This window comes from Chryseobacterium joostei (genome assembly GCF_003815775.1).
Classification (GTDB): Bacteria; Bacteroidota; Bacteroidia; order Flavobacteriales; family Weeksellaceae; genus Chryseobacterium; species Chryseobacterium joostei.
This window is the reverse complement of the sequence record NZ_CP033926.1, coordinates 4,496,484-4,727,169: the sequence shown is the minus strand read 5'-3', so window position 1 is coordinate 4,727,169 and position 230,686 is coordinate 4,496,484. Positions and strand designations below refer to the sequence as shown.

Here is a 230,686-nt window from a genome sequence, read left to right as displayed (position 1 = left end):
CATTTTTAACTTTCACAGCAAAACCACATGTTCCTCTTTGAATTAAGGCGATCTTACCCGTTAATTCACCCGCAGGAAGAGCGGTACAAGCATCCAACACACTTGATAATTTAACATCTCCTGTAATTCCTATATCATTAAGCTGAGAACCAAACTGAGCTATTCCAGCATCTACTATTCTAGAAGTAGCATCTGCAGGTGTATTATACCATGCTTTTCTATTAGATCCTAACCAAAGATACATTTGCATTACAGGGTTATAATTATCTGGGCCAGTAGCGAAATTTGCATTATTAAACCCTTTCCCATCCTGAGACTGGGCAAAAACTTCATCATCATCTAATCCTCCGTTGCCAAAATTATTACTTTGGAAATTTCTTGCAGGCTCAGTAAAACCAAACTTATAAAATATATCATGTATCATGTTACTGATATAAAACAAGTTGGTAGTAGCCGCAGATAAATTATTATATGTTAAGCCATTGGCGTCGTAAGCAAAATTAAAATTTCTTGTTGCCCCCCCATCAGGTGAAGTTCCAAAAGTAGCTTCATCATTATCTTTATCATCGTAAGCATATACGTTATTGCCTCTCGTGATCGTGTAATGGTTAGTCCCATTAGAATGCCAGCCTTCAGGTGAAGATGCTAAGATCCAAGGATTATTAACTATAGAACGCGGACCAAAAGTGGGTGCTTCAATTGGCAACGGGAATACGTTATAAGACGCATTATCCGGAGCTAGAAACAACATATTCTTTTTTTGGATATTATCATGAATATAAAAATCACGCTGTTGTGGCATAACATTTACCTGACTTTCACTATGTCCATAGGCATCATCGTGAAAGTTACAGGAAACATTCAGATTAATTTTACTAATAACTTCCCCATTATTAGCATCTATCAGAATACTCCAAGAGTCAACAGCATCTGGTTCTTTAAACAAAAATTCGTAAGCTAAACGAAGGTCCTTATTTTTATTATTTACGTAAACAAGTCTTTGCTTAGCCGAAAATAATCTATCAGAGCCTTTCTCAAAAAAACTTATTATCGGAAGAGTTGAAATTTTATCATTTCCTAAATCAGATGCAATTTTTTGAAGTGCTATTCTCTCGCTTATTGAAGCATTTTTAGGCGAAGCTGCAACATAGTCTTTTACAAAATTATCCGTATAATATGTTACTTTATTATCCTTAATAAGAGCTGTTGCTACTGAACTATAGACCGGTAAACCATTATAGGTCTGTATCAGCTTCACAACATTACCATTTAACGATTTTGACTGATCTACATTATCAACAATAAAATTATTGAGATCAGACTTCTTATATTCTCTTATTCTATTTTGAGAAATATAATCTTTAATAAGCCTTTCATTATCTTGTCCGAAAACAATAGCCGGAAATACAGAAAAAACGGCAAATAAAATAGGTAGAGTTTTATTTTTCATATCCATTATTAAAGCCACTAATCTACAAATAATTAGCAAACAAAAACGTATTTTATTTGCTGAAATTTCAAAAAAAACCACAAAATAAAAAACACATCGTTTTAATTGTAATTTAATATTTCACAATCCAAAGAATAGAAATTCAATAAGATGCCTACAATAGGATGTTTAGCTACAATTCTGAATTTATTTATTTCCTTAAATCATAATATTTCTGTTGAAGAAAAAATTTAAGTTTTAATAATATTTCCTTTAAATTTTAAGACGTTTTCCAAATCTTTTCCCTTGTTTTAAGTTTAAAATTCTCAATGTTGGGTTACAAATCTAGCTGTAAATGATAGCTATTCCATAGATTAACTTTGTTACAATAAAAAACAAAAAAAGCCGCTCAAATGAGCGGCTCCCTATTTATAAATGGTTTAAGGATTATTTACCTTCTTCCATTTTTCTTTTCAACTCTGCTAATGCATCGATGTCTCCAAGAGTAGATCTTTCTTCGTTGTTTGAAGAAGAAGATACGTTTCTAGAAGAAGATTCTTTAACGTTTTTCTTTTCTTCGTCTCTGAAGATACCTGTGTGAGAAACTACAACTCTCTTGAATTCTTTGTTGAATTCAATTACTTTGAATTGAGCATCTTCACCTTTCTTGATTTTAGATCCATCTTCTTTCTCTAATAATCTTGAAGGACAGAAAGCTTCAACCTCAGCATCTTCGAATTGTACAGAAGCTCCTTTATCGTGAACTTCTACAGCTTTACCAGCGTGGATAGTTCCCTCAGCATATTTAGTTTCGAATTTATCCCATGGGTTTTCAGTCAATTGCTTGTGACCTAGAGATAATCTTCTAGCTTGGATATCTAATTCAAGAACTACAACATCTAATTTATCACCTACTGCACAGAACTCAGATGGGTGCTTGATTTTCTTAGTCCAAGAAAGATCAGAGATGTAGATTAATCCGTCGATACCTTCTTCTAACTCTACGAATACACCAAAGTTAGTGAAGTTTCTTACAGTTCCTACATGCTGAGATCCTACAGGATACTTAGTTTCGATGTTTTCCCATGGATCTTTAGACAATTGCTTGATACCAAGAGAAATTTTTCTTTCTTCTCTATCTAAAGTTAATACTTCAGCTTCTACTTCATCACCTACTTTTACGAAATCTCCAGCAGATCTTAAGTGAGTAGACCAAGACATTTCAGAAACGTGGATTAATCCTTCTACACCTGGAGCAATTTCTACGAATGCACCATAGTCAGCAAGAACTACTACTTTTCCTTTTACTTTGTCTCCAACTTTCATGTCAGCAGAAAGAGCATCCCAAGGATGAGCTTCTAATTGCTTCATACCTAATTGGATTCTTGTTTTCTCATCATCGAAATCAAGGATTACAACTTTTACAGTCTGTCCGTCCTCTAGGATTTCAGATGGGTGGTTCACTCTAGACCAAGAAAGGTCTGTAATGTGGATCAATCCATCTACACCTCCTAAGTCAATGAATACACCGTAAGAAGTGATGTTCTTAACAGTACCTTCAAGAACCTGACCTTTTTCAAGTTGAGCGATGATTTCTTTTTTCTGACCTTCGATATCTGCTTCGATCAATGCTTTGTGAGAAACCACTACGTTTTTGAACTCAGGGTTGATTTTCACAACTTTGAACTCCATAGTTTTTCCTACGAACTGATCGTAATCTTTAATTGGCTTAACGTCAATTTGAGAACCAGGTAAGAATGCTTCGATTCCGTGAACGTCAACGATCATACCACCTTTAGTTCTAGATTTAACAAAACCGTTAACGATTTCTCCAGTTTCGTGAAGTTCGTTTACTTTATCCCAAGCTTTAAGCGTTCTAGCTTTTCTGTGAGATAATTGTAATTGACCAGTTTTGTCTTCTCTCTTGTCAACCATTACTTCTACCTCATCACCTACTTTTAGGCCTTGGTTGTAACGGAATTCGTTTAGAGAGATAACTCCTTCAGATTTGAAGTTGATGTCTACGATAGCTTCTTTGTCAGTTAATCTTACAACTCTACCAACTAAAACGTCATTATCGTTTAGGCTGTTAAGAGATCCGTTATAGATTTCTTCTAAATCACTTTTTTCTTTTCTCGCATCTGCATCAAGACCTGATTCAAATGAATCCCAATCAAATTGTTCTGGAGTTACGTTTTGGTTTAATAAAACCTCTGCTGAATTTGTCTCTTTTGACATTTTCTAATAAAATTTGTATTCCTTCTTTTTTAACGGTTTGAATAAATGCGGATTAAAAAATATGGAAGTAATTAATTATAAGTATTTTACTCATCAAACCTTTTCGCCACAAAAGTGGATGCAAAGGTATTATTTTTATTTGAGATAACCAAAGATTTTTCATTTATGAAATCACCCCATAAATAACTGAAAGTCAACACCTACTATTAGATCAACCAAGAAACAAGGAGCAAGATACCGCATACCATTCATCAGATTTTTCACCCTTTAAATGTTATCTTAATACCTAATATATATAGGATATGAAATAAAGTCGTACTAATTTATATAACCTATTACCCGTCACTACTATCTGCAACCTACCATCTAAAATCATTATCTTTGCACCATGGAACTACAATCAATCTATCAAAAACTGCAGATTCAGGATATGAATCAAATGCAGAAATCTACCTATAAAGCTACAGAAAACCAACAAGACGTTGTCCTGCTCTCTCCTACAGGATCAGGAAAAACACTTGCATTTTTATTTCCTGTTCTTAGAAATCTGAAAAAAGATACCTCAGGAATTCAGGCTTTAATTTTAGTTCCTGCAAGAGAACTAGCCTTGCAGATTGAACAGGTTTTTAAGGCTATGGGATCAGACTTTAAGGTTTCTGTTTGCTACGGCGGGCATGATAAAAAGATTGAGGTTAATAATTTAATTGAAGCTCCAGCAGTTTTAATAGGAACTCCGGGAAGAGTTGTCTATCATCTAAGAAATAATAATTTTGATCCGAAAACAATTCAGACGTTAGTTTTAGATGAATTTGACAAGGCTTTAGAATTAGGCTTTCATGAGGATATGGAATATATTTCCAATTCCCTGAAAGGGTTATCACAACGCATTCTTACTTCTGCAACAACGATGGATGAAATTCCAAAGTTCACAGGCTTAAAGAACGAAAAACTTGTTGATTTTCTAAAATTAAGTGAAGTAAAGCCAGATATTCAATTACGAAAAGTAATGACCATTTCTGAAGAGAAGCTGGACACGCTTTTTAACTTGATCTGTAAAATAGGAAACAAAAGAACACTGATTTTCTGTAATCACCGTGAAGCTGTTGACAGGATCTCTGAGCTTCTGCGTGAAAAAGGAATTGATAGAGAAACATTTCATGGCGGAATGGAGCAGGACGAAAGAGAACGTGCTTTACTAAAATTCAGAAATGATTCTGCAAGAATTTTAATTACAACAGATCTGGCATCAAGAGGTTTAGATGTTCCTGAAGTTGAATCTATTGTTCATTATCAACTGCCTCCAAAAGAAGATGCCTTCATTCATAGAAATGGGCGTACTGCCAGAATGAATGCAAAAGGTTTTGCTTACCTGATCATGACTGCGGAAGAAAATTTCCCATTCATTAAAAACAATACTCCGGAAGAAAGTGTAGCCGGTTTCAATAAAGTTCCTGAGAAAACACCTTTTCAAACCATTTATATCAGTGCCGGAAAAAAAGACAAGGTAAATAAGGTTGACATTGTAGGATACCTTCTTAAAAAGGGAGAACTGCAGAAAGAAGATGTTGGTATTATCGAAGTGAAAGATACGACCTCATACGTAGCGGTTTCCAGAAATAAAGTAAACACTCTTTTGAGAAAACTTCAGAATGAAAAACTGAAAGGTAAGAAAGTAAAAATGGAAGTTGCTTATTAGAAGCAGAGCAGCATCTTTATAAATAACAAAAGCCACAAAAGTTTTTCAATGCTTATGTGGCTTTTTTTGTGGTAAATTTTTCAGCACATTTACTTTACACCTCTTACTTTAGTTGGAAAAGTATAAACAGACTTTGAAGCAGTAATGAATAAGACATCATTATTTTCTCCTCCGAAAGTCACATTAGACGTCCATTTTTCAGGGATAGAAATGTGATAAATTTTCTTTCCGGAACGGTCAAAAACAGATACTCCATCTCCGGTTAAATAAAGATTTCCGTGTTTATCCAGAGTCATTCCATCTGAACCCATTTCACAGAATAATTTTTTCTCCGATAGCTTTCCTTCTCCTAAAATATCATACACATAGGTTTTTCCTGCATCAATATCAGATACGTATAATTTTTTCAGGGTTTCACTTCCTACAATCCCATTGGGCTGTGTGAATGTTTCGAGCTTAGTAATCTTACCAGCTTTATTTCTGTAATAGAGACTTTTATTGGAGATCTCCTGCTTAAAACCTACCCAATACTCTCTCTCATATAAAGGATCTGTAAAATACATTCCTCCAAAGGAATCATTCCAAACGTCATTGGGACCATTCAGTCTTTTCCCTTCAAATCCTTTGAACAAAACTTCTACTTTTTTATCCTTTGATATTTTCCAGATTTCTCCCTGATCATCTGAACAGGTAATCAGAAAATCATCCTTATCAAAATGGGTTCCGTTGGCACGTCCTGTTTTGTCTAAAAACTCTATTACCTTATTGGTTTTCCAGTCCCAATAATAAATTTTATCGTTGGGTTGATCCGTAAAATAGACATTCCCCTCTTTATCCGTTGATGGACCTTCTGTAAAGCTAAACTTATCCGAAACCATTTCCGGTTTTACTCCTCCATAAAACATTTTACTACTTTTTACTGATTGGCAGTTTACTAATGCGAAAACCAAACCAATCAGTCCTATTTTACAGATATTCTTCATACTTCATTTTTAAACCTGCAATTTACGACATGCTTAATGGGTTTCAAAAATATTTTCTCATTTTGAAACATTAATCTTTAAAATACACAATGTCCTAATTGTACTATTTTTGAAGTAGATCATATTAGTAGTTTATCAATATAATTCTGAGCTTTGCAGTAACAGAATCAGTAACTTTTTTTCATATAAAAGCCATTGTAAAAATGAGGCTGATCTGAATGAAAAATATTACCAAAATACTTTTATAGCATACAATAATGAGCGCAGAGTCCAACAACACCAAATCCTTGGAGATTGAAAATGAAGATTTCAGAAATTCAGTGGGAACAATGGATGAGACTGGAAAAAGAAAATGGATATTCCCCAGAAAACCAAAAGGTAAATACACGAATTATAGAAATTATACCAGCTATGTTTTACTTGCTTTATTTTTTGTCTTGCCTTTTATAAAGATTAATAATAATCCTTTTCTGCTCATTAATGTTATCGACGGAAGATTCTTTATCCTTGGGCAACCCTTTTATCTGCAGGACTTTTTCATCCTTGCACTAGGAGCTGTAACGTCAGTAATCTTTGTGATGCTGTTCACTGTAGTTTTCGGAAGAATATTCTGTGGCTGGCTTTGTCCGCAAACCTTATTTATGGAAATGGTATTCCGTAAAATAGAATATTGGATAGAGGGAGACAGAAATAAGCAGATGAAACTGGACAGACAGGAATGGGATGCAGAAAAAATAAGAAAAAGATTGACAAAATGGTCTGTTTTTCTTTTGATTTCACTCACCATTTCTCACTTCATGTTTATGTACATTGTAGGCTACGAGGATGTTTTCCGCATTATGACTCAAGGTCCGGCAGAGCATTCCCTTAAGTTTACGGCCATGATATTTTTTACCATGACATTCTATTTTGTATTTGCATGGCTTCGTGAGCAGGTTTGTACTCTGGTTTGTCCATATGGAAGACTTCAGGGGGTACTTATCGACAAGCAGACGATTAATGTATATTATGACTTTAAAAGAGGTGAAAACCGTTCAAAATGGAGAAATAATGAAGACAGAAAAGCAACGGGAAAAGGTGACTGTATTGATTGTAATCAATGTGTTGTAGTGTGCCCTACCGGAATTGATATCAGACACGGACAACAGTTGGAATGCGTTAACTGTACCGCATGTATTGATGCCTGCGATAAAGTAATGGAAAAAGTAGGATTACCTAAAGGTCTTATCCGATATGCAACGGAAGCAGAAATTGAAAATCGTGAGAAATTCAGCTTTACCCCAAGAATGAAAGCTACTACAGTAATTTTAGCTTTACTGGTAGGATTCCTTGGGTTCTTAATGTATGATCGTGGATCTATGGAAGCTAAGTTCATTAAGCCTGCAGGCTCTACATTCTTTATTAAAGACGGTAAAATCACCAATACTTTTATCTACACTCTTCTGAATAAATCTAACGAGAAAAAGGTATTGACAATTAAAGTCGTTAGTCCTGAAAATGCAGAGATTACCTATTTTGGTTCTGAAAAAATTATTTTGAAAGGAGACCAGATCCTAAAAGGAAACATCAATATCTCTTTCCCGGAAGAAAAAATTAAATTCTCTAAGCAAAACATGGTCATTGGTGTTTTTGACGAACAGGGAAAACTGGTGGATTCGTTTGAAACTACTTTTGAAGGTCCGTTTAAATTAGTATTATAGATTGGATAGAAACTTTAACCATTGAAACCTTAAGCCTTATATTTCCTCATAAACTGAGTAGGGGTCATTCCGGAGCTTTTCCGGAAGACTCTTACGAAGTAGGAATATTCTTCATATCCTAGTCTAAAAGCTATTTCCACAAGGCTTTCATCAAGGTACATCAACATTCTTTTAGCTTCCAGCACTACCCTTTCTGTGATGACTTCTGTAGCTGTTTTCTGAACCACCGTCTGTACAATTCTGTTCAAATGTTTCGATGAAATTCCCAATAAGTCTGCATAGTAAGCTATAGATTTGTGTTCTGTAAAATGTTGTTCAACAAGGTTTTCAAAATCCTGATAATGTTTAAAGTAAGAAAGTCCTGCCGTGGATGCCAATGTATCAAAATCCCTTGAAAACAATCGTGTTGCATTAATAAAGATTTGTGACATTAAGGAGAGCACAAGACCATTCTTCATAATATTTTTAGAAAAATGTTCCTTGCCTAGCTCCTGAAACAGATGAATGTTTTCTTTCAACTCTAAAGTATTCAGTTGAAGTTTCCTTGGAAAAGATACGGATCCGAAGAAAGGGAAATTCCTCAGCTTCTGATTTACATAATGCATTTCATAAAACTCTTGTGAACAAAAGAAAATATATCCCTCAATATCCGCAGAAAGTTCCCAACTATGAATTTGCCCGGGTGACAGAAAGAAAAGACTTCCCTCTGAAACCTCATATTTTTGAAAATCAATCTCATGAGCACCGTTCCCTCCTGTAAAAAGAACTGCAGCATAAAAATCATGCCTGTGGGGTCTCTCTATATGCCTGTGTCCCACAACAAGGTGGTTTTTCATGGTATTAAAATAAAAATCCGAAGGATTCTTACCATTCTGAAAAAGATCAATATGAAGAACGGAAATAGAGTTCATCCTATGTTTTAATAAGGAAAGTGATTGATTAAACGATGCATAAAAGTACTATAAATAAAGTCAAATGACAAGTTTCAACATGAAAAAAGGACCGACAGCTGCCGATCCTTTTTTATAAAGTTTAATGATTCTTATTTTATAATCAATTTACTGTTATATATTCCTTTTGAAGAATTGATGCTAATTACATATACTCCTTTAGGTGCATTTACATTAAATTCTTTGGTATTGTTACCTTCACTTTGGTAAGCTGAAGAATAAATTAATCTTCCACTTGAGTCAAACATTGTTACTTTCAATTCTCCTTTTATATTTTGAGATTTGATAAAGAATTTGCCATCAGTTGGATTAGGATAAATTTTAATATCATCCGCTAAAGGAGAAGAAATCTCTTTGGTTCCTAAAGTCTGAGTAGTACGGGTACATACTTGAAGACTCCAACCATTAATATTTCCCGTATCCCCCGTATAATTATCAGAAGCAAATAACTTCCATTGTCCTTGTGCCGGATGTCCTATAAAAACTCCAAGTGCTTCATTAGACTTCACTTCTCCTTGAATAGGTGTAGCACAAGTCGCTGCAGCTCCCGCATCGCTGAAAGTCGCAATGATATTATCCTGAGAAGTACATTGTCTATTCCAGACAAGAGCAGATGTTCCCATAGGTCCCTCTATTCCAACTGACAGGTCTTTTACATAGGTATGCGTAATGGAAGGTGTTACCTTAATTTTAGTAATGATTCCTGGATTATTAACCGTCAAAGGAGCGGAGACTGGAGGTGATGCAATAGCAGCATCTCCTCCAGGGCCATCTTTAATAGCCACAACAGGACCCCCATAAGTATATGTTGTACAGGCTTCCCCTTCTACTGTATAATCAATCACAAAGCTAGGACTTACAGCATAATAAATATTTCCTACTGCTTCTACCATAATAAATGCATTGGCAGAAGTAGAACCTGCCGGAATTGTAATTTGTTCACTTCCGTCATTAGGCGTATTGGCTGCAATAGTAGTAAAGGTTTGTCCCCCGTCTTTAGATAATTTAATATTTACATTAGCAGTACTCACAGGTGCCTGGGCTGTATTAGCTACATCCCATACCACATTGAATACTGAACCTGAAGTTGCAGACTGTCCAAATGCAGGAGCAGTAACTTTAAATGGTCCTGAAGCTGCATCTACAACTATTGACATTGCATCATTACTTGTTTGGGGAGCTGCAATACTATTATTTCTTACAGTCAATGCAAAGTTAAGATTTCGTCCTACTCCTGAAACAGTTTCCCATTTTGTAGTAAGAACACCTGCTAAAACTTTATTAAAGTCAGGGAAATATCTTACGGGAGTACTTACTGGATTCAAAGATCTGAACGTAGGACCCGTTGGTTTATTTAGATAAGGAATTGAATTAGATCCGGTCTGAGAAGAACCTGAATCCATTTGTTCCCATGTATAAGTATAAGAAGCAGTATTTGCATCTGTTGAAGTTCCTTTGAGTACAAATGCCGTAGATTTTGGAATGGTATAATCTGCTCCGGCATTCACCGATGGTGCAGGATTCGAAAAAGGAGTGTTTACACCACAGGCAATACTATTTATTCTGTCTTTGATCTCTTGTACACTAAACCCATGAAAATAATCATTGGAATTGAATTGCACATCATAATTGGCTGTAATTCCTGTATAAGCCATGATAGTAGATCCACTACCCGGCTCCACCAATGAAGCTAGGTTTCCAGATGCTGCACTATAACTGAATGAATGATTAGCACCTAGTTGATGTCCCATTTCATGAGCTACATAGTCAATATCAAAGCCATCTCCCTCAGGGAAATTACTGGCTGTCCATCCCATAGCCTTAGAAGCATCGTCGCAAATATCTCCGGGAGCATATCCGTTTCCGTCTTCTCTATCAAAAATGTGCCCCATATCATAATTGGCAGCACCTATAATATTGGTAATCGTAGTCTGGCCCGCTTGGTTCTGTTCATCTGATGCGGTATAAGGATCTGAAGCTGGATCTATATAAATTATCGCATCATTATTAGCAACCAGATTAAAATGAAAAGAAAGATCTTTTTCAAAAACACTGTTCAAACGTGTTAAAGATGCATTCATCGCTGCTAGAACCACTCCTTTCTTCTGAGCTTCCGTTGCTGTAGCAGGTGTTCCCGCAGCCGTCAGATGATACTGAGCATATTCCCCTGTACAGGTAATGGCAAGCCTGAAAACATTAAACCCTGCTGTTCTTCTATTGGCAGCATTGTTTTTTTTTTCAGATTTGTTTAATTCCTGCTTGCTGGGTGTAGCACATTCAAAAGGCTCTTTATCCTGCCCTCTTCTTGCATTGGAATCAAAAACAGCATAAACCGTTCTGTCCTCAGTATAAGGTTCAATAAATTCTGATATACCGGAACGTGTTATCATAGAAGAAAACCCAACCGGAGATAAGCTGAATCTTAAATATACTGTAGGGTCTTCTAATGCTGTTCCTACATAAGATTTAATATCAGGAAACTTGGCTTGTAATTCCGGAGCCATATTGGAAAACTCCCAAACCTGGAATTTCTCCAGTCTCCCATTAGACGTAGGAAGTGTCACAATCACTCCTTTGTCATTTGAAAAGCGCGCTGGTGCATTTTTTAAGGCTTGCTTCAGCTGATCTGTATTCAGTGTGTAAAGCCCTGCAAATTCTAATTTTTCTTGTGATTTTTTTACATTTTGAGACCTAAGCTCAGTTCTTGTCCACTGAGAAAACCCTAAAAATGGAATCATCAGTGACAAAATAAAGAAATAATGTTTCATGTCATAATAAGTTTTGTGTTTCACGAAATTACATAAAAAAAACAGATATTAGTTTTTTTTCACATAATTATGAATAAAAAATTAATATTTCAACCCAAAACCTTTCTAATCCTTTGAAAGATATATTTGGAGAATGATTTAAAAAATTTTTATCTTTGAAGTTTAGGAGTCATTAAAATGAAAATAAACTTACCTGATAAACTGTATTACTCTATAGGAGAAGTAGCCAAGGCATTCGATGTAAATACTTCATTAATACGTTATTGGGAACAGGAATTTCCTATCATTAAACCTAAAAAAAACAGAAAAGGAAACCGATACTTCACTCCTGAAGACATCAAAAACCTGCAAATGATTTACCATTTGGTGAAAGAAAAGGGATATACTCTGGATGGAGCACGTGTTGCTTTAACTACCAACAGTAAAATTTCCGAAACAATTACCATTATTGATCGTCTTGAATTTGTAAAAGCTGAACTTTTAAAATTGAAAGAATCTTTAGGAGAAAGAGATTCTGAATAACTCTTCAAGCTCAAATATTCGAAAAGGATATTCCTTGTTTTTCTAGTTCAGATCGTCTTTAAACAATTCTAAATTAAGGATATAAAAGTGTAATTTTAAATAAATTACACTTATTTTATATTCTAAAATTAACCAATTCACCTGTCGCCATTGCCCCGTTTTGTTTTTATCGATATGTTTACCATATGATGAGAAAAAACTATTACCAAAAATTGGCTTTTATGGTTATTTTATTGACCATTCTATTGATTTTTCAGAAATATACCAGCAGAAGCAGAGATCCTTTCCCTGATATAAAATTTATTGCCGGATCCTCGATTCCTAAAAACGTATCAGATTTTGATCCTAATGTCTTAAATAAAGAGCAATGGGAGAAACTTGGGTTTTCTGAAAAACAGATCATCACAATTCTTAAATATAAGGATGTGGTGGGTGGAACTTTTACCTCAAAAGAACAGTTGAAGAAATGTTATGCAATTTCGGAGGAAAAATTTAAGGAACTGGAATCCTTTATTCTTCTTCCTGATAACGGTAAAATAAATAATCCCAAGTATTCTAATCATTTTGAAAAGAAAGAAATTTCTGTTTCCGGAAAATTTAATCCTGACTTATTCACCTCTCATGACTGGGCAAAAATGGGATTCAGTGAACGGCAGTCGGAAGCTATTTTAAAATACAAAAGTTATCTTGGAGGAAGCTTTATCAGCAAAGAGAAGTTTAAAGAATGTTTTATTATTTCTCCTGAAAACTACAGAAAGCTAGAACCTTATCTACTATTGCCTTTAAAAACACCTGAAAAGTTTAAGACTTTCGTTAGCTATCCAGAGAAAATAAAAGTACAATATCATCCCTTTGATCCAAACAGCATGAATATTGATGGCTGGAAAGCATTGGGTTTTTCCGAAAAGCAAGCCAATACTATTGTGAATTACCGTGACAGAAATCTACATGGCAGCTTTAAAAATCTAGACGATATTCAGAAATGCTTTGTTATTTCTGCAAAGAAGTTTCAGGAACTGCGACCTTATATTAAGCTCAATCCTGTGGAGGTAAAACAGGAAAAAACAGATTTTTCAAAAACCGATCTTAATATGATTACCTTTAAACAACTTATAGAGTTTGGACTGGATGAAAAAAGTGCAGGTTCAATTATTGGTTTTAGAAAGAAATTGAGAGGTTTCGTGAATAAACAACAAATTTTAACCACTTATAATATTGATAAAGATCTGGTTCAAAAGTTAATCTCCATAGCTCCATTGGATGCTTCAACAGTACCTAGGTATTCTTTAACTGAGGCTCCTGAGGAATGGCTGAAAGATCATCCTTATTTTAAATATTCTGCCGATAAAATCATTTTCTACCGAACATCCTATCCCGATGACAAGAAAATCTGGAAGTTTTTAAAGTTGAAGCCAGAATATGAGGAAAGGATGAAATTATACGTAAAATAACCTGGATAAAAATAAAAAACTGAACTTCAGATATCAATTTATATCCGGTAAAAACTATTCCAAAAAATCTAACTTTTTGGAATAGTTTATCACCTGAAATATTATTCTAGATTTTAATGATGCATATAATTGCTGGGACCATTGGTTCCTTCAATTGATTCTGGAAGTATTCCGTATCGGGTACGTAAATTGACAGTCCCTAAATTTTGTCCGGTGTTGATATCAATTATATTAATAGTCCCGGAATTTAAGTTAGGTATATTCAGTAAATTATTTTGTACTGCTACTACTTCTTTTCCGGATTTGGTTTTGAAGAAAGCCATATGATGTGCTCCTTTATCTGCGTTAAAAGTCTTCAACAACTTTAGTTGAGGAAGATTACTTAAATCAAAGACAAGCACTTTTCCGGGATCTGCAAAACTCACATAAAGTTTATTTGTATCGTCAATGTACATTTCAAGAGTCCAACCTAAACCTTGTGTGCTTCCGTCAAATACTTTACTAAAAGCATCGTATTTTTTGGTTGTAGCATTGTAGGGAGCAATCCAGATATCACCTCCAAGCATGGTTGTAGCAAGGGCGTATTGTGGAAATTTCCCTCTTAACAATAAAGTCTCAACAGGAGCAGACATATCTGTTGGTGAATCTGCAACCTGATAAGTTTCCTTTATTTCATAGGTATTTAGATCTAATAAAGTACAGGTATTTCCTACTCCGGTAGTAAGATCCGGATGAATGGTTGAAGTTACCATCATTAATCCTTTATCTTCATTAATTGAAATACCATGCGGATACATTATAAACTTATTGGGGTTATCTTGAATTGGTGCTTTAATCGTTTTGATAAGATGATTATTATTGGCATTAAAAACACCGATACTACCATCTTTTGGACCTCCTGCCCCTCCCATAAAGGTCATGAAGTACCTCCCGTCATTGGTGAAAAATAAATTTTCTCCTACAGTATTCTCCCCCGTATCAATAGGCGTCGAACTAATTAATTTTGGCAGTCCGTTTTGATCTACTCCCGTTTTCACCTCATAGAGATAACTACCCCCTAAAGCAGTTGTGTATAATTTTTTTGCATTATTACTATAATAAAGGTGATGTGGTAATACACCAATACCCAATTCTAGTTTACTACTAATATTTCCAAAATTGGGGGCTTCGGGATCTAGCTCTATTACAGCAATTCCGTCTGATAATCCATTTAAACTTCTGTAATCAATGTAAAAGGAGGAATCATGTGGCTGCTCACCATTGTGGTTATCATTTTGACAATTGGTAAAAATTACTAAAACAGCAAATAAAAGAACTGTATTAAATTTTAATTTCATGATTTTCTGGTTATAGTTGTGTCTATTGTAAATATAATATAATTTCTCTGAAAAATAAAATATATTACACCAATATGTGAAAAATCATTAAATAACTACAATTCAATTACATTTCCAGTGGCATTACTAGAAAGTAAGAAATTAAAAATGGTAAGGTTTATTATTTGTCTTAGTCGATCGTTTTGCTAGAATCTTCCAGCAAATCATTTAGAGTACTAAGTTCTTCGTCCGTAAGATCTCTCCATTTTCCTATTGGAAGATCCAGCTTCATATTCATGATACGAATTCTCTTTAGCTTTTTTACTTCGTAGCCAAGATATTCGCACATCCTACGGATCTGTCTGTTGAGCCCTTGGGTAAGAATAATCCTGAAGTTCATTTCATCAATCTTCTCAACCTCACATTTTTTAGTTACTGTATCGAGGATAGGAACTCCATTTCTCATTTTCTCCAAAAACCTAGGAGTAATTGGCTTGTCTACACGCACCAGATATTCTTTTTCGTGATTATTTCTGGCACGTAGAATTTTATTTACGATATCACCATCATTGGTTAAAAGAATAAGTCCTTCACTTGGCTTATCTAACCTCCCGATCGGGAAAATCCTTTTGGGATAGTTAATATAATCTACAATATTATTCTTTTCGCGTTTAGTATCTGTAGTACAAACAATTCCCACAGGTTTATTGAATGCAATATAAACCGGTTTTTCCTGAGGTTCTCTGACAGGTTTTCCATCTACTTCTACCAAGTCATCATCAGAAACCTTGGTTCCAAGTTCAGGAATTTTACCGTTAATCTTTATTCGGCCTTCCTCCAACAGTTTATCTGCTGCTCTTCTTGAACAATAGCCTACTTCTGATAAATATTTATTGATACGTGTCTTTTCCATTAGTCTTGTCCGTAACCGTTATAATTTTTATTACTGAAAATAATAACTCCATAGTTTAATCCATGAAATAGTTTTATTTTCATGATTCCAGAAATCTAAAATCATTGCTTAAAAACTGATCTGTAGCATCTTCAATTTTGTAATCGCCAATTTTTGTTCGTCTTAATTGTGTAAGATAAGCTCCTACTCCCAATTCCTGCCCAATATCATGAGCCAGACTTCTGATGTAGGTCCCCTTTGAGCAGCCTACGGTAAAGCTTATCAAAGGAAAATCTATTGTAATATCTTTAAGATAATGGATGGTTGTCTTTCTGGACTTCATCTCTACTTCCTCTCCTGCCCTTGCCAGATTATAGGCTCTTTCACCATCAATCTTTATCGCGGAATAAACCGGTGGTTTCTGTTCAATTTCACCAACAAACTTTTCCAGAACTTCCTTTACCTGATCTTCAGTGATATTTGAAATATCCTGATGAAGAATTTCCGGTTTTTCAGTATCATAAGATTCTGTTTGTACCCCTATTTTGATCTCTGTCCAATATTCCTTAGGAGCATCCTGAATTTCAGGGATCTTTTTAGTGAATTTTCCACAGCATACAATCAGAAGACCTGTTGCTCTTGGATCCAGAGTTCCGGCATGGCCAATTTTAAATTTTTTGGGAAGATCAAATTCCCTTTTAAGTTTATATTTCATTTTATTGACAGCCTGGAAAGAGGTCCAGTCCAAAGGCTTATCCAATAAAAATATATGTCCTGATTTCAGTTCTTCAGCAGTCATGAATGGATATAATGAATGTTTTTTATTTAAAGAAATAAAAATAGATTAGTAAAGCTATTCCCACAAAAATACGGTACCATCCCCAAGGTTTGAAACCATACTTATTAAGTACTCCAATGAAAGCCTTGATTGCAATAAGTGCTACAATAAATGCTACTACATTCCCTACTACAAAGATCATAATATGATCCTGCGACGCCATAATCATTTCATATCCTTTCTGCGGATTGGCAGTTTCCTTTCCCCATGTTTTTACAAAAACAGAGTATACAGTTACAGCCAACATGGTAGGAACAGCAAGGAAAAAAGAAAATTCAGCGGCTGCTTTTCTGGTAAGCCCCTGTGTCATTCCTCCAATAATGGATGCAGCACTACGGCTTGTTCCCGGCATCATTGCAAGACATTGCCAGAATCCTATGGTTATAGCTTTTCTTATTGTAATTCCTTTTTCATCATCAATTTTAGGGTTCTTAAACCATTTGTCGGCAAATAGTAAAATAACACCACCTAGCACCAATACTGAAGAAATAGCAATCTGATTTCCAAGAACAGCTTCAATTTTATCATCGAATAAATATCCTAAAACCAATGCAGGAACTACTGCAAAAGCTAACTTAAAATAAAACTGAATATTATTTAAATCGAAAAACTTTTTCCAATAGGCTACAACGACAGATAAAATTGCTCCAAACTGAATGGAAACCTGGAACATTTTCAAAAATTCTGTTTCTTCCAGTCCCATAAGATTTGCTGTAAACCCCATGTGTGCTGTAGAAGAAATAGGAAGATATTCTGTTAATCCCTCTACAATGGCAATAATGATTGCTTTGATTAAATCCATAATCTTTAAAAATTAAAAGATTAAGAGATCCGGATCTTCAGAATATATTCTAAATTTCCTAATCTCTTAATCTCTAAATATAAATTATAATTATTTTCTTTTTAAAATAGCGTATACTTCTATTGCAAACCCTATTACAACAAATAGCGGAGCTATTCTGATTCTTCTGATGGAAAAAATACCGTCATTCCATGAGTTCGGATCAAATTTACCGTCTACAGTATTAGCATCAGGCCCCATCATCAGAAGAAATCCAACAACAATAAATGCTAATCCTATCAACATCCATTTGAAATTCTGCTGTCCAAAATAGAATGCATTTTCCGGTGTTGCTTTTGCTTCGTTTCCGAAATCTGAAGCTGAAATTTTATTTATTTTTTTGCTCATTTTTAAGAGTAGTATAAATCGTCAACGTTTGATTTTAAGAATCTCCATGTAGCGAAAATAGTACTTAAGACAGAAATAAAGATTCCTACTCCTAATACTAAGATAACTAACCAGAAATACTGATTGTTGTCCTGTACGAAAGCTGAGCCAATCTGGCTTGTGAAGTAATACCAGACACCACCTAATGCAAGAAGACCAATCACAGAACCAATGGCTCCCAAAATAATTGCCTCAATGATAAACGGCTTAAGAATAAATCTTCTTTTTGCTCCTACCAGCTGCATGGTCTTAATAATGAACCTTTTGGAGAATATTTTCAGACGAATAGAGTTGTTAATCAATACAACAGCTAATACTAAAAACAACACTGAAAATCCTAGAATCCATTTTAAGATTCTGCTCAGGTTATTGTAAACATCGACCATCAAGGTACTGTCATTTTTAACATCTATAATCCCCGGAACAGATTTAATCGCCTTGATGGCTTCATCTATCTTTGTAGGATCTACATATTCAGGTTTTAAAGCTACCTCAATGGATGAAGGGAAAATATTTTCCTCAAACAAGGCATCACTATCAATCCCCATACTTTTCTTGGCTTCCTTAGCAGCCATGCTTCTTGAGATGTAGGTTGCTTTTTTTACAGGAGCTAACGTCTGTACCTTTTTAAAAGTTTCTTCCTCAAGTTTTGCAATCTTTACAGAATCTTTAGCATCATAATTTTCATCAAAGTAGGCGTTCACCACCAATTGCTCCTTGATATAGTCGGAATATTTCTGGGCATTGATTAAAATAAGCCCCATTAATCCCAACAAAAATAACACTAAGGCAATACTTATCACTACTGTAATATTGCTGGACCGAAGCCTTTTCTTATTAAATTCATCTACAGATTTAGCCATTAATATTAAAATTTTTGGCTAAAATAGAAAAAATCTTCCGAAATTTGGGACGAAATAAAGAAAATCATTGTTAATAAAATCATAAAAAACCTTGAGTGTAAAAGCAAAAAAACATCTTGGACAGCACTTCCTGACAGATGAAAATATCGCAAGAAAAATCGTAGAAGGTCTTAGTTTTGAGAACTATAATAATATTATGGAGGTGGGTCCCGGCATGGGGGTTCTTACCAAATATCTTCTTGAAAAGGACCAAACCATTTACCTTGCAGAAATTGATACAGAATCCATCGAGTATCTGAAAAACAACTATTCTAAGGTTACAGAAGATACCTTTGTAGGAGATTTTTTGAAGCAGGATTTTAATTTTATCAAGGATGAACAGATTGCCATTATTGGTAATTTCCCGTATAATATTTCATCACAGATATTATTCCAGATTGTGGATCACTATGAGCTGATTCCTGAAATGGTGGGAATGTTCCAGAAAGAGGTTGCACAAAGAACAGCTGCAGTACCCAGAACTAAAGATTACGGTATTCTTTCGGTTCTTATACAGGCTTACTACGATGTATCTTATATGTTTACCGTTCATGAGAATGTATTCAACCCGCCGCCAAAAGTAAAGTCCGGTGTTATCAGACTTACAAGAAATCCAAAGGAGGGCTTGGCAGGCAATGAGGTTCTCTTTAAGCAAATTGTAAAAACAGGATTTAACCAGAGAAGAAAAAAACTTTCTAATGCATTGAAAGCTTTAAATATCCCTGAAGCTTTAAAAGGTCACGAATTTTTAGACAAAAGAGCAGAAGAACTTAGTGTGTCTGATTTTATTCATTTTGCAAATCTTTGGAAAGAAAACCAATAGAAATATAACAAAAAAACTCCTATATCAGGAGCTTTTTTAATGGTAACTTTATAAAGAAAGCCTTTCAAATGAAAGGCTTTCTTTTTTTTATTCTCTGTTTTTCAACATGATCCATCCGGACCAGTTCATCTGAGTTTTTGATTTTGGATATTCAAAATTGAACTTATACCAATAGGTTGCTGAAGGTAATCTTTTACCTGCTACTGTTCCATTCCATGTTGGATTTTCTTTTGAAAACTTGAACATTTCCACTCCATATCTATCGTAAATAGAACCTGTAAAGTTTTTAAACTGGCCAAGAGCTTTCAGATCCAATACATCATTAATTCCGTCATCGTTAGGGGTAATGATATTGTTAATCTGTAATGTAAAGAAATCAAAGGTTCCTACACAATGAGTCCCCACTCTTCTTACAAGAATCGTATAGTTTGTATTATCTAAAAGACCCGTAAATGTATTAGACTGCTGCCATGTAATTCCGTTATCAATAGAATATTCAAGACTACTTGGTGTATTGTTCATTGGTGGGTTTTCTGCCATCACTGTCAATGTCTTTTTAGTACTCTCGTAGTCTAATCCAACTACATAAGGAGTAGCTGCACCCATTACCTTAACAGGGAAGCTTTTTTTACAGAATCCATTATCAATCTCAACAGTATAAATTCCCCACTGATTTACGTTAATCTTTTGAGTAGTTGCACCAGTACTCCATAGATATTTATAGTTAGGTCCCGCTCCGGCATCAAGAGTAACCTGATCTCCAACACACATTTCAACGTCTGTTAAAGGTGTTGTGATTTCAGGAGTTACTTCTATTCTTATTGTTGCAGGGTTAAGAGATTTACATCCCTTTGCCCCAATAGCATATACTGTAAATGTTGTACTTTGATATAAGGTAACATCCTGCATATTGCCTGTTCCCGGAAAGTTGCTCCACAAATAAGTATCTCCACCTTCTGCCGTAAGCGTTACAGTTTCTCCCGGACATATTTTTATACTTGAAGCCTTAACCTTTGTTGTTGGCGTTGCTTCTTTCAAGAGTTTCAATTCAACCATCTTGCTGCAGAAACCACCATTTGAAACCACTACATACAAAATCTGACCATCATTACCGTTGTAATTCAAGATGTTCTGAATGTTATTGTTGTTTTGTGCAAGCGCGTCTGCCTGTTGTTCATAAAACTTGAAAACAGCACCAGGAGTTGGACTGATGGACGGTTTGATTGTACTTAAATCGAAGGTTGTAATATCCGGAGTGGTACAAAGTAGCATTGTTGCATCATTTGCCTGTGGAGTTGTTCCTCCATGAATTTCAATTGAAGCTTTCCCCGGACATGGATTTCCTGGCACACTCACCTCAATGGTGTAAGTTCCCGGCTGCAATGCTGTAATTGTATTGGTTGTAGCATTAGGTACTAGAGTACCATTGTAATACCATTGGTAAATTAAATTAGGGTCACTTACAGAAGCTGTAATTACCTGAGGTACATTATCACACACATTAATGTCAGAAGGCAATTTTGCGCCTCCAGGGCCTAATAGGTCTACCCCAATATTGAAAGACCCTCCTTCCAAAAATACGGCTGTATCATAACTATGGTCACTATAATCGGCAATTACCATTTTGAAATGATATTGCTGTCCCGCCACTACATCTGCAATAGCTGTAAGCGGAACTGTTCTTCCATTAAAATTCGTTTCAACGTTCCCTGTATTGTATCCACCAAAATACTGGGCATTAACAGCCCCGCAGCTTGATCCTATTGCAGGGTGAATATTGGTAACACTTACCGGTCCTGCTCCTCCCGGTAAAATAGCCATATTCACATAAGGTCCACCTGAAGTAGGTCTAAGTAATATTGCGAAAGCATCTGCAAAGGTACAAGGGAATGAACCTGTATATTCTTCGGATGCTAATAAATAGTTAAATTTAATTTGTGAAGTGGTAGGTACAAAGTCGAATTCCAGAAGTACAGCATCATTAAGCTTAGTTTCTACTACTCCAATAATCTGCGCTAAATCTGCATCAGATCCACCTCCATTAACATCATTAAGGGCTCCCTCAAAACTATTACCGGCTCTTCTTGCAAATCCGGTAGTAAGTATAATTCCATCCTTGAAAGGAAAATTAGTGGTTGCCTTATGAAAGTATCCCCAAGCTCTATCTGCATCCCCTACCGCGTGGTTAGGAGTAATCTTTACATTGGTTACATTTGGAGTAACACAAGTATTGGTTCCCGATGAGATTAGTACATCCTTTACTAATTTTTCTATACTATAATTGGTCTCCAAATACCCTGCAGCATTCACATCAATAAAGGCTCCAGCTCTTCTGGATTGAGCAGTACTTTGCTCCCTTACTGGTTTTCTGGGATATTGGGTTTGTGAAAATAAAAAAGTCGAAATGACTAAAAAAAATAAACAAAGCGGTAGATGTCTTCTCATAATATTTTTGTTTCAACAAATTTAATTTTTTTTTAAATATCCCATACACATATTTGTGTTTTTTATAATAAAAAGAACAAAAATATCACTTCTTGCAATCAATTTTTCATTAACAAAACCCTTTAAATAAATGATAGTAAACATTAAACCTTATTTTATCAAATTTATATCTTTCCTAAAATAAATCACAAAGATGATTAGTCTTTATTGCTAAAAAACACAAAACCTTTCATTTCTGAAAGGTTTTGTTAATTATTTTCTATTCATCAAAGAATTTAGTTTCTATTTTTCAAAAGTATCCATCCTGAGCGTTGTTCCAATTTCTTGTTTGCCGGATTTTCCCACTGAACCTGATACCAATACGTACCGGTTGGCAGATTGATTCCTTTTAATGATCCTCTCCAGATCACATCTCCTTTTGAAGCCTTGAAGACTTCCGCTCCATACCTATCAAAAATTGAAGCTGAAAAATCTTTATATCCACTGATTCCCGTAAAATCTATGGTATCATTAATCCCATCCATATTAGGGGTAATGGCATTGTTAAGTACAAATGTGAAGTAATCTAATGAAGTGCCACATTTAGCATTTTTCACTCTTACCATTAAATGATAGGTTGTATTATTCAAAATACCGGTAAACACGTTTGAGCTCTGCCATGTCAACCCTCCATCAATAGAGTATTCCAGAGTTCCTCCTGTTGGGTTACTTGCTGTAAGGGTAAGAGTAGTCTTTTCATGAACAACATTCGTAAACTGAGGAAGATCAGGATTAACTAACTGTGCTGTAAATACTTTAGAGCAAACTCCGTTACTAATGGTTACAGAATAGGTACCTGGAGCATTTGTTGTTATTGTTCTGGTAGTTGCTCCTGTATTCCATAGGTAGGTATAGTTAGGTCCGGCTCCGGCATCTAAAGTACCATTATCTCCGGCACATACATACACATTCTCCAAGGTTGAAACTATGGCAGGAACTACCTCAATGGTTACTTCAGCAGCCTTCACAGAGCTACATCCATTTCCACCCAATGCATATACAGAATAGATAGTGGTAACTGTAGGAGTCACCACTTGGGTGTTACCATTTCCTGTAAGACCAACCCAATTATAGGTGAATCCTCCGGTAGCGGTAAGGGTTACCGATTCTCCGGCACATATTTTTAATTTTGACGCTGATAGTCCTGCGATAGGTGGTCCTACCTGAACAGTAACCGTTGCAGGGGTTGCAGACACACATCCGTTAGCTCCTACTGCATATACAGTATATACTGTGTTAAGCGTTGGTGATACTACCTGCGTATTCCCGGTTCCTATAAGACCATTCCCCCATTGGTAGGTTGTTCCTCCTGAAGCCGTTAATGTTACCGATTCTCCAACACATATACGAGGTTGTGATGATACTAGCGCGGCAACAGGGGCTGCTGTATCTTGGGTTACAGTAACCGTTGCAGTATAAGGACAGCTTAAATTTCCTGGTTGTGAAACATTAGTAACTGTTAATGTATATGTTCCTCCAGCACTTACAACCGGAGTAAGTGTGGTAGATCCTGAAACGATATTTCCTCCAACTGTAGTCCACGAAATTGTAGAGCCAGTCGGTATTACAGAAGTTGAGGCATTAAGGGTAACCTGAGGCGTTGTACAAGTAACCGTTTGTGGAGTAGCAATAGTTAATGTTGTTTCAGCAGTTCTCAGCAATTGAAGAGAAACCACATAACTACACCCTCCGTTGCTCACCAATACATAGATTGTCTGGTTAGCCGAAAGAGGTGTATATGCTGTAGCACCTGTAATAAAATTACCATTGGCAGCATTGGCATCAGCCTGATTTACATAATAAGTAAATGTAACTCCTGAAGCGCTGGTGATCTGGCTCTGAGCCTCTGTAAGGTTAAAAGTTAACCCTGGTTGATAACATTTATGCAGAATGGCATTTTGTGCTGTAAACGGCTCTGATACTTCAATCGTTAAGGTAGCTGGATTTGGAGATACACATCCATTGGATCCTACCGCAGTCACTGTATAAGTAGTAGTAACTGTAGGTGACACTACCTGTGTATTTCCGTTTCCTGGAAGACCTCCACCCCAATTGTAGGTAGCTCCTCCTGAAGCGGTTAATGTGATTGACTCTCCCTTACATATTTTAACCTTAGTTGCTGTAAGTAATGGATTGGGTGGTGCACTGTTTCCGGTAACCACTACATTTCCGACTGCTGTACAACTAACATTACCAGGCTGATAAACTTGTGATATAGTCAAAGTATATGTTCCGGGTGCATTGATGACAGGATTCAGGGTATTTCCACCCGAAACAATGTTCCCTCCTGTCGTTACCCAATTGAATGTTGCTCCCGAAGGATACACTGAAGCTGTGGCATCCAGCGTTATTTGAGAATTAGTACAAGTTAAAGCTACAGGAGGCACAATAGACACGGTCATCTGTGGAGCCTTTACCAGTTGTAATTCTGCCACCTTAGCACAGAAACCACTTCCCACTCTCACATAGACAGTCTGCCCTCCCGGACTAGGATAAGCTGCAGGAGTAGGAATTGTATTGGCATTTCCTGCATTGGCATCTGCCAGTGTGGTATAATAGGAAAAATTAGCCCCTGGTGTTGTACTTATTGAAGGTTGTGCTATTGGTAAATTAAAAGTAGCATTTCCTGTTGTATAACATGCTGTGAGTGTAGCATTCTGTACTGTAGGAGAAGTTCCGCCAACAACAGTAATTGTTGCTTCTCCCGGACAAGAACTTCCCTGAATATACACTTTAACGGTGTAAGTTCCGGGTTGTGTTGCTGTATAACTTGGATTAACTTCTCCCGGAATAGGGTTATTATTTAAAAACCACTGATACGTCACGTTAGGTTCCTGAACAGATGCAGTAAAGGTTTGTGGTGTATTATCACACATATTCACAGAAGCTGGAAGCTGTACTCCTCCCGGACCTAGAATTTTCACTCCAATATCAAATGATCCGGCTTCTAAAAATACTGCCGAATCGAAATTAGGATCCTGAAAATCTGCCAGCACCATTTTGAAATGATACTTCTGTCCCGGAATCACAGCTGCCTTTGCTGTTAAAGGAATTGTACGGCCATTAAAGTTGGTTTCTATCTGAGCTGTATTTGTTCCGCCATAATAGGCTTCATTTTTAGGACCACAAGTAGGGGGAAATGCCGGGTGAATATTAGTTACACTCACAGGGCCTGCTCCTCCAGGAAGCACTGCCATATTGGTATAGGTAGGATCTCCCACCTTTTTCAGTAATAAGGCAAAACCATCCGTAATATTACATGGGAAATTTTGCTGATATTCCTTGGATGCAAATAAATATTTAAAGGTAACTTCTGAGGAAACAGCTACAAAGTCGAACTCTATAAATGTAGCATTTGTAAGAAAAGTATTATCAATATTCAGGGCAGTGGCCAAATCCATGTCGCCACCTGTTGCCAGATCATCACTCAGATCACCAAGAAAAGAATTTCCGGCTTTATTTGCATATCCTGTAGAAAGAATAATCCCTTTATTGAATGGGAAGTTCGTCCCTGCTTTATTAAAAAAGCCCCAGCTTCGGTTCTGATTACCGGGTTGCAGGTTAGGAGATACAACAACATTGCTCACATTAGCACTGGCACACCCTCCTCCTGATATAAGAACATCCTTTACCAACTGCGTAATACTATAACCAGATTCAGGATAAGCGGGAGTATTCACGTCTATAAAAGCGCCCGCTCTTAAAGTGGCTGCGCTGGGCCTTCTGAGTTCCCCTACTTTTCCTCTGTTCTGAGCAAAAATAAAGCTTCCCATAAAAGCAAAAAATAACGCCAAAAATAAATTCCCTGTCCTCCTATTTAACATTTTATATTATTTTAAACAAAAATACTATTTTTTTTGATTGAAATTCAGTTTAACACAATTTACATTATTACTAATGCAAATTTATTTATGATAGAATATCAACTCTATTTATTTAAGAATAATAAAAAAAGACTGACAAAACAGCCAGTCTTTTAATTATCGTTTAAAATTATTCTATATTCTTAAGCAATATCCATCCGGTTTTCACGGTAAGAAGCTTGCTTGCAGGATCTTCATAAGTGATTTGATACCAATAGGATGCTGTTGGCAATCGTTTTCCCTGGAAATAACCATCCCAATAAGGTCTGATTTTTTCTGCTTTAAATACTTCTTTTCCATAACGGTCGAAAACCTTACCACTGAAATCCTTATATCCGCTCACTCCTCTGAAATCAATAATATCATTGATATTATCTCCGTTGGGAGTAATTACATTTTTCATTACAAAGGTAAAGAACTCCAGATAGCCTTCACAGCTTGTATACTTAACCCTTACACGTATAGTGATCACCTTATTTTTAGGTACATTGGTAAATACATTGGATGATTGCCATGTAATCCCGTTATCTATTGAATATTCCAGTATACCATTGCTTGGATTGCTTGCTGTAAGAACTATAGTTCCTTTATCATTATAATCAACGTTTGTAACTTCGGGAATAACAGCCTTAATCACATCTGTTTTAAATTCTTTGGAGCAAACTCCATTACTGATTGTTACTTTATACTCTCCTGGTTTATCTACAGTAATGGTCTGGCTGGTTTGTCCTGTACTCCATTCATAGGTATATCCGGGACCTGAACCTGCATCTAACAGAATTCTATCTCCTTGGCAGATATGTCCTCCTTTTAGTGTAGAAACAATAGCAGGAACCACTTCTATAGTAACCTGTGCCGGCTGTAATGATTTACAACCTTGCGCCCCGATAGCATACACAATATAGGTAGTGGTTTTAGTAGGACTCACAGTCCTGATTCCTCCTGTAGTAGGGTTATCACTCCATTCATAAGTTACTCCGCCAGATGCGGTTAATAGAACTGATTCGCCTACACAAATCTTTAATTTTGCGGCATTAAGTTTCACGATAGGAGTTTCTTCTTTTCTTAATGTAAGGGTTGCTATTTTACTACAAAATGCCCCATTGGAAACAAGAACATACAATACCTGGCCATCTGTACCATTATAGTTTGTCAGATTAGGAATATAGCTATTATTTTGAGCTTGCGCATCCGCCTGATTAAGGTAAAAACGGAATATTGAATTCGGTGTTGTACTGATCATAGACTGTGCAGCCAATAGATCAAATGTACTAAGTGTAGGGGTAGTACAAAGTTTCAGTACTGCATTTTGTACCGTAGGGCTTGTTCCGCCAATAATCTTAATAGTAGCTTCTCCCGGACATTGATTTCCCGGAATCATTACTTTTATAGTATACACCCCTGGCTGGGTGGCAACATAAATAGCATTGGTAGCACCAGGAATTAAAACTCCATCCTTATACCATTGAAAAGTCATCCCCGGAATGGTAGCCAGCTGAGCCTTTAACGACTTTGGTGTATTGTCACACATATTAATGGTTCCCGGTAACCCTACTCCGGTTTCATCCACAATTTTGATACCTATATCAAATGATCCTCCCTCAAGGAAGACCGCAGAGTCATGTCCATTATCTTTTGCATCTGCCAGTACCATTTTAAAATGATAGGTTTGTCCAGGAATTACATCTGCAATCGCAGTCAAAGGAACTGTTTTTCCATAATAATTAAAGCCAACATGCGGATTATTCATTCCTCCAAAATAAACCTCATTGATGGGCCCGCAAGAGAAACCGTTACCAGCAGGCACAATATTCGTTGCACTTACAGGTCCTGCACTACCCGGTAATACAGCTAGGTTGGTATAGGTAGGATCGCCGACTTTTTTTAGAAGAAGTGCAAAAGCATCCGAATAACCACCCGTACAAGGATAATCTGAATCATATTCTTCCGAAGCAAAAATATAATTGAATTTTACCTGAGTAGAATTGGGAACAAAATCAAATTCAAGAGCTACAGCATCTTTCAGCTCCACGGTAGGATTGGTAGCAGCCACAAGATCCGGATCACTTCCCGTACCTATGGTTTTACCCAGTAATCCTATAAAACTATTCCCAGCCTCTTTGGCATGTCCTGTTGTGAGTACAATTCCATCTGTAAAAGGAAAAGTTGCCGTTCCTTTATTGAAGTACCCCCAAAACCTGTTATCATTATCGGCAGCATGGTTTGGGCTCACCGTAACATTAGTGACATTGGCTGTGGTACAAGTGGATCCGCCATTAATTAAAATCTCTTTTACCAGTTGTTCAGGAGAGTAATTTGAAGCAGCATAAGGAGGAACATTTACATCTATAAATGTTCCAGCTCTCAAACTTTCCGTAGAAGGTTTCTTTCTTATCTTCTTTCTTTCAGGTGTAATCTGAGAAAAGACAGAAATAGAAGCCAGTAAAAACGTTAAAAGAAAAAAGTAGTTTTTTAATCTATAATTCAACATTTTAAATTCATTTGTTCAAATGTAGCAAAAATAACGACAACAAATCAGCATTTCAGGCACTTATCTTTTAATTTAATGTAATAATCATAAAAAATATACATTATCATTAAATTTTACATAAACAATACTTATCTTTTAATTATAAAGAAACAGACCAATAAATATTGATCTGTTTGCTTATTCTTCTTAAATAATAATGATTTTCAGGACTAATTATTCATTGTTTTTTAATTGCTCAATCTCATTTTTTAGTTGAGTAATAATATCCTTTAAAGCCTTTATTTCGTTTTTATTAGAGCTTACATTACTTTTTAGGATTACATTTTTTGCTCTTTCAATATGATCCTCTTCTTCCTCTTCCTCATTGATCTCCTCAATATCTTCACTGATCTCTTCAATGTCCTCCTGAATATCTTCTATGTCTTCATTAATCTCCTCAATATCCTCCTGAATATCTTCAATATCTTCACTAATTTCCTCGATATCTTCCTGAATATCTTCAATTTTTTCGTGGCTTTTATTAACAGACATCTGAATAAAGATTGCCAGATAAATAGCTTCCAAAGAAAGAACTGTAGTAAGAATAAGAAGCATCTTATCAAATTCTACAAGATGTATCATAGGAAGCAAAAACGAAGTAAAAAAAAGTAAGGTATGCACAATCAAAGATTGAATAGATCCAATCCATGAAGTAACACGGTCTGCTATCTTCTCAAGAACTTCTGTTTTTTCGTTATATTTTTTCATCATTTCTTTTTTTACAAGAGTTCCTTGGTTACTCCCAATCCAAACAATGCATAGTCATATTTTGCCGGATCTTTTTCATCAAATTTTCTAATTGCTACATCCAGCTCTTCCACTGTTTTCCAGTCATTCTGTGTTCTTGAAACAAGACCCAGTTTTCTTGAAATGTTTCCGGTATGTACATCCAGCGGAATAGACAGGTATTTCTGATCTATATTTTTCCAGATTCCAAAATCTACACCACGTTTATCCTTTCTTACCATCCATCTCAGAAACATGATAATCCTTTTAGCTGATGAATTTTTATAGGGTGAACTGATGTGTTTGTGGCTTCTGTGCTTTTCAGTCTCCAGAAAACTACTTCTGAATCTTTCTATGGCATACAGAAAATTTATTTCCGAATCTTTTACTTTGAATAAATCTTCCAGACTTTCATTTTCCTTATAAATTCTATTAAACTGCTTAATAAAGTATGAAAAATCCTGTCCGTTGAATGTTCTGTGAATGCTTTTATCCTGAATGCTTTCCAAATCTTTTTCAGAATAGTTCAAAACGAAATCATAGGGAGAATTCCCCATAATATCAAGCATTTTATTGGCAGAATTAATAATTGACTTCCTATTTCCCCAGGAAATTGTTGCAGCTAAAAAACCGGCAATCTCAATATCCTGTTTTAATGAAAAACGATGCGGAATCTGTATCGGATCATCTTCAACAAAATCGAGAGTGTTATACTGATCTGCTTTTTCATCCAGAAAACTTCTGAGTTCTTCAAAATTCAGCATATTCATTTAAATTTTTACACTTTCCAAGGCCTTTGGTAAGAATGAATTTGGAAAGACATTTCTGGCCTCATCTGTAAACACCGTCAAATCGGCATACCTATTCGAAAAATGGCCCAGGATCAGTTTTCCTACCTGAGCTTTTTGAGCAATAGTAGCAGCTTCCAGCGCTGTAGTATGTCCTGTATAATCTGCCATTTCTTTCAAGTCATGCAAAAATGTGGATTCGTGGTATAAAACCGTTACATTTTTAATGATTGGAATTACAGATTCAAGATATCGGGTATCACTACAGAAAGCATATGATACAGGTGGAGCCGGATCAACAGTCAGAATCTCATTTTTAAGAACGTAGCCATCACTTAATACAAAATCCTTTCCTGCTTTTATGTTATGATAATCACAGGTTTCAATCTCACTGTATTTAGCAATTTCCTGCATATTAAGATGCCTGTCCTTTGGTTTTTCCTTAAAAAGATAACCATTGCAATAGATCCTGTGATCTAAAGGAATGGTATATACCTCTACTCTATTGTCTTCATAGATCTTTTCAGAATAATCCTTATCCAATTCATGATAAACCACCTCAAAACCACGATGGGTTTCTGTAATCTGAAAGATTGTTTCCAGCATCTTCTTGATCCCTTTTGGCCCATAGACATGCAATGGATTATCCCTTCCCAAAAGACGGAAAGAAGCAATAAGACCAGGAAGACCAAAGCAATGATCTCCATGAAGATGAGAAATAAAAATATGGTTGATTTTTGAAAATCTAGCTTTTGCTTTTCTCAGCTGCACCTGTGTTCCCTCCCCACAATCGATCAGGAAGAGTCTTTCTTCCATTTCCAGCAACTGAGCCGTTGGTGAGGTATTGATAGTCGGAATGGCCGAGTTAAAACCTAATATTGTTAAATAAGTACTCAAATCAATAGTTTATTGAAACAAATGTACGACAGAAAATTGAAAACGTATATTTTACCGTCAAATTTAAAAGGAAAAGCATAGTGAACACCTCCTCAGAAATAGAGAAATGGTTCACTATGGCCTTATCATATTTTAATCAGTTACTTTTAAAAAATCCATAAACAAGTCTAGGGCCTGCTTACGGTGACTGATTTTATTTTTATCTTCAGGATCCATTTCTGCAAAGGTTCTTTCGTGCCCTTCAGGAACAAAAATAGGATCATAACCAAATCCCTTGAAACCTTTATTTTCTGTCAATAAATTTCCATGAACCCTTCCTTCAAAATATTTAGCCCCATTTTGATCATAGTAGCATAAAACAGTAACGAAGTAAGCCTTTCTGTTTTCTATTCCCTGCATTTCTTCCAATACCTTTTCAATATTTTTAGCGAAATCATGATCTCCTGCATAACGTGCAGAGAATATCCCGGGTCTTCCATCCAAAGATTCTACTACCAAACCGCTGTCATCACCTAAACTTGGAACTCCTGTCTTTTCAAAACAATACTTTGCTTTAATTAATGCATTGGCATGAAAAGAATCTCCATCTTCTACAATTTCTTCATGAATATTATAATCTCTAAGGCTTTTAACCGTACATTCATTCCCTAGAATCTGCTGAATTTCTTCTTTTTTATGTTCGTTGTGTGTTGCTACCAATAATTCCATGTCTATATTCATTTTCCAATTTTACTTTTTAGCTGCTGTTAATTAAATTTCAGAGTAATGTACTTTATATTTTTTCGTAAAAAGATAGTAGAACAAAGAGAAAAGTACAATTCCTGCGACCAGAATAAGCCATTCTGAAACATTTAAAAACTTTGCAAAACTTTCATTCTTTCCAAACAATACCAGCAGTGAAAGGGTTAGGTTATTAAACCCATGCAATAATATGGGTATAAGTAAGGATTTTGTTTTATAATATACCAATCCCAAAACGCAACCCAGCATTACTGCACTGATGAACTGCCAGGGATTTCCGTGAACGATCCCGAAAATAATGGAGGCATACAAAATAGCTTTCCAAGGTTCAACGCCCTTATTAATTAATCCTTTTTGAATAATCCCCCTGAATATAATCTCCTCAAAAATAGGAGCCATCATGACCGTCATAATCAGCATTATCGCGGGATCATCAGTTAATTGACTCATCAACTGGGTAAAGTATTCATAAAAATCTCCAAAAAATGGCCCTGTTATCGGGATCAGCGAGGTAATAAATTCTGAAATAAACATCATTCCCAACATCATAGGAAAGACCAGAAGATAAGTATAGAAGTTAACTGACGAAAAGTTGAAGTTAAGCTTCATGTTTGTAGTTCGCCTTACAATAAAAAAATCAAAAAAGGCAATAGCGGTAAGGAACCCTACTGAATTGGCCACCATAAGGAACCAATCCTTAAGTTCTAAATTTTCCTTGAAAGCTACTTTCCAAAAGGTGCTGAATAGAGAAACAGCCATTGTTCCTACAAACAACCCAACTACTAAGGTAACAGCGCCCAGCCATGTGAAAGTAAACTTCGGATACCTGCTATTTTCCATTCTTTTTCTCTGTAAAAATTTATAAAAACAAAGATAATTTTTTTGAATACTACAGGCAACTAAAAAGGAAAATACTTATTTTCGCTACCTCCGTAAATATTACAAAAAATAAGGTTCTCATCCGAGTGGAAGAACATTGTTTTAATTTATTTGAAAACCTCATAAAAAATCACGATTTTTGCAACTTCAAAATACGATATGTCAGACTTAATCAAAGAAATACAAAAAAGAAAGACCTTCGGGATCATTTCCCACCCGGATGCCGGAAAAACTACCCTTACGGAAAAACTACTACTTTTCGGGGGTGCAATTCAGGAAGCAGGTGCGGTAAAATCCAATAAAATAAAAAAAGGAGCTACCTCCGACTTTATGGAAATTGAAAGACAGAGAGGGATCTCTGTAGCCACTTCCGTATTGGCTTTTGAATATAAAGACCATAAAATTAACATTCTTGATACTCCTGGTCACAAGGATTTTGCTGAGGATACCTATAGAACCTTAACTGCCGTAGATTCTGTAATTGTTGTAATTGACGTTGCAAAAGGGGTTGAGGAACAAACTGAGAAATTGGTTAAGGTTTGTAGAATGAGAAACATTCCGATGTTGGTATTCATTAATAAACTTGACCGTGAGGGTAAGGATGCCTTCGATTTGCTGGATGAAGTTGAACAAAAATTAGGATTAAGAGTTGTTCCGCTTTCCCTTCCAATTGGTATGGGAAGCGACTTCCAGGGAATTTATAATATCTGGGAAAACAATATCCAGTTATTCCTTGAAGAGAGAAAGCAAAAAGTAGGTGAATCTATTACTTTTGATGATATTAACGATCCTTCCATTGATGAGGCGATAGGTCCAAAAGCTGCTCAAACACTGAGAGACGAGCTAGAGCTTATCCAATCAGTATATCCTGAATTCAGTCGTGAAGATTACATGAACGGTGATCTACAACCGGTTTTCTTTGGTTCTGCCTTAAACAACTTTGGGGTACGTGAATTATTGAATGCATTCATTGAAATTGCTCCAATGCCACAGCCTAAGGAGAGTGATCTTCGTATGGTAAAGCCGGAAGAAAATAATTTCACAGGATTTGTTTTTAAGATCCACGCTAACATGGACCCTAAGCACAGAGACAGACTTGCATTCGTAAAGATTGTTTCCGGAACATTCAAAAGAAATGAAAACTATCTATTGGTAAGAGAGGGCAAAAAAATGAAGTTCTCATCACCCAATGCATTCTTTGCTGATAAAAAAGAGGTGGTAGAGGAAAGTTTCCCTGGTGATATCGTGGGTCTTCATGATACGGGAAGCTTCAGAATTGGTGATACCTTAACAGGTGGCGAAAAGCTAAGCTTCAAGGGTATTCCAAGTTTCTCTCCTGAACATTTCCGTTATATCAATAATAATGATCCGCTTAAGGCTAAGCAATTGGCTAAAGGTATTGATCAGTTGATGGATGAGGGAGTTGCACAGCTGTTTACTCTGGAAATGAACAACAGAAAGATCATCGGAACTGTGGGGGCACTTCAGTACGAAGTTATCCAATACCGTCTGGAACATGAATATGGTGCAAAATGTACCTACGAGCCTTTATCCATGCATAAGGCTTGTTGGGTGGAAGCAGATGAAAAATCTGAAGAGTTTAAGGAATTTGCAAGATTAAAACAGAGATTCCTAGCCAGAGACAAATACAACCAGTTGGTATTTTTGGCAGACTCATCATTCACTATTCACATGACGCAGGAGAAATTCCCGAATGTGAAGCTGCATTTCATCAGTGAATTCAGAGATCACTAAGTAAAAGGGCAAAATCGCCAAAATATAGATCCGCAGATAACTTCTGCGGATTTTTTTATGATATGCTTTCTGGAAATTACCCCGTTAAAAATTCTTTGAATTTTCGCCACCCCTCTGGATGAGGGGAATTTTTAGATTTCCAATTTAATATTTGAAGAAAACACCAAGCTTTCCAACAATTTCATGTTTCAAACGTAGAAAAATGCTTTGTAAATCTCTTGTAAAACAAGTGCAAAATATTGAAAATGTATCAATTATAGTTTTACGAATACAATACATTCCATTTACAAGGACTTCGAAAGCTTCATGACTAATTTTACTTCATCAAAAAATTAATGTTATGAAAAAATTCATTTTACTAGCAGTTGTATCAGGTACATTCATTATGTGTGGTAAAAAAGGTGAGGTTTCATCAGCTAAGATTGGTGAAGCTGTACAAAGTATAGACAGTGCTGCCGCTGTTGCTACAGAAGCCATTGATAATGCCAATACAACAGCCAGCCAAGCTCTGGACTCTGCAAGCATAAGAATAAAGGATATTGAAAACACCAAAAATGAAATCCAGCAGAAAATAGAAAATACATCCAAGATTGTAGATTCTTTATCAGATAAAATTGCTTCTACAAAACTGGAATCAAAAATTGAAAAAAAGGATTCTGCAACCAAGAAATCTGAAAAGATCGTGGTGAATGTTCCTGCTCCAAAGGTAATCAAGGAAACAAAGATTATTTATAAAGACAAGCCTAAAAATGACAGCTATGAACTGAATATGCCAAAAGATAAAATGGTAAAAACAGGATATCTTGTGATAAAGGCTGATAATGCAGAAACTGTAAAAGAAATTATCCGAGAAGAAGCCATTAAAAATAACGGTTACATTAAAAGTGAAAATCTTTCTTACGCTGAATCAGCCAATCATCGTGAAGAAGGCCAAAAAATATACAGTATAGACATCAAGGTTCCTATCCAGCATTTTGATGGTTTAATGGAAGCTCTCAACGCTAATATAGGAGATATAGATACTAAAGACATTCAGGTTTCAGGACATAATTATGCTGATAACACCATCTGTAGTATCAATGTAAATATTACAGATAAAACTGAAGCTGAAAAAGAACCTAAAACTTTCGGTGGAAAATCTTTGGCAGCGATAGAGTCAGGCTGGGATGTCATTACTTCCATATTTCTGTTTCTACTTCCGTTGTGGCCTGTATTTCTAATTGGTGGTATTGGATACTATTTTTATAAAAAGAAAAACAAAAACATTCCTAATAAAGATTCTCAATAGATTTTAAAGTCCATCCTCAGAGGTGGATTTTTTATTTTAAGTTTTGGCTAAAGCCAGGTGAATAGGGCTTATTTATTTTTTAAGCGGGCTGAAGCCCACTCCTATTGAATAGTATAGCTATCACAATTGGTATTGAGGAGCACGATAGCCCATAATAAAAATAGCCCCGATAGCAACGGTTACCCCACAGCAAGATCTGGCCAATGCATTGGAGCGAGGAGTATGAGTGAATAGCGGGAAGAAGCTACTGAAAATAAAAAAGGCCTCCAAATCGGAAGCCTTTTACATTATTTCATATTCACAACTTTGTCTACAACAAACTTTGTGTTTCCTCTCCAGGGAAGAGCGCCATTGTATTCCTTGTAATGGAGATCAAAGGTTTTACCACTGTTGGTTTCCAATTGCTTGAAAACTTCAGGGTCATCTACAGAAAACTCAAACTCATAGCTTGTAAGGCCTCCTGTTTTTCCTTTTCCGAAACCTTCCTGAATAAGTTTGCCTTCATAGGTTTTGAAGATATAGCCTTTTTTCATGGCATAATTCAGATATCCGGATTTCACGCCTTCTCCGAAAACGAAGAAGTACTTATACCATACAAATACTCCTAACAATAGCAGTACGACACCTAGGGTAATCCACAAAGATTTTTTCATAGAGAGTGTGTTTTATTAAAATTATTTTGCAATACTTCTGGAGATCACGATTTTCTGGATTTCAGAAGTTCCTTCGTAGATCTGAGTGATTTTTGCATCTCTCATTAATCTTTCTACGTGGTATTCTTTCACATATCCGTATCCACCGTGAATCTGTACAGCTTCAATAGTAGTATCCATTGCTACCTGAGAAGAGTATAGTTTTGCCATTGCACCGCTTTCAGAGATATCTTTTCCTGCATCTTTTTCACACGCAGCCTTGAAGCATAGCATTCTTGCTGCAGTGATCTGAGTAGCCATATCTGCTAATTTGAATGCAATTGCCTGGTGATTGATGATTTCTGTTTTGAAAGCTTTTCTTGTTTTAGCATATTTCAAAGCCATTTCATAAGCTCCTGAAGCGATACCTAAAGCTTGAGAAGCAATACCGATTCTTCCACCGTTCAATACAGCCATAGCAAAGTTGAATCCAAACCCATCCTCACCAATTCTGTTTTCCTTTGGAACCTTTACATTGTTGAAGATCAAAGAATGTGTATCACTTCCTCTGATTCCCAGTTTATCTTCTTTTGGTCCGATTTCAAAACCTTCCCATCCTCTTTCTACGATGAAAGCATTGATTCCCTTATGTTTTTTCTCAGGATCTGTTTGTGCAATTACGATATAGTAAGAAGCAGTTCCTCCGTTTGTAATCCAGTTTTTGATCCCGTTTAATAGATAGTAATCTCCTTTGTCTTCAGCAGTTGTTTTCTGAGAAGTTGCATCAGAACCTGCTTCCGGCTCAGATAAAGCAAATGCTCCTATTACTTTTCCACTTGCCAATGGAGTAAGATATTTTACTTTTTGTTCTTCAGAAGCAAACTTTTCAAGACCAGCACAAACCAATGAATTGTTTACAGACATTACAACAGCTGCAGATGCATCTATTTTTGCAATCTCCTCCATTGCCAACACGTAGGAAACACTGTCCATACCTGCTCCACCGTATTTTGGGTCTACCATCATTCCTAAAAGCCCCATTTCACCCATTTTCTTCACCTGCTCTACAGGGAACTTCTGGTCACGGTCTCTTTCAATAACTTCAGGTAATAATTCGTTTTGTGCAAAATCTCTTGCTGCCTGCTGAATCATCAGCTGTTCTTCCGATAAATTAAAGTCCATAAAAAAAATAATTAGATAGCCGTAAATTTACACTTTTTAAGCAAATCTGAAAAAATAAATTGGAATGGTAGAAAAGGCTGAAATAAAGGCAACTGGAAGAGCTTTTGGATTCAGGTAATGAAAACCGGAAAACCATGGAAATATTAAAAGGAAATAAAACAAAAACTATTCATTTTTAAAAAGTTGCATTAGTGAAATAATTTAATAGTAAAAACGTCTCTATCCTGCTTACGGCCTCCTTTTTGATGAAAAATATTATGGTAAGCATTTAACTAAATTTCAATTATTAGAATCAGAGGTCTACAATTAAAAAAAATGCTTATATTTAAATTTCTTTATAAATTATTTAAAAAATCATGACGATCAAGAGATTATTCGATATTCCGCACTATGCTTTAGAAAAATATCCTAAAACGGATATGTTTGTTACAAAGTATCATGGTGAATGGAAAAAAACTTCTACGCAGGAGTTTATCAATGAGGGAAATAAGATATCCAGAGGATTATTGAAGCTAGGTATAAAGCCTGGTGATAAGATCGCTTTGATAACCACCAATTCCCGTACGGAATGGGCTATTATGGATTTTGGACTTTCACAAATCGGTGTTGTTTCAGTACCGGTTTATCCTAGTATTTCCTCAGAGGATTACGAATTTATCTTCAACAATGCAGAAATACAGTATTGTTTTGTTTCTGACAAGGAACTTCTTAATAAGGTAATGAAAGTAAAACACAATATCCCAAGTCTACAGGGAATCTTTACTTTCGACAATATAAGTGGAGCTGCCAATTGGAAAGAAATCATGGATCTGGGTGAAGATGAATCTACACAAATTGAGGTGGAGGACCTTTCCAATGCCATCAATACTGAAGATCTCGCAACAATCATCTATACTTCCGGAACTACGGGAAGACCTAAGGGAGTAATGCTTACCCATAATAATATTGTATCCAATGTATTAGGTTCTATCCCAAGGATTCCTAAGAAAAAAAGTCTGGACTATAAGGAAACAAGAGCGTTAAGCTTTCTTCCTATCTGCCATATTTTTGAAAGAATGCTTTTTTATCTGTATCAATACAATGGTTTTTCTCTTTACTTTGCCGAGAGCATTGAAAAAATGGGTGAAAATGTAAAAGAAGTGAAGCCTCACTATATGACTGTAGTACCAAGATTGGTAGAAAAGGTATATGATAAAATATATAATACAGGATCTTCTGCAGGCGGATTAAAGTCCAAGATCTTTTTCTGGGCTTTGAATCTCATTTCCAAAAAGAAAGTTATTTCCAAGCCATCAGGAATTCAGGAAATGATTGCTGATAAACTGGTTTTTTCTAAATGGAGAGAAGGTTTAGGAGGTGAAATTGTCACCTTGGTTTCCGGATCTGCAGCATTGTCTACAAGATTGAACTTAATGTTCCAGAATGCAGGGATTCCAATTTTGGAGGGATATGGTTTAACCGAAACATCTCCGGTAATTTCTGTAAACAGTTTCGACAAGATGAAAGTGGGAACTGTAGGAGTACCATTGGATAATCTAAAGGTAAAGATTCAGGAAGATGGTGAGATTACCGTAAAAGGGCCGTCTGTATTTAAGGGATATTTTCAAAACGATGAGATGACCAGAGAAGCCTTTACTGAAGATGGGTTTTTCAAGACCGGAGATATTGGTCATATTGATAATGAGGGGTTTTTACAGATCACAGACCGTAAAAAGGAAATGTTCAAAACATCCGGTGGTAAATATATCGCTCCCCAAACCATTGAAAACCTTGCTAAAGCTTCAAAATTCATTGAGCAGATCATGGTTGTTGGTGATGGTGAAAAAATGCCATGTGCATTGGTACAGCCTGACTTTGAATTTGCAAGGAACTGGGCCATGAGAAATAATCTCAATATCGGCTCCACACCGGAAGAAATTGCTAAAAGCACTGAGCTGAAGCAGAGAATTGAAAAGGAAATGGAGGGAATCAATGAGCATCTTGGAAACTGGGAGAAAATCAAAAAGATTGAATTGACTCCTGAAATCTGGAGTATTGAAGCAGGACTTCTGACGCCAACGCTAAAACTGAAAAGAAAAGCAGTAAAAGAGAAGTTTATTGCTCTCTATAATAAGATGTATGATCATCAGGAATAAAATAAAAAAACTGCTTCGTTATGAAGCGGTTTTTTTTATGACTTCACTTGGGTTTAATCATGTTTTGGCTAAAACTAATTGAATATCTTATTTCTTTAATGAAAATAGGCCAAAGCCCATTGCTGTTGAATTTATAGATTCTCACAACCCTTGCTGGCAATACAGCTTTTCAAAAGACTTTAATTATTAAAACAAAAAAAAGCTGCTTCATTTCTGAAACAGCTTTTATATTATTTAAAATCGAATAATTAGAATTTAATTACTGATTTCATTTTTTCGTTTTCTTCCATTACCAACTCGTCGTCAACAAGGATTTTTCCAGAATGCTCATCAATAATAATTTTCTTTCTCTGAGCGATTTCCATCTGCTTTTGTGGAGGAATAGTAAAGAAAGACCCTTTTGGAGCTCCTCTTTCTAATCCTACTACAGCAAGACCGTTAATAGAGTTTGTTCTGATTCTGTTGTAAGAAGCTAATAATCTTTCGTCAATTTTACCAGCGAATTCTTTAGATTGCTCTATTAAGTATTCTTCTTCTTTCTGAGTTTCAGAGATCAAACCATCCAATTCTTCTTTCTTGAATTTCAAGTGATTTTTTAAATCGTCGATCTTTGCAGTTAGTTCACTTAAAGTTTCGTTTTTGTGAGCAATTTTAACTCCGAATTCCTTAATTCTTTTTTCAGCAAGTTGAATTTCCAGGTCCTGGAATTCAATTTCTTTCCCTAATGCTTCAAACTCTTTATTGTTTCTTACATTATCCTGTTGAGATTTATACTTCTCAATTAAAGTTTTTGCATGGTTAATAACTTCATGCTTTGTTTTGATCTGATCGTCCTGATCCTTAATGTCTGCATGAAATTTTTCAGCTCTTTTTTCAAGACCTTCAATCTCGATTTCAAGATCTTCAACTTCAATTGGCAATTCTCCTCTAGTATTTCGGATTTCATCCAATCTTGAATCAATGATCTGTAAATCGTATAAAGCTCTTAATTTTTCTTCAACTGAAATATCGTTGGTTTTTGCCATATTTAAATGAAATAATTTACTGGGTTTGTTTTTTCAATAGATTTTGAAATTGCAAATGTACTAAATTTTTGTGATAAAATTTCAAATAATTGTTGAGTTACAAATTGTTCTGATTCATAATGTCCTATATCACAAATCAACATTTTGGACTCTGCCAGGAAATAGTCGTGGTATTTGATATCTCCGGTAAGGTAAGCATCACATTTCTTGGAAACTGCAGAGCGAATTCCGCTGGCTCCAGAACCTCCCAGAACCCCTACTCTTTTAATTTTTTTGTTGTTGAAAGAAGAATGTTTTATGACTTCAAGACTGAACTTTTCTTTTACAAATCTTAAGAAATCCTTTTCATCCATCTCTTCTTCCAGGTCACCATACATTCCCAATCCGGTATGATGATTTTTGTTATCCAGGCTATATAGCTGATGGGCAACTTCTTCATATGGATGAGCATTTTTCATTGCTCCGATGATCTGGCCTTCCTTATAGGTTTCAAAAACTACGGAAATCATATCTTCATCAGCATTCTCTCGGATATTTTGCTGTCCGGAAAAAGGATTTGAACCTTCTATTGGTCTAAATGTTCCGTTTCCATTGACTGTAAAACTGCATTCGTCATAAAATCCTATACTTCCTGCTCCTGCAGCAAACATAGCTTCTCTTACTTTATCTGAATGCTCCTTTGGAACGAAAACCGTAAGTTGTTTTAAATTCTTTTCCTTTGGCTGAAGGATTTTCATATTCTTTAATCCCAGCTCGCTGCATATTCCATAATTCACTCCAAAGAAATCATTATCAAAGGCTGTATGAATGGCGTAAATGGCAATTTTGTTTTCAATAGCCTTTAAAACTGCTCTTTCTACATAATTTTTTCCTGTTAGGGACTTCAAACCCGAAAATATAATGGGATGAAAGCATACAATCAGGTTGCAGTTTTTCTCAATGGCTTCCTCTACAACATTTTCCAATGCATCATGACAAACCAGAATTCCGGAAACATCACGATCCGGAACACCACACAGTAATCCTACGTTATCAAAATCCTCTGCCTGTCTGATACTTATTTCTTCTTCTATTTTTGAAATTACAGCTCTTAGCTTCATTAGTCTATATTTTTACAGTTACAGCGAAGATATTAATTTCCTAAGGATTCCAGAAAATTTTATCCGTTCATAAAAAAAGCCGGACTTTTCGAACCGACTTAAATTTATGTTTTTAAATATCATCTTTAATCTTTGAAGAGGGACACCCTTGTAAAGGAATCTACCACTACACCACAGGATATATCTGACTCCATGAAAAGCTGATATCCTCTACCCGGGTCTAGGCTGGCAGGATCTGCAATGGTATAGAAGTAAAAGGTAAGCAGGTTACCTACTCCACCTGAGCCACTTGGGACCAATTGAATAGAATTGATTTCAAAGCCGGAATCAGGGTTTTTGAAAGTTGCTTTTACAGATCCTGAAGAATTGGATCCCGGGGTTATATTAGCAATAAGTCTCCAAACATGTACCTGACCATAGATTTCATTTTCTCTCCATTTACCTGTTGCTGCAGTATAAATATTAGCTGTAACCCCCGGAAAGGGAACTGTGGTTTCCGGCCAGCTAGTGGTAGGGCTTGCAGCAAAGACTAATGGTGTTGTGTAAGTCACCTGTTGCCTTGCTCCATATCCATTTCCTGCAGCACTTAAATTAAGGGATGGTTTTGCATTTGCGTTTCCAGAATTCACTTTAACGACACCGTCATTACCAGCCTGAGAAGATGTGGGGACAAAAAGCTGTCTCCAGAGGGTATCATCCCAATACTGGAAATTATTCGTTGTCGTATTAAAAATAAGGGTTCCTGCAGTAAGATTAGCATTTACAACACCTGCAGGAGGCACTGTTAAAGCATCATTATCAGCTAAGTAAGTATTTCTGTCCGTATCTGTAAGTCGGGGAATAAGAATACCTTTCTGATTGGAGACAACATCAAGCACTGTTGCTTCATTGGGATTCGATGTATTAATACCTACCTGAGCAAACATAAGAGTGCCTACACAAAGCGGAATAAACGAAGTTAAAAATTTTCTCATGATCTTACGTTTTATTGAATAAAATTACAAACTATAGTTAAAAATATGTTAAAAAATAAATTTTTATATGTCATATTTTATTCGTAATTTACATAACATAAACCACTGAAAACCATCACATTAAATTGTAATAACTCACTTTTAAATGAAAGAAAAATCATTAACATTTTAAACTTTCTTTTAACAATCATATATATAGTCTATACTTCATGAAAATTATTAACTTCGCTGTGAAATAACTGAATGTACATGGAAAGAGAACATAACCTTGTTCCTGAAGACAAACTTTGGAAAAGATTCCTTTACCGAATAATTTATCGCTCCGATACCAGGCTCGGAAAACTCTTCGATATCATATTACTATCCTTAATCCTTGCAAGTACTGCCATTATTATGATGGAAAGTGTACCTCAGCTGGATAAAAGATTTCATTATACCTTTGTAATTCTTGAATGGATTATTTCTATTTTTTTCACTGCTGAGTATTCTATGCGGATTGCCGTGATAAAAAATAAGCGCAACTATATCTTCAGCTTCTTCGGAATTATTGATTTTCTTGCGCTGGTTCCTTTCTTTCTTAGTTTTTTCTTTCCGATCACGAAATATTTCCTGATCTTCAGAATGCTGAGAATGCTGAGAATCTTCAGGATTTTCAATTTACTGGACTTCATGAATGATGGCTATCTGATTGTAAGAGCATTAAGAAACAGTTCGAGAAAGATTTATATATTCCTTCTGTTTCTGATCATATTTTCGGTTATTGTAGGTTCACTTATGTTTATGGTAGAAGGTGGCCGTCAGGGTTTTGAAACAATCCCTCAATCTATTTACTGGGCTGTAGTAACGGTAACTACTGTAGGATATGGGGATGTATCTCCTATTACTCCGATGGGAAAGTTTTTTGCAGTTGTTCTGATGCTTGCAGGTTACTCCATCATTGCGGTTCCTACCGGAATTGTAACAGCCGAAATGCGAAACAAAAGACAGAACCTGGAAATGGTCTGTGACCGTTGTGGCAATGAAGATATTGATGATGATGCAAGATACTGTAAGCAGTGTGGCAAGAAATTAGCTTGATATTAGGTATTAGTTTAATCTATTCACCAAATACCACAAAATCATGGAACCAAAAAAGAAAAACAAACCCAATAGTTTAGTGATTATTCTTTTCGCACTTATTGCGTTAATGATTATCATTTATTTTATCCTTGTTATGTTCTTCCCAACTGTTTTCGATCTTATGAACACGGGAGACATACAGCCTGTACCCAACAAGTAAGGAATTACAGATCATGATCTGTTTATAAATAAAAAGAAGAGCGGAAATTTCTACTCTTCTTTTTTTCGTTTCAAGAACCTTATGAGCTATTTGCCTTATTACTATTTCTAATATTTTTTCACAAAAAAGACGGATCAAATGACCCGTCTCTCTATTTCAATTATTTCTCAATTATTTCTTAATTGCTTTAACTGTCTGCTTCGTTCCGTCTTTCATATTCAAAACTACTAAATACATTCCTTGCTTTAAGTCTCCTAAATGAAGAACAGAGGAAGGATTTTCAATAGTTTTAACCAATCTTCCTGAAACTTCCAGAACAGAAATTGATTTTACCTGATCTGCTTTGGAAATATTCAATACATCTGTAAATGGATTTGGATATACTTTAATTTCATTCTTAGCACTAGATGTTTCTGAAGTTCCAAGATTTTCTTTATTAATAGTAATCGTAAATGCACCCTCCAATTTATCTTCATCATCAGAATAATGTCCCACATTCACATAATATGCAGTTCCTGTAACCGTTGGCACAGATACTGTTTCTGTACTTCCACCTCCATTAGCATCAACGGTACTTACACAAGCTAAATTATCGCAGCTACCGCTAAAAACTCCAATCTGCGGATCAAAGCTACTACCAGAAGGCATTGTAACAGCAATTTCGTGAGTTGTACCATCTCCCATGAAAGTAAACCAAGTACCATCATTCATTGGATTACTTGCGCAAGTAGAAAGGAATCCACCATTATTAGTAGCTCCAGCCGCATCAGCCTGAGTATAAGTATAAGGGAATACAGATGCTACCAATGCACCAGTACAAGCATCATTTACCGGAGGTGGTGGCAATGTTCCTACACATATCTTAAAGCCAATTGCCGTTTCTGTTCCACCGTAAGTGAAAACTCTTACATAATAAGTACTTCCTGCTGTAAGACCTGTTGCTACTGCTGACTCAGGATCTGAACATAGGACATTTACTAAATTTCCACAACTTCCACTGAAAACTTGGAAATAGCTGTCTATAGTCTGATTTGTACCCAATGAAACAACATCGCTTAATGTAATCATATGGCTACCAGCAGTTGCTGTAAATTTAAACCATACATCATCATCAGGATTACCAAAACAAGGACTTGGAGCTAAGCCTGAATCTGTTGCGCCAAGCGTATGGCCAGAAGTAACTGTTCCACAGTTCATATTTGGATTTACTGTCAGGGTAACAGCACTAGCACAGTCATCGTTTGTTGGCGGCGGCGGCAAAGTTCCTACACATATATTGAAACTTTGAGCTCTTCCTGCTCCTCCATAACTATAAACTCTTACATAGTAAGTTTCACCTGCATTAAGACCGGAAACAATTGATGAATCAGGATCTGAACATAAAATACTTGTCAAACCTCCACAGATTCCACTGAAAACCTGGAAATAAGTATCTGTACTGGTACTTCCAGTACCTACTCCAACAATATTTTTAAGTGAAATAACATGAGAAGCTGCCGTTGCTGTAAACTTATACCATACATCATCATCAGGATTACCAAAACAAGGACTTGGAGCTAAGCCTGAATCTGTTGCAGAAAGAGTTGTACCAGCAGTAACTGTACCACAATTCATATCAGGGTTTACCGTTAGGGTAATTGCAGCAGAGCACTCATCGTTTGCAGGAGGAGGAGGCAATGTTCCTACACATATATTGAAAGCTTGAGCATTTCCTGCATCTCCATAACTATAAACTCTTATATAGTAAGTACTTCCTGCAGTAAGCCCTGTTGCTACAGCACTTTCCGGATCTGAACATAAAATACTGTTTAATGTTGCACAATCACCACTGAAAACCTGGAAATAGGTATCTGTGCTTGAAGTGGTACCTGCAGCGGTTACATTTTTAAGTGAAATTACATGGCTTGTTGCCGTTGCTGTAAATTTATACCATACATCATCATCCGGAGTACCAAAGCAAGGATCCGGAGTCAATCCTGAATCGGTTGCCGAAACCGTTGTTCCCGCAGTAACAGTTCCACAGTTCAGATCTGGGTTTACCGTCAGGTTTACAGCAGCAGCACAATCATCATTGGCTGGAGGAGGAGGTACTGTTTTAAACTTTATATCGGTACAACCAGTAGACTCACCACCTACCCCAACTGAAATCACTCTAAGGTAATAAGTAGTATTAATAGAAAGTGGGGCTGCCGGCGTGAAGCTGTTTGTTGTTACCGCTTGTTGATTTACAATATTTGTTCCTCCTGGAGTTGTGCCTATAGAAACCTTGTAACTTGTAGCTCCTTGTGGCGCACTCCAAGTAATGGTAGGAGACAATGGAACTAAGATTGCATTGTTTGCAGGATATATTACAGGAGCACAAGCTGGTATTGCACTTGGAGTAAGCCCCATAAAGCTTATAACCGATCTGTATCCTAGAGATGTTCCAAAGGGAGGATTTGACGGATCCGGATTTTGAGAGTCGCTTGAATAAGCAATAGCTCTGTCCTGCACCGCATTAAATACAGAAAACACTTCATCATCATCATAATTGGAAGTATTTTCATCTATTGCAAGAACTAAATTTTGTGTATTGTTATACGCAAATGGTACAGCAAATGTAATTTCTATCACTCCATTTGAGTTTGAAACAGTTCCTGAATACACTTCTGTCATCTGTGCAACAGGAACCCAGTTGCTACCAGACGTAAAATTAGTTTTTGTAGTATGACCGAGATAAACAACCCAATCGGATGAATTGTCTATCGTTGCAGCAGGATCCAGATAAAATTTAAGACCGGTAATATTTCCTGCAGCATTTGCATTAATTTCCTGTTTTGTGAAAATTTGCTGGGTATAGGAATACCCATAATAGGTATTGACCGGAGCATTTCCGGTGATTGTACTACCTTCACCCAAGGTGATTTGAGCACTCAAAATCATGCTTACGGTGAGCAAGCACAAGAGTAAGATTTTCTTCATATTTAATTTTTTTTAAGGGATTATTACATTTACCAAATTAATAATAATTTAAACACAACATTAAAAAAAGATTAAAAAAAAGCAGTAACAATTAAGTTACTGCTTCAAATGCCTATATTATTCGGATTATTTCTTAATCACTTTAATTACTTGTCTTGATCCGTCTTTCATATTTAATGCCATTAAATACATACCTTGTTTCAAATCTCCCAATTGAAGAACTGAAGTAGGTTTTTCTATTGTCTTCACCACTCTTCCGGCAAGATCAATAATAGAAATAGACTGTATTTTCGTTACGTCTGAGATATTCAAGACATCCGTAAATGGATTAGGATAGACTTTAATTTCTTTTATTTTCTCAGCAACAATTTCAGATGTTGCTAATATACTGCTAGTAATATTGATGTCAAAGTTTCCTTCCGAACTATCTAGAGTTGGAGAATAATACCCTACATTCACATAATATACAGTTCCTGCAACAGAACTGAAAGTAAGGGTTTCAATATTATCAACTGCTGCAGCTTTTTCGTCTATTGTAGCTACACAAACAAAAGCTCCACAGCTTCCACTATATACAGATACTCTATGATCCCAGCTTGTAGTGCTTTTCGCAGAAACAGTGATTTCTCCTCCATTCCCAGTAAATTTAAACCACATTCCATCATTGCCTCCTGAACACGTTGTAATAAATCCAGTTCCATTCGTAGCACCTACTCCATTAGTTTGTGAATAAGCATATGGGAAAGATGTTGCAAGCAATGCTCCTGAACAATTATCATTTGCTGGCGCAGGATTCGCATTTACAGTGAATGTTCTTTCAGCACAAGCTGTTGAGGTATCCGTATTTACTTTATAATAATATTTAGTTCCTAATGTTAATGGAGCTGTAACGGTATATGAAGAAACGTTTCCAACATTTACATTATTCATAATATCAGACCCACCTGCTGTTGTACCAATAGTTAAGGTATAATAAGCTGCTGCCGGCATTGCATTCCATTTTATGATAGGATTTATTGGTTGAAGCGTTGCAGCGTCTGCAGGATATGTCACAACCGGACATGCTCCCTGAGTCGTAAAGTTATTTATGGTACAAGCAGTGCCCGTAAGGGTTCCCGTATATCCTATTACTGTATAATAATATTTAGTTGTCAATGCTAAAGGCGTAGCAACAGTATAGGAAGTAACATTCCCTATATCTACATTATTTAAAATATCAGTTCCTCCAGAAGTAGTTCCCATGGAAATTTTATATCCTGTAACTCCTGTGATTGCCCCCCATGTAATAGTAGGAAGTAGAGGTACACCGGTTGTACCTGAACTAGGTGAAGAAATTGAAGGGCACAAAGTTGATGTTGTAAAGTTTCTTTCTGTACAAGCTGTTCCAACTGTACTTCCTGAATACGCAATCACTTTATAATAATATTTCGTACCGAATGCTAAAGGTGTAGTCAAAGTATAGGTAGTTGCGTTTCCTACATCTACATTATTCATGATATCACTTCCACCTGCGGTAGTTCCCATTGTAATCCTATATCCTGTAACACCCGTAATCGCTCCCCATGTAATGGTTGGTAATATTGAAACCCCGGTTGCTGAAGAACTTGGTGCTGAAACAGTAGGACATAAGGTAGCAGTTGTAAAGTTTTTTTCTGTACAAGCTGTTCCTACTATACTTCCTGAATATGCGATCACTTTGTAATAATACTTGGTATTGAATGCTAAAGGTGTGGCATGAGTATAGGTAGTTGCATTTCCTACATCTACGTTATTCATGATATCGCTTCCACCTGCGGTACTTCCCATGGTAATTCTATATCCTGTAACCCCGACTATTGCATCCCATGTAATAGTTGGAAGCACAGAAACTCCTGTTGCTGAAGAAGCTGGTGCTGAAACAGTAGGGCATAAAGTAGCAGTTGTAAAGTTTCTATCTGTACAAGCCGGTCCCATTGTGCTTCCTGAATAAGCAACCACTCTATAATAATACTTGGTATTGAATGCTAAAGGTGTAGTAAGAGTATAAGTAGATACATTTCCTACATCCACATTATCCATAATATCATTTCCTCCAAGCGTAGTTGACATATTAATTCTATATCCCGTAACCCCAGGTATTGCACCCCATGTAATAGTTGGAAGTACAGATACTCCGGTTGCTGCAGAAACTGGTGCAGAAACAGAAGGACATAAAGTATTTGTTGTAAAGCTTCGCTCAGTACAAGCCGTTCCTTCTACACCTCCTGAGTAAGCAATCACTTTATAATAATACTTGGTATTAAAAGACAAAGGTGTAGCAAGAGTATAGGTAGTTACATTTCCTACATCCACATTATCCATGATATTATTTCCTCCAGCAGTGGTTCCCATCGTAATTTTATACCCTGTAACTCCAGCAATTGCACTCCATGTAATAGTAGGAAGTACCGATATACCACTTGCTCCTGAACTAGGCGCTGAAACAGTAGGGCATAAAGTAGCCGTTGTAAAGGTTCTTTCTGTACAACCTGAACTCACAGAGGTAGGGCTATAACTATTAACCGTATAATAATATTTTGTATTAAATAACAATGGAGTCGTAAGCGTATAAGTGGTAACATTTCCTACATCTACATTATTCATAACATCTGTACCACCTGCCGTACTTCCTATTGAAATCTTATAACCTGTAGCTCCTGTTACCGATGACCAGCTAATAGCAGGAAGCACTGATACACCAGTTGCCGCTGAAGCAGGCGAAGAAACAGTAGGACAACCAATATTCAAAGTCATGAAAGAACTTTCTGAGCATCCGGTATTATTCCCAAGATTGTTGGTAGGAATTACCTTTACATAGTATGGTGTTGAATAATTCAGCGTATTTGCAGCAGGAATAGTATAACTAAGCGCATTTCCTACATTTACATTATTCAATACGTCCGTTCCACCAGGAGTAGTTCCCATATTAATTAAATATCCGGTAGCTCCTGCCGCACTGTTCCATTTTAGTGTAGGAGTTCTGGAAACTCCTGTTTCCGCTGCCGCTGGTGCCGTTAGCGTAGTACATCCGGGAGGAGTAGTGATTGGCTGATTCAATTTGATCTCATCAAATCCTAAGTAGAAATCTGACGGAGAAACATAGTTTGCCGTAATTCTGAATTTAAAATCTGCTCCCGCAGGAATTGTTCCTGCAGGAATTGTTCCTGAAATAGTAGTACAGGGAATTGGAGTAGCATTTGGACTATCAAGATTGACAGGAGCAACCAATGTGGTCCAGTTCACTCCACCATCAAGAGAATATTCTGTTACAAAATTTCCCTTAATAGCTCCGCTGCTAGAAAATCCTTTGGCTGCATACTGGAATGAATAATCAAGAGCCAGGCCATTAGAATTGGGAGAAGAATAAACAAGATTATACGACGTCACATTGCTATAGAGGTTCTTGTAAGCCACGTTTGAACCCGCACAAGCAGGGCCAGAACCAGACCACATTCCTAATGATACGGATTGTGATGTTGTAGAAGGTAGCGTAGCCGAGGTCCACCCAGTGGGGAGTGACGAGCCCTCAAACCCCTCATTAACGAGAATCTGTGCCGAGGCTCCTATACCAAGAGCCATCATACACATCAGTAGAATTTTTTTCATAAATAGTAATAATAATAGTTAGGGCGGTAAAAGTAAATATTTTTTTGATGAAATATCATAAAATATTAAAAAATACTATTCAAACAAAATTAAAAGTCTTTTATTTTTATTAAAAAACTAAACATTTATTTAATTTTAACAGATATTTAAAAATAAGCCATAACATAATAAATAATTGAATATCAATTATTTAAACAAAAGACAAACTAATTCCTACCTATACATAAAATACTATTTAACATAAAAATATATTTTTCTAAAAAATCTCACATTGATTAATAAAAACAAAAAAAAGTGGCAAAAAGCCACTTTTTAATCAATTGTATCAGTAATTTTAATTCAAATAGAATTCATATTTATTGAGTAATTGTATTTCTTTGATCAAATCGCCATTTAAATCTACGGAATGCTTCATAGACTGAACCTCAATATGAGAGTCATCATCAATATTTTTAATAAAGAATTTCAGCTTTTGACTTCCTTTATTTCTATCCAGCACTGCTCTGAAAAAGTCCAGATCTTCTGGTCTTACATCCATCACATCCATTACAAGAGAAATACTTTTAGCAAATCTTTCAAAAGCTTCCTGAAGCTCTATCACATCATTTACATTCACAAAAACACGCCCGTCCTTTACCTGAGCAAATTTTATTTTGAATATAACAAATCTCTGAACTTCAAGCTTTTCTTTCAATCTCATATAATCCCTGTCCCCTAGCCTAAAGGAATAAGACCCTGAATAATCCTCCAAGGTAACAAAAGCTACTTTTTCACCACTTCTGAAACCATCCTGAACTCTATATTCTGTAATTAAACCTGCAACAGTATATTCTTTTCCACCGCCACCATTTTCTCTTTCTTTTTGAAGTGTTTTCCAGTCTTTCTTTTTTTCCTCAAATAACTCTTCAGGTTTATTGGCAAAAGCTTGTTCCTTATAAGCATCCACCTCATCAAGATTCAAAAATCCAAAAGTTCCCTTTGGTTCTGCTTTTTTTGTCAACTCTTCTATTACTTCTTCTTCTCCCACAGACAATTCATCAGAAACAATCTCTGTAAGATCTACAGTTTCATCTTGTGAATCCTGTTCCAACAAAGGAGCTTCATCTGTAGTTACCTTTTCCTCTTCTTCTTTTTCCAGAACAGACTTCTTGGAAAGTCGTCCCTGCATAAACTGAAACTGGTACTTAAATTCATCCAATGGATGAGCCGAAAGATAGAATCCTATAGTTTCTTTTTCTTTGTTTAATTTATGCATATTTGGCCATTCCGGACAAGGTGCTAATTTTGGCTGCTCAATCTGTACCTCATCTGCAAAATCAGCAAACAGAGAATGTTCCATCTCATTTTTACTTTCCTGAAAGCTTTGTCCATACCTGATTAGCCTTTCCAAATTAGTTCTTCCAGCCATATCAATATCAAAATACTGACCTCTGTGGAAAGAACCCAATTCATCAAAAGCACCGGCCAGCACTAAACTTTCCGCTACTCTTTTATTCATATGAGAAGGCATTATTCTTTCAAAAAAATCATAAACATCCTTAAATCTTCCATTTCTTCGCTCTCTTGTAATCGCTTCACTTGGCCCTTCACCAATTCCCTTGATAGCACCTAAACCAAAACGAATCTGTCCTTTTTCGTTTACAGAGAATTTATATTGAGATTCATTCACATCAGGACCTAAAACATCAACCCCCATACTTTTACAATCCTCCATAAACATGGTAATCGAATCCGTATTATTAATGTTATTACTCATTACACTTGCCATATATTCAGCGGGATAATTTGCTTTTAAATAGGCAGTTTGATAAGCAATAAAGGCATAGCAGGTAGAGTGAGATTTGTTGAATGCATATTCTGCAAAGGCTTTCCAGTCGTTCCAAATTTTTTCAAGTCTTTCTTCATTCAGGTTATTTTTTCTACCTCCTTCTATAAATTTAGGATACATTTTATTAAGAACATCAATCTGCTTTTTACCCATGGCCTTTCTCAGGGTATCTGCCTCACCTTTTGTAAAGTTGGCAAGTTTCTGGGACAAAAGCATTACCTGCTCCTGATAAACGGTAATTCCGTAGGTTTCCTTTAAATATTCTTCTGTTTCTGGTAAGTCATATACAATCTCTTCAACTCCATGCTTTCTGTTAATAAAGTTTGGAATATACTTAATTGGACCTGGGCGATACAGTGCATTCATGGCAATAAGGTCAGCAAAAACCGTAGGCTTAAGCTCCCTCATGTACTTTTGCATCCCGGGACTTTCATACTGGAAAATACCAACCGTTCTTCCTTCTTTAAATAATTGATAGGTCTTAGTATCATCCAATGGAATTTCATCAGGATCAATATCCAACCCATATCTTGCTTTTACAAGCTTTAGAGCATCTTTAATGATTGTTAATGTTCTAAGCCCAAGGAAGTCCATTTTCAGAAGGCCGGCACTTTCTGCTACTGAGTTGTCAAACTGAGACACTAAAATATCCGCATCCTTAGCAGCAATAGTCACAGGCACCAGATTACTCACATCTTCCGGTGTGATAATTACACCACAGGCATGAATTCCGGTATTCCTGATACAGCCTTCCATTTTTTTAGCACTCGCTAAAACTCCGTGGCGTGAATCATCAGGACTTTCAAGAACATATCTCATCTCATCAACAAGCATTTGTTCTTCCGGTTTTAGTTTATCATATTTTGCCAATGCTTTTGCAATGTTCATTCCCGGTGTTGATGGGATTAACTTGGCAATATTATTGGTATCCGGGATTGGAACATCCAATACTCTTCCCGCATCTTTAATGGCAGACTTTCCACCTAATACAGAATAGGTAATAATCTGTGCTACCTGGCTTTGCCCGTATTTATCAATTACCCATTTAATAACCCTATCTCTCCCTTCATCATCGAAGTCAATATCAATATCGGGCATCGAAACCCTTTCCGGATTCAGGAATCTCTCAAAAAGGAGATCATACTTAATAGGGTCAACATTTGTAATTCCAATACAATAAGCTACCGCAGATCCGGCAGCGGATCCTCTTCCGGGACCTACCCAAACCCCCATTTTACGGGCCTCATTACAGAAATCCTGTACAATAAGGAAATACCCCGGATACCCCGTATTGGCAATTACCTCCAATTCAAAGTCTAGACGTTCTTTTATTTCATCCGTAATTCCATCAACACCATATCTTTTTCTTGCTCCTTCATAAGTCAAATGGGTAAGATAAGCCATCTCACCTCTCTTCCCGCCATCTACCTCATCTTCTGCATGAATAAACTCTTGCGGGATATCAAACTTTGGAAGAAGTACATCTCTTTTTAATGTATAAGGTTTAAATTTTGCAAAAAACTCATCATAGGCTTCAAACGCATCAGGATAGGCTAAAAAGGCCTCTTTTATTTCATGAGAATTCTTAATGTAATATTCTCCTGTTGAAAGGCCTCTTCTCTTACCAAATCCTTTTCCAATAGGAGTTGAAAGCTTTTCACCATCTTTAATACAACTTACAATATCCTGAATATTAGCATCATCTTTATTGGTGTAAAAAGTTTGGTTTTGGGCCAAAATTTTTACATTATATTTATCTGCAAAATACAGGAGAACTTCATTTAAATGCTCTTCTTCAGGCAATTTATGATTCTGAATCTGAACATAAAAATCATCTTCAAAAGTATCTTTCCACCATTTGAAAAGCTCCTCTCCCTTTTGCTCACCCGTATTTAGGATGGCATCAGGAATATCTCCAAGAATCCCCGAAGTTAAAGCAATAATTCCTTCTTTGTACTGAGCTATTAATTCACGGCTTATCCTAGGAACCCCAAAGTAAAATCCTTTCAAAAATCCAATACTCGAAAGTTTCGCCAGATTTTTATATCCATTAAAATCTTTTGCTAAAAGCACAACCTGCGTCCTTCTATCCGGATCATCCTTGGTAAACTGCTTTTGCTCATAGCGGTCTGAAATATAAAATTCACAGCCTACAACTGGAATCAATGGTTCTGAAACAGGCTCTACCTCATTAAATTCTGTTCCATTTTCTTCCGCTTCCTGTTTTTTTGCTAAATATTCTTTATGTTTTTTTGCCCTGTCTCCATTGGCTCCCTCTACTGCGGAAACAAACTTGAAAGCACCCATCATATTCCCCAAATCAACCATTCCGACAGCCGGAAAGTTTTCATCAGAAGCCTTTTTAATCAAGTCATTGATACTTGAAGTAGCCGTTAATGTTGAGAAAACACTGTGATTGTCAAAATTGAAATATTTCCCAAGATCAATCTCATCGATACTTCCAAAATCCTGCTGCTTTTTCTTATTATTAAAATCCGCAACCTGTCTACGGATAACAATCCCAAAAGGTTTAATAGGATCAGGATAAAGGCTCCTGAAATAGCTCAGCTGATCTTCTGATATCTTCAGAATTTCTGCAGGAACTATTCCAATCCTCATCATTTCAAAGAATACCCGTGCCGTGGCATTTACGTCTGCAGCAGCGTTATGAGCTTCATCGAATTTAGTTCCGTAAAGTTTTTCGTAAAGTTCTTCAAGTTTTGGAGACTTGTATCTTCCTCCTCTTCCACCGCCTAACTTACAGTAGTCGGTTCCCAGAATCATGGTATCAGCCTTTGGCTTTTCCTGAAGATTATCTTTTAAATTTTTCCTATAAAATTCCGCACCTACGATATTATAATCAAACTCAACATTATGCCCGGAAACCACCCTTACCCTTTCAAGAACTTCAGAAAATTCCTCCAAAACTTCTTGAAGGTCACGCCCTTCTTCATTAGCAATTTTAGTGGTAATCCCGTGAATTCTTGCAGCATTAAAGGGAATATCATATCCCTCAGGTTTTATTATATAATCCTGATTTTCAATCAGATTACCATCATCATCATGTACCTGCCATGCAATCTGTACCATTCTCGGCCAGTTATCTGAATCTGAAAGTGGTGCGTTAAAATTTTTAGGTAACCCGGTTGTTTCTGTGTCAAAAATTAAATACATATAATTTTCTAACTTTTTTATAAAAAAGAGAATGTAAAGTTACTTCATTTTTTCCAAAAAATAGTCTAAAACAACAATACAAACAGCAAACATCATTTTAAAAACTCACAAATTAAAACAATCTCAAACAATAAACGAAAACAACCAATACAAACAAATAATATGAAAATTTTCAATCAAAAACAATGTTTAATTATTAATAATTCCACTTATTTAATTATTTTATCATATATTTGATGAATTACAATTTTTAATATTTTACTAACCATTATGAAGAAACATTTACTTTTGGTTGGCACTTTAGCTATTTCTATGTTAAGTGCACAAAACAATGAGGGATTAAAAAGAGAGTTTGAAAAACAAAACAAAGAGAACAGCGCAAAGTTTGATTCTTATGTTGCAAAAAGATTCGGAAATGCGAGAAATGCTGAAACGCAAAAATTAATCACCGAACTTAGAGCGAACCTTGCTGGTTTCAGTGGTGATATTCCTAATTTCTATCAGGCTGACGATCAAAACCAAATCAAAAACAACAATGTTGATGCACTTACTACAGCCGGAGGAGTAAATGGTCTTACTACAGCATTTAATGGAGACGGAATAAAGTATACAATATTTGATGGAGGAAGAATTTACGCTGCTCACGAAGCATTTAATAACCTCCCAGCAAGAATCACAAACAAAGAGGCGGATACAAACATTCATAGCAGCCACGCAACAGGGGTAGCTAGTATTATTGGCGCAAAAAGCTCACCGTTAACAAGCAGAGATCAAAATGGTAATATTGTAGCGCAAGGAAATGCAATGGGCATTGCAATTAATTCAACAATGGATTCATATAGGTTTGCCCAAACAACATTACCTGGATCTACTACCCCAACAGATGTTTTCGCTAAAATATTAATTGCACAACCTAAAATTTCAAATCACTCATATGGTGTGAACCCAGGCTGGACATATGGAACAACATCTGCAGGTTATCCTGCCAATGCATGGTATTGGAATGGAAATTATATCTCAGGAAATAACTACGACCAAATGGGTACTTATAACCTAAATGATAAGCAATATGATGCGATTGTTTACAATAACCCATCTTATACAATTGTAAAATCAGCCGGTAATTACTATAATTATGGCCCGGGCTATCAAGGAACAACAACAACCAGCTACTATCAAACAGCTACAGGTTTTCAATTATATCCTGCCGGTGCTGCACCAGCAGCAAATTGTGCACAAGGATTCGACTGTATTGGATATGGTTCTTTAGCTAAAAATATCATCGTAGTGGGAGCAACGAATGTTATTACTACAAATAACTATAAATATACTGCAGCTACAGATGTAGTAAAAGCAGAATATAGTAATGCAGGACCTAGAGATGATGGAGGTATTAAACCAGATATTTCAGCTCCTGGAACAGACATATGGATGGCTTCAACTGCTGAAACAACAGCTGGTAGCTTATCATGGCAAATTAACAGTGGTACATCAATGGCAGCCCCTCAAGTTGCAGGAATTATCGGTCTTTGGTCACAAATCCATAAAACATTATTCAACAACGCAGAACTAAACGCTGCCGCTTCAAAAACTCTAATGGTTCATTCAGCACTTGAAGCAGGAAATGTAGGTCCAGATGTATGGTACGGATGGGGATTCATTGATGCTAAAAAAGGAGCAGAATTATTAGTAGGAAAATCTAACAATACTGTTATTTTCAACAATGAAACATTAACAAATGGCACAACCAATACCAAATTTGTTAAAGCAACTGGAGGTACTCCACTTAAGGTAACGATTTCTTGGATAGATCCAGAATTCACCAATATTACCAACATGTGGGATAATCTTTACAATAACAGAGTTTCAAGATTAATAAACGACTTGGATGTAAGAGTAACCGATTTAACTACCAATACAACAAACCTTCCTTGGAAGCTTAATGTTGAAAATCCAATGGCACTTGCTACAAAAGGAGATAACACGGTAGACAATGTAGAACAAGTTGTTATTGATAATCCAATAGCAGGTAGAACTTATAAAATTGAAATATCTCATAAAGGCACGTTATTAAACAATGCTGTTCCGGCTGCTGCTACTCCTCAAAACTACTCAATCATTGTAACAGGACATAACGAAGTATTAGGAACCAAGGAATCTGCTGCAAATGCCTTAAGCAACCTTGCTATTGCTCCTTCTATTACTAAAGATGTAACAAACATCCTACATGCTCCTAAAAAATCTACATTTAATGTGTATGACCTATCTGGCAAGAAATTACAGAGCGGAAATATCAACAGTGATAAAGAAGCAATTAACTTATCATCATATACAAAAGGTATTTACATCATTGAAGTAAAAACTGAAAAAGATGTTGTTACTAAAAAAGTGATTAAGGAATAATCCTATAGCACATAAAAAACCTAAACAGGCCATTGATCTCCTATCGATGGTCTGTTTTATTTACTATATAGCCTTATTTTTATCAATAAGTCTATTTACAGCTTAGATTCGGTGATTGGTGTATCAGCCATCAATTCAAACTCCATAATAGTAGATCCTTTAATTTCAATTATTCTATTTTATTCTAACCATCACATCCTTTATTTCACCAATAAAACACCAGGCAAACAAACAATTAATAAACAATGTATTACAAAAGAAAATTATCTCATCTGAACACAAAACAACAAAGAAATATCCGTGAAAAATAATTAACAAATAATCAGTAAATACATTAATTTCTTACAAAATACTAACAGTTGTTAGTATTTTGTTTTTTTATGTATATTTGCTTTCTATGGAAAATACACTTCACGAAAAAGTTTCTCAGGATATTTTACTTAAAGCGTACAATCACATGATGCTTGCCAAAGCTATGGCTGATATTTACGAAGAAAACAGAAATATCTGCAAATACGTTCATAGTACATCAAGAGGCCATGAAGCCATTCAGTTAGCAACCGCTTACCAATTAAAAAAAGAAGACTGGGTATCTCCTTACTACAGAGATGAAAGTATTCTTTTAGGAATTGGTTTTGAACCGTACCAACTTATGCTTCAATTATTGGCTAAAGCTGAAGATCCTTTTTCAGGAGGTAGATCTTATTATTCTCACCCATCCAGCAGAGATGAAAACAAGCCAAAGATCATCCACCAAAGTTCTGCAACAGGAATGCAGACTATTCCTACTACCGGTGTTGCACAGGGAATAAAATACATTCAGGAATTCAAACTTCAGAATTTTGAAAACAACCCTGTTGTAATCTGTAGCCTTGGTGATAATTCCGTAACAGAAGGAGAAGTAAGTGAAGCATTACAATTTGCAGCATTACATCAACTCCCTATTATATTTCTTGTTCAGGATAATGAATGGGGAATTTCAGTAACCAAAGAAGAAGCCAGAACCTGTGATGCCTATGATTTTGTAGCAGGATTTACAGGATTAAGCAGAATGAGAGTGGACGGAACTGATTTTGTAGAAAGTTTTGAAGCCATGAAAAAAGCGGTAGACTTTGTGAGAACAGAAAGAAAGCCCCTAGTTGTTTGTGCAAAAACTGTATTGATTGGCCACCACACTTCAGGAGTAAGAAGAGAATTCTATAGAGACGAGGAAGACTTAATTAAACATAGAGCGAAAGATCCGGGAGAAATTCTTAGAAAGCAATTGCTTGAAACAGGAACTGACGAAGATCTTTTAAAACAGATTACAAAGAAAGCGCGTCTTGAAGCTGAAGAAGCTTTTGAAAGAGCCAAAAATGCTGAAGACCCAAAACCAGATAGCGTAATGCAGCACATTTTCGCTCCTACTCCCATTACTGAGGAGGCCGGAACACGTGAACCTGCAAACGGAGAAAAGATTGTAATGGTAGACGCAGCCATCCATGCTATACAGGAATTGATGTGGAAGCATCCTGAAGCTATTCTATACGGACAGGATGTAGGAGAAAGAATCGGTGGAGTTTTCCGTGAAACCGTTACCTTGGGTAAAAAATTTGGAAGCAAAAGAGTTTTCAATACGGCAATTCAGGAAGCTTACATTATAGGTTCTACAGCAGGAATGAGTGCTGTAGGATTAAAGCCTATTGTTGAAGTTCAGTTTGCAGATTATATTTACCCGGGAATCAATCAGCTAATTACAGAAATTTCAAAATCAAGCTATTTAAGCCAGGGAAAATTCCCTGTAAGCAATATTATCCGTGTTCCAATTGGAGCATACGGCGGTGGAGGCCCTTATCATAGCGGAAGTGTGGAAAGCATTTTAGCCAATATAAAAGGGATCAAAATAGCCTACCCAAGCAACGCTGCAGACTTCAAGGGATTATTGAAAGCAGCTTACTACGATCCGAACCCCGTGATTATGCTTGAGCACAAAGGATTATACTGGAGCAAAGTTCCGGGAACCGAGGATGCTAAAACCATTGAACCTGCCGAAGATTATGTTCTTCCATTTGGAAAAGGAAAAGTAGTGATTGAAGCAGACAAAAACGAAACCGAAAAAGGAAGAACCTTATTAGTAGTTACCTACGGAATGGGAGTTTATTGGGCAAAAGAAGCCGTTAAGAATTTCAATGGACGAGTTGAAGTAATTGATTTAAGAACTTTAATTCCTTTGGATGAAGAACTTGTTTTTGAAAGAGTAAAAGTGCATGGTAAATGTATTGTTCTAACGGAAGAACAACTTAACAACTCCTTTGCAGAAGCTTTTGCACATAGAATCTCTAAGAACTGTTTCAAATATCTGGATGCTCCGGTAGAAACAATGGGATCTCTGGATGTACCCGCTGTTCCTATTAACCTGGTACTGGAAAAGGAAATGCTTCCAAATGCTGAAAAGCTTTCCAAGAAGATAGAAGAAATGCTACAATATTAAATTGATATCAATAAAAACCTCTAAAAATTTTTAGAGGTTTTTTTATGCATTTTTTTCACTACTTTTATTTAAGATTATTAATCTCAATCTTAAGCCATTATAACTAAAGAAAACTTGAAAAATCAATAGATACAGACATTATGGAATAAAGTTTGGTATTTATTTTGTCTCCACAGAAAAACACATCCCTCTTTATGATCACTACAAAATACGTCAACTATAAACAAGTTCTCAACCTATCCGGTTTACATCTTATCTTAATTTCTATATGGTGTACTCTAATTGCTATACTTTTCTATTTCTTCAATTGGCACTGGATGACTATTCCATGGGTTCCTGTAGCGTTGATAGGTACAGCAGAGGCATTCTTGGTAGGTTTCAAGAATAACCAGGCTTATGATAGACTTTGGGAAGCCCGAAAAATATGGGGCGGAATTGTAAATTCAAGTCGTTCATTTGCATCAATGGTGCAGGCTTTCGATACAAAAAATGAAGAAATAGGCATTTTTGATCTAGAAGACCGAAAAAGAAGGATCATCTATCGTCATATTGCATGGTTATATACCTTTCGTGAGCAGCTGTTAGTTCCTACAGAATGGGAGCATATCAGTACCGAAAACAAGTTTGGCAATATCAATTTGAGAAGAAACAGATTAATCAAAGCCGGGTTTCCGGATTACGGAAGGGCACCAATTTTCCTGCACAAATATCTTTCCGAAGAAGAATATGACAGAAAAAGTGAATATAAAAATTTTGCCACATATCTGATCTCTCAACAGGCAAAAGATATTAATGAACTTAAAAACATGAATGCCATTACAGATTTTAATCAGACACAGCTACAAAATTGTCTGAATGAGTTTTATGGTTTTCAGGGACAGGCAGAAAGAATTAAGAAGTTCCCTTCACCAAGACAATTTGCAAGTACAGCATTTGTCTTTAATATCCTTTTCATTACTTTACTTCCACTGGGATTGGTGAATGAATTTGCTAAATTAGGTGACTGGGGAATCTGGACCTCTATTCCTTTCTGTATCATCATTGGATGGATTTACATTATCATGGAACTCGTGGGAGATTATTCCGAGAACCCTTTTGCCGGATTAATGTTTGATGTTCCCATGCTTTCCATCTGTAGAACTATAGAGATTGATTTGCTTCAAATGACTGGAGAAACAGATCTACCTGATCCAATAGCTTCCAAAAATGGAGTACTGGTTTAAATGACGGGCAATAAATAGCAATTACTATTCATAGTTTTTACGTTCTTACAATACAATTGCCGTGGTATTCTTTACTTCGGAAATCATAAATGAGCTGTGCGTGCTTGCGATGTGTTGAAGCGTCGTAAGCTTTGTCAGCATAAAACTTCGGTAATCCTCTATATCCCTCACTCCTATTTTAAGGATATAATCATAATCTCCGCTTACATGGAAGCATTCTGTGACTTCCTGAAGATTCATGACTTCCTTTTCAAACTGCAGTACAAATTCTTTCTTGTGCTGTGTTAATTTCACATGGCATAAAACGATAAAGTTTCGCTTAACCTTATTCTTATCCAGCAACGCAACATATTTTGAAATGACACCGGCATTTTCCAGTTTCTTTATTCGCTCATAAATAGCGGTAACTGATAATCCAAGCTTACCGGAAAGCTCTTTGGTGGTTTGCTTACAGTCTTCCTGTAAAAAAAGCAGCAGTTTTTTATCCGTTTCGTCAAGTTCCATAGATAATTTTTTGGTAAAAATTTAATATTCCCGAATATACCCATTATATTTTCTAAATAAGCAATATTTTTCAGTTTTATATTCTATAAATTCAAATTTATGTTGTAACAATTAGGAAAATAACCCAAATTAGGCCAATAAAATAAAAACAACGCTCATGGAAAACTTTAACGCAGCCAACGAGATTCAGGATCTTCAGTATTTTGGCGAATTTGGAGGGGTAAATCCCTCTATTTCAGACAGCTCTACCTATACTTTCCTTTCCGCAAAGACTATGTTTGATACCTTTGAGGGAAATGCAGAAGGATGTTATCTTTACTCAAGACACTCATCTCCCATGAATCTTTACCTGGCACAAGCTTTGGCAAAGATGGAAAATACAGAGTCTGCCAACGTTACAGCATCCGGAATGGGAGCCATCACTTCCGTTTTAATGCAGGTATGCAAAAGTGGAGACCATATTATTTCAAGCAGAACCATTTATGGAGGAACCTATGCTTTTCTTAAAAACTTTTTACCTCAGTTTAATGTAGCAACTTCTTTTGTAGATATTAATAATTTTGATTCCATAGAAAATGCTATAACTCCCAATACAAAAGTAATCTATTGCGAAAGTGTAAGTAATCCGTTGCTTGAAGTTGCAGACCTTAGAAAGCTTTCTGAGATTTGTAAAAAGCATAATTTAAAACTGATTGTAGACAATACATTCTCACCTCTTTCCATCTCTCCGCAACTATTTGGAGCAGATATCGTTATTCATAGTCTGACAAAGTTCATCAATGGAAGCAGCGATACCGTGGGTGGTGTATATTGTGGAACACAGGCATTTATTGATGATACAAAAAACGTGAATTCCGGAGCTTGTATGCTTCTTGGCCCTACCATGGACAGCCTAAGGGCTTCAAGTATCCTGAAAAACCTGAGAACCCTTCATATCAGAATAAAGCAACACAGCCATAATGCCATGTACCTTGCTGAAAAATTTGAAAAGGATGGTTTAAAAGTTTCTTACCCAGGATTACCATCCCATAAAAATCATGAATTAATGAAAAGCATGATTGATGAAGAATACGGATTTGGAGGATTATTGACGCTGGATGCAGGAACTACAGAAAAGGCCAATGAACTAATGGAAATGATGCAGGAAGCCAACTTGGGATATCTGGCAGTAAGTCTTGGTTTTTATAAAACTTTATTCTCATGCTCAGGAAAATCTACCTCTTCTGAAATTCCCGAGGAAGAACGTGCTTCAATCGGTATCTCTGACGGATTAATCAGATTCTCTATCGGTTTGGATCACGATATTAAAAGAACCTATCATAAGATGAAAGAATGTATGCTGAAAGCAGGCGTTCTTAACCATGAAAACATTTCTATATCCTAAATTTATTGTAAAAAAAGGGCTGTCTCTATTCAGACAGCCCTTTTTATTTTCTATATGTAAATACAAACGTATAATTATTTTTTATGATAGTGATGCGGAAATGCCTCTTCAGGTTTCATTTTGAAAACATTTAAAAGAACCCATGACTTAAGGAAACCATAGCCATAGGAAAACATCTGAATATAGGTGGAAATTACTGCCATACCGGCAATACTTATGTTTTTAGTCAATAATAAGGCATGAAATAACACCAAAAAGGTATACAACCCATAAAATGCTAGGATAATCCCTCTTCCTAAAAAGAAATATTCAATAAATCCCATGATGTAACCCAACATAAATAAGGTAGGAAACGCGAAAGATATTTTCACATAATTAGGATGCCTCTGATTAAGAATCGGTCTGGCACAGCCAAACTGAAAAACCTGCTTGGAAAATTTACCAAAATCTACCCTACGCTTATGGTATACAGCAATGTCATCAAAAAAGGCAGTCGTAAACCCATTTTCCCAAAGCGTCATAGACAAATCAGGATCCTCTCCTATTCTCATCTCTGAAAAACCACCTACTTTCTCAAAAACAGCCTTTTTTACTCCCATATTAAAGCTTCTCGGCTGAAATTTTGAAACCGCCTTTTTATTTCCTCTGATGCCCCCTGTGGTAAATACAGAAGTCATAGAGTAAGAAATGGCTTTCTGCATCAGATTAAAGCCTTTATGAGCCTTATCTGCGCCTCCAAATGCATCACATGGAATGGTCAGTATATCGTTTTTAATATGTTCTATATAGTCTTTCTCTACAATTACATCACTGTCTACAAATACCAGCCATTCATTGGCTGCTCTTTTTGCCCCATAATTTCTCGAAAGCCCTGGTCCTGAATTATCTTTTCTGAAATACTTGATATCCAGACTTTCCTCGAAGTTCTTTATTGTAGGTTTCAAGTCTATCATAGAACCGTCATCCACAATAATGATCTCAAACTCTTTATCGGTCTGTTGGGTCAATGAGGTTAGCAACTCGAAAAGTTCATCCTTTCGGTTGTAAATGGCAACAATAATAGAAATCGTAGGTTTCAAATTGAAAATTTTTCAAAATTACTTATTCGCAGAAGAAACCGCAAACAGTTTAACAGGTTATTCGGAGAAATTAACTTTTATAAGTTTATATAAAAACTCCCGATTGAAAATAAACACACATTACCAGGGCAATAAAAAATACAATTACAGAACAGCTAAAAAGAAGCAGCTTGAAAACATTTTTAAAGTAATAAAGCTCCATTAAATTAAGAATAAAAAAAAACACTCCTGAAATTGCAAAACCAATTAATGAGGTTACAATTAAAGTTTGTACATAATTTTCTGCTGGCACTGGATCTTTAAAAGCAACTACAAAGAGAATGACAGACGCAAGAATAAATCTTGCGCTGACTTTCTCTGTAAAATATTTATCTTTTTGTTTACCTCTCTTACGGGCACGAGCTTCGGAATCTTTCACAGGTTGAGTTGCTACTGCAGAAAATGCATCCGCCGCCATTCCCAATGCTTCAAAAAAATTCCAGGACATAATTAAGACTTATCTTCTAATTTATGCACCTTTTTCGTTCCCTCATACATTTCATACTGTAAGAATCTTGTTTCCAGCTTTCCGTTGAAAAGCTTAATTTTTCTTGAAGGGCGTAAACCTATCTTCTTCACAGCCTCAAGGTCAGATGAAATTAACCATGCAAGAGTATTTGGATAGTGCGTTTTAAAGGTATCTCCTATCTTTTTGTAGAAATCATCATCATTAATGGAAATTCTCTCATCATATGGAGGATTAAATACCATCAATAGAGGGAAAAGTTCTTTTTTAGATTCAAAGAAATCTTGTTTTGTAATCTCGATAACATCTTCCATCTCTGCGGCTTCCACATTCATTCTCGCTGCATTCAGCATTCTTGAATCAATATCATACCCAACAATCTTTCCATCAAATTGTCTCACTCTATTAATTCTGAATTCTTTAATTTTTGAGAACAAATCTGCATCATAGTTTTTCCAGTTCTGGAATCCAAATCTTTTTCTGAAGATCTGAGCCGGAAGATCCATTGCAATCATTGCCGCTTCAATCAATAATGTACCGGAACCACACATTGGGTCCAGGAAGTTACCTTTCCCGTCCCAGCCGGCAAGCTGAAGCATTCCACTTGCAAGAACTTCATTAATTGGTGCTTCACCTTGTTCTCTTCTGTACCCTCTTTTAAACAATGCATCTCCTGAAGAATCCATAGAAATCATTACCAACTCCCTGTCAATATGAAGATGGAATTTAATATCCGGATTTTTGGTTTCTACATTGGGACGTCTTCTATGCTTTTCCTGAAAATAATCTACAATCGCATCTTTCATTTTCAAGGTTACAAACTGAGAATGCTTAAATGTTTCAGAATTTACAGTAGCATCAATAGAGAAAGACTGATCTACATCCATAAATTCATCCCACTCAAACTTGAACAATCTGTCATAGAACTGATGCTGATTAAATGCCTTAAACTGATGAATCGGCACCAAAATCTTCAATGCTGTTCTTGCAGAATAATTGATCTTATAAAGAAAGCCCAAATCTCCTTCGCAGTTTACCGCTCTATTTTTGATTTCAACATTTCTACCGCCCAATTTTTTGATTTCTTCCGCCAGAATCTGCTCCAGTCCGAAGAATGTTTTTATCTGTATTTGTAGATTTTCTATATCCATAAGTAATTAATTAAAAGATTTAAAGGATTAATAATTAAAAGATTAGCTATCCAACTTATTGACCAATTGAATTTTTCAATCTATTAATGTTGTAAAATACTTTGCTTTTAACCGCACAAATTTAGTTATTTTTGCATTATGGAATGGTTTGAATCTTGGTTTGATACCCCTTATTATCATTTGCTTTATAGCAACAGAGACTATACTGAAGCCGAAAACTTCATTACAAAACTTACTGCGGACCTACAGCTTCCGCCTCAATCCAAGATTATAGATCTTGCCTGTGGTAAAGGAAGACACTCTGTTTTCCTCAATAAATTAGGATATGATGTTTTGGGATTGGATCTTTCAAGACAAAGTATTGAATCCGATAAACAATTTGAAAATCAAACTTTAATCTTTGAGGTTCATGATATGCGAAATCCAATTGATGCAGATCCTATGGATGCTGTTTTCAATTTATTTACAAGTTTCGGATATTTTGACAATGAAAATGACGATAAAAAAGTTTTCCAGTCGGTTTACAACGCATTGAAACCCGGAGGATATTTTGTTTTGGATTATTTGAATGAAGAATATGTAAGAAATACTATGGTTCCTGAAACATTAGTTACCCGTGGTGATATAGATTTTAAAATTCTTAAAAAAATTGAAGGGAGGCATGTTATCAAGGACATTCGTTTTGAAACAGATGGTAAGCCTTTTCACTTTTTTGAAAAAGTAAAACTTCATACATTGGAAGCTATACATGCTTATGCTTCAGAATGTGGGTTTGAAAGAATAAAAATCTGGGGAGATTATCAGCTTAATGAATTTAATAAAGAAAGTTCCCCACGTTGCATCAATTTATTTAAGAAAAAATAATGATAACAGTACTTTTACTGATTTTAAGTGTAATTACAGGAGTATTTCTGGGGAAACATTTTGGTAAAAAAGAAAAACTGGCCAAAAATCTACTGATATTAAGTGCCGGATTCCTTATTACCATTTGTTTGAATGAGGTTTTTCCGCAGGTATACACTTCCACAGAAAACAGTAATCTTGGGATATTTGTCATTGCAGGAGTTCTTTTGCAAATGATTCTGGAAGCTTTAACCAAAGGTTTTGAGCATGGTCATTTTCATCATCATGGTGAACATAACATTCTTCCTATGGCCTTAATGGTAGGCCTTTTTATTCATGCCTTTATTGAAGGAATTCCTCTTGCCAATGAAGAACATGAATTATCTCCCTATCTTCTGGGAATTGTATTCCATAATCTACCTATTTCATTTATTCTGGGAGCATTTTTATTTAATAGAAAAGGAGAATCAAAAAGTTCATCATCTTATCCATCTCTCCTGATTGTTGCCCTTTTTGCATTAGCATCACCTATGGGGATGTTATTGGGGAATTATTTTAATCCTGATCTTCAGCCTTATTTCCTGGCGATTGTAGGAGGAATTTTCCTTCATATATCATCAGTAATCATTTTTGAGAGCAATAAAAACCATAATATTGACTGGCTTAAAATAGGACTCGTAGTTTTAGGAGTTTCACTGGCATTGCTTATGCATATTTTCCATCATCATCCTAGTCCTGTTCATCATCATTAAACTTATTTTCACCCATAAAAAAGCTCCGAATTTTTCAATTCGGAGCTTTTTATTTTTACTATTCTTCAAGTGATATGAAAATTAGAATTTCCAACCAAGTGTAAGGAAGAAATTATTTTTGCTATTTTTAACACTGCTTACCGCATAAGCATCATTTTCATAGATAGAATTTGAATTGGTTGAATAATAAGCACTATCATAATCGTTTCCAATAAGCCCCCTCATAGATGGACTGTTATATTTTGAAGTTATATTCTGATAGGATGCATCAATATAGAACGATTTGAAATCATATCCGATACCGAAAGAAACTAAATTTCTGTCACTTAGCATAAGATTACTATAAGACTGATCTCCTATGTTACCAGCATTATCAAATCTTGTAATGGTAAGCGCATCAACAGGATTGGATAAATAAGAATAACCTCCTCTCAGTCTTAATTGCTGTACTCTATATTCAGCTCCTACTCTAACTTCTGACATGTTTTTATAGTTGTCTTTAAAGAAAGAATTCAAATCTCTTTCTATGATACTATATACTTTATAATCAGGCTTTGTAAGACCCAATGTATAATCTACATTCAATGAGAAGTTTTTACTGGCTACAAATGCTGCACTCACTGTTGCCTTAAGCGGAGATGTAAATTTTCTATTTTCGGTTCCAACACCATTTCCATAATTGGGATTATTATAGAAGCTAAAATCACGGTCTATGCTCCAGAATGTAGGTGTTTCAAGGGAAGCTCCTAATCTGAAATTAGGACTTAACTTTCCAATCACCCCTACAGAAGCTGAAAATCCGGAAGCTCTCTCCCAGTAAGGACTATCCTGCTTATTAAAAACGTCAATATTATTATTTTTAGCCATTTGGAATGCCAGCTGATCATACTGATCTACTGAGGCATTGAAAAAATTTAACCCTGCTCCTATGTATAAACTATGATTATAATTTGCTCCAACACCGAAACTCATCTTTGATAAATTTCCAGCTCTTGAATATTGATGCCCAGATAATGTTGCTATTCCATCCGGTAATGTTGCTTTAATATTTACATTTCCTGGAGACTCTACTACATTATCAAGAGATTGGTTGGAAAAATTAACCCCAATATTAATAAACTTCCATGCAGACTTGCTCATTAATGGAAAAGCTATTACTCCACCTACATTTCCTAAATCCCCTCTCGTTTTACTATAATCTATTGTAGAACCACCTAAGGAAGTACTGTTCTTATTACCTGCAATAGATAAAGTTGCAGAAACCTCTCCTGAAATAGCAACTCCTAAACCAGCCGGATTAGTAAGCAGTGAACTTGCATCACCTCCTAGTGCTCCATTAGCTCCTGCCATTGCATTAAACTTAGCAGACCCTACCATAGGATTACTTGAATAAACATCTACAGTATTCCTTATTAATGAAACATCTTGAGCCTGCGCAAAAAATGCTGCAGAAATACTCATTAATACTAAAGATTTTTTTAACATTATTTTTTTAATAGTTTTTATGAAGTTGAATATTATCTGAAGCCACCGGATCTAAATCCACCACCTCCACCGGATGAACCACCTCTAAAGCTTCCACCGCCAGATGAACCACCGGATCTGAAACCACCACTGGAATTATTAAATCCGCCATTATTGTTTCTAAAGCCTCCGGAATCACCTGATCTGAAACCACCATTGTTATATCTTGGCTGTTGTTGAGGAGCCGAATTACGGAATCCTCCTGAATCTGAATTTCTGAAACCTCCATTTGAATTTCCGCTTCTAAATCCGCCAGAATTTCCATTTCTGAATCCACCAGAGCTTTCGTTTCTAAATCCACCGGAATTCTGATTTCTGAAACCACCACTAGAGCTATTTCTAAATCCATTATTATTTCTGGCAGTATTTGTTCTGTAGACAGCATTACTCATACCTGAACCACTTCCACTATTACCACTTCTCATATAAATTCTATTATAACCTCCTCCGTAACCCCATGAGTTACCATAATATCCGCCCCAGAATGGATCATAGTAACCACCCCAGTAAGGAGAATATCCGTAGCCCCAGTATGGACTTCCCCATCCGATAGAGCCACCCCAGCCCCAGCCGAATGATCCGCCCCAACCCCAGGACATGCTTCCACCCCAGCCCCAGCCGCGGTTAAAGCCCCAATATGGGCTATAGCCTCCGTACCAGCCCCAAGGAGATCCCCACCCCCATGAATTATCATAGTAATTAGTTTGGGAACCTGCATACATTCCCCAATCAGAGTCTGTAGCATTGGATGTCCAATTGGCATTGGTACCACTCCATTCGTTATATTTATTCTGCTGTTCTCTTGAATTCGTCTGTGCATTTTGAATCACGTTGGAATCCTGATAGTAGTCATAATATTCGCCTACTCTATTTTCGCTACCATTAATGATAACTCCTTCTGGCAGCGTATCCTTATTAGGGTCATAATATACCCCGTCCGTCTCGCTATACCCTCCCATCTGAGCACCACAAGACATAAGCAATAACCCGCCTGATATTGCCAAGACCCCTTTGGATTTTAGCAGACCAAGCAAATTTTTATGTATATTTCTTTTCATGATAACGTAAAAATTTTTAATTTAAATTATATTTGCAATCAGTACCAAAAATGTACCAAATACTGATTAAAAAATCTATCAAAAATAGATTTTTATTTTTAGATAACAATAATGTGCAAAAGTTAAAAAAATTTTAAAAGATAATGGCAAAATTAACCTCAAGAAGCGAAGATTACAGCAAATGGTATAATGAGCTGGTTGTAAAAGCTGATTTAGCTGAAAATTCAGGAGTACGTGGATGTATGGTAATCAAACCATATGGCTACGCAATCTGGGAAAAAATGCGTGATGAAATGGATAGAAAATTCAAGGAGACAGGTCACGTGAACGCATACTTCCCGCTTTTTGTGCCCAAGAGCTTATTTGAGGCTGAAGAAAAGAATGCAGAAGGTTTTGCAAAAGAATGTGCTGTAGTAACTCACTACAGATTAAAAACAGATCCAAACAATCCTTCAAAACTTATTGTAGATCCAGATGCAAAGCTGGAAGAAGAACTGATCGTTCGTCCTACTTCAGAAGCAATTATCTGGAATACCTACAAAAACTGGATCCAGTCTTACAGAGATTTACCAATACTTATTAACCAGTGGGCAAATGTTGTACGTTGGGAAATGAGAACCCGTTTATTCCTTAGAACAGCAGAATTCTTATGGCAGGAAGGTCATACTGCTCACGCCACAAAAGACGAAGCTGTAGAAGAAGCTGAAAAAATGAACAAAGTATATGCAGATTTTGCAGAAAACTTTATGGCAATGCCTGTTATTCAAGGATTGAAAACACCTTCTGAAAGATTTGCAGGAGCAGATGAAACCTATTGCATCGAAGCATTAATGCAAGATGGAAAAGCACTTCAGGCCGGAACTTCTCACTTCTTAGGTCAGAATTTCGCTAAAGCATTTGACGTAAAATTCACCAATAAGGAAGGAAAAATAGAACATGCATGGGCCACTTCATGGGGAACTTCAACCCGTCTTATGGGAGCTTTAATCATGACGCACTCTGATGACTTCGGATTGGTATTGCCTCCAACTTTGGCACCTATTCAGGTAGTAATTGTTCCTATCTTTAAAGGAGAAGAGCAATTGGAACAGATTAGCGAAGTTGCTTTGGATATTCAAGCTAAGCTAAAAGCTAAGGGTATTTCTGTGAAATTCGACAACGATACACAGAACAAACCCGGATGGAAGTTTGCAGAGTACGAGTTGAAAGGTGTACCGGTAAGAATTGCAATGGGACCAAGAGATCTGGAAAACAAATCTGTTGAAATTGCAAGAAGAGACAATCTTACTAAGGAAGTTCGTTCTATCGATGGATTGGATACTTATATTGAAGAGTTATTAAAGACTATTCAGGAAGATCTTTACAACAAAGCACTGAATTTCAGACAGGACAACCTTACAAAAGTTGATACTTATGAAGAATTCAAAAAGATTTTAGAAGAAAAAGGAGGTTTCATCTACGCTCATTGGGATGGTACTGCTGAAGAAGAAGAGCAAATTAAGGACGAAACCAAGGCTACAATCAGATGTATTCCTTTGGATGATGATATAGAAGAAGGTATTTCGCTGATTTCAGGAAAACCTTCTAAGAGACGTGTGTTATTCGCAAAAGCATATTAACAATTTTAACGATTTAAAAAAAAATCGTTAAAATTTAAAGAAATATTCAAAAAAAAATGACATTTGGACGGATTTTTGTTTAAATTTATCACAACATTAATCTAAAAAAATTTATTATGTCTTTAAATGTCATTGATTTAATTAAAGGACAATTAGGTCCCGCTTTGGTTTCACAGGCTGCATCACAGTTTGGAGAAAGCGAATCCGGTATTTCTAAAGCAATTGGTGGCTTATTACCTGCCGTAGTAGGTGGATTAGCCAATAACGCAGACAACCCAGGTGTTGTGGATGCTATTACAAAAGCCTCTTCTAGTGGAATTTTAGGAAATCTATTAGGCGGATCGTCTAGTAATCCTATTATTACTACTTTGTTATCTTCACTTTTCGGGGATAAAGTAGGTGGATTAGTAAATTCTATTGCCAGTTTTTCAGGAATCAGCAACAATTCTGCAGGTTCTTTACTAAATCTGGTTACCGGGGCTACAGTAGGCACTGTCGGTAAATACGCAGCAGACAATAATTTGGGTGCTTCGGGTATTTCCAGCTTACTGAATGATCAGAAAGGCATTATTTCTTCTTTATTGCCGGCAGGTCTTTCTTTGGCTTCTTTTGGATTAGGAGCTGAAAATTGGTTTGGTCAGGCTAAAGAAACAGTTTCTTCAGTAACATCTACTGCTAAGGATAACATCGCTGAAGGTGTTGCTACAGCCAGAGAAAATGTTAACGAGGGAGCAAGAGAAATAAGAGAGCAATTTAATAATAACAATAATAATAATCAAGGCGGAGGTTCAATCTGGAAATGGTTGCTTCCGCTTTTATTATTAATTGCAGCCGGATATTTCCTATGGAAGCAATGTGAGAAAAAACAGACCACCACTACGATGGCTTCTTCCACAGATTCTACAGGAACGTCTACAGATACAGCATCTGCTGCATCTACACCGGCTACCACTGCAACACCAGCAGCTAAAACTGATGAAAACATTGACCTTAACGGTGTCATGTTAAAAGGTTACAAAGGAGGAATGGAAGACCAAATGATTGGATTCCTGAAATCTGGCGGATACAAGAGTGCTGCTGATGATTCAGCATTGAAAGACAAATGGTATGATTTTGACCATGTTAACTTCAAAATGGGAAGTTCTACAGAATTAGAGGCAGGATCACAAGGACAATTGGATAACTTAGTGGCTATCCTTAAAGCTTTCCCTGATTCAAAAGTTAAAATCGGTGGTTATACTGATAAAACAGGAAATGAAGCTTCTAATGTAAAACTATCTCAGGCAAGAGCTGATTATATCAAAGCTGCTTTAGCAAAAGCAGGAGTTGGAGGTCAAGTGCTTGGAGCTGAAGGGTACGGAAGTAAATTTGCTACAGTAGATGCAAAAGCTACTGATGCAGAAAGAGCTGCTGACAGAAAAATGTCTGTAAGATTTGCAAAATAATCTTTAGAATCAATAAAAATTAAGTCCCGGAAAGTCATTTCCGGGATTTTTTCTTTCCCTAATTTTTGTGTTTACATTTATTTAATTAAATTTGTTAGTCATTTCTAACATTTATGAATTTCAATTTAAAAAGCGCTTGGCGTAAAGATAAAACATCTCACTCTTTATCAGAAGTTTATTCTTCCATTAAAGTCCCTAAAAATGCAAGTTTTTGGAGGAAATATCTTGCTTTTGCAGGACCTGGACTTATGATAGCAGTGGGATATATGGACCCTGGAAACTGGGCTACAGATATTGCAGGAGGAGCGCAATTTGGCTACACATTGCTTTCGGTGATTCTTATTTCCAACATTTTTGCAATGGTATTGCAACATTTATCCGTTAAATTAGGAGTTGTTGCAGAAAGAGATCTTGCACAGGCTTGCAGAGACCACTTCAGCCCTACCACCAACTTTATTCTTTGGATATTCTGTGAAATAGCCATTGCCGCCTGTGATCTCGCCGAAGTCATTGGTTCGGCAATTGCCCTTAATTTGCTGTTCCATATTCCGCTAACCTGGGGAATTGTGATTACTACTGTAGATGTCCTGATTATTCTTTTACTTCAGGCAAAAGGATTTCGATGGATAGAAAGTATAGTAGGCGGACTTATCTTTATTATCCTCGCCTGCTTTGTATATGAGATTGTGATCTCTCAACCGGCCTTTAATGAAATTCTGGGCGGATTGGTTCCACAAAAAGAAATTATTCAGAATCCTGCAATGCTTTATATCGCCATTGGGATTTTAGGGGCTACTGTGATGCCTCACAATTTATACCTCCACAGCAGTATTGTACAAACAAGGGATTATACCCGCGACAGAGAAGGAAAAAAGGAAGCTATAAAGTTCGCAACATTAGACAGTACAGTTTCTTTGATGCTTGCTTTCTTTATCAATGCAGCCATTTTAATCCTTGCAGCAGCAACTTTTCATACCACAGGAAATGAACATGTTGCCGATATTCATGACGCTTATAAAATGCTGACTCCTATTTTAGGGGCTTCCATGGCAAGTATTGCGTTTGCTATTGCCTTATTGGCTTCGGGGCAAAACTCAACGCTTACCGGAACTCTTGCAGGGCAGATCGTTATGGAAGGCTTTTTGAATATCAAATTAAAACCTTGGCTACGAAGACTCATCACAAGGCTTATTGCAGTCATTCCAGCCTTGATTGTTGCTATTCTTTACGGGGAGCAGGGTACTACTGAATTATTGGTTTTAAGCCAGGTTATTCTATCTATGCAGCTAAGCTTTGCTGTAGTTCCGTTGGTGATGTTTACCAATGACAAAGCCAAAATGGGAGAATTTGTCAACAAGCCATTCCTTAAGGTGTGTGTATGGATCATTTCCATTATTATTATTGTTTTAAATCTCTACTTATTGTACCAGACATTTACAGGAGAATAACAGTTTGGATTGGAGGATCAGTGAGTTGGAGAGTTGTAGCGTTTGAGAGTTTTAGAGTTATGTGATTAAGAGTATTAATTCTAATTTCTAATGCCTCACCTCTAATTTCTCATTAGATAGGATATCATTTCTAATCCTTATTGACAATTCATTATCATTTACGATGTGCATGAGTGATCTTTTTCTGCCTTAATGTCTTGTTTTCTCCTTTGGCAGAGTCTTTGTCAAACAATTGAGTAAATAAATATTGAATTATGGAAAATCAGGATATTAACGAAGAAAGCATCAATAATCAGGAAGATAACAATGTTCAGAATGACACAGCGTCTCAGGACAATGTGACAGCTACTCCATCTGCAGAGGAACTTTTGGCAGAAGAGAAAGACCGTTACATCAGATTGTATGCTGAATTCGAAAACTATAAAAAAAGAACGTCTAAGGAAAAAATGGAGTTCTTCCAATTTGCTAATCAGGAAATGATGGTTTCTATGTTAGGAGTTTTGGATGACTTCGAAAGAGCATTAAAGGAAATCGCTAAAAACGGAAATCCAGCTGATCTGCAGGGCGTAGAATTGATCTATCAAAAATTCAAGAATAAACTTACCGAAAAAGGCTTAAAACCAATGGAAGTTAGAGCTGGAGACAGTTTCAACGTAGATTTCCATGAAGCTATCACTCAAATCCCTGCTCCATCGGAGGATCTAAAAGGGAAAATCGTAGATGTTATTGAAACAGGATATACTTTAAGTGATAAGGTAATCCGTTTTGCAAAAGTAGTAACAGGAAACTAATATTATTAATGATAAATGATGAGTGATAATGGATAGACCGCTATACTTTTATTACTAAATTTTAAATATCTTTTATCATTTATCGATCATCAATTATAGAATAGAAAGTCATGTCAAAAAGAGATTATTACGAGGTTCTTGAGATCAGCAAATCTGCATCGGCCGACGAAATAAAAAAAGCATACCGAAAAATGGCCATCAAATTTCACCCGGATAAAAATCCAGGAGATAAGGAGGCTGAGGAAAAATTCAAAGAAGCTGCTGAAGCTTACGAAGTACTAAGCGACGATCAGAAACGTGCCAGATATGACCAGTTCGGACATGCCGGAATGGGAGGAAATGGAGGTTTCGGAGGCGGAGGCTTCGGAGGCGGAATGAACATGGAGGATATTTTCAGTCAGTTTGGAGATATTTTCGGTGGTGGTTTCGGAGGATTCGGTGGCGGTGGCGGCGGTGGTCGCCAGCAGGTAAGAGGTTCTAATTTAAGAATCCGAATCAAGCTGAACCTTGAGGAAATGGTTAACGGAACTCACAAAACCATTAAGGTTAAAAAAATGAAGATGGCGGAAGGTGCTACTTCAAAAACCTGCCCTACCTGTAACGGATCTGGTGTTCAACTTAAAGTAATGAATACCATGTTCGGTCAAATGCAAACCCAAACAACCTGTGGTACTTGCCAGGGAATCGGAAAAGTTGCCGATAAAATTCCTGCAGGAGCTAACGCACAGGGGCTTGTGAAAGATGAAGAGGAAATCACGATTAATATTCCTGCCGGAGCAAGAGACGGAATCCAGCTTAATGTAAGAGGAAAAGGAAATGATGCTCCATTTGGCGGAACTCCAGGTGATTTATTGGTAATCATTGAAGAGGAAGTAGATCAAACAATCAAGAGAGAAGGCGATAATCTTCACCAAGAACTCTATATTTCATTTGCTGAAGCTGCTTTAGGAACTAAAAAAGAGATTCCTACCGTTGGCGGAAAAGTGAAAATCACTGTTGATCCGGGAACACAATCCGGAAAGATCTTAAGACTTGCCGGAAAAGGACTTCCAAGCATCGATAGCTATGGAAAAGGAGACATGTTCATTCATATCAATGTCTGGACACCACAGAAGCTTAATAAGGAGCAAAAAGACTTCTTTGAAAAGCAGATGTCCAGCGGAGAAATGGTTGCAGAACCATCCGGAAAGGAAAAAACTTTTTTTGATAAAGTAAAAGATTTATTCAACTAATATTAAGAGGCCTCAGGGGTCTCTTTTTTGTTTTATCAATCTGTAATACAATTCCATTTAAAACGTTTGGATAGCAAAAATAATAAAAGGGAATTGATACTTTAATCGGCAGCTTTAAATAAAAAATCCTGTACTATATTTCAAGTACAGGATTTTTTATGATTTAGAGTATATCTTATTTTTTCGTAGCCAATGAATATATTGCTTTACCAATTGTAAACAAAGCAACTGCACCAAGGCCACCTACAATACCGAATGTAAATTCTTTAAGCATAGCAGGCCATGTGGGTAACAATTCGTGTAAATAATGAATATTATGAGTAAAAATACCGCCTGAAACCAAGATAAGAGCGATGGTTCCTACTACTCCTAAAATCTTGATAATGATTGGCAATGCTTTTACCAGCAAATGACCCAACTTGGAGAAGAATCCCTTGTCGTGACTTTTTTTGATTAACTTAAAACCTGCATCATCCATTCTCACAATAAGGGCAACAATTCCATAAACCCCTACTGTAGCAATAAATGACACAAATGTTACGGTAAGAATCTGAGTAAGAAGTGGATGATTTTCCTGAATTACCGTCCCCAATGCAATAATTACAATCTCAATGGAAAGGATAAAATCTGTTCTGATAGCTGAGTTTATTTTTGCTTTCTCAGAAACTTCAGAATCTTCATCTTCAGCACTTTCTTTTACTACTTCATGTCCTTTTTTGGAACGATGAAACAGGAATTCAATGATTTTTTCCACTCCTTCAAAGGCTAGATATAGACCTCCCAAAATAAGAATCATCTCAATAGCTGGTTTGTAGAGCCAATTGAGCAGGAAAGCAATGGGAAGAATAATAAGCTTATTGATAAATGAGCCTTTTGTGATTGCCCACAATACAGGAAGTTCCCTTGAAGAAAGAAAGCCGGTGGCTTTTTCTGCATTTACAGCCAGATCATCTCCTAAAATTCCTGCTGTTTTCTGTGTAGCTATTTTACTGGTAACTGCCACATCATCCATTAATGCTGCAATATCATCTAAAATCGCAAAAAAGCCTGATGCCATATTTTAATTTTTTTTTAATCTTTGTTAAGTTCAGCAAAAATAAATATTTAATTCCATTTTATGATTCATAGCACGACAATAATTTTTTAGAATTATAAAGTAAAACTTCGTTTTCAATATTTTATATCTTTGTTTAAAATTATATCATGGATGAAAACTGGGAAATCCAATTACAGAGGATTTGGCAGAAGCTTGGAACAATAAGCAATGAAGAATTTATTCAACAAATTAAAGAACATATCACATTGCTTAAAGGCTCACAAGCTATTGCAGATTTTGAAATGGCTTGTACTTTCGACTCAACAGGACATGAAAAGGAAGCTGAACCTTTATACAGATCTGCATTAGCTCAGGGATTATCCGGTTTACGAAGAAGGAGAGCAAGAATCCAACTGGCAAGTACATTAAGGAATAATGGAAAGATAGAGGAAAGCATCCATATTTTAAGAGAAGAAAAAGCAAATTATTCGGATGAACTGAATGATGCAGTAGACTCTTTTTTAGCACTTTCCCTTTCCTCAGCAGGAGAATATAAAGAAGCATTATCATTAACCTTAAAAGCAATTTCCCTACATTTACCCAGATACAATAAATCTTTGTTTAATTATGCAGATGCATTGCATAAAGAATCTTTTTAAAGCTACTGTTTTCGGTTCTAATTTATGAAAAAGCTTATTCTCAAGTATCATTTTTTCGCTATGGGATGCACCAGTTTCCTGTTGCAGTCCTGTAATACAAAGTTCAGGGTTTGGGTAGGCCCGGATGGCCAGCAAAAAATCTATAACTTAAAATACGGAGAGCATACAAGACAAAAAATGGATGTCTTCCTTCCAAAAGACTATGCCGAAGATTCTCCCGTTGTTCTGATTGTACATGGTGGAGCCTGGACGCTTGGGAAAAAGGAACATATGATTCAAATCCAGAAAATGCTTTTTGAGAGTAGGATTCCCAGTATCAACATGAACTATCGATTGGTCTCTAAGAAGAAGAACATCACCTATAAGCAACAACTGGAAGATATTGCCCTGGTCATCGAAAGGTTTAATTCTCTGGCCAAAAAAGCGGAACTTCAACCTAATAATTATATTCTTTTGGGTGAAAGTGCCGGTGGGCATCTTGCTTTATTATATGGATACCAGCATCCTGATCAGATCAAAAAAATCATTTCTCTAAGTGGACCTACAGATTTCTACAGCCCGGAATATCTGAATTCATTTTATTCTAAATATACTTCTCCTACTTTTCAAAAAGTGGTGGGAGCTAAGTTTGATCGTAACAATATTTCTGAAGCCTTTAAGGAAGCCAGCCCAATCGCCAACATCACCAATGTTCCTACCTTATTATTTCAGGGGAACAATGATTTCCTTGTTAACCATCGTCAGGGGCAGGCAATGGACTCTGCGCTCACCCACATGAATGTTCCCCATAGATTTATCTTTATGGAGAAAACAGGCCATGTTCCGAGGTTTTTCAGTAAAACAAAAAGAGATAGTATTATCTATCCGAATATTCTGGAATGGATAAAAAAATAACCTACTAAAAAGCAGGTTATTTTTTATATTTCTATTGATTCCTATTCAGGGTCGGAATCATTGTTTTCATATTTGGAGAAGTCTTCTTTTTTACCAAAAACAAATTTGATGATCACCGGAAGTGTTGTTATCAATACAATCACAATGATGATATATTCCAATTTCTCTTTTAAGTTGATTCCAAATTGTTCCATGAATAATTTATCAAGGTAATGTCCTGCAAAGATCAAAATAAATGACCACAGGATTGCTCCGATAACGTTATCCCTTAGAAATTCTTTCTTATCCATTTTTACAATTCCTGCAACAATGGGTGTAAATGTTCTTACAACAGGTAAAAACCTAGCCATAATAATAGCTAATGCACCATGTTTTTCAAAGAAATCATGAGCCTGATATAGATATTTTTTCTTAAAAAGCATTGAATCTGGTCTTTTATACAAAGCCGGACCTGCTTTACGTCCAAAATAGTAACCTACTTCATTTCCTATAATAGCAGCAAGTGCTACACCGGAAGCTAAAAGTGTTGTATCTAAGAAATCACTCCCTGTGGAGCCGAAAGTCTCCTTGATGATTTCAACGGCATAAATTCCTGAAACAAACAATAATGAGTCCCCAGGTAGAAAAAATCCTACAAAAAGACCTGTTTCAGCAAAAACAATGAACAAAATAAGCCAAAACCCTCCCATTTTAATATAAAACTCCGGGTTTAATAAATCCTTCCAGCTATTGAAATCTTCCATATATATCGATGAACAACAAAAATAAGTCTAAAATGTCTGAAACAAAAATTAATTATAAGATTTTAACTAAAAATCATATGATATTTTATAGCTCCATATCATCATCGGAAACAGCCGTACCATCAGCCATTAGAAAAGCTTTCAGGAAAGGGGTAATATTTCCGTTCATTACGGCATCCACATCTGAGGTTTCATGGCCTGAACGTACATCTTTTACTAATTTGTAAGGGTGCATCACATAATTTCTGATCTGGCTTCCCCACTCGATTTTCATTTTATTGGCTTCAATTTCATTTCTGGCTCTCATACGTTCTTCCAATTCCATTTCGTATAATCTGGAACGAAGGAGCTGCATTGCCTTTTCTTTATTCTGAAGCTGTGAACGGGATTCTGAGTTTTCAATGATAATTCCTGTAGGTGCGTGACGAAGACGTACAGCGGTTTCAACCTTGTTTACGTTCTGCCCTCCTGCTCCGGAAGATCTCATTGTTTCAAATGATATATCGGCAGGATTAATATTAATTTCAATGGTATCATCCACCAACGGATAAACATACACGGAAACGAAGCTGGTATGGCGTTTAGCATTACTGTCAAAAGGTGAAATTCTTACCAAACGGTGTACTCCATTCTCTCCTTTCAGGTATCCAAAGGCATATTCACCTTCAATTTCAAGAGTAACCGTCTTCACACCGGCTACCTCACCTTCCTGAAAATTCAGTTCACGGATCTTATAGCCTTGCTTTTCTGCCCACATGGTGTACATTCTCATCAGCATAGATGCCCAGTCACAACTTTCTGTACCTCCTGCTCCTGCCGTAATCTGAAGAACAGCCGAAAGCTCATCTCCCTCGTTGGAAAGCATATTCTTGAATTCAAGGTCCTCGATTTTTTCAACCAGCTGTGGGAAGGTTTCATCCAATTCTTTTTCAGAATCAGGATCTTCTTTAGCAAAATCAACTAAAACCTGTAGGTCTTCAAACTGTGTCTGAATTTCATCATAACCCTCCACCCATTTTTTTTTGGATCGAAGCTGCTTCAGAAAAGCTTCTGCAGTCTTAGGATTATCCCAAAATTCAGGAGCTGCTGTTTTTTCATCATCGTTGGCTATTTCTATCTTCTTTTTTTCAATCTGAAGGTATCTATGTAGGTCTTCAATCCTGGATTGAACTTCTTTTATCTGGTCGTTGTTAATCACGAGTTTTTCTTTTTTACAAAAATAAGGAATTCTTTTAGAGTAGAGAGTTTTGAGTTTTGTTAAGGTTTAGAATTTGATCTAGGAAAAAAAAGTATCTTTCTTTTATATTTATATTCTAAAAAATAAGTTTGAATGGATTTCAATGATTTGATTAATGAGCACAACGCGAATTTTGCTCGGTTAATGGCACTTATTGTCTCAAAAAATTTAATACCCAGCATTTCTAAAAACAGTTTTGATCATTTAACTGAAAAGTTACTTCAAAAACTAGAAAAAGGGGCTGATAAGAACCAACTAAAAAACATGATAGAAACTGAATTATGTATTTCTTATGGTCTTTACAGATCTGAGTTCAATTCAGAAGAATTGGCGTCTGAAATTTTTATCTGGTGGGAAAATAATTAACTAAAAAAGGTTTCTCTTTTCAACACAAAAACAATATACATACATATAACATGTACTGCAATAATGATAGGAAGTACTTTTCTTGTACTAAATTTATCGATTAAAAAACCATAAATAGGTAACTGTACTATTCCAATAAATAAAGATATTTTTTCATTAAAAAATGTTCCTAGCAAGCTAAAAGGAAAGATAGCCAGTATAGGAAAATAGGTCCCGTGTCCTCCTCCGCCTGCAAGAATTGCAATAAACCCAAGAGGAATTGTTAATATAGATAGCCATAATGTATATTTATAATTACTCATGCTATTTTATTTCAGTTTATTCATAAAATTTTCAATCAGGATTTCTATTTCGTTTCCATAAACTTTCTTAGCATTCTCATACGTTTGATCATTATTTAGTTCAATAAACTTGACTTTATCATACTTGATTAAAAACTCTACAAATGCTCCTGAAACAGGATACAAAATATCACTACTAATTTTCTGGTTTTCTGACCATACTTTTTTAATGTCGATAGGAGATTTTTTATAGGCTTGTTTAGCTGCTTCAAGTTTATCATTCTCATTCAAATCGAAACAAACACCTATTCCTTCATTAATAAACTGTGTCGTAATTTTTCCCCTACTTCCTCGCCAAAAACTAAGATTATGAGCAATTTCATGGCCGGCAGTTTGATTCAACCTGTTATGGGAAACACAGTAATTAGCCTGAGTAAACCCTAAATTATGTTCCAAAAACTCGTTATAGGTATCATTAGAACCCCAAACAAAAAAATCAATTTTCTTGGGCAATTTCGCTCCAAAAAATTCATTAATTTTTGTAAAAGCTTTTTGCCGGCTTTTTGCAATCCTATTTCTGGCTTCCTCACTAATGGAATTTTCAAAATGAAATATTAAATTTTCTGTTTCCACAATATTCCATTGATTATAAAAATCATCTAAACCTAGCCGTTTTATTAAAGTATTCAATTCAGTTTTCGCTTTTTCTGATAGCTTAATACTTTTGACCAGATCATAGTACTTTTTTGATGCTTCCTTATTTCCTAGTCCATAATTAGCAGCCATTAGTTGCATTAATGCCCAACTCTTCTTTTCATCATTCTCTGAAAGAGTTTCAAGATTCGTTGAATACAAAAGACTTTTCTGAAAGTCTCCAAGATTGTTATAAGATGCAGCCATGAGAAGATTAGCATCAAAATCGTTTGGGATGTTTTCAAGTACTTTGTGTCCTAAGGAAAGTGCTTCTATATAATTTTTTGTTTTAAATGCAGCTACCATTTCTTTTTTCTGAGAATAACAAAAAACCGAGCAAGTTAGTCCCAAAATAAAAAGCATTTTCTTCATTGTTTGTGTTTTTATATCAAATTATTTGCGTTATAATTTCACCTATTTTCGGAGCTAAGGCTACTCCCATGCCTGAAAGTCTTACCGCGCAAAACTGTTTTTCTGAAATCGGTTTCACAATGGGGGTCTTTTCAGTACCCATAGCCATTATTCCGGACCAACGGAGAGCAATCTTGAATTCATGACCCGGCAGAACAACTACTTTCAAAAAACTTTCTAAATGATGTTGGAGAAATTCTGTAGTTTCAAAGGCAGTAGTTTCTTCAGTTTTAAAATCCTGATTACGCCCGCCACCTAGTAATATTCTATTTCCTAAATTTCTAAAGTAATAAAACCCCTCATCGTAATGAAAAGTTCCTTTCAATTGTAAATTTTCTATAGGCTCAGTCAATAAGATCTGTCCGCGAGCAGGAATTATATTCTCATTCTCAAGAAATTTTGAGCTGAAGGCATTGGTACAATACACCAGTGCATCAGCTTTCACAGAGAGATCTTCCGATAGATAAACTTTAACTTCATCTGAGGTTTCCTCAATCTTTTTCACCTCTGCTCCCAATAAAAACTCAATTTTCAGTTCATGACACTTTTCTGTAAGCTTTTGTAATAACTTCCCGGAGTGCAGGCTTCCTTCACAAGGATTTTCAATCAAAAACTGGGATTTTCCTAATCCAAAGTCTTTTATTTTGTTCTGTTTCAAGGTATATGTCTGCGCTAATCCAGTTATGGATTTCAGTTGAGCATTCACCTCTTCCAGATATGACAAAGGCTCTTCAGTATTCAATATCTCATAACCGCCACTGAGTTCAAAATCTATTTCATCACTTTTAAAATAGTGTCTGATCTTTTGAAGTCCATCAAACCGCATTTTAACAAGATCCAATGTTTTTTCCCAACCCATATTTTGGGAGTCTGCAATGACTTCTGTAAGGCTTCCAAAGCAGGCAAATCCGGCATTCCTCGTTGAAGCTCCTAATGGAATTGAATTCCGTTCTATAATCAATACAGACTTTTCGGGATATTTCTCCTTGATGGATATGGCAGTCCAAAGCCCGGTAAAACCGGCCCCAATAATAATGATATCTCTTTTACGGTAAAAGGTTTCCAATTCCCAGATACTGATCATGAGTGATGTTTTTTTTACAATGTATAAAGTATTGGATAATACAAAATAGATCAGAGTCCAAAAATAGGACTCTCTTATTCTCAACCTCTAAAAACTATTCTTCTTTTTCTCCGCTATGATGGAATCCAATGGCACGCCTTGGCTGCTCAACGATCTTATAAGTCTCCAATTCACTTTTCAATGCCTGAATTCTAAAATGAAATTCTTCAAAATTATTAATGATTGCATCAGCCAGAAATCTTGCTACCTGATCCAGATATTCTTCAGTAAGCTTTGCTGTGGCATCTCTTAAGGCTCCATTCAAAAGATTTTTGTCAATTTTAAGCTTTTCATTTCTCGTTCTTTGGTAGAGATTTTTAATACGCTTCTTTAGGCTTTGGGTAAAGTCGATCAGCATGGTATTGCTAAAAGCTTTCATTCTTGAAGAAACGTCATGCCAGAAAGGAAGTTTATCTGCTTTATTATTTTTAAGAATCTTATAAAGTAAGGAATCTTCTTCAAGCCCCCTGGTCATAGCATATAAGATAATTTCTGAGCGTTCCGAAGCATTAGGCGGAAATATAGGAATCATCACATCAAATCTTCCAGGTGCCAGAATTTCTTCATCAATTTCTGAAACAGAGTTGGCAGAACCTACCATTAGTACTCCTTCTTTTTCAAACTTACCAATGTAATGAAGAATCAGCTCCTGAGCCTCAAGATTACAGGAAGCAATATCTTTTTCTGCTTTTCTCTGCATCATAATTTCATCAAAATCCTCAAGGAAAAGCAGCATTTTATTTTCTTTCATCATGGTTTGCAGAAAGTCACTAAAATTAATTTCATTTCCATCAATGAATGAGGTTCCCAGATAGTGCTTTTTAACTTCTTTAAACTGATATCCTATAATTTCAGCAATTTTATTGGCCCAAAAAATCTTTCCGCTTCCCGGAGGTCCATATAAAATAATTCCTGCGGGTTTATTGATTCCCCAGTCCTTGATCTGTTGGGGATTTAAAAATGGCTCCAGTACTGCAGATGTGTAGAAAAACAGGTCTTTGTATCCTATAAAATCTCTTTGCTGTAAACTGGTCTTATGGCCAAAATAATCATATACGAACTTATAGTTCCCTCCCATTTTATTATCTATACCATAACTTGAAATAGAGGATTTGAAAAAACCGTTGTCGAAGATATTAGGATTATTATCTTTAATGGCTTTTTCCACTTTGTCTTTAGGCTGATTAATGACTTCTGCAATCTGTTCCAAGGTTTTATTCTTGTCAAGATCCTGTTCGTATAATCTTAAAAAATCTACATTTTCACGGGCAAATTTTTCAAAATCTTCCTTTACTTCAAAGTTTGTACTGATGCAATCTACCAATTCCAGATCGAAATCCTGTATAAACTGCTTTATGGCTTCTGCAGAAACACTGAGTTCTTCTGCGAGTTTTATTAACTTCATAATTCCCTATTAGTTCTATCAAATTTAATGTATTTACCAATAAATTGACATTGATTTATGATAATTCTGTAACATTATCTAATTTACATAGACTACTACTATGTAAAACAAATTACATGGAAAAGATTTTATCAGTAAAAAATTTGACAAAAAAATTTAAAAGAGTTGTAGTCAACAATATCTCTTTTGATGTCGAAAAAGGAAACGTGTATGGGCTTTTGGGTCCTAACGGAAGCGGGAAATCAACGACTTTCGGGATGCTGCTTTCAACCATCAATCCTACCAGCGGAGACTGGTTTTGGTTTGGTAAAAAAGGGACAGATTCTGAAACTTTAAAAAAGATCGGAGCTATTATCGAACAGCCCAACTTCTACCCTTATTTAAGTGCAGAAACGAACCTTAAAATTGTAGCGGAAATTAAAAATGCCCCTTATTCAAGGATTGATGAAGTTCTGAAGACCGTGAATTTGTATGAAAGGAGAAAAGATACCTTCAAAACGTTTTCTTTAGGAATGAAACAACGTCTCGCCATTGCTTCAGCAATGCTGAACAACCCTGAAGTAATGATATTAGACGAACCAACAAACGGATTAGATCCTGAAGGAATCATTCAGATCAGAGAAATCATCAGTGATATTGCCAAACAAGGGATCACCATTATCATTGCCAGCCATCTTTTGGATGAAATTGAAAAAATCTGCAGCCATGTAATTGTATTGAAAGAAGGAAATTCCATTTACTGTGGAAGAGTGGACGAAATGACTTCCAATAATGGGTATTTTGAACTGAAAGCAGATAATAATACTTTGCTTTTAAATGCATTGAACGAGCTTCAATGGTTCTCATCCATCAATCAGGATGGTGATATTATCAAGGCTCAGATCCGTGATGATGCTTCAATTTCAGCTTCGGCGATGAATCAAAAACTGGCTGAGAGAGGAATCTATCTTTCCCATTTGACCAAGAAAAAATTATCTCTTGAATCTCAATTCCTTGAACTTGTAAAAAACACCAATTAGTCATGATAAAATTATTAAAACTGGAATACTACAAAAACCTGAACTACAAACCGTTTAAGGTTTTCACGATATTATATTTCGCCATTCTTATAGCCTTACTTTTTATTGGATTGGTGGACTTTGATCTTTTCGGAGGAACGATTAACTTAAAGGAACAAGGAATTTATAATTTTCCGGAAATCTGGAACTTTACCACATGGATTGTTGCTTTATTGAAAATTTTTCTGGGACTGATTATTGTTTTTTCCATTTCACAGGAGTTCAGCAACCGGATGTTCAAGCAGAATACGATTGATGGATTGAGCAGACAAGAATTTATCATTTCAAAATTGCTGACAATAAGCATCTTCACAATTGTTTCTACGGCAATTGTATTGGGAATCACTTTATTTATTGGATATCAATACTCCAATACAACAGAATCTACAAAGGTTTTTGCAGAGATTTTCTTTATTGGAAATTACCTGGTTAAGCTATTTACCTTCTTCTGTTTTCTAATGTTTCTTTCCATTTTATTAAGAAAATCGATCTTTGTATTTCTTGCTCTTTTTATTTTCTGGATTGGCGAGGGAATCTTAACAGCTCTTGAAGTATATTCAAAAGTAAAAGGAATGCAAGGCCCACAAAGGAATGACATCCTTCAGAATGACTTTTTTATAACGCATCTTTTACCACTGGAAAGTATGTCTAACCTTATTCCTAATCCTATGATGAGGTTAAATATGGCCAAAATGATGGGCATAAAATATGAGTTCCACTACCCTACAGAAAGCCTTATCGCATGTCTGGTATGGTCTTCTGTTTTCATATTCGGATCATACTGGATTTTGAAAAAAAGAGATTGGTAAGATCTCAATATTAAACATTGAAAGATTATTTTTAAAGTGGTTCGTTTTGGATCACTTTTTTTGGCTTAAAATTTTCATTCGGTATCATCAAAACTTATCCATGAAAAAAATATACTACATTCCGGGATTGATGAGTGCTATATTGCTTCCTCTGTTATTATGGTATTATGGGAATCAAAAATTTAATGAAATCAATGTTTCAGTATTGGACATCTGGATTCCGATAAAAGAAAAAACCGATAGTAAACTTCCTTTCATCAACTTTGAGCCCTACAGAAGCTGGAATTATAAAAAAATAGAAATAACACCCAATACTGCCAAAGAAAATTCAAAACGCTATGTATCAGAGCTCAAAAATCTTCAAAAAAGAAATGAGAAAAATACCGGTATTGAATTCATGTTAAATGATAAAAACACCTATAATGATCTTGTTTCGCTATTAAATGATATAGAACTGGCCAACCATCCTGAGTATCATCTTGATCTGAATAAGACAGGACACCTTTTTGTAATCCATCAAGATAAAACATCTATTGGAAGTCCTGATGATTTTGTAAATTGGTGCGGAACTACTCATGATTATTATCCGAGTGAACATTATTTAAAAGGCTATCAAAAACTGGAAAATCAGCTAAAACATTTACCTCAGCAATCTTTTTATATGATTTTTGGCTTTCTCCTGTTTTTAAATATTTCTATGCTCAGTATCAAGGAAAGGTTTCAATTGCATTATTAACTCAAAAATAAAAGGCTGCCATTTGGCAGCCTTACTTTCAAATTACTTTTTATCTAACAACGAAAGATATTTTCCGTATCCTTTTTTATCCATCTCAGCTTTTGGAATAAACTTCAGGGAAGCACTATTGATACAGTAACGAAGTCCGCCTTTATCTGCCGGTCCATCTGTAAAAACATGTCCTAAGTGGGCATCTCCAATTTTACTTCTTACCTCTACTCTGGTCATTCCGTGCGTACGATCCAGTTTTTCATCAATCATACTTTTTGTAATAGGTTTTGAAAAGCTTGGCCATCCACAACCTGATTCAAATTTATCTGTTGATATAAATAAAGGTTCACCTGTGGTAATATCCACATAAATACCCTCTCTTGTTTCGTTCCAATATTCATTTTGGAAAGGTCTTTCTGTTCCGTTTTCCTGAGTTACATTATATTGTTCTGCACTTAACTTTTCCTTTAAAACTTTTTTATCCTGCTTCTGATAGCTTGTGGCCTTTGGAAGCGGGTTTGCTTTTTTCGCCATTTCAAAAAGGCCCGGTTCAATATGACAGTAACCTCCTGGGTTTTTATCCAAATAATCCTGATGATAGTCTTCTGCCTTATAGAAATTTTTCAACGGAATAGTTTCTACCATTAAAGGTTTATTATAGTTTTTAGCCAATTTCTGAACTTCATCTTTTACAACTGCTTCAGTAGTTTTATCTGTAAAATAAATTCCCGTTCTATATTGGTTTCCGCGATCATTTCCCTGTTGGTCTTTGCTCGTAGGATCGATAGTTTTAAAATACAGATCAATCAAAAGTTTCAGATCTACCTGCTCCGGATCATACTTCACTTTTACAGTTTCTGCAAAACCTGTTGTATGGCTTACCACTTCCTCGTAGGTAGGGTTTTGAGTATTTCCGTTTGCATAACCAACTTCTGTTCCTACCACTCCACGAATCTGTTGAAAGAAATGCTCTGTTCCCCAGAAGCATCCACCGGCAAAATAAATCTCTTTGATGTTTTTATTATCCATAATTTCTTGTTTTTCTTTCTTTATCTCTACTTCATTGGGCTTATTTTTTTTAAAAAGCCCGGATTCTGCAGCAAAAACTGCTATACCCAGAATAATTCCAAGTACTATTAATATATTTTTCATATTTAGCTTTTTATTCATTATTTATTATTTTGAACAATCATTAATCCAAATCCTAAAAGCATAAGGTCTTTTAAAATAAAGAAATCCGTCACAGGTACTCCATCCACTACTTTCCACATTCCTGGTGTTGTAAATAAATAGCTTAAAGTCACTAGAAAAGTTACAATCATTCCTATCCCTGCATACTTTTTCAGTACAGCAAATTTCGCACTAAATAGGAGTAGTAAGGCAATGATAATTTCTATCGCTCCGATAAGATTAGACACAGCCTGAACGCTCATAATCTTATATACGAAAAAAGTTAGGAAATGGTTTTCAACCAAAGGTTTTATAGCTGCAGCTTCAGTGGGAGTAAATTTGAAAATACCAATCCAGAGCAAAATAAGAGCAGCTCCGAAGAGGGAAATATAATATCCCAGTTTGTACGTTGATTGATTTTTACCCGTTGTATTTGTTGTTCCGACCATTTTTTTAAGATTTTGAATTAATACTTTTATTGTTTTCAAAAGTATAGTCGGGGCTATTTCAAAATCCTGACAAAAATTTTCCTAAAAATTTAATTTATCAATCATTTTATTTTTAAAACCCTGAATTTCAGACTCATTTATTTCGGTTTCTTTTTCAGAAAAGGTCTTTTTAAAAACTTTATCTAGAAGTGCAAGTTTCTTGTTGTACATCCTGCACCACTTGCAGATCATAATATGCATATTAAGCATCCTGTTTTCTCTGGTAGAAATGGATTGGGCATTCCTTTTTTCCATCAGTAAAGTAGCTTCACTGCATGGTAAAAATAATCTATGTAGTATTCTTCTTATCATGATCTCTTATGATTTTGAAAACCAGTTAAACTCCAGACATTCTCTGAGCTGCATCCGGCTTCGTTGAAGGATCTTCCAAAGGTTAGTCGTAGAAACATTCAATTCCTGACTCACTTCGGGTGCTTTTTTTTCTTCCAAATAATACATTTTTAATAAAATCTTCCATCTGGCAGGCAATTCTTCAATACACTCTTCAAGTGTTTTATTGAACTCCTTATTATCCAGAAGCTCAGATTCTGTTGAAACATTCCAGTCATTCAAAACATCATTATTCTTCCAAGATCCAGTTTCATCAAAGAAGTGATCTAGCTTTATAGTAGGTTCGGATTTATATTTATTCCGGTAGAAATCGGCAATTTTTCTATTAAGAATAGCCATCAGCCATGTTAAAGGCTGGCTTTTTCCCTCAAATGAATCATAACTTGAAAATGCAGCGATAAAGACATCCTGAACTACATCCTGAGCATCCTCCTTATTAGAAAGCAGGTACAGGGCCTTTTTCAAAAGAGGTCCGGAATATTGATCGATCCAGCTTTTCACGATTTCATTTTTCATTATTGGAACGGTTTTTATCTTATTCAGATCATAGCGAAGATAATAAGTTAAATGGAAAGGAACAATTATTACTATGAGATAAAGCAAGTACTTTATCTTCGATAAAATTTTAGACTGCCTATCTTAATTGTCATTATTGAGTACGAATTATCTCAAATAATAAATTTATTCTTGATTCTACCACATTTTAAAAAGGACAAATGGAAGTTATGGCTAATATTATGTCTGACATTTGATAAAACATCCTTGAAAATATATAATATTGGATATTAAATCACCTAAAAATCTTAAATTTGCATCTTATCAAAATTTGATATTAAAAAAAAGCAAAAGCAATACTATGACATCACAAGAGATACGTCAAAAATTTTTAGACTATTTTAAAAGTAAGGAGCACCTTATCGTTCCTTCGGCTCCTATTGTGCTGAAAGACGACCCTACCCTTATGTTTTCCAACTCCGGAATGACACAATTCAAGGATTTTTTCCTAGGCTACAAAACGCCTACGGCCCCAAGAATTGCCGATACACAGAAGTGTCTGAGAGTTTCAGGAAAGCACAATGATTTGGATGATGTAGGTAGAGATACTTACCACCACACCATGTTCGAAATGTTAGGGAACTGGTCTTTCGGGGATTACTTCAAAAAAGAGGCTATTGCTTTTGCCTGGGAATTACTGACTGAAGTATACGGAATTCCAAAAGAAAATTTATATGTAACGATTTTTGAAGGAGATGCTTCTGAAAATCTTGACAGAGATCAGGACGCGTATGACTTCTGGAAATCTCACATTTCTGAGGACAGAATCATCAACGGAAATAAAAAGGATAATTTCTGGGAAATGGGTGAAAGTGGACCATGCGGACCATGTTCAGAAATCCATATTGACTTAAGAACACCTGAAGAAAAGGCTAAAGTATCAGGACTTGAATTAGTGAATAACGATCACCCTCAGGTTGTTGAGGTATGGAACTTGGTTTTCATGGAATTCAACAGAAAGGCTGATAAGTCTCTGGAAAAGCTTCCTGCTCAGCATGTAGACACAGGAATGGGCTTTGAGCGTCTTTGTATGGCACTTCAAGGGAAATCTTCCAACTATGATACAGATGTTTTCACTCCGCTTATTTCTAAGGTTGAGGAACTTTCAGGTAAGAAATATACCGGAATTTTAGAAGACGAAAAAGATATTGCCATCCGCGTTGTGGTAGACCACATCAGAGCGGTTTCTTTTGCTATTGCAGACGGACAGCTTCCTTCTAACGGAGGGGCAGGTTATGTAATCAGAAGAATTTTAAGAAGAGGTATTTCTTATTCTTACAGATTCCTTGGAATGAAAGAGCCTTTCCTTTATAAATTGGTTGCTGTTCTACAGGAGCAAATGGGATCTTTCTTCCCTGAGCTTGAGAAGCAAGGAAAACTGGTTTCTGAAGTAATCAAAAGTGAAGAGGAATCTTTCTTAAAAACTATTGAAAACGGATTGATCAGAGTTGAAAAATTAATTCAACAGACCATTGCTGACAATCTAAAGGTATTACCAAGTGAAGAAGTTTTTGAACTATATGACACTTATGGTTTCCCGGATGACTTAACAAGAATTATTGCTGAGGAAAAAGGATTAACCATTGATGAGGAAGGATTCAAGGCTGAAATGGAAAAGCAAAAGCAACGTTCCAAGTCAGATTCTGCTCAAAAGGTTTATGATTGGGTAGTTTTGGAAGAGAAACCGGAATCATTCGTAGGATATGACCAGATTGAATCTGAAACGTATATTACAAGATACAGAAAGGTAGAAAACAAAGACGGAGAATTTTATCAGGTAGTACTGAGCAGCTCTCCTTTCTACCCAGAAGGAGGTGGACAGGTTGGAGACAAGGGTCTTTTAGAAAATGCTTCAGAAAGCTTTGAAGTACTGGAAACCAAAAAGGAAAACGGATTAATCGTTTCATTGATTAATGGTCTTCCAAAGGATGCAGGAGCAGTTTTCTATGCTAAAGTAAATGCTACCGACAGAAAGAATTCTCAGGCCAACCACTCTGTAACTCACCTTTTACATGAGGCATTAAGAGATGTTTTAGGAACACACGTTGAACAGAAAGGTTCTTACGTAGGTCCTGATTATCTTCGTTTTGACTTCTCTCACTTCAATAAAATGACTGAGGAAGAATTGGCTTTAATTGAAGAAAAAGTAAATCATAAGATCAAGGAAAGCATTGCTTTACAGGAGTTCAGAAATATTCCTATTCAGGAGGCTCTGGAAAAAGGTGCAATGGCTTTATTTGGAGAAAAATATGGTGACAGTGTGAGAATGATTCAGTTCGGAAGTTCAAGAGAACTTTGCGGAGGAACTCACGTAAAAAACACCAGCGAAATTGGTCATTTCAAAATTACGTCTGAAGGTTCTGCAGCAGCAGGAATCAGAAGAATTGAAGCTATTTCAGGTGATAAATCTGAAGAATACTTCAATAATCTTGAAAAGCAAATCATTGAACTTTCACAATTGCTGAAATCTAAAGATGTAGTAAGATCCATCGAAAAACTGATTGAGGAAAATACTTCATTGAAAGCTGAGGTAGATGCCCTTAAAAAGGAAAAAGCAAAAGGAGAAATCGGTGATTGGAAGACTGCGTATGAGCAGAAAGGCAACAAGCAATTGCTGGTGAAGAAGACTTCTTTGGATGCAGGTTCTGTTAAGGATATTGTATTCCAGTTGAAGAGAGAGATCCCAACTTCGGTAACGATCATCCTTTCTGACGCAGATGGAAAACCAATGATTACCGTAGGAGTTTCTGATGACCTGGCAGCAGATTATCAGGCTGGAGCTATTGTAAAAGATCTGGCAAAAGAAATCCAAGGCGGTGGCGGTGGAAACCCTGGCTTTGCAACTGCAGGGGGGAAAAACCTTTCCGGATTGGAAAATGCTTATCAAAAAGCCTTGAATATTTAAAAAATATTTCAAAATATAGAAAACTCCTGAATTTAATTTGTTCAGGAGTTTTTTTATTGGAAATTGTAAAGAACTTCAGAAAGACTATCTACACTCCAAGCTTAATCTTCATTCTGTAGGAAACATCCATTTACTCATTAGATTAAATCAATGTTATACTCTGTTAAAAAACTTTTATACAAGAATAAATATCATTAATTTTGACATAGTTTTTTTACATGAAAAGGGGTTTACAATTATTATTTTTCCTGATCTATTTTTGGGGTTATTCGCAACTGAAAATAAAAGTTGTGGATGATGCCAACCAAAAACCTGTCTCTAATGCTAAGGTTTTCTGTGATGATAAAATCCTTGGTTATACCAATGCACAGGGGATTTTAGAGTTTAAATCAACATGCAGGAATATAGAAGTAGAAGCAGAATCTTATAAAAAGGAAACAACATCTGTGGAAAGCAGCATGGAGGTTTCCCTTACTAAAAAATCATCAAAGACTACAGCCATTGAAGCAGTTGTAATTGAAGATAAAAGTGACCCAAGAGCACTGGAAATCCTTAAAAAAGTCAACAAGCTGTTTAACGAAAACTCTCCTAAAAGCTTAGGCTCCTATGCTTATAAATCCTACGAAAAAATATCCCTGGATATTGATGAGGACAGCCTTTCACAGTTTAATCAGTATTTCAATGACCTCAACATTTTCAAGAAAAAGAGAGAAAAAGACTCTCTGAATAATATCAATGCAAGGAAAATCTTTGCAAAAAGTAAACTCTTTCTCTGGGAAAGGGCGCAGGAGTTTTTATATTCCAAAAAGTATGGGGAAAAGATCAATATTCTGGACAACAGAATTTCCGGCTTAAAGCAGCCGGTTTATGAGATGATTGCTCTTCAGCAAAGTAACAGGGATATTGTTCCTGAACAGTTAAAACCGGAAAACAGGGGTCTTTACAGATTCTTTCTTTCAGATACCATTGAACTTGACGGAAGAAAAAACTTTGTGATCCGTTTCCGTGAAGTTAACTACAAAAATCCGGACAGAAAACGGAAGTACAACGGTTCTATTTATATAGATACCGAGACCTACGGAATTAAAAAAATTGAAAATTTCAGTAAAAATAAGAACGACGGAATTATCACCAGTACCTGGGTATTTTATAATAACAAATGGTTCCTTGCCCATGAAAAAACCAAGCTTAAAATGGGTAAAATGGCGATGGATGACAAAGAGCATGTTAAAAAGGATAAGAAAAGCTTTGGTACCTACGCTTTCCTCACTTCCAAATATTTTGATTTTGAATCTCCCATTGAAGAAAAAGCCCAAGACTTCAAGGGCTATACATTCTCTGTAAAAAGTATCGACGGACATTCTCTGGACCAATACAGAACAGATCCGCTTACCGAAAGAGAACAAAATACCTATAAAACAATTGACAGCCTTGGCAAAAAATATAAAATTGATAGTAAGGCACAAATTATTTCCGGGCTGCTTAACGGTCAAATAAGAGTAAAAGCAGTAGACTTTGCAGTGGATGAAATTGCCAACTATAACTCGTATGAGGGTTTCAGACTTGGATTAAAAGCTAAGATTAATGAAAACTTTAACCCTTATTTTTCTCCTGATTACTATTTTGCCTATGGTGTAAAGGACAGAAGGTGGAAATATGGAATGGGGATAGATGTAAAAACTACATTAAGAAAAAATTCGTTCTTCAGGTTTGAATTTTATGATGATGTAACAGCTTCAGGGGAGTTTTACAGACGTCTTTGGAATTTTAAAATGAGGATGATGAACTTTGGAAATAACCTTAACAATGATAAATATTTCCACTTCAAGGGCGCATCTTTGTCTTATCTGAATGATGTTACCAACGGACTTACCCTTGCTCTTGCCGTAAGAAGAAATATTGAAGAGGCTGAGTTTGATTACCAGTTTAGAGATAGTGGATCTTCGTTTAAGAACTTCAACACCTTGTTCACGTTAAAGTATTCCCCGAATTCTACCAATATTATGACTCCACAAGGGAAATCCCTGATTGATCAGAAGTATCCGGAGCTTTATTTTAACTATGAGCAAAGCTATAAAATGGCGGGTGGAAGCTTTAATTACTCTCGTTTTGATGCTCTTTTCGTACATAATTTCAAAACCCCGATCGGAACCACAGGTTTCAGATTGTATGGAGGTGTAGTTTTGGGTGAAGCTCCAATCTGGAAGAACTTTACCATGAACGGGCTTGCCTCTCCGGGTAAGGATTTCAATTTTAACCTTACTTCATTCCTCGGATTTGCAACACTGGAGGGTGGAAAGTTTTATAATGATAAGTTCGTTGCCTACTACTTTACCCATAAGCTGCCTTTTTACTTCAAAAGTTTTGGACACAATGTGTCAAGCTTTGATTTTGTTCTGCGAGGAACTATTGGAGATATGAAGCATCCGGAGTATCATCAGTTTAAATTTAAGAAGCTGGACCACCTGTATCAGGAGGTTGGTTTGGAATGGAATAACTTCCTTTCGAGCTATTTCAATCTTGGATTATTCTACAGAGTGGGTTATTATGCAACCCCACATTTTAAGGAAAATTTTGCCATTCAGTTTAAATTAAAGTTCCTGGAATTTTAAACTCCAAATCTTCAATAACACCCATTATACAATACATTATACATCATATATAAGTTACCATGCAGAGAATAGAAATAAAAGCGGAAGCATTTTTTGAATTATTAAAGTTAAAAGATACTTCCATGTGGGAAATATTTTCACAGATGATAAACGGAGAAGAAAAAGAAATTATATTTTTGGATAATGAAGATAAAATTCTCTTCAATTATGTTTTACCTTCTAACCCAGAGAAATTGGAAGAAGACAGAAAGGAGTTTTCAAAGCAATTTGCTGATAAACTAAATCATTTAAATTAAAATCAGATGAATAGAAATTATATTTTTTCCCTATTGAGTATTCTTGTATTCAGTATCGGGAATGCTCAAAGCTATAAGAAGCCCCTGGTTTCCGCTATCAAGGAGTCTGATCTTAAAAAGGACATGTATGAATTGGCAGCAGATCAATTCTGGGGACGTGAGGCAGGAACCCTTGATGAATTAAAGGTTTCCATGTGGCTTGCGGACAAAGCCAAGGAAGCAGGAATGAAGCCTGCCGGTGATCACGGTACCTTCTTCCAGTTCTTTGATATGTACAGACATCAGGTAATTCCTCAAAGCAGCCTGAAAATTGGAGATAATAACTTAAAGCTATGGAAAGATTATCTTGTGGCAGAGCCTGTAAATGCGTCTTTGGATGCTGAAGTTGTATACGCAGGAAATGCAGAACCTGAGGATCTTTCTAAATTGAATATCAAAGGAAAAGTATTGGCAGTAAATGCTTCTGATAAAAATATAGACAAGGAAATGACTCTTTTTGTAAGAAGATATCCTGGATTTGTAAGAACCAAGTACTACAATAAAGCCTCTGAACTTGGGGCAAAAGCAATCATCTTTATCACTGATGACCTGTCTGAACAAAGCTGGCCGGAAGTTCTTCCCCAAATGACAAGAGGAAGCTATGGCGTAGAAGGATTAAGAGAAAAAATAACGAATAATATCCCTGTTCTTTGGATCAAAAGAGAAAATGCGGGCTGGGTAAAGAACAATCCGAAAGCTTCTCTTAACCTGATTACGGAAACCTATAAATATCCATCTGTAAATATCATCGGAAAAATTGAAGGAACAGATCCTGCCCTTAAAGATGAATATGTTCTGCTTAGCGGACATCAGGACCACGACGGAATCAGACATCCTGTAAAGAATGATACCATCTACAACGGGGCCGATGATAATGCCAGTACCTGCGTAGCAATGTTAGCAATGGCAAGAGCCTATAAAAAGCAACCCGGAAAAAGAAGCATGCTGTTTGTTTTCCATGGTGCTGAAGAAAGAGGTTTGCTTGGATCAAGATGGCACGCAGCACATCCTGTTGTTCCAAAAGAGAAAATTGTAGCAGTCCTTAATGGAGATATGATCGGCAGAAACAGTAATGATGAAGCCGCTTTATTGGGTGGAAATGCTCCACATAAAAACTCTGAGGAATTGGTAAAAATGGCAGAGGAAGCCAATAATGAAAGTACTAAATTCAAGTATCTGAAAGACTGGGACTCTCCTAGTCATGCAGAATTCTTTTATTTCCGTAGTGACCATCTTCCTTATGCTAAAATTGGTATTCCTGCCATATTTTTCACCAGCGTACTGCATGATCAGTACCACACCCCACAAGATGAATCTGAAAACATCAATTACAAAAAGTTGTATAAAATGACTGAATGGATGTACAGAACTTCCTGGAAAGTAGCTAATGAAGCTGAACGTCCGAAAATTATTTCAAATTTCACCCTTGAAAGATAAATAACAAAAAGCTTCACAAATTGTGAAGCTTTTTTCATCATAGTGTTTTTAGTAAATGCCTGATTATATAAGTAAATTCATTAAGGACGGATCATTGTTCAGATAGTTGACAAAGAAATCATGTTTTTTCATGTTATCAATCAATGGTGTAAAATCTTCTTTTTGCTTTATGGCAATTCCCACCACTGCTATCCCTTTTTCCTTTGAGTTTTTTTGAGTGTATTCAAAAAAAGTAATATCATCATTTTGTCCCAAGACATCCATTACAAAGGTTTTCAAAGCTCCGGGACGTTGAGGAAACCTCACCAAAAAATAGTGCTTTAAGTTGGCATACAGCAAGGCTTTTTCCTTGATTTCCTCCATTCGGGTGATATCATTATTGCTTCCACTGATAATACATACTACATTTTTCCCTTCGATCTGATCTTTATATTTTTCCAATGCTGCAACGGAAAGTGCTCCTGCAGGTTCCACAACAATGGCATCTTTGTTATACAGTGAAAGTATGGTTTCGCATACCAGGCCCTCCTCTACGGTTGCCATATCATGCAAAACATCTTTACAAAGCTCAAAAGTGAGATTTCCTACCTGCTGTACTGCTGCACCATCCACAAATCGGCTGATTTTTTCAAGAAGTACAGGCTTTCCATTTTCCAGGGCCTTTTTCATACTTGCCGCTGCCGATGGTTCTACTCCAATAATTTTTGTATGGGGAGATAGCTCATGAAAGACAGAGCATATGCCTGCAGCTAACCCACCGCCGCCTATTGGTACAAAAAGATAATCAATAGGTTCTTCTGCTTGTTCAAGAATTTCCAACGCGGTGGTAGCCTGCCCTTCAATAATCGCGGGATCATCAAACGGATGAATAAATATTCCGTCTTTTTCGTTACAAAACCTCATCGCAGCATCTTTAGCTTCGTCAAAGGTATCCCCGAATAAAATGACTTCAATATCATTCCCACCAAACATTTTCACCTGCTCCAGTTTTTGTCCCGGGGTTGGCAAAGGCATAAAAATAGTACCTTTCACCTTCATAGAATTGCAGGCAAAGGCAACTCCCTGGGCATGATTTCCTGCACTGGCGCAAACAACACCTCTAGAAAGCTCTTCCTGAGACATCGTCGCCATTTTATTATAGGCTCCCCGAATTTTATAGGATCTTACTCTTTGAAGATCTTCTCTTTTAAAGCTTATTTTCGCATTATAAACCGTTGACAGATTATTATTAAAAGCCAAAGGGGTTCTTACACATACATTTTTGAGTCTTTCTGCAGCGCTATAAACATTATCCAAGATGGATAGATAGGTTTCTCCCGTCCTCATTTTCTTTTTTTTTTGTTTAATTATTCTCAGGTCTCAGACTACGTACCGTTTTTCCGGCTCTCCACATCTCGCTTTCTCTTAATTCAGTTAACTCTACCTCCAGTTTTTCTCTGTAATCCGGCTTACTGTTGCTGTCTATGGATCTTTGGGCTTCATTTCCCTGAGCTACGCTGTCATACAGTTCTTCAAATAATGGAGAAGTAGCATCTCTAAAGCGTTTCCACCAATCCAAGGCTCCTCTTTGAGCTGTTGTACTACAGTTGGCATACATCCAATCCATTCCGTTTTCTGCAACCAAAGGCATTAATGATTGGGTAAGTTCTTCTACAGTTTCGTTAAATGCTTCAGAAGGACTGTGTCCGTTTTTCCTTAATACATCATATTGGGCAGCAAATATTCCCTGTACCGCACCCATCAAGGTTCCTCTTTCTCCTGCAAGATCACTGTAAACTTCTTTTTTAAAATTGGTTTCAAATAAATAGCCGCTTCCTATGGCAATTCCAAGGGCAGTAACTCTTTCTCTGGCTTTTCCTGTGGCATCCTGATACACAGCAAAACTACTGTTCAGTCCTCTATCCTGAAGAAACATTCTTCTTAATGAAGTTCCTGATCCCTTTGGAGCTACAAGAAAAACATCTACATCTGCTGGCGGAACAATTCCTGTCCGTTCATTAAAGGTAATCCCGAATCCATGGGAAAAATATAGTGCTTTTCCGGCAGTAAGATGTTGCTTTACTTTTGGCCAGTATTCTATTTGTGCGGCATCACTCAGAAGATAGCAGATGATGGTTCCCTTTTGCAGAGCTTCCTCTATTTCGAAAAGCGTTTCACCCGGAACAAACCCATCTGCAACAGCCTTATCCCATGATTTTGAATTTCTCCTCTGCCCTACGATGACATTAATTCCGTTGTCTTTTTGATTAAGTGCCTGTCCAGGTCCCTGTACACCGTACCCAATTACAGCTACCACTTCATCTTTTAATACTTCCTGAGCCTTTTTCAATGGAAACTCTTCTCTTGTTACTACGTTTTCTTCTACTCCTCCAAAATTCAATTTTGCCATTTCTTTTAATTTTATTTGTTATATATGATTTTTACTTTCTGCCTAGCTTGCGTATTCTACTACGGTCAGATGTGGATTTTTGTGATAATGAACTTCCAGTATATCTACTTGTTTCTCCATTTGTCTGGTAATCTTCTGAACAGATTCTTCCGTTTCTTTAATGGTGATCACAAACTTTTTTATCTTTTCTATTTCGGAAGGTCCCATATTGAAATTCATAATTGAAATCCTTCTTCTTGAAAAAATAGCATTGATCCTGGTAATCAATCCCAAACAATCCTCTGTATAGGCTGTTATGGTATATTCTTTATTTTCTGTTTTCATTTTTTTATGTTTATGTTATTGTTTATGATTCAATACAATCTCTGAAACGCTTTTCCCTTGTGGAATCATGGGAAATACATTGTGTTTTTTTCCTGTCATTACCTCAAGAAGAAACGCTCCTTTATGATCAAGCATTTCGTGGAGAGCATCTTTCAAATCTTGTCTTTGAGTGACTTTTCTTCCGGAAATGCTATATCCTTTTGCCACCTGTACAAAATCAGGGCTTTGGATATCTACGAATGAATATCTTTCCTCATGAAAAAGCTCCTGCCATTGCCTCACCATTCCCAGATAGCTGTTATTAAGAATTAAGATTTTAATATCCGGATGATATTGCATCACAGTTCCCAACTCCTGAATGTTCATCTGTGCTCCTCCATCACCCATTACAGCAATTACAGGGAGATTATGTTCTCCATAAGCTGCTCCTATTGCTGCAGGAAGACAGAATCCCATGGTACCCAATCCTCCACTTGTAATATTCGTTCTGGAGTTTTTAAAGCTTGAATATCTACAGGTTACCATCTGATGTTGTCCCACATCGGTTACAATAACCGCTTCCCCCATTGTAATTTCGTTGAGGTATCTGATGACTTCCCCCATTGTAATTTCTTCTTCTGTAGGAAATAATTCATCATTGATAAGGTTAATACTTTCAACTTCCAGACAATCTTTAAATTTTTGATGCCAATCTGAATGTTCTCTTTTATTGATGAACGTTGTAATAAGTGGCAGAGTCTCCTTACAATTTCCAAGAACAGGCACATCTACTTTTACATTTTTGTTGATCTCCGCCTTATCAATATCCAGATGGATAATCTTTGCCTGTTTTGCATATTGATCCAGTCTTCCTGTAACACGGTCATCAAAGCGCATCCCCACAGCAATAAGTACATCACATTGGTTGGTAAGAATATTAGGCCCATAATTCCCATGCATTCCTACCATTCCCACAGCCTGAGGATGATCCGTAGGAACAGCTCCCATCCCCAAAACAGTCCATGCAATCGGAATTCCTGATTTTTCTGCAAACTGCAAGAACTCTTCCTCGGCCTCCCCTAGCATAATCCCCTGACCAGCAATAATGAATGGCCTTTCTGCATTGTTAATCAAATCAGCTGCTTGTTCAATACACTCCATGGATGGAACCGGATCCGGTTTATAGCTTCTCAATGAATGACAGGGTGAATATCCTTTATATGGAACTTTCTGTAACTGGGCATTTTTTGTAACATCAATGAGTACGGGTCCCGGACGACCTGATCTTGCGATATAGAAAGCCTTTGCGAGCACTTCAGGCAGTTCGTTGGCATCTGTAACCTGATAATTCCATTTGGTAACAGGACTAGTTACATTCATTACATCTATTTCCTGAAAAGCATCTGTTCCCAAAAGATGTTCAAAGACCTGTCCTGTAATGCATACAAGAGGAGTATTATCCAGTAAGGCATCAGCCAGCCCTGTCACTAGATTAGTAGCTCCGGGACCGCTTGTTGCCATTACCACTCCTACTTTTCCTGATACTCGTGCCAATCCTTGTGCGGCATGTACTGCGGCCTGTTCGTGGCGGACAAGAATATGCTCTAACTGTTCTTTATAGTCATAAAGCGCATCATAGATTGGAATAATGGCGCCTCCGGGATATCCAAAAACAGTCTTTATACCTTCCTTAAGGAATGCTTCAAGTATAATCCGGCTTCCGCTCAGTTCTGTTTCTATTGATAGATTTAGGTTGTTCATGATGTTTTATTTTAAATTTCATCCGTTACACAGCCCTCGGCGGCAGATGATACTGTTAATGCATATTTATAGAGTAAACCTTTCTTTACCTTTAGAGCTGGTTTTTGCCAGCCTTGTTTCCTTTTTTCAATTTCTTCATCTGAAACCTTGAGTTGTATTGTATTATTTACCGCATCTATTTCAATGAGATCATCATCTTTTACAAAGGCTATCAGACCGCCTTCATGGGCTTCGGGCGTAATATGCCCCACTACAAAACCATGAGTCCCTCCACTGAATCTGCCATCTGTAATTAAGGCAACACTGCTTCCCAGCCCCACTCCAATCAAAGCACTGGTAGGTTTCAGCATTTCCGGCATGCCTGGTGCTCCTCTAGGTCCTTCATAGCGAATAACAATGACATCTCCATGTTGTACTGTTCCATCTTCAATCCCTCTTATCAGGTTCTTCTCTCCATCAAAAACACGGGCGTTTCCTACAAACCTTTCTCCTTCTTTTCCTGTTATCTTGGCAACACTTCCTTTTTCTGCAAGGTTTCCATACAGTATTCTTAGGTGACCTGTAGGCTTTATTGGATTTGATAGTGGTTTTATAATCTTTTGTGTATTAAAATCCAGCGTCGGTATATTTTCCAGATTTTCGGCTAATGTTTTTCCTGTAACCGTTAAACAGTCGCCATGCAGTAATCCTTCTTCCAACAAATATTTCATGACAGCCGGCGTTCCTCCATGTTCATGTAGATCCTGCATCAGGTATTTACCACTGGGCTTAAGGTCTGCCAGTACAGGAGTACAATCACTCATTTTTTGAAAATCATCCTGTGTAACAGATACTCCAACGCTTTTCGCCATTGCTATAAAATGCAGAACCGCATTGGTACTTCCTCCTAAAATAACAATCAGGCGAAGTGCATTTTCAAAGGCTTTTCGGGTCATAATGTCTGACGGTTTGATATCTTTTTCCAATAATATTTTGAGATATTTTCCTGCTTCCAGACATTCATTTTGTTTTTCTTTGCTTAAAGCCGGATTGGAAGATGAGTACGGAAGACTCATTCCCAATGCTTCTATTGCTGAAGCCATGGTATTGGCTGTATACATTCCGCCACATGCTCCTGCTCCGGGACATGAATTTTTAATAACTCCATCAAAATCTTCTTCAGAAATTTCACCGGCAATTTTTTTACCTAACGCCTCAAAGGCCGAAACGATATTCAAAGCTTCTCCTTTGTAGCATCCCGGTGCAATAGTTCCGCCATATACCATAAGGGATGGCCTGTTCAATCTTCCCATTGCGATAATGGTTCCCGGCATATTCTTGTCGCAACCCGGCAGAGCAATAAGCCCGTCATAATACTGTGCTCCACAAATCGCCTCGATACTGTCTGCAATAACATCCCGGCTTACCAGAGAATAACGCATACCATCGGTACCATTACTCATACCATCACTTACACCAATGGTGTTAAAGATTAGCCCTGCCAATCCTGTGTCCCATGTCCCTTTCTTTACAATTCGGGCCAGATCGTTTAGATGCATATTGCAGGTATTTCCGTCATATCCCATACTGGCAATCCCGATCTGAGCCTTATGCATATCTTCTTCTGTAAAGCCTATTCCGTAAAGCATTGCCTTTGCAGCGGGCTGTTCGCTATTTTGTGTGAATGTTTTTGAATATTTATTTAACATATTATCCTTCTTTTCCTGTTCTTCTCATCTCTTGGTGTGATGTCAAAAATTTCATTTTTTTCGAAATTCACTAATGAGGTTTTTACTTAATTTTGGTCCAAAACTACACCTTGTAATATTTTTTAATCTTCAACTTTTCTGAAAACTACAATATTCAATTGTTTAGAAAACGAATACAACAAGCTAATAATCAAACAATTAAATTCATTGTTTTTACAACGACAGAACTCTCACTAATTTCAAATAAGCCTGTTGTACCTTTTGACTTGCGGTATCTTCCCAATTTTTTGCAAAAGGAATATCATCAAGGGAATCCAACGCAACTATTTCAGCAGCGGTACCACAGAAAAAAGCAGCATCAGCACCTCTCATTTCCTCAGGTTTAAAAAAAGTTTCCTTAACAGGGATATTAAGATCTCTGCATATTTCAAAAACAGTCTCTCTCGTTATCCCAGGTAGAATACTTCCTTTTGCCGGTGTAAACAGGGTTCCATCTTTTTCATAAAAAACATTGGCACCTGAGCTTTCTGCAACATTTCCATTTTCGTCCAATACCAAGGCTTCATCATATCCTTTGTCCTTGGCATCCTGACAGGCAAGAATAGAGTTCACATAATGCCCACCCACCTTGGCTTCTACTTTAAATGCTTTAGGATTGGGGCGTTGAAAACCTGAGGTCATAATCTTCATTTTATCTGCCAGATAACCATTGCTCCATTCCCAAGCCAGCAAGGAGAGGTAAGATTCTTTCCCTTTTGAAAGAGACATATTGGGGGAACAGGTAACCAATGGACGGATATAGGCGTCTGTGAAGCCATTCAGTTCTAGAAGTTCGTAGGTGAGTTCTGTAAGTTGTTCTGCTGAATAATCGAAGGGAATATGCATCAGTTCTGCTGATCTTCTCAATCTTTCGTAATGTTCTTTTGCCTTAAAGACCCTTGTTCCGTGGGCAGTACTGTAAGATTTGATTCCTTCAAAAACAGAATATCCGTAGTGAAGAGATTGTCCGTAAAGATCCATACCGGCCTCTTTTGCTTTCATAAAGCTTCCATCAAAATAGATGACCGTGTCGTTGTTGTAATACATGTTATAGGGGTTAAAAATTAACAAAAGGGAATAAAAAAAGCCCTCTCACGTTGTGAGAGGGCTAAAATATATGTACAGTCATACATCTTCCATCTCACAGGCGCAAGGGAATAATAATGACGATAATAATTACTGCGAATAACTGATACATATTCTTGACTATAAAAAAATTAAAATAAAAAAAAGCCGCTTCAACAATGAAACGGCTTGTATAATTTAAAGAAAAATATATGCTAAAATGCCGCTTCCTGACTGTTGTAAATGACAACAGCTGCAATAGAAATGACAATAATATTTTTCTGATTCGTAAAATTCATATTGCAAATGTATAAACTTTTTAATTACTCGCAAGTTTTTTTAACACTTTTTATTTTTTCTGTAAAAACTGATCGAGAGTTTCCTTTGCCTCAGCCACATCATGAACCCTAAGAATCTTTGCTCCCTGCTCTAAAACTTTCATGTGAAGTTTTTGTGTTTCCTCATTGATCTCAAGAGGAGATTTCCCAAGAGGTTTATAGATAAATGATTTTCTGGAAATCCCTATCAACAAAGGAAACTTCCCAAAACCAAGAAAGTTTACTTCGTGAATCATCTTCATCTGATCTTCTACTGTTTTTCCGAAGCCAAAACCGGGATCAAGGATAATATCATGTACTCCTTTCTGTAAAAGCTCATTGGTTTTTTCTGAAAAATATCGGTTTACTTCCAGGGTTATATCTTCAAACTTAATTTTATCATGCATGGTTTCGTAGGACGGGTTAACGTGCATCAAAATGTAGGGAAGCCTTGTTTCTGCTGCTGTATCAAATATTTTTTTATCATATTGTCCTCCTGAAATATCGTTGATAATATCAATCCCTTCATTAAATCCGAATTTTACGGTTTCAGCATAAAAAGTGTCTAAAGAAACCAGTGCTTCAGGGAATTCTTTTTTAATTTGAGAAATGATGTTTCCCATCCTGCCAATTTCCTCTTCACTACTCAAAAATTCTGCATTGGGACGGGTAGATTGTGGTCCGATATCAAGAATTTCTGCTCCTTCTTTTAATAACTTTTCAGCATGTTTTAATGCCAGTTTTTCATTGTTAAATTTCCCACCATCGGAGAAAGAATCTGGGGTAAGATTGAGGATTCCCATAATCTTTGGGGTATCAAGTTGTACCAGCCTGCCATTGCAGTTGATGGAGTATTTCTGAGGGTTTGAGGGTTCGGGAATTTGAGAATTTGGGAGCATGAAGTTTATAAGTAATGAATGATTTATATAATGCAAAATTAAGGATTTGTACTTTGAATTAAAGGGCAAGAGTTGAGAAATTAAATAAAAAAAACACCATTCTCCTACTCTAATACTCTCTCTTACTCTAAAATCCTGACGCATTCTAACATGATTCAAATCAAACTCATTTCATAAACAAAACCTAATTCGTATATTTGGAAGATTAAGAAAATTTATGCTAAAAACATCAGTACAATTCGAGAAAATTATCAGTCAGTGTCGTGATCTTTTCAGTAAAAAGTTACAGGATTACGGAGCAGCCTGGAGGGTTTTGAGACCGAGTTCCATAACGGATCAGATTTATATAAAAGTGAACAGAATCCGTACGCTGCAAATGACCGATGTAAAAATGGTGGATGAAAGTGAAGAAGATGAATTTATCGCGATTGTCAACTACTCTATTATTGGACTTATTCAGCTTGAAAAAGGTCTTTCCAATGATTTTAATGAAAATAAGGAAGAAATTTTAGGTCTTTATAACCAATATGCCGGTGAAGCGAAAGCTTTAATGGAAAGAAAAAATCATGACTACGGTGAGGCTTGGAGAGATATGAGAATTTCCTCAATCACCGATCTTATTTATCAGAAAGTATTAAGAACCAAACAGATTGAAGATAATCAGGGAAAAACCATCGTTTCTGAAGGGCTGGATGCCAATTACTTCGATATGCTGAACTATGCTGTCTTTTGCCTGATTAAGTTTTCTGAACAACAAAACCAATTCGAACCCAAAACTATTTAATTATGATCAAAGGTTTATTACGCTTTATTATCGCTGTTATTTTTATCCTTTCAGGCTTCGTAAAAGCTGTGGATTTGGTAGGATTTTCCTTTAAAATGGAGGAATATTTCTCACCTGCAGTCTTCAATATGCCGTTTTTTGAAAAATTTGCGTTGCTGTTTTCAATTATCGTCGTTGTGCTGGAGCTTTTCTTAGGGTTTATGTTACTGATTAAATTAAAGCTTAAATTTACCTTATCAGCCTTAATAGCACTTTGTGTGTTCTTTGGCTTCCTTACTTTCTATTCTGCTTACTTCAATGTTGTAACGGATTGCGGATGCTTTGGAGATGCCATTAAGTTTACGCCTTGGCAAAGCTTTCTGAAAGATATTGTGCTTCTTGTAGGACTTATTCTTCTGTTTTTATTATACAGAAAGGATTTCTGCAAAAAGGATGAATATGGCAGTACCAAAAAAGAATCTACAAGCAAATTCAAATATTATATTCTGGGAGCATTTTCCTTAGTGATGATCTACATTATGGCACAGGGAATTATGCATGAACCGATGATTGATTTCCGTGATTACAAAATAGGAACAGACATTAAGGGTGAGAAAGAAAAAATCAATAAAAACCCATCCGAATACAAGACTTACTATTCTCTTAAAAATCAAAAGACAGGAGAAGTTTTAAAGGTAAATCAGGATGATTATATCAAGGAAACAAAATACTGGGCAGAGGATTCTCCTTGGAAAATTGAAGAGGGTAAGAATGAATCTGTTCTGGTAAAAGAGGGATATAAATCTGAGATTGTGAAATTCAAGATTGAAGATCCTACCGGAATGGAACTTACTGAGGAGATCATCAAAGCTCCAAAGGCTATCTTAGTGTTTTCTTACCTCCCAAAAGAGGTTCCTGCAGATCTTCTTCAAAAAGTGGAAGCCAAGGTAAATACTCAGAAAGGAGCTCTTATTTATGGGGTTTCAACATATCAGAATACCTTTAAAACTATTAAAAATACAATGATGGACGGAACAGCCATCAAAACTATCGCAAGAAGCAATCCATTTGTACTGATCCTTGAAAACGGAAAAATTGTAGACAAGCAGCCTGCAAAGGACTATGTTAAATAACAAATGGTGAGCTATCTAATTTAAACATTCAACTACAACATTAAATTTCAACAACACATGCAAAAATCAAATAAATCTATCGCTGGTTACCACTTATTAATGATCCTTTCATCTGTAGACGGAGAATTTGCCCCGGAGGAAGGGATGCTTGTACAGCAATATTTAGCAGATGAGTTTCCTTTCAGAATGAATCTTGATAATGAGCTTGATACGCTTGCTCTTTTACAACCTGAAGAATGGAAAGATCACTTTGAATTCCACGGAAGATGTTTTCTTGATGATTCTACCGAGGATGAGCGTGTAAAGTTTGCTCAGTTTGCAAAATCATTAATAAAAGCAGACAACAAGGTAACAGAAGAGGAACATACGTTCTACATTCTTCTGAAAAATCTTTGGGGACTATCATAAACATTGATCCAAAATCCAATAACCATGAAAAAAATTTATCTAGGATTATTAGTAATGAGTGCATCAACATTTCAATCTCAAAAATTTCCGGACATGAAAGCCCCTGTTGCAGAAAAGCAGGAGCATATTAGGGAAATCCACGGTGATAAGGTAAATGATCCTTATTACTGGATGATCGATTATTTTAAAAAAGGAAAAGACTCTACCAAGGTCGTTGATTATTTAAAGGCTGAAAACACCTATTGGGAAGGCATGATGAAAGACACGGAACCTTTCAGAGAAAAGCTTTTTCAGGAAATGAAAGCGAGAATCAAGGAAAAAGATGAGTCTGTGCCGGTTTTTAGAAACGGATATTATTATTATACCCGTACAGAAACCGGAAAACAATACTTCAAATACTGCAGAAAGAAAGCAACCCTTAGTGCTCCTGAGGAAATTCTGCTGGATGTAGATCAGCTGGCAGAGGGACACCCTTATTATGCGGCTTCAGGTTTCAGTATCAGCCCGGATAATATGAAGATGATTTATGGAGTGGATGATGTTTCCAGAAGACAATATAAATTATTTTTAAAGGACTTATCTACCGGAAAAACCACTGATCTTGGTATTAAAAATACAACGGGATCTGCAGTATGGGCCAATGATAATAAAACGATCTTTTATACCTCCAAAAACCCTGAAACTCTTTTAACAGAAAAGATCTACAGACATACTTTGGGAACAGATTCTTCCAAGGATGCTATGGTATATGAAGAAAAGGACAAAACCAATTATATAGGTGCAGAAAAGTCCAAGAATCAGAAATTTATCATGATCTATTCTCAGGCAACAACATCTTCTGAGATCCAATATCTGGATGCTAATGATCCTAACGGAACTTTTAAGGTTTTCCAACCAAGAATAAAGGATGTATTATACGATGTAACTCCTTTGGAAGATAAATTTTTAATTACTACCAATAAGGATGCCCTTAACTTTAAAGTGGTAGAAACGCCTTTAAACAAAACGGGCGTTGAAAACTGGAAGGACTTTATTCCTCACAGAAAAGAGGTTCTGATGCAGGGGATTTCTGAGTTTAAGAATTATCTTGTTTTCAGTGAAAGACAAAACGGACTTTCCCAGTTGGTGATCTATGACAGAAAAACAGGTAAAAAGGAGTTTCTGAAATTTGACGAGGCAGCTTATACTGTTTCTCCATCAGGAAATCCGGAATACAATACAGATAATTTCCGTTTCGGTTATACTTCCATGATTACCCCAAGTTCTCAGTTTGAACAGGACTTAAAGACCGGAAAAAGAATTCTTTTGAAACAACAGGAAGTTCTGGGAGGTTATAATAAAGAGAATTACACTACCGAAAGGCTTTTTGCCACAGCAAAAGACGGAACTCAGATTCCTATCTCTATTGTGTATAAGAAAGGATTTAAAAGAGATGGAAGTAATCCACTTTTATTATACGCTTACGGTTCCTATGGAAATTCTATGGATGCAGCTTTCAGCAGTACAAGGCTGAGTCTTTTAGACAGAGGTTTTGCCTTTGCAATTGCCCACATCCGTGGAGGTCAGGAAATGGGAAGACAATGGTATGAAGACGGAAAAATGATGAAAAAGAAAAATACATTTACCGACTTTATCGATTGTGGAGAATATTTAGTTAAGGAAAAATATACTTCTCCTAAACATTTGTATGCTCAGGGAGGAAGTGCAGGAGGGCTGCTAATGGGGGCTGTAGCTAATATGAGTCCTAATCTTTGGAATGGAGTGATCTCACAGGTACCATTCGTGGATGTAGTTAATACAATGCTTGACACAAGTATTCCTTTGACAACAAATGAATATGACGAATGGGGTAATCCTAACAACAAGGATGCTTATTTATACATGAAATCTTACTCTCCTTATGAAAATATAGAGAAGAAAAACTATCCTAATCTATTGGTAACAACAGGGCTTCACGATTCTCAGGTACAATATTTTGAGCCTGCGAAATGGGTCGCAAAGCTTAGGGATATGAAGACTGATAAAAACGTATTATTATTGAAAACAGACATGGATTATGGCCATGGTGGTGCATCAGGAAGATTTGATTATCTGAAAGATATTGCCTTGGTGTATGCTTTCATGTTTAAATTAGAGGGAATTAATAAATAATAAGTTTAGCAGATTCATTAGAATAAAAATTTAAAAGTAAATAAATCAATATAAATCTTATGAGAAGAAAAATAGTTGCAGGAAACTGGAAAATGAACAAAAAACATGACTGAAGCACAAAAGTTTACGATTCAGTTACTAAGTGTACTTTTCTTAAAACGAGATATATTACGAACAATGTGACACTTCTGGAAGATTTGATTATCTAAAAGACGTTTACCTTGTTTACGCATTTATAATTCTTTTTTTTAACTTGCATTCGGAAAAAAAACAATTTATAAAAAAACACAAATGAAAAAATTAAATTTAGCTCTTTTTCTGTCATTGCCTATACAGACTTTTTTTGCACAAATTATTTCTAAAGACCCTTCCTTTGGTGTCAATGGAGAATATACCGTTACTCCGATTAATGTTCCTACTGGTGGTATTTACCAGAATATGGGCGGGCAAATTCTGCAACATCCTGATGGAAGCTTATACTACAGTTCTTTTCCTGGTTATACATTTCCGGGTGGAATAGATGTAACTTCTACTCGAAAATTATCGAGTAATGGAACTTTAGACACCTCTTTTGGCAATAACGGCGAGCTGGCTTCTGTAACTTCTTTCACTATTTTTGATTACGTACAAGAACTCAACGGAAAACTATTGACAATAAGCAAAAATGACAACTCTCACGAATATATTATCAAAAGATTACTTCCCAATGGGCAACCAGACCCTACATTTGGGACAAACGGTACGATTACAACGATCTTCGCTTTTGATTCTTGTCATCACTCAGGTTTTGTTATTCAAAACAACAAAATACTCGTGTATGGTAGTCAAAATGTTGCACCCAACGTTTACAATAAAATTATTTACAGACTGAACGCCGATGGAAGTACAGATACTTCCTTTGGGAGTAATGGCTTAATAACTTCACAAACTACTGCATTAAATGAAGAATACAATACTGTATTAGTAGATAAGCAATCAAACATTATCAATATTTGTTTTAATAGTATCGAAAAATATACACCCAACGGGCAACCTTTTACCGGTTTTGGAAATAATGGTAAAGTTCAACTTCCCTCTAATTATTACGCTAACACCTCGTACGAAGATTTATTAGTAGACGAGAATAATAAGATTATATACGCAAAAGATAATACTATTTACAGAGTGAATCCAGATGGAACATTTGATGATACACTTAATTTTATTCGTCCTACATTTCCGCTCCCTCCCTCATATCCTTTCACAAATACACCATATACAGGTAGAATAATAAATATTAAAGAAAAAAATGGTTTTTATTATGTTCTTTGGGCTTTAGAAGAAAATAATAGTGCCTTTAGTCCTATGCTTATTTCTAAACATTTACAAAACGGTACAGCTGATTCAGCTTTCGGAAGTTATTCAGAAGGTCCTGTTTATGGGGATTTCATGCATGATATGGTAATAAACGATAACAATATTATTGTATCGGGGGACTATAGGATTGTTAAATATTTACTAGCTAACCCTACGCTATCAACCAACGAAGTCAACTCTACCCCATTCATAACATTCGAAAATCCGGCAAATGATGTACTTGTTTATAAAACCCAGGAAAAAATTAGCGAAATGCAGATGTATACTTTAGATGGCAAATTGGTAAAAACAATAGAAAAAAACAATACCAATATCTCTGAATTACCAAAAGGAATTTACTTTTTGAAAACTAAATTTATAAATGGTAAAGTAATAATTACTAAACTATTAAAAAAATAAAAAATATTTTTTTTGAAAAAGGTATCCAACAAGTTAATGATAAAAATAGAGCAAAATGAACCATATCTTTTTGCTTTATTTTTTTTATAAGATAATATTTCAGATTTTTACACTAAAATAAAATTTATAACATCAATATTTATAACTATGAGAAGAAAAATAGTTGCAGGAAACTGGAAAATGAACAAAAATGTAATTGATGCACAACAATTGATGATTCAGTTACTAAGCTATAAAAACAACAATGCAACCAACTGTGAGGTTTGGATCGCTCCACCGGCTTTATATTTAATGATGGCAAAAGACATCTTTGAAAAGGATGAAATCGGGGTATTCTCTCAGGATATGAGCGAGCATGAAAGCGGAGCTTACACTGGTGAGATTTCTGCAGATATGTTAGAATCTATTGAAGCAAACGGATCTTTGATCGGTCACTCTGAAAGAAGACAATACCACGGTGAAACAGATTCTCACTGCAACAGAAAAGTAAAATTAGCTTTAGATAAAGGCCTTACTCCAATCTATTGTAACGGAGAAACGCTTGAACAAAGAAAGGCAGGACAACACCTTGAAGTGGTTAAAAACCAAACTGAAGTAGCTCTTTTCACTCTTTCTGCTGATGAAATCAAAAAAGTAGTTATTGCTTACGAACCGGTTTGGGCTATCGGAACAGGAGAAACAGCAACACCTGAGCAGGCTCAGGAAATTCATGCACATATCAGAAGCATCATTGCAGCTAAATACGGTCAGGAAGTAGCGGATGAAGTTTCTATTCTTTACGGAGGTTCTGTGAAGCCGGATAATGCTAAGGAAATCTTCTCTCAGCCGGATATTGACGGAGGTCTGATTGGAGGTGCAGCTTTGAAATTAGAGGATTTCTCTAAGATTATTGAGGGTTTCAATTAATAATAGAAGACTAATATTTGGGAGCTATAGCTCACTTTTATTGATCTAAAATAAAAAACGGCGGAATAAATTCGCCGTTTTCTTTTAAAAAAATCTAATTATTGAATATCGACTACATACATAGTTCCTTTATCTACCTTTCCTGTTTTAGGAAGGATTTTTGCTTTCGGGTTTCCGCTTCCGTCATCCACCACTCCAAAGTCATCATCATTGAAAACAGCCAGTTTATTGTTTCCTAAATAAACAATCCCCTCAAATTTATCATGTTCATATCCTAGTTTTGCTACTAAATCTACGGCCAGTTTTTTAGTAACAGGTTTAATTCCCGCATTGGTAAGTTCATCCCAGCTACATTGCTCCAAGGCCTTACCATTTACTTTCATTCCGTCTACAGCAGCGATATCATTCCCGTTTACATCCGATGCATTGCTTAGATTGATTCTGTATACTTTTTTAACTCCCCCCTGCGTTCCGAAGTTTCCGTCTCTTTCAATGACAAGAAATTCATTATTGCCTAAAGCCGTGATATCACATACTGAATCAGACGCACCACCATCCTGCTTGTACAAATATTGCTTGGTTTGTCCTGTAGCAATATCAAAAGTCACGATTCTTGTTAAAGTGGTATTTGTTGCCAGTGCTTTCGTAGGTACCAGCATCATAGACTGTATGGTTCCTACTAATGTTCTTCCGTCCGGAGTCATACAAAGACCCTCCATCCCTCTATTGGCTCTTCTTTTCGCCAAAACTGCAGGTAATTTTCTTGTTCCTGTATTCACCCCAATTGGACTTATTCTCTCCATTTCTACTCCTTCTGCACTGTAATGAACGATGTGTGGACCATACTCATCAGATACCCAGAATGTGCCATCTGGTGCAGCAACGATACTTTCACTATCCAGACCATAATTATCCGTACCCAGAACAGTTCCTGTAGCATCATAAGCCACTTCACCTGTACTTCCCATTCCTACCGGGTTTGGAAGTCCGGTAATAGGTTGTCCTGATGGATTTTTAAGCTTAATATATTTGATTACTTCTACATTTCCTTCAGCATTAATTTTAAAATGCATAATGGTTGGGGTAAAATTAGGTGTCAAAAACTTCTTACCATTCAGATAATCTGTATTCGGGCCACGATCCGTAATCACGTAAAATTCACCTTTTCTGCTGGGATGAGCCGCAGCACCTGAGCCAAAGCCACCATTTATCACATCTACCCCATTGATAGTTGCCATTTTAGAAAAAGGAAACTCCTGAGGAAGTTTAGAATAATTGACATCCTGATTATTCACATTGTCATCATCTTTATTACATGATAATAATGCCGTCATTGCCAAAGCAGATAATAGTAGTTTTTTCATATTAACTTTTATGGCGCGAAAGTATAGATTGATTGTAAACTGATCTTGAATGCAATAATAATTATGTTTTAACAATGAAACCCAAGAATGAATTCAATATAAACAATAAAAACCCACCGTTTGATCCGAAAATCAAAAGACAAACTAAAATTAAGTATCAACTCATGAAATCTAAAGCAACAAAGCATATATAACCATCAAAAAAAGCACAATTTCGTACATAATTCACAAAACGTCTTCAAAAATTTATATGATATATTTGCAGCGATTTAAGGTTGAACACTGTTCATTAATAGGGAATCAAGTGAGAATATTATTCAATTCTTGAGCTGTACCCGCAACTGTAAGCCGTTTCACCTATAGCAATATTATACCACTGGATCAAAAAATCCGGGAAGGTTAGCTATAAGGATGTAAGCCAGGAGACCTGCCTTGAATACATTTTTAATTACAGAACTAAGGATCTGATTCTTTTTTCTGTAATAAGTTTCGGGAATAAAACTTTAATTTAATTATATTATGAGAAAAATCTATCTTTTTTTCTTGCTGCTTTGTATGCAGTTTTTCTTTGCTCAATTCACAGAAAACGACATTAAGTTTTGGGTAGGAACGGGTTCTAAAAAGGCTTATTTCATTGCCGATTTCAATGACAATAACACTCCAAAATCCTATGCGTGGGGGTATCGTTTTGACGCCGATAATCTAATGGCAGAAGACATGATCAATGCCATTATATCAGCAGAGCCTAAAATGCAGGCTGATATTTTTTCAGGATATCTGTTCAGCTTCTCCTATAACCATCATGCTCCGGGTACCGATGATTCCTGGATTCCCTGGTTCGGGCCAAGTGCAGAAAATATGTCTAATGAAAATAATGGGGCCGGTTATGTTCATTTAACAGACGGACTTTGGTTTGGGATTACCTATGGTACTGATAATGGCCAAGTTGACATTCCGCCATCCACTCCTGTCCCTGCCTACAGCTCCCAATGGTTTACCTCATCCCAAATCATCAACTGGATTGGAACAGGAAATAACAAAAGCCTTGTTGTGATAGACTTTGGAACCGATAATGCCAATGGCAGTGCAAATTCTTTTGTTTTTGGAATTAAATATAACGGAAGTATAACCGCAGAACAGGCACTACAGCTTATTAAGTCTCAGGCTTCCTATTTTAATTTCACTTCAGGTAATAATCAAATCTCCAATCTATCATTAAATACCTTTGCAGGAAACACTTCAGGAACACAAAACTGGAAATTATATACAGGAAAAGATCTTTCGAGCTGGCAGAAAAAAGCAGATCTTAGTCAAATACAATTGAGTAATAATAGCTGGCTAGGATTAGGTTTTGGAGAAAGGAGACCATTTACTCCTACAGAAGCTAATAATGCAACATTAGGAGTTGCTTCTGTACAGAAAAATAAATTCGGTGTTTATCCTAATCCGACAAGTGATTTTATTCATATTGAAACATCAGAAAACATTAAGGAAGTGAATATTTATTCTGCGCCGGGACAAAAGGTAATGACTTCCCAAGCAGCAACAATCAATGTGAAATCTTTAAATGCAGGCGTATATTGGGTGGAGATTAAGACATCGAACAGTTCTACGATACATAGGATGGTTAAGAAATAAGAAATATTCTGAACTTTGTATACACAAGGTTTATCATAACAAAAAAACGTACCTCTTCAGGTACGTTTTTTTATGATTTTTAAAATCAATTATTTTTTCTCAGTAGATCTTTGAAGAACCTCATCTACCATTCCGTAGCCTTTTGCTTCTTCAGAAGTCATCCAGTAATCTCTATCAGAAGATTTTTCAACCCACTCATAAGTTTGTCCTGAATGGTGACCAATGATCTCATAAAGCTCCTGCTTTAATTTCAGCATCTCTCTCAAGTTGATCTCCATATCAGAAGCAACCCCTTGTGCACCTCCTGAAGGCTGGTGAATCATTACTCTTGAGTGCTTTAAAGCAGAACGTTTTCCTTTTTCACCTGCAACCAATAATACAGCTCCCATTGAAGCAGCCATACCTGTACAGATTGTTGCTACGTCAGGCTTAATGATCTGCATAGTGTCATAAATTCCTAAACCTGCATAAACGCTACCACCAGGAGAGTTGATGTAGATCTGAATGTCTTTTGACGGATCAGCACTTTCCAAGAATAAAAGCTGTGCTGTAACGATGTTCGCTACCTGATCATCAATACCTGTTCCCAGGAAGATAATTCTGTCCATCATCAAACGGGAGAAAACGTCCATCTGAGCAACGTTTAATCTTCTTTCCTCCATGATGTACGGTGTAAGATTCGTTGGGCCATACATACCCATATACTGATCGGTAACCAAACCGTTGTTTCCTAAATGCTTTACAGAGAAGTCTCTGAAATCTTTTTTAATGTCCATATTTCTATTATGTATTATTTTAATATTCTCGAAGTTTAAATTACAATATTTATTCCTAAAATTTTATAGGACTTTTTGTCACAGAATCCTGAAAATTGATGTCTTTAAACTATCTTTTTCTATTCCCATAAATACCCTTAATCGGTGAGTATTCGATGATATTGCTTAATCGTATGGAAGCCTGTTTCAGTAAGGTAATCTTTTTAATCAGCTCATAATACTTGGTTTCATCCGTACTGCTGTATTCATCAAGTTCCTTGGCTGTTTCTGTGATTAAATAATCAATATACCTGTATTTATGCAATAAAACATCCCCTTTGATCTGATCTGCCACCTTATCTCCGTAATTGGGCGGATAGATGTTTCTGGAAGCCCAGTTTTCAAGTTCATCCAAAGGCAGTAAGGCATCCACCACCTTGGTGGTAATCTCTTCATCCATAAAAGATACAAAAAAGTTCCCACTTCTAAGTTCATCTTTCTGAATTCCCTCTCTTACCTGGTTAATAATGATCTCGTTTTCTTTAACTAAAAATGTATATTGCTCCTCTTCAAAATGATGCAAAATTTCCTCAATAACGGTAATCTGATACTCTTCATTTTGTTCATTCTTCCTCTTCAATACAATATCCCCAAACATCAGCATATGATCTACCAGTTTATTCTCCATAAACAAGACATCAAACAGAAAGGGATCTTCTTTTTCCTTATCCAACGGAACAATCTCCATTTTTGGAGCTGCCGCTTTTTCTTTTTGCTGCTGCTGAACATGATGCGTCTGATTCTGAGTAATTTGTTTCTGAACATCCAGCTCATTAAAAAGACTCTGCTCAGAAAGACCAAACTTATTGGAAACCTCCTTAAGATACACCTCTCTTTTCAGTGCGTTCTGTACAAAGGAAACCGATTTTACAATATCACGAATAGCTTCAGCCTTTTTTATAGGATCACTTCCTACATCCCTTAGAAGAATTTCAGCCTTAAAGTCGATGAAATCCATCGCTTCATTTTCAATGTATTTTTCAACATATTCCTGTGGATGTTTTCTGGCAAAGGAATCCGGGTCATCACCATCCGGAAATAGCAATACGCGGATGTTCATTCCCTCTGTCAGCAACATATCAATGCTTCGGAAACTGGCTTTAATACCGGCATTGTCTCCGTCAAAAAGGATCGTTACATTTTCTGTAAGCCTTTTAATCAACTTAATTTGCTCTGTAGTCAGGGAAGTTCCGGAACTGGCTACCACGTTCTCTATTCCGGACATATGAAGAGAAATCACATCCATATATCCTTCTACCAAAAGACAGCCATTCTTTCTCGAAATAGCCTGCTTACTTTGGTTTAATCCGTAAAGAACATTGGATTTATGATAAATCTCTGTTTCCGGTGAATTGAGATACTTTGCAGTCTTAACATTGTTCTTAAGAATCCTTGCTCCAAATCCTAAAACCCTTCCTGAAAAACTATGGATCGGGAAAATAACCCTTTCTCTGAAACGATCTACTCCTGCAGGTGTATTTTCAGGGAAAATGGAAAGTCCTGATTTTTCAAGAATCTCCTTATTGTATCCTTTTTCTAAAGCATAGGTTGTAAAGGCATTCTTTTTTTCGGGTGAATATCCAAGCTGGAACTTCTTGATAATATCATCCTTAAGCTCTCTTTCCTTAAAATAAGCAAGACCTATACTTCTACCCTCATCATCATCCCAAAGGATCTCCTGAAAATAGGTATTGGCAACCTCATGGATCTTATACAATAGATCCTTTTCAGTCTGTGCATGCTTTGCTTCCTCAGAAATTTCACGGAGATCTTCTTCAATTTCAATTCCGTATTTCTTGGCTGCATGGCGAAGTGCCTCAGGATAAGTAAAGTTTTCAATTTCCATTAGGAAAGAGATCGCTGTACCTCCTTTTCCTGTAGAGAAATCCTTCCAGATCTGCTTACTTGGAGAAACCACAAAACTTGGAGACTTTTCTTCATGAAAAGGGCTGAGTCCTTTAAAGTTAGACCCTGCTCTTTTCAACTGCACATACTCACCTACAATCTCTTCAACGCGGATTGTGGAGAATATTTTATCAATGGTCTGCTTAGAAATCATGGTACAAAAATACACATAAAAAAAAACCTTACAATTATATAAACGCACTTATATATTCCGAGGATTTTTATGATTATTTTTGCAAACAAATTAGCATATGCAGTTCACTATCCATACAATTGAAGACTGGCAGGAAATTGTTGACACCATCATTCCTGAATTAAAACATAACATCCTGTTATTAAAGGGAAATCTGGGAGCGGGAAAAACCACTTTCACTCAATTTTTACTTAAAAATCTGGGAAGTAAAGATGAGGTTAACTCTCCTACTTATTCTATTGTTAATGAATACAACACGTCAAAAGGAAAAGTATATCACTTTGATCTTTATCGTCTAAAAAACATTGAAGAAGTTTATGATATCGGGATTGAAGAATATCTTGATAACTCTTTTCTATGCATTATTGAATGGCCGGAAGTATATGAAGATGAGCTTTACGGGCTCAACTACCACACAATGAGTATTCTGAATACGGGTGAAAACAGAGAAGTTTCATTCGATTAAATATTATGTATCTTTGCTTACTAATTAAGTGTAAAAAAACAATCTGTAAGACATAATTTAATTTAAGGATGAGCACAAACATTTTTACTCCTTTCACAGAAGAAGAATTGATGCCGAAAGAGGAAAAATTGGAGGTTATAAAGAAAGGAAAACAATTCAGTATTGGAATTCCTAAGGAAACCTGTCTCAACGAAAGGAGAACCTGCATTACTCCGGACGCAGTACAGGTATTGGTAGAGCACGGCCATGAGATCATCGTAGAATCGGGGGCCGGACAAGGTTCATTTTTTACAGATTTACAATATTCCGAATCTGGGGCTAAGATTACCAATGATCCGAAGGAAGCATTCGGACAGGATCTGATCTTAAAGATTAACCCTCCCACTGAGGACGAAATCGACTTTATGAAACCTAATACCTATTTGGTTTCAGCCCTTCAAATTAATCTTAGGGATAAAGAATATTTCCTTAAGCTTGCAGAGAAAAAAATAAATGCAATCGCCTTTGAATTTATCGTTGATGAATATAAGCAGCTTGCACTGGTAAGACTAATCGGTGAAATTGCAGGAACCGTTTCTGTTCTATATGCTTCAGAATTACTAGCCCTTTCCAACGGTTTAATGCTTGGCGGAATTACGGGTGTAAGACCTGCAGAAGTCGTAATCCTTGGAGCAGGAATTGTAGGTGAATTTGCCACAAAGGCAGCCATCGGCTTGGGAGCAAGTATCAAGGTATTCGACAACTCATTGTCGAAGCTGAGAAGGCTTCACACAATGGTTGACAGCCGCGTTCCCACTTCCATCATTGATCCTAAGGAGCTTAGCAAAAGCCTAAGACGTGCAGATGTAGTAATTGGAGCTCTTCCAAGATTAAATATGACCCCTATCGTAACCGAAGATATGGTGATGAAGATGAAAAAAGGAAGTGTCATTATCGATATTACCATAGACAACGGTAAGGTGATTGAAACATCAGAACTTACAACCATGGAAGATCCTTACATCATCAAGCACGGTGTTATCCACTGCGGACTTCCGAACCTTACATCAAGAATGCCAAGAACTACAACAAAGGCAATCTCAAATTTCTTCCTTTCCTATATTTTAAATTATGATGAAGAAGGCGGCTTTGAAAACATGCTAATCCGCAAAAATGAAATGAAGCAGAGCTTATATATGTACAAAGGAAGACATACAAAAAAGATCATCTGTGACCGTTTCGGACTTACGTACCACGATATCAATCTTTTAATTTTCTAAATGAAAAAACTTAAATTTTATGCAATAGGCTTCATTCCGGGGCTAGTTATTGTATTTTTTATTTTAAACAAGAAAGGAGCAAGCTGCAGCGGGTATCTACCCAACAGCCGTGTAATTGCCGAAACCCTTTCTAAAGAATTTCAATATTCAGAAGAATTTCATAATGAAATGATTTTAAATAATATTGATGAAAAGTTTTTAAAAGACAGTATAATTACCAACGGAAAAGTAGATTTTGACCGTAGTCATGCACAAAAGAAACCATGTCCGGATTATGTTATCACCTATCCTGAAAAAAATCCGAGATTCGAAATTCATTTTGACAAATGTGAGGATCACGCAGGTTTTATTAGCTTAAAAAAACTTAAATAGTTTTTAAAAACAAATTATGGAAGGCAATTACTACATGATTCATGATTATCTGATATTCATCGGAGTCTTTGCCATTTTCCTTTTTTTAACGACCAGTATTTATCTTTTCAGCCAAAATCAGAAGCTGAAACAGAAAAATACCAAGCTGTCCGAAACCAATAAGATTATTGAGCAACGCCTTAATGAAGTTCGCTTAGAGCATATCGGAACAAAGCTGAACCCGCATTTGTTTAAAAATATACTTAATTCTGTTCAGTCACATGCCTACCAGACTTATATGTCTCTGGATAAACTGGCCAATGTTCTGGATTATATTCTATATGAAAGCAATAATAAGTATGTAAGTCCGAAGGAGGAGCTAAATTTTGCCTTAAGCCTTATTGAAATTAATAAAATTAAGATCAATCCCCTTTTTGATTTCAGGATCAAATCTAAGGTCAATAAATCGGATTCCGTTTATGAAGAAAAAGTCTTTGCACCATTGATTTCTGTTGATCTTATTGAAAATGCTTTCAAACATACTGATTTTCTGGCCCAGGATTCTTTCATTTCTATTTATCTGGAACTTGAAAACGGTATTTTTACGATGAAGGTGAGTAATAAAGCTTCATTAAAAAATATTCTGGAAAAGGAAAAAAGCGGATTTGGAAGTCAGTCTTTGGATCAAAGGCTTAAAATGATCTATAGCACCTACTACCAACTGGAAAGAAGTTCAAAAAACGGTATCTTCACTGCAGAATTAAAAATCAATTTAGGAGAATTTTATGATAAAGTGCGTTATTCTGGATGATGAACTACTAGCCATAAGCTATCTAAAGCTTCTATGTGAGCAAATTGATGACGTAGAAGTCATAAAAGCTTTCAATGATCCTAAAATATTTCTAAATGAAATTGATTCTCTGCATTGTAATCTTTGTATACTGGACATCGAAATGCCCGGAATGACGGGGCTTCAGGTTGCAGAGCTAATTTCTGGTTCCAAAAAAATAATCTTTACTACCGCTTACAAAGAATACGCAGCTGAGGCATTTGACCTGAATGTTGTAGATTATGTACGAAAGCCCATCAAAAAAGAACGTTTGGTACAGGCTTTTGAAAAAGCCAAGGAACAAATTACTACCGTTCAGAAGAAAGCCTTTATTGAATGGAATACCAATATCGGTAAAACAGTTATTTTAACAGAGCAGATTGCCTATATTAAGACCTCAGAAATAGACAGTCGTGATAAAGATATCATTCTCAATGACGGAACAACTATCGTTTTAAAGAATCTTAATTTTAAAAACCTTCTGGAAATGCTTCCAGCCAATGATTTTGCACAGGTTAACAAAAAGGAGATCATTGCACTGGCCTCTATCAAAGTATTTTCAACCAACGAAATCATTACCACTATTCCTACGGAAGACCATAATTTCCTGAAGCTTCAGATCGGAGAAGCTTATAAAAATGCTCTCTTGGAATTGTATACAAAATAGCTTCCTGAACTCTTATCAATTAAATATACTTTTTACCTGCATACATCTTAAATTTCTCATTCACTTGTTTCAAAGCAAAAGAATATTATTAGAAATATGTTTTATGAAGTGCAACAGATATTAAATATTACTTTTCAGTCCTTATATTTTTATTACATTTTTTGCAACATTCATTACATTTAAAAAATAAGGTATTTTAATCTCAAAATATTCTTATCAACTTTGCGTCAAAATTATAGAAATCATGAATTTGGGGAAATACAGAAATTTAATTTTCTACATCACTACCATAGCCGTCTTTTCATGCCTGATGTACTATTTCATCATTGAAGGACAGACCTTGGAAATAAAGGAAAACATTGTTGCTAAAACCAGCACTGGTTCTACCTGGGAAAACTTTCAGGAATCATTCAAAACAAATCTACACCACCCACTCGCATTATTATTGGCCCAAATTGTTACCATTATCCTTACAGCGAGGCTTTTTGGTTGGATCTGTATGAAAATAAGACAGCCAAGCGTAATTGGAGAAATGATTGCCGGTATTATTCTGGGGCCATCACTTCTTGGGATGTATTTTCCTGAGTTTTCCGCGTTTCTTTTCCCAAAAGAATCATTAGGTAACCTACAGTTTTTGAGCCAGATAGGCCTTATTCTCTTTATGTATATTGTAGGAATGGAGCTGGATTTGAGTGTTTTAAGAAAAAAAGCACATGATGCTGTTGTCATCAGCCATGCCAGTATTATTATTCCTTTTGCACTGGGAATTGGGCTATCCTACTTTATTTATCGGGAATTTTCGCCGGATGGTATTCAGTTTACTTCTTTTGCCTTATTTATAGCTATTTCTATGAGTATTACGGCCTTTCCGGTATTGGCAAGGATTGTACAGGAAAGGAATCTTCAGAAAACCAAGCTTGGAACCATCGTTATTACCTGTGCAGCAGCCGATGATATTACGGCATGGTGTATTCTTGCAGCAGTAATTGCCATTGTAAAAGCAGGTTCTTTTACAAGTTCAATTTATGTGATCATTATGGCCATTGCCTACGTTCTTTTAATGATTAAAATTGTAAGACCATTCCTGAAAAGAATCGGGGATCTTCAGGCAGGAAAAAATACCATCAACAAACCAATGGTTGCCATTTTCTTCCTTACCCTGATCTTATCATCATATGTTACAGAAGTTATTGGTATTCATGCTTTATTCGGAGCGTTTATGGCAGGAGCTATTATGCCGGAAAACGCAAAATTCCGTACCTTGTTTATCGACAAGGTAGAGGATGTGGCCTTGGTACTTCTTCTTCCATTGTTCTTTGTTTTCACAGGACTTCGTACTCAAATTGGCCTATTGAATGACAGCCATTTATGGATGACAGCAGGTTTTATCATTTTAACCGCAGTTGTTGGAAAATTTGCAGGAAGTGCATTGACCGCCAGGTTCGTAGGAATAAACTGGAAGGAAAGCTTAACAATTGGAGCCTTGATGAATACCCGAGGTTTGATGGAATTAATCGTACTAAATATAGGTTATGATCTTGGAGTATTAGGCCCGGAAATCTTTGCAATGCTTGTTATTATGGCTCTGTTTACTACTTTTATGACAGGTCCCGCATTAGATTTTATTAATTTTATTTTTAAATCTAAAAAAGACGATGACGAAGCAATTCCTGAAAATGACTCCAAGTACCGGGTATTGCTATCTTTTGACAAACCTGAATCGGGAAGTACCCTTCTAAGACTTGCCCACGATTTTACGAATAAAATGAATGGCAATAAGAGCATTACGGCGATGAATATTGCTCCGGTAGATGAAATGCATGCCTATGACATTAATGAATATGAAGAATCACAATTTCAAAATGTTATTGAAACATCTCATGAACTGAATTTGGAGGTTGCTACCCTTTTTAAAGCCTCAACTGATATAGAAAATGATCTTACCAGTATCACCAACAAAGGGCATTATGATCTTCTCCTGATCATGCTTGGTAAATCAATGTATGAGGGAAGTCTGCTAGGAAGACTTCTTGGTTTCACTACTAAGATCATTAACCCGGAAAAGCTTTTGAATACGGTAAAAGGGAAAGGAAATATCTTCAATAATTCTCCTTTTGACGATTTTACCTTACAAATTCTGGATAAAGCAAATATCCCTGTAGGTGTTTTGGTAGAAAAAGATTTCACAGCAGCAGATAAGGTATTTGTCCCGATCTTCAATTTAAGTGACTTTTATCTTCTTGAATACGCCAAGAGGTTGATTAACAATAACAATTCTCAAATCATTATTCTTGACGCTGCAGGACAAATCCGTAATAATATTGAGGTGAAAGAACTCATCAGAAGTATTGAACAGGTTGCACCTAATCATATCACCCTGTACAATGAGAAAAAAATTGAAAAGGAATTCCTAAGCTCCCAAGACCTAATGTTGATCAGCAGCAAAAGCTGGAAAAACCTGATTGATACTAAGAGCCTATGGTTGTCTGATATTCCGTCAACATTAATTATTTCAAATCCCTAACACACAGATATTTCTATTTCTACATGAAGCTGTAAATATTATTCGTTGTCTGTAAAGAAAAAACGGGTATATTTATGGCTTCATTTTTTTTGACATACTGATTAACAGTGAAAAGGACGCCATAAAACTGGTGGCTTTTGCTGGACGGCTGTGTAAGGGAATTCGGCTCAATTTGCTTCAACACAAAAGAAGAAAACGCCCTATCCAAACTGCATCTTCAAATTTCCATGGGAAATATCTGGTCTGTATATGATCCGAGAGGTGCCGGCAGCAGCCTGATGGGAATCTGTTATAATGATGAGAAAAACAATTAATAACCACAAAAACAAAAATAGTATAGTATGTGCCGATATGCCATGATGGTTTACAAAGCTCATTATGCCTGTTTCAACTGCCAGAAAACATTTAAACGACGTGCTTTATGCGACGTGGATAAAAGTAGACAAACCTCTGTGGAGGCTAAATGCCCCGAATGTGGAAATCTGATGGCTAATATGGGACTTGATTTTGAATCTCCCGCAAAAAACGATCACAAGCAATGGACACATATCCGAAATCTTTATACCGTAGGAATTACCTTTCACTCCTGTGGATGCTCCGGACCCGGATATATTCCTCAGGACCGAAAAGCCATTATTACTTACCTTGAAAAAATACGCTCAGAATATATGCGTGCTCTGGTATTCTGGAGGTACCGCATAGAACCGGAAAATAAAAGAGAACGCGAAATTGAGTATCAAAAAAATGGACCTCAGCTATGGGCTGTTAGCCATAATGCCTTTAAAGAAACGGTAACCAATCAGGAGGGAATTAATTACTGGATCAATAGAATCAAGGAGATTGAAGAACGGCTTTCCACCATCCGTGAAAATAAATAATCTATTTTTTCAATGTAGTAATCTAAAAATGTAATGGTTTACAAATAATTGTTACATTGTTACATTATATAAGGCTATTTCTCTTGTAATAATTTCAAAAGTCTCTTAAAATCCTCTTTTATACTTCTTTCTTCCTCAGACATATAACTTCCACTGAACGGAGCGCCACAATCCTGGCTGTTGACAATATGGATCAGATTTCCTTTTTCAAAATAATTTCTGGTCTCAATAATTTCTGATTTTTCAAAATCAAAAACCTCAGTATCATTATTTTCTTTCATAGCTTTTACATCATAGAAAAGTGGACGGTTGTATTTATAATCTTTCTCAAAAACAAAGGATAGGTTACCATTAAGCAAATAATATTCTATCAAAACCTGTCCCATTTCTCCATAATGTCTGGCCATAATTTTTTCCAGACGTTTATTTTTATAATAATATGTTGCTTCTCCTCCCTCAGCCGATTCTCCCTCAATATTTTGTTTTTTAATGGAAGTCCAATTCGTAATGGAATTAATCCTTTTAAAATTATACTGAATAGGTTTCAATCTGTCTTTCAGGTATTCATTGGTATCCCTATCCTTTTCCTTGTAACTTTCCTTGATTCTTATTGTATCTCCCATCCTGTCAACAGAAGAGCTCGAAAAACCATGTTGTAAGTTTTCTGCATATATAAAACTGATTGCAGTCAATAGAATGAAAAGTACCGCTAAATATTTATTTTTCATATCATTTGGTTTGTGTGAAGTTAAAAACTATAACCTATTTTATGATTTTTATGGTTAGAATAATCAGAAACCCTCTTACTACGGTTTCATATTCTATTTCTGCAAAATTAATAAATCTTCTTATTTAAAAATCCGTGGAAATCACTTGTCGTAGTTTTACTACAATTTTTAAAATTTAACCTTAAAAATTAATTTCCAGTAGAGTTTTTTAATAGCTTTATCCTATAATTCACTTTCGATGGAAATTGATTTTTTAGAATATAAGGTTCGCAACGGAGATACACTGAAATCTATAGCTTCACGGTTGGGCATGACCGGAGAAGAGCTAAAGCTGTTCCATAATGCCCATTGTGAAAAGATGCATACCATTTGGTTTGAAAACCTGAATGAGGTTAGAAGTATTCTTGTTCCCTTAGATTTTAAAACAGAAAAACAAAAGGAAGAGGAAAGAAAAAACATCTTACCACTTTCCCAATTATCAGAAGACTTTTTTGCAAAGACTTATACTATTTCGGAAACCATCGAAGGTCCATTTGAGGCACCTGTAACAATAGATTACACCATAGAACTCAACATTCATAAAGACAAAGACAAAAACCTTTACATTTTGGCATACAGTCAAAAGGATTTCAAATCAAACGGAAATCCACCGGATGATAAAATGGGAGGTCTTTCCATAGCTTGCATGAAAAGCATTATGCCTATTGAATTTACTCTAAGTGACTTTGGTAAAATCAACGGTTTTGTTGATCACAAAAAAATCATTAAAGCTTTTGCAGACGAGCGTAAAGAGATTGAAGACTTCTATATTGGGGAAGTTTCCCAGAAGTATCTGGACCTATTTGAAAGGAATATTGCAGATGAAAAGTTTTTTCTACAGCAACTCCAAAGTACCCTACTCTTTCAAACACTATTTCCCAAAATGGACTGGTTTCACAAGAAAGCAAGCTGGAAGGAATCATTTTACTTTTTGCAAAACTCCTTTCCGGTACAATGCCATATGGAAATTGAGCAAAAAGATAAAGATCATGATCTTGTCTTAACGGTTCTAAAAGGCCAAGTTATAGAATTATGTAGTTCGCAGGAGATCATGAGAGGAATCAGACTTCAAGAATCTCCCACAGCAATTGCCTCAGGAAATATTATAGTAGAATACACCACTCATACAAAAAATAAAAATCTGCTTCAGGTAAAAAGCTCAATATCTTTAAGCCATGAAGAAGAATTGATTCACCATCACAAAATCACAATAACACAAGGATAATATGAAAAATTATGTCATACAAAAGGGCGATACATTCAGTTCGCTGGCCCGGCAGTTTAAGCTGAAAAATGAGGGCACGTTAAAGACCTTTCACAATCTTCACTGTTCAGAGGAAGATGTTATGCAGGAGCCTGTTCCGGGAAAGAAAATCCTTATTCCGGAAGACCCTCAATTAATGACTGAAGAAACAGAGTCTCAAAATATGGACAGTCCTTCTGATCAGGAAGAGAGAAATTCTTCAGACAGTACAATTCAGAATGAAGAATCTACCGAACAGGGTCAGAATGATGATAAAGCATCTGATAAAACCAAGGATAAAGAAGAAAATAAAGATAAACAGGAAAGCAGCGGCAGTTCCGGCCCTCATGATGGAAAGTATTTTATTGTACAAAAAGGAACTGTGCAATGTAACCAGGGATTCAAATTCCCAAAATTTAAGGTGACCAGCCAGAAAAAGCATTATTGGAATAATGCTGAGGGCCAAGCTGATTATCTTGCTGTAACAGAAGAAGACCTACAATTTGATCCGCCTGCACAACCTTTTGGTCAATGCAAACTTAAGCCAACCTCGGGAGGTTATCTTCCATGTGCTTATGCTGCCGCAGGAAAATGGCAGAAATCTTACGAAAAGGTAAAGATTGCGGGTAAAAGCTGCCTTACAGAAATTTCTGAACTCATGTGCACCACAGGAGGGAAAATCACCATCCTTAAACACGGACAGCAAAGCGAAGTGGGTAAAAATCAAGCAGCAAACGCAAATACCCAGGAACAGCAGGTTTATAATCCGGTTGTAGATTTTGGTGAATTTAAGGAAGACATAAAAGAATCGAACGAACTTTATTACAGCTAAATTATGGTAGGAATTATAATTGGCAATCAAAATCCTTTGCTGGGAACAACTTACAACTATGAAATAAAGCCATTTGGTCTTTCGTTTGGTCCAAAAAGCAAATATGAATGGTATCTGTACAAGAAGCAAAAGAATGGTACCTGGAAAGATATTACCGGAAGTCCTAAAACCGGAGAAAAAGTAACCTACAGATTTGGAGAACCTGGTTTAGGAATAGAATTCGAAATGAAAGTCTATGAAACCAAACAGGGCATATTACCAGGAATGCCCTCCAGCAAGCAATTGGCAGGCAGTATAAAATTGATCCCTACCAGTAACAAGGTTCCTAAGATAGATAAGGTTGTCCTTTTCAACAGAGGAGCAAGAGATGTAAACAAAGCGAGTTATCGCGATACTCTTATTGCGCAGGCTCATTGTATTGGTATGTTCAATAAGGACATTGAATTTCATCTTTGGGAAGATGATGCCCCTGGAAAAGGACATAATTCTACGATCAATAAAAATAACCGCCACACCAGAACCTATACAGCAAGAGTGAATGAAAAAGGGATTGCAGAAATAGGCATTCCGCTGATGTCTGATGAAAGAGTATTAAGGCAAATGGCCAATAAGCTCCTCATGAAAGGTGACCAAAATGAAGGGGCTAATCATGAGTATTATGTTACGGCAAGCTACTCTGGGAAAATTATGGGAGCCAGCCAAACCAACGTAGATGTAGCTAATCCTGATCACAAAACAGGACAACAACCAACTCAACCCAAATCTCAACCTCAAACAAACACTCCAAAATTTCCTACAGGCCAAGGAGGAGGTCCAAGACAACCCGATCCTAAGGGCAACATTATAGAAGCTGTATTTGTAGATAGCTCAGGAAAAGAACTTTCTAAAGTAGCTGTTGGAAATAAAGTACATGTAAGGATTCATTCTAAAAACATGGTGGGTAAATATATTCAGTATGTAATCTGGGAGTATGACATGGGATCCAATGATGAAGTATATAGAAGTGGTAATATTAAAATTCCTGCCGATCTCTGTGATACCACGGGCTTTGTCATTACAAAAGATATTTTCAAAAAAGGAGTTGACTCTCTTATCCCCAATGACCCGGATGAAAAAACACAAAACTATTTTATTGAGATTATTTCCAAGGATCTTGCAGCAGAATCTAAGAAGTTTGGGGTAAATTCGGAAGGGTTGCTGACTGTGGAAAATCCACTGAGTCCGTCTGGGGTGCAGAATACACCGAAACCAGGAGCCCCAAAAACAACTTGTATTTGTCAAGAACAATATAAAGATCTTATATGGGGAGGTGCGGTAAGTTGTGAATTTAGAAAAAAAGTGATAGAAATAAGCAAGAGAGCATCTATTGATCCAAACAATCTTATGGCAGCAATGGCTCATGAAACAGGTGGAACATTTGATCCAACATGTGGAACATTTAAAAAGAAGAAAAATGAAACAACCGAAGGGTATGTTGGTTTACTACAAATAGGAAAAGATGCAGCTACTGATTTGAAAATCACAAGAACAGAATTGTTAGCTATGGATCAGATAAAACAATTAGACTACATTGAAAAATACTTATACTTACCATTAGTTAAAGGAAAGTTAAATACATTAACAGATTTCTATTTAGCAGTATTATTTCCTGTAGATTGTGGAAAGGGAAATCAGCCTAATCATATTGTTTTTGATGATAGTTTACCAATTTCTTATAAAAATGGAAAGGTTATTAAAAATCTTAACTATTGGAGAAATGCTGGTTATGCCGCAAACCCTACCTTTCATAAAGAAGCGAAAGAAAAAGGAAAAACATACGTTTGGGAAATTGCAGAAAATATAAAAAAATGGTATGATAAAGGTAAACAAAACAAGGTACAAAAGTTCTCATGTCAAAATGCACAAGAAACAAAACCTGAACCGATAACAACAAATAAATGGCATGATCCAGTTGATAACCCAATCTGTACTCTATATATGCAAAGTGGGGGTGGTGGAAAAGGAACTAGTGGTGAACATTGGGGATTATTTGGAAAAACACGAAATGGAAGCAACCATCAAGGATTAGATTTATTTGCCGTACCAGGAAGTAGTGTATATGCATGTGTAAAAGGAATTGTACATAAAGTTAAATGGCATTCTGGCTATGGTAATACTATGACAATAAAAATAACTGATAAAGAATCGTTTTTTAATCATAGGAGAGATTATTCTCTACTGTACCCCTCTAATGGGGAAATTAGTCAAAGTAATAATTTTGATAAAACAAAAGATATATTCTTATTTTATGCTCATTTAGAACAAGTCTTGGTTGAAGAGGGTGTTGAAGTAGGCGCGGGAAAAGTTATCGCAAAAAGTGGAGTTTCCGGTGTTGAAAAAGGAACTTGTGCTCCTCATTTACATTTTGAAATATTTACAACCATTTATGCAGTAGGTATGGGATTAAATTATAGATGTAATCCAGGGTTCTATATTCACTTTAAAGCACCTAATGAACAATCACAAAATGAATTAAATTTACAAAAAGAAACCGCTAAAACAAGAATTAAAAATTTATATGGTAAAAAATAGCATTATTCTAAAAGTATCCACAATATTTCTTTTAATTTTCTTTACATTATCAAGTTGTAAAGAAAGCCATACTACAAAGAAAGAATTGTCCACAAACTTTAAAAAAGAAAATATAATATTTTCTGAAATTTCTTTCAATAAAAAAAGTGACTATCAAAGTACAAACTTAAAAAATTTAGTTTTAACATTTAAAAATATTAGTTATACATTAAAATTTGTTGAAGACAGAACATATCTACAGTATAAACTAGATAATAAAATAGTTACTGATTGGCAACAAATATCTTATAATTTCAATTATGATAGTTCTTATGAAGATGCAGAAAAAAACATTAGAATTCTATATAATTCAGGCATAAATAAAGGCTTTTTACTTTTACCAGGATATACAGAAGAGTACCCTGTTTTTAATGTTTATTCCTTTGATAAAAATAGAATTACATATTTGGAAAATATTAGTACTGATGATCCTAATTGTTTAGGTTTTTCAAAAGAAAAAATCGAGGCTATTGGGCTGGGGAATGATACTTCTTTTAGAACAGTTAATAATCAAAAAGAAAGAAGATGTCTTCTGAAAAAAGAAAAAAAGGATGATCTTAATACACAAATTTTTGAAACTGATATACAAAAAATTAAAGAGAGTACTTCTTCAATAAAAAAACTTATCTCAATTCCATCAGGAGAATATTTTGCTACCAACGAGCAATTGGATGATTATGGAATTTCATTGAAAATTGAAAAGGATTCTATCATTTATACAGAATCTGGAAACATGGGCAAACTATATAATCAATACCTGCTTAAAGTAGACAAAACTGTTGATGGGAAAACATTTCTAAAATATTCACAACTGATGAATGGTTATACAGGAGATGCAGACAAGCTACTTTATTTCGGTAATATAAAATATAACCAAGGTCAGTTATTATTTGAGAGTGAGTATATGGAAAAGAAATATGGCATAAAAAATATAATTCTAAAAAAATAATTTTTTTATTACTAATACAACCAAATGATGAAAACCCTTTCTTTAGTTTTCACTTTCCTTTTACTTTCTTGCAATGGACAAGAAAGTAAAATTCAGTTGCAGAATAACAAAGAAATGAACTCATTAAAAATAGCCCCCTACAATATTACAGATGAAGGAGATGGAACAAAATCAAACTATGATGATCTATCTCTTGAGTTTATCAATAAAGCAAAAAAAATACTCGAGCAAAGAAAGTTCCAATTTCTGGATGAAAATACTTTCAATCAAAAAATTTTGGATGTATTTTCTTTCAATGTAAAAGAATATAAAAATTCTATAATTGCATTACGTCCAGCAATGTTTCCAGAAGTAGCTATCAGAGATAATAAATTTATTTTCATCCAAGATGCTGGTGCTAACGAACCGGAGTTTATAAATCCGGACTTGTTATATCATTTTAATTCTTATGTATTTTATAATACACCCGTATCCTATGTATGGTTACAAACAAACAATTCAAATCTTTTATACGATTTAGTTGTTTATTATGGATACAATAAGGACAAAAAGCTCGTAGAGTCAATATTTAAAAAATTTGATTTTAATAGCCTTTCTGATATGGAAGAACTTATTTTTATGAATTCCGGCTCCCATAAGGTATTAAAAAGACAAATATTTGATGACATAGAAACAATCATTTATAAAGGCAAGGCCGAAGATTTTTCTTATGCAAAAGAAGGAAATGGTTATCTAAGAATTGGTGAAATTATAAATAAAGTATCATCATCTCCAAAAGAATATTCTGATCCTGAAAAAACAATATCCTATTTATTTGAACGCGAATTAAGAGTAGGAATACAAGGTGACGCTGAAAGTTATATAAATAAAAATCCTAAGTATAAATCAGATCTGGAAAAGAATAATTTTTATGAATTACCTACTTTAAAAGATTATGTAAAATATATCTATCAAAAAGAAAATAATTCCATTTTTATCATTCAAGATTCTGACGGATATACTAATTTAAGAAAGGACAAGAACTCTTCTTCTCAAATACTACAAAAAATAAACACTGGTGAACAAATTGATGTTTTAGATCAAAGCGGAGATTGGTGGTTGGTAGTTTCTAAAGAAGGAAAAAAGGGTTATGTCCATAAAAGCAGGATAAAATCTGAATAAATACAATGCCAAATGATGAAAACCCTTTTAATCCCATTAATATTTATTATAATTTCATGTTCAAATGGACGAAAAAAAGAAGAAATATTAAGTAAAAATTCCAATTTACCCACATCTAATAAGATTAAAACTGATACAACCACCACAAAGAAAAAAGCCATTAGAGAATGGACTTTTAACAATCAAAAAATCTATCTATTTCCCTCTGAAAAAACAGATGATTTCTATAATTATGGATATATTAAAATTAAAAATCATGAATCTGGAAAGTTTATAAGAATAGCTAAAGAAGATTCTCCCTATAGTGGCTTTGAGAAAATAGCAATTAAACATCCTTATTTTACTATTGAACAGGCTTATAGAGAAGGAGATTTCACCAATTATGAATACATTACATTTAAGCAAGAGGGACAATCAATTTATTTGCATAAATATGCTGTAAATTATACAAGCACTCAAGATCTTGAAGAAAATATTCCTGAGCTTAGTCTTGACAGAAAAACGATTGGAAATATTGAAATTCAAAATATTACATCAGATCTCCTCTATTCATTAAGAAGTAAAGATTAACATTCAACACAAAACAATAGCACAAATGAAAAAATTTCTAACCTTAATATTATTCATTCTAATTTCATGTTCAAATGGACAGAAATTAGAAGACATTAAAAATGTTGAATACAAAATCAAGGAATCAACAAAAGATAAAGATTCTTGGAAAGGGAAATATTATTTTGAAGCTACCAACAGAGATTCTGCAAAAACAATTTTTGATATTACAATATCCTCATTAGAAGACATTACATTAACCGTTATTGAAGAAGGAGTCAAAAATAAATATTCCCATTTAAAAGCTGAAGAAGTTGACAATGAAAAAATTAAAATAACTTATGATAACTCCTCAGATGATATGGGAGTTATTTATATTAAGAAATCAGACAACGATTACTTTATTTCAGGAAATCCTATATATTTTATTAATCCAGGAAATAACGAAATGCCTATACAAAAAGTTAGATAATAGCAATCTCAAATAACAACACAAATGAAAACCCTTTTAATCCCATTAATCTTAATTCTATTTTCATGTTCAGGCAAACAGAAAGAATCTTCTAGCTCTCCTCCTGACATATGGGATTCGAAATCAAAAGATGAAAGCAAAAATTCTCAATCAACGAAATCTGAAGAAACAAAATCCTCCAAAACTAAAAAAAACAATCCCTATTCTATTATCACTGAAAAAGAAGCTGACATTAACCAAGATGGGAAACCTGATAATATAATAGTTTATAGTACTGAATGGAATAAAGAAATTAAGCCAACTGATTTTAAGATTTTCAGAGTCGTTGTTAAATTAAGTAATGACAAAAATAAATTTACAACATTCACGAATTCCAACATTATTCAACCTTATTATCCTGACAATGTAGCATCTGGGTTCTCAGACGTAAAAATTAAAGATAATTACTTTACCATTGAACAGGTTAATGCAGGTGGTGGTATTATAGAAAATAGTTATACAACTTTTAAATATGATAAAATTAAAAAAGGAATTTATTTACATAAATATTCTACCCTAACTTCTGAAATGTCTTCCGGAGATGAACAAGAATATAAAACAGAACTAACGACAAAAGATTTCGGATTCATTTCATTCGAAAATTTTAACGATAGAACAATTCATTCTAAATAGCAATTTTTTAGAATTAAAATTGAATTTCATGAAAAATATTTGTCTATTCATTTTTTTAACATATAGTTTTATTTGTCCTGCTCAGGATAAAAATAAGGGCACTGTAAAGTATAAACAATCATCAAGTGAAGCTCATCAAAGAAGCTCTTTTGAAACTTATATCAATAACGAAGATTATTTCATAAAAACTTTCGATGTCAATAAAGATGGAATATCAGATAAGATGGTAAGCAACAAACCTTATTTGGGTGAAAACCTATTTGTTTTTTTCGGAAATAAACATGGGAAATATACATTAGCCCTAGAAACAAGAAACTTTTCTGAAGATGGTGGCAATATTATCGAAGACGTCATTCCCCTACCAGACAAAAAGGGTTTTACTATAAAAACCTTCTTTCCTGACCGTGGATATTATGAAAAGGAATATCATATTATCTTACAAAATAACACATGGATTCTTCAAAATATCATCTATAAAACAATGTCAGATATTTCACAGGATGCCGTAAAATACATTTGTGATGTTCCTCAAAATATTGATATACAAAAAACAGGATGGACTGATAAAATAGTACCTATTCCTGAAGAAAATGTAAGGGATAAAAAATGCAGCATAGAAAAGAAGAGCAATACAGAATATTATATTCAGGATTCTGATGGTTTTACCAATTTAAGACAAGATAAAAACTCCTCGTCCAAAATTCTGCAAAAGATAAAAAGTGGAGAACAGATTGAAGTGTTAGACCAAAATGGTGACTGGTGGTCAATCATTTCCAAAGAAGGAAATAAAGGATACATCCATAAAAGCAGGATAAAATCTAGATAAAAATAGCTTTCCTGTCCCGTCCAACCTATTGAAGTTTGAATTTTTTATAATATCTTTCAGGAACAAAAAACATAAAAACGACCATCGATTCAGGAAACATGACGGAAAAACGATATTTATTTCTTTCAATAACTTTCTTATGTATGTATGCAGCATGCTTGCTTTCCTGCAATAAAGCTCAGGACAACAAAGTCATGAAACCCAAAGAAGCAATCTTCGCCCGTGACAGTACTGCTGTTGAAAGCTATCTTCAACAATCGTATAACCTCCGCGTTAAAGATTCCATCAATGGCGGAGACTGGGAATATTCAAACATGTACATTTCTCAACAGATTCAGTTCCATATAAGTTTAGAAAAAAAGAAAGATAATGATAGCATCAAGGGATCATATTTATTCAAAGCTTACGGAAAAATAAAAGAAGAGGGGGTCATTACAGGCATCATAAAAGAAAAAAAAATGGTGATTGAGTTTTACCCTACATCATATCCGGCTGAAGATAAAGGAAAAGCTGAACTTTTAGATTGGAATGAAAAAAACTACTATTACATGAACTGGAATCTGATAAAATCCCCCAAAAAGTCTTCCGTTCCTGAAAAATGTAAGCTCACTAAATTCAGGCCTAGTACTGGTAAAAAAAGAGGTAGAATATATATCAGGTAAATTAACACTCATTATTTAAATATAGAAATAATTTTAACCCACTATTAATGAAAAAAATAAGCTTCATCGCTATTGCCCTGTTAATGATAACAGGATGTAAAAACGATACAAAACAGGCAACCCATGAAACCGAAACTCCTAAAAAAGACAGCCCTGTTGTAAAAGCTCCCATCGTAGAAAATACAGCTCCGGAAAGTAAAGAAATTCCTACCCTGAAAGAATGTACAGAAAAAACATTGGAATACGGAAGTGAAGAGGAATGCATCTTCCCGAAAAGTACAATGGAAGAGGTTTATCAAAAAACCATCAAGGAGAAAGAAGTGGAAAAATCAGAGCTTCTTCTAGCAGAATTACCCAAGCAAAATATTGAAAAAGAAATTAATCAGGATGGTTTGGACATAATCAGCTACAAGGTATCCTCTAATAAAATTGAAATTGAATTTTCATTTGCCGGCGGTGTTACTACCCTAGAATTGGAGCAGAAAGGTGAAAATGTAAAAAGAACAATCATTCACAGCGCTGATTAGATGCATTCAACTCTATAAAAAATATTATATCAAAAGCAGTATCGTTCACAACAAGGACTGGCAGTACAATAGCCCAATTCTTGTCAGGAAGAAATCATAAAAAGTGATCAACTTTAAAAAATATTTTATAACTTCGCATTGTGAATTTCAACAACGGAACATATTATTATAGAATTTTTACCTCAGATCTGGGATAGGGATTCTTATGAACATAACTTAAAACCTCGTCCTAGGACGAGGTTTTTTTATTTTAAAAAAATTTAAAAGATGAAAATAAGTATTATAGGAGTAGGATTGATCGGTGGGTCAATGGCCTTAAAATTAAGAGAAAAAAACATAGCCAGCTTCATCTACGGAATTGATAACAACAAAGAGCATATCAGCGAAGCATTAAACTTGAAAATAATTGATGCCGAAGCAGATCTGGAAAAAGGAATTAAAGATTCTGACCTTATTATTCTTGCCATTCCGGTAGATTCTGCGAGAAAATTATTGCCAAGTATTCTGGATCTTATATCTGATCATCAGACTGTGATGGATGCCGGTTCTACCAAGGCTGGGATCGTTGGTGCCGTTAAAAACCACCCGAAACGTTCCAGATATGTAGCCTTTCACCCGATGTGGGGTACTGAAAACAGTGGTCCAAAATCTGCTATTGCTGAAAGTTTCTCAGGAAAAGCCGGAGTGATCTGCAACAAGGAAGAATCTGCTGAAGATGCACTGAATGTAGTGGAAACAGTAGTTAATGCCCTTGATATGCACATGATTTACATGAATGCAGAAGATCATGATATCCATACCGCTTATATTTCCCATATTTCTCACATTACCTCCTATGCACTAGCCAATACTGTACTGGAAAAGGAACGTGAGGAAGAAACCATCTTTCAGCTTGCCAGTTCAGGTTTCTCAAGTACCGTACGTCTTGCAAAATCTCATCCTGAAATGTGGGTTCCCATCTTTAAACAAAACAAGGAAAACGTACTGGATGTTTTGAATGAGCATATCACTCAGCTCAGAAAATTCAAGGCTGCTCTGGAAAAAGAAAACTACGAATACCTTGAAGAGCTTATTACTAATGCGAATAGAATTAGAGGAATATTAAGATAGAAATAATATATTTTCAAAAACAAAAGCCACAGAAGTTTTTTTTAAGAGTAAACTTCTGTGGCTTTTATGCTTAGATAACAGTATTGAATAAGCTTAAAATTTCATCATCAATCCTACTCCATTTCTATCATTAAGCACATAATAATCCGGATTAAACTTTCTCACGCCTGCAGTCCTGTAATGATCCATAGCATCTTTCATCTGTGAATGTCCCATCAACTTGAGTACCACCCCGGCTCCAGCACCTATAAGACCAATGATAAGAGGGACGGAAGAACCTTTTGCTTCTCCATTTTTCACTCCATTACTGTCAGCCTTAGAAAGATTCGAAAGTCCTCCAATAACAAAAGAAGCTGCACCTCCTATAACCAAAACGGTCCCAATATTATTTATCGTTCGTCCTTTCATGTATAGTGGATCTTTCTGTTGAAGCAAATAATCTTTGATGTCTCTTTTAGAGGTCAGTTTAGGTATTTCCGTACTCTTAGTTGTTTGTCCAGAATTTTCTTCTGGTATAAGCCCAACTCCACTTTTCCCATCTTCCTGAATTCCCTTTACAGAATTATCATAAAGAAATTCTTCAGCTCCATTCTGAATATTAGTGTAAGTAACTTTTCCTTTACTGTAAATTAGATTCTTGTAGGATATTTTCTGATTATCCTGGGTAATAATGATTCCTTTTGTTGAAGATTCAGGAATGCTGATCTGTGAGTACAATGCCAATGAAGCCACAGCAAATAGCACTGTTAGAACTTTTCTCATGTTATTTAGTTTCTGGCAAAAATATTCGTTTTTATAGAAAAAACAAATATTCTTTCATTTTTTCTAGGAACAAAGCAGTATTCAATTCGTTTAAAGAAAATAAATTTTAATAAAATTAAAAAATATTTTAACTTTATTAAAAAAAGTATTACTTTCGTAAAAAATATAATCCATGAAGTTACCCATAGTCTGCCCAAGTTGTGACCATACCTTAAACGTAAGCCAGATGAAATGCCCAAGCTGCAAAACAGAAGTAAGCGGTGATTATGAACTGCCGGTTCTCCTGAAGCTGAATCGTGAGGAGCAGGACTTTGTTCTTAATTTTTTTCTATCCAGTGGAAGCATCAAGGAAATGGCCAAACAGGCCGGCCTCTCCTACCCGACCATGAGAAATAAAATGGATGACCTGATCACCAAGGTCGAACAATTGAAAACTAACCTGTAAACTCACTCATATGAACTGGAAATCCATCTTTAACCCGTTTGAAAAGTTTGATGAGAGATTACTCCTCCTTATCGGAATTCTTACTGTAATTATTTCTATTGGAATAGGATATTGGACAGATTCTAGCTTTACTAGTATATACAGAATCAACTATTTAGAAAACTCCTCACTCAAAACGATAGCGTTATCTACTTTATTAAGCTTCTCATTCGCCATTATTGTTCTTTTTATCTTAGGAAAATACCTCAACAAAAAGACAAGATTCATTGATATCGTAAATACCGTTTTAATATCCCAGCTCTTTTTGATCATCTTACAGGTATCTAAAAAGATACCCTATATCCGGACAGCAGGTAAAAACATTGCCCAATATCAGTCGAATACTTCCGGTGCGTTTCCCTTTCTGGATTTTCTGATCTCAATTTCCACCACTATTATTGCCCTTATCATACTCCTATATAGTTTTACCCTTTATTACAACGGATTCAAAACGGCAACCAATATTAAAAAATGGCAGCATATTGTACTTTTTTGTGCCGTATCATTAATCAGTACCTTGATCTGCCAGATTACGATAACTAAAATTATTTAAATACTATGAAAATCAAATTATTACTAGTGCTGGTATTCCTGGCACACCTTTGTCACGCCCAAATTGAAGGAATCTGGAACGGAGAAGTAGACACTCAATCCATGAAACTTCCGGTTGTCCTTAAAATTTCAAAAGAGTCAAAAGGCTATACTTCTTCAATCATCAGTCCAAAACAAAGCCCTAAAGAAATTCCTGTAGATAAAATTGACTTCAACAATAATGAACTCACTTTTGAAATAGAGAAGATTAATGCTACCTACAAAGGAAGCTATAAAACAGACCATTTTGAAGGAAACCTTTTACAGCATGGAAAAACCATGGCTTTAAACCTTTACAGGGATAAAAAACCTGAAAATTCTGACGTTTCTTACCTTAATGGAAAGCCTATCAATACACAAAAGATTGACGACTTTTTAAATTATATGGTTCAAAACAACCAAGTGATTGGAAGTGTTTCCATCTTCAGAAACGGATCACAAGTCTATCAAAAAGATTTTGGACAACAGCTTTTATCTGATGTTACCTATGATAAAAATACAGCTTATCAGATAGGTTCCATTAGCAAGCTTATCACAGCCGTAATGCTTCTTCAGCTTGTAGAGAAAGGGAAATTAAAACTAAGCGATCCACTTTCAAAATTTTATCCTGAAATTCCTAATGCTAAAATCATTACCATTCAAACTATGCTCAACCATACCAGCGGATTGGGAGATTATGTAGGAAAATCTATTGAAAATAATTGGCTTTTTGGAAAACAGGTAGGTGATCAGGCAATTATTAAAGTTATTAAAAAAGATGGTGTGACCTTTAAACCCGGAGAAAAAATGAGCTATTCCAATTCAGCTTACTTTCTTTTGAGTAGAATTCTGGAAAAAATATACAATAAACCTTATAATGAGATTTTAAAGGAAAACATTCTTGAAAAAGTCAAAATGCCCCACACTTTTTCTGTTCTTGACAATCCAAAGAATATTTTTAAGTCTTATGAACTTAAAGATAAAAACTGGATTGAAGTTAAAGATTTCGATTTTCATAACTGTATTGGATTAGGAGATATCACCTCCACTCCTGAAGACCTGAACATCTTTATCAATGCTTTATTCAATGGTCAGTTTATACAAAAAGAAACCCTTGACATGATGATTTCCAACAAAAACGAGAAACTTTTCGGCTTAGGAATCATGAAAATGCCGTTTTACAACATTACTTTATATGGACATGGAGGAGATACGGCAGGAAGCCATTCTACAGTAGCTTTCGAGCCGAATGATCAATTATCTTATGCCGTTACCATCAATGGTCAGGAATTTCCACATAACAGTTTCTATGTTGCTCTTTTGAATTTAATCTATGACAGGGATTATCAATATCCTGTATTGGATAGTCCTAAACTTCCGGCAGCTGATCTGGAAAAATATGTCGGAGATTATACTTCAAAGGATATCGATTTGGGATTAAAGGTAACTGCTAAAAATGGAACATTGTATGCTCAAGGCACCAACCAGCCTGAATTCCCTCTGACTTCGGTAGCAAAGGATCAGTTTACCTTTGACAAAGCAGGTTTAAAACTATTGTTTATTCCTGAAAGTAATCAGCTTAAACTTACACAGGGTGGAAAAACTTACCTATTCAGGAAAAAGTAAATAAAATACATTCTAATTCTCCTCCTTTGGAGGGGTGGCAAATCAAAGATTTGACGGGGTGGTTTTAAAGCACAATAAAAAATCCTTAGACGTATAATCTAAGGATTTTTGTATTTTAAAATAATATTTTATTAACATTCAGGGACATTTACTGCAATAGCCAATCCTCCCTCAGAGGTTTCCTTGAAACGGTCACTCATAGACAAAGCGGTTTCCCACATTGTTTGGATAACTTCATCCAGTGTTACTTTTGCCTTGGTAGGGTCACTTTCCAATGCGATATTAGCAGCGGTAATGGCTTTCATTGCTCCCATTGTATTTCTTTCAATACATGGAATCTGCACAAGTCCCTTGATTGGGTCGCAGGTTAATCCAAGGTGATGTTCCATGGCAATTTCGGCGGCCATTAATACCTGTCCAACGCTTCCACCCAAAATTTCGGTAAGTCCGGCTGCGGCCATTGCTGATGAAACTCCGATTTCTGCCTGGCAACCTCCCATTGCTGCAGAGATTGTAGCATTTTTCTTAAATAAAGTTCCGATTTCTCCCGCTACCAGTAGAAAACGAACAATATCTTCATCACTTATAGATTCTGTAAAAGCTTGTGAATACATTAAAACTGCCGGAATTACACCACTTGCACCATTGGTAGGAGCCGTAATGATTCTTCCGAAGCTTGCATTTTCTTCATTTACTGCCAATGCAAAACAGGCAATCCATTTATTGATATTGGTAAAGTTTTCTTCGGCATCAACAACCTGCTGAAACCATTCATCTTTATTTTTATAGATTTTGTCGCCTAATAACTTTCTGTTGATTCCCACCGCTCTTCTGGAAACATTTAAACCGCCTGGAAGGATTCCTTCCTTATTAACTCCTTTATAAATACATTCTTTGATTTGCTGCCAAATATAAAGTGCTTCTTCTCTTGTTTCTTCCTGAGTTCTCCAGCTTTCTTCATTAATTAAAATTAAATCTGAAATTTTATCAAAGCCTAATTTCTGGCAATATTTTGCGATATCAGAAGCCTTATGACAAGGATATAGTGTACGTACACATTGTTTTTCTATAGAGTTTTTTTCCTGACTTGCAATAAATCCTCCCCCTACAGAATAAAAATCCTGAACAAGTTCAGTTCCATCTTCAAAAATGGCCTTAAAGATCATTCCATTAGGGTGAAAATCAAGGGATTTTTTCATATTTAAAATCAAGTGATGTCCATAGATAAATGGAATTTCTTTTTCACCACCCAGATTAATAGTCTGTGTATCTTTTATGTATGCTATTTTCTCATCAATTTTTGAAGTATTGATGGTTTTGAAATCTTCTCCATTTAAACCGAGCATTCCCGCAATATCGGTTCCGTGCCCAATTCCCGTTTTTGCGAGTGAGCCAAAAAACTCAAGAAAAACTTCTTTAACTTCAGCTATTGATCTTTCTCTTTTTATAATTCTGATGAACGCAGATGCTGCATTCCATGGTCCCATCGTGTGCGAACTGGACGGCCCTATTCCTACTTTAATAATCTCAAAAACCGATATTGATTCCATAAATGATTCTTCATTTTCCTCAAAGCAAAGATACATGATAAATCTTAATAAAAATCAGGTTTCAGCAGGGATTAATGATAATTTAAGAATGAAAAAAGTCATTGGAGACTCTCTTCATGCTGAGAAAGATCAAGACCTCTATTTTCAGATTCTTCGGAAACCCTTAATGTAATAATAGAATCTGTAATTTTATATAAAAGCAGGGATCCAAAAAAGGTAAAAATAGAAACCAGAACCAGAGCAGTCATATGATGAAGAAAGACCTCAACACCACCATGAAGCAGGCTTGCATTTTCGCCGTGGGCAAAAATAGCAGTCAGGATCATTCCCATAATTCCCCCCACTCCATGACAGGCAAAAACATCCAGAGTATCATCAATCTTCTTTAAAGCTTTCCAGTTGACCATGACATTAGAAACAATGGCCGAAATAAAGCCTATAAAAAGACTCTCCTGAATACTGACAAATCCACATCCGGGCGTAATGGCCACCAATCCTACAACGGCACCAATACAGGCACCTAATGCGGAAACACTTCTTCTGTTGATTCTATCAAAAAATATCCAGGTTATCATTGCTGAAGCAGAGGCTATCGTAGTTGTTCCAAAGGCTGTGGCTGCAGATGCAGAAGCACTTAATGCTGATCCGGCATTAAACCCGAACCAACCAAACCACAGCATCCCTGTACCCAAAAGCACGTAAGGAATATTAGACGGTTCATGATGGGGAATTTTTCTGTTTCCTACCACCAAAGCTCCCGCAAGAGCAGCAAAACCGGCACTCATATGGACTACGGTTCCTCCTGCAAAGTCTTTCACTCCAAAATATTTGTTCAAAAGACCATCAGGATGCCACACCATATGGCAAAGCGGTGTATAAATGAAAAGAGAGAAAAGGACTATAAATAAAAGATAGGAAATAAAGCGAACTCTTTCCGCAAAAGAACCTGTAATAATTGCAGGAGTAATCACCGCAAACTTCATCTGAAACAGAGCAAAAAGTATGAAAGGAATAGTAGAAGCCATCATTTTGTGAGGGAAAACTCCTACTCCGCTAAAGAATGGATAGCTCAATGGATTTCCAATGATCCCGTAATGCTTTCCATTGATATTGGGACCTAAAGATTCTCCAAAAGATAACGAAAATCCTACCACCACCCATAAAATAGAGATAACTCCCAAGGCAATAAAACTCTGCAGCATGGTGGAAATTACATTTTTCTTACCCACCATTCCTCCATAGAAAAAGGAAAGCCCCGGAGTCATCAGCAAAACAAGACCTGCCGCAGCAAGAATCCAGGCTACGTCTGCACCCACAATCTTATCTTCACTTAGGAACTCGCCAGAACTGGTAATATCTGAAGATGGACTCCAGAATAAACCACCGACTGCCACAAGGGCAATAATGGAGAACGAAACGATCCATTTTAATCCTATTTTCATAAAATTTCATATTTAACCCTATCAAATTTAAACATAAAACCTTATAAAAATACATTTTTAACAAATCAACCCCATAAAAAACTATTCAGAAAATAATATTCCCTATTTCCCCTGAAATATTTCATTAAGTATTTTGGATACTTCCTTGGATTTGGTGGCAGGAAATAAATGGGTTCCGCCCTTAATTACATAGTCTGGTTTTGAGTAACGAATCGGAAAAACAATATCTTTATCTCCCAATATTTGGATCACCTTTGGATTCTCCTCAAATTTCCACTCGGAAACTTTCTCCACAGACCATTTTAAATAATAAGGATCTCTAACTTTGAAATATTGTAGAATTTTTGGATTTTTAGGATCAAAAAGTTTTCTTACCAAGGCGTATACACTGGCTGCTTTGGTATTAAATAATCCTACAGGAAGCATTCTGGGAATCTTCGTTACTTCACCGGTCTTGATAAATTTGGATTTTTCTTTATCTGATTTGATACTTCCCAAGATAACTACTTTCTCAGCAGGCTTCAGCTGATTGATTTCCTGCACCATAATCCCTCCAAAAGAATATCCCAACAGGCAAAATGGTTCTGAAGTATCAACTTTCTCTGCCATCCTTTCTACATAAGTATGAAAAGCTTCATCTTTTTCAGGAATGAGCCAATCTATAAAAACCAATTCATAGTTCTTGGGAAACTCTATTCTTTCAAGCACCTTAAAGTCTGCTCCAAGACCACTTACAATATAAATTTTCATTGTACTAAAGTATAAAAAATACGCTAAAAAGGGAACGGTTTAATTCTAAAGAATCTGATTAATCTGAAAGAATATTTTTAGCACTTATTTACTTTGGAAAGAAAGCAAATAAAAATTTTATAAGATAATCCAAGCATTGGCTCACAGCTATTCAAAAAAAAGAGCAGCTCCTTAGAACCGCTCAATTTTTTATCAATATAATATTTAATCTTATTTTTTCTTTTTCACAGGAATTCTGTTCTCATTATCTAGCAATTCAGTAGAAACTTTGAACTGAATATCCATTTCATTCTTGATGAAATAATCTTTTAATGAAGATTGATAGAACACCTTAAAGTCTCTTCTGTTCAGAGAGAATTTAGCAGACTCAATAGATGTCGTAAACTGAGTAACATATACATTTGCAGGGAAAGAGATTGTTTTTCTCACACCTTTAAGGGTAAGATCTCCGTATACGGTAGAATTATACTCACTGTTTGCTAAAGGAATAATTTTAGTCAAATGGAACTTGGCTACAGGGAATTTTTTTACTTCAAAGAAGTTAGTACTTTTCAGGTCATTAGTAAGCTTGATCTGATCTTCATCAGAAACATCTCCTGCCATCATACTTCTCATATCTATTATAAACTCTCCGTCTACCAAAACGGTGTGGTCAAAGTTGAATTTTCCGCTCTTCAGTTTTACAGTTCCGGAATGTGAGGAAGCTTGGGTTTTTACAACCTTATAGCCCCACCATCTGATCTCTGATGAAGTCACCTTTGATACCTTATCAAATTTCTTTTGAGCAGAAACAAATGATATACTTGCGCACACCATAGCAAACAATAGTAATCTTTTCATTCTTTTTTATTTACAATTCAACAAAAATAAAAAAAAGTGTAGAACTTCTACACTTTTAACAATCTTTTTTTGATTAATTTATTGAGCAGTTACCTTAACCAGCATATCAATATCATCTTTCACAAAAACATCCTGCATCGTAGACTTATAAGCTACATCAAATTTCTGTCTGTCGAAAGAGAATTTGTTAGATACTAAGCTTACTACTCCTTTGCTGTAAGAAATCTTAGCAGGGAAAGTAATCGGGCTTGTTTTTCCTTTTAAAGTAAGGGTTCCTGTTACTAAAGAATTGTAAACTTTATCGTTGTTTTTCTTTACTCCTGTAATTTTGAAAGTAGCTGTCGGGAATTTTTCAACTTCAAAGAAGTCACCATTCTTAAGGTGTCCGTTCAATTTTTGCTGATACTCTCCTGTAAGGTCAGTAGCATTAATAGAAGTCATATCCAATACGAAGCTTCCTCCTACAAGTTGGTTACCTTTCATTACCATGTCTCCTGACTTTACTTTTACAGTTCCCTCGTGAGAACTTGCCTCAGATTTTGCTACTTTATATCCCCACCAGTGAACATCAGATGCAACTACTTTTTTTGACTGTCCGAAAGCTAAACCACCAGCTAAAACTGCTAATAAAAATATTTTTTTCATTGATAGAATTGTTTACTTATTTATTGATGCAAATGTAGCTATCTTATTCGATAGATTTCATTGATGTATATCAAGAAATTTAATTATTTTCATGAATAATATCATCCTATAAAAAAACTCCGAATTTCTTCGGAGTTCTCTTTATTCTTGGTAGTAGGCTGTATAAAGTGCCATACCTTTTAATGCCGTGTGATTTTGCTTAACCAGATAAATCGGAATGTTTCTAAGCATGCTTTCCATTTTATCACTGATCTTGAATTTTTCATAAAACTTAGTCTTATCCACGTATTCTATGACCATCTGAGGAATATCGCCTGCAATCAGTAACCCTCCGGTTGCTTTCAGTTTTAAGGTCAGGTTATTAGCTTCTCTTGCCAAAAACTCAAGGAAAGTATCTAAAGCTATTTTGCAGATTAAAACATTATCCTCTACTGCTGCCTTATAAAGTTCTTGAGCGAAGTTTCCGTTAGCAAGACGTTCTCCCAACCATTCCGGTTCAGGATGTCTTTTCACATCTCTTAAGAATCTGTAGATATTGAACAAGCCTGTCTTGGAAAGTACATTTTCCCAGCTTACAATTCCATAGATATTATTAAGGAATTGATAAAATTCAACTTCTACATTGGTTCTTGGTGAGAACTCAGAATGCCCACCCTCCGTTGCAAAAGGTCTTAAATTTTTCCCATCAAAGAAATATCCAGCTTCTCCAAGCCCGTTTCCGGGAGCAAGGATTGCTACATTTCCTTTTTCAAGATGCCCGCTGGTATAGATTGCTTCAAGATCACTGTCTTCAAGAAGAGCCATTCCGTAAGCTGATGCTTCCATATCGTTCAGCATATCTACTTTCTCGAAACCGAAGTCTCTCTTAAATTCTTCAACGTCTAAGCTCCAGCCCAATCTTGCAGGACTACTTTTACCGTCAATAACTGGTCCCGGCACTGCCATTCCCAGACGTTGTACATTCTCAAGCTGATTGTCCTGGATAAACTTTCTTAGAATATCATTAAAGGAAGCATATTCCTTAGTAGAATATGTATTTTGAATTTTTATCTCAAGACCTCCGTTACCGGAAACGAAATAGCCTAAGATTGTTACATCTTCACGGAGGCTTGCCCCAATGATAGAAACATTATCATTATTACTGTTCTCTACTCCTGGTAAATAAAGTGGAAATTTTGGATTCAGAATCATAACCTCAAATTTTACCAAATATAATAATTGTTTTCGTAAATCCTGCACAGAACAAAAAAACCTTTTCACTTTCGTGAAAAGGTTTTGGTTAATAATTGTTTATATATTAAATCTAACTACTTTCCTAATGGAATATTATAACCGAATCCTACTCCGATGTTCCCCACATTATAGTCCTGACCAACTAAATCTCCTTTTGTTCCTACAAAAACCTTTTGGTATTGTACGAAGAAGTTCCAGTCTCTGTTGTGGTATCCGATCTCCGGTTTAATGTAGAAACCACCGTTAGCTCTCTCTACATTTGTGTTGGAAGCTACTGTTTTGTCTCCCACCAAGAATCCGTATCCTAAGTCAGTTCCAAAATAGAAACCTGTTTGCTTTGGATAAATTCTTACTAAAGCTGCTACAGGAACTACTCCTACATCATTATTTTTATAACCGTTATTTTCTTTTCCGAAATAGTGAGTATATCCTGTTGCGATACCTAAACCGAACCCAGGAGTAATCAAGTTCTGATAAGCAACATCCACTCCTACTGCAGCAGAAAGGTTATCTGAAGGAACTGCCAAACCAACATTCGCACCTACCTTGATCATATTAGTCATTTTTGAGTCCTGTGCGCTTGCTATACCTGCTGTTAAAATACCAGCTAGCAATATTGCTTGTTTAAACATTTTCATAACTCTAATTTTTTAAATTTTACTAAACAAGAGGATGTAAAAATCATGCCAAGCAAGGCTTAATCTTTTATTTTAACACTAAACAAAGCTATAAAACAATGAATATCAATACTTTATTTTTAACAAAATTTAAATGTTTGTTTAACAAAAATTATCAAAAAAGGAGTTAAAAAAGTGGAATTAAAGAAAAAAAAGTTCAAAATCAGAAATCGAGAGCTATATTGTAGCATAAACAGGAAGCAGAATAACATTTGGGCAATAAATAATATACCTTTCTAACCTCTAAAAATAATATTAACAAACCTTAACCCGTTCCTATTTTAACCTTGCTCCCACAATCTCATCAAAAAAATAAATGACCTCATCATGGCTGATTCATTATTAAAGAACAAGCATCTTCTTTGGCGCGCCGGTTTCGGCATTGGCATCAATCAAATTGACGATTTGAAAAATAAAAACATCAAAACGTTAATAAATGAATTATTTAAAGAAGACAGCTTTAGCGAGGTCACGTATGATACCCCTGACATAGATTCAACAATGGATTATATGAACAGTACTGCTCCGGCTGAAAAGAAAAAGGAAATGCAACGGATTAACAGGGAACAGAACAATGAACTGAACCTCAATTTTCTGGATAAAATAGTAAACAGCAAAGAGCAAATGAGAGAAAAGATGGCTTTTTTCTGGCATGGACATTTTGCTTCAAGGGTTGTGAATCCAAAATTCAACCAACAGCTTTTAAATACAATCCGAAAACATGCTCTGGGAAACTTTAAGGAATTGCTTTTTGAAGTAAGCCAATCACCTGCAATGCTTAATTTCCTGAATAATCAACAGAACAAAAAAGATCATCCCAATGAAAATTTTGCCCGTGAAGTAATGGAACTTTTTACCATGGGAAGAGGAAATTATACGGAGAAAGATGTAAGAGAGGGCGCCAGAGCATTTACAGGATGGAGCTACGATAAAGAGGGGAATTTCAAGGAAAGAAAAAATCAGCATGATGAAGGAACAAAGACTTTCTTAGGTAAAACCGGTAATTTTGACGGAAGCGATGCTTTACATATTATTCTTGAACAAAAGGCTACAGCGCAATTTATTACTACTAAAATCTATAAGTTTTTTGTGAATGAAAATATAGATCATGATATAGTCAATAAGCTAAGCTCCAATTTTTATAGTTCCGGCTATGATATTAAGAAGCTAATGACTGAAATATTTTCAAGCTCATGGTTCTATGATCAGAAAAATATAGGAAACAGGATAAAATCTCCTGTAGAACTAATGGCAGGAATGATGCGGGTACTTCCGATGCAGATTAAAAATCCCGAAAACCTCATCGTTTATCAAAAATTATTGGGACAAATGTTACTTTATCCGCCCAATGTTTCAGGGTGGCCCAACGGAAAATCCTGGATTGACAGCTCTACATTAATGCTGAGACTTCAGATTCCGCAGATATGGTCAGGGCTTCGGCCATTAGAATATAGCCCACGACAGGATGATGACATTGATATGGGAATGAAATCTAAGGAAAATGCTTTAAACAAAAGCTTCAAAAATCCCAATATCACTATAGACTGGGATCGATTAGATAAAACTTTTGCTCATAAAAACTGTGAAGATTATCTGATTCAAAATGCCCAAAGTCTGGATATGAATACGGTAAATAATTTCTCCGACAAGAGTTTAAAGATGAATATCATTAACCTCATGTCCACTCCTGAATATCAGTTAATGTAGAGTACAGGCAAGAGGTAGCAGGTAATAGCGAATTGCCGTTTAGCTTTTCTATCTATTATTTACTATCTAAGTTTAAAAACAATTCCAGTACTACAATTTACAACCAGTAACCTATCATCTGCCCCCTTTAACCTAAAAGTAAAATTATGTTAATCAAAAGAAGAGAATTCCTTAAAATAAGTTCATTGGCGACAGCTTCGTTATTGATGCCTAATTTTCTAAAGGCCATGACTTTGGACGAAGCCTTAGCTCCTAATCAGAATATCCTTATTGTTCTTCAATTTACGGGAGGAAATGATGGACTGAATACCATTGTTCCTGCAAAAAATGATATTTATTTCAGAGAAAGAAAAACACTTGCTGTTCAGGATTCCTTATCTCTTACGGATGAAGCCGGAATTAATCCGTCACTCTCCTACTTTAAGGAACTCTTTGACAATGGGGAGCTTTCTGTAATGAATAATGTAGGCTATCCCAATCCAGACAAGTCTCATTTCCGAAGTATGGATATCTGGCAGTCTGCAAGCAGAAGTGATGAGTTTCTGGAAACAGGCTGGCTTGGCCGCTTTCTGGATGAGGAATGCTATCGTTGTGAGCATCCTACCCAAGCACTGGAAGTAGATGACATGCTGAGTCTTGCCTTAAAGGGAGAAAACAATAAGGCATTTGCATTTAAAGACCCCAAAAGACTGTATCAGACTAGTCAGGAAAAGTATTTCAAATCACTTTACGACCATCATCATGATGATGAAACAGTTTCTTATCTTTATCAAACATTGGGTTCTACGATCAACAATGCGGATTATATTTTTGAAAAAAGCAAGGCAAAAAAAACGGAACAGGCTTATCCTAATTCTCAACTGGGAAAAGATTTTAAAACAGTAGCATCCCTCATCAAATCAGACATCAATACTCAGGTTTATTACCTTTCTATCGGTAGTTTTGATACCCACGTCAATCAGAATGACAGACAAAAAAAATTATTCGGAGACATCAATGAGACAGTGAAATCCTTTGTTGCTGATATGAAAAGTAATGGATTATTTAATAACATTCTATTGATGACATTTTCTGAATTCGGACGCCGTGTTGCCCAGAATGCCAGCAATGGAACGGATCATGGAACGGCCAACCAAATGTTCTTCATTGGTGGAGGTCTCAAAAAGAAAGGATTATTAAATGCGCTTCCTGACCTCCAAAATTTAAATGAAGGAGATCTTATTTATAAAGAAGATTTTAGAAAAGTGTATTCCACTATTTTGAAAAACTGGCTTAAGGCTGATTCTTCGAAAGTCTTGGGTTGGAAAGACGGAATTTATGATTTTATATAAACCCTATGGAATTGAAACCACAAAGTCACAAAAGTTTTTTAAAGATTTAAGCTTCTTTTAAGTGATAAGGTGTACGTGTAGGAACTTCACTTAAGCCTGCTAAAAATCTTTGATTTTTAGGAAAAGATAGATCTATGATTTTATACACTCGTTAATAGATTGTTATATCTACATCATTTATTACCCAAAAAAAGAGACTATCCGTTATAATAGGACAGTCTCTTTTAATAATTTTAAATTTTAACTACTTTTACGTTTAAGCAGTAATCTGCTTAGGTTCTTTCGGTTCCTGATCAACTTTTTTATCAAGTTTTTCAGATATTTTTTTAACGATATATTCAATCGCTATAGGGGCTATAATGGCAATTAATGCTTTAAATATTCTTGATTTCATAGTGCTATTTTGTACCTACCTACTACAATTTCCAAGCCAAGATAAAAAAATGAAGATAATTTTGTAGATATATTTCACACAGATCGGATGAATTATCTCAAAGAATGCCCATTATTGATCTTGAATAGCTCCTTCTTTAAGAATGCTCAGATCCTGATAGTTTTTATGCCCCATCCTAAACTTTTCTTCCATTCTCAGTTTCAATTTCTGCGGTTTATGTACAATCAAAGTATCTCCAAATCCTAAAAGTAGTCTTTCCAATTCAAAGTTAATCTGCACGCAGATTTTAAATAAAGTCCCATCCTTTGTTTCATTGATGATCTCCTGACTTTTATGCAGTGGTTTTGTTTTCACATAAGGTGCATTAGCTGAGTCTACAAAAAATACAACATTTCTAGGAAGCATTGACTCTGCAACGGTAACTCCTACAATATCTTTAAAGTATTCATCACCATCCAGATCCTTATCTATATAGGAAAGGCTTTCATCTGCTTTAATATTCTCCATCCTATCCAGGGCCAGATTATACATTTTCTGCTTATAGAGGCAGATCAGAAACCAGCGGTTGTTAAATTCCTTCAATAATTGAGGATGAACGGTATAAACACTCGATTCTCTTGCTGTAAAGCTCTTGTAAAGGATTTTTAATACCTTTTTATTGACAATGCTTTCATACAGTATATCAATATGCTCCAATCCTTTCAACTGCTCATTTTTATCTAAATGAATGATTGATTTCTGGTTGGTTGCATGAATAGAGTCTTCCAACTTCTGAATCACTCCATTCATCTCCTTAAACATGGAAAAGTCCTTGAACTGTTTCAGAATCTGAATGGCATTATTCATTGCTTTCAGATCACTTTCATTCACAGAAATGTTATGGATACTATAATCCGGATCGCTGTAGCGGTAATATTTTCTTTCGTATACCTCAATGGGAGCTTCGTATCCGAACTTTTCACTTCGCATATTCTGCAGATCAAGCTGGATTGTTCGTTTGCTTACATAAGATTCTTTTCCTTCAAACTCAAACAAAGCCTCAGAGCATTCGTCAATAAGATCTTCAAGGGTATACTTTCGATACTTATTTTTGAGACATTTATCTAAAGTTTTGTAACGGATCAGTGCATTTTTATTGGATGACATGATTGTAATTTTTAATTGCCTGACTTCAATGCAAAACGTAAGCAAATTATCGAATTCACTTTTTTACATTTTTTTAGATAAATTATTTTTCTTTCAAAGCTTCCGCCTCAAAGGAAACCCCATCCCATCCAAATTCCATGAAGTTTCTGATATTCTGATGATCATTTCTGTCTGGATTTTTTACTACATCATCTCTGTAAAACTCACCAAAAAGAAAAAGAGTCTGTCTCTTAGTTAATCCCTGAAGCTTAGCAAAGCTAAAAACTTTGCATGAACCGTTATTCTGTCCCGCCCCGTTTTCAGTACTCCCATTTTTGAATGCAGTAGGCGTAAAATCATAATGCTGATCAATGTAAGCAATAACTTCATTGAATTGAATGGTTTCCGGAAAATGCTGTAATTGTTCTAATAATACCATAGAGCTAGTTTTTAATTATATTACTTAAAAGGTTAATAAGTAAATCTCCAGATTAACCTTTTTGACTTTATTTATTTGTTTTTGTAAAAATAATCAAAATTTTCTTATCTACGCAAAACTATTGCGCAATAAGGATATTACTTTGCATTATCAAAATGAGAAAACAAATGGAATTTAATGGAAATCACTTAATCGAATTAGGATATAGACCAGCTCAATGGTTCAAAGATGCCATTACTTATATCAATGAAAATAATTTGGATGAAGATCAGATCAGAGAATATCTAGAGGATTTCAAACAACCAGAACTTATTCCGCTTCATGAAGCACCTAAGGATTTTATCATCAATATCAGGGCTGAGCATGAAAGTGAGGATGATAATGTAGAAAAGGTAATCAAGACGATGAAAGTTCTGATGAAAACACCTACACTAATAGGTGGGGCTATCATGCCTGATGCCTGCCCAACAGGTCCTGAAGGTCAAATTCCGGTAGGCGGTGTGGTGGTTGCCAAAAATGCAATTCATCCAGGATTCCATAGTGCAGATATCTGTTGTTCTGTGATGCTTACAGACTTTGGAAAGGTAAATCCTAAGGATATTCTGGATGCAGCCCATTCTATAACCCATTTTGGATATGGAGGAAGACCAAGAGGTGAACAGATGCCTATGTCTCAGGAATTAATGGATGCTTTTAGAGAAAATTATTTCTTAAATGATGAGAAACTGATCAGCATTGCACGTTCTCATATGGGAACTCAGGGAGATGGAAATCATTTCTTATTTGTAGGAATCTCCAAAAATACGGGAAATACAATGTTGGTGACTCATCACGGATCAAGAGCTCCTGGGGCGGCATTATATGATAAAGGAATGAAGGTGGCTAACCGTTTCAGACAGGATATTTCTCCTGAAACGTTAAGGGAAAACGCATGGATTCCTTATGATACTGAAGAAGGTAAGGCCTATTGGGAAGCTCTCCAGTTAATAAGAACATGGACGAAAGAAAACCATACATCTATTCATGATGCGGTATTAAACAAACTGGAAATAGAGAAAGAAAACAGATATTGGAATGAGCATAATTTTGTCTTCAAGGATGGTGACTTGTTTTACCATGCTAAGGGAGCAACTCCGTTGGATGATAAATTCATGCCTGATATTACCGGACCAAGACTGATTCCGTTGAATATGGCAGAGCCGGTATTGATTGTTCAGGGAAAAACAAATGAAAGAAACCTTGGTTTTGCACCTCATGGAGCGGGAAGAAACTTCAGCAGAAGTCAACATAAAAGGTCTATGACTCATAAAACGACCGAAGAGATCTTTAATGAAGAAACTGAAGGACTGGATATCCGTTTCTACTCCAATGAAATTGATATTTCTGAGCTGCCAAGTGCCTATAAAAGTGCCAAAAACGTAAGAGCGCAGATTGAGGAATACGGTCTTTGTGAAGTTCTGGATGAAGTGATGCCTTACGGATGTATCATGGCTGGTGATGTTCAGAAAAACGCACCATGGAAAAAAAAGAAAAAATACAGAAAGGCATAATCTGTAATTTTTAATCATATAAAACTAAAACTAATAATTATGGATGGGCAGTAGCTCAGCTGGTTAGAGCAACAACAACTTTCCGCTGTTGGCAAACAAAGTTCCTCTACTTGTGGGGCGCAGGTTCGAATCCTGCCTGCTCAGCAAAATGATAGACAATATGTTTCTATCTACAAAAAATAAAGGCAAAGGGAGTTCCTATAATTCACTGGTATTACTCCCCGCTTTTTTCAAAAATTATAGGTAAAAGGAGTTCCTATAGCATTTTTCTTTTAAAAAAATTACTCCTCACTTATTTAATTTTTATATCATGAAAACACTTCAACTTTTCAATGCCGTACTGGCTAAAAAAACGGATGAAAAACCTTTTATATCCAATGATGGTTTTATCATTGAACCTGATGCACTTTGGGCAAAGAAAGACATCATCAAATATTATTCAAAGGAAAAATTAAATGGTAACGATCTTAATAAAACCTTCCATAAATCTTGGGAAAAGATAAAGAACAGTACAAGATGGGAACTATTGATGGATCAAATCGAGCATTATCTTTCTACTTATGGAAGTAATTTTCAGGATGAAATTTTCATTCCCAATGAGGTTTTGAATATTCCTGAAATGAAACTTACTTTCAAGGTAATTAAAGCTTATTCCGTGGATGAAATGACTGAGAAATGTCTTTCATTGCTGAAATCGGGAATTGCTTTAAAGGAAGAAACCATTGATGATCTTTTGTATATTCTGAACAAAGAACTGGATTATGAATTCACAGGAAAAGAAAACATCAGAAATAAGGAAGCTATTATAAAAATTGCAGACCTTTATAAAATCTATCCTGAAAATCCTGTAGAATTTTTCAGATACGTCATCTTTAAATCAACAGCTACAAGTCTGTTGATCAAAAATAATACGTTGATTGAAAGCATCAAGGAAAGTAAATTCAACCCATCTGATTTATTTGAAAACTTTGGACTGGAAAGACTTGCAGAGATCTTTAACAGATTTAAACCCTTGTTTTTAGCTTATAAAAGTAAATCTCCAAAGGCTATTAATAAAATCTCCAAGTTATCAAAGACATACCATAAACCACTCGTTTCTAACCCACTTAATAATGCAACCCATATAATATTGGATGAAAATGATCTGCATTGGCTAGATAATGCGACACCATTCGCCCTATTCAAAGCCTTGTCAGCCTGTTATTTAAGAATGTATGGACAGGATACTTTTGTGTATAGAGTACGAAACGGAAAATCGTGGGTGAAAACCGGAAAAAACAGTTCGGTAAACGAAATGAATTTTGAGTTTATCCTTACATATTTAAAATCCAGGTTTGATCTTTCCGGAAAGTCATTTTATTTCCCTGAGGATGTTGAGTTCGGACTTCCGACTTCTGAAAAGATGTTTGTGGGAAATATTCCTACGGGAACACGATTCTCTGGTGAAAAACTAGCCGTGGGAATCTATTGGGAAGATGCCTGGGGAGCCTATGACCTTGATCTTTCAGCATTAAATATTGGTGGAAAAACCGGTTGGAATGCAGCTTATAATCAAGAAAACGGAAACCTGATGTATTCCGGAGATATGACTTCTGCGCCTAACGGAGCTGTTGAATATCTATATGCCAACAAAGGATTGAATGTTCCGACCCTAATCATGAATAATGTATATGGAGGAAACCCTGAGTGCGGGTATAAAATTGTGATTGGAAAAGGAGATGTCATCTCAAGGGACTATATGATGAACCCGAACCACCTATTTGCAGAAGTTAGATGTAATTCTGTCCAAAGGCAGACCATTCTTGGAATGCTGCTTCCAAAGGGAGAAAAACAGACTTTTGTCTTATTGAATTTTGGAGCGGGTCATTCTCATGTTTCAGGAAATACTGAGATTGCAGTGATGGCAACCAATGCACTATATCAGCAATGGTATGAACCTATTTCTTTCAATGATCTTGTACAGGAATTGGGTGCGACAGTTACCACGGAAAAATCTGAGGCAGATCTTAATTTCTCTATGGAAAGTTTGGAAAAAGATAGCTTTATCAGAATTTTTAAATAAATACGCGCCATTTGATTGAATCGAATGGCGTTTTTACAGCTCTATTATTTAACATAATTTTTTGTCAATATAGCTCACCCAACCCATTCATTCACAAACAGATTAATTCTAACAAAAGATTTGATTTTTTTTATATATTTGCCAGCCTTAATTAATAAAACTAAATAACTTAAAAAAACTATTATTCATGAAGAAACTATTATTTTTAGTTCTCTCTATTTTTATGCTCTCATCATGCGGATCAGATAATGGCGGGGATGATAACAACGGAAATAACAATACCACTGTATATCCAAAGGTAACTACAGGACAGCTTACTTTTAATTTGGCTCAGTTCACTTTCCATGGGACGGTAACCTCAGCAGGAACCGGATTTTCATCTCGTGGATTCTGCTGGTCAAAAACAATCAATCCTACAATCGGTAGTTCTAAAACAATCTCTGAATTCAACAATTCTGTAGGAGATTACGCACTTACGGCAGATTATGGTGCAGATTTTGAAAAATCGACCCTTTATTACATCAGAGCTTTTGTTAGGGCTAGTAATGGAGAAACCATTTACGGAGATAATGTTACATTTACCTCTCCTGGCAAAATGGACATTAACTTCAAAATGGTTAAACAGATCTATACAACATCTGCTACCTTCGATACAGACAAAATTACAGTAAACTATCTTGAGCCGTTCTTTCCGGACGAAAAGGGCTTCTGCTACAGAACTACTGCAGGAGTAGACATTTCAAACGGACAAACAGTTAAGGCTGTAACAGCTAATAATTACTCTCCTTATGAACTGGAGGCTAACGGATTACTTCCTAATACTACCTATTATGTAAAATCTTATGTTAGAGAAGGTGCACAAGTGTATTATTCAGCCGAAAAGACATTTAAAACAGCCGGCGCAATAGGTGCTTCCGGCGGATATGTTTTCTATGATAAAGGAGAAACTACGGATGGCTGGAGATATTTAGAAGCAGCTCCTGCGAACCTTATCTACAACGGATCTGATAAAGTTGAATGGGGATGTCCTTTTGATGTGATCAATCAGACTCAGTCAGTAATGGGATCAGGTCCTTCCAATACGGCTAGAATTGTTTCTCAATGTTCGGATGCCAACTCTGCAGCAAGATTATGTGATAATTATGCGATCAATGGTTTAACTGACTGGTTCCTTCCATCAGAAGATGAACTTATGGCATTTTATAAAAGTTCCAAGAATGTTTACAATATCGCTTCCAATAATGTTTCACAGAAGTATTACTGGAGTTCTACAGAGGTGCCTGGAAGCAATCAGGTAAAGATTCTTGAAGGATATAATGGATATATGTGGAGCTACACTAAAGATTATTATTCGGTAAGAGTAAGACCTTTCAGAAGATTCTAAAAATATTTCATAAAAATTAAAACCGCTATTCCTAGCGGTTTTTTTATTTTAATTAATGTATTGAAACACACCTATACATTTACACTTTTGATTGAAAACAAGCCTTTTTCAACTTTTACAATGGCTTTCTTTCCATAATCAATCTGAATGCTGAACATATTCTCGAGAGGAAATTGTAAAATGTTTTGAAGTATCAGACGAATGACTCCTGCATGAGCAATAATCAAAACTTTATCAGCATCTTTTTCCACCAATAATTCATTCCAGAAACTGAGTACACGAGTCTGCATTTCAAGTAAGTTTTCTCCTCCGGAAGCTTTTATATTGATAAAGTCTTTATACCACGGATTGATTTCTTCCTCAGGAATTTCAGTCCATTTCTTGAGTTCCCAGTTCCCAAAGTTCATTTCCCGCAGCCTATCATCTGTTGCATAATCAAACTTAAAATAATCAGCCAAAAGGCAACAGCGCCGGGCGGGGCTTGAAATCAACAAATCAAAATCCTTATCCAGGTTCAAATGCTTAAAATCTTCAGAATAGTTGCTTCTTAAAGGCATTTCGGCAAATCCATAGCACAGGTTTTCCGGATTTTCTACGGCTGTATGTCTAATCAGATGAATTTCCATACGATCATTGTTCCAAGATAAAATAAAACCTCACAAACTTGCTGTACAGATCCTAAACAGTCTCCGGTATAACCACCGATATGTTTTTTAAAGTACCATCCCATGCAGACCTTTCCCAAATAAGCCAGTACAAAGGCCAAAATCAAACGCCAGTCAGGAATCAGGGCAAAAGAGAGTAAAACACTAATGAAGCCTACCAGTAAAGATATTCCATCCAAGGGTTTATTGGCTAAAGGCTTTGACTTACTTACATCAATATCTGTAACATATTTGTGGGTATAAATCATGGTTCCTGCAATAAAACGACTTGATGTATGGGCCAAAATGATAATCCCTAAAGTTTTAAACAAATCAATGGTTCCCAAAGCCTGAATACTAAAAAACTTTAAGGCAAATAGCAAAATAATTCCTACAGCTCCATAGGCTCCTACCCTACTGTCTTTCATAATGGTAAGGATCTTCTCTTTTCCGTATCCGCCGCCAAAACTGTCGCACACATCGGTAAAACCATCCTCATGGAATGCTCCGGTGAGCAAAACACTGCTGATCATCATCAGAACAATTCCTATTTCAAGGTTAAAAAGCTGAAAAGACAAGTACAGAACAATAGCATTAATCAATCCTACCAATAGCCCGATCCAGGCAAAGTATTTCTGGGATTTGTTCATAATCTCACCGGAATACGGAATGGTAAACGGAACCGGAATTCTTGTGAAGAACATGAGTGCCGTTGCAAAGTAGATCAGTTCATTTTTTACAGTCTTCATTTATTCTTTATTTGAAACATGAGCGTCCTCAAAACTAGACATTTCATTCAGAAAATTAACAGCACTTTGAATGATGGGATACGCCAGTGCACAGCCTGTTCCCTCTCCCAAACGGAGATTAAGATTCAGCAAGGCTTTTTGTCCCAATAATTCAAGAAGCTGAAGATGCGCATTCTCATCACTTACATGGCAGAATATACAGTTGTTCAGGATTTCAGGATTCTTTTTCCATGCAGCAGCAATGGCAACTGTAGCGATAAATCCATCCACCATAATCAACATATTTTGACGGAAAGCTTCCTCCATAGCCCCAATCATTTGAGCTATTTCCAGTCCGCCAAAAGTTTGAGCAATCTCATCAGGCGTTATAATATTGGGATGCTTTTCTATGGCAGTTGATAAAATATTGATCTTATTCTGTAACTGATCATCATTTAGCCCTGTTCCACGCCCGATACAGCTTACAATCGGTAGATTAAACAACGTACTCATCATTAGCGATGAAGCAGAAGTATTTCCAATTCCCATTTCCCCAAAGCCAATGATATTACAGCCTGTTTCTGCAATTTGTGTAACTACTGAAGCTCCGTTTTTAAGCGCTTTCTGATATTCATCAACGGTCATTGCCGGTTCATCCAGAATATTACGGCTGGATTTTCTGACTTTCTGATCTACCAAATCTAATCCTGCAGGAAAATCAAAATTAACTCCGGCATCAACTATCTTAATTTCAATTCCATTTTGTCTGCAGAAAACATTAATGGCTGCACCGCCACCTAAAAAGTTCATTACCATTTGATAGGTTACCTCCTGTGGATAGGCACTTACTCCTGTTGTTGCAATGCCATGGTCTGCGGCAAAAACAACCATATGAGGTTGGGATAGCTGAGGAGAAATTGTCTTTTGAACCATCCCGATTTTATAGGCAAGATGTTCTAAATATCCTAATGCTCCTAAAGGTTTTGTTTTAAAATCAATGGTATGCTGTAGTTCAGTTGTCAACATGGTTGTAATAATAGTTATGTTAAATAGAGAAAGTGCAATATTAGTGAAATGAGGGCTAAGAGCCAAGAATTGAGAAGCAAGAGTCAAGACTAGAAATGCAAGATTTAAGATGATTAAGATGAAAGGAATATTCAGCCTTAAACTCTTCACAAAAAAATCACTGCGCAATAAGATTGCGTACATCGCCATTTACTTTGCATTATCAAATTGAAAACAATGACACCAAAAATAATAGAAAAGATAAAAGAAGTTGAGGCTAGTAAGGGCGTAAAAGTTCTTCTGGCCGTTGAGTCAGGAAGCAGAGCTTGGGGCTTTGCCTCTCCTGATAGTGATTATGATATACGATTTATATATCGCCATGAAAAAGACTGGTACCTTTCGCCCTGGGATAAAGATGAAACGATAGAATTTATGACCGAGGATGATCTGGATGGTTCTGGGTGGGATCTTCGGAAGACTTTTCACCTTTTACTAAAATCTAATGCTGCTTTATTGAGCTGGTTCTACTCTCCTATCGTTTACATGGAAGACACTAGGTTTATGGAATTGTTCAGACCTTTGGCAGACGCCTGTTTTTCACCAATAGCAGTATCCTATCATTATTTAAGCATGAGCAAAAAATATCTGGAAGCCTGCAGAGCTGATGAAGTAAAGCTAAAAAGCTATTTTTATTGTCTGAGAACTGCATTAACGGGGAAATGGATCATAGAAAAAGGAAGTGTTCCACCGGTATTATTCAGTGATTTGCTTATATTGGTGGATGATGAAACCAAAGCAAAAATAGAAAACCTTATATCATTAAAAGCTACAAAAGGAGAATCTTACTACCATCCGAATGATTGGGAACTGTTTGATTTTCTTGAAAAAACAATCGCTGAAAATGAGGAAAAATCGAAGAGTTTATCAGGAGGAAAAGTGGATAAAGGTGAGATGGAAAGGGTTTTTAGGGAGATATTAAAATTGTAAAAAAGCAAAATGAGAAACATTAAAAAACACTGGAAGTAATTGTAGAAAGTTGTATTAAAAATTACAATTGTAAATCATGACCATCCAAGACCTCAAAGACAAAAACCTCATCCTCTTCGATACCATCTCCGGAAGCCGTGCTTTTGGACTGGCAACGGAGAATTCCGATACAGATATCCGTGGAGTGTATTATCTACCCAAGGAAAACTTCTTTGGACTGAACTACATTCCACAGATTTCCAATGAGACGAATGATATTACGTATTATGAAATCGGGAGGTTTGTAGAACTTTTACAGAAAAATAATCCAAATATCCTGGAAGTATTGGCGAGTCCTGAGGATTGTATTCTTTATAAACATCCGTTAATGAACTTATTGAAAATAGAAGACTTTCTATCCAAATTATGCAAGGATACTTTTGCAGGATATGCTATTTCACAGATCAAAAAGGCTAAAGGGCTTAACAAGAAGATTTTAAACCCAATTGATAAGGAAAGAAAATCAATTCTTGATTTTTGTTTTATTCTGGACGGTCAAGGTTCTATTCCTTTGAAAAAATGGCTTTTGGAACATGGGAAAGTTCAGGAAAAATGTGGATTAACGGCTATTGACCATACCAAAGGCATGTTTGCCTTATTTTACGACGATTCACAAACATTGGGATATAAAGGAATTATACAACACGAGGAAGCGAATCAGGTTTCTGTATCCTCTGTTCCCAAAGATGAAAGTCCTAAAGCCTATCTATTCTGTAATCTGGATGCCTATTCTACATACTGCAAAGATTACAAAGAATATTGGAAATGGGTTGAGGAGCGCAATGAAGACCGCTACAACGTTAACCAAAACCATGGTAAGAACTATGACAGTAAAAATATGATGCACACCATCCGATTATTGCAGTCATGCGAACAGATATTTACTACTCATTCTCTACAGATTCGTGTGGAAAACCGGGATGAATTATTAGATATCAAAGCTGGAAACTGGTCCTATGAAATGGTAATGCAGAAAGCAGAACGTCTTATAGAATCCATTGAACATCATCATCAAATCTCCAGTCTTCCCGATTATCCTGATCTGGAAAAAACGACAAAAGTTCTGGTTGAAATAAGGAAAAATCTATATGAAGAAAATTAATACATGATGAGTAATGAACAGTGGGGAAACTGCAACAGAGGATCCCCACTCTCATACTCTAAAACCCTCAACCCTATTTCTTCTTTGAAGCCTTAGCAATTGAATTATACTCAAGGCAAATTTTCATCCAATACTCAAAATCTGAGGGTTGTTGAAATCCGACAGGTTCCACATAGCAATAATCTTTGAGCTGCTTCCCTCTCATGATCATGGGAAGAAATCCTTTTTTCTCTGAAACTACGTCTTCCAATTCAGGGTTATAACGGCACATCAGATTATCATGACTGATGTTGATGCACATTTTTCCATTCACCAGGAATGCCAACCCGCTGAACATTTTCTTCTCTTCAACTTCAATATTATCTACAGTGGAAAGCCATTCCCGCACTCTGTCTGCAAGTTCAATACTATATCCCATAATACTCTATTTATAATGAAAAGAGCCTATCTGGAAATATCCCGATCTACAATACATCCGGGGATTTCCCACACATTTCTTATTCCAAAGCTGCTCTGTTGCCATAGTAAAATTAAGTGATTTAGTTGTAAAAACGTAGTGAATGAAACCATAAAAATGGATATCAACACCGACAGGTTTTAATTTTTATAAAAATATTTCCGGTGGGTTGTAACAAAATAAAAATGTGATCAACAAATTAATTGACATGTCAATAATTGATAAGTCATATTAATTTAAAAGTATGGAAAAATTAAATTCAATCATATTCTATAACATAGACAAAGCAATCAGATCCTATAGAAACTATGCACAACGCCAGCTGAAAGCACATGGCTTTACAATCACCATTGATCAGTGGCTTATCATCAAAGCAATTCTGGAAAACCCGGGAATTACCCAGAATGAAATTGGTGATCTTGTTTTTAAGGACAATGCGTCTGTGACGAGAATTATTGATTTAATGGTAAAATCTGAATATATCATAAGGCATATTCACCCTGATGACCGCAGGAAAACAAATCTGGAAGTAACAGATTCCGGTAAAAAAGTCATCAAAGAGGTTCAGAATATCGTTGAAAAGAACCGCAAGGCTGCCTTGAAAGGAGTCTCAAAGGATGAGCTTGAGGTGATGTATTCGGCTTTACTTACAATTTCAGAAAACTGTCTTAACCCTAAAAAGTAAAACATTATGACCAGAATATTTTCACTCATTTTTGCCTGGATTTTTATGCTGTTCTGCAACTTGCTTTCAGCCCAGACTATGCAGAGTTTTTCATTGTCAGGAAGTATCAAATCTGACAAGGCAGAACAAATGGAGATTATCCTTTTGGATGCTGATAACAAATTAATTAAAACAGAAATTGCAGATTCCAACGGGAAATTTGATTTCAACGATATCAAAGGAGGAGCCTATCGTTTAAAAATCAATAAAAATGGTTCTGAAGTATATCATTCGGACAACATTACACTGATCGAGAATATGACGTTGCCATCTATTGATCTGAACGTAAAATCAATTGAAGGGGTCACCATCACCAAGGCCAAGCCCATGATTGAGAGACAGGATGGAAAAATGATCATGAATGTTGAAAACAGCATTGCCAGTACGGGAAATTCGGCCTTTGAAGTATTGGAAAAGGCACCGGGAATTACGATTGATAACAATGATAATATCAGTCTTCGCGGAAAGGGAAATCTTCTGATCCAGATTGATGGTAAAAATACGCCCATGACAGGAAGTGATCTTGCCAATTATCTCAAGGGAATGCCGTCATCCACCATTGATAAAATAGAGTTTATCACCAATCCTTCATCAAAGTATGATGCAGCCGGATCTTCCATCATTAATATTAAACTTAAAAAGGAACAGAGAAAAGGTACGAACGGGAGTATTTCCACTTCTTTAGGAATGGGTAAATATGTGAAGAACAACAACAGCTTTAGCATCAATCATAAAGACAAGAAGATCAACATTTTTGCCAATTACAGCTTTGCTTACAGGGAAGCTTATAACGGATTGGTTCTGGATCGGAATTTCTATGTGAACAATAATTTTGAAAAGGCATATATACAGGATAATTATCTGAAATTCAAGTTTAATAATCATATTGCAAAGGCTGGAATGGATTATTATCTAAATGATAAAAATGTATTGGGCTTTTCGGTAGGATTGGTCTCTAATAAATTCGGACTCAATGGAGATAATGCCAACACAACTCTTGGCAGTGCCTATACTCCCGAAAGCTATTTTAATACTCAAAATACCTCTAATGATCAATGGACCAACGTTTCGGTGAACCTGAATCATAAGTACACTCTTGACTCTTTAGGGTCAGAGATCTCTACTGACTTTGACTATATCAATTATTCCAATTCTTCTTTGCAGAATTTTGAAACGAGAACACATACAATAACTCCGTCTCTGGATCAGCTTGACATTATGAAAGGAGATATGAATGGAAAGCTCAATATTTATTCATTAAAATCAGACCTTACCAAAAACTTCAAAAACGAATGGAAACTGGAAAGCGGAATTAAAACCAGCTTTGTGAAAACAGATAATGACCTGAAATTTTTCAATGTCAACTCTGGGATTTTAGTTCCGGATCCTAATAAGACCAATCATTTTATCTATGAGGAAAACATCAATGCATTGTATGGAAATCTGTCCAAAAAATGGGATAAATTTAAGGCTACAGCAGGTTTAAGGGTGGAAAACACCAATGTAAAGGGTACTCAGATTACCACCAATCAGGTGAATAAAAGAAATTATACTCAGTTATTTCCTAGTGCGGTATTATCCTATGATGTAACAGAGAAAAGTAATCTGGAAATTAACTTAAGCAGAAGAATTACAAGGCCTAGCTATAACCAGCTGAATCCTTTTAAGCTTTATCTTGATCCTACCACCATGAGAGCCGGAAATCCGGACCTGAATCCACAAACAACGATGAACTATGAGCTGACCTACAGTTTGAGTAATAAATACTTTGCAACTTTAAGCTATAGCAAAACATCAGACAATATCACAGACATCATTAAACCTATTGTAGATGCTGGCCAGAATGTAACAGTACAGACCTTTGAAAACCTGAACACCGCTTCATATTTTGGATTATACCTTATTGCTCCTGTAAAGGTGACCAAATGGTGGGATATGAACAACAGTGCTAATTTTTATTACGGATCATATACCGGAAATGTTTCCGGAACACAGATCAATAACAAAGGAAACTTTACTTTTAATATCAACAGTATTAACTCCTTTAAGCTTGGAAACGGCTACACCGCTGAGCTTACCGGAAATTATAAGGCAAGAGAGGTCTACGCTTATCTGGATATAAGTTCAAACTGGTATCTGAATATTGGAGCACAAAAGAAATTTAAAAATAACAGTGTCCTAAAGCTTTCTTTTACCGACATGTTCTTTACGAGCAATATCAATGGACAAAGTCTTTACAATAATTATATTGAAAACTTTGCTGTAAAAAGAGATACCCGAGTAGTGACACTTTCTTATACCTACAATTTTGGTTCTTCTAAGAATGGACAACCTAGAAAAACAGGTGGCGCTGAGGATCTTAAACAAAGAGTCGGAAGCTAATCTTCATTAGTGGTTAAGAGTAATAAAAACAAAAATCCCTCAAAATTGAGGGATTTTTTATATCTAAGAATAAATCTTATGCTTCTGAAGAAGGTTCCTGGTTTTCTACAGGTCTTTCATCCTGTGGTTTCTGTCCTTCAGGTCTTCTTTGTCCCTCAGGTCTTCTTTGCCCTTCAGGCCTTCCTTGTCCCTCTGGTCTTCCTTGTCCTTCTGGTCTTGGAGGTCTTGGTAAAAGAACTTTACGGGAAAGCTTCATTTTCTTACGATCATCATAACCCATAAATTTAACTTCTACTTCATCTCCTTCAGCATAAGGAACTTTGTCTAAACGAGCCCATTCAATTTCTGAAATGTGAAGAAGCCCTTCTGTTCCTTTAGCAATAGCAACGAAAGCACCAAAGTCCATTACTTTTACCACTTTACCATTGTAAACTTCGCCTACAACCGGTACGAAAGTAATTTCATTGATCTTAGCAACAGCAGCATTGATTTTCTCTCTGTCTGTTCCTGCAATTTCGATACGTCCGATCTCACCAATTTCTTCAATAGCAATAACCGTATCCGTATCTTTCTGCATCTGCTGAATGATTTTTCCTCCAGGCCCAATTACAGCACCAATGAAGTCTTTAGAGATCTCCATTACTACCATTTTAGGAGCGTGAGGTTTCACATCTGCTCTTGGCTCAGAAATAGTTTCAGTGATTTTATTTAAGATGTGTAATCTTCCGTCTCTAGCCTGCATCAAAGCTTTTTCCATGATATCCATAGAAAGTCCCTGAATTTTGATATCCATCTGACAAGCAGTGATACCATCTGCAGTACCTGTTACTTTGAAGTCCATATCTCCTAGGTGATCTTCATCTCCTAAGATATCAGAAAGTACGGTGAATTTACCAGATTTTGCATCTGTGATCAATCCCATTGCAATACCCGAAACAGGTTTTGTAATCTGTACTCCTGCATCCATTAGTGCCAATGTTCCTGCACAAACTGTTGCCATTGAAGAAGAACCATTTGATTCTAAAATGTCAGAAACAATTCTGATAGTGTATGGATTTTCTTCAGGAATAACTGCCTGTAATGCTCTTTGAGCAAGGTTTCCGTGTCCTACTTCTCTTCTTGAAGTTCCTCTTAAAGGTCTTGCTTCACCTGTTGAGAATGGAGGGAAGTTATAATGTAAAAAGAATTTTTCGTCGTGTTGACTGATTACGCTGTCTACCATGTTAGCATCCTTAACAGAACCTAAAGTTACAGCTGTTAAAGACTGAGTTTCACCTCTTGTAAACACTGCTGAACCGTGAGCTCCCGGAAGGTAATCAATTTCTGACCAGATTGGACGGATCGTTTGAGGATCACGACCATCAAGACGGATATTGTCTTCCAAGATCATCTGACGCATTGCTTCTTTCTCTACATCATGATAATATACTTTTACGAAAGGAGTTACTCTTTCTAATTCTTCTGCATTATCTGCATATTGAGCAAGGAATTCTTCACGAACCGCTTTGAATTTTTCTCCTCTTTCTTCTTTACCAGATGGAGTTCTTGCTACTTCATATACTTTATCATAAGTTTCTTTCCATACTTTTTCACGAATTTCTTCATCGTGATTTTCGTGAGAATATTCTCTCTTAGGGAAAGCTTTTCCTACTTTTTCAGCTAATCTCTCCTGAGCTTCAATTTGCTTTTTAATTTCAGCATGACCAAAATTAATAGCTTCCAACATTTCCTGCTCAGAAATTTCCTTCATCTCCCCTTCTACCATTACGATTGAGTCTTTAGTAGCTCCCACCATAATATCCAATTCAGAATTCTTCAATTCTTCGTAGCTTGGGTTAATAGAAAGTTTTCCGTCAAATCTTACTACTCTTACCTCAGACATTGGTCCGTTGAAAGGAATATCAGTAATAGCAATAGCTGCAGAAGCTGCCAAACCTGCTAAATCATCAGGAATAGTTTTTCCGTCATAAGAAATTAACGAAATCATCACCTGTACTTCAGCATGGAAATCTTCAGGGAAAAGCGGACGTAGTACTCTGTCTACTAAACGCATTGTTAAAATCTCCTGATCAGAAGGTCTTGCTTCTCTACGGAAGAAGTTTCCAGGGATTCTTCCACCCGCGTAAAATTTCTCTCTATAATCTACTGTTAATGGTAAAAAATCTACACCAGGATTTGCTTCTTTATTGGCTACAACAGTTGCTAAAAGCATTGTTCCACCCATTTTTACTACCACAGATCCATCAGCCTGCTTAGCCAATTTCCCTGTTTCAATAGTGATTTCTCTGCCATCAGCAAGAGTAATCAGCTCTGTAAACGCTTGAGGTATACTCATAAATTTGTCTTCTTAATACTCCGTATTGAGTATGAATTAATATTTAAACTCTTTAAATTTCGTGTGCAAAGGTACTATATAATAATGAAATATTAAATTTTTCGATTGCATTAATAGGCGTTTAAAATACAAAAAATTGGCTATCAGTAGATGAAAGATTCAAAAATTTTCATTGGTATTCTGAACTTATTCATTATTTGTGAAAATAAAAATCTATTTTTTTAAAGATAATACATTGAAAAATCCTGCTGTTTTTGTATTATTGTCTCAAAAAATGGAAATAATATTTTCATCAGACAAAAAATCTACATATCATTATAAAAAATGCCAAAATAATTGCAAGAACATAGGCTGATACCTATATTTGCCCTACTTCAAAAAATAATGCTGTAGGCAAAAAAGATAAGGACCTTACCCCTTACCACAGATAAATAAATGTTTATGAATAATAAAGAAGTAAAACTACAAGGCAGGAATTATACGGTTCCATTGATTACCATCACCCTGCTGTTTTTTATGTGGGGATTCATCACATGCATGAATGACATCCTGATACCGTATCTAAAGCAACTTTTCAAGCTTACCTTTTTTGAATCCATGCTGGTACAGTTCTGTTTCTTCGGAGCTTACTTTATCGGGTCTCTGATCTATTTTATGATTTCTATTTCCAACGGAGATCCCATCAATAAATTAGGATATAAAAAGGGAATCTTATTCGGGATTTTTCTGGCGGCCTTTGGCTGTATCCTGTTTTATCCGGCAGCTACATTCTCCTATTATCCTTTGTTTCTAGGGGCTTTGTTTATTCTGGGACTTGGCTTTACTGTGCTACAGATTACGGCCAATGCTTATGTTTCCTTACTGGGAAGTGAAGAATCTGCATCCAGCCGTTTAAATATGACCCAGGCATTCAATGCATTCGGAACTACAATTGCTCCGGTATTGGGAGGTCACTTAATCTTTGAATTCTTCTCCGCTCCGGACGGATCATTCAGTGCAGTAGCAACAAGAATTCCTTACCTGATCTTTGCAGGAATCCTTTTATTGGTTGCCCTATTAATTTCAAGAGTAAAGCTTCCATCATTCCAAACGGGAGAAGAAGAAATCGTAAAAGGTTGGGGAGCTTTAGAATATAGCCATCTGAAATTTGGCGTTTTTGCAATGTTCTGCTATGTAGGTGGAGAAGTAGCAGTGGGAAGCTTTATTATCAGCTTTCTTGAGCAGCCTCAAATCATGGGGTTCGATGAAATTATCAGCAAAAACTACCTTTCTCTTTATTGGGGAGGCGCAATGATTGGACGTTTTCTTGGAGCCATCTCTCTAAATCAAACATTAAGCCAGGGAAAAAAGGCCATTTATATGCTTGGAGCAGCAGGTGCTGTATTTCTTGTGATCTTCAGCATTGTGAATCTTAGCTTTGCTCAGATCAGCTTCTTCCTTGTATTCATCGTTCTTAATTTCATTGCGTTCTTCATTGGCAAGGCAGCCCCTGCTAGAACACTATCCATATTCGCAGCCATCAATGTTGTATTATTGATCTCTGCAATGGTAAATCAGGGTGAAATGGCGATGTACAGCATCTTAGGAATCGGAATTTTCAACTCCATCATGTTCTCCAATATCTATACATTGGCAATCTCAGGATTAGGAAAATATACCAGCCAGGGATCATCATTAGTGGTAATGGCCATTTTGGGAGGTGCTATTGTTCCTATTTTCCAGGGATATCTTGCCGATCAATTTGGAGTACAGCACTCATTTATTATTCCTGTATTCTGCTATTTGGTGATTTTAATTTTCGGAGCTTACTGTACCAAATATTTGGGACATGTAGAAAGTACTGAATCTAAGTCAGGACATTAAAATAATTATATCAATTATATAGAAGCGGGATATCTCTAGGTATTCCGCTTTCTTTTTTAAAGGAGTCTGAAATGTAACTTTCCTCCAAAAAAAAAGACTTATTCATAGAATTCCTTAAACCCCAGCTCCAATGAAAATTCAGTTAAAACTTGAATATACAGCATTTCTGTTATTAGGAATATTTGCTTTTGCCCACACAGAATACTCTTGGTGGTGGTTTGCAGCGCTTTTTCTGGCTCCTGATATTTCCATGCTGGGATATACCATTAATAATAAAGTGGGTGCATTTTGCTACAATCTTTTTCATCACTTGGGGGTTGCCATTGTTCTTTACATTGCCGGAACAGTCCTATCTCTGCCTTATTTACAAATGATTGGGGCCATTTTATTCTCCCATTCCGCTTTTGATAGAATATTAGGCTATGGACTGAAATATCCTGATAGTTTTCAGAATACCCATTTGGGAAAGATTGGAAAAAAGGTTGAATAAGCGATATTACAAGCCTTAATTAACTCCCATTAAAGTTTAACATAAAACAAAAAAGCAACCTCTTTCGAAGTTGCTTTTATTTTGAAAATCTTTATAGATTATTTTCTTAAACCTAATGCAGCAATAATAGCTCTATATCTTGCGATATCTTTCTTTTTAAGGTAATCTAGTAAACTTTTTCTCTTACCTACCAATTTCACTAGAGATCTCTCTGTGTTGAAATCATGACGGTTAGCCTTTAAGTGCTGAGATAAGTGATTAATTCTGAAAGTGAAAAGAGCGATTTGTCCTTCTGCGCTTCCTGTGTCTTGTGCAGATTTTCCATGTTGTGCGAAAATTTCCTGCTTTTTGTCTGTTGTTAAGTACATTCCAATATTGTTTAATGATTATTATGTAACGGGTGCAAAATTACAACTATTTTTTGATTCCGCAAACATTATTGATTTCATAAATCAAAATTGATAGAAAAAAATGTTAAAAATTTCTTAATTAATTTTATGGAATCCAAGGAAAAGGCAGTAATTTTGCATTCGAATAGCAAATGAAAAAAATTATATTCTTTACAGCAGTTACTTCTTTTTTATTAGTTGGCTTTACATCTGTAAAAGCACAGAAAAATACTGACGATAAAATAAAGAAAGTTCTATATTTCAATCCCGAGGTAGAGCCTGATCTTGATGAAATAAAGGAGCCTACCAACAATGCATTTTTCGATGCCGTTTCAGATAATTTCAGTGGAAGAAAAAATAAAATGCTCCGTGCTGAAGTTCAGTTTCCCTTTGACAGTATTGATAAGAAAACCATTATGGATTACTGTGTTAACAATGATGCAGACTTTGCCATTGTTTCTAAGGTACGTTATTTCAAGGTAGGTTTTGGAAAATACGTATTCTCCAATCAGGTGGTAGTAAGCATGAAGCTCTTTGGTGCTGACGGAAACCTGGTTACTGAAACCGATTACGATACTTACCGCAAAAATATGCGTTTATTAGGTTCTACTGTAAATTCGGTAAAAATAGGAACCGAAGGAGCCATAAAAGGGATTATAAAAAAGCTACGAAAAATGAAGCCTACAGAGAACGAACTGTAATTTCAGGGTTTAATATTTCATTTTATTACTATTATAGATCAACCTTTGAATGGTCTATTTTACTTCACAAGCCAAGTGTCAGTAATTTACACTAGACAGATTTTTCATTTATTTTGTAGCTCAATACCCTTTCGACAAGTCTGTCGGACATCAATCATATCCGAAATAATTCAGAATTATTCTTTCTGCATTACAACCGAACTTTCCATCAGGAACCAAAATACCGTTCCAAACAACTGATTTTCAATTAAATATTTTCACTAATTATTGAATAATTAAAAATTATTTACTATTTTAGTTCAACATTTAAATCTAAATCACATGAAAAATCCAAATCTTAAAAAAATCAGCAGACAAGAGCAAAAAGAAATTAAGGGCAGCGGAGTTATCAAGCGATGCTTTGAACATTTTGAATGTCCGGGCGGATCATGCTGCCATAACGTATGCGTTTTATATCCTTGTCCATTGGAATAAAGCTCCACAAAATATACCATGACATCTGTTTCTTAGTAGATGTCCTTTTTTTTGTAAAAAACTCAATAAAAAACTGAATATCAGTAAAATATTTTCACCAATTAATGAATAATATAAAAATATTTATTATTTTAGTGATGCATTAAAATCTAAATTGTATGAAAAATTTAAAGAAACTCAGTAGAGAAGCAACAAAACAGATTAAAGGTAGCGGTCCAAGAAGATGTACCGAAAATTACGAATGCATTTATGGAGCCTGCTGCAAGGGTGTTTGCATGGAATACGCCTGCATGGAAGATTAAATAACAGCTTTTATTTTAACTAATAAACTGCACCGCCATGAAAAATCCAAATTTCAAAAAACTGAACAGAACGGAGCAGAAAAAGGTTAAGGGAAGTATTCAGATTAAAAAATGCAGAAACAGCACACAGTGTAATCCGAGAGAATGTTGTACGGGAGGCTTTTGTCTTCCCTCTCCTATTACAGAATGTGAACCACCTATTCTTGACTAAAGGATATTTTTAAATTTAATTTTTGAACATCTGCTTCGGCGGGTGTTTTTTTGCTTTTATTGTATGCTTTAAACTTTAATTAATCCTTAATTTTCCCAGTTTATGGCTCAGTCTTAAAAATTTGAATTATTTTTGCATATCCTAAAAATTTCACGTTTTGAATTCTAGAGAAGAACTTATCTTTAATCCTGCCGACATCGCCGAAACTCTCAGCAACCTTCCAGCTGACGAGAGGCTTCTCGCGTTTTTGAAGGTTCCGAAAGAATACAAAGCGGAGGTTTTTTCCCATCTTGATCCAGACTTTCAGGAAGACACCATTAGAAGCATCGGAAGCGACGAGGTTTCTGAGATTCTGAATGCCATGACTCCTGATGACAGGACTGCTCTTTTTGAGGATTTTCCGGATGAGCTGATCAAGTATTCCATCAATCATCTTAACCCGCAGGAAAGAAGAATTGCCTTAAAACTATTGGGCTATAATTCAGATTCTATTGCTCGTCTGATGACTCCTTATTACATCCAGATTCGTAAGGAATGGACTGTAAAGAGATGTCTTCAGCAAATCAAAAAGGTAGGAAAAAGGGTGGAAACCATGAATTACCTTTATGTAGTGGATGAAAGGAACCGTCTGATTGATGACCTTGCGATTGGAACACTGCTATTGGAAGAAGAGGACACCTTGGTTTCTGACATTACGGATAATCACTTTGTAGCGATTACTACTACAACTTCAAAAGAGGATGCGGTAACTTACTTTGAAAAGTATGACCGTGGTGCTCTTCCTATTATTACAGAAGCCGGGGTTTTGGTAGGAATTGTAACAATAGATGATATTCTTGACCAGATTGAACAGCAGAATACAGAGGATATTCAGAAATTCGGGGGGTTGGAAGCCTTGGATCTTCCCTATATTCAAACTTCCTGGACAGAGATGATCAAAAAAAGAGCAACCTGGCTGATCATTTTATTTGTTTCCGAAATGCTTACTGCTTCTGCAATGGGATATTTTGATAAAGAAATTGAAAAGGCAGTTGTTCTGGCCTTATTTGTTCCTTTGATTATTTCCAGTGGAGGAAATTCGGGATCACAGGCTGCAACGCTAATTATCCGTGCTATGGCTCTTCAGGAAATCGGATTGAAAGACTGGTGGTATGTAATGCGAAAGGAAATTATCTCAGGAATATGCCTTGGGCTTATTCTGGGAACCATTGGATTTGTCAGAATTATGCTTTGGCAGCAAATAGGACTTTTTGATTATGGCCAGTACTGGGTTTATGTAGGATTAAGTGTTTCAGTTTCTCTTATTGCCATTGTGTTGTGGGGAACTTTATCAGGTTCTATGATTCCGTTTGTTTTAAAGAAATTAAACCTGGACCCCGCTACATCTTCTGCTCCTTTTGTGGCAACTTTAGTAGACGTTACGGGACTTATCATTTATTTTACGGTAGCCGGACTTTTCTTAACCGGAAAACTTTTGTAATTTTAGGCATCTTCTAAAATGCCAATATGAAAATCGTTTCACTTGTACCCTCTATTACTGAGGCTTTATTTGACTTAGGACTGACCGAAAATGAAGTGGTAGGCAGGACAAAATTCTGTATTCATCCTCAAGACATGGTAAAGAATGTACCTGTAATCGGAGGAACCAAAAATATTAATATTGATAAGATAAAAGCTTTACAACCTGATTTGATTCTCGCCAATAAGGAGGAAAACATCAAGGAGCAGGTGGAAGCTTTAATGGATGACTTTAAGGTTACAGTAACCAATGTTGAAACCATTGAGGACAATTATTATCTTCTAAAAAATCTTGGAAAGCTTTTAGGAAAGGAAGACAGAGCCCAATTATTCAATATTAAAATCTACGATATTCTTCATCAGGCGAAACTTGAAACTCCTGTAAAAGCAGCCTATCTTATCTGGAAAAACCCTTATATGACCATTGGTGGAGATACCTTTATCAATAGGATTTTAACAGAAATCGGCTTTGAAAATATTTTTAAAGAAAGAACCCGCTATCCTGAAATCAAGACTGAAGATCTGGTGGATGCTGATCTGATCATGCTTTCTTCTGAACCGTTTCCATTTAAAGAAAAACATATGGAGGAACTGCAAGCGGTTTACCCTGATAAAAAGATTATGATTGTAGATGGTGAGGCATTTTCCTGGTATGGAACACATATTGCAAAATGCGAGAATTATTTCAGGGAATTACTGGCGAAAATTCATCTGATACAGCAAAGTTGATTTTTTTAACCTCAAACATTTAACCCATATGTCTGGAACAGTTATATTATCTGAAGGATCAGAATTTGAGCACGTTATACAAGAAGTTTCAAAATATATTAACCTTTATGTAATGGCATTTGAAAAGGAAGAACGAGCCTTCATGCGTATTGATAAACGTGAAAATATGTATGGTGGAAACGGAACTGTATATATGATACAAATGTTTGATCAGGAAGAACTAGCCAATAATCGTTTGGCTGCTTATATGGTTTTACTGAACAAAGGTGACGAATCGGGGTTTCATACTCACAATGCAAGGAATGAGGAGGAATTATATGTTGTAGTACATGGAACCGGAGAATATCGTGAAAGAACCGGAACAGAGGGAACAGTACGCAAAAAAACACTCCAAAAAGGTGATATTACGGCCATTAGTTCTATTGGTTATCATTCTATTGAAAATACAGGGAATGAACCTTTAATCATGTTTGTCATTACCACCAATAACCCATAAAACATAAAAAACTCCAGCCATAAAAGCCGGAGTTTATATTATATTTTATTGAATATCTAATTACAAGATTTTGGAAACTTCGTTACAAAGCCATTCCAATAGCTCACGATCTTCATTGGTAAAAGGATCTACTGTATGTGAATCAATATCAATCTGGCCGATGTTTTTTCCATCTTTAAAGATTGGAACTACAATTTCAGCCTTTGTATCAATTGAACAGCTTAAGTAGTTGCTTTCTTCATGTACATCAGGTACTACAAATGTCTCATTAGAAACAGCAACCTGCCCACAGATACCTTTTCCATAAGGAATAATGGTATGATCTGTAGGTGCTCCTACGTAAGGGCCTAGGATTAATTCATCCTTATCTCCATTTTTAAAATAGAAACCGGTCCAGTTGAAATAAGAAATCTCCTGATCCAATAAATGACAAACTTTTTCAAGTTTCTCTTCTGTATTGTGCTTAGGACTTTCAAGAATAGAGGAAAGTCTTTTCTTTAATTCTGACATTGTTTTAATTTTTTTAAGAGAATTGTTTTAAAGGAAGTTCGTCTTTATATCCGAACATTCCACGCTCTTTGATCATTTCGGCAACCCCATCCGGAACCTGAGTTTCCCAACCTTTAACACAGCATGCTATTTTCCTCAATATTTCTCGTGAGTAAATTTCCAAAAACTCAGGGTTATGATTGGTAATATCTACAATACGGTTGTTACGTTTGAAATATTTGTATAACTCCTTAAGGTTTTCTTCTACTTTAAGATTTGAAGAGTCTAATAGCTGATGCGTTTCCGGATCTTTATAAGGATACAGATATACCCTCATTCCGTTTCGGAAAAACTTACCAAATGCTTCAAGGATTCCTCCTGAAAGGTTTTTATAGTATTTCTCGTCGAATACCATCAATAGGTTATTTACACCCATTGCAACTCCGATATCTCCACTTGTGTAAGAGGCAAAATAATCGATAAGTCTGTAATATTCTGAGAAGTTTGAAATAATAACAGTATATCCTAGTTTTCCTAAAATATCTACTCTGTCCAGGAAATCCCTTTCATCAATATCCCCATCTGCCCTAAGGTTGGAAATGGTAATTTCAATAAGGACTTCTGTTTCTTCATGGGTACAGATGGCGTCCTTAAAGAACATATCCATACCATTTTGAAGCATGTCAATATTTACCTTGGTAACGGGTCTGAAGCTTCCTCTTACTGCAAAAATATTTTTCTTGTACAATACATCTGCAGGAAGCATGTTACTCCCTTGAGAGTTAAAGATCACCGCATCAGTCATTCCGTTTTTCACCAACTGAAGAGACATCAATCTATTGTCTACGTATTCAAAAGCAGGACCACTGAAATCAATCATATCAATTTCAAGATTGTCTTTAGCTACATCATCATACAAAGATTCTACTAATGTTCTTGGATTGTCAAAGTAATTGAAAGCTCCGAAAATAAGGTTTACTCCCAGATTCCCTAAGGTTTCCTGTTGTAAGGTAGCATCATTTTCTTTGAATTTTACGTGAATTACAATCTCATTGTAATCCTCATTTTCCTTTGTTTGAAAACGAATCCCTACCCAACCGTGACCTCTTACTGTCTTATCAAAATTGATGGTAGTTACAGTGTTAGCATAGGAGAAGAATTTTCTATCAGGATTGTTATCCCTTGAAATTCTTTCCTCGATCAATGCTACTTCATAGCGAAGCATTTTACGAAGTCTGTTTTGGGTAACATACCTGTTTTTTACTTCCTTTCCGTAGATGGCATCACTAAAATCCTTGTCATAGGCAGACATTGCCTTAGCAATCGTACCGGAAGCCCCCCCTGCTCTAAAAAAGTGACGAACAGTCTCCTGCCCTGCTCCAATTTCTGCGAAAGTACCATAAATAGTAGGATCTAGATTAATTGTTAATGCTTTTTGTTTAGGAGTTAGTTTCTGATACATTAGGACATGAAATTTTTTGTAAATTTACCAAAATTAAACCAACCTCAAAACAAAATGAAGTTGAAATTTTTAGGAACTGGTACTTCTCAAGGTGTGCCCGTTATAGGCTGCACCTGTGAGGTGTGTATTTCCGAAAATCCCAAGGATAAGCGCTTGCGTTCTTCCGTGATGGTGACTACGGAGGAAAATAAAAAAATACTCATAGATTGCGGCCCGGATTTCAGGCAGCAAATGCTTACCAATCATGAACATACTGTAGATATTGCACTCATTACCCATGAGCATAATGATCATGTAATTGGGCTTGATGACATGCGTCCGCTTATTTTTAAAAGTGGAAAAGATGTGCCACTCTACTGTTATTCGAGGGTTGCCCATGAAATAAAAAATCGTTTTCCCTATGCTTTTGCAGATGTAAGATATCCTGGAGCACCAGCCTTTGAGCTTCATGAAATAGAAAATAAACCTTTTCATGTTTTGGATACAGAGATTACCCCTGTTGAAGTTATTCATTATAAAATTTCTGTGTTTGGGTATAAGTTTAAAAAGCTTGCCTATATTACAGATGCCGGTTTTATTTCTGATACGGAAAAGGAAAAACTGAAGAATCTGGACGTCTTAATTCTAAACTGTATTAGAAAATTTGATCCACATCCTGCCCATTTTATTCTTCCCGATGTTATCAAGTTGTTTGAGGAGCTAAAACCTAAGAAATTATTTTTAACCCACATCAGTCATCATTTGGGATTGCATGATATTGAAGATAAGCAGCTTCCATCCGGAATGCACCTTGCCTACGATGGTTTGGAAATAATTTTTTAAAAAAAATCCTCGAAAAGCTTTTGAACATTGAAAAAAGTTCCTATATTTGCACACCAATTTGAAACAAACAGTAACGTTTGAAGTAAACATCAAGCCCAGGTGGCGGAATTGGTAGACGCGCTGGTCTCAAACACCAGTTCTTAGGAGTACCGGTTCGATCCCGGTCCTGGGTACAAAAATCCCCTGAAATCATTTGATTTTCAGGGGATTTTAATTTTTAGGATGGTCAAAAGAGTGGCTGATTTTTTATCTAATTTATAAATCGTTTTTTGAGATTTTGATTATCATCAGAAGTCAAAGTTCCATTCCCAGTTTATCGATCTATTTTTTCCCCAGGTTCCAATTTTTAATCCTTTTTCATATTTAGAAACAAAAACTAAAAACACTATAATTACTGATATTATTGCGAAAATATAGAACTTCTTTTTTTTCATAAATTATTTAGTTTTTATCGTTTTTTAAGATTATGAATTATTTAAAAATGGTTTCTTTAAGTTTATCAATATTTTCCGGATTCTTTAATAAATTATTTACATAAAGTGTTGCACTTTCATTTGAAAATCCATTTTGAGATAAATAATCTATAAGTATTTGCTTTTATTGCTTTTATTGCATTTGATCATTTTTTTAGATTTATCTTTTAGCATTAGTATTAGATTAAAAAATAGAGCTACATTAGTAACCATAGTTGATAAGATAACCGCTGAGTAAATAATATCAATATATGTATTTCTCACTTCTATCTGTATTAAAATAAAACACAAAAAAAACACTATTAAGAATAGAAAAGATGTTATATAGAGTAGCTTTTTATTTTTCATCGAATCGTTTTTTGAGATTTAGTTTTACCTATTATTTACATTTTGGGAGCTTATAATTATGGTGCAAAATTGCAAAACCATTGTCGTTAATTAATTATTTCTTGTTTGAGATGATTTGGTTGTCGAGCATACCATCTAATAGCTTGTGAACTAGCAAATTTCATAAATTGATTTAATTGTGCAAATTCGTCGCTTTTAATTTCCTCACCATCGGGAATAAAGTTTGATTTAGCATGAACCACTTTATTTCTAGTTTTATAGATAATCTTTGCAGCAATATTGGAAGCTATACTAATTTGCTGTCTATCTATACCATACTCAAGCTTTTTTAGTTTTAAATGACCTGTTATTTTTTTTTGAATACTTAAGGGAAGTTCTTCATATAAGCCAATAAAATCTACACAAGTTCCAAACGCAGACTTTATTAAATCTTCATCGTTAAATCGATCTCGCATTGAATTTGCAAGTTGAAAAATTGAGCGGATAAAATCTCCATCTTCAAATTTACTTTTAGGCGAATCTAATTTTTTCCGCATTAATTCATTTGCCTCAATATTAACGGCAATAGGAGAATAATGTTCAAGAACCTTATAGAAATTTAAGAACTTTAGTTCTTCATCTTCTATTTGTACAGCCGAAGTAAATAATTTCATGCCTTCGTTAAAAGGTTCAAGTTCTCTAAGTGACTCATATTGTTCTTCATCTTCTAAGTATTCATATTCTTCTGGAAGATGTATGTCAGTTCGGATTAAAGCAATGTTTAAAGTATCTGCAATTTCAAATAAATAAGAATTTAATAATGCTAATTCATCCATGTCATTAAGTCTACATTCATGATCTTCATATGAAATATTTATCGCCTGATATGGTGTAATTGTACCCCAATAATTATCATCATACATTGCAAGATTGCATGCGGCTAATCCCACTATAATTGATTCACTGACGATATCTACTGAAATTTTTTTTCCTTTTACGTGCAATTGCAGATTATGATTTTCATTAAGAATAAAATCGCCTCGAGAGTCATTAGCGGAAACTATGTAGAAGCTGTGATTTTTGGTTTTAATAAACCCCTCATTTATTATCATAAGTGACTTGATCTGATCAGCCAAGTCAATAAATTCCTCGAAAATAACAGTAGTGTAATTTTGTTCACCTAAGAAAAAAAACTCAATTTCAGTAATATCTTCTTCTTCAGTAATAATTTCGTTAATTCTTTCTTCATCAAATATCAGATCAGAGTTGTAATCCTCTAAGTCAGGACAAAACTTAAAAATCCAATTTATCAAATCATTAAAAAGTAGTAATTGTTTTCTGTTCGGTGTCATAATGTTTGTTAGCTTAGCAAGGTTAAGGAAATTGAAAAAGTGAAGTTTTATTTATTGGTAGTTATAATTCTTGTACTATTTGAATATTGGGTAAATTAGAGGTAAGATTAAAGCTTGAATGATCAAATGCTTTGTCAGCGAAGGCTTGAATTATTATTTCTGTAACAAAATCAATCTTTAAGGCAAGTAGGAACCCTTTGTCTTTGTGATTTTCAGTCATAATTCCCACAAGAAAATATTTAGGAATTCCATTTTCGTCTTTATCATTGAAATCCGGCACATACCAAAGACCACTCCCGCTAATACCTTGTATCTCTTTCGTTATTTGGGCTTGTTTAGCACCGAATGCTTGTAATTTTCTACGATACTCAACTAAAATAAATTGTTCTTCACTATAACCTAACTTAGCATACCTTTTTTGTAGAATAGATTGAGTAATCAATTTTAAAGGAATTGGATTAAACACTGCTTCCCCAACCTTCTTCTTGACACCACTTATAGGATAACCAGCTACAAAATAATATCCATTATAATCAATTTTATGATTTACAAGAATTTGATCATTTGAAATAAATATCCATTGCTCATCAGTGAAATGCTTATTCATTCGGGATGAAAATCTTAAAACAGAAAAGTCTATATCAAGATTATCATTATTTTTATTATAAGTAGTTGCCAAAACTCCATTAAGCCATATCATTTTATCACCTCCTGCTGGAGCGATGAATTTTTTCCAATCATCAACGTTTAATAGATGTCCTGCACTTATTAAATATCTTGCGGAATCTGTTTTTAAATAAATTCCACAACCAACTGGTTTTGCTGATGGTGGTTGGGGTAAATTTATAATAGGAGTATGAGTAAGAATACTATTGCTTATAAGCCTGGAAAGTTCCGCAATATTTTTATTCATAATTTTCGATTACATCGTTTTTTGATATTAAGAAGTTACGCGATTCATACAAGCTAATTCGGGAGTACTACGTACTTCATCTAAAAAAAGAAAATGTTCATTTCCTTTATTTTTTAGAGGCTTTTCAATTTTAAATGAGTAATTACGTTCCGTTACTTCTGTAATTGTTACTGGTATAGCTTTTTTACCATCCCATGATATCCAAGCTTTATCTCCAACATTGAATTTTTCAATAGTTCTATTTTCAAAATGAATCGGTTTAATGTTTTTTACAATTACTATTTCTCTAGAATCTTCTTCTGTTATTTGAAGAATAACTTTATTTGGTGTTGAACTTTTAGAAGTAATTTTAGCTTTGAATTTTTTCAAAAGTGGTATTAAAAGTTCAGCTTCTTCATCAGGTAGTTGTATAGTCAAAGTTGTCATTTTTTCTTATTTTTTATAATCATTTAATTTTTCAATCTCTTTTCTTACGAATTTTTCCATTTCCTCAATTACTTTCCCATTTTCATGGCTAGACAAGAACATAGCATTTTCAATTACTCATATGATTTATGTTTATATCGTTTTAACAGAATTTATCCTTTAATTTCCGGATAAATTTTTCTTCCTAGTGAAGCAAATAATTCATTGATAATATGCTTCCCTAGAATATCAATTACTAATTCTTCAGTTTCATCCCGATAATAATGATTAAATCCATTTTTATCAAGTATCGATTGAAGTATTTTATAATCAAAAAAATAAGTTACTTCACCCATTTTTACAACTAATAAAGAATCTGAATCAATTGATAATTCCACTTCATCCCCACTGGGAATAGATAATTTATTATTGACAGCGAACAAAAGCTTTGTTAAATTAAATCTCATTTGAATTTTATTTTTATATTTTTTTAGGATTGGTAGATTCTATGGCATTGTTAAAATATGCTTTTCCATCAGTTGAAACAAAACGGTCTTTAATTTAATAAAAAAACCATGCTTTATGGCTTAATAAAGGTTGCATTTGTTTCATCACTTTGTGGAATTAATTTTATACTTCATGAAATTATGGTACTTTATTCTTCTAAAAAGTTATATAAATATACTAGTAACCAAATTGTTATTCCAGTTTTCACCTTTAAGCTTCTTACTTGATTCTCTGACAATCCTACATTTGGCTGATGAACATTACATAAAATCGAATAACAGTCACAAACATATTGAATTTCACTTTTTGTAAATTCTTCTAAAGTTCCGAATTCAAATTTAGATATGAAATATTTAATTTTCTCTTCTCTTTTAATTTTTATAAACTCAATTTTCTTTTTTCCAGCATGAAACTTTTTGAAATTATTTTTAAACATATCCGAGTTTTTCAACTCTTCAATTGGCGCAAGTTTTTCGTCGATTAAATATTCTAAAATAGTTCGCAAAGAAATTAAGCATTGTCTTAATTTATCTGGGTTATTCGCAGATTCGAGAACTTGTGTAGCTCCTACCCATAGATTTTGAAGATTATGATTTTCTAAATATGGAATTAAATTATTATTAAGAATTTCTTCTTTTTCTTTAATATCTTTATCTGTTAAATCAGATATTAAAGATTCTTTTAGTTCTACTGCTGATGTTAAATTTAAAATTTCTAAGTTACTTATGAATGCAAATTGGAGTTCAGGATTATTTTTTAGTTTTTCTCCTATATTTCCAATTTGTTTTAGCTTTTCAAGTAATTCGTTGTTAAATAACCCGTCAAAACTCGGTATATCAATTTTAGGTAAATTAAAACTTGGGAATTTTGGAAAATCGAATGTAGGAATAACGGGTGTTAATCGATTTTGCATTTCAATAATTTTATTAGTACTTTCATGAAGCGGATTTAAGGAATAGGCGAGTTTAGATAACTGATTCCATTTCGTACTCTCTTCAATAATCTTCTGCATTTTTTCAAAATTATTTTCCATTTTTTTTAATTTTATATTACATACAAATTTTATATGCAAGTAGGCATAGCTGCCAAATTTAATAGATATGCATATTTTTTTCTTTCCGTAAATGTTATAATATCCAAAATTAAATTTTTAATACGCAATCTATTTGCGCATGTAATTATTTTTTAACAACCATATTTTTTATTTCCTCATTTGTATGATTATCAAGTATTTTAGCATATCGGTAAAATGTTGCTCTTGTTAATCCAAGTGGCTTATAAATCTCATCTGGAGCTTTCGCAGGATCTCTATAAACCGATCGCATAATTAAAAGTTTTGAAATTTTTTCTTGTGTATATCCTTTTGGTCTACCTCCTGTTCTACCTCTTGCCCTTGCAGATTGTAAACCTGCATTTGTTCTTTCTCTTATTAGCTCTCTTTCATACTCAGCTAGAGAAGCCATTAAATTTAAGAATAGTCGCCCATTAATAGTTGAAGTATCTACGCCATCCAGAAGACCTTTTATTATAATTCCTTTATCACTCAAACTTAAGACAAGATCAATAATGTTTTTTAAGCTTCGACCTAATCGGTCAAGCCGCCAAACATACAGTTCGTCACCTTCTCTAAACTGTTCAATCATTTTATCAAGTTCCGGGCGATTTTTTGTTGCACCAGAAATTTTCTCTTTGTAAATTTTCTCACAACCTGCTTTTTCCAGAGCTTCAATTTGTAAATCCAAGTTTTGGTCTTTGGTTGAAACCCGGGCATATCCTATTTTCATATTTTTTTACATTAAACTCATACCTTGTAAATTTATGAAACTTTGTTTAATGATACGAGATTTTGAGAAAGTTAATTGAAAAAATAAGATTTTAAAACAAATACATTTTAAAATCTCAAAATACCACGGTTTTAATATTTACATTTTTACCCAACCATTTATTTTCTTTTTTATCGATGAATACATAGGTACTATCATCAGTTACTTTTTGATGTATTATAATATTGGTTTTTAATGTTTTATTCCAAAATTTCACATCCTGCGCATTGAAAAAAGGACTTATCAAAATAAGAGAAAGTACTATTATTACTTTATCTTTTTTAATGAGATCAATAACATAGGAAATAGAGTTTACCATTAGAAAATATATTATTTTGATTCTATTCTTGAATGAACATATCTGGGAATCTTTTTAAGGTCTTTTTTTTGAGTTTTCATTAAAGAGAGATATTCCTTATAGTTGTTTATTGCCTTATCTTTTTCACCTATATTCCAATAGTTGTCTGCAAGGTTAAGATAAGCAACGGTTCTATCAGGGAATTTGGTAATAATCTGTTTCAAAAGCTCAATAGCGGCCTTCTGATTTCCATTTTTGGAAAGAGCAAATGCTATATTATTGTAATCATCCAGATTGCGTTGAGATAAAGTAAATTTCTTTTTAAAATCCAGTAATACTGCTTCATTAAAACGATTGGCAAGCAAAGGATAACCAGATAAATCTGTATAAAGCTTTTTAAGGTCTTTATAAGGTTTGAGTATTCCCTGATCATCAAAAAATGTTAGCGATTTAAATCCTTTAGAATCAATTTCCAGCTTGTCTGAATCTATATCTTTAACAGGGAGGTTAATACTTTTTGTCAGAATCTTAAAATTCTGATCTTCGCATTCCTGGCAGGGATTATAGAAGTTGATATTTTTTATACACCATTCTTTTTTATAGAAAACATTTATAGTTCCGTATAATCCGCGGTCTCCACCGTAATATATTGTGAGTTCTGAGGGATTTGTGTAGCCAAGACTTGTATTACCAAGGGCTATAATCTCCGGTAATTCGAAACTTCCTGACTTTTTATTTCCGAAATGAACCGTTACCAGACCATTTTCCAATACAACCTCATCCTGTAGGTTATCATTATCCAAATCATAATAATTGGACTGAGCTGATACAAAGCTCAAAAAAAACAAGCAGATTATATTCAGGACTTTCATTTAATTCTTTATTTTAAGACCAGACAATTAAAAAATAATTTTACCATCATTAACCCATCTATTTTGTTTATTCCAGCTTCCTCCACAATCTCCTTGTAGTTCAGTCACCACTTTTCTTTTCGTAATGTCAACAATTACACATAAATAATTCTCATGTAAAGTTTTATTTACACCATCATCTACATATCCTTTTGATATATAATCCAGTACAATGTATTTTTTATTAGGAGACATGCTTAAGATCTGGCCGCCTGAATAATTCTCGTTATCATATCCTTGTATTTTATATTTCTTGCCACCTTTTAAAATAAAAGGCTTTTTATACAGTTTAAATTCTTCGTTATACTCACTAAAACTTAGCTTACAACTTTTCACTAAAGGAATGAGTGGTAACTTATTTTTCGTTTGAGCCAAAATAGTAGTGGTAAATAACAATAAAAATATAATAATAGCTTTTCTCATAATTTTGATTTTAATTTTGTGTATCTATCACTTGCAGAAGTCATTGTATAAGGTTTTCTCCCACGAAGTGGACCATAAATCTCTAAAATATCCTTTTCGTAAGTTGCATGATTTTCTTTCCAATCTTCAGGGTCTTTTGATACCTTTTTATTGGCAGCGAAAAATTGATTAAGGGCATCTCTAAAACAATTTGAAACATGTCCTGGTCTATTCACATCATGATCCAATACCGTAGCTTTTCCAAGCTTTGATTTTACAAAATCCTTGATGCTGTTTGTATATCCTGTAGGTTTTTTATTAATAGCACTATGTAATCTTTTAATAAAGTCGACAATTTGCTTTCCTTGAAAATCTGCATCTTTACAAGCATTAATAAAAGGCTCTATAGGTGCACAAACTACATTCTTCTTATTTGTTTTCGCGTCAAACCCTTTTCTGATCAAAGTTTTTAAAGCACTTCCTGTCGTATCATTATAATATGCTTGATATTTCTTAATAACTTTTTTATTTTTTTGAGGAATTTCTATTTCTTTTACTTTCCAACCACAATTCTCAAAAAGCTCTTTAAATTTATCCGGGTAATCCTGTTTAAATTCCCACATTTGTATAGGCAACTCTCCATATCCATCCGTAGTTAATGTTTTCTGCATTGCTCCGACAGTTAAAGCTTCACTGTCATAAGATTGTATAGCATCCATATTTCCTTCGTTCTCTGACATTGCCAAAATAATTTCTTTTTCCTCTACACTTACCTTTCCGGAAGAAACGATTGTGCTCCAATTCTTATAAGACCCCAATTTTAAGGAACCACTATACAACGGACCATAAGCCGATCCATATTTTACGCAAGTAACATCCTTTCTATACTGAATTCCACATGTTTGTTTTTCTTTCTGTTCCGGCACCGGTGCTCCTTTAGCTTCAATGCTTTCCGGCTGATGAATTTGTCCGCTGTCTGTAATTTTAATATCAACTTTTCCATATTTGCAGGGGATCGTACTTTGCTGTAATAGGACAAGCTGCTCCTGCGACTGGTAAGTTCCTACTCCTTTCCATTCTCCTACATTCATTACCGTGGCACAAGGGAGTTTAGCATAAGGGCTTTTAAGGCAGTTCCCTGTAAAAACCAGGCTTTTAGGGCCTTTTTCCTTTACGGTGGCGGTTTTCTTTTCCTGTATGGTAGGCGTATTATAGTTCACCACCATTATTCCCTTGGGATTGGTGCATTGTGTACACTCCAAGGTAGCTGTATCTATAACCACTTTCAAACCGGCTTCAGCCTTTTCTTTTCTTTCGTCTTCAGCACGTTTATCATCCATCTTCTGCCTGTTATCAGCTTTCATCTGGTCATTGTCCTGCGTTGTACCTGGATTCTGAGTTGCCGGATCCACAGCATCTCCATCGTTATCTAACCTACCCATAATAATGAATGTTTTAAATGGAAATTGTCTTTTTTTATTTCTATAAATCCTTCTTCAAACTGATCTCCCTTGCATACAAATAATCCTCCGAAGTCATTAATATTTGTTTGTTCCAGATTTTCAGCGGAGATTTTTAAAATTATTTTATCACCGTCTTTTATAGGTGTCATAATCTCTGTAAATCCATCGGAAGACTCTCGTTTTCTCTTGGTATCAAATGATTCTAATAAGCCGTTGAAAAGCAGTCCAAACATGGTATAGCTTCCCAAAAAGTCGATCAGCTTTGTTTCATCTTCCAATAAATCACTGATCTGACTGAAATAACGGTCTACAGCTTCTCCTTTATGTGTTTCAGACAAATCTGCCTGAATCTTACCCCATCTTACTCTTAAAAAAAGTAAATTATCTACCGAAGTAATATTTCCCTCTGCATCTACCTTACATTCTATTTCATCAAATAAATAACTGATCTTTTTTAAAAACTTATCCATTGTACCCTCTTCCTCAGAAAAAATAAAATCAGTAACTAAAATCTGAAAGTCATGTTCCTCCTTTACTTTTCCATAATAATAAACCTCAACTTCCCTTGCATAGCTTTTCTTAATGGAATAAAATGGATTTTTCTGTTCTGTGACAATGGTTTCCAACCGAAATATTTTCTGATGAAGATTCTGCAATATATTTGACATCTTTCTTAATATACCTTTCTTTTGTAATCACTATTCGGATCCATTCCCATCCAGTCTCTGTTAGCTGACCAGTGAAGATATCCGTTTCTCAGCGTTCTTAATAAATCCTGCCATTTGTCTACATGAATGTTCACTGCAGGGATATTCGTAATTTTTTCTCCGTTCTCAATGGTAGTTGTAGGATGCTGAACAGGTTCATTGGCGGCTATTCTTTCTTTTTCTTTTTTAAGTTCTTCATCACTGACGAATGTCCATGGTTCTCCACCGTCAAAAACATATTGTTTCAATCTGTTTTTTGCCGCAACCAAATTGTCATCGTCTGTTATAGAATAACTGCTTTCTGTTTGTGAAACCATTTGATGATCATATATTTCTTTTCCATGCTTTTCCATAAAATGAAGTGGAATATAGCTATACTCTTTTCTCAGAAATCTCACCCCTCTGATTTTGCGGTATGCGCTCCCAAACGTTAAAATATTAAGGGCCGTATTATTGATCGTAATCTGAGGATCTTTGAACCAATGTTCATCAATCAACTGCTGTCTGCGATTTTGTAATGCCCAAAGTGGTTTATGGTTGGAGGTTTCTATTTCGTCTACGGTTTCTGTTCCGTTTTCGTAAGCTCCTCCAATGTCACAGTGAACACCCGGAAATTCTTTTTCAATAACATGAGGATTATCTTTTGGCTCTTTTACTCCTTTTGCTGTAAATGTTGTGAGTGAAAAATTCTCACGATGCTCGTTTTCTGCAGTAAAGTGAACTGCTTTACGGAATGGACCGGGATTTCGTAACTGTAATTGTTCCACATCATCCGCAAAGTTAAATTGAGAGCCTATGGAAGCATGCAGTATTCCTCTATACCCCACCCTTTCCATTGTACCCATATCGCCAAATTCTTCATAGGAGGAAACAGTATCGTATACGCCTATGAAACGAACTTCCAGATCCAAATCATCCAACTGCTTAACGGATATTATCTTTTTGCTTAAAAGATAATATCCTAAAAAACCGAATTTTGGAAGTTTTCCGTCTACAAGATATTTTGGATCTACTTCTGTTTTATCTTTATCCAGCCAGATATCTTGATATTCTGCTACCAATGCATCATTTCCGTAGGATCCACTTTCTCTGTATCCAACTACTTTTCTTGATTTTTTAATATCAATATCCTGTGTTCTTTTGTTTCCATTAATCTCGTATGCGAAGTTTCTTGCAGCGGCAGCACCACGGCTGAAACCAAATGTATCTATTATGATTCTTGTTAATTTCTTCTTAGTATTTACTTCCAGCAAAAGGTCTTTAATTCTATCCGCAACCATCTCACAGCCAATTCTTACCTTGCCTCTTACTCCTGATTTACCGGATCCATATTGAAATCCGTCATCCACATCTCTATTATTATTCAGGGTACCGATTCCTTCTACATAGACTCCGTATTTTTTCTGCTCACAGCTTTTGTACATACGGGCTACATTGGTATGATCATTACTAAAGCTATTATCTACGCCCTGACTATCCAGCCATCCTCTGTGACTAGACCTTAGATACTGAGCATATTCGGAATTATCTTTATCATCCAAATTTTCAAATTCTTCTTCCTGCTTTTCTCTTGTGGCTTTTATGGCTTTTTCTTTGGCCTGGATTACTTCTACAGAGTCTGTACTTTCTATTTTATTCTTTCCATCTCTGTAGCTCTCTCGTAGTTCTGTATTCTTTAGATTATTTAAAGTACCATCGAAAAATACTCCTATTTCCAAATGGAATTCATCTATAGGGGGTTCTGCATTACCTGTGTTATATACAAAAGTCTTTCCCATATTATTTGTTTTAAAAAACCTCTATTTTGTCTGCTTTTATGAATGCTTCTTTACCATTTTCGCCTTTCAGTTTTATGGTAAAATAGCTATTGGCTTCGTTTACTTTTACAATGATATCTGCCTTGGTTGAATTGGGATTATCACCAAATACAGTTTTAAATGCTTCAAAGCTTGATTTCTCATTTAGATCACAATTGGCTCCGTAGTCTTTGCCGTCAGCACCTATAAAATCAAACACAATTCTTCTTGGTATTGCCCTTGGTTCGTTTTCGGCTACTGGTGTTTTAGCTGTATCAAGCTGCTCTATTTCTCCATTAACTGTTGATAATTTTACGTTGGCCAAAGGATTTAATTTAGCTTTTTCCGGAAGTTCAAAAACAGGTTTCCAGCTGTATCGTATTCTATAGGTATCCCACAGCCCAAACGGAATTGGTTTCCCCTTATTTTCTTCTCTCACTTTTGCCGGAATAATCTGTTCTCGGGTATGAACCATATCCAGATAATCCTTTCTCCAAAAACGATTCTGATGGCTGTCTAATTTTGCAATTTCTGATTCGGGGATATTTACTTTCTTTGCCTGGTATCTTCCTATTTCTTTTTGATCTCCAATTCCACTTACCCAAACAACTACCACTCCACCCGGAGCTAGCCCTACACAGACTGTTTTATAGGTCATATGTTCAATATCGCCACTCCCGTTGGTTACTTTTATATCATATCCTTTTTTAAAATACTCTCTTATCTTATTGGTATCAATGGCTGTATCAATGAGATAGAACTGGTTTTCCATATAGGACATCCAGATAAAATCGAGACGGGTCGGAAGACTTTTAAACCCTTTTGACATTCCATTGTTAACGCTTCCCCAGATATCATTTCCAGGAATCATTCCATCATCTAAACTTACCCATTCTCCCCCTTCACAGTCTATCCCTCCTTTATATACTTCCATCGGATATCCCAAAGATGCAGATCTCCCTTCAAACCATTCGTATTTTGTCATTGCTTCCGTTTTTTTCTGGTCTTTTTTTTCCTGACACGAGATCTGAGTAAAGAACAAAAAGCCTAGTAAATATTTTATTATTTTATTCATTATGAATGCATTGCAACTATTAATTTAAAATAATATACAATTAATTTTTTTCTGTTTATATTATCCCTTATTTACCTTGGCATCTATTTTACCGAGCATTTTGGCAACACCAGAGCTTTGTAATAGGATATCTCCATTTTTAGCTTTATGAGTGGTGGTAGACGTAGTTTCTTTTAAGTCACCCGTTATATTGACTGTTTTATTTTCGTTAACGGTCTGCTTATAATTTTTGGACATGAACTTATGATTGTTGGTGATGCTAACTGCATTGTCATTTCCCACACTTGTTCTCATATTATTTCCAACGTTGATATCAAGATTTTCCCCAACATTGAAAGTCATATTTTTAGGAGATGTCACCGTAATATTTCCTTTTCCATCCATAAAATAATTATTGCCGCTTGGGTCGATAATGGTTACACTTCCCTCTGCGTCATTCATTAAAACTCGAATTCCACTTCTGGTCTGTATGGATTTTAAATGATTGTCCACTCCGCCTCCAAGGGCTGTTCCGCCATGAAACATTCCTCCCATTACAAAAGGGCGATCCGGATGATTGTGTACAAAGCCTACCATCACCTGATCCCCAACCTCGGGTATGGCTACATATCCTCTGTTTTGAGTAATCTGATCTGTCCCTCCCGCATCGGGAGACATCATTCTAATGAAATTAGTAGTATCATGCAGTTGCCAGTCGAATCTTACCGTAATCCGGCCCTGTCCAAGCGGATCTGCGTTGGATATTACCGTTGCAATCTGTGGTTCTGCAATGGGAACAATAAAATCGGGGGTTGGAATATATCCTGTATCTGAGGCAATAGCTTCAAATCTACCTTTATAACGTCCTAAAGCATCCACTTCATGAATCACCTCTGTCATCATAAGCTTGGTAAAATAAGAGGTTTTATTACTATCAGTTTGTCGCATGTTGATATCCGCAACACATCCTGGATATAAAAAAGGAATCGTTGTACCGCCGGAAACGGTAAATACATCCACAGCTTTACTTCCTGCTGTACTGGTTTGGGAAATCACCACATCCATATCCGTTGCTGCCTTTATTGGAGCAACTTGCAATGATGGAGTCTTGAATATTTTATCGTTGTTCTTATACGCTGTTTTTGCAAGATTTCCTACATGCTTAATAGGCGTTTCTCCGGAGGTAAGCTTGGCATTGGAACTGCTGTTATATCCGTAAAATTTGGGTTTAATATGAACTGCTTTCAATTCAACATTGATATCAGAAACATTACTTCCGTAAATCAGTTCCAGTGCTTTATCCTGAGGCGGCATATTTCCGAAGTGCAGAACTTCGCCGTCATAATAAAACTGTTCGCCATAAGCTTCTGCCATTCTGCAGAGATAATTGTAATGAGTTTCGTTATATTGAGAACTGTAAAGGATTTGAGAAGATGCCTTAGCATTGATTTTCACATCAAACTTGCTTCCTTCAATTCCTTGCTTAATAACATTCGTGGCAATGATTCCCATATTAACGGGCTGATCTCCCCCAAAACTTTGGGTATGAGGAGCTGCATCCAATAATATTGTAGGGCTATATCCTTTCAGGACAATGTTTCCAAGGCTGTGATTTTCCTGACTGAAACCAACTTTTGTAATGACTCCTACAAAGGTTCTTTCCGGGCTTCCTTCTACATCCTTATATTTGAAAACTACCGTTAAACGTTTTCCCAGAAACTGCTGAGCCTCTTCTAAATCATGGTTTTGTACTCCATCTAAGGTATCATGTGCTAATGTAAGTTCAAAATTATGGTGTTTTTTCACACTTTGCTCCAGACGAAAATGCTTAAAATGCTTAATCATCTTGCCTTCAATCACAATATCCAGCTTCACCACACGGTTGATTCCAGGAATATGATTCTCCGAAATCTTTTCGGAATTCGAGGTATTATTATTCATATTATGTAAAGTGTTTTGGCGGGTTATTATTTTTCGAAAAAAAATTCTAAAAACAAATAACCTTTATATAAAATTATAAATTTATCACAACATAAAACCTATTTCTACTAATTTAATCTTTAAAATCATAATAATTTCACGAGAAAATTCATCCGAACATTCAATATCCTGACAAAAACAATTTGAGACGAAAAAACAGAATAATATTCTTCATCTCGGAATACCATTCTGTCTTATGTTGATTTAATTGTAAGAAATCAGATTCTTATGCTGAAGGCCATGCTCCGTCATAAGCAGAGTTTCCTAGGTCAATTTGCTCAGCACTTATAACAAAGCTGATGTACATACTGTTGTCGTCCACTGCATCAAAGTCTACTTCATGCTGGATTACATAACCGTTTTGCCATTTCAATGTAGTTAATGTTCCTTCCTCGTGAGATTTGTTGAATGTTACTTCACCCACTGTAGGCTTGTACTTTCCGTTAAGAAGGCTTTCCAAAATATCAGATTTTTCTGTAGCTTCTACGGTGATTTTGATAAGAGCGTTGGAAGGATCAGATGCTACACGTCCTGAAACGTCTGTAGCTCTTGATACGCTGTAATTAAGCTTTAATAATTTTTGTCCTTCTCCGTTGTTGAATTTTAAAATTCCTCTTGAATTTCTTTCTGCCATGATCGTAAATTTTAATCGTTAATATTTTGTGATTGGGTTGATTTGTTGTTTTCTATATCACCAAAGATAGAAGTAAATGCACTATCAAAATAACATCCGATTGAAAATTTGAAAAAGTGTCGTATTTCTACTACTAACACTTGTTAGGTTGAATAACATCTGTAAATCAAAAGATTATATTAATAAATATTTTCAAAACAATGATAAATAGGGATATTTTAGTTGATGATTTACACCAAAAGAATTAAGATATATTTACACCAAAAAAACGGCCAACCAATGCTGTAATTCCCATGGCTACAGTTCCCCAAAAACAAATCCTCAAAACAGCAACTTTAATCCCTGCGCCTCCGGTCTTGGCTGAAATTGCACCCAAAAGCATCAAAAAGATGATGGAAAATCCATACTGAAAGTAGACCATCTGTTCAATGGGAGCCAAAAGAGAAACCATAAACGGTAATAAAGCACCCACTGCAAATGATCCAAATGAAGCCATAGCAGCTTGTAAGGGTTTTGCCTGAGTAATTTCATTGATACCCAATTCATCTCGGGCGTGAGCTTCCAATGCATTCTGCTCCGTAAGTTCAGTGGCCACCAGCATTGCTGTTTCCTTCGTACACCCTCTTTTCTCATAAACTCGGGCAAGTTCCCGCAGCTCTATTTCCGGCATTTCTTCCAGTTCTCTTTTTTCACGCATTAAATCAGCCTTTTCCGTATCTTCCTGTGAACTGACGGAAACATATTCACCGGCAGCCATAGACATTGCTCCGGCAATCATTCCGGCTAAGGCGGCAAGAATAATGATATGACGGTCGGGTTGTGCTGCAGCTACCCCAATTACAATACTGGTTGTTGATAATAGTCCGTCATTGGCGCCCAATACTGCTGCTCGAAGCCAACCTACTCTATTTACATAATGTTTTTCAAGTTGATGATGCATATAAGAATATTTTTGTGATTGATTGTTGATGAATAGAAGTAAGTAAATTGAGTTAAAAAACATCTCATTTTTTCATCCTAAACTCAGGTTAAAGTTATAAAATGTTTCTTCAAGAATCATTTTAAATTATATGGTATACCAAACTAATCCCATCAAAACATATTGGATAGAAAACAGGGAAAATACTATTTTAAGATGTTATGAAACAGGTCGCAAGGTTTCAAAAACCTCTCTATCTTAATCAACAGTTCCTATTTTCTTATATTTGCACTCGTAAATCCAACAACACTATCAATGAATTTATTATACATCGACTGGAACGTCAATCCTGAAATTTTTAATATTTTAGGAATTCCTGTAAAATACTATGGTCTATTATTTCTTGCAGGTTTGGTTCTGTGCTTTAATATTTTGAAAAGTATTTATAAAAAAGAAAACTTAAGCATGCAGGCCCATGAATCCTTATTCTCCTATGCTCTTATCGGGATTTTAGTCGGAGCCAGATTGGGGCACTGTATCTTTTATGATTTTGATTATTACTCCCAGCATATCCTTGAAATTTTCCTGCCTATTCAGAAAGGACCGGACGGGGTATATCATTTTGTTGGATTTGCAGGATTAGCCAGCCATGGTGGTGGTATCGGACTGGTAATAATGCTCTTATTATATTCCAGAAAATTCTCTATCCCGTTTATGAAAGTTCTGGATGCCATAGCCATTGTACTTCCATTAGGAGGGGTTTTTATCAGGCTGGCCAATCTTATGAACTCTGAGATTATTGGTACGCCTACCAATGTGCCATGGGCTTTTATCTTCCGACAGGTAGATGATCTTCCAAGGCATCCGGCACAGCTTTATGAAGCAATCTCTTATTTTGTAATTTTCCTTTTAATTTATTTCATTTACAAGAAAGATATATTCAAGATCGGGAAAGGATTCTATTTTGGGATCAGTATTCTTTTAATCTTTATCATGAGAATTCTGATTGAATTCATCAAGGTAGATCAGGTTGAATTTGAACATGGAATGAGCATGAACATGGGACAGCTTCTAAGTATTCCATTTGTTCTTCTAGGTTTATTTTTTATTGGAAAAAGTATACTGGAAAAGTCCAAAATGAAAACTTCATAATCTTTAGTTACAACTAAAAATACCCCGCTGAAAATGATTTTCAGTGGGGTGTTTTTTTTAACTTTAATTTAAATTATCTGGTTGTATACCCTCCGTTGGCAAAAATAGTCTGCCCTGTGATCCACCAGCCCTCAGTTACCAAGAACTCTACCAATGGAGCAATATCTTTAATATCGGTAAGTCCTCCTAACGCTGATGCTGACTTATGATAGGCTACCGCGTCATCAGTTTCCTGCCCATAGAAAAAAGGAGTATCCATTGGGCCTGGAGCAACTGCTGTTACAGAAATCCCCCTTGCTCCAAATTCTTTAGAAGCTGCTCTGGTAAAATGTTCCACAGGTGCCTTTGCTCCTGCATAGGTAGAATACAACCCTGTATAAGCGGCCAATAATGAAGTAACGATCGTACAGATCTTCCCATGATCGTTCAGTTTTTTACCGGCTTCCTGTAAAAAGAAATAGGCAGATTTTGAATTTACATTGAACATGGTATCATATTCTTCTTCTGTAGTTTCTGAGAATGGTTTTTTCAATACCATTCCTACTGTATTAATGGCAATATCTACTCCTCCAAAACGAGAAATTGTTTCATCAAAAAATTGAGTAATATTGTCTACTTTGGTCAGGTCTCCCTGGAACAGGAATGCTTCAGCTCCCAATGCCTGAACTTCTGCCAGTGTTTTCTCGCTTTCAGCTCTGGAGCTTTCACTATTGTAATGTATGGCCAGTTTCGCACCTTTTGCAGCAAAATCTTTGCTCAATAATCCGCCTAAGTTTTTACCACCTCCGGCTATTAAAACAACTTTTCCATTTAGATCTTGTGTTGACATTATTTTTATATTTTAAATGTTATTAAGGCAAAGATGGATAATAAAAATCGTCTCAACATGGTGAATTTTTCGGGAGTTATCTTAAAATTTAATGTCTTCCATAGTTAGAGTTAAAAAATTAAGTAAAAAAATATTCAATTTTATACAAACAACTATTTTTCAATACAACACTATTTACCAGACAGATACAGACAGACCGTTCCTTTTCCTGTTAAACACGTGGTTTCTTTTTCTAACTTAAGTGAATTTTAGGCATAACATTTGATGCTCTCCCACCCGTATTAACACACACCACTTCAATTTTAATATATTTTTTTAATCCTCAGCTCCCTGAGGATTTTTTATCTCCTCTTTATTGGGGTATATTCACGGCTATATTCCTACAGCAGCCTATTTTAGCGAAATTCTGTCAAATCCATTTCTGATAATCAATCATTTAAAACTGTATTATTCGTTTTATTGTTGTATATTTGTACATTAATAACCAAGTCAATACTTTGTTTTCTGTAACGACCGGAATATATTTTATTCAGTCTTTGCTTTTTGAGCAGTCCTATTTTTAACATCTTATTCTTCTACCAAGAACAATACTTGTCGGAATTTTACAGCTCTGTATGATTGGAAATCCCAGGACAGAAAACATGAGTGGACTTTAAGGTCTAAAGCAGACCAGTGTGAACATTACAATTTATAGAAACTAAATACTAAAAATAATTTATGGCAGATTCTTTTTCTAAAAAGGAAAATTTCAAGAAAAAAATTCAAAAGCAAAAAGAAAAAGCGCTAAGACGCGAAGATCGTAAGACGAACAACAACAAAGGAAAGGATATGGAGGATGTATTCATGTATGTGGATGAATTCGGAAGACTAACCTCTACTCCACCTGAACAGAGACAGGAAGTAAACCTTGATGAAATTCAACTGGGTGCAGCTCCGATTATTGAGGAGGATCCAAGAAAATTAGGAATCATTACTTTCCACAGTGAGAAAGGATATGGTTTCATTACTGAGGACAGCACTAAAGAGAATATCTTCTTCCATAATAACAACTGTACAGAACTTGTGAAAAAAGGAAACAGAGTATCTTTTGAAAAAGAGAAGTCTCCTAAAGGGTTTTCAGCTGTTAACATTCAGATTGTGAAATAATACTTATCCATAAAACGATCTGTTTGATACAGACACGTTTGAACAATACAGAAAGAGACTGTCCTAAAAAGACAGTCTCTTTTTTATTTTCACAAAAATCAACCTCAGTTCTGAACGCTATTCCCCAAACAGTAAGTTTAATTTTATAGGTTTTGGTTAAAAATCAAAAGAAGCTGCCTCGCTTTGAGACAGCCTCTTTCTTCATCGTAAAAAATAAAAATGGTCGGTTTACAAAACCGAAAAATTATTGTTTTTTTTAATCATTAGGAGAGTAAAGTAATTAAGGTTATTCTTGAGAACCTTAAAAACCATTCAACTCAATGATCACATTTACTCCAGTTTTCCACCCAGAGCCTTAAATAGCAGAACATTATTTCTGGTATTCTGATGCTGGAACTGCAACAGATCAAGTTCAGCAATCAGCTTACTTTTCTGAGAATTGATAAGTTCAAAATAATTGGCATACCCTGTCAGGTACAAATCATTGGAAACCTCAACACCACGGTCAAGAAAACCAACCTCTTCTGATTTTAATTTTAAAACACGTTCGTAAATCTTGGTCTGTTTCAAAATAGACTGAAGTTCATTGAATGCAGTAGTAATACTCTTTTGATAATTTAAAAAAGCAATCTCCTGCTCCTTACTGGCTACTTTAAATTCGTATTTCAATTGTCCTTTATTGAAAACAGGAACCATCAGACCTCCCAGCAACTGCCCAGCCAGTGAACTTGGTTTAAAAAGGGTTTCCACAGAAAAGGAATTCATTCCAATACCTACTCCGAGATCAAGTTTTGGGTAAAAAGCAGCTCTTGCAGCCTTTGCATCAGCCTGAGAAGCCTCCAATACATAATAATTCGCTGCAACATCCGGTCTTGAGTGAATTACAGCTTCTACATTAATGGTTTTATTTAAAATATCCATATTGGTAGGCATCAGTACTTTTCCTCGCTTTACGTCTCCTCCATAACTTCCCGTTAAGGTGGTAATGGCCTGTTCAACAGTAACAATCTCTACTTTGATGTGTTCAATTTCTGCAAGCCAGTTGTTATTTTGTGCTTTAAACTGCTGAACGGCAAGTTCTGTAGCTTTACCAACTTCACGCTGCGCTAAAACAATTTCAAAGGCTCTTTGCTGAAGGTTATAATTCTTTTGGTAAATAGCCAGACGATTATCCAGAGCTACCAATTGATAATACAGATTGGCAATATCAGTGAAAAGCTCTACCTGAAGCAATCGCAACCCTTCTGTGGAAGCCAGATATTTCTTCTGAGCAGCGATTTTTTTATTCTTCAGCTTTCCCCAGGCATCAATTTCCCAACTGCTTCGTGCTCCCAGCCAATAATTAGGCGTAAAATCACGGTTGATTTTCTGATCCTCTGTTATATTAGGCGAAAGATTGGTATCGTAATTACCAACTCCCTCCATCGTATATTTTCCATATCGGTTTCCTGAAGCTTCTGCTCCTACTTCAAGGGACGGCAAAAGATCCATCTTTGATCTTTGTAAAAAACTGTTTGCAATTTCTACCCTTTGCTGTGCAATCTGAAAATCAGGATTGGCCAGTACTACTTTATCAAAAAGCTCCAAAAGATGAGAGTCTGTAAAATAGCCTTTTAGGTTAAGTTGCTTAAACTCTTCTGAACTTACTGTTTTAGCAGGTATCTCCGGTAATTCCTGGGCCTTTTTCAGATCCGCCACCTTTGGAACAGCACATGAGACTAAGCTTAGTGCTGCAATTCCGTACAATATGCTTCTATGATTTAATCTTTTCATCTTTCTTCTTATTTTCAAGTTTTGCAAAGAATATATACAGCCCAGGAATCACTACCAATCCGAAGATTGTTCCGATTAACATTCCTCCCGCTGCTGCTGTACCAATGGAACGGTTTCCAATAGCTCCTGCTCCTGATGCAATACAGAGTGGAATAAGTCCTGCCACAAAGGCAAAAGAAGTCATCAAAATAGGTCTCAGACGTTGTCTTGCTCCTTCAATTGCTGCCGGAATAATATCAAATCCCTGCTTGTTTCTGGCAACAGCAAATTCTACAATCAGGATGGCATTTTTCGCTAAAAGTCCGATCAGCATGACCAGAGCCACCTGTGCATAAATATTATTATCCAGTCCCGCCAATACCAATGCGATATAGGAACCGAAAATTCCTGTTGGAAGACTTAACAATACAGGCAATGGAAGTAGGAAGCTTTCATATTGAGCCGCCAATAAAAGATATACAAACAACAGACAGATCAGGAATATGTAAATGGTTTGGTTTCCTGATAAGATTTCTTCCCTTGTCATACCGGACCATTCAATATCAAAACCTCTTGGCAGGGTTTCTTTAGCAATACGATCTACGGCTGCAATGGCATCACCGGAGCTGAAACCATCTGCCGGCTCACCATTGATCATGGCAGACATATACATGTTATACCTCGTTAATACTTCAGGTCCGTATACTTTTTCAATGGTAATAAATGTTGAAAACGGAACCATTTCACCTTTATCATTTTTCAGATATAAATTCAGGATACTTTCAGGGGTATCTCTGTGCTCAGGACTTGCCTGAACCATTACTTTATACATCTGACTGAAACGGATAAAGTTGGTTGCATAGTAAGAACCAAGCATCGTTTGCAGGGTGGACATGGCATTGTCTACTGAAATTCCTTTTTTCGCGGCCATATCATAATCTACATTAATCATATATTGCGGGAATGTAGCATCAAAACTGGTAAAACTGTTCTGTAATTCAGGAGCTTCATTCAGCTTCTTCACAAAATCCTTGGTGATCTTATCTGTATTTTCGATAGTTCCTCCGGTTCTGTCTAGCAAACGCAATTCAAAACCACTGGTATTTCCGAATCCGGGAACGGTGGGCGGAGCAAAGATTTCAATCTGCGCATCTGCTATCCCTTTTGTTTTTTCTGAAAGTTCTGTGATCAAGTCATTCACTGAAATGGATCTTTCTTTCCAGTCTTTAAGGTTAATCATCGCCATTCCATAGGATGAACCTGCAATTTCTGTTACAATACTGTATCCCGCAAGTGTCGTTACGTTTTCTACGCCTTTTATTTTCTTGGCAATGACTGTTACTTCATCCAATACTTTTTCTGTTCTTTCCACGGTTGCTCCCTGTGGTGTGGTAACACTCACATACACCATTCCCTGATCTTCCATGGGAATAAATCCTGTTGGCAGGAATTTACTGGTCACAAAAGTTAATCCGACAAATAAAAATAGAATACCAAATGTGACTGTAGTTCTTGTAGCAAACTTGGATAGAATTCCGACATAACCGTTTGTTAATCTATCAAAACCTGTATTAAAGCTTTGGAAGAATCGGTCTACAATGGTCTTCTTTTTATGATGATTGTGAGGTTTTAAAATAATAGCACAAAGCGCCGGAGTAAGCGTTAATGCATTCACTCCTGAGATGACAATACTGATCGCTAACGTTAATGAAAACTGGCGATAAAATACTCCTACCGGACCATCAAGGAATGCCACAGGAATAAATACAGCAGACATAACAATGGTAATTGCTACTACTGCCCCTGCAATTTCTTTTGTTGCATTAATAGTGGCATCCATCGCGTTCATCCCTTCTTCCATTTTTACGTGAACTGCCTCGACGACGACGATTGCATTATCCACCACAATTCCGATGGCAAGAACCAAGGCAAACAAGGTCAATAAGTTTACCGAGAAATCAAGCATATTCATGAAAGCAAATGTTCCCACCAATGCAACCGGAACTGCCAATACAGGAATTAACGTAGATCTCCAATCCTGAAGGAATATAAACACTACAATTCCTACCAAGATAAAGGCTTCAATAAGAGTCGTTAATACCGCACTAATGGAAGCATCAAGAAATCTGGAAACATCATAGGCCATATTATACTCCATTCCCGGTGGGAAAGAAGTACCTTTTAGCTCTTCCATCTTTGCCTTTACACTCTCAATAACTTCAGAGGCATTGGACCCCGGACGCTGCTTCATCATAATAGATGCTGAAGGTCTTCCGTCTGTTTTGGAAACCATCCCATAGTTCATTGCCCCGAATTCTACCTTGGCAATATCCTTAAGCTTTAGAATGGTTCCGTCTACATCAGATCTGATCGGAACTTCCTCGTATTGCTTAGGCTCAAAGAATTTCCCTTTATATTTGATTACATACTGAAGCTGACTGGAAGTTTTTCCTGATGTTTCACCCACCTTTCCGGGAGCTGCTGAAATATTCTGCTTTTGTAATGAAGCAATTACTTCATCAGCCGAAATACTATATGCCGCCATCTTCTGCGGATCAAGCCATATCCTCATGGAGTATTCTTTCTGCCCCATAATCTCTGCACGTCCTACTCCATCAATACGCTTTAATTCCTGAAGAACGTTGATATCGGTAAAATTGTAGATGAACTGCTCATCCTGACTCGGATCTGTACTCGTGATATTAAGATACATCAGCATACTGTTCACCTCTTTTTCAGTGGTTACCCCTGCACGGATTACTTCTTCAGGAAGTTCATCAAGGATGGTTGTTACCCTGTTCTGAACGTTTACGGCTGCTACATCAGGATCTGTTCCTACTTCAAAGAAAACCTGAATTAAGGTAAGCCCGTCATTAGAAGTTACCGTCGACATATACGTCATTCCCGGAACTCCGTTGATGGCACGCTCCAATGGAAGTGCAACGGCATTCGCTGATACTTCGGCATTTGCTCCTGTATATTTTGCCGTTACCGTTACTGAAGGGGGTACAATATCCGGGAATTGTGTAATCGGCATCTTTAAAAGTGCCATGATTCCCAGTAGTACAAATAATATGGAAATAACCAACGAAAGAACCTTTCGTCTTATAAACATTTCTACCATAGTAAATTGATTTAAAGATTATGAAAGGTTAATACTTCTTTTTGATTTTGATAATATCTCCATCCTTTAAAGACTGAGTCCCTTCATAAATGATTAAATCACCTCTTTTAAGACCACTTTCCACCATATAGGAATCTCTTAACGTAGCTCCGATCCTGATGTTGGTCATTTTCACTTTATTCTGCTTATCTACTACAAAAACATAGGTTTTATCCTGAATAGAGAAAGTAGATTTTTGCGGAATAAGAATGGCATTATCCTGATTTTCTGAAATAATCAATTTTCCGGAAGTACCGTGCTTAATCAAGCGGTCAGGGTTCGGGAAAAGTACTTTATATCGAATGGAACCTGTAGTTCTGTCGATTTCTCCCTCAGCCGTCTTTAAAGCTCCGTTAAACTGATAATTAACGCCATTGGGCAAGGTAAGTTCAATTTTTTGGTGACTTCCAATCTTATCATTGGCTAAAAGCTCAAAGTACAGGTTTTCCGGAATTGAAAAGTAGGCGTAAACCTCATTAAGCTGGGATAGCGTTGTTAATAGCGTTCCATTTTCTACCAAACTTCCGTCTTTAAGAGGAATAACGTCAATAACTCCGTCAAAAGGTGCTGTGATCTTGGTAAAGTTTATTTTTTGAAGTACAGTTCTTTTTTCAGCATCCGCAAAGGCATGTTTAGCTTTCGCTGATGAAAGCTTGGCTTTTACCATTTCCAATTCATTATTGGCTACAAACTTTTTAGCATGTAAGCTTTGAATCTGCTTCAGTTCCACTTCTACAATGCGAACATCTGCTTCGGCCTGTTTTAAGCTGGCATTTGCTTTCAAAAGTTCCATCTGCAATTCAGCATCATTAATCTTAAATAAAGGCTGTCCCTGATGTACAAATTGCCCCTCATTTACATAAATATGCTGTATAATTCCTCCAATTCTTGAACGCATTTCTACGTTTTTCTTGGCCTGGATATCCGTTACAAACTGGTTGCTTACTAAGGTATCTTTTTCCTTGATTTCCAGAACGGGAACTTCTTTTTCTTTCTCGTTGTTTTTTTTCTTGTCTTTACTGCATGACACAGCGAATAATATTGCAAAACTGCAAATTATTACGTTTTTAAAATACATTCTTAAATGTTTAGGTTATAAAATCTTCGTTAAAATAAATTGAAATTCAATACCTTAAACTAGTACAACTGGAGGAGATGGAGAAAGGATTTTACTCCACAGATAATAGAAACCGCAATATTAGGGAGTGTAATTTTTGGAGCAATTTTCAGAATGGCCGAAAAATCACCAACTGCCTGATCATCCTTACGGGGAGAGTGTTTTACAATTTTGGAAGCAGCAGGCAATGCATGCGTGTTCATATCTGCTTCTTCGTAGATATCCAGCAAATGGATATTACTTACATGCGGTAGATGAGGAATATTCTGCAATGAATTTTCTACCCAATTCGAATTGAAAAGGGTAAAAACCAATATAATATAGAAGTAGATAAATGACCTCAGACCTGCCATGTCAATCAGAACACAATTAGTTTTTTAGTAAAAACGATAGTTCTGCAAAAGTAGGGATTTTTTAATGGAATTCCTGTGTTTAAAATGTTAAAAAAACTTAAACAATGTGGATTAAACCACAAAAGTTACACAGTATTTGACGGTTCTCTCGTCGTGTTAAAATAATCTGCTCAGTACCCGAAAACGATAGTCAAAGATGTATTCCAGTTTCTTTTTCACGAATAAAGAATGTGCTATTTCACCTAAAAATCCCATTGGCAGTTCATAATCAATGGTATCTTTCATGAGAACGCCATGTTCATTAGGAATAAACTCATGATGATGGTTCCATAACTTATACGGTCCTTTTCTTTGGAAATCAATAAATCTTTTTTGAAAATCTACATGGGTAATTTCTGTCTGCCATTTCATTTTAATCCCAAGCAGGGGTGAGATATAGTAGTCAATAAGCATTCCCTCATAAATCTCATCATTCTCCATTTGGGTAAGAACAATAAAGCCCATATTCTTTGGGGTAATTTCTGAAAGGTTATTGGATGATGAAAAAAATTTCCATGCTGTTTCTATATCGCAGTTGAGCTGTTGTTCACGAAAAAGCCTGTGCTTCATAAATAGTTTTCCTTAAATCTTTTTTATTTATAATGCTGAAAAATTCCAAAATCAGAGGGCGTCCACAGCGCAGCTTTTTGTCCTGCAGCTTTCAAAGCATTATTGCTCCATGTGTTACAGGTATAAAGGAAGCTATAGGTTCCCTTAGCATCATAGAACGCGTCACTATCTCCATAAACAGCATTAGTAGGAATCAGCATGAATTTTCCATTTTGATCTCTGTCGAATTTATCTTCTACAAATTTGATCAGATTTTTATACTGGCTTCTGCTGATCATAATCATTTTGCAGTCATCACCCTCTTTCATTGTATAATAATAAGTAGAATGCATTGCAGAATCACTCATCCAAAATGCAGCCTTTACAGCAGTTGAAAATTTGAGGTCTGCCCACGTTGGAGTATCCAGATAAAAGCCTTTATCTCCCCATCCTATGCCAATGTAATTATAATCTGTTTTTTTTGATCTGGTATCTGCAAACGGAATCATAAGGCTCCAATCCTGCAGGTCATTTTTTACAGGCATCACAATATCTGTATGCACCCCATTGGTATAAATATAAATGGGAATATCTTTCTTTTCTCCGTCATCCTTTGCTGAAACCGGAATATAGGGTATCAATAATCCCAGAAGAACATACACAATTACAATTCCAAGAATAATTCCCAAAACTTTCAGGATAAACATCAATATGGTTTTCAAAGTCATGTTTTTAATAAAATTTAATATGTGATTTTTCGTAAAAGTATTTGTTTTAATCGGAAAAATGACTATATTTAGTTACGAAATATTCACAAATATGCGTAAAAATACCAAATCCCAAAAAAGATTTAAAGTCAGAGTAAAAACTGCTCCAAAAAGAGTACAAAAAAAACGTTGATTTTCGGTGAGATCTTAATCTCCTGAAAGTCATTTTTTCTTTTTAGGAAAGGCTTTTAAAGCAATTTATTCTATCAAATCTTAACCTCCTTACTGTAAAAAACATAAGGAATGGTCGATTGTCAGCTTTAATTTGGAACTCAGAAAAATTCCAGATAAGGGATTATCACCAAAAGTTTTGCCTAAACCGGATCTGAAGACTTCTGTAAAAACTCAATATTTCTCTTTAAACCAGTAAATTTGGTTCTTTTCACAGGTGATTTTTTGAAGATCTCAGAGAAAATTTCCTGAGTAAGTTCTTTCCATTCTCCTTTTTTGAAATTCTTTAAGGCTTCATTAGGCTTAAATCTGCTTTGTTGATTAGGAGCTGAAAATCGGTTCCAAGGGCATACATCCTGACAGATATCACAGCCAAACATCCAGTCCTCCATTTTATCTTTAAAATGATCCGGAATCTCATTCTTCAATTCTATAGTGGCATAGGAGATACAACGGCTTCCGTCAATAATTTTTTCTGAAACAATGGCATCTGTAGGACAGGCATCAATACACTTTCTACAGGTTCCACAATGATCTGTAGTTTCATGATCGGGAATCAGTTCCAGATCGCAGATAATTTCAGCCAGGAAATAGAAAGATCCATTTTGCTTTGTAATAAGATTGGCATTTTTCCCTACCCATCCAATACCTGATTTTCTTGCCCAGCTTCTCTCCATAATCGGTGCTGAATCTACAAAAACCCTAAATCCGAATTCTCCTATCTCTTCCTGCAATTCGGCAACCATGTCGCGTAGTATTTCCTTGATTACTTCATGATAATCTTCTGCATAGGCATATTTTGAAATTTTAAAATTCTCCAGAATAGAGATTTTTTCTTCGGGAAAGTAGTTATAGGAAAGTGAAATAACAGATTTGGAACCCTCCACCAATAGTCTTGGGTCAAGTCTTTTATCGAAATGATTTTCCATGTACTTCATTTCACCATTGAAGTTATTCTTCAGCCATCTTTCAAGGTGTGGGGCATCTTCCTCCAAAAAATCAGCCTTGGAAATGCCGCAACTCTGAAACCCAAAACTTTTTGCCTTGGACTTGATGAGTTGAGAATATTTTTCGGCACCAGCATTCATAAATTTCACACTGCAAAATTAAGATTATTTTATCAATTTTCTAATTGGCTCTCAAATCCTTTCTTTAACGTTAATACTGCGTCCTTTCTAAAAAATTATGTTTTAATTAAGATTTTTTTCAAAAAAAAATTACGTAATTTCGTTTATAATTTAATGTTCAAAATAAACAACTATGTCTTTAATAGAAGTAATACAATCTGGAAACTATGAATTGATTGACGTTCGTGAGCCAATGGAGCTTGAAATGGACGGAAATATAGATGGTGCTAAAAATATTCCCCTGGGTGAAGTAGAGGACAGACAGGACGAAATTCTGTCTATTGAAAAGCCGGTAATCCTATTCTGCAGAAGTGGAAACAGAAGTGGAAAGGCATTAGAATATCTTAATTCAAAAGGACTAAAGGACGGTTATAACGGCGGAGGCTGGGCTGAGCTAAAGGCTGTTCTTGAAGCAAATAGAGGAACTTTTTAAAAGTTCCTTTTTTTATATCTTTTCATGATGAATCTAAAGGAGCAATTTGAACAGCTTTGTTTATCGTTTTCTGAAAACCATAATATAATCAATACGTTATGGAGTGAGATTGAAAAACGATATTCTGAAAAAGGAAGGCACTACCACAATCTTCTTCATCTTGAAAATATGTTTAAGGAAATTGAAGCTGTAAAAGACAAAATTTCAAATTTTACAGTTGTTTCTTTTTCCGTATTTTATCATGATATTGTTTATAATGCGACTTCAAAATCCAATGAGGAAAAAAGTGCATTACTTGCAGAAACAAGGCTGGCTGAGCTTAATCTAAACAATAATCTCATTAATGTTATTTCTGCTCAAATTCTGGCTACAAAATTTCATCAAAAATCGGAAGATGAGGACACTAACTACCTTTTGGATGCTGACCTTTCTATTTTAGGGAAAGACCTTGAAAGCTATTTAGCTTATACCCAAATGATCAGAAAAGAGTATTCTATCTATCCTGATCTTCTTTACAAACCCGGGAGAAAAAAAGTATTAAAACATTTTCTGGAGCTTAACAGTATCTTCAAAACAGATTATTTTAAAGAAAAGTATGAAGTACGGGCCAAGAAAAATATCTCAACTGAAATTCGGCTTTTATAATATTCGAAAATAAAAAAGAGATGCAGATCTGCACCTCTTGAAACACATTCATACCAAACATATACTCATACTGATTCTCATCATTATAAGTTTAGATTCTTTTTCTCAAACCAATTTCCTATAATACTATTTTTTTTACATCACTAAAATAAACTTAAATCATAGTATATAAAGGTGTTACATTTGTAATTTTAGTGTTTTTTTTGTGTATAAAATATTTTATCACAAAGGAAAAAAAGGGCTTATTTCTCTTCAAATATTTAATGAATTTATTAGGCATTTTTTTTAAAATCAAAGAATATCTTTCATATAGAAATACAATTAATTAATGTTTTTAATTTGAAGATGTGTAAATTATTAAAAAGTATAAAAAACAGATTATCAGGTTATATGCATATCTCTCTGTTGGTTTTTGCACACAATTGTTCAATAGATAATTAATATGTACAAAATAAGGCCTTAGGATCAATAAAAAACACCCTGCTGGCAAGGTGTTTTTTATTAATTTATTTTCTATATCAAAATCTTGTATTGATAAAATCCGTTACTTTTTCCAATACTAATTCCGGAACTTCCTTGTGTGGTGTATGACCTATCTGTGGAATAATGTATTTCTCAGCACTTCCACTTACCTGGGAAACCGTTTTTTCAACCTGATCTAAAGTACCATATTCGTCAGATTCTCCCTGAATAAATAAAAGAGGGCAAGTGATGTCCTTTAAAAGGTATTCGATGTTCCAGTTTTTATAATCATCGCGGGTCCATGTCTCTGTCCACGCTTTAAACAACATTTCTACTTTGTCTCCATGATATTTCTGCAAACGCTGTGGCAAATTCGTTGTTTTGTAAGCTTCCCAGGCATCATAAACACCCTTTAGCGTTACATCTTCTACAAATATATGCCCAGCTTCACAAATAACGACTTCTACTCTCTTTGGATATTTGGCAGCAGTGATTAACGCAATCGTTCCTCCGTCACTGTGACCAAATAAAATAGCATTATTAATATTCAGTTCAGCTAAAAGATCATTAAGTAAATCTGCCTCCAGCTCCATATAATTAACCGGTCTTTCATGAGTAGACATTGGATTGGATTTTCCATATCCTAAACGGTCATAAGCAATGGTATTACATTTTACAGCTTCAGACAATTTAGCCGGAAAATCTCTCCAAAGTTCCACTGATCCTAATGAATCATGCAAAAAGACAATGGTAGGCCTGTTTTCAAATAAGTTATTGTATTCTATATATAATTTTTTATCCTTTACATCAATTGTTCTCCTTTCCATTGAATAAAATTATATTAAAAATTGGGCATTTTTGTTTCTTCAAATTCCTTTAATAGATGATTAAAAACTGTTTCTACCGGAAGGATATCATTAATAAGGGCAGAAACCTGTCCTATTTCCAGCTCACCGTCTTCCATATCTCCTTCAAACATTCCACGTTTAGCTCTTGCTCTTCCCAATGAAGAAATTAAGGCTTCCTTATTTCTACCTTCCTGATAAATCTCTTCCAGTTCGTTAAAAAATTTATTCTTAACCATTCTTACAGGAGCGAGTTCCTTTAAGGTAAGATGAGTATCTCCTTCCTGAAGCTCTATGATTTTCTTTTTCCAGTTTTCATGGGCACTGGCTTCAGTTGTTGCAGCAAAACGGGACCCAATCTGTACACCATCTGCCCCTAAAATCATGGCCGCTTTCATTTGAGAACCCAATGCAATTCCTCCAGCTGCAATTAAGGGTTTTGAAATATGCTTTTTCACATTAGGAATAAGACAGAATGTTGTAGTCTCATCTCTTCCATTGTGTCCACCGGCTTCAAAACCCTCCGCCACTACAGCATCTACTCCTGCTTCTTCACACTTTACGGCAAACTTGGTAGACGAAACTACGTGAGCAACCTTTATTCCCTCTTTTTGTAAGGTTTCTGTATAGGTTTTCGGGTTTCCTGCTGAAGTAAATACTATTTTTACTCCTTCCTCAAGAATGATCTGAATGATCTCCTCAAGATTAGGATACAGCATAGGAACATTCACCCCAAAAGGTTTATCTGTTGCCTGTTTACATTTTTGAATATTCTCTCTTAGGATATCGGGATACATACTTCCCGCACCTATTAATCCTAGTCCTCCACAATTGGAAACAGCTGATGCCAGTCTCCAACCTGAGTGCCAGATCATCCCAGCCTGAATAATGGGATATTTTATATTGAAAAGCTCCGAAATTCTATTTTGGTTTCCCTGCATGTCATGTAGTTTTTTTGCCGAATTAAAATCTATAAAATTGCTCATATGTAAAAATACTAAAAACAACGATTGCCAAGCATTTCTATCAATGAAAAAATGGACGAAAAGTCTACTAAATTTTATCTTTTTTATATTGTGCTAAGACTCTATCTATAATGGAACTTACTTTGAAGAAATTTCGAACCAGTTTCTGTACGTTTTCCTGTAGGTTCTCTATTTTGAGATCAACCCAACCTTGCATTAAGGTCAATGGACCATATTCTACACTTACATTAGGCCAGTCTTTCTGGTATTTCACAAATTCATTTCTAAAATCCTGTGCAAATTTTCTACTGGAAATTGAATAGTTTTTCAATGTTCTTACTTTCAATGCATGAATATTATAATACACTTTTCCTTCTTTAATAGACTGATCGCTGATCCAGATTGAAAAGAAAATTCGTCCTGTCGCATCTAATGGTGACTTCAGGTCACCAGACCATTCTGGTTTATACACTTTAAGAGCTGCAGATTCCAAAACAATATCTATTGCTACTTCTAAACTACAACGCTCAAATTCTTCCTTAGGAATTACCTCTATGGCAGTGTTGAATTCTTTAAGATAAAAAGCATAATCCATCTTGCGGGTTTTTGTAAAGATATCAAATAGTACTGTTTGAATTTATAGAAATAAAAGGCTTGAACCTAATTGGAAAAAATAATTTAGATGCTAGTAAATATTCATAAAAAAAACCTTCAGAAATTCTGAAGGTTTTGATTTTATTTTTTGATTGACTCTTTCTTCCAGTTGGATTTAAAGTTACAATTATCGTAACGTCCGTCTATGGAGATGAAAGTTGTTGGCAACTTTGAGTTAACAAACTTCTCAACCATTTCATTTTTCTTTTTATTAAGAGCCATCTGCTTGATTCTGCTAAAATCTGTTTCCAGAGTGATCTGGTGTGCAGGTATAACGTCTTCCATTTTAATGATCTTTACAGCCTTTCTTCTGTTCTCTTCATCGTCAAAAGCAGTTGTGATATCTCCTTTATTCAAACCTGCCAATTCGTAGCTGATTGTTCCAGGGATACTTTCTCTTTCAATTTTATCAGAGCCGTCCGCACCAGGAATTATTCCAGCATTGAACTTTGTCTTTTTATCATCTGAAAATTTGAAAGCAGCATCTTTAAATGTAATCTTGCCATCTATAATCAGACCTCTGATGCTGTCTAGCTTTACTTTTGCTGATTTAAGTTCTTCATCAGTTGGCGTTGCCTTTAACAAAATGTGTCTTGCATCATATACTTTACCAGATCTCTTCAATAACTGAATGATGTGGTATCCGAATTCAGATTCAATAGGCTCAGAGATTTCATTTTCCTGCAGGTTTAGCGCTGCAGCTTCAAATGGCTTTACCATCTGTCCTTTATTGATGTTTTTGTATAATCCTCCATTGGTAGCAGACCCTTCATCTTCAGAATAAATTCTCGCCTGGCTTTCAAAAGTCTCTCCACCAAGAATATCTTTCTTGATTTTTTTCAATCTGTTGATAAGATCTTGTTTGTGAGCCTCTGTTAAGGTAGGATAAATCATAATCTGAGCTAAAGTAACCTCATCTTTCACTTGTGGCAACTGCATTTTATACATATTGTAAAAGTCAGTAACCTCATTCGGTGTTACGTCTGCCTTTTCAGTAACTCTTTGGTATTTTGCCTGCCCGTAATATTGATCCGTATCGATTTTTTCGATAGCGTTTTTCATTTCATACGAGTTTCTGAACTTATAAGCAGCAAGTAATGTTTTTTCGTCCGGAAATTGAGAAAGCAACTGACGGTATTTTGCATTAGCCTGTTCTTTGATAGACGCAGAACGGTTTTCAATTAATGTATCCTTTTTTGCTTCATATACAAGAAGTTTATTGCTGATAAGGTTCTCAAGGAACTCACACTTGTCTGTGTTTGTAGCTCCCTGCTGTTTTCCATAATTCATCTGCTCGGATACATCTGATTCCAAGACAATCTCATCTCCGATAACAGCAGCAATACCATCCACTAAATCTCCTGGTTTTAGCTGGGCATTCATCATATTGGAAGAAAAAATCATGATGAAAATCCCAAGAAGATAAGTGATTTTTAGTTTATTTGTCATTTTACTATTTTAACAAGTTGCAAATTTAGAATTCTTAACGAATTTCACTCAATTTTTTATTATAAATATTTCTTAAAAAGACTTATTTACTGCAGTTCAATATCAAATGTCGTCAATTCTTTGAATTGTCTCAATCTGTGGAACATATCCGACTCCTCTACTTCCTGAATTCTTTCTGTTCCGAATTTCTCTACCGTGAATGAAGCCATAGCCGATCCTACAATTAGAGCAGACTTCATTGTTTCGAAATCAATTTTCTCTTTTTTAGCAAGATACGCTGCAAAACCTCCTGCGAAAGTGTCTCCTGCTCCGGTTGGATCAAAAACTTCTTCTAAAGGCAATGCAGGGATTGCAAATACTTTATTATCATGGAACAATAAAGCTCCGTGTTCTCCTTTTTTGATGATTACATACTCAGGTCCCATCGTGTGGATCTTCTTAGCAGCTTTTACTAAAGAATATTCTCCTGAAAGTTGTCTTGCCTCTTCATCATTAATGGTAATTACATCTGTTTTTGCAATCATATCCATTAAGATATCCCATGCACAATCCATCCAGAAATTCATGGTATCAAGGATAACAAGCTTTGGACGGTTGTTCATTTTTTCTAATACAGATAACTGAACGCCAGGGTGTAGGTTTCCAAGTAATAAAATCTCGGCATCCTGCATTGAATCCGGGATTTTCGGATCAAAATTTTCCAATACGTTCACTTCAGTAGCTAAAGTATCTCTGGTATTCAAATCATTGTGGTATTTACCTGACCAAAAGAAAGTTTTCCCTTCTTTAATGATTTCAATTCCCTCGATGTTTACATCTCTATTTGTAAACATATCAAGGTGTTCCTGTGGGAAATCTCCCCCTACTACAGAAACAATTCCGGATTTAACCCCTAAAATAGATGAAGTGATCCCAATATAAGTGGCTGCACCGCCTAAAATCTTGTCCGTTTTACCAAATGGTGTTTCAATTGCATCAAATGCAACACTTCCTACAACTAAAAGTTTCATATATTTTTCAATGTATATTAAAAATAATTATTTTTTCCATTCAAAAGAATCCAGCAGATGCTTCATATCATTTTTGATATAGTTTACCGCAGGAGCAAGAGAGTCCGGCTTCGGTCTCGTATTAAAGTATAGATAAGCAGTTACGAAATGCTTCGTACTGTCTGTAATGTAAAATTGAAGATTGGAAGCACTTTGTCCTTTCAGTTCATAGAAATTCCCGTACACTTTCTTTTCCGGATATTCAAAGGATTTTGTATCTATGGAACTTGCTTTAATGGTATGTTCGTAAACCATTTTTTCGGCTTCCTTAATATGTTCTGCAAAGTCATTTTGTATCGGATAATAGGTTACGAAAATCTTTGCCTTCATCTTAGGATAATTCAAATAATACCAGCAAGGCTTTTTAGCTGCTGTAATATTAGCAAAATCCGAATATTCAAATGTATAGGCACAGTTGTTTTCAAACTTCTGATATTTCGGTGCCGGATATTCCAGACGCAGTTCTCCGTAAGGTTTTGGAACCGGATCTTTTCCACATGAAATTAAAAGCAGTGATACAAAAATAAAAATGACCTTTTTTATCATTTTGCAAAAGTACAAATTAGATTTTAGATTTCGGAAGACAAATTTCAGTCTTTCAATGAGTTTTGGATGTAATTTTCCAAAGGCTTCGGAAAGGATTTTTCATGGGAACCCTGAATATCTGTAATTTCATATTGATTTTCAGCAATAAAGTCATTCCAAAGCGTTTCTGAAGTCACATTAACATTAAATATTTCAATGCTTACGTTTTTGTGAGTCAGCTTATGGGTAATCGTTTTTGAATTAGTAATAAAAGGTTCCATTTCTTCTGAAATAGATGACGGAAACTCAAATAATTTTTTCCAGATAAAATCATCACCTCGCTGACGTATCAGAAACTGTTCATTTCTGTGGACAAAATAATACGTCAAAGCCAGATCTTCTGCCTTTACCTTTTTTGTTTTTACAGGATAATCTGATATTTTTTGCAGGGAAAACGCAATACAATCTTCATTAATCGGGCATTCTCCACAAAGAGGGTTCTTTGGTTTACAGATTTCGGAGCCAATATCCATCATTGCCTGATTGAAGTCGCCTACATTTTCCGGCATTACCAACGCGGCCAATTCCGAGAAATAAGTAAAAGCCCTTGAGTTTGAGATATCAAAATCGTCTGCAAAGAAACGGCTCAATACACGGTAAAAATTTCCGTCAACAGCCGGCATTCTTCCACCGAAACAGATACTTGAAACTGCAGCCGCTGTATACTTCCCTACTCCTTTTAGTTTTAAAATCTCTTCATACTGAGCAGGAAATACACCCTGGTAATCATTCATGATCTGCTGGGCAGCCTTATGGATATTGATCGCCCTGGAGTAATAACCTAATCCTTTCCAGTAAAGTAAAACTTCATTTTCCTCAGCTTCTGCCAAGGTTTTTACATCCGGAAATCTTTTAATGAAATTATTATAATGGTTTAGCCCTTGATTGATTCTTGTCTGTTGAAATACAATTTCACAAATCCATATTTTATAAGGATCTTTCGTCTGTCTGAAAGGCAGATCTCTTGCATTATTCCGATACCACTCCAAAAGCCTGTTTCCTACATGAAGAAAATCTGAGCCTGTATTATTCTTTTCCAAAAACCAATCTATTTAAATCATGAAGAGATTATTTTCTCTTCACATCTGAACATTATTTCAGCGTTACAAAGATAGGTTTATTTTATTTTTTCTTCACAGAATATACCGGTGCTGCTTTTAACCATTGGTATTTAAGGTTTCTGTCTTTTGCAATTAAGCGATATCCCTCAAGGTTTTTTAGATAAATGTACATGGAATCATTTTTCAGCTTTAGTCTGTAAGGAGAAAGGAACTCCATGGGAAATTCTAAGGTAGAATCCCTTACGGTCTTCAAAACCTTTCCGGATCTGACCTTATAAATGAAAAATGACTTTCCGCGTCCTTTTGAACTGTCTGCCAGCTTTACATTTGCACTTGAAATAACAAGTTCACTGCCATCAAAACATTCTTCTTCGTCCATGATATAGGCTTTTCCCTCTTGGCGTTCATCTGCAAAAAGGTCTTCTTCGTATTGGGCCGGACTTTGGTATTTTTTTTCACAACTTACCAAAAACACCATTAATAAAGCAGGCAAACCGATGATAAGCTTTTTATTCATATTAAATTTCATAGATATTGGTAGAAAAAAACCGATGTAAAATTGCATCGGTTTTTATTATTTAAAATAAGTTTTCTTATTCCTGAGAGTATTCTGCATCCCATTCGTTACCGTCATCCCCTTTATGTCCGTCTAGTTTAATAACGAAACTTTTTGTTGGGAAATAAGGAGTCATACGGATATCAAGCCATACTCTGTCTTTGTTTACTCTATCCTGCTCGAAACGTACAATTTTGAATTTCTCGATCAACTTGTCCGGTCCTTTGATGTTATCAAGGAACGTTACAATTTGTCGTCTTAAATCGTCTTCGTTTTTAGCATTCCAGTTTTCAAAAGCTCTTCTGTTCAGGAAGTCTAGTAATACTTTAGTTACATAGTCGAATACACGAACTACGGAATAGGTTTGAAGACCGATATTGTCTCCTGTAAATAATGTCTTTGCAGAGAAAGCCATAATTTTTCCATATTCGTTAACCATTGGAACAAGACCCATTTTTTCTAACTGAGAAATTTCACTTTTCTTCAATTCGAATTTTACAGCGTCTACTTCGTTGATATTACCATGCTTTTTACCTGCTGCTACCTGAGACATCAGTGTCTTATGGATTTTTCCTGCCAATGAAGTGGAAGGTGGAAGTTCTACGTTTTCTTCTTCACCTACTTCTTCAGCTTTTCCACGTCCTACAAGCCAGTTACACGTCATAATAACGTTACTTCTGTGAAGTTCACCTCCTGTAAGGTTCGCAGAATGGAATAAGTCTACTACATCATCCGGTTTATCAAGGTTAGCGAAGTCTGTAACCATCATCACTTTATTCTCGTTACAGATTTTTGCCCATTTCTCAATTACCTTATTGGATCCTAAATATCCAGGAATGGCAAGGATAGAATAGTTATCTCTAAGGTCTAAACGGTCGTAGTAGTTTTTAAATTCTTCAGAAATAGCATCAATGAATAAAGGATTATCTAAATCCGAAACCTGATCGATGCTTGCGTTAACGATACTTACGTTATCCACTTTGTCCAATTCTGTATTTTTGTAGAATTGAGCTACTGTTCTGTAGTTTGTTTCTAACAAACGAACTGCGTCCAGTGTATTTTTAAGGTTTTTCTTTAGGTTCTGATCAGCTTGCTGTGCTTTTGTTTTGCACGTTTCAGCCATTTTATCTGCAGATTCACTTCCTTCTAAAAGGCTTACCCAAAGGGCAATCTTTTGAAGAAGCTCTTTTCTTTCTTCTGCTTTATTTCCGTCGTTAAGAAAGATTTCTTTCCTAGCTTTTCTTGTTGGGTTCATATTGGCGATGCCGTCTACAACGGATTCAACAAAGCCAAAACCTCCCATTTTATTGAGTTCCGCAAGCGGATTACCTTTCGGTTGTCCTGAGTGTTGTTGTTGATCCTGCTGCTGGCTTTCCTGCGCCTGTAATTTGCTATCCATGATTTAATGTAAAGTCTTTAATTATTTTTCAAGTTCTTGTGCCACATCTTTCAATACTTCTATGAACGCAGCTCTTGTCTGATCGTTCTCCAGCATATTGCGTAGAATTTTATTTGTTTTCAGTTGGCGTACAATTTTGTTGTACTGCTCCTGCTCCATGCTCAGTTGCTGTAGATAGTCTGATTTCTGAGTAAGGCTTTTGGGAGTAAAGTCTCCAAGATTTTGAAAACGGAATTCTTCTTCAATTGTTCCTCCATCTTCTGTTTCATGCTGTACTGATACAGAAGGCTGAAAATGTTTGAAGACGTCTTCCACTGTTTTTAATCCTGTTACAATTTCAGGGGTATAAGATTCTTCTGTTGTAAGCTGGCTTACTATCAGTGATTTATTTTCCTGTATTTCCTGAATAGCTTCATTAGCGTCTACTTTTACTTCGTTTCCGCCAACACCATAATTAAACATTGCCATATTATTATTATTTTGAGATTTACTATTTTGGTTTGGATCTGTTTTTGAGTAATTTACAGACGTATCAAATAAATTACCAATCCAATGTTTAAATTTAAAAAAAAACTGTAACATACAAAATTTTGTCAAGATTTTTCTTGAATTATTTAAATTTAACTACACTTATTTAACATAAAATCAAATTCTTATGATGTCACTAAGCTATGAAAAAATAAATAAAAATAAACCAAAGTGAAATAAAATAAAATCATGATGCATTTTGCATTGAGAAAAAATATCAAACAGGTGTTAAAATAGGAATTCTTCTGAAGTGAGGAAAAAATATTCTTTATATTTAAATAAAAGTAAACAGAGTAATGAAAGATGTGAAGATTGCGTTTAGAAAACCGATATATCCTGTTTCGGATGCATTAGAGCAGTATTTGGAAAAGCATAACAGAACCACCAAGATTCAGTTTTTATATGAAGATCTGCTAAGATTCAGTGATAGCGTAAATATTCTGGATAAGGAAGGCAAAGATACTTTGTGGCTCGGTGTATTGTATTCTGAATATGAGTTTAAAGAAATTGAGGCTAATTTAAATAAGATTTATACTCTCCTTCATTCTGACGGGGATGAAGCTACTTTACCATATCTGAAAGTGGATACCATCGACTTTTGTACTTTCGGAAACTCTAAGCCTTTTAGAATTCGGGTAAGAAATATCCTGAACGATAATTATACTAATTTTTACATTAAACAGGCGGATGCTTCCCGTATCTATGGACTGGAGCTTGAAGACCTGCTTTCTCCCAACCGAATTAATTTTTTAATTTACAAAAACACCTTAATAGAAGAACATATTTTAGGAATTCCAGGAGATGTATTTATTCAGAAACATATATCTAACTGTACAGAATTGGAAAAGGCACAAATTTCCAAGGAATTTGTAAAATTCAATGAGCGCTGTCTTATTGGATTACTGGGTGACATGCGTTCTTATAATTATGTTATTATTCCTATACACGACTTTGATCAGGTTATTTACAGAATTCGCCCCATCGATTTTGATCAGCAGAGCTATGAAGGGAATTTGAAAGTTTATCTTCCGCAGTATTTTAAAGAAAACAACCCGATGGTTACTATGGTACTGGAAAAACTGAAGCCTAATTCTATAGAACAGTATCGGAAAGAAGTCCGTTCACAAATTGTAAAAAGGGTGACCAGCAGTAAAAACAGATTTGATGAACTCATTTCTATTATGAAAAAAGAAAATATTGCTCCGGAAGCCAATGTTATAGAGCTAAGAACAGCTTTGCAAAAACTCACCTATGATGTCAATTTCAAGTATTGCAAAACCATGGGAGATATTATAGAAACCGGAATAAATTTTGTGATCCGGAATTATAAGAAAGCATATTAAAAGGAGAATCCGCCTCACATATAATGGAGACGGATTCTTTCTTTTCTAACAATTTTTGGTAATACTACCAAATTTTTATTCTGTCTTCAGGAGCTTTATACATTTTATCTCCTGGTTTGATATCAAATGCTTTGATGAATGAGTCCTGATTCACTAATGGACCGAAAGCTCTGAACATCCCCGGAGAGTGCGGATCTGTCTTCACCTGATTAATCATATACTGATCTGTTGCTTTTGTTCTCCAAACGGTTGCCCAGCTCATAAAGAATCTCTGATCCTGAGTGAACCCGCTAATTTTTCCTGGGTTTCCTTTATCTTTTAAATACATCTGAAGGGCATCGTAAGCTACTGCTACTCCACCTAGGTCACCGATGTTTTCTCCACTTGTGAATTTACCATTCACAAAGCTTCCTTTTACAGGCTCATAACCACTATATTGAGCGGCTAACTGACCTACTTTTGCATCAAAATTCTTACGATCGGCATCTGTCCACCAATTGTTTAGGTTTCCATCACCATCGAAACGGGAACCACTGTCGTCAAATCCGTGAGAGATCTCATGTCCGATAACAGCTCCGATTCCACCAAAGTTTACCGCAGCATCAGCTTTAGGGTTATAGAAAGGAGGTTGAAGAATGGCTGCAGGGAATACAATTTCGTTGTTTGATCCGCTGTAGTATGCATTTACTGTTTGTGGAGACATTCCCCATTCTGTTTTATCAACCGGTTTTCCTACTTTATCCAGACTTCTTTGATACTGCCAAGCCGATACATTTTGCAGGTTGGAATATAATGATGCTCCCTGCTTTGGAGATTCAACCTTTAATTGGCTATAGTCTTTCCATTTATCCGGATAAGCGATCTTTACTGTAAATTTGGATAGTTTTTCCTGAGCCTTTACTTTTGTTTCAGGAGACATCCAGTCTATATTGGCAATGTGGGATTTGAACGATTTTAAAAGATAGTCAATATAGGTTTCCATCTGCTGTTTTGCTTCCGGAGTAAAGTATTTGTCTACGTATAATTTACCAAAAGCCTCCCCAAGAACGGTATTTACAAGAGTAAGGCCTCTTTTGTTCATAGGACGCTGTTCTTTTTGGCCCTGTAGGTCTTTTGCATAGAAATCAAATCTGATCTGCTCCAAACCTTCATCAAGGTTGCTTGCATTCCCATTAATCAAATGATATTTCAGATAGTCTTTCAATAATGGAAGATTCTTCTGAGTCAAGAACTGATCCATGTTCTGGTAATATTTCAGTTCACCAATGATTACTCTGTCTGTATTTACCCCAGCCTCTTTAAGGTATTTGGCAAGATCAACGTTTTTCACTAATCCTGAAAGTTCTGATACATTTTTAGGATTGTATCTTAAATTGGCATCTCTGTTCTGCTCAAGAGTCAATAAATAATTGGCTAATTGTTTCTCAAAATCCACAACATTTTGTGCTGCCTGAGCTGAGTTTTTATACCCTAAAGCAACAAATAGTTTTCCAATATAAGTTTGATATTGTCCTAATGTCTTCGTATTGGCATCATTTACTTTCTGGTAATAATCTCTTCCTAAACCTAGATCCGGACCTCCAAGATATACTGCATTCATATTAGAATTCTTCATATCTGCTCCGGCTCTCCATCCGTAAAATGAGTTATCGCCTAATCTTGTAGCTTCCAAAAGATACTTCTGCAAATCATTAAGATTTTTAATAGCATCAATTTTTGCAAGATCTCCCTTGATAGGTGCTAATCCATCTGCATTTCTTTTTGCTGTATCCATAAAAGATGCATAAAGATTCTGGATCTTTTGACCTTCAGATCCTGCAGGATAGTTTTCAGTAAGGATTTTATTTAAAATGTCCAATGAAGCATCATCTACATTTTCTCTCAAAGCATTGAAAGAACCCCAATTGGCTTTATCTGAAGGAATCTGAGTAGTTTTCACCCAATTTCCGTTCACATAGCTAAAAAAGTCATCCTGCGGACGAACAGCTGTATCCATATGGGATAAATTGATCCCCTCCTCTTTTACTTGTTCTTTTACAGGCGTTGCAGCAATTGCCGTAGCCTCAGTTTTTTTCTCTGCCCCTGCAGTCTTTGCTGCACCACACGAATTTAGAAATACAATACCCGAAAAGGCAAGTATACCAATATTTAGCTTTTTCATTGAAGATAATTTTTGATTTTACACAAACTTATCAAATATACGAACTTTAACAATATATGTTGTGGATAATTAAAATGTAGAATAAGAAATGATTATTAAGCTATTTTGTTAATTTTAACCACCCCGTCAAATCTTCGATTTGCCACCTTCCAAAAAGGGGGAATGATGGAAACCGTTCCCTATAGATTATAGTGAACACCACCCTAACTTCTTTCTCCCTAATTCCTATCATCTGACACCTGCCACCTAAAAAAACAAAACCGCTCATTGCTGAACGGTTTATATTTTTACCAGATTTTAATTCTATCCTCTGGTGCTTTGTATAATTTGTCTCCTTTTTTCACATCGAATGCTTTATAGAAAGCGTCAACGTTGATTAGTGGACCAAAGCTTCTGAAGTAACCCGGAGAGTGCGGATCTGTCTTCACCTGGTTGATCATATATTTTTCACTTGATAAAGTTCTCCAAACAGTTGCCCAGCTTAGGAAGAATCTCTGATCTTGAGAGAATCCGCTAATCTTACCTGGGTTTCCTTTATCTTTTAAATACATTTGAAGTGCATCATAAGCGATGTTTACACCACCTAAGTCGGCAATGTTTTCACCGTTTGTGAAAGTTCCGTTTACAAATGTTCCTTTTACAGGCTCATATTTGTCATATTGAGAAGCAAGAGCTTTTGTCGCTTTTTCGAAGTTAGCTTTATCTTCCGGCGTCCACCAGTCTACCAAGTTACCTTCTGCATCAAACTGTGCACCTGAATCATCAAATCCGTGGCTCATTTCGTGACCGATAACAGCACCAATACCACCGAAGTTTACAGCTGCATCAGCTTTAGGATTGAAGAATGGCGGCTGAAGGATAGCTGCAGGGAATACAATCTCGTTAAATACCGGGTTGTAGTAAGCGTTTACAGTTTGTGGAGTCATTCCCCATTCTGTTTTATCAACCGGCTTTCCGATTTTAGCTAAATCTTTGTTGTATTGCCACTCACCAATGTTCTGAAGGTTTTGGTATAATGTTCCACCTTTAGATTCAGGAGTAATTTCTAGTTTAGAATAATCTTTCCATTTGTCTGGATAAGCAACTTTTACAGTAAATTTATTCAATTTCTGCATTGCTTTTTCCTTAGTTGTAGAAGACATCCAAGCTAAATTGTTGATGTGAACAGCAAAGCTTTTCTTTAAATAATCGATTAATTCTACCATCTGAGCCTTAGCTTCAGCCGGGAAGTATTTCTCAACATATAGTTTACCAAAAGCTTCTCCTAAGTTTCTGTTGATTAATTCAAAACCTCTCTTGTTAAGAGCTCTTTGTTCCTGCTGACCTCTTAGATATTTACCGAAGAAATTAAACTTCATGTCTCCTAATTTTTCACTTAGGTAAGAAGCGCTACCATTAATCATGTGGAACTTCAGATAATCCTTAATTACAGGAAGATTCTGAGCGTTTACCAACTTATCGAAGTTTTTATAGTATCCTAGTTCTCCGATGATAATTTTATCTGTATTTACACCCACTTTTTTAAGGTAAGCAGGGATATCTGCTCCTTTTACCAACGCTGAAAGCTCAGCCATTGTTTGAGGGTTATACTGAAGGGTATTATCACGGCTTTGTTCGTTTGTTAAATAGGTTTTTGCAATGCTCTTTTCATATTCAACAATACCTTTTGCAGCTGCATCAGCATTTTTATAACCTAACTCTGTTAACATTGAAGCTACATATTTCTGATATTCAGCAATAGCTTCTGTATTTTTTTCGTTTACTTTTTGGTAATAATCTCTGCCTAAACCAAGAGAAGCTTCTCCTAAGTAAACAGCATTCATGTTAGAATTCTTCAGGTCTGCATATACTCCCCATCCGTAGAAAACATTTTCACCTTCCTTAGTTACAGAGATCAGATAATTCTGAAGATCAGCCATATTTTTGATCGCATCAATTTTATTCAGGTTTTCCTGAATAGGCTTGATTCCATCAGCATTCCTTTTTTGCATGTTCATGTAAGAAGCATACAAATCCTGAATTTTTTTACCCTCACTTCCATCAGCAAATTTATCTTTCAAAAGAGAGTTCAGGATGGTCATGGAATTGTTATCCGTGTCTTCTCCAAGTTTGTTGAAACTTCCCCAAGTCGGTTTGTCAGATGGAATTTTGGCTGTTTTCATCCAAGTTCCACTCACATAATTATAAAAATCATCCTGTGGACGTACCGAAGTATCCATTAAGCTAAGGTCTAAACCTTTATCTGTGTTGTTAACTGCTACTTTAGCAGTTTTAGCTTGTGCACTCATCGTATTTTGAGAGCAGATCCCTGCTATTAAGAACAAAGAAAGCGTTAGTTTTTTCATTATGATAACAATTTATACAATATGTATGATTTATTTACTATTTGTTACTTTACCAGAAAACAAATTTAAACAAATCTTAAGAAGTTGCTATCTCTTTTACATTTCCGGTTCGTTTTAAGAATCCCCAGGACTGTATTTCACCTTTCAATGCCTTTCTTAAACTTTTAAACAATACTATATACATCAGCCATCTATACCCGAATCTTTGCGGAATAATATACAGGAGATTCGTTAATTTTTCCCGTTGTAAAATGAACGCGACCAAAGCCAGCGAAGCATCCACTAAAAGGAAAATCAGATAATAGGTAAATATTTTGTCTCCATTTCCGGATAAAATTCCAAAAAACATGATCAGATCCGCCAGTGGTGAAAAAAACGGAATGATGTATTGAAACAGTAAAATATTTGGCATTGCCCAAAGCCCCAATCCTTTATATTTGGGGTTAAGGAAAGTCTGTTTTTGTTTCCAAAACATCTGCATAATTCCGTAAGTCCATCGGAAACGCTGTTTCAAAAACTGTTTCACGGTTTCCGGAGCCTCTGTTACCGCTACGGCTCTGTTTTCATTGGCAACAGTATATCCTGCTTTTAAAATTTTCACCGTGATATCACAGTCTTCAGCCAAAGTATCTGAAGAATATCCACCTGCTTCAAGAATAACAGATCTCTTAAATGCTCCAATAGCCCCCGGAATTACTGTAATTGCATTGATATGTGCATAGGCCAGTCTGTCAAAATTTTGGCTTGTCGTATATTCTATTGCCTGCCATTTGGTAAGCCAGTTTACGGTATTTCCAACTTTTACATTTCCTGCTACTGCTGCAATCTTTTCCTCAGGATTTGAATTTAAGAATCTTGCGATTAGATATTTTACCGCATCCTGTTGTAGCTTGGTATCTGCATCAATACACACTACATATTCAGCATCAGTTTGTGAAATACCAAAGTTGAGAGCGGTTGCTTTTCCTCCATTTGTTTTGGAAAAAATTTTCAGATTCGGGTGATCCGGAAATTCATTTCTTGCTTTTTCATAGGTTGAATCTTTACTTCCATCATCCACCATAATAATGTTGAAATTTGGATAAGTCTGCTTCAACAGATTATGCAGGGAAGAAACAATATTCACTTCTTCATTATAGGCAGGAACAATAATAGAAACCTTTGGATAGGATTCCAGGATTGGAAACTCACTCAGTTGTTTTTCTTTTTTTCTTTCTTTAAAAGCCCAATAAGCCATTAACAGCAATCTGATCAGCCCCAGTACAATAAAAATACTAAACAGAGCAACCAAAAAATGGCTGATTCCGTAAATTATAGTTGCCAATACAAGATTAAGCTGCATGATGTAATAAGATTTCGTTTTAGGAACTTCAGGCATCAGTTCATTTTTACTTTTATGCAAAAGGCTGGTAAGATTGGTAAAATGATATCCTTGTTTCTGCAATGTTGGGATTAAAACTTTCAATGCTTTCACAGTCTCCTCTCTGGTATCACCTCCGGCATCGTGAAGCAAGATAATATTTCCTCTCTCTTGTTTAATTCCTGCCATTACCCGTTTTACAATTTCATCAGCCTTTATTCCCGGCTGCCAGTCTTCAGGGTCTATATTTTCTCCAATATCCAGATAGTTTTGCTGTCTTGCCAATGCCACAGGGATGATCTCTTCTGATGTTGTAGGCTCAGAGTCTGCATTATACGGTGCCCGAAACAGAATTGTACTGTGTCCGGTTACACACTCTATCAGTAATCTCGTCAGTTTTAACTCAAGCAACGCTCTTTCTGGGCTTACCTTAGCCACATTTTCATGGGTGAAGGTGTGATTTCCTATTTCGTGACCCTCCCGATAGATTCTTTTAACAAGCGGAAGATTTTTTTCAGCATTTAAGCCTACTAAAAAGAAAGCGGCAGGCACATGGTACTTAGATAATATATCCAATACCTGCGGGGTATAGGTTTCATCCGGACCATCATCAAATGTCAATACCAATTCCTTTTGAGGTGCACTTCCGTATTTCTTTACTTCATAGGAGCTTGGGTAGGTAATGTAATTTTCGTCTGTAATAATTTTCTCCTTGGGATCTATTTCTAAGGCTATTTTTCCATCGTGAGGAGTATTCAAAACATCCAGGACCTCACCATCTCCAATATAATCGACCATGGTTTGTCCTTTTACATTTTCCAGTGTTTTCAAATTCAGTTTGGACAGTCCGGCAAACGTAAGATCCTTGTCATAAAAATTCCAAACCCTGCTGTCTTCACTTCCTAATCTCCAAAGTGCAGTTCCAGCCAATGGATATTCCGATGAAAATCGCATTGTATTAAAAATAGACGCTGCATCATTAAAAAATACGGTATGGGTATTATTTTTAGAATCTGTATAGGAATAATTTAAATTAAAAGTATTGTCATTAAAATCAATAACTGCCTTACTTGCACTAGCCTTTGTAATAGCCTGCATATAAGTAACGGAATTATTATCATCAGGATTAGAACTCCAGTCGTAGCCATAAGCTCCCAATCCTAAAATGATCTTATGAGGAGAAGTCTTTTTCACGAGCTTACCTGCCTGCTCTTCTATCCATTTCTGTGAAGAAACCGGACCTGCATCACCACTGGCAGAATATTCATCATAAGCCATCAATACAAAATAATCTACATAAGGATCTAATTTTTGGATATTATAATCATCATTATCCGTCATGATATCCATGGTAACCAATAGTTGATTCTGCTTGAATGTTTCTGAAAGCTCTTTCATAAAGGCAATCAGGTTTTCATCAGAATTCAGGTTCATATCCTCAAAGTCAATATTAATTCCCTTGAAATGATATTTTTTACACTGCTGGGTAATTTTCCGGATAAGATTTGTTCTTTTCTTCGGATCATTCAATACTTTTCCCAATCCTTCAGAACGAAATTCTCTATCAGAGTTGTTACTCAGGATAGGCATTGCTGCAATTCCTGTTCTTTTGATGATTTTATACCCTTCGGGGTCAATGTTCGTTTTCAGATCTCCCGTTTTAGGATCAAGGAAAAACCATTCCGGAAAAACAAGATTGATATGTCTGATGTTTCTTTTCAGAGACATCAGAGATTGTGGATCCCACGCTACATAAAATGCAGATCGAATTCCTCCGGGGAACTGTGCCCAGTTTCTGTTTTGATTTTTATATCTCTCTGCTCTTGCCTTTTCGATTTTGGAGAGATTCGTATGAATTGTTTTTTCAGAAATAAAACTTCTGAATCCTTTATATTCTTTAGAAATTTTGTTCTCTTGAAGATAGGGTTTATTCGCAGTCATCACTGCCTTATAATCTTCTTTAAAAGGAATTTTTGGACTTCTGTCCAGGGTCATCATCAGTCCCAAGGCCAAAAGAAGAAGCACTGCCATAAAAATAAAGATGCGGCTTCCCCATTGTACACTTTTCCAGCGTTTTTTGCTGTTGGTCTGAAAAATCTGTTTTGAATTTTCCACGCTTATGAAATTTTAATGAATGAATCTCAAAAAGCGTGAAAAAGAATATAAAAATTAATTAAAAAAAAATTAAAAAACTAAAATATTAATTTATTGGTTTACAAGAAGTCCTACCAGGTCCTGAATTACCTTTTGGGAAACAAAATTCATAAAATCTAACCTTTCCAGATGAGGCATATATAATTTTGAGGTTACTTCCTGATCTTTAATTCGTATCGTGTAGAAAACGGTTCCTATATCCTTACCATCTTCTCCTTTTCCGGGACCTGCCACTCCGGTTGTAGAAAGGGAAATGTCTGTATCAAATAAATTCTGACATCCTTTGGCCATTTCCTGAGCTACCTGCTCACTGACTACCGTAAATTGGTCTACAGTTTCTCTGGAAACGTTTAGAATTTTAATCTTTTTTTCTGTAGCATAAGGAACCATCCCGCCAAGAAAATATTTTGAACTACCGGAAACTGATGTGATCATCTTTGCCAATTCGCCTCCGGTACAGCTTTCTGCCGTAGAAATGGTCAAATTTCTTTCCGTAAGAATTTCTGCCAGAATACTTTCAATTTTATCTTCAGAAACCGCAATAACATTATCCTTTATGAGGGGAAGAAGTTTTTGAATTTCGTCTTCTGTCTGTTGTTTTAAGATATCTTCATTATCTCCGGATGCTGTTAACCTCAGCTTTACACGGGTTCCCACCGGAAGATAAGACAAGGAAATATTTTCAGGAAGAGCCAGTTCCCAATCTTCAATGGTATCTGCAAGAATACTTTCAGGAATCCCAACTACAGAAATAATTCTTCCATGAATATAATTAAGGTTGAATCTCCCCTGTAAATAAGGTATAATCTGATCCTTAATTAATGGTTTCACTTCATAAGGAACGCCAGGCAGGCTATAGGACAGCTTTCCGTTCAGCTCCATCATCATGCATGGTGCAGTTCCAAAGTGATTTTGAAACACGATGGATTTTGTAGGAACAAAGGCCTGTTCTTTATTTCTTTCCAGAATATCCAGACGTCCGCGTTTTTCCATATATCCTTTAAGGTGGTTAAAGGTAACCTCATCCAGTGCAATTTCATCGTTGAAGAACTCTGCAAGTGCTTTTTTGGTTTTATCATCTCTGGTAGGGCCTAATCCTCCTGTTGTGATAACCAAATCACCCAGCTTAAAGGCTATATCTAATGTATTTTTGATGGTTTCAATTTCGTCTGAAATTGTAAAGATTTGTACCACTTTTATCCCGATATTCTTAAGTTCGGTGGCAATAAAATTGGAATTGGTGTCTATCGTATTTCCGGAAAGGATTTCGTCACCAATAGTAATCAGAACAGCTTTTTCCATATATCAATTTCTTGAAAAAAATTCTTCTGCAAATGACGGGAAAATCTGCGGCTGTGGCAATATAAATTGATTTTTTCTATTTTTGACAAAAATTAGTTAAAATTATGTCTAAATATGATGATGCTTCATGGCATTATGGTGGCGATTTTCCCAAAGAACTTCCTGAAAAAAATGGGGCTACCCATACAGGAATGTTTCTGAACTGGTGCATTAATAATGATCTTATTTCTAATGAATTAAAAGAAGACGGAAAAGAGGAAATTGAAAAAGTAAAAAGAAGAGAAATTACTGGTTCAGAATTCGTTATGGATTTCTGTGACGGAAAATTCTCTGAATATGACCTGAGTGATCTGGGAAATAGTTTTGCAAAGGATTACTACGCAGATGACACTGATTTTGGTAATAAATACAGCTCATTTGCTGATGACTACGTTAATCTTTTTGATACCAAAGCAGAAGAAAATGATTATGAATACGAAACGTTCTACCACATTGAAGATACCTACGAGAATTATGATTTGATGAAGCAGGTTATTGATCATCGTTTTGAAGAATGGAAAGAATATATTCAAAGTTAGAAACTAAAAAGGCAAAATCGTTATCATGTATTTTACGATTTTGCCTTTTCATTTAAGTATGTTTCACCCAGATCAATTCTTCTGTATTATAGCCGATTTTTCTTGCTTTTTCAATAAAGCGTTGTCTGATACTTTCAGGGATTGTAGTTGTTCTGGAAAGTATCCACAAATATTTAAGACTGCTTCCGGCTACCAAGGCGTACTGATAGTCTTCGTCTATATCTATGACATTATATCCGGCCCAAATGGGTTTAAAAAAAGAGACTTTAAGTCGGGCTTCGGTTGTATCCTTTACGAATCTGGCTTCACCAATGGATTCGTTCCACAGTTTTTTTACATAATTATAGCCTTTATTTCTCACCAGAACTGTTCCATCGGGATTTTCTGAGTATTCTGCTGTAACATTATCCATATTTTTCTCGAATTTATAGTCAAATCGGGCAATTTCATACCATCTTCCGAGATATTTTTTAATGTCAAAACTCTTCACAGCAACGGCTCCTTTTGGAATTCCAACAGAATACGAATGAAAGGCAATGTATGCCAATGCTCCTAAGGAAACGGGAAGTACAATTTTATGAAAGGTCTTC

200 protein-coding genes, 2 tRNA genes and 1 riboswitch (2 of these 203 only partly in view) are annotated in these 230,686 nt (G+C 35.7%); of the genes, 88 read left to right on the top strand and 114 right to left on the bottom strand.

The window, feature by feature from the left end; all coding sequences use genetic code 11:
- Together EG359_RS21535 and rpsA are read right to left on the bottom strand one after the other, a co-directional pair.
- On the bottom strand, positions 1–1,450 hold the 5' portion of the coding sequence (locus tag EG359_RS21535) for a T9SS-dependent M36 family metallopeptidase (RefSeq protein WP_228435038.1). 1,187 nt of this gene lie to the left of the window's left edge; 1,450 of the gene's 2,637 nt are visible here — the first part of the coding sequence; the start codon lies at positions 1,448–1,450; its stop codon lies beyond the left edge, outside the window.
- 426 nt (positions 1,451–1,876) lie between these two features.
- Positions 1,877–3,667 carry a 30S ribosomal protein S1 gene (gene rpsA / locus EG359_RS21530; protein WP_076353893.1) on the bottom strand — a complete coding sequence of 597 codons (1,791 nt, stop codon included), beginning with the start codon at positions 3,665–3,667 and terminating at the stop codon, positions 1,877–1,879.
- 388 nt (positions 3,668–4,055) lie between these two features.
- On the opposite strand from rpsA, the gene EG359_RS21525 reads away from it, so the two are divergent.
- The gene (locus EG359_RS21525; protein WP_076353891.1) at positions 4,056–5,363 is read left to right on the top strand and encodes a DEAD/DEAH box helicase; all 1,308 of its coding nucleotides are present in this window, start codon (positions 4,056–4,058) and stop codon (positions 5,361–5,363) included.
- Between the two features lie 89 nt (positions 5,364–5,452).
- Here the strand turns inward: EG359_RS21525 and EG359_RS21520 are convergent, their stop codons facing one another.
- Positions 5,453–6,346 carry an SMP-30/gluconolactonase/LRE family protein gene (locus EG359_RS21520; protein WP_076353889.1) on the bottom strand — a complete coding sequence of 298 codons (894 nt, stop codon included), beginning with the start codon at positions 6,344–6,346 and terminating at the stop codon, positions 5,453–5,455.
- A 257-nt stretch (positions 6,347–6,603) separates the two neighbouring features.
- Between EG359_RS21520 and ccoG the strand changes: the two genes are divergently transcribed.
- Positions 6,604–8,046, top strand: a complete 1,443-nt coding sequence (ccoG, locus tag EG359_RS21515; RefSeq protein ID WP_076353887.1) for a cytochrome c oxidase accessory protein CcoG — start codon at positions 6,604–6,606, stop codon at positions 8,044–8,046.
- Positions 8,047–8,075: 29 nt separating this feature from the next.
- On the opposite strand, the gene EG359_RS21510 is transcribed toward ccoG, so the two are convergent.
- Together EG359_RS21510 and EG359_RS21505 are read right to left on the bottom strand one after the other, a co-directional pair.
- The gene (locus EG359_RS21510; RefSeq protein WP_076353885.1) at positions 8,076–8,957 is read right to left on the bottom strand and encodes an AraC family transcriptional regulator; all 882 of its coding nucleotides are present in this window, start codon (positions 8,955–8,957) and stop codon (positions 8,076–8,078) included.
- A gap of 131 nt (positions 8,958–9,088) precedes the next feature.
- Positions 9,089–11,764, bottom strand: coding sequence for a zinc-dependent metalloprotease (locus EG359_RS21505; RefSeq protein ID WP_076353883.1), 2,676 nt, complete (start codon positions 11,762–11,764; stop codon positions 9,089–9,091).
- 177 nt (positions 11,765–11,941) lie between these two features.
- Between EG359_RS21505 and EG359_RS21500 the strand changes: the two genes are divergently transcribed.
- On the top strand, positions 11,942–12,286 hold the full coding sequence (locus EG359_RS21500) for a MerR family transcriptional regulator (RefSeq protein ID WP_076353881.1): 345 nt from the start codon (positions 11,942–11,944) through the stop codon (positions 12,284–12,286).
- A gap of 221 nt (positions 12,287–12,507) precedes the next feature.
- Entirely contained in the window at positions 12,508–13,737 is a 1,230-nt protein-coding gene (locus EG359_RS21495; RefSeq protein ID WP_228435036.1) for a helix-hairpin-helix domain-containing protein, read from the top strand.
- A gap of 113 nt (positions 13,738–13,850) precedes the next feature.
- On the opposite strand, the gene EG359_RS21490 is transcribed toward EG359_RS21495, so the two are convergent.
- From EG359_RS21490 to EG359_RS21465, 6 genes are all read right to left on the bottom strand, one after another.
- Positions 13,851–15,074, bottom strand: coding sequence for a YncE family protein (locus tag EG359_RS21490; protein ID WP_076353874.1), 1,224 nt, complete (start codon positions 15,072–15,074; stop codon positions 13,851–13,853).
- A gap of 169 nt (positions 15,075–15,243) precedes the next feature.
- Positions 15,244–15,966 carry a 23S rRNA pseudouridine(2604) synthase RluF gene (gene rluF / locus EG359_RS21485; RefSeq protein WP_076353872.1) on the bottom strand — a complete coding sequence of 241 codons (723 nt, stop codon included), beginning with the start codon at positions 15,964–15,966 and terminating at the stop codon, positions 15,244–15,246.
- Between the two features lie 79 nt (positions 15,967–16,045).
- Positions 16,046–16,744 carry a tRNA pseudouridine(55) synthase TruB gene (gene truB / locus EG359_RS21480; protein ID WP_076353870.1) on the bottom strand — a complete coding sequence of 233 codons (699 nt, stop codon included), beginning with the start codon at positions 16,742–16,744 and terminating at the stop codon, positions 16,046–16,048.
- Between the two features lie 22 nt (positions 16,745–16,766).
- Positions 16,767–17,585 (bottom strand): undecaprenyl-diphosphate phosphatase, encoded by an 819-nt coding sequence (locus tag EG359_RS21475; RefSeq protein WP_076353868.1) that lies wholly within the window; start codon positions 17,583–17,585, stop codon positions 16,767–16,769.
- Between the two features lie 90 nt (positions 17,586–17,675).
- Positions 17,676–17,972 carry a DUF3098 domain-containing protein gene (locus EG359_RS21470; protein ID WP_076353866.1) on the bottom strand — a complete coding sequence of 99 codons (297 nt, stop codon included), beginning with the start codon at positions 17,970–17,972 and terminating at the stop codon, positions 17,676–17,678.
- Between the two features lie 2 nt (positions 17,973–17,974).
- Positions 17,975–18,874: a cell division protein FtsX gene (locus EG359_RS21465; protein ID WP_076353864.1), complete on the bottom strand. Its 900-nt coding sequence runs from the start codon at positions 18,872–18,874 to the stop codon at positions 17,975–17,977.
- A gap of 91 nt (positions 18,875–18,965) precedes the next feature.
- On the opposite strand from EG359_RS21465, the gene rsmA reads away from it, so the two are divergent.
- Positions 18,966–19,736 (top strand): 16S rRNA (adenine(1518)-N(6)/adenine(1519)-N(6))-dimethyltransferase RsmA, encoded by a 771-nt coding sequence (gene rsmA, locus EG359_RS21460; RefSeq protein ID WP_076353862.1) that lies wholly within the window; start codon positions 18,966–18,968, stop codon positions 19,734–19,736.
- Between the two features lie 87 nt (positions 19,737–19,823).
- On the opposite strand, the gene EG359_RS21455 is transcribed toward rsmA, so the two are convergent.
- The 8 genes from EG359_RS21455 to EG359_RS21420 all read right to left on the bottom strand — a co-directional run bounded on the left by EG359_RS21455 (position 19,824) and on the right by EG359_RS21420 (position 32,605).
- Positions 19,824–22,181: a choice-of-anchor L domain-containing protein gene (locus EG359_RS21455; protein WP_076353860.1), complete on the bottom strand. Its 2,358-nt coding sequence runs from the start codon at positions 22,179–22,181 to the stop codon at positions 19,824–19,826.
- A gap of 275 nt (positions 22,182–22,456) precedes the next feature.
- The gene (locus EG359_RS21450; protein ID WP_076353858.1) at positions 22,457–26,044 is read right to left on the bottom strand and encodes a choice-of-anchor L domain-containing protein; all 3,588 of its coding nucleotides are present in this window, start codon (positions 26,042–26,044) and stop codon (positions 22,457–22,459) included.
- 169 nt (positions 26,045–26,213) lie between these two features.
- A complete protein-coding gene (locus EG359_RS21445; RefSeq protein ID WP_076353856.1) occupies positions 26,214–28,574 on the bottom strand; it encodes a choice-of-anchor L domain-containing protein in 2,361 nt (786 codons plus the stop codon).
- Positions 28,575–28,787: 213 nt separating this feature from the next.
- Positions 28,788–29,321, bottom strand: coding sequence for a DUF1003 domain-containing protein (locus EG359_RS21440; protein WP_084180404.1), 534 nt, complete (start codon positions 29,319–29,321; stop codon positions 28,788–28,790).
- 11 nt (positions 29,322–29,332) lie between these two features.
- Positions 29,333–30,103, bottom strand: a complete 771-nt coding sequence (locus EG359_RS21435) for a TIGR02757 family protein (protein WP_076354373.1) — start codon at positions 30,101–30,103, stop codon at positions 29,333–29,335.
- A 6-nt stretch (positions 30,104–30,109) separates the two neighbouring features.
- Positions 30,110–31,024, bottom strand: coding sequence for a ribonuclease Z (locus EG359_RS21430; RefSeq protein ID WP_076353852.1), 915 nt, complete (start codon positions 31,022–31,024; stop codon positions 30,110–30,112).
- A gap of 132 nt (positions 31,025–31,156) precedes the next feature.
- Positions 31,157–31,744, bottom strand: a complete 588-nt coding sequence (rdgB, locus tag EG359_RS21425; protein WP_394343624.1) for an RdgB/HAM1 family non-canonical purine NTP pyrophosphatase — start codon at positions 31,742–31,744, stop codon at positions 31,157–31,159.
- A gap of 30 nt (positions 31,745–31,774) precedes the next feature.
- Entirely contained in the window at positions 31,775–32,605 is an 831-nt protein-coding gene (locus EG359_RS21420) for a CPBP family intramembrane glutamic endopeptidase (protein ID WP_076353850.1), read from the bottom strand.
- 198 nt (positions 32,606–32,803) lie between these two features.
- Between EG359_RS21420 and EG359_RS21415 the strand changes: the two genes are divergently transcribed.
- Both EG359_RS21415 and EG359_RS21410 read left to right on the top strand, forming a co-directional pair.
- Entirely contained in the window at positions 32,804–34,399 is a 1,596-nt protein-coding gene (locus EG359_RS21415) for a peptide chain release factor 3 (protein ID WP_076353848.1), read from the top strand.
- Positions 34,400–34,739: 340 nt separating this feature from the next.
- Positions 34,740–35,687 (top strand): DUF4349 domain-containing protein, encoded by a 948-nt coding sequence (locus EG359_RS21410; protein ID WP_076353846.1) that lies wholly within the window; start codon positions 34,740–34,742, stop codon positions 35,685–35,687.
- Between the two features lie 287 nt (positions 35,688–35,974).
- Here EG359_RS21410 and EG359_RS21405 read toward each other — a convergent pair whose 3' ends face one another.
- Both EG359_RS21405 and EG359_RS21400 read right to left on the bottom strand, forming a co-directional pair.
- On the bottom strand, positions 35,975–36,340 hold the full coding sequence (locus EG359_RS21405) for a hypothetical protein (RefSeq protein ID WP_076353844.1): 366 nt from the start codon (positions 36,338–36,340) through the stop codon (positions 35,975–35,977).
- Between the two features lie 21 nt (positions 36,341–36,361).
- Positions 36,362–37,501 carry an acyl-CoA dehydrogenase gene (locus EG359_RS21400; protein ID WP_076353842.1) on the bottom strand — a complete coding sequence of 380 codons (1,140 nt, stop codon included), beginning with the start codon at positions 37,499–37,501 and terminating at the stop codon, positions 36,362–36,364.
- Between the two features lie 356 nt (positions 37,502–37,857).
- On the opposite strand from EG359_RS21400, the gene EG359_RS21395 reads away from it, so the two are divergent.
- Complete coding sequence (locus EG359_RS21395) at positions 37,858–39,636, top strand: AMP-dependent synthetase/ligase (RefSeq protein ID WP_076353840.1); 1,779 nt, start codon at positions 37,858–37,860, stop codon at positions 39,634–39,636.
- Positions 39,637–39,884: 248 nt separating this feature from the next.
- Here EG359_RS21395 and EG359_RS21390 read toward each other — a convergent pair whose 3' ends face one another.
- The 3 genes from EG359_RS21390 to EG359_RS21380 all read right to left on the bottom strand — a co-directional run bounded on the left by EG359_RS21390 (position 39,885) and on the right by EG359_RS21380 (position 42,735).
- Positions 39,885–40,661 (bottom strand): zinc ribbon domain-containing protein, encoded by a 777-nt coding sequence (locus EG359_RS21390; RefSeq protein ID WP_076353838.1) that lies wholly within the window; start codon positions 40,659–40,661, stop codon positions 39,885–39,887.
- Between the two features lie 2 nt (positions 40,662–40,663).
- Complete coding sequence (locus EG359_RS21385; RefSeq protein ID WP_076353836.1) at positions 40,664–41,761, bottom strand: Nif3-like dinuclear metal center hexameric protein; 1,098 nt, start codon at positions 41,759–41,761, stop codon at positions 40,664–40,666.
- Positions 41,762–41,886: 125 nt separating this feature from the next.
- Positions 41,887–42,735, bottom strand: a complete 849-nt coding sequence (locus EG359_RS21380; RefSeq protein ID WP_076353834.1) for a hypothetical protein — start codon at positions 42,733–42,735, stop codon at positions 41,887–41,889.
- 249 nt (positions 42,736–42,984) lie between these two features.
- Here EG359_RS21380 and EG359_RS21375 point away from each other — a divergent pair, with 249 nt between their 5' ends.
- Together EG359_RS21375 and EG359_RS22615 are read left to right on the top strand one after the other, a co-directional pair.
- Positions 42,985–43,812, top strand: coding sequence for an ion transporter (locus EG359_RS21375; RefSeq protein WP_123867481.1), 828 nt, complete (start codon positions 42,985–42,987; stop codon positions 43,810–43,812).
- 43 nt (positions 43,813–43,855) lie between these two features.
- Entirely contained in the window at positions 43,856–44,014 is a 159-nt protein-coding gene (locus tag EG359_RS22615; protein WP_164463094.1) for a hypothetical protein, read from the top strand.
- Between the two features lie 171 nt (positions 44,015–44,185).
- On the opposite strand, the gene EG359_RS21370 is transcribed toward EG359_RS22615, so the two are convergent.
- From EG359_RS21370 to dnaE, 3 genes are all read right to left on the bottom strand, one after another.
- Entirely contained in the window at positions 44,186–46,975 is a 2,790-nt protein-coding gene (locus tag EG359_RS21370; RefSeq protein WP_084180402.1) for a T9SS type A sorting domain-containing protein, read from the bottom strand.
- Positions 46,976–47,101: 126 nt separating this feature from the next.
- Positions 47,102–50,599: a T9SS type A sorting domain-containing protein gene (locus tag EG359_RS21365; protein ID WP_084180400.1), complete on the bottom strand. Its 3,498-nt coding sequence runs from the start codon at positions 50,597–50,599 to the stop codon at positions 47,102–47,104.
- A 334-nt stretch (positions 50,600–50,933) separates the two neighbouring features.
- Positions 50,934–55,601 (bottom strand): DNA polymerase III subunit alpha, encoded by a 4,668-nt coding sequence (dnaE, locus tag EG359_RS21360; protein ID WP_076353826.1) that lies wholly within the window; start codon positions 55,599–55,601, stop codon positions 50,934–50,936.
- A gap of 270 nt (positions 55,602–55,871) precedes the next feature.
- Here dnaE and EG359_RS21355 point away from each other — a divergent pair, with 270 nt between their 5' ends.
- The 3 genes from EG359_RS21355 to EG359_RS21345 all read left to right on the top strand — a co-directional run bounded on the left by EG359_RS21355 (position 55,872) and on the right by EG359_RS21345 (position 61,697).
- Positions 55,872–58,004: a S8 family peptidase gene (locus EG359_RS21355; protein ID WP_076353824.1), complete on the top strand. Its 2,133-nt coding sequence runs from the start codon at positions 55,872–55,874 to the stop codon at positions 58,002–58,004.
- A 397-nt stretch (positions 58,005–58,401) separates the two neighbouring features.
- Positions 58,402–60,474, top strand: a complete 2,073-nt coding sequence (locus EG359_RS21350) for an alpha-ketoacid dehydrogenase subunit alpha/beta (protein WP_076353822.1) — start codon at positions 58,402–58,404, stop codon at positions 60,472–60,474.
- A 194-nt stretch (positions 60,475–60,668) separates the two neighbouring features.
- Positions 60,669–61,697 carry a bestrophin family protein gene (locus EG359_RS21345; protein ID WP_076353820.1) on the top strand — a complete coding sequence of 343 codons (1,029 nt, stop codon included), beginning with the start codon at positions 60,669–60,671 and terminating at the stop codon, positions 61,695–61,697.
- Between the two features lie 45 nt (positions 61,698–61,742).
- Here the strand turns inward: EG359_RS21345 and EG359_RS21340 are convergent, their stop codons facing one another.
- On the bottom strand, positions 61,743–62,201 hold the full coding sequence (locus EG359_RS21340; RefSeq protein ID WP_076353818.1) for an Lrp/AsnC family transcriptional regulator: 459 nt from the start codon (positions 62,199–62,201) through the stop codon (positions 61,743–61,745).
- A 157-nt stretch (positions 62,202–62,358) separates the two neighbouring features.
- Between EG359_RS21340 and EG359_RS21335 the strand changes: the two genes are divergently transcribed.
- Positions 62,359–63,585, top strand: a complete 1,227-nt coding sequence (locus EG359_RS21335) for an aminotransferase class I/II-fold pyridoxal phosphate-dependent enzyme (protein ID WP_076353816.1) — start codon at positions 62,359–62,361, stop codon at positions 63,583–63,585.
- 74 nt (positions 63,586–63,659) lie between these two features.
- Here the strand turns inward: EG359_RS21335 and EG359_RS21330 are convergent, their stop codons facing one another.
- The 3 genes from EG359_RS21330 to EG359_RS21320 all read right to left on the bottom strand — a co-directional run bounded on the left by EG359_RS21330 (position 63,660) and on the right by EG359_RS21320 (position 66,320).
- The gene (locus EG359_RS21330) at positions 63,660–64,664 is read right to left on the bottom strand and encodes a glycosyltransferase (RefSeq protein WP_076353814.1); all 1,005 of its coding nucleotides are present in this window, start codon (positions 64,662–64,664) and stop codon (positions 63,660–63,662) included.
- A gap of 85 nt (positions 64,665–64,749) precedes the next feature.
- Positions 64,750–65,151 (bottom strand): hypothetical protein, encoded by a 402-nt coding sequence (locus tag EG359_RS21325; RefSeq protein WP_076353812.1) that lies wholly within the window; start codon positions 65,149–65,151, stop codon positions 64,750–64,752.
- Between the two features lie 2 nt (positions 65,152–65,153).
- Complete coding sequence (locus EG359_RS21320) at positions 65,154–66,320, bottom strand: THUMP domain-containing class I SAM-dependent RNA methyltransferase (protein ID WP_076353810.1); 1,167 nt, start codon at positions 66,318–66,320, stop codon at positions 65,154–65,156.
- 138 nt (positions 66,321–66,458) lie between these two features.
- Between EG359_RS21320 and EG359_RS21315 the strand changes: the two genes are divergently transcribed.
- Together EG359_RS21315 and EG359_RS21310 are read left to right on the top strand one after the other, a co-directional pair.
- Positions 66,459–67,184 (top strand): class I SAM-dependent DNA methyltransferase, encoded by a 726-nt coding sequence (locus EG359_RS21315; protein ID WP_076353808.1) that lies wholly within the window; start codon positions 66,459–66,461, stop codon positions 67,182–67,184.
- A 2-nt stretch (positions 67,185–67,186) separates the two neighbouring features.
- Complete coding sequence (locus EG359_RS21310; RefSeq protein ID WP_076354369.1) at positions 67,187–67,915, top strand: ZIP family metal transporter; 729 nt, start codon at positions 67,187–67,189, stop codon at positions 67,913–67,915.
- An 81-nt stretch (positions 67,916–67,996) separates the two neighbouring features.
- Here EG359_RS21310 and EG359_RS21305 read toward each other — a convergent pair whose 3' ends face one another.
- On the bottom strand, positions 67,997–69,376 hold the full coding sequence (locus tag EG359_RS21305; protein WP_228435033.1) for an OmpP1/FadL family transporter: 1,380 nt from the start codon (positions 69,374–69,376) through the stop codon (positions 67,997–67,999).
- 56 nt (positions 69,377–69,432) lie between these two features.
- Positions 69,433–70,497 (bottom strand): prolyl-tRNA synthetase, encoded by a 1,065-nt coding sequence (locus EG359_RS21300; protein ID WP_076353804.1) that lies wholly within the window; start codon positions 70,495–70,497, stop codon positions 69,433–69,435.
- A 143-nt stretch (positions 70,498–70,640) separates the two neighbouring features.
- Between EG359_RS21300 and proS the strand changes: the two genes are divergently transcribed.
- From proS to dnaJ, 5 genes are all read left to right on the top strand, one after another.
- The gene (gene proS, locus EG359_RS21295; protein WP_076353802.1) at positions 70,641–72,116 is read left to right on the top strand and encodes a proline--tRNA ligase; all 1,476 of its coding nucleotides are present in this window, start codon (positions 70,641–70,643) and stop codon (positions 72,114–72,116) included.
- 116 nt (positions 72,117–72,232) lie between these two features.
- Positions 72,233–73,561, top strand: coding sequence for an OmpA family protein (locus tag EG359_RS21290; RefSeq protein ID WP_076353800.1), 1,329 nt, complete (start codon positions 72,233–72,235; stop codon positions 73,559–73,561).
- 113 nt (positions 73,562–73,674) lie between these two features.
- Positions 73,675–75,009, top strand: coding sequence for an Nramp family divalent metal transporter (locus EG359_RS21285; RefSeq protein WP_076353798.1), 1,335 nt, complete (start codon positions 73,675–73,677; stop codon positions 75,007–75,009).
- Positions 75,010–75,260: 251 nt separating this feature from the next.
- The gene (locus tag EG359_RS21280; protein ID WP_394343646.1) at positions 75,261–75,800 is read left to right on the top strand and encodes a nucleotide exchange factor GrpE; all 540 of its coding nucleotides are present in this window, start codon (positions 75,261–75,263) and stop codon (positions 75,798–75,800) included.
- 110 nt (positions 75,801–75,910) lie between these two features.
- Complete coding sequence (dnaJ, locus tag EG359_RS21275) at positions 75,911–77,032, top strand: molecular chaperone DnaJ (protein WP_076353794.1); 1,122 nt, start codon at positions 75,911–75,913, stop codon at positions 77,030–77,032.
- Between the two features lie 175 nt (positions 77,033–77,207).
- Here dnaJ and EG359_RS21270 read toward each other — a convergent pair whose 3' ends face one another.
- Positions 77,208–78,089: a DUF808 domain-containing protein gene (locus EG359_RS21270; protein ID WP_076353792.1), complete on the bottom strand. Its 882-nt coding sequence runs from the start codon at positions 78,087–78,089 to the stop codon at positions 77,208–77,210.
- 146 nt (positions 78,090–78,235) lie between these two features.
- Between EG359_RS21270 and EG359_RS21265 the strand changes: the two genes are divergently transcribed.
- Both EG359_RS21265 and EG359_RS21260 read left to right on the top strand, forming a co-directional pair.
- Positions 78,236–78,727, top strand: a complete 492-nt coding sequence (locus EG359_RS21265) for a tetratricopeptide repeat protein (RefSeq protein ID WP_076353790.1) — start codon at positions 78,236–78,238, stop codon at positions 78,725–78,727.
- 24 nt (positions 78,728–78,751) lie between these two features.
- On the top strand, positions 78,752–79,621 hold the full coding sequence (locus EG359_RS21260) for an alpha/beta hydrolase (protein ID WP_076353788.1): 870 nt from the start codon (positions 78,752–78,754) through the stop codon (positions 79,619–79,621).
- A 41-nt stretch (positions 79,622–79,662) separates the two neighbouring features.
- Here EG359_RS21260 and EG359_RS21255 read toward each other — a convergent pair whose 3' ends face one another.
- Together EG359_RS21255 and prfB are read right to left on the bottom strand one after the other, a co-directional pair.
- Entirely contained in the window at positions 79,663–80,364 is a 702-nt protein-coding gene (locus EG359_RS21255) for a DedA family protein (protein WP_076353786.1), read from the bottom strand.
- 85 nt (positions 80,365–80,449) lie between these two features.
- A complete protein-coding gene (prfB, locus tag EG359_RS21250) occupies positions 80,450–81,562 on the bottom strand; it encodes a peptide chain release factor 2 (RefSeq protein WP_076353784.1) in 1,113 nt (370 codons plus the stop codon).
- A 132-nt stretch (positions 81,563–81,694) separates the two neighbouring features.
- On the opposite strand from prfB, the gene EG359_RS21245 reads away from it, so the two are divergent.
- A complete protein-coding gene (locus EG359_RS21245) occupies positions 81,695–81,967 on the top strand; it encodes a hypothetical protein (RefSeq protein WP_076353782.1) in 273 nt (90 codons plus the stop codon).
- Here EG359_RS21245 and EG359_RS21240 read toward each other — a convergent pair.
- From EG359_RS21240 to EG359_RS21225, 4 genes are all read right to left on the bottom strand, one after another.
- Positions 81,964–82,269: a hypothetical protein gene (locus EG359_RS21240; RefSeq protein ID WP_076353780.1), complete on the bottom strand. Its 306-nt coding sequence runs from the start codon at positions 82,267–82,269 to the stop codon at positions 81,964–81,966. The genes EG359_RS21245 and EG359_RS21240 overlap by 4 nt on opposite strands.
- A 6-nt stretch (positions 82,270–82,275) precedes the next feature.
- A complete protein-coding gene (locus tag EG359_RS21235; protein ID WP_076353778.1) occupies positions 82,276–83,313 on the bottom strand; it encodes a tetratricopeptide repeat protein in 1,038 nt (345 codons plus the stop codon).
- 16 nt (positions 83,314–83,329) lie between these two features.
- Positions 83,330–84,436 carry an NAD(P)/FAD-dependent oxidoreductase gene (locus EG359_RS21230; protein ID WP_076353776.1) on the bottom strand — a complete coding sequence of 369 codons (1,107 nt, stop codon included), beginning with the start codon at positions 84,434–84,436 and terminating at the stop codon, positions 83,330–83,332.
- A 94-nt stretch (positions 84,437–84,530) separates the two neighbouring features.
- Positions 84,531–85,880, bottom strand: coding sequence for an ATP-binding protein (locus tag EG359_RS21225; RefSeq protein WP_076353774.1), 1,350 nt, complete (start codon positions 85,878–85,880; stop codon positions 84,531–84,533).
- A gap of 116 nt (positions 85,881–85,996) precedes the next feature.
- Here EG359_RS21225 and EG359_RS21220 point away from each other — a divergent pair, with 116 nt between their 5' ends.
- The 3 genes from EG359_RS21220 to EG359_RS21210 all read left to right on the top strand — a co-directional run bounded on the left by EG359_RS21220 (position 85,997) and on the right by EG359_RS21210 (position 88,483).
- Positions 85,997–86,899: an ABC transporter ATP-binding protein gene (locus tag EG359_RS21220; protein ID WP_076353772.1), complete on the top strand. Its 903-nt coding sequence runs from the start codon at positions 85,997–85,999 to the stop codon at positions 86,897–86,899.
- A gap of 2 nt (positions 86,900–86,901) precedes the next feature.
- Positions 86,902–87,747: an ABC transporter permease gene (locus EG359_RS21215; RefSeq protein ID WP_076353770.1), complete on the top strand. Its 846-nt coding sequence runs from the start codon at positions 86,902–86,904 to the stop codon at positions 87,745–87,747.
- A gap of 100 nt (positions 87,748–87,847) precedes the next feature.
- Positions 87,848–88,483 (top strand): hypothetical protein, encoded by a 636-nt coding sequence (locus tag EG359_RS21210; protein WP_076353768.1) that lies wholly within the window; start codon positions 87,848–87,850, stop codon positions 88,481–88,483.
- Between the two features lie 42 nt (positions 88,484–88,525).
- Here EG359_RS21210 and msrB read toward each other — a convergent pair whose 3' ends face one another.
- The 4 genes from msrB to EG359_RS21190 form a co-directional block, all read right to left on the bottom strand.
- Complete coding sequence (gene msrB, locus EG359_RS21205) at positions 88,526–89,626, bottom strand: peptide-methionine (R)-S-oxide reductase MsrB (RefSeq protein ID WP_084180423.1); 1,101 nt, start codon at positions 89,624–89,626, stop codon at positions 88,526–88,528.
- Positions 89,627–89,643: 17 nt separating this feature from the next.
- On the bottom strand, positions 89,644–90,093 hold the full coding sequence (locus EG359_RS21200; protein WP_076354367.1) for a DUF417 family protein: 450 nt from the start codon (positions 90,091–90,093) through the stop codon (positions 89,644–89,646).
- An 81-nt stretch (positions 90,094–90,174) separates the two neighbouring features.
- Entirely contained in the window at positions 90,175–90,444 is a 270-nt protein-coding gene (locus EG359_RS21195) for a hypothetical protein (protein ID WP_076353764.1), read from the bottom strand.
- Positions 90,445–90,450: 6 nt separating this feature from the next.
- Entirely contained in the window at positions 90,451–90,999 is a 549-nt protein-coding gene (locus EG359_RS21190) for an RNA polymerase sigma factor (protein ID WP_076353762.1), read from the bottom strand.
- Between the two features lie 340 nt (positions 91,000–91,339).
- Here EG359_RS21190 and alaS point away from each other — a divergent pair, with 340 nt between their 5' ends.
- The 4 genes from alaS to EG359_RS21170 all read left to right on the top strand — a co-directional run bounded on the left by alaS (position 91,340) and on the right by EG359_RS21170 (position 98,327).
- Positions 91,340–93,943 (top strand): alanine--tRNA ligase, encoded by a 2,604-nt coding sequence (gene alaS / locus EG359_RS21185; protein ID WP_076354365.1) that lies wholly within the window; start codon positions 91,340–91,342, stop codon positions 93,941–93,943.
- A 218-nt stretch (positions 93,944–94,161) separates the two neighbouring features.
- A complete protein-coding gene (locus EG359_RS21180; protein ID WP_076353760.1) occupies positions 94,162–96,555 on the top strand; it encodes a DUF5686 family protein in 2,394 nt (797 codons plus the stop codon).
- Positions 96,556–96,614: 59 nt separating this feature from the next.
- Entirely contained in the window at positions 96,615–96,851 is a 237-nt protein-coding gene (locus tag EG359_RS21175; RefSeq protein WP_076353758.1) for a hypothetical protein, read from the top strand.
- A 6-nt stretch (positions 96,852–96,857) separates the two neighbouring features.
- Positions 96,858–98,327 carry a M20/M25/M40 family metallo-hydrolase gene (locus EG359_RS21170; RefSeq protein ID WP_076353756.1) on the top strand — a complete coding sequence of 490 codons (1,470 nt, stop codon included), beginning with the start codon at positions 96,858–96,860 and terminating at the stop codon, positions 98,325–98,327.
- Positions 98,328–98,390: 63 nt separating this feature from the next.
- Here the strand turns inward: EG359_RS21170 and ilvA are convergent, their stop codons facing one another.
- From ilvA to folP, 7 genes are all read right to left on the bottom strand, one after another.
- Entirely contained in the window at positions 98,391–99,653 is a 1,263-nt protein-coding gene (gene ilvA / locus EG359_RS21165; RefSeq protein WP_076353754.1) for a threonine ammonia-lyase IlvA, read from the bottom strand.
- A 16-nt stretch (positions 99,654–99,669) separates the two neighbouring features.
- On the bottom strand, positions 99,670–100,716 hold the full coding sequence (ilvC, locus tag EG359_RS21160) for a ketol-acid reductoisomerase (RefSeq protein ID WP_076353752.1): 1,047 nt from the start codon (positions 100,714–100,716) through the stop codon (positions 99,670–99,672).
- A gap of 42 nt (positions 100,717–100,758) precedes the next feature.
- Positions 100,759–101,040: an ACT domain-containing protein gene (locus EG359_RS21155; protein WP_076353750.1), complete on the bottom strand. Its 282-nt coding sequence runs from the start codon at positions 101,038–101,040 to the stop codon at positions 100,759–100,761.
- Positions 101,041–101,055: 15 nt separating this feature from the next.
- Positions 101,056–102,780 (bottom strand): biosynthetic-type acetolactate synthase large subunit, encoded by a 1,725-nt coding sequence (gene ilvB, locus EG359_RS21150; RefSeq protein ID WP_076353748.1) that lies wholly within the window; start codon positions 102,778–102,780, stop codon positions 101,056–101,058.
- 11 nt (positions 102,781–102,791) lie between these two features.
- Positions 102,792–104,468: a dihydroxy-acid dehydratase gene (ilvD, locus tag EG359_RS21145; protein ID WP_076353746.1), complete on the bottom strand. Its 1,677-nt coding sequence runs from the start codon at positions 104,466–104,468 to the stop codon at positions 102,792–102,794.
- Between the two features lie 213 nt (positions 104,469–104,681).
- On the bottom strand, positions 104,682–105,554 hold the full coding sequence (gene ilvE, locus EG359_RS21140) for a branched-chain-amino-acid transaminase (protein WP_076353744.1): 873 nt from the start codon (positions 105,552–105,554) through the stop codon (positions 104,682–104,684).
- Positions 105,555–105,921: 367 nt separating this feature from the next.
- The gene (gene folP / locus EG359_RS21135; RefSeq protein WP_076353742.1) at positions 105,922–106,788 is read right to left on the bottom strand and encodes a dihydropteroate synthase; all 867 of its coding nucleotides are present in this window, start codon (positions 106,786–106,788) and stop codon (positions 105,922–105,924) included.
- A 217-nt stretch (positions 106,789–107,005) separates the two neighbouring features.
- Here folP and EG359_RS21130 point away from each other — a divergent pair, with 217 nt between their 5' ends.
- The 6 genes from EG359_RS21130 to tpiA all read left to right on the top strand — a co-directional run bounded on the left by EG359_RS21130 (position 107,006) and on the right by tpiA (position 113,904).
- On the top strand, positions 107,006–107,572 hold the full coding sequence (locus EG359_RS21130) for a DUF1599 domain-containing protein (RefSeq protein ID WP_076353740.1): 567 nt from the start codon (positions 107,006–107,008) through the stop codon (positions 107,570–107,572).
- A gap of 2 nt (positions 107,573–107,574) precedes the next feature.
- The gene (locus EG359_RS21125; RefSeq protein WP_076353738.1) at positions 107,575–108,684 is read left to right on the top strand and encodes a BT_3928 family protein; all 1,110 of its coding nucleotides are present in this window, start codon (positions 107,575–107,577) and stop codon (positions 108,682–108,684) included.
- Positions 108,685–108,741: 57 nt separating this feature from the next.
- Positions 108,742–109,092 (top strand): hypothetical protein, encoded by a 351-nt coding sequence (locus tag EG359_RS21120; RefSeq protein ID WP_076353736.1) that lies wholly within the window; start codon positions 108,742–108,744, stop codon positions 109,090–109,092.
- 24 nt (positions 109,093–109,116) lie between these two features.
- A complete protein-coding gene (locus tag EG359_RS21115; protein ID WP_076353734.1) occupies positions 109,117–111,243 on the top strand; it encodes a S9 family peptidase in 2,127 nt (708 codons plus the stop codon).
- A gap of 291 nt (positions 111,244–111,534) precedes the next feature.
- Positions 111,535–112,998: a T9SS type A sorting domain-containing protein gene (locus tag EG359_RS21110; protein WP_076353732.1), complete on the top strand. Its 1,464-nt coding sequence runs from the start codon at positions 111,535–111,537 to the stop codon at positions 112,996–112,998.
- Positions 112,999–113,145: 147 nt separating this feature from the next.
- Entirely contained in the window at positions 113,146–113,904 is a 759-nt protein-coding gene (tpiA, locus tag EG359_RS21105; protein WP_076353730.1) for a triose-phosphate isomerase, read from the top strand.
- A gap of 98 nt (positions 113,905–114,002) precedes the next feature.
- Here tpiA and EG359_RS21100 read toward each other — a convergent pair whose 3' ends face one another.
- Positions 114,003–115,268, bottom strand: a complete 1,266-nt coding sequence (locus EG359_RS21100) for an esterase-like activity of phytase family protein (protein WP_076353728.1) — start codon at positions 115,266–115,268, stop codon at positions 114,003–114,005.
- 255 nt (positions 115,269–115,523) lie between these two features.
- Positions 115,524–115,717: riboswitch (cobalamin riboswitch) on the top strand.
- Positions 115,718–115,787: 70 nt separating this feature from the next.
- Here EG359_RS21100 and EG359_RS21095 point away from each other — a divergent pair.
- Positions 115,788–116,906 (top strand): T9SS type A sorting domain-containing protein, encoded by a 1,119-nt coding sequence (locus tag EG359_RS21095; RefSeq protein ID WP_084180396.1) that lies wholly within the window; start codon positions 115,788–115,790, stop codon positions 116,904–116,906.
- Positions 116,907–116,995: 89 nt separating this feature from the next.
- Here EG359_RS21095 and clpP read toward each other — a convergent pair whose 3' ends face one another.
- Together clpP and dnaG are read right to left on the bottom strand one after the other, a co-directional pair.
- The gene (gene clpP, locus EG359_RS21090; protein WP_034726592.1) at positions 116,996–117,682 is read right to left on the bottom strand and encodes an ATP-dependent Clp endopeptidase proteolytic subunit ClpP; all 687 of its coding nucleotides are present in this window, start codon (positions 117,680–117,682) and stop codon (positions 116,996–116,998) included.
- A gap of 109 nt (positions 117,683–117,791) precedes the next feature.
- A complete protein-coding gene (gene dnaG / locus EG359_RS21085) occupies positions 117,792–119,780 on the bottom strand; it encodes a DNA primase (protein ID WP_076353724.1) in 1,989 nt (662 codons plus the stop codon).
- 97 nt (positions 119,781–119,877) lie between these two features.
- Between dnaG and tsaE the strand changes: the two genes are divergently transcribed.
- The 8 genes from tsaE (at position 119,878) to EG359_RS21050 (ending at position 126,793) form a co-directional block, all read left to right on the top strand.
- Positions 119,878–120,285 carry a tRNA (adenosine(37)-N6)-threonylcarbamoyltransferase complex ATPase subunit type 1 TsaE gene (gene tsaE, locus EG359_RS21080; RefSeq protein ID WP_076353722.1) on the top strand — a complete coding sequence of 136 codons (408 nt, stop codon included), beginning with the start codon at positions 119,878–119,880 and terminating at the stop codon, positions 120,283–120,285.
- Between the two features lie 68 nt (positions 120,286–120,353).
- Positions 120,354–121,544 carry an alanine dehydrogenase gene (locus EG359_RS21075; protein ID WP_076353720.1) on the top strand — a complete coding sequence of 397 codons (1,191 nt, stop codon included), beginning with the start codon at positions 120,354–120,356 and terminating at the stop codon, positions 121,542–121,544.
- Positions 121,545–121,916, top strand: coding sequence for a hypothetical protein (locus EG359_RS21070; RefSeq protein ID WP_076353718.1), 372 nt, complete (start codon positions 121,545–121,547; stop codon positions 121,914–121,916). It abuts the gene before it with no gap.
- 16 nt (positions 121,917–121,932) lie between these two features.
- Positions 121,933–122,706: a histidine kinase gene (locus tag EG359_RS21065; protein ID WP_084180395.1), complete on the top strand. Its 774-nt coding sequence runs from the start codon at positions 121,933–121,935 to the stop codon at positions 122,704–122,706.
- Positions 122,681–123,391, top strand: coding sequence for a LytR/AlgR family response regulator transcription factor (locus EG359_RS21060; RefSeq protein ID WP_076353716.1), 711 nt, complete (start codon positions 122,681–122,683; stop codon positions 123,389–123,391). Before EG359_RS21065 ends, EG359_RS21060 begins: the two co-directional genes overlap by 26 nt.
- A gap of 244 nt (positions 123,392–123,635) precedes the next feature.
- Positions 123,636–125,915 (top strand): cation:proton antiporter, encoded by a 2,280-nt coding sequence (locus EG359_RS21055; RefSeq protein WP_076353714.1) that lies wholly within the window; start codon positions 123,636–123,638, stop codon positions 125,913–125,915.
- Positions 125,916–126,052: 137 nt separating this feature from the next.
- A complete protein-coding gene (locus EG359_RS22610; RefSeq protein WP_164463029.1) occupies positions 126,053–126,229 on the top strand; it encodes a hypothetical protein in 177 nt (58 codons plus the stop codon).
- 27 nt (positions 126,230–126,256) lie between these two features.
- Positions 126,257–126,793 (top strand): hypothetical protein, encoded by a 537-nt coding sequence (locus EG359_RS21050; RefSeq protein WP_076353712.1) that lies wholly within the window; start codon positions 126,257–126,259, stop codon positions 126,791–126,793.
- 74 nt (positions 126,794–126,867) lie between these two features.
- On the opposite strand, the gene EG359_RS21045 is transcribed toward EG359_RS21050, so the two are convergent.
- A complete protein-coding gene (locus tag EG359_RS21045) occupies positions 126,868–127,521 on the bottom strand; it encodes a hypothetical protein (protein WP_076353710.1) in 654 nt (217 codons plus the stop codon).
- Between the two features lie 238 nt (positions 127,522–127,759).
- On the opposite strand from EG359_RS21045, the gene EG359_RS21040 reads away from it, so the two are divergent.
- From EG359_RS21040 to EG359_RS20985, 12 genes are all read left to right on the top strand, one after another.
- Positions 127,760–128,785 carry a LysM peptidoglycan-binding domain-containing protein gene (locus tag EG359_RS21040; RefSeq protein WP_076353708.1) on the top strand — a complete coding sequence of 342 codons (1,026 nt, stop codon included), beginning with the start codon at positions 127,760–127,762 and terminating at the stop codon, positions 128,783–128,785.
- Between the two features lies 1 nt (position 128,786).
- Positions 128,787–129,635: a DUF4280 and LysM peptidoglycan-binding domain-containing protein gene (locus EG359_RS21035; RefSeq protein WP_076353706.1), complete on the top strand. Its 849-nt coding sequence runs from the start codon at positions 128,787–128,789 to the stop codon at positions 129,633–129,635.
- Positions 129,636–129,638: 3 nt separating this feature from the next.
- Complete coding sequence (locus EG359_RS21030; RefSeq protein WP_076353704.1) at positions 129,639–132,206, top strand: M23 family metallopeptidase; 2,568 nt, start codon at positions 129,639–129,641, stop codon at positions 132,204–132,206.
- The gene (locus EG359_RS21025; RefSeq protein WP_076353702.1) at positions 132,193–133,194 is read left to right on the top strand and encodes a hypothetical protein; all 1,002 of its coding nucleotides are present in this window, start codon (positions 132,193–132,195) and stop codon (positions 133,192–133,194) included. Before EG359_RS21030 ends, EG359_RS21025 begins: the two co-directional genes overlap by 14 nt.
- A 24-nt stretch (positions 133,195–133,218) precedes the next feature.
- Positions 133,219–134,355, top strand: a complete 1,137-nt coding sequence (locus tag EG359_RS21020) for an SH3 domain-containing protein (RefSeq protein ID WP_076353700.1) — start codon at positions 133,219–133,221, stop codon at positions 134,353–134,355.
- Between the two features lie 12 nt (positions 134,356–134,367).
- Positions 134,368–134,925 (top strand): hypothetical protein, encoded by a 558-nt coding sequence (locus EG359_RS21015; protein ID WP_123867479.1) that lies wholly within the window; start codon positions 134,368–134,370, stop codon positions 134,923–134,925.
- A 25-nt stretch (positions 134,926–134,950) separates the two neighbouring features.
- Complete coding sequence (locus EG359_RS21010; protein WP_076353696.1) at positions 134,951–135,376, top strand: hypothetical protein; 426 nt, start codon at positions 134,951–134,953, stop codon at positions 135,374–135,376.
- A 24-nt stretch (positions 135,377–135,400) separates the two neighbouring features.
- Complete coding sequence (locus EG359_RS21005; protein ID WP_076353695.1) at positions 135,401–136,048, top strand: hypothetical protein; 648 nt, start codon at positions 135,401–135,403, stop codon at positions 136,046–136,048.
- A 28-nt stretch (positions 136,049–136,076) separates the two neighbouring features.
- On the top strand, positions 136,077–136,874 hold the full coding sequence (locus tag EG359_RS21000) for an SH3 domain-containing protein (RefSeq protein ID WP_076353694.1): 798 nt from the start codon (positions 136,077–136,079) through the stop codon (positions 136,872–136,874).
- Positions 136,875–137,068: 194 nt separating this feature from the next.
- Positions 137,069–137,536 (top strand): hypothetical protein, encoded by a 468-nt coding sequence (locus EG359_RS20995; protein ID WP_123867477.1) that lies wholly within the window; start codon positions 137,069–137,071, stop codon positions 137,534–137,536.
- 47 nt (positions 137,537–137,583) lie between these two features.
- Positions 137,584–138,063: a hypothetical protein gene (locus EG359_RS20990; RefSeq protein WP_076353692.1), complete on the top strand. Its 480-nt coding sequence runs from the start codon at positions 137,584–137,586 to the stop codon at positions 138,061–138,063.
- A 267-nt stretch (positions 138,064–138,330) separates the two neighbouring features.
- Positions 138,331–139,173: a prephenate dehydrogenase gene (locus EG359_RS20985; RefSeq protein WP_076353691.1), complete on the top strand. Its 843-nt coding sequence runs from the start codon at positions 138,331–138,333 to the stop codon at positions 139,171–139,173.
- A gap of 93 nt (positions 139,174–139,266) precedes the next feature.
- Here the strand turns inward: EG359_RS20985 and EG359_RS20980 are convergent, their stop codons facing one another.
- Complete coding sequence (locus EG359_RS20980) at positions 139,267–139,935, bottom strand: hypothetical protein (RefSeq protein WP_076353690.1); 669 nt, start codon at positions 139,933–139,935, stop codon at positions 139,267–139,269.
- A gap of 172 nt (positions 139,936–140,107) precedes the next feature.
- Between EG359_RS20980 and EG359_RS20975 the strand changes: the two genes are divergently transcribed.
- Genes EG359_RS20975 through EG359_RS20965 form a run of 3 tightly spaced genes read left to right on the top strand, consistent with a single transcriptional unit; the run spans position 140,108 to position 142,615 of the window.
- A complete protein-coding gene (locus tag EG359_RS20975) occupies positions 140,108–140,380 on the top strand; it encodes a DUF2089 family protein (RefSeq protein WP_076353689.1) in 273 nt (90 codons plus the stop codon).
- A gap of 10 nt (positions 140,381–140,390) precedes the next feature.
- Positions 140,391–140,972 (top strand): YIP1 family protein, encoded by a 582-nt coding sequence (locus EG359_RS20970; RefSeq protein WP_076353688.1) that lies wholly within the window; start codon positions 140,391–140,393, stop codon positions 140,970–140,972.
- A 5-nt stretch (positions 140,973–140,977) separates the two neighbouring features.
- Positions 140,978–142,615, top strand: coding sequence for a serine hydrolase domain-containing protein (locus EG359_RS20965; protein ID WP_084180393.1), 1,638 nt, complete (start codon positions 140,978–140,980; stop codon positions 142,613–142,615).
- A 131-nt stretch (positions 142,616–142,746) separates the two neighbouring features.
- Here EG359_RS20965 and EG359_RS20960 read toward each other — a convergent pair whose 3' ends face one another.
- The 7 genes from EG359_RS20960 to EG359_RS20930 all read right to left on the bottom strand — a co-directional run bounded on the left by EG359_RS20960 (position 142,747) and on the right by EG359_RS20930 (position 149,713).
- A complete protein-coding gene (locus EG359_RS20960) occupies positions 142,747–144,165 on the bottom strand; it encodes an L-serine ammonia-lyase (protein ID WP_076354361.1) in 1,419 nt (472 codons plus the stop codon).
- A 98-nt stretch (positions 144,166–144,263) separates the two neighbouring features.
- Positions 144,264–145,607: an ammonium transporter gene (locus EG359_RS20955; protein ID WP_076353687.1), complete on the bottom strand. Its 1,344-nt coding sequence runs from the start codon at positions 145,605–145,607 to the stop codon at positions 144,264–144,266.
- Between the two features lie 102 nt (positions 145,608–145,709).
- Entirely contained in the window at positions 145,710–146,357 is a 648-nt protein-coding gene (locus EG359_RS20950) for a hypothetical protein (RefSeq protein ID WP_076353686.1), read from the bottom strand.
- Positions 146,358–146,567: 210 nt separating this feature from the next.
- On the bottom strand, positions 146,568–147,197 hold the full coding sequence (locus EG359_RS20945) for a YceI family protein (RefSeq protein WP_076353685.1): 630 nt from the start codon (positions 147,195–147,197) through the stop codon (positions 146,568–146,570).
- Between the two features lie 78 nt (positions 147,198–147,275).
- On the bottom strand, positions 147,276–147,842 hold the full coding sequence (locus EG359_RS20940) for a YceI family protein (protein ID WP_076353684.1): 567 nt from the start codon (positions 147,840–147,842) through the stop codon (positions 147,276–147,278).
- A gap of 141 nt (positions 147,843–147,983) precedes the next feature.
- Positions 147,984–149,033: a glucokinase gene (locus EG359_RS20935; protein ID WP_076354359.1), complete on the bottom strand. Its 1,050-nt coding sequence runs from the start codon at positions 149,031–149,033 to the stop codon at positions 147,984–147,986.
- 116 nt (positions 149,034–149,149) lie between these two features.
- Positions 149,150–149,713 carry a hypothetical protein gene (locus tag EG359_RS20930; protein WP_076353682.1) on the bottom strand — a complete coding sequence of 188 codons (564 nt, stop codon included), beginning with the start codon at positions 149,711–149,713 and terminating at the stop codon, positions 149,150–149,152.
- A gap of 366 nt (positions 149,714–150,079) precedes the next feature.
- On the opposite strand from EG359_RS20930, the gene EG359_RS20925 reads away from it, so the two are divergent.
- Positions 150,080–151,459 (top strand): DUF1800 domain-containing protein, encoded by a 1,380-nt coding sequence (locus EG359_RS20925; RefSeq protein WP_076353681.1) that lies wholly within the window; start codon positions 150,080–150,082, stop codon positions 151,457–151,459.
- 146 nt (positions 151,460–151,605) lie between these two features.
- On the top strand, positions 151,606–152,790 hold the full coding sequence (locus EG359_RS20920; RefSeq protein WP_076353680.1) for a DUF1501 domain-containing protein: 1,185 nt from the start codon (positions 151,606–151,608) through the stop codon (positions 152,788–152,790).
- 256 nt (positions 152,791–153,046) lie between these two features.
- Here the strand turns inward: EG359_RS20920 and EG359_RS22605 are convergent, their stop codons facing one another.
- From EG359_RS22605 to EG359_RS20910, 3 genes are all read right to left on the bottom strand, one after another.
- The gene (locus EG359_RS22605) at positions 153,047–153,184 is read right to left on the bottom strand and encodes a hypothetical protein (protein WP_164463093.1); all 138 of its coding nucleotides are present in this window, start codon (positions 153,182–153,184) and stop codon (positions 153,047–153,049) included.
- Between the two features lie 111 nt (positions 153,185–153,295).
- Positions 153,296–154,330, bottom strand: coding sequence for a helix-turn-helix transcriptional regulator (locus EG359_RS20915; RefSeq protein ID WP_076353678.1), 1,035 nt, complete (start codon positions 154,328–154,330; stop codon positions 153,296–153,298).
- A gap of 82 nt (positions 154,331–154,412) precedes the next feature.
- A complete protein-coding gene (locus EG359_RS20910) occupies positions 154,413–154,748 on the bottom strand; it encodes a HopJ type III effector protein (protein ID WP_076353676.1) in 336 nt (111 codons plus the stop codon).
- Between the two features lie 167 nt (positions 154,749–154,915).
- Here EG359_RS20910 and EG359_RS20905 point away from each other — a divergent pair, with 167 nt between their 5' ends.
- From EG359_RS20905 to EG359_RS20890, 4 genes are all read left to right on the top strand, one after another.
- Complete coding sequence (locus tag EG359_RS20905; RefSeq protein ID WP_076354357.1) at positions 154,916–156,298, top strand: RtcB family protein; 1,383 nt, start codon at positions 154,916–154,918, stop codon at positions 156,296–156,298.
- 44 nt (positions 156,299–156,342) lie between these two features.
- Positions 156,343–156,442 (top strand) — tRNA-OTHER (locus EG359_RS20900).
- 166 nt (positions 156,443–156,608) lie between these two features.
- Entirely contained in the window at positions 156,609–158,360 is a 1,752-nt protein-coding gene (locus EG359_RS20895; RefSeq protein WP_076353674.1) for a hypothetical protein, read from the top strand.
- A 187-nt stretch (positions 158,361–158,547) separates the two neighbouring features.
- Entirely contained in the window at positions 158,548–159,744 is a 1,197-nt protein-coding gene (locus tag EG359_RS20890; protein ID WP_123867476.1) for a hypothetical protein, read from the top strand.
- 71 nt (positions 159,745–159,815) lie between these two features.
- Here EG359_RS20890 and cobC read toward each other — a convergent pair whose 3' ends face one another.
- The 3 genes from cobC to cobT are packed head-to-tail and all read right to left on the bottom strand — an operon-like array spanning position 159,816 to position 162,142.
- Positions 159,816–160,370 (bottom strand): alpha-ribazole phosphatase family protein, encoded by a 555-nt coding sequence (gene cobC / locus EG359_RS20885; protein ID WP_076353670.1) that lies wholly within the window; start codon positions 160,368–160,370, stop codon positions 159,816–159,818.
- On the bottom strand, positions 160,355–161,137 hold the full coding sequence (locus EG359_RS20880; RefSeq protein WP_076353668.1) for an adenosylcobinamide-GDP ribazoletransferase: 783 nt from the start codon (positions 161,135–161,137) through the stop codon (positions 160,355–160,357). Before EG359_RS20880 ends, cobC begins: the two co-directional genes overlap by 16 nt.
- Complete coding sequence (gene cobT, locus EG359_RS20875) at positions 161,138–162,142, bottom strand: nicotinate-nucleotide--dimethylbenzimidazole phosphoribosyltransferase (protein WP_262707001.1); 1,005 nt, start codon at positions 162,140–162,142, stop codon at positions 161,138–161,140.
- Positions 162,143–162,358: 216 nt separating this feature from the next.
- On the opposite strand from cobT, the gene EG359_RS20870 reads away from it, so the two are divergent.
- The gene (locus EG359_RS20870; RefSeq protein ID WP_076353666.1) at positions 162,359–163,108 is read left to right on the top strand and encodes a nucleotidyltransferase domain-containing protein; all 750 of its coding nucleotides are present in this window, start codon (positions 162,359–162,361) and stop codon (positions 163,106–163,108) included.
- Between the two features lie 76 nt (positions 163,109–163,184).
- Complete coding sequence (locus tag EG359_RS20865; RefSeq protein WP_076353664.1) at positions 163,185–164,249, top strand: nucleotidyltransferase domain-containing protein; 1,065 nt, start codon at positions 163,185–163,187, stop codon at positions 164,247–164,249.
- A 73-nt stretch (positions 164,250–164,322) separates the two neighbouring features.
- On the opposite strand, the gene EG359_RS20860 is transcribed toward EG359_RS20865, so the two are convergent.
- Positions 164,323–164,667, bottom strand: a complete 345-nt coding sequence (locus EG359_RS20860; protein WP_076353662.1) for a TfoX/Sxy family protein — start codon at positions 164,665–164,667, stop codon at positions 164,323–164,325.
- Positions 164,668–164,950: 283 nt separating this feature from the next.
- On the opposite strand from EG359_RS20860, the gene EG359_RS20855 reads away from it, so the two are divergent.
- Both EG359_RS20855 and EG359_RS20850 read left to right on the top strand, forming a co-directional pair.
- Positions 164,951–165,391, top strand: coding sequence for a MarR family winged helix-turn-helix transcriptional regulator (locus EG359_RS20855; RefSeq protein ID WP_076353659.1), 441 nt, complete (start codon positions 164,951–164,953; stop codon positions 165,389–165,391).
- A gap of 6 nt (positions 165,392–165,397) precedes the next feature.
- Complete coding sequence (locus tag EG359_RS20850) at positions 165,398–167,812, top strand: outer membrane beta-barrel family protein (RefSeq protein WP_076353657.1); 2,415 nt, start codon at positions 165,398–165,400, stop codon at positions 167,810–167,812.
- 76 nt (positions 167,813–167,888) lie between these two features.
- Here EG359_RS20850 and EG359_RS20845 read toward each other — a convergent pair whose 3' ends face one another.
- Complete coding sequence (locus tag EG359_RS20845) at positions 167,889–170,147, bottom strand: polyribonucleotide nucleotidyltransferase (RefSeq protein WP_076353655.1); 2,259 nt, start codon at positions 170,145–170,147, stop codon at positions 167,889–167,891.
- Positions 170,148–170,588: 441 nt separating this feature from the next.
- Between EG359_RS20845 and EG359_RS20840 the strand changes: the two genes are divergently transcribed.
- Positions 170,589–172,010, top strand: a complete 1,422-nt coding sequence (locus EG359_RS20840) for a sugar MFS transporter (protein WP_076354353.1) — start codon at positions 170,589–170,591, stop codon at positions 172,008–172,010.
- 130 nt (positions 172,011–172,140) lie between these two features.
- Complete coding sequence (locus EG359_RS20835) at positions 172,141–172,500, top strand: DUF4260 domain-containing protein (RefSeq protein ID WP_076353653.1); 360 nt, start codon at positions 172,141–172,143, stop codon at positions 172,498–172,500.
- 98 nt (positions 172,501–172,598) lie between these two features.
- Here EG359_RS20835 and rpsO read toward each other — a convergent pair whose 3' ends face one another.
- On the bottom strand, positions 172,599–172,868 hold the full coding sequence (gene rpsO / locus EG359_RS20830; RefSeq protein ID WP_045494446.1) for a 30S ribosomal protein S15: 270 nt from the start codon (positions 172,866–172,868) through the stop codon (positions 172,599–172,601).
- Between the two features lie 173 nt (positions 172,869–173,041).
- Here rpsO and EG359_RS20825 point away from each other — a divergent pair, with 173 nt between their 5' ends.
- The 7 genes from EG359_RS20825 (at position 173,042) to EG359_RS20810 (ending at position 177,320) form a co-directional block, all read left to right on the top strand.
- Positions 173,042–173,590: a pyruvate decarboxylase gene (locus EG359_RS20825; RefSeq protein WP_076353651.1), complete on the top strand. Its 549-nt coding sequence runs from the start codon at positions 173,042–173,044 to the stop codon at positions 173,588–173,590.
- A 321-nt stretch (positions 173,591–173,911) separates the two neighbouring features.
- A complete protein-coding gene (locus EG359_RS23020; protein WP_410698789.1) occupies positions 173,912–174,064 on the top strand; it encodes a bacteriocin-like protein in 153 nt (50 codons plus the stop codon).
- A 158-nt stretch (positions 174,065–174,222) separates the two neighbouring features.
- Positions 174,223–174,366: a bacteriocin-like protein gene (locus EG359_RS23015; protein ID WP_423775437.1), complete on the top strand. Its 144-nt coding sequence runs from the start codon at positions 174,223–174,225 to the stop codon at positions 174,364–174,366.
- 37 nt (positions 174,367–174,403) lie between these two features.
- Positions 174,404–174,577: a hypothetical protein gene (locus EG359_RS22600; RefSeq protein WP_164463092.1), complete on the top strand. Its 174-nt coding sequence runs from the start codon at positions 174,404–174,406 to the stop codon at positions 174,575–174,577.
- Positions 174,578–174,734: 157 nt separating this feature from the next.
- Positions 174,735–176,057, top strand: a complete 1,323-nt coding sequence (mgtE, locus tag EG359_RS20820) for a magnesium transporter (RefSeq protein ID WP_076353649.1) — start codon at positions 174,735–174,737, stop codon at positions 176,055–176,057.
- 26 nt (positions 176,058–176,083) lie between these two features.
- Positions 176,084–176,824 carry an ABC transporter substrate-binding protein gene (locus EG359_RS20815; protein ID WP_076353647.1) on the top strand — a complete coding sequence of 247 codons (741 nt, stop codon included), beginning with the start codon at positions 176,084–176,086 and terminating at the stop codon, positions 176,822–176,824.
- A gap of 28 nt (positions 176,825–176,852) precedes the next feature.
- Positions 176,853–177,320, top strand: coding sequence for a cupin domain-containing protein (locus tag EG359_RS20810; RefSeq protein WP_076353645.1), 468 nt, complete (start codon positions 176,853–176,855; stop codon positions 177,318–177,320).
- Positions 177,321–177,380: 60 nt separating this feature from the next.
- Here the strand turns inward: EG359_RS20810 and EG359_RS20805 are convergent, their stop codons facing one another.
- Positions 177,381–177,830 (bottom strand): GAF domain-containing protein, encoded by a 450-nt coding sequence (locus EG359_RS20805; protein ID WP_076353643.1) that lies wholly within the window; start codon positions 177,828–177,830, stop codon positions 177,381–177,383.
- Between the two features lie 13 nt (positions 177,831–177,843).
- Positions 177,844–179,271, bottom strand: coding sequence for a nicotinate-nucleotide adenylyltransferase (locus tag EG359_RS20800; RefSeq protein WP_076353641.1), 1,428 nt, complete (start codon positions 179,269–179,271; stop codon positions 177,844–177,846).
- Positions 179,272–179,325: 54 nt separating this feature from the next.
- Here EG359_RS20800 and EG359_RS20795 point away from each other — a divergent pair, with 54 nt between their 5' ends.
- Positions 179,326–180,093 (top strand): MBL fold metallo-hydrolase, encoded by a 768-nt coding sequence (locus tag EG359_RS20795; protein WP_076354351.1) that lies wholly within the window; start codon positions 179,326–179,328, stop codon positions 180,091–180,093.
- Positions 180,094–180,186: 93 nt separating this feature from the next.
- Positions 180,187–180,266, top strand: a tRNA-Leu gene (locus tag EG359_RS20790).
- Positions 180,267–180,380: 114 nt separating this feature from the next.
- On the opposite strand, the gene EG359_RS22595 is transcribed toward EG359_RS20790, so the two are convergent.
- From EG359_RS22595 to EG359_RS20710, 17 genes are all read right to left on the bottom strand, one after another.
- Positions 180,381–180,527 (bottom strand): hypothetical protein, encoded by a 147-nt coding sequence (locus EG359_RS22595; RefSeq protein ID WP_164463091.1) that lies wholly within the window; start codon positions 180,525–180,527, stop codon positions 180,381–180,383.
- A gap of 473 nt (positions 180,528–181,000) precedes the next feature.
- Positions 181,001–182,245 carry a hypothetical protein gene (locus EG359_RS20785; protein ID WP_076353639.1) on the bottom strand — a complete coding sequence of 415 codons (1,245 nt, stop codon included), beginning with the start codon at positions 182,243–182,245 and terminating at the stop codon, positions 181,001–181,003.
- A 61-nt stretch (positions 182,246–182,306) separates the two neighbouring features.
- Positions 182,307–183,158: a hypothetical protein gene (locus tag EG359_RS20780; RefSeq protein WP_076353637.1), complete on the bottom strand. Its 852-nt coding sequence runs from the start codon at positions 183,156–183,158 to the stop codon at positions 182,307–182,309.
- A gap of 27 nt (positions 183,159–183,185) precedes the next feature.
- On the bottom strand, positions 183,186–183,584 hold the full coding sequence (locus EG359_RS20775; RefSeq protein ID WP_076353635.1) for a hypothetical protein: 399 nt from the start codon (positions 183,582–183,584) through the stop codon (positions 183,186–183,188).
- 152 nt (positions 183,585–183,736) lie between these two features.
- Positions 183,737–184,030, bottom strand: a complete 294-nt coding sequence (locus EG359_RS20770) for a hypothetical protein (RefSeq protein WP_076353633.1) — start codon at positions 184,028–184,030, stop codon at positions 183,737–183,739.
- Positions 184,031–184,218: 188 nt separating this feature from the next.
- Positions 184,219–185,103: a pPIWI-associating nuclease domain-containing protein gene (locus tag EG359_RS20765; protein ID WP_228435032.1), complete on the bottom strand. Its 885-nt coding sequence runs from the start codon at positions 185,101–185,103 to the stop codon at positions 184,219–184,221.
- A 145-nt stretch (positions 185,104–185,248) separates the two neighbouring features.
- Positions 185,249–185,854, bottom strand: a complete 606-nt coding sequence (locus EG359_RS20760) for a recombinase family protein (RefSeq protein WP_076353631.1) — start codon at positions 185,852–185,854, stop codon at positions 185,249–185,251.
- A 115-nt stretch (positions 185,855–185,969) separates the two neighbouring features.
- Entirely contained in the window at positions 185,970–186,212 is a 243-nt protein-coding gene (locus EG359_RS20755; protein WP_076353629.1) for a hypothetical protein, read from the bottom strand.
- A gap of 11 nt (positions 186,213–186,223) precedes the next feature.
- Positions 186,224–187,063 (bottom strand): tetratricopeptide repeat protein, encoded by an 840-nt coding sequence (locus tag EG359_RS20750; protein ID WP_076353627.1) that lies wholly within the window; start codon positions 187,061–187,063, stop codon positions 186,224–186,226.
- Positions 187,064–187,090: 27 nt separating this feature from the next.
- The gene (locus tag EG359_RS20745) at positions 187,091–187,525 is read right to left on the bottom strand and encodes a hypothetical protein (protein WP_076353625.1); all 435 of its coding nucleotides are present in this window, start codon (positions 187,523–187,525) and stop codon (positions 187,091–187,093) included.
- Positions 187,522–188,946 (bottom strand): PAAR-like protein, encoded by a 1,425-nt coding sequence (locus EG359_RS20740; RefSeq protein WP_084180389.1) that lies wholly within the window; start codon positions 188,944–188,946, stop codon positions 187,522–187,524. Before EG359_RS20740 ends, EG359_RS20745 begins: the two co-directional genes overlap by 4 nt.
- A complete protein-coding gene (locus tag EG359_RS20735) occupies positions 188,934–189,635 on the bottom strand; it encodes a hypothetical protein (RefSeq protein ID WP_076353623.1) in 702 nt (233 codons plus the stop codon). Before EG359_RS20735 ends, EG359_RS20740 begins: the two co-directional genes overlap by 13 nt.
- A 5-nt stretch (positions 189,636–189,640) precedes the next feature.
- The gene (locus EG359_RS20730) at positions 189,641–191,452 is read right to left on the bottom strand and encodes a phospholipase effector Tle1 domain-containing protein (protein ID WP_076353621.1); all 1,812 of its coding nucleotides are present in this window, start codon (positions 191,450–191,452) and stop codon (positions 189,641–189,643) included.
- A 10-nt stretch (positions 191,453–191,462) separates the two neighbouring features.
- Positions 191,463–192,545, bottom strand: coding sequence for a DUF2931 family protein (locus EG359_RS20725; protein ID WP_076353619.1), 1,083 nt, complete (start codon positions 192,543–192,545; stop codon positions 191,463–191,465).
- A 60-nt stretch (positions 192,546–192,605) separates the two neighbouring features.
- On the bottom strand, positions 192,606–194,465 hold the full coding sequence (locus EG359_RS20720; protein ID WP_228435031.1) for a type VI secretion system Vgr family protein: 1,860 nt from the start codon (positions 194,463–194,465) through the stop codon (positions 192,606–192,608).
- A 265-nt stretch (positions 194,466–194,730) separates the two neighbouring features.
- Positions 194,731–195,138: a type VI secretion system tube protein TssD gene (gene tssD / locus EG359_RS20715; protein WP_076353617.1), complete on the bottom strand. Its 408-nt coding sequence runs from the start codon at positions 195,136–195,138 to the stop codon at positions 194,731–194,733.
- Positions 195,139–195,382: 244 nt separating this feature from the next.
- Complete coding sequence (locus EG359_RS20710; RefSeq protein WP_076354345.1) at positions 195,383–196,078, bottom strand: VIT1/CCC1 transporter family protein; 696 nt, start codon at positions 196,076–196,078, stop codon at positions 195,383–195,385.
- A gap of 294 nt (positions 196,079–196,372) precedes the next feature.
- Between EG359_RS20710 and lgt the strand changes: the two genes are divergently transcribed.
- Positions 196,373–197,209, top strand: coding sequence for a prolipoprotein diacylglyceryl transferase (gene lgt, locus EG359_RS20705; protein WP_076353615.1), 837 nt, complete (start codon positions 196,373–196,375; stop codon positions 197,207–197,209).
- A gap of 73 nt (positions 197,210–197,282) precedes the next feature.
- On the opposite strand, the gene EG359_RS20700 is transcribed toward lgt, so the two are convergent.
- Positions 197,283–198,038: an SDR family oxidoreductase gene (locus EG359_RS20700; protein ID WP_076353613.1), complete on the bottom strand. Its 756-nt coding sequence runs from the start codon at positions 198,036–198,038 to the stop codon at positions 197,283–197,285.
- Positions 198,039–198,755: 717 nt separating this feature from the next.
- Between EG359_RS20700 and EG359_RS20695 the strand changes: the two genes are divergently transcribed.
- Entirely contained in the window at positions 198,756–199,184 is a 429-nt protein-coding gene (locus EG359_RS20695; protein ID WP_076353611.1) for a cold shock domain-containing protein, read from the top strand.
- A 330-nt stretch (positions 199,185–199,514) separates the two neighbouring features.
- Here the strand turns inward: EG359_RS20695 and EG359_RS20690 are convergent, their stop codons facing one another.
- The 7 genes from EG359_RS20690 to queG form a co-directional block, all read right to left on the bottom strand.
- The gene (locus EG359_RS20690) at positions 199,515–200,957 is read right to left on the bottom strand and encodes a TolC family protein (protein WP_076353609.1); all 1,443 of its coding nucleotides are present in this window, start codon (positions 200,955–200,957) and stop codon (positions 199,515–199,517) included.
- Positions 200,938–204,060: an efflux RND transporter permease subunit gene (locus EG359_RS20685; protein ID WP_076353607.1), complete on the bottom strand. Its 3,123-nt coding sequence runs from the start codon at positions 204,058–204,060 to the stop codon at positions 200,938–200,940. Before EG359_RS20685 ends, EG359_RS20690 begins: the two co-directional genes overlap by 20 nt.
- 28 nt (positions 204,061–204,088) lie before the next feature.
- The gene (locus tag EG359_RS20680; RefSeq protein WP_076353605.1) at positions 204,089–205,177 is read right to left on the bottom strand and encodes an efflux RND transporter periplasmic adaptor subunit; all 1,089 of its coding nucleotides are present in this window, start codon (positions 205,175–205,177) and stop codon (positions 204,089–204,091) included.
- Positions 205,178–205,236: 59 nt separating this feature from the next.
- Positions 205,237–205,569 (bottom strand): hypothetical protein, encoded by a 333-nt coding sequence (locus EG359_RS20675; protein ID WP_076353603.1) that lies wholly within the window; start codon positions 205,567–205,569, stop codon positions 205,237–205,239.
- Between the two features lie 156 nt (positions 205,570–205,725).
- Positions 205,726–206,178, bottom strand: a complete 453-nt coding sequence (locus EG359_RS20670) for an SRPBCC family protein (RefSeq protein WP_076353601.1) — start codon at positions 206,176–206,178, stop codon at positions 205,726–205,728.
- 23 nt (positions 206,179–206,201) lie between these two features.
- A complete protein-coding gene (locus tag EG359_RS20665) occupies positions 206,202–206,879 on the bottom strand; it encodes a TIGR02117 family protein (protein ID WP_394343623.1) in 678 nt (225 codons plus the stop codon).
- Between the two features lie 359 nt (positions 206,880–207,238).
- Positions 207,239–208,183, bottom strand: a complete 945-nt coding sequence (queG, locus tag EG359_RS20660; RefSeq protein ID WP_076353597.1) for a tRNA epoxyqueuosine(34) reductase QueG — start codon at positions 208,181–208,183, stop codon at positions 207,239–207,241.
- Positions 208,184–208,355: 172 nt separating this feature from the next.
- Here queG and EG359_RS20655 point away from each other — a divergent pair, with 172 nt between their 5' ends.
- Positions 208,356–208,655 (top strand): rhodanese-like domain-containing protein, encoded by a 300-nt coding sequence (locus EG359_RS20655; RefSeq protein WP_076353595.1) that lies wholly within the window; start codon positions 208,356–208,358, stop codon positions 208,653–208,655.
- Positions 208,656–208,679: 24 nt separating this feature from the next.
- Positions 208,680–209,300, top strand: a complete 621-nt coding sequence (locus EG359_RS20650; protein ID WP_228435026.1) for an HD domain-containing protein — start codon at positions 208,680–208,682, stop codon at positions 209,298–209,300.
- Positions 209,301–209,818: 518 nt separating this feature from the next.
- Here EG359_RS20650 and EG359_RS20645 read toward each other — a convergent pair.
- The 10 genes from EG359_RS20645 to EG359_RS20600 form a co-directional block, all read right to left on the bottom strand.
- Complete coding sequence (locus EG359_RS20645; RefSeq protein WP_076353593.1) at positions 209,819–210,589, bottom strand: alpha/beta fold hydrolase; 771 nt, start codon at positions 210,587–210,589, stop codon at positions 209,819–209,821.
- A gap of 14 nt (positions 210,590–210,603) precedes the next feature.
- The gene (locus EG359_RS20640) at positions 210,604–211,593 is read right to left on the bottom strand and encodes an NAD(P)H-dependent flavin oxidoreductase (protein ID WP_228435024.1); all 990 of its coding nucleotides are present in this window, start codon (positions 211,591–211,593) and stop codon (positions 210,604–210,606) included.
- A 67-nt stretch (positions 211,594–211,660) separates the two neighbouring features.
- Positions 211,661–212,167 (bottom strand): hypothetical protein, encoded by a 507-nt coding sequence (locus tag EG359_RS20635; protein WP_076353591.1) that lies wholly within the window; start codon positions 212,165–212,167, stop codon positions 211,661–211,663.
- Positions 212,168–212,307: 140 nt separating this feature from the next.
- Positions 212,308–213,675, bottom strand: coding sequence for a peptidylprolyl isomerase (locus EG359_RS20630; RefSeq protein ID WP_076353589.1), 1,368 nt, complete (start codon positions 213,673–213,675; stop codon positions 212,308–212,310).
- Between the two features lie 86 nt (positions 213,676–213,761).
- Entirely contained in the window at positions 213,762–214,685 is a 924-nt protein-coding gene (locus EG359_RS20625; RefSeq protein ID WP_076353587.1) for a PfkB family carbohydrate kinase, read from the bottom strand.
- A 27-nt stretch (positions 214,686–214,712) separates the two neighbouring features.
- Positions 214,713–215,270, bottom strand: a complete 558-nt coding sequence (gldD, locus tag EG359_RS20620; RefSeq protein ID WP_076353585.1) for a gliding motility lipoprotein GldD — start codon at positions 215,268–215,270, stop codon at positions 214,713–214,715.
- A gap of 44 nt (positions 215,271–215,314) precedes the next feature.
- On the bottom strand, positions 215,315–216,349 hold the full coding sequence (gene mutY, locus EG359_RS20615) for an A/G-specific adenine glycosylase (RefSeq protein WP_076353583.1): 1,035 nt from the start codon (positions 216,347–216,349) through the stop codon (positions 215,315–215,317).
- A gap of 82 nt (positions 216,350–216,431) precedes the next feature.
- Positions 216,432–216,887 carry a hypothetical protein gene (locus EG359_RS20610; protein ID WP_228435022.1) on the bottom strand — a complete coding sequence of 152 codons (456 nt, stop codon included), beginning with the start codon at positions 216,885–216,887 and terminating at the stop codon, positions 216,432–216,434.
- A gap of 76 nt (positions 216,888–216,963) precedes the next feature.
- A complete protein-coding gene (locus EG359_RS20605) occupies positions 216,964–218,325 on the bottom strand; it encodes a DUF5458 family protein (protein ID WP_076353579.1) in 1,362 nt (453 codons plus the stop codon).
- A gap of 21 nt (positions 218,326–218,346) precedes the next feature.
- Positions 218,347–218,793, bottom strand: coding sequence for a type VI secretion system contractile sheath small subunit (locus EG359_RS20600; RefSeq protein ID WP_076354339.1), 447 nt, complete (start codon positions 218,791–218,793; stop codon positions 218,347–218,349).
- A gap of 356 nt (positions 218,794–219,149) precedes the next feature.
- Here EG359_RS20600 and EG359_RS20595 point away from each other — a divergent pair, with 356 nt between their 5' ends.
- Positions 219,150–220,196, top strand: coding sequence for a hypothetical protein (locus tag EG359_RS20595; protein ID WP_076353577.1), 1,047 nt, complete (start codon positions 219,150–219,152; stop codon positions 220,194–220,196).
- A gap of 64 nt (positions 220,197–220,260) precedes the next feature.
- On the opposite strand, the gene EG359_RS20590 is transcribed toward EG359_RS20595, so the two are convergent.
- The 4 genes from EG359_RS20590 to EG359_RS20575 form a co-directional block, all read right to left on the bottom strand.
- The gene (locus EG359_RS20590) at positions 220,261–222,357 is read right to left on the bottom strand and encodes a M13 family metallopeptidase (RefSeq protein WP_076353575.1); all 2,097 of its coding nucleotides are present in this window, start codon (positions 222,355–222,357) and stop codon (positions 220,261–220,263) included.
- A gap of 287 nt (positions 222,358–222,644) precedes the next feature.
- A complete protein-coding gene (locus tag EG359_RS20585) occupies positions 222,645–224,702 on the bottom strand; it encodes a M13 family metallopeptidase (RefSeq protein WP_076353573.1) in 2,058 nt (685 codons plus the stop codon).
- Positions 224,703–224,778: 76 nt separating this feature from the next.
- On the bottom strand, positions 224,779–228,177 hold the full coding sequence (locus EG359_RS20580) for a polysaccharide deacetylase family protein (RefSeq protein ID WP_076353571.1): 3,399 nt from the start codon (positions 228,175–228,177) through the stop codon (positions 224,779–224,781).
- A gap of 90 nt (positions 228,178–228,267) precedes the next feature.
- Positions 228,268–229,518, bottom strand: a complete 1,251-nt coding sequence (locus EG359_RS20575; RefSeq protein WP_076353569.1) for a CinA family nicotinamide mononucleotide deamidase-related protein — start codon at positions 229,516–229,518, stop codon at positions 228,268–228,270.
- 104 nt (positions 229,519–229,622) lie between these two features.
- On the opposite strand from EG359_RS20575, the gene EG359_RS20570 reads away from it, so the two are divergent.
- Positions 229,623–230,096 carry a DUF7832 domain-containing protein gene (locus EG359_RS20570; protein ID WP_076353567.1) on the top strand — a complete coding sequence of 158 codons (474 nt, stop codon included), beginning with the start codon at positions 229,623–229,625 and terminating at the stop codon, positions 230,094–230,096.
- A 52-nt stretch (positions 230,097–230,148) separates the two neighbouring features.
- Here EG359_RS20570 and EG359_RS20565 read toward each other — a convergent pair whose 3' ends face one another.
- A protein-coding gene (locus EG359_RS20565; protein ID WP_076353565.1) for a lipocalin family protein crosses the window boundary here: on the bottom strand, positions 230,149–230,686 show its 3' portion. 2 nt of this gene lie beyond the right edge of the window; only the last 538 of its 540 coding nucleotides appear in the window; the start codon is cut by the window's right edge — 1 of its three bases falls inside, at position 230,686; the stop codon is at positions 230,149–230,151.

Excerpts from the sequence above, each read along its gene's own strand:
- rpsA (WP_076353893.1), bottom strand. The coding sequence starts at position 3,667 with ATGTCAAAAGAGACAAATTCAGCAGAGGTTTTATTAAACCAAAACGTA.
- EG359_RS21525 (WP_076353891.1), top strand. The coding sequence starts at position 4,056 with ATGGAACTACAATCAATCTATCAAAAACTGCAGATTCAGGATATGAAT.
- EG359_RS21520 (WP_076353889.1), bottom strand. The coding sequence starts at position 6,346 with ATGAAGAATATCTGTAAAATAGGACTGATTGGTTTGGTTTTCGCATTA.
- ccoG (WP_076353887.1), top strand. The coding sequence starts at position 6,604 with ATGAGCGCAGAGTCCAACAACACCAAATCCTTGGAGATTGAAAATGAA.
- EG359_RS21510 (WP_076353885.1), bottom strand. The coding sequence starts at position 8,957 with ATGAACTCTATTTCCGTTCTTCATATTGATCTTTTTCAGAATGGTAAG.
- EG359_RS21505 (WP_076353883.1), bottom strand. The coding sequence starts at position 11,764 with ATGAAACATTATTTCTTTATTTTGTCACTGATGATTCCATTTTTAGGG.
- EG359_RS21500 (WP_076353881.1), top strand. The coding sequence starts at position 11,942 with ATGAAAATAAACTTACCTGATAAACTGTATTACTCTATAGGAGAAGTA.
- EG359_RS21495 (WP_228435036.1), top strand. The coding sequence starts at position 12,508 with ATGGTTATTTTATTGACCATTCTATTGATTTTTCAGAAATATACCAGC.
- EG359_RS21490 (WP_076353874.1), bottom strand. The coding sequence starts at position 15,074 with ATGAAATTAAAATTTAATACAGTTCTTTTATTTGCTGTTTTAGTAATT.
- rluF (WP_076353872.1), bottom strand. The coding sequence starts at position 15,966 with ATGGAAAAGACACGTATCAATAAATATTTATCAGAAGTAGGCTATTGT.
- truB (WP_076353870.1), bottom strand. The coding sequence starts at position 16,744 with ATGACTGCTGAAGAACTGAAATCAGGACATATATTTTTATTGGATAAG.
- EG359_RS21475 (WP_076353868.1), bottom strand. The coding sequence starts at position 17,585 with ATGGATTTAATCAAAGCAATCATTATTGCCATTGTAGAGGGATTAACA.
- EG359_RS21470 (WP_076353866.1), bottom strand. The coding sequence starts at position 17,972 with ATGAGCAAAAAAATAAATAAAATTTCAGCTTCAGATTTCGGAAACGAA.
- EG359_RS21465 (WP_076353864.1), bottom strand. The coding sequence starts at position 18,874 with ATGGCTAAATCTGTAGATGAATTTAATAAGAAAAGGCTTCGGTCCAGC.
- EG359_RS21455 (WP_076353860.1), bottom strand. The coding sequence starts at position 22,181 with ATGAGAAGACATCTACCGCTTTGTTTATTTTTTTTAGTCATTTCGACT.
- EG359_RS21450 (WP_076353858.1), bottom strand. The coding sequence starts at position 26,044 with ATGTTAAATAGGAGGACAGGGAATTTATTTTTGGCGTTATTTTTTGCT.
- EG359_RS21445 (WP_076353856.1), bottom strand. The coding sequence starts at position 28,574 with ATGTTGAATTATAGATTAAAAAACTACTTTTTTCTTTTAACGTTTTTA.
- EG359_RS21440 (WP_084180404.1), bottom strand. The coding sequence starts at position 29,321 with ATGAAAAAATATAACGAAAAAACAGAAGTTCTTGAGAAGATAGCAGAC.
- EG359_RS21435 (WP_076354373.1), bottom strand. The coding sequence starts at position 30,103 with ATGCTGAATTTTGAAGAACTCAGAAGTTTTCTGGATGAAAAAGCAGAT.
- rdgB (WP_394343624.1), bottom strand. The coding sequence starts at position 31,744 with ATGAATATAGACATGGAATTATTGGTAGCAACACACAACGAACATAAA.
- EG359_RS21420 (WP_076353850.1), bottom strand. The coding sequence starts at position 32,605 with ATGGAAAATAGCAGGTATCCGAAGTTTACTTTCACATGGCTGGGCGCT.
- EG359_RS21415 (WP_076353848.1), top strand. The coding sequence starts at position 32,804 with ATGTCAGACTTAATCAAAGAAATACAAAAAAGAAAGACCTTCGGGATC.
- EG359_RS21410 (WP_076353846.1), top strand. The coding sequence starts at position 34,740 with ATGAAAAAATTCATTTTACTAGCAGTTGTATCAGGTACATTCATTATG.
- EG359_RS21405 (WP_076353844.1), bottom strand. The coding sequence starts at position 36,340 with ATGAAAAAATCTTTGTGGATTACCCTAGGTGTCGTACTGCTATTGTTA.
- EG359_RS21400 (WP_076353842.1), bottom strand. The coding sequence starts at position 37,501 with ATGGACTTTAATTTATCGGAAGAACAGCTGATGATTCAGCAGGCAGCA.
- EG359_RS21395 (WP_076353840.1), top strand. The coding sequence starts at position 37,858 with ATGACGATCAAGAGATTATTCGATATTCCGCACTATGCTTTAGAAAAA.
- EG359_RS21390 (WP_076353838.1), bottom strand. The coding sequence starts at position 40,661 with ATGGCAAAAACCAACGATATTTCAGTTGAAGAAAAATTAAGAGCTTTA.
- EG359_RS21385 (WP_076353836.1), bottom strand. The coding sequence starts at position 41,761 with ATGAAGCTAAGAGCTGTAATTTCAAAAATAGAAGAAGAAATAAGTATC.
- EG359_RS21380 (WP_076353834.1), bottom strand. The coding sequence starts at position 42,735 with ATGAGAAAATTTTTAACTTCGTTTATTCCGCTTTGTGTAGGCACTCTT.
- EG359_RS21375 (WP_123867481.1), top strand. The coding sequence starts at position 42,985 with ATGGAAAGAGAACATAACCTTGTTCCTGAAGACAAACTTTGGAAAAGA.
- EG359_RS22615 (WP_164463094.1), top strand. The coding sequence starts at position 43,856 with ATGGAACCAAAAAAGAAAAACAAACCCAATAGTTTAGTGATTATTCTT.
- EG359_RS21370 (WP_084180402.1), bottom strand. The coding sequence starts at position 46,975 with ATGAAGAAAATCTTACTCTTGTGCTTGCTCACCGTAAGCATGATTTTG.
- EG359_RS21365 (WP_084180400.1), bottom strand. The coding sequence starts at position 50,599 with ATGAAAAAAATTCTACTGATGTGTATGATGGCTCTTGGTATAGGAGCC.
- dnaE (WP_076353826.1), bottom strand. The coding sequence starts at position 55,601 with ATGTATTTAATTTTTGACACAGAAACAACCGGGTTACCTAAAAATTTT.
- EG359_RS21355 (WP_076353824.1), top strand. The coding sequence starts at position 55,872 with ATGAAGAAACATTTACTTTTGGTTGGCACTTTAGCTATTTCTATGTTA.
- EG359_RS21350 (WP_076353822.1), top strand. The coding sequence starts at position 58,402 with ATGGAAAATACACTTCACGAAAAAGTTTCTCAGGATATTTTACTTAAA.
- EG359_RS21345 (WP_076353820.1), top strand. The coding sequence starts at position 60,669 with ATGATCACTACAAAATACGTCAACTATAAACAAGTTCTCAACCTATCC.
- EG359_RS21340 (WP_076353818.1), bottom strand. The coding sequence starts at position 62,201 with ATGGAACTTGACGAAACGGATAAAAAACTGCTGCTTTTTTTACAGGAA.
- EG359_RS21335 (WP_076353816.1), top strand. The coding sequence starts at position 62,359 with ATGGAAAACTTTAACGCAGCCAACGAGATTCAGGATCTTCAGTATTTT.
- EG359_RS21325 (WP_076353812.1), bottom strand. The coding sequence starts at position 65,151 with ATGTCCTGGAATTTTTTTGAAGCATTGGGAATGGCGGCGGATGCATTT.
- EG359_RS21320 (WP_076353810.1), bottom strand. The coding sequence starts at position 66,320 with ATGGATATAGAAAATCTACAAATACAGATAAAAACATTCTTCGGACTG.
- EG359_RS21315 (WP_076353808.1), top strand. The coding sequence starts at position 66,459 with ATGGAATGGTTTGAATCTTGGTTTGATACCCCTTATTATCATTTGCTT.
- EG359_RS21305 (WP_228435033.1), bottom strand. The coding sequence starts at position 69,376 with ATGAGTATTTCTGCAGCATTTTTTGCGCAGGCTCAAGATGTTTCATTA.
- EG359_RS21300 (WP_076353804.1), bottom strand. The coding sequence starts at position 70,497 with ATGAAAAGAAATATACATAAAAATTTGCTTGGTCTGCTAAAATCCAAA.
- proS (WP_076353802.1), top strand. The coding sequence starts at position 70,641 with ATGGCAAAATTAACCTCAAGAAGCGAAGATTACAGCAAATGGTATAAT.
- EG359_RS21290 (WP_076353800.1), top strand. The coding sequence starts at position 72,233 with ATGTCTTTAAATGTCATTGATTTAATTAAAGGACAATTAGGTCCCGCT.
- EG359_RS21285 (WP_076353798.1), top strand. The coding sequence starts at position 73,675 with ATGAATTTCAATTTAAAAAGCGCTTGGCGTAAAGATAAAACATCTCAC.
- dnaJ (WP_076353794.1), top strand. The coding sequence starts at position 75,911 with ATGTCAAAAAGAGATTATTACGAGGTTCTTGAGATCAGCAAATCTGCA.
- EG359_RS21270 (WP_076353792.1), bottom strand. The coding sequence starts at position 78,089 with ATGGCATCAGGCTTTTTTGCGATTTTAGATGATATTGCAGCATTAATG.
- EG359_RS21265 (WP_076353790.1), top strand. The coding sequence starts at position 78,236 with ATGGATGAAAACTGGGAAATCCAATTACAGAGGATTTGGCAGAAGCTT.
- EG359_RS21260 (WP_076353788.1), top strand. The coding sequence starts at position 78,752 with ATGAAAAAGCTTATTCTCAAGTATCATTTTTTCGCTATGGGATGCACC.
- EG359_RS21255 (WP_076353786.1), bottom strand. The coding sequence starts at position 80,364 with ATGGAAGATTTCAATAGCTGGAAGGATTTATTAAACCCGGAGTTTTAT.
- EG359_RS21245 (WP_076353782.1), top strand. The coding sequence starts at position 81,695 with ATGGATTTCAATGATTTGATTAATGAGCACAACGCGAATTTTGCTCGG.
- EG359_RS21240 (WP_076353780.1), bottom strand. The coding sequence starts at position 82,269 with ATGAGTAATTATAAATATACATTATGGCTATCTATATTAACAATTCCT.
- EG359_RS21235 (WP_076353778.1), bottom strand. The coding sequence starts at position 83,313 with ATGAAGAAAATGCTTTTTATTTTGGGACTAACTTGCTCGGTTTTTTGT.
- EG359_RS21230 (WP_076353776.1), bottom strand. The coding sequence starts at position 84,436 with ATGATCAGTATCTGGGAATTGGAAACCTTTTACCGTAAAAGAGATATC.
- EG359_RS21225 (WP_076353774.1), bottom strand. The coding sequence starts at position 85,880 with ATGAAGTTAATAAAACTCGCAGAAGAACTCAGTGTTTCTGCAGAAGCC.
- EG359_RS21220 (WP_076353772.1), top strand. The coding sequence starts at position 85,997 with ATGGAAAAGATTTTATCAGTAAAAAATTTGACAAAAAAATTTAAAAGA.
- EG359_RS21215 (WP_076353770.1), top strand. The coding sequence starts at position 86,902 with ATGATAAAATTATTAAAACTGGAATACTACAAAAACCTGAACTACAAA.
- EG359_RS21210 (WP_076353768.1), top strand. The coding sequence starts at position 87,848 with ATGAAAAAAATATACTACATTCCGGGATTGATGAGTGCTATATTGCTT.
- msrB (WP_084180423.1), bottom strand. The coding sequence starts at position 89,626 with ATGAAAAATATATTAATAGTACTTGGAATTATTCTGGGTATAGCAGTT.
- EG359_RS21200 (WP_076354367.1), bottom strand. The coding sequence starts at position 90,093 with ATGGTCGGAACAACAAATACAACGGGTAAAAATCAATCAACGTACAAA.
- EG359_RS21195 (WP_076353764.1), bottom strand. The coding sequence starts at position 90,444 with ATGATAAGAAGAATACTACATAGATTATTTTTACCATGCAGTGAAGCT.
- EG359_RS21190 (WP_076353762.1), bottom strand. The coding sequence starts at position 90,999 with ATGAAAAATGAAATCGTGAAAAGCTGGATCGATCAATATTCCGGACCT.
- alaS (WP_076354365.1), top strand. The coding sequence starts at position 91,340 with ATGACATCACAAGAGATACGTCAAAAATTTTTAGACTATTTTAAAAGT.
- EG359_RS21180 (WP_076353760.1), top strand. The coding sequence starts at position 94,162 with ATGAAAAGGGGTTTACAATTATTATTTTTCCTGATCTATTTTTGGGGT.
- EG359_RS21175 (WP_076353758.1), top strand. The coding sequence starts at position 96,615 with ATGCAGAGAATAGAAATAAAAGCGGAAGCATTTTTTGAATTATTAAAG.
- EG359_RS21170 (WP_076353756.1), top strand. The coding sequence starts at position 96,858 with ATGAATAGAAATTATATTTTTTCCCTATTGAGTATTCTTGTATTCAGT.
- ilvA (WP_076353754.1), bottom strand. The coding sequence starts at position 99,653 with ATGAGGACGGGAGAAACCTATCTATCCATCTTGGATAATGTTTATAGC.
- ilvC (WP_076353752.1), bottom strand. The coding sequence starts at position 100,716 with ATGGCAAAATTGAATTTTGGAGGAGTAGAAGAAAACGTAGTAACAAGA.
- EG359_RS21155 (WP_076353750.1), bottom strand. The coding sequence starts at position 101,040 with ATGAAAACAGAAAATAAAGAATATACCATAACAGCCTATACAGAGGAT.
- ilvB (WP_076353748.1), bottom strand. The coding sequence starts at position 102,780 with ATGAACAACCTAAATCTATCAATAGAAACAGAACTGAGCGGAAGCCGG.
- ilvD (WP_076353746.1), bottom strand. The coding sequence starts at position 104,468 with ATGTTAAATAAATATTCAAAAACATTCACACAAAATAGCGAACAGCCC.
- ilvE (WP_076353744.1), bottom strand. The coding sequence starts at position 105,554 with ATGTATTACAACAACGACACGGTCATCTATTTTGATGGAAGCTTTATG.
- folP (WP_076353742.1), bottom strand. The coding sequence starts at position 106,788 with ATGCTCCCAAATTCTCAAATTCCCGAACCCTCAAACCCTCAGAAATAC.
- EG359_RS21130 (WP_076353740.1), top strand. The coding sequence starts at position 107,006 with ATGCTAAAAACATCAGTACAATTCGAGAAAATTATCAGTCAGTGTCGT.
- EG359_RS21125 (WP_076353738.1), top strand. The coding sequence starts at position 107,575 with ATGATCAAAGGTTTATTACGCTTTATTATCGCTGTTATTTTTATCCTT.
- EG359_RS21120 (WP_076353736.1), top strand. The coding sequence starts at position 108,742 with ATGCAAAAATCAAATAAATCTATCGCTGGTTACCACTTATTAATGATC.
- EG359_RS21115 (WP_076353734.1), top strand. The coding sequence starts at position 109,117 with ATGAAAAAAATTTATCTAGGATTATTAGTAATGAGTGCATCAACATTT.
- EG359_RS21110 (WP_076353732.1), top strand. The coding sequence starts at position 111,535 with ATGAAAAAATTAAATTTAGCTCTTTTTCTGTCATTGCCTATACAGACT.
- tpiA (WP_076353730.1), top strand. The coding sequence starts at position 113,146 with ATGAGAAGAAAAATAGTTGCAGGAAACTGGAAAATGAACAAAAATGTA.
- EG359_RS21100 (WP_076353728.1), bottom strand. The coding sequence starts at position 115,268 with ATGAAAAAACTACTATTATCTGCTTTGGCAATGACGGCATTATTATCA.
- EG359_RS21095 (WP_084180396.1), top strand. The coding sequence starts at position 115,788 with ATGAGAAAAATCTATCTTTTTTTCTTGCTGCTTTGTATGCAGTTTTTC.
- clpP (WP_034726592.1), bottom strand. The coding sequence starts at position 117,682 with ATGGACATTAAAAAAGATTTCAGAGACTTCTCTGTAAAGCATTTAGGA.
- dnaG (WP_076353724.1), bottom strand. The coding sequence starts at position 119,780 with ATGATTTCTAAGCAGACCATTGATAAAATATTCTCCACAATCCGCGTT.
- tsaE (WP_076353722.1), top strand. The coding sequence starts at position 119,878 with ATGCAGTTCACTATCCATACAATTGAAGACTGGCAGGAAATTGTTGAC.
- EG359_RS21075 (WP_076353720.1), top strand. The coding sequence starts at position 120,354 with ATGAGCACAAACATTTTTACTCCTTTCACAGAAGAAGAATTGATGCCG.
- EG359_RS21070 (WP_076353718.1), top strand. The coding sequence starts at position 121,545 with ATGAAAAAACTTAAATTTTATGCAATAGGCTTCATTCCGGGGCTAGTT.
- EG359_RS21065 (WP_084180395.1), top strand. The coding sequence starts at position 121,933 with ATGGAAGGCAATTACTACATGATTCATGATTATCTGATATTCATCGGA.
- EG359_RS21060 (WP_076353716.1), top strand. The coding sequence starts at position 122,681 with ATGATAAAGTGCGTTATTCTGGATGATGAACTACTAGCCATAAGCTAT.
- EG359_RS21055 (WP_076353714.1), top strand. The coding sequence starts at position 123,636 with ATGAATTTGGGGAAATACAGAAATTTAATTTTCTACATCACTACCATA.
- EG359_RS21050 (WP_076353712.1), top strand. The coding sequence starts at position 126,257 with ATGTGCCGATATGCCATGATGGTTTACAAAGCTCATTATGCCTGTTTC.
- EG359_RS21045 (WP_076353710.1), bottom strand. The coding sequence starts at position 127,521 with ATGAAAAATAAATATTTAGCGGTACTTTTCATTCTATTGACTGCAATC.
- EG359_RS21040 (WP_076353708.1), top strand. The coding sequence starts at position 127,760 with ATGGAAATTGATTTTTTAGAATATAAGGTTCGCAACGGAGATACACTG.
- EG359_RS21035 (WP_076353706.1), top strand. The coding sequence starts at position 128,787 with ATGAAAAATTATGTCATACAAAAGGGCGATACATTCAGTTCGCTGGCC.
- EG359_RS21030 (WP_076353704.1), top strand. The coding sequence starts at position 129,639 with ATGGTAGGAATTATAATTGGCAATCAAAATCCTTTGCTGGGAACAACT.
- EG359_RS21025 (WP_076353702.1), top strand. The coding sequence starts at position 132,193 with ATGGTAAAAAATAGCATTATTCTAAAAGTATCCACAATATTTCTTTTA.
- EG359_RS21020 (WP_076353700.1), top strand. The coding sequence starts at position 133,219 with ATGATGAAAACCCTTTCTTTAGTTTTCACTTTCCTTTTACTTTCTTGC.
- EG359_RS21015 (WP_123867479.1), top strand. The coding sequence starts at position 134,368 with ATGATGAAAACCCTTTTAATCCCATTAATATTTATTATAATTTCATGT.
- EG359_RS21010 (WP_076353696.1), top strand. The coding sequence starts at position 134,951 with ATGAAAAAATTTCTAACCTTAATATTATTCATTCTAATTTCATGTTCA.
- EG359_RS21005 (WP_076353695.1), top strand. The coding sequence starts at position 135,401 with ATGAAAACCCTTTTAATCCCATTAATCTTAATTCTATTTTCATGTTCA.
- EG359_RS21000 (WP_076353694.1), top strand. The coding sequence starts at position 136,077 with ATGAAAAATATTTGTCTATTCATTTTTTTAACATATAGTTTTATTTGT.
- EG359_RS20995 (WP_123867477.1), top strand. The coding sequence starts at position 137,069 with ATGAAACCCAAAGAAGCAATCTTCGCCCGTGACAGTACTGCTGTTGAA.
- EG359_RS20990 (WP_076353692.1), top strand. The coding sequence starts at position 137,584 with ATGAAAAAAATAAGCTTCATCGCTATTGCCCTGTTAATGATAACAGGA.
- EG359_RS20985 (WP_076353691.1), top strand. The coding sequence starts at position 138,331 with ATGAAAATAAGTATTATAGGAGTAGGATTGATCGGTGGGTCAATGGCC.
- EG359_RS20980 (WP_076353690.1), bottom strand. The coding sequence starts at position 139,935 with ATGAGAAAAGTTCTAACAGTGCTATTTGCTGTGGCTTCATTGGCATTG.
- EG359_RS20975 (WP_076353689.1), top strand. The coding sequence starts at position 140,108 with ATGAAGTTACCCATAGTCTGCCCAAGTTGTGACCATACCTTAAACGTA.
- EG359_RS20970 (WP_076353688.1), top strand. The coding sequence starts at position 140,391 with ATGAACTGGAAATCCATCTTTAACCCGTTTGAAAAGTTTGATGAGAGA.
- EG359_RS20965 (WP_084180393.1), top strand. The coding sequence starts at position 140,978 with ATGAAAATCAAATTATTACTAGTGCTGGTATTCCTGGCACACCTTTGT.
- EG359_RS20960 (WP_076354361.1), bottom strand. The coding sequence starts at position 144,165 with ATGGAATCAATATCGGTTTTTGAGATTATTAAAGTAGGAATAGGGCCG.
- EG359_RS20955 (WP_076353687.1), bottom strand. The coding sequence starts at position 145,607 with ATGAAAATAGGATTAAAATGGATCGTTTCGTTCTCCATTATTGCCCTT.
- EG359_RS20950 (WP_076353686.1), bottom strand. The coding sequence starts at position 146,357 with ATGAAAATTTATATTGTAAGTGGTCTTGGAGCAGACTTTAAGGTGCTT.
- EG359_RS20945 (WP_076353685.1), bottom strand. The coding sequence starts at position 147,197 with ATGAAAAGATTACTATTGTTTGCTATGGTGTGCGCAAGTATATCATTT.
- EG359_RS20940 (WP_076353684.1), bottom strand. The coding sequence starts at position 147,842 with ATGAAAAAAATATTTTTATTAGCAGTTTTAGCTGGTGGTTTAGCTTTC.
- EG359_RS20935 (WP_076354359.1), bottom strand. The coding sequence starts at position 149,033 with ATGATTCTGAATCCAAAATTTCCACTTTATTTACCAGGAGTAGAGAAC.
- EG359_RS20930 (WP_076353682.1), bottom strand. The coding sequence starts at position 149,713 with ATGAAAATGTTTAAACAAGCAATATTGCTAGCTGGTATTTTAACAGCA.
- EG359_RS20925 (WP_076353681.1), top strand. The coding sequence starts at position 150,080 with ATGGCTGATTCATTATTAAAGAACAAGCATCTTCTTTGGCGCGCCGGT.
- EG359_RS20920 (WP_076353680.1), top strand. The coding sequence starts at position 151,606 with ATGTTAATCAAAAGAAGAGAATTCCTTAAAATAAGTTCATTGGCGACA.
- EG359_RS22605 (WP_164463093.1), bottom strand. The coding sequence starts at position 153,184 with ATGAAATCAAGAATATTTAAAGCATTAATTGCCATTATAGCCCCTATA.
- EG359_RS20915 (WP_076353678.1), bottom strand. The coding sequence starts at position 154,330 with ATGTCATCCAATAAAAATGCACTGATCCGTTACAAAACTTTAGATAAA.
- EG359_RS20910 (WP_076353676.1), bottom strand. The coding sequence starts at position 154,748 with ATGGTATTATTAGAACAATTACAGCATTTTCCGGAAACCATTCAATTC.
- EG359_RS20905 (WP_076354357.1), top strand. The coding sequence starts at position 154,916 with ATGGAATTTAATGGAAATCACTTAATCGAATTAGGATATAGACCAGCT.
- EG359_RS20895 (WP_076353674.1), top strand. The coding sequence starts at position 156,609 with ATGAAAACACTTCAACTTTTCAATGCCGTACTGGCTAAAAAAACGGAT.
- EG359_RS20890 (WP_123867476.1), top strand. The coding sequence starts at position 158,548 with ATGAAGAAACTATTATTTTTAGTTCTCTCTATTTTTATGCTCTCATCA.
- cobC (WP_076353670.1), bottom strand. The coding sequence starts at position 160,370 with ATGGAAATTCATCTGATTAGACATACAGCCGTAGAAAATCCGGAAAAC.
- EG359_RS20880 (WP_076353668.1), bottom strand. The coding sequence starts at position 161,137 with ATGAAGACTGTAAAAAATGAACTGATCTACTTTGCAACGGCACTCATG.
- cobT (WP_262707001.1), bottom strand. The coding sequence starts at position 162,142 with ATGTTGACAACTGAACTACAGCATACCATTGATTTTAAAACAAAACCT.
- EG359_RS20870 (WP_076353666.1), top strand. The coding sequence starts at position 162,359 with ATGACACCAAAAATAATAGAAAAGATAAAAGAAGTTGAGGCTAGTAAG.
- EG359_RS20865 (WP_076353664.1), top strand. The coding sequence starts at position 163,185 with ATGACCATCCAAGACCTCAAAGACAAAAACCTCATCCTCTTCGATACC.
- EG359_RS20860 (WP_076353662.1), bottom strand. The coding sequence starts at position 164,667 with ATGGGATATAGTATTGAACTTGCAGACAGAGTGCGGGAATGGCTTTCC.
- EG359_RS20855 (WP_076353659.1), top strand. The coding sequence starts at position 164,951 with ATGGAAAAATTAAATTCAATCATATTCTATAACATAGACAAAGCAATC.
- EG359_RS20850 (WP_076353657.1), top strand. The coding sequence starts at position 165,398 with ATGACCAGAATATTTTCACTCATTTTTGCCTGGATTTTTATGCTGTTC.
- EG359_RS20845 (WP_076353655.1), bottom strand. The coding sequence starts at position 170,147 with ATGAGTATACCTCAAGCGTTTACAGAGCTGATTACTCTTGCTGATGGC.
- EG359_RS20840 (WP_076354353.1), top strand. The coding sequence starts at position 170,589 with ATGAATAATAAAGAAGTAAAACTACAAGGCAGGAATTATACGGTTCCA.
- EG359_RS20835 (WP_076353653.1), top strand. The coding sequence starts at position 172,141 with ATGAAAATTCAGTTAAAACTTGAATATACAGCATTTCTGTTATTAGGA.
- rpsO (WP_045494446.1), bottom strand. The coding sequence starts at position 172,868 with ATGTACTTAACAACAGACAAAAAGCAGGAAATTTTCGCACAACATGGA.
- EG359_RS20825 (WP_076353651.1), top strand. The coding sequence starts at position 173,042 with ATGAAAAAAATTATATTCTTTACAGCAGTTACTTCTTTTTTATTAGTT.
- EG359_RS23020 (WP_410698789.1), top strand. The coding sequence starts at position 173,912 with ATGAAAAATCCAAATCTTAAAAAAATCAGCAGACAAGAGCAAAAAGAA.
- EG359_RS23015 (WP_423775437.1), top strand. The coding sequence starts at position 174,223 with ATGAAAAATTTAAAGAAACTCAGTAGAGAAGCAACAAAACAGATTAAA.
- EG359_RS22600 (WP_164463092.1), top strand. The coding sequence starts at position 174,404 with ATGAAAAATCCAAATTTCAAAAAACTGAACAGAACGGAGCAGAAAAAG.
- EG359_RS20815 (WP_076353647.1), top strand. The coding sequence starts at position 176,084 with ATGAAAATCGTTTCACTTGTACCCTCTATTACTGAGGCTTTATTTGAC.
- EG359_RS20810 (WP_076353645.1), top strand. The coding sequence starts at position 176,853 with ATGTCTGGAACAGTTATATTATCTGAAGGATCAGAATTTGAGCACGTT.
- EG359_RS20805 (WP_076353643.1), bottom strand. The coding sequence starts at position 177,830 with ATGTCAGAATTAAAGAAAAGACTTTCCTCTATTCTTGAAAGTCCTAAG.
- EG359_RS20800 (WP_076353641.1), bottom strand. The coding sequence starts at position 179,271 with ATGTATCAGAAACTAACTCCTAAACAAAAAGCATTAACAATTAATCTA.
- EG359_RS20795 (WP_076354351.1), top strand. The coding sequence starts at position 179,326 with ATGAAGTTGAAATTTTTAGGAACTGGTACTTCTCAAGGTGTGCCCGTT.
- EG359_RS22595 (WP_164463091.1), bottom strand. The coding sequence starts at position 180,527 with ATGAAAAAAAAGAAGTTCTATATTTTCGCAATAATATCAGTAATTATA.
- EG359_RS20785 (WP_076353639.1), bottom strand. The coding sequence starts at position 182,245 with ATGACACCGAACAGAAAACAATTACTACTTTTTAATGATTTGATAAAT.
- EG359_RS20780 (WP_076353637.1), bottom strand. The coding sequence starts at position 183,158 with ATGAATAAAAATATTGCGGAACTTTCCAGGCTTATAAGCAATAGTATT.
- EG359_RS20775 (WP_076353635.1), bottom strand. The coding sequence starts at position 183,584 with ATGACAACTTTGACTATACAACTACCTGATGAAGAAGCTGAACTTTTA.
- EG359_RS20770 (WP_076353633.1), bottom strand. The coding sequence starts at position 184,030 with ATGAGATTTAATTTAACAAAGCTTTTGTTCGCTGTCAATAATAAATTA.
- EG359_RS20765 (WP_228435032.1), bottom strand. The coding sequence starts at position 185,103 with ATGGAAAATAATTTTGAAAAAATGCAGAAGATTATTGAAGAGAGTACG.
- EG359_RS20760 (WP_076353631.1), bottom strand. The coding sequence starts at position 185,854 with ATGAAAATAGGATATGCCCGGGTTTCAACCAAAGACCAAAACTTGGAT.
- EG359_RS20755 (WP_076353629.1), bottom strand. The coding sequence starts at position 186,212 with ATGGTAAACTCTATTTCCTATGTTATTGATCTCATTAAAAAAGATAAA.
- EG359_RS20750 (WP_076353627.1), bottom strand. The coding sequence starts at position 187,063 with ATGAAAGTCCTGAATATAATCTGCTTGTTTTTTTTGAGCTTTGTATCA.
- EG359_RS20745 (WP_076353625.1), bottom strand. The coding sequence starts at position 187,525 with ATGAGAAAAGCTATTATTATATTTTTATTGTTATTTACCACTACTATT.
- EG359_RS20740 (WP_084180389.1), bottom strand. The coding sequence starts at position 188,946 with ATGGGTAGGTTAGATAACGATGGAGATGCTGTGGATCCGGCAACTCAG.
- EG359_RS20735 (WP_076353623.1), bottom strand. The coding sequence starts at position 189,635 with ATGTCAAATATATTGCAGAATCTTCATCAGAAAATATTTCGGTTGGAA.
- EG359_RS20730 (WP_076353621.1), bottom strand. The coding sequence starts at position 191,452 with ATGGGAAAGACTTTTGTATATAACACAGGTAATGCAGAACCCCCTATA.
- EG359_RS20725 (WP_076353619.1), bottom strand. The coding sequence starts at position 192,545 with ATGAATAAAATAATAAAATATTTACTAGGCTTTTTGTTCTTTACTCAG.
- EG359_RS20720 (WP_228435031.1), bottom strand. The coding sequence starts at position 194,465 with ATGAATAATAATACCTCGAATTCCGAAAAGATTTCGGAGAATCATATT.
- tssD (WP_076353617.1), bottom strand. The coding sequence starts at position 195,138 with ATGGCAGAAAGAAATTCAAGAGGAATTTTAAAATTCAACAACGGAGAA.
- EG359_RS20710 (WP_076354345.1), bottom strand. The coding sequence starts at position 196,078 with ATGCATCATCAACTTGAAAAACATTATGTAAATAGAGTAGGTTGGCTT.
- lgt (WP_076353615.1), top strand. The coding sequence starts at position 196,373 with ATGAATTTATTATACATCGACTGGAACGTCAATCCTGAAATTTTTAAT.
- EG359_RS20700 (WP_076353613.1), bottom strand. The coding sequence starts at position 198,038 with ATGTCAACACAAGATCTAAATGGAAAAGTTGTTTTAATAGCCGGAGGT.
- EG359_RS20695 (WP_076353611.1), top strand. The coding sequence starts at position 198,756 with ATGGCAGATTCTTTTTCTAAAAAGGAAAATTTCAAGAAAAAAATTCAA.
- EG359_RS20690 (WP_076353609.1), bottom strand. The coding sequence starts at position 200,957 with ATGAAAAGATTAAATCATAGAAGCATATTGTACGGAATTGCAGCACTA.
- EG359_RS20685 (WP_076353607.1), bottom strand. The coding sequence starts at position 204,060 with ATGGTAGAAATGTTTATAAGACGAAAGGTTCTTTCGTTGGTTATTTCC.
- EG359_RS20680 (WP_076353605.1), bottom strand. The coding sequence starts at position 205,177 with ATGTATTTTAAAAACGTAATAATTTGCAGTTTTGCAATATTATTCGCT.
- EG359_RS20675 (WP_076353603.1), bottom strand. The coding sequence starts at position 205,569 with ATGGCAGGTCTGAGGTCATTTATCTACTTCTATATTATATTGGTTTTT.
- EG359_RS20670 (WP_076353601.1), bottom strand. The coding sequence starts at position 206,178 with ATGAAGCACAGGCTTTTTCGTGAACAACAGCTCAACTGCGATATAGAA.
- queG (WP_076353597.1), bottom strand. The coding sequence starts at position 208,183 with ATGAATGCTGGTGCCGAAAAATATTCTCAACTCATCAAGTCCAAGGCA.
- EG359_RS20655 (WP_076353595.1), top strand. The coding sequence starts at position 208,356 with ATGTCTTTAATAGAAGTAATACAATCTGGAAACTATGAATTGATTGAC.
- EG359_RS20650 (WP_228435026.1), top strand. The coding sequence starts at position 208,680 with ATGATGAATCTAAAGGAGCAATTTGAACAGCTTTGTTTATCGTTTTCT.
- EG359_RS20645 (WP_076353593.1), bottom strand. The coding sequence starts at position 210,589 with ATGGAAAGGAGAACAATTGATGTAAAGGATAAAAAATTATATATAGAA.
- EG359_RS20640 (WP_228435024.1), bottom strand. The coding sequence starts at position 211,593 with ATGAGCAATTTTATAGATTTTAATTCGGCAAAAAAACTACATGACATG.
- EG359_RS20635 (WP_076353591.1), bottom strand. The coding sequence starts at position 212,167 with ATGGATTATGCTTTTTATCTTAAAGAATTCAACACTGCCATAGAGGTA.
- EG359_RS20630 (WP_076353589.1), bottom strand. The coding sequence starts at position 213,675 with ATGACAAATAAACTAAAAATCACTTATCTTCTTGGGATTTTCATCATG.
- EG359_RS20625 (WP_076353587.1), bottom strand. The coding sequence starts at position 214,685 with ATGAAACTTTTAGTTGTAGGAAGTGTTGCATTTGATGCAATTGAAACA.
- gldD (WP_076353585.1), bottom strand. The coding sequence starts at position 215,270 with ATGATAAAAAAGGTCATTTTTATTTTTGTATCACTGCTTTTAATTTCA.
- EG359_RS20610 (WP_228435022.1), bottom strand. The coding sequence starts at position 216,887 with ATGAATAAAAAGCTTATCATCGGTTTGCCTGCTTTATTAATGGTGTTT.
- EG359_RS20605 (WP_076353579.1), bottom strand. The coding sequence starts at position 218,325 with ATGGATAGCAAATTACAGGCGCAGGAAAGCCAGCAGCAGGATCAACAA.
- EG359_RS20600 (WP_076354339.1), bottom strand. The coding sequence starts at position 218,793 with ATGGCAATGTTTAATTATGGTGTTGGCGGAAACGAAGTAAAAGTAGAC.
- EG359_RS20595 (WP_076353577.1), top strand. The coding sequence starts at position 219,150 with ATGAAAGATGTGAAGATTGCGTTTAGAAAACCGATATATCCTGTTTCG.
- EG359_RS20590 (WP_076353575.1), bottom strand. The coding sequence starts at position 222,357 with ATGAAAAAGCTAAATATTGGTATACTTGCCTTTTCGGGTATTGTATTT.
- EG359_RS20585 (WP_076353573.1), bottom strand. The coding sequence starts at position 224,702 with ATGAAAAAACTAACGCTTTCTTTGTTCTTAATAGCAGGGATCTGCTCT.
- EG359_RS20575 (WP_076353569.1), bottom strand. The coding sequence starts at position 229,518 with ATGGAAAAAGCTGTTCTGATTACTATTGGTGACGAAATCCTTTCCGGA.
- EG359_RS20570 (WP_076353567.1), top strand. The coding sequence starts at position 229,623 with ATGTCTAAATATGATGATGCTTCATGGCATTATGGTGGCGATTTTCCC.